Below are 230686 nucleotides of genomic sequence, written 5' to 3'. Positions count from 1 at the left end.
GACATGATCGGCAGCAGCAACTGCATGCGCCCGCGCAGTTCATGCGCTCGGGCGAGCACGTCGGGCCGCGTGTGATCGTAGGCGAGCTGGCTCAGCAGCAGTTCGAGACCGTTGATCGTGCTCGCGAGCCGTTGCCGCGCGCCGGAAATCGCCGAGCTCGCGATGCGGCCCGACAGCGTTTCGGTCGCGTAGAACGCGGCGTCGCGAAACCATGCGTCGGTGCGCTCGATGATCGTCGGCGCGAGCCGGCTCGGAAACACCGCGCTGCCGACGATGCTCGCGCAGACGATGCCGAGGATGATCTCTTCGGTCCGGCTCACGGCGAGATCGAAGACGGCTGTGGGATTCGTCACCGATGGCAATGCGATGATCGGCATCGTATAGGCAGCGAGCATGAACACGTAGCTGCGCGCGGTGCGGTCCGACACCGCGAGGTAGAGCATCGTGCCGGTCCATGTCGCGACGATCACGCTGAACAGGTATGGCGATTCGACGAACGGCGGCACCAGCAGCACTGCGCCCGACGCGCCGAGCGCGGTGCCCAGCGCACGATAGATTGCCTTCGAGCGGGTCGCGCCGACGAACGGGTTCGACACGATATAGACGGTGGCCATGGCCCAGTACGGCCTCGGCAGTTCGAACGCGAGGCCGATGTAGAGCGCGAGCATGGCCGCGGCGAACGTCTTGACGGAAAACAGCCAGTCGCGGAGAGTGGGATAGACCATAAACCGTTACGCGGAATCGGCGTTGTGCGGCGCGGTGGCTCGCGCGCGGCGCTTGGTGGATTTGCGCGCCTTGACGGTGCCGCGAGATTGGCCGGACGTTTTGGCGGCGCTTTTGCCGCTCGTCCGTTTGACCTGGTTGGCAGGTGCCTCGGGTTTGGCGCTCCCGCGCTTCGCCGACGATGTCCGCTTCGTCGGCGCGTGCCCGGCCGGTTGCGGGCGCGCAGGCTGTGCGCGTTCGCCGTGCGTGTCGCGTTCGCCGCTGGCTGCCTCGGCGCGTTCCGCGGCATCGGTCGTGAATGCGTCGAGCACGCGCAGCGCGGCTTCGAGATCGTCGCGCGACACGCCTTTGAGCGCCTGCGCGCGCAGCGTGACCAGCTCCTCTTCCATCTTCGCGGTGACGGCGCGGCCTTCGTCGGTCAGTACGACGGTCTTCGCGCGGCGGTCTTCGGGGTCTTCGTCGCGACGCATCAGTCCGGCCGCGCACAACTGGTCGAGCAGCCGCACGAGCGATGGCCCCTCGATGCCGATGTGATCGGCGAGCGTGACCTGGCGCACCGCCGAGCCGAGCCGGCTCGCGGTCAGAAGCGGCGTCGCGCACGCTTCGGAGACGTTGAAGGCCGCGAGCACACCATGGCTCGTGCGCCGCCACTTTCTGGCGGCGACGACCAGCGTGCTGCTGACGGTGCGGCGCAGGGCATCGAGATTCGACATGGCCGGTATTGTATTTCCAAAATATTCGTTAGCAAACTATTGAATTGGAAATTGTGGCCGAACCGGAAGAGTCTGCGGCGCGAATGCGACAGCGGCGTTAAATAGGTGGCGAGGAGGCGGTCTGACAGATCCGTTGGGTGCGCGGTGTCCGACGTTTTAATACGTCTTTTGATGCGCTCGATATACCTGATTCACGCGATTCACCTGATTCACGCGACTAGCCCGATCCGCACCGTGCGCGCCAGATCGTCGAGCTGAAACGGCTTGCGCAGGATCGTGCAATGCTTGACTGCGAGATCGGAAATGTTGACGTCCGCATAACCGGTCGCAAGGATCACCGGTAGATCGGCACGAAGCTTGCGGGCCGCGGCGATCACGTCGATGCCGTTCATGCCCGGCATCGCGAAGTCGACCATCAGTAGATCGGGATGATCGTCGATCAGGCGGTCGAGGCCGGCCTGGCCGTCGGGGGCCTCCGTTACCGTGTAGCCGAGCATGCGCAACGATTCAACGAGCATCGCGCGCACTTCGCTGTCGTCCTCGACTACGAGCACGCGCTTGTCGCCGACCGCGTTCGCTTCCGCGTCGGACTCCGCTTTGCTGTGTGCGGCCACCCGCTCGCGCATCGGCAGCCAGATCTGCACGGTGGTGCCCGCGCCTGCTTCGCTGAAGATGCGCGCGGCGCCACCCGCCTGCCTCGCGATGCCATACACCTGGCTCAGGCCGAGCCCCGTGCCCTTGCCGACCGGCTTGGTCGTGAAGAACGGATCGAATACCCGCGATACGACGTCGGGCGGAATGCCCTCACCGTTGTCGGCCACTTCGATCACGACATAGCGGCCGTGCTTCAGCGTCTGGTCGGGCGCGTCGCGCAGGGTCACGTGAATGTCGAGGCGGCCGCCGGCCGGCATCGCGTCGCGCGCGTTGATCGCGAGGTTGAGCACCGCGAGCTCGAGCTGATTCGCGTCGGCCTGGGTCCACATTTCGTTGCGCTCGAAGTCGTTGTCATAGCGGATGCCCGAGCCGAGCGACACCGCGATGATGTCGCGCATGCCTTGCAGCAGCGCGACCACATCGATCGCTTTCAGATCCGGATTACTGTTGCGCGAGAAGGTCAGCAGCTGGCCGGTCAGTTTCGCGCCGCGCTCGGTCGCGCGCTTGACGGTGGCTGCCATGCCGCGCAGGCGCTCGTCACCGCTCATGCGCGCGATCAGCTCCGCGTTGACCATGATCACGTTCAGCAGATTGTTGAAGTCGTGCGCGATGCCGCCAGTCAACTGACCGAGCGCCTCCATCTTCTGCGATTGCACGAGCACGGCCTGCACCTTCGCGCGTTCGTGGATCTCGGCCATCAGCCGGTCATTGGCTGACGCGAGTTCGTGTGTGCGCGCGGCGATGCGGCTTTCCAGCGAATCGTTCAGCTGCTCCAGCGCGTCCTGTGCCTCGATGCGCTCGGCAAGCAGCCGTCGCGATTCATACTGCCGCCTGCGGGCCCGCAACGACGACGCGACCGCCCGCCGCAACGTTTCCGAATTGAGCGGGCGTTCGAGCACCACTACGTTGCCGAGCCGTTCGAGCACTTCGAGCCCGCGCGCGGAGCGATGGCCGATGCTGCGCGCGGCGAGCAGGATGATCGGGAAGTCGGACCATGCGGGCTGCCGTTCGAGCCACGCAAAGAGGCCTGCGCTATGGCCGTTCGCGAGCGCTTCCTCGGTGAGCAGCGCGGTGCCGGCGCCGACGTCGAGCTCGGTGGTGAGCGCGTCGGCGTCGTCGCAGGTCACGCAGGCGCGTGCATCGTTGTGCAGCACAGCGGCGATTACATCGGCGTCGCGGCCGAACGGTGCGAGGATGAGGACACGCTGCTCCATCGCTTACTGTCCCGAGGTATCGATCAGACTGTTCGTCGAGCCGAGCATCGCAGTGCCGCCGCGATACGAGGGCAGGCCCGATAGCACGCCCTCGAAGTCGCGCAGCGCTTCGCCGACCTCGACGCCTGTGGTGCCGAGGCGGAACTGGCGAATCGTGCGCTCATGATCGTTCGCGCGGCTCTTGACGGCGGTCACCGCGGTCAGCACTTCGCCATGGTGCTCGAAATAGCGGAACAGCACGACTACGTCGCTCAGATAACTGATGTCGACCTCGGTCTGCACTTCGCCGATGATGCCGTGCTGTCCGAGCACGAGCATCGTGATCACGCCCTGCTGATTCAGATAGCCGAGCAGTTCGTGCATGTGCAGCAGCAAGTAGCGCTCGCCGGGCATCGCCTGCAGATAGGCGTTCAGGCTGTCGATCGCGACATAGCGCACGTGCTCGGTTTCGACCGCGTTGCGCACGTCGCTCGACAACTCGCCAGGCGAGATTTCCGCGGGATCGATCTGGCGCAGTGTCAGCAGACCGCTGTCGACATGACGCGCGAGATCCATGCCGAGCGTCGCGCAGCGCGTGATCAGCGTGCTGAGCGTTTCGTCGAACACGTAGTACGCGCAACGCTCGCCGCGTTCGAGCGCGGCAAGCAGGCACGATACGACGGTGGTCGTTTTGCCGACCCCCGATGGGCCGATGATCAGCGAATTGGTGCCGGGAACGAGGCCACCGCCGAGCAGCGCGTCGAGGCCGGGTGTGCCGGTGCTCAACGGGCTCGTGCCGAATTCGGTGTGATGCTCGGCGGCGACGAGGCGCGGATAGACTCGCAGACCGCCGGTGTTCAGCGTGAAGTCGTGATAGCCCTCGCGGAACCTGATGCCGCGCATCTTCGCGATGCGCAGACGGCGACGGTTGCCGCCGTAGTCGTGGGCAATGTTGTCGAGGCTGATCACGCCGTGCACGATGCTGTGAAGCTGAATGCCGGAGGCGCTGGCCGATGTGTCATCGAGCAGCAGCACCGTGCATTCGCGCGTCGAGAAGTGATGCTTGAGCGCGAGAATCTGCCGACGGTAGCGCAATGGATTCTCCGCCAGCAGACGCAGTTCGGACAGGCTGTCGAGCACGACGCGCGCAGGCTTCAGTTCGTCGACGTGCTCGATCACGTTGCGCACGCTTTCGCCGAGTTCGACTTCGGCCGGGTGCAGCACGGTCTGCTCGTATTGCGGTTCGAGCCCTTCTTCTGGCAGCTGTTCGAGTATCGTGAAACGGCTCAGATCCCAGCCGTGGCTCGCGCCGATCGCGAGCAATTCGGCACGGGTTTCGGACAGCGTGACGTAAAGGCCGGTCTGCCCTTCGTCGAGGCCCTTGAGTAAGAATTGCAACGCCAGCGTGGTTTTACCCGTGCCTGGCTCACCCTCCACGAGGTACATGCGGTTCGGCGTGAGACCGCCGCCGAGGATGTGGTCGATTCCATCGACGCCCCGACGATAGGCGAGCGGGGGCAGGGGCGGCGGTAGTGGTCGACATGATGTTTGAAATGACGTCGGCAGTGGCTTCGAGGGGAAGGGGCGCGATGTCGCGGCCGATATGGCGCCACGCAATTTATATGCCGACTTGTCGCTTGAGAGCGCGGTGCTTGCGCGCATGGGCATGAAGCGTGCTGTTGAAGGTGGCTCGCTGCGAGCTTTTTCAGCAGAACTCCGGAAGCTTCAGGCACAAGATGAAAACCATTCGACTCTCCGCTATCGCGCTCACCGCGGCGGCGCTCGTCGCCCTGCTGCCGGTCAGCGCATCCGCCGACGACAGCCCCCGACCTTGCGGTGCGCTCAAACGGATCGTGGCCGCGGCGCCGGACGGCTTCGCCTCGCTAACGCCCGACGACGGCAAAGGCGTCGCGCAACCCTATGGCGACGACGCGCAATGTTCAGCCGCGCATCGCAGTTTCCAGTGCACGTGGACGCCGCATCAGACGGCGGGCTCCAACGCGGATGCATTGGAAGCGGTCGCGGCCGACGTCGCGTCGTGCCTGCCCGATGCGACGCACGATCAGAATTCGCCTGGACGTCAGCACTTTTATCTCGGCGCGAAGGATCGACGCACGGAAATCACCCTGACGCCCGAGGGGGCCAACCGGTTGCGGCTCGTGGTGTCGGGCAGGTAAGCGGCGGTTCCGTTCAGGCGGTGGCGGACGGCCACCATGACCAGCCGCGTCGCGAGTGGCGTAATTCGACGACCGACAGCGGCGCGATCTCGATGTGACAGAACACGCTGGGCGATGCGCCGAGGCCATGCACGATGGCCGCTCGCAGGACTGCCGCGTGGGTGATTGCGACGATGCTTCGACCGTGCGCAACGGCTGCGGAGCTTGCTTCGTTGACTGCGTTGCATGAACGCACGTCCGCCTGTTGCGCGTCGAGCCACTCTCCAACCCGCCTCACGAGTTGCGCGAACGATTCCCCGCCGGGCGGTACAGCGTCGGGCTCGCGCGTCCAGACGGCGAGCTCGCGGGGCGTTGCGTCGGCAATGTCCGCGAGACGCTGGCCGCGCCATTTGCCATAGTCGATATCCGCCAATGGGTCGGCAGGCGTTGCGTTCAGGCCGAGCGCGGCGGCCGTTTCGCGCGCGCTGGCGGCAGGGCTGGTGAACACGGCGGCGTCGGCGGGAAGCGCGAGACTTGCGCGCGCAGCCTCGGCTTCGGCGCGGCCGCGCGGGTCGAGCGGATCGTCGGCTGGGAAGCGGCCCGCGCGCTGCGCGGCCGTTGCCGCATGGCTCACCAGTAATAGTCGCGTATCCATGCTTTGCCTTGGCGGTCCATTTGCATTTGCCTGCGTGGCTTCATCGGCTCGGCTCGCTGCAAGCGTTGCGCGTTCCATGTTGCGAGGCAGCCATCGCCGTCACGGAAGCCGCAGTTTAGCGCGTAGAATAGCGGCACTGCGAAGCACGGAAGCCGGTGAGAGCCCGGCGCGGTCGCGCCACTGTAATCGGCCTTGCAATCCACAAGAGCCGAAAGCCAGACCTGAGCTTCGCATCATTCCTCTGCAATCGACTTTCGGGGCGCGTTACCCCAGGAGATGTCCATCATGACCGAAGCTGTTTTCGATCGCGCCGCGCAACCGGCGGCCCAGCCCACTCCCATTCCTTTGCGTGAACTGCTGCCGTGGGTAGTGTTCGGCGGCTTGCTGCTGTTGCTCGCGCTTTACTTCGTTGGTGCGGAACAGGGCGCGACGTCGCTCGTGCCCGGCATGTACGTGCATGAGTTCGTGCACGACGGCCGCCATCTGCTCGGCTTTCCCTGCCACTAACGAGGTTCGACATGGTAGGTAAATTGTTGGTGCGCGGGATGCTCGCGGGCATCGTCGCGGGCTTGCTCACGTTCGCGTTCGCGCGAATCGTCGGCGAACCGCAGGTCGATCAGGCCATTTCATTCGAAGAGAAGGCGGCTGCCGCACGCGGCGAGGCGCCCGAGCCCGAAATCGTCAGCCGTCAGACGCAGGCTGGCCTCGGTCTGCTGACCGGCGTGGTCGCATACGGCGTGGCCTTCGGCGGCCTGTTCTCGCTGGTGTTTGCCTATGCATATGGACGGGCGGGTGCGTTGAGCGTACGTGCACTGTCCGCGTGGCTTGCGCTTGGTGCGTTCATCGCGCTCGTGATCGTGCCGAATATCAAGTATCCGGCCAATCCGCCGTCGGTCGGTGATCCGGAGACGATCGGCACGCGCACGGGCCTGTTCTTTCTGATGATCGCGATCTCGCTCGCGACGATGGTGTTTTCGCTGAAGGTGCGACGCCGTGCGGCGGCGAAGCTGGGGGCATGGAACGGCTCGATTGTCGCGGGGCTCGTGTTCGTCGTGATCATCGCGGCCGTGCAACTGTCGATGCCGGTCATCAATGAAGTGCCGGCCGCCTTCCCGGCTGTGCTGCTGTGGAAGTTCCGCGTCGCGGCGATCGGCATGCAGGTGGTCATGTGGACGACGATCGGGCTGCTGTTCGGCGCGATGGTCGAGCGCAGCGCCTTTATGCATACGAATGCGCGGGTGACGATGAAGTCCGCCTGAATAGGACGGTGGCGCGCGGCCGGCAAGCGGCCGCGCTTCGCGCGCAATGCGTGAGATTGGTTTTGCATCAAGCACTTGGCGCGGTTGTGGAGCAGTTATCCACAGCCTTGCAAACATTTTCTGTGGAAAAGCCGCTGGGCGGCTTTTCGCAACTCCGTTCTTCTCTCCCCCCGTTCGGCGCGGCGACCAGTCGGATTCTATTGGATGCCTAACTAATTTGTGCTGCGTGCGGCGCTGCTTATTTTTTAAGCTCCTAAACTTTTTAAAATAATTTGTGAGAAGGGTATTGACGGAGCGCGGACCGCTCTCCATAATCTCGTTTCTCTGCTGCAGACGCAGCGACGCAAACGAAGCGGTGCCGGGTGGTTGTAGTTCAGGCGCTGCGGGTTGGGCGGATCGATCTTTAAAAACTAACAGCCGATAAGTGTGGGCGCTTGATGCGGAATGCGGCGGCGGATTCTCCGGAATCTGCTGCAAGGCAAAAGTATCAGAAGCCTCACACAGTATTAGAGGAAGGTTTATCTGTCGAAAGACGGATCAATCATCGTCAGTACGTTGAGTGAGCGACCGGTCTCGAGAGAGACCGAAAACAGTAACAGGTTTGAACTGAAGAGTTTGATCCTGGCTCAGATTGAACGCTGGCGGCATGCCTTACACATGCAAGTCGAACGGCAGCACGGGAGCAATCCTGGTGGCGAGTGGCGAACGGGTGAGTAATACATCGGAACGTGTCCTGGAGTGGGGGATAGCCCGGCGAAAGCCGGATTAATACCGCATACGCTCTATGGAGGAAAGCGGGGGATCTTCGGACCTCGCGCTCAAGGGGCGGCCGATGGCAGATTAGGTAGTTGGTGGGGTAAAGGCCTACCAAGCCGACGATCTGTAGCTGGTCTGAGAGGACGACCAGCCACACTGGGACTGAGACACGGCCCAGACTCCTACGGGAGGCAGCAGTGGGGAATTTTGGACAATGGGCGCAAGCCTGATCCAGCAATGCCGCGTGTGTGAAGAAGGCCTTCGGGTTGTAAAGCACTTTTGTCCGGAAAGAAAACCTCGTGGCTAATATCCGTGAGGGATGACGGTACCGGAAGAATAAGCACCGGCTAACTACGTGCCAGCAGCCGCGGTAATACGTAGGGTGCGAGCGTTAATCGGAATTACTGGGCGTAAAGCGTGCGCAGGCGGTGATGTAAGACCGATGTGAAATCCCCGGGCTTAACCTGGGAACTGCATTGGTGACTGCATCGCTCGAGTATGGCAGAGGGGGGTAGAATTCCACGTGTAGCAGTGAAATGCGTAGAGATGTGGAGGAATACCGATGGCGAAGGCAGCCCCCTGGGTCAATACTGACGCTCATGCACGAAAGCGTGGGGAGCAAACAGGATTAGATACCCTGGTAGTCCACGCCCTAAACGATGTCAACTGGTTGTCGGGCCTTCATTGGCTTGGTAACGTAGCTAACGCGTGAAGTTGACCGCCTGGGGAGTACGGTCGCAAGATTAAAACTCAAAGGAATTGACGGGGACCCGCACAAGCGGTGGATGATGTGGATTAATTCGATGCAACGCGAAAAACCTTACCTACCCTTGACATGTATGGAATCCTGCTGAGAGGTGGGAGTGCCCGAAAGGGAGCCATAACACAGGTGCTGCATGGCTGTCGTCAGCTCGTGTCGTGAGATGTTGGGTTAAGTCCCGCAACGAGCGCAACCCTTGTCCCTAGTTGCTACGCAAGAGCACTCCAGGGAGACTGCCGGTGACAAACCGGAGGAAGGTGGGGATGACGTCAAGTCCTCATGGCCCTTATGGGTAGGGCTTCACACGTCATACAATGGTCGGAACAGAGGGTTGCCAAGCCGCGAGGTGGAGCCAATCCCAGAAAACCGATCGTAGTCCGGATCGCACTCTGCAACTCGAGTGCGTGAAGCTGGAATCGCTAGTAATCGCGGATCAGCATGCCGCGGTGAATACGTTCCCGGGTCTTGTACACACCGCCCGTCACACCATGGGAGTGGGTTTTACCAGAAGTGGCTAGTCTAACCGCAAGGAGGACGGTCACCACGGTAGGATTCATGACTGGGGTGAAGTCGTAACAAGGTAGCCGTATCGGAAGGTGCGGCTGGATCACCTCCTTTCCAGAGCTTGCATTGCTGCGCAAGCGCTCACGCTTATCGGCTGTGGTTAGTAGAAGCAACGCAGACAGGCTCAGGGGTCTGTAGCTCAGTCGGTTAGAGCACCGTCTTGATAAGGCGGGGGTCGATGGTTCGAATCCATCCAGACCCACCATCCTTGTCTGTGGTGCAGGCTGGGGCACCCGTGAGTGCTGTATGACCGGGGGATTAGCTCAGCTGGGAGAGCACCTGCTTTGCAAGCAGGGGGTCGTCGGTTCGATCCCGTCATCCTCCACCAATCCTCAATGCCAAGGGTTCAGCACGAAGTGGGATGCTGAGTACTTTGCATTGGCGATTGAGCCAGTCAGAGCGGTACACAGTTTGACTGTGATATCGGCTGTCGTTCTTTAACAATCAGGAAGAAGTAGTAAAGAGATTCACGAAAGCGTACTTAGAGATGGGTGCGTGAGTAGGTGAATCAGGGTTGTGATTGTATCGATGTATTTTTAAGTGATCGAAAGATTGCTTTGGAATACGGCGCAACACGAATACTCAACCTGTAGCGGAAGTGATCTGCGGTGAGCAATCATTGAGAGACACACCCGTTATAGGGTCAAGCGAACAAGTGCATGTGGTGGATGCCTTGGCGATCACAGGCGATGAAGGACGCGGTAGCCTGCGAAAAGCTCCGGGGAGCTGGCAAACAAGCTTTGATCCGGAGATGTCCGAATGGGGAAACCCACTCCTAATGGAGTATCCATGACTGAATACATAGGTCATGTGAAGCGAACGCGGTGAACTGAAACATCTAAGTAACCGCAGGAAAAGAAATCAACCGAGATTCCCAAAGTAGTGGCGAGCGAAATGGGATCAGCCTGTACTCTTTATTCTCATTGTTAGTCGAACGCTCTGGAAAGTGCGGCCATAGCAGGTGATAGCCCTGTAGACGAAAACAGCGAGGAAGAACTAGGTGTACGACAAGTAGGGCGGGACACGTGAAATCCTGTCTGAAGATGGGGGGACCATCCTCCAAGGCTAAATACTCGTGATCGACCGATAGTGAACCAGTACCGTGAGGGAAAGGCGAAAAGAACCCCGGGAGGGGAGTGAAATAGATCCTGAAACCGCATGCATACAAACAGTCGGAGCCTCGCAAGGGGTGACGGCGTACCTTTTGTATAATGGGTCAGCGACTTACATTCAGTGGCAAGCTTAACCGATTAGGGCAGGCGTAGCGAAAGCGAGTCCGAACAGGGCGTTCAGTCGCTGGGTGTAGACCCGAAACCAGGTGATCTATCCATGGCCAGGTTGAAGGCACGGTAACACGTGCTGGAGGACCGAACCCACTAACGTTGAAAAGTTAGGGGATGAGCTGTGGATAGGGGTGAAAGGCTAAACAAACCTGGAAATAGCTGGTTCTCTCCGAAAACTATTTAGGTAGTGCCTCGTGTATCACCTTCGGGGGTAGAGCACTGTCATGGTTGTGGGGTCCATTGCGGATTACTACGCCATAGCAAACTCCGAATACCGAAGAGTGCAATCACGGGAGACAGACATCGGGTGCTAACGTCCGGTGTCAAGAGGGAAACAACCCAGACCGCCAGCTAAGGTCCCCAAATATGACTAAGTGGGAAACGAAGTGGGAAGGCTAAAACAGTCAGGAGGTTGGCTTAGAAGCAGCCACCCTTTAAAGAAAGCGTAATAGCTCACTGATCGAGTCGTCCTGCGCGGAAGATGTAACGGGGCTAAGTCATATACCGAAGCTGCGGATGCGTGCTTTGCACGCATGGTAGGAGAGCGTTCCGTAAGCCTGCGAAGGTGCACTGGAAAGTGTGCTGGAGGTATCGGAAGTGCGAATGCTGACATGAGTAGCGATAAAGGGGGTGAAAGGCCCCCTCGCCGTAAGCCCAAGGTTTCCTACGCAACGTTCATCGGCGTAGGGTGAGTCGGCCCCTAAGGCGAGGCAGAAATGCGTAGCTGATGGGAAGCAGATTAATATTTCTGCACCATTGTGAAATGCGATGGGGGGACGGATCGCGGAAGGTTGTCCGGGTGTTGGAAGTCCCGGTCGCTGCATTGAAGAGGGTGCTTTGGCAAATCCGGGCACAGGACTCAAGGGTGTGGCGCGAGCTTCTTCGGAAGCGAAGCAACTGGAAGGGGTTCCAGGAAAAGCCTCTAAGCTTCAGTTTCACAGTGACCGTACCGCAAACCGACACAGGTGGGCGAGATGAGTATTCTAAGGCGCTTGAGAGAACTCGGGAGAAGGAACTCGGCAAATTGGTACCGTAACTTCGGGATAAGGTACGCCCTTGTAGCTTGACTGGCCTGCGCCAGGAGGGTGAAAGGGTTGCAATAAACTGGTGGCTGCGACTGTTTAATAAAAACACAGCACTCTGCAAACACGAAAGTGGACGTATAGGGTGTGACGCCTGCCCGGTGCCGGAAGATTAAATGATGGGGTGCAAGCTCTTGATTGAAGTCCCGGTAAACGGCGGCCGTAACTATAACGGTCCTAAGGTAGCGAAATTCCTTGTCGGGTAAGTTCCGACCTGCACGAATGGCGTAACGATGGCCACACTGTCTCCTCCCGAGACTCAGCGAAGTTGAAGTGTTTGTGATGATGCAATCTCCCCGCGGCTAGACGGAAAGACCCCATGAACCTTTACTGTAGCTTTGCATTGGACTTTGAACCGGTCTGTGTAGGATAGGTGGGAGGCTATGAAGCGTGGACGCCAGTCTGCGTGGAGCCGTCCTTGAAATACCACCCTGATCTGTTTGAGGTTCTAACCTTGGCCCGTAATCCGGGTCGGGGACAGTGCATGGTAGGCAGTTTGACTGGGGCGGTCTCCTCCCAAAGTGTAACGGAGGAGTACGAAGGTACGCTAGGTACGGTCGGAAATCGTGCTGATAGTGCAATGGCATAAGCGTGCTTGACTGTGAGACTGACAAGTCGAACAGGTGCGAAAGCAGGTCATAGTGATCCGGTGGTTCTGTATGGAAGGGCCATCGCTCAACGGATAAAAGGTACTCTGGGGATAACAGGCTGATACCGCCCAAGAGTTCATATCGACGGCGGTGTTTGGCACCTCGATGTCGGCTCATCTCATCCTGGGGCTGTAGCCGGTCCCAAGGGTATGGCTGTTCGCCATTTAAAGAGGTACGTGAGCTGGGTTTAAAACGTCGTGAGACAGTTTGGTCCCTATCTGCCGTGGGCGCTGGATATTTGAAGGGGGCTGCTCCTAGTACGAGAGGACCGGAGTGGACGAACCTCTGGTGTACCGGTTGTCACGCCAGTGGCATCGCCGGGTAGCTATGTTCGGAAGAGATAACCGCTGAAAGCATCTAAGCGGGAAACTCGCCTTAAGATGAGATATCCCCGGGGCTTCGAGCCCCTTGAAGGGTCGTTCAAGACCAGGACGTTGATAGGTCAGGTGTGCACGTACAGTAATGTACTGAGCTAACTGATACTAATTGCCCGTAAGGCTTGATCCTATAACCGGTGTGTTTTACCCCCAGCAGGGGGAGCGACACGCACACGGTTGAGATCGGTGTTGTGCCAGAAACAACGCAACCCCCCACACACGAATCCTTTACGCTTCTTCCCGATTGGCTGTGGCGCATACCATTGCGACGCAGCAACCCGTCATGCCTGATGACCATAGCGAGTCGGTCCCACCCCTTCCCATCCCGAACAGGACCGTGAAACGACTCTACGCCGATGATAGTGCGGATTGCCCGTGTGAAAGTAGGTAATCGTCAGGCTCCTCCCAAGCCAGAAACCCCACCCACCGCGGTGGGGTTTCTGCGTTTACGCGGCCGAAATCGGAAGAGATGACTCTTTCGTGACAATTGGGCCGCAGCAATTCGACAATACGACGCCGGAAAGTGCGCGCGTCAACTTTCTTTCCTCGACGCGATGCGTCGCACGCTGACGCGCCTGCAGCGCATGCTGGCACCCGAGCCGGGCGCGATTTTCCGCTTGCTGCCGAGGCCGCCTCGCTGGCTTCATGCCGAAGACGTGCAGGATCTGCGTGAATCGACGGAGGAGTTCTCGGTCGTGCTTTCGGATGTGTCGGGATTGATCGAGCGGGTCAGATTGCAGCAGGAAGAAATCACCTCACGCGTCGAGGAGCAGAACAACCGCACGCTTTTCACGCTGACGCTCGTCACGGTGCTGATGATGCCAATCAATATCGTCGCAGGTTTCTTCGGCATGAACGTCGGCGGCATTGCGCTCGCCGAGAACAAGCATGGCTTCTGGCTGATGGTGCTGCTGGTCGCCGGCTTTACCGGGTTGACAGGCTGGTGGGCGTTTCGCCGCAGAAGGGAGCGCTAGAACGCGCGGCAGACCCGGCCCGCATTCTACGAGGCCAAACCCGCCGGCGTGATTGAAACCTGAAGATGCCCGTCTCCGAATACGCGTCGCAACGATTCGAAGAGGGCAAGAACTCGTCGATCAGTCGAGTGCGTTATTCGAGTGCGGCGGCCGGCCCAAAGAACTCATAACGGCTCTGCGATTCCGGCACGCCGATAGCCTTCAGGCCTTTCTTGATCGCCTTCATGAACGCAACGGGCCCGAGGAAATACACGTCGACGTCGCGCGTTTCCGGCAGCCACTTCTTCAGATTCGCTTCGTCGACGTAGCCGACTGCGTGCGCGTCGGCATCGCCATCACGGCGTTGCTCGTAGCAATAGAAGCGCTTCAGTTGCGGATGGCGTGCGGCCAATGCATCGATTGCGCCGCGGAATGCATGCACGCCACCATGACGGGCCGCGTGAATGAAGTGCACCGGACGATTGGTCTTCAGCGCGGCTTGCAGCATCGCCATCGTCGGCGTGATACCGACACCGCCGCTGATCAGCACCAACGGCTTTTCGCCGGGTTGCAGCGTAAATTCGCCGGCCGGCGCGAACAGATCGAGGGTGTCGTTTTCCTTGATCTGCTCGTGCAGATACTTCGACACGGTGCCAGTCGGTTCACGCTTCACGCTGATGCGATATTCGCGGCCATCGCTCATTGCGGACAGCGAATAGTTGCGGCGCACTTCTTCGCCATTGATCATCAGACGCACGCCGATATATTGCCCCGGCTGAAACGCGAGCAACTCGCCGCCGTCATCGGGACGCAGATAAAACGACGTGATTTCGTCGCTTTCCTGCACTTTGCGCGCGACGCGAAACAGCCGCGTGCCGCGCCAGCCGCCGGGCGCTGCTTCGCTTTCGGCGTAGATTTTTTCTTCGAGGCCGATCAGCAGATCGGCGAGTTGTTGATACGCGGCGGCCCACGCTTCGATCACGGCATCGGTTGCGACCTCCGCACCGAGTACTTCGCGAATCGCGCGCAGCAGGCAGCTGCCGACGATCGGATAGTGCTCGGGCTGCACGTTCAGCGACACGTGCTTGTTGATGATCTGCGCGACGAGCCCGCCCAGTTGCTCCAGCTGATCGATATGGCGCGCGTACATCAGCACGCCGTTGGCCAACGCGCGCGGTTGCGCGCCGCTCGCCTGATTGGCTTGATTGAACATCGGGCGCACTTCCGGGTGCTCGCTGAGCATCAGATTGTAGAAGTGCGTGGTGAGCGCCTCACCGCCGCTTTCCAGGAGCGGCACGGTTGCTTTGATGATGGCGCGGTGTTCGGCGGATAGCATGTTTTAATTTCCTGATGAGAGTCTGTGTGAGCGTCTGTCTATCAGCGATTGTCGCAGCCGGTTTCGGCAGACTGCCTCTACTATCCACGAATCGTGCCAGGTATAAAATGCATTTAGATCAACGATCTGGCAATTAACATGGTTCATTCGACACTAGTCGAAAAGACTCGACCCGCAGTCGATCTGACTACCGAGGCTGTCCTCGACGTTCTGACCCCGCTGATTCTCGACCTGTCGCGCGAGCTGTCCGAGCGCGAGCGTTATCGGCGGCTTCTCAGTGCGCTGCGCTCTCTGTTTCCGGGCGACGCCGCCGCGCTGCTACGCCTCGAAGGCGATACGCTGGTGCCGCTCGCGATCGACGGCTTGAGCAGCGATACGCTCGGGCGGCGTTTTCGCGTCGCCGAGCATCCGCGCTTTCAGGAGCTGCTGGCCCAGCCGGGGCCGACGCGCTTCGCCGCCGACTCCGATCTACCCGACCCCTACGACGGCCTCGTGCAAGGCATGGCGGCCGGACACCTTGAAGTGCACGACTGCCTGGGGTGCCCGCTGTTCATCCGCGGCGAGCCCTGGGGTCTGCTCACGCTCGACGCACTCGACCCGGCGCGCTTCGACACACTCGACATGGCCTCGCTGCAGGCGTTTCTCGGCCTCGCGGCCGCGACCGTGAGTGTCGTCGAACGCATCGACGCGTTGGCACGCAATGGCGAGGAGGCGCAGCGCCGCGCGGAAGCGTATCGGCTGGCGAGCAGCGAGAGCCGGCGCGAACTGATCGGCAGCAGCGACGCGCATCGCCGCATGGTGAAGGAAATCGAGGTGGTGGCCGCCAGCGATCTGACCGTGCTCGTGACCGGCGAAACCGGCGTTGGCAAGGAACTGGTCGCGAATGCGATCCATGCGCTGTCGCCGCGCGCGAACAAGCCGCTGATCAGCCTGAACTGCGCAGCGTTGCCCGATACGCTCGTCGAGAGCGAACTGTTCGGGCACGTGCGTGGCGCGTTTTCGGGGGCGTCGGCGGATCGGCGTGGCAAGTTCGAACTCGCGGACGGCGGCACCATTTTCCTCGACGAGGTCGGCGAGTTGCCGCTCGCGGTGCAGGCGAAGCTGTTGCGCGTGCTGCAGAATGGCCAGTTGCAGCGCATCGGCTCGGACCGCGAACACAGAGTCGACGTGCGGCTGATCGCCGCCACCAATCGCGATCTTGCCGAAGAAGTGCGCGCGGGCCGCTTTCGCGCCGACCTCTATCATCGTCTCAGCGTCTATCCGCTACGCGTGCCGCCGTTGCGCGAGCGTGGCCGCGACGTGCTGCTGCTGGCGGGCTTTTTCCTCGAAGACAATCGCTCGCGGCTCGGCTTGCTGAGTCTGCGTCTCGCGACTGACGCGCAGGCCGCGCTGCTGCACTACTCGTGGCCCGGCAATGTGCGCGAACTCGAGCATCTGATCGGACGCAGTGCGCTGAAGGCGTTGGCGGCCAGTCGTGAGCGCCGCCGTATTCTGACGTTGACGGCCGCGGATCTGGCGTTGTCCGACGCACAGGATGCTGAAGCAAATCAAACCGCCACGCAAAGTGAGGAAAGCGAGACCAAAGACTTTCGCAGCGCGGTCACCGAGTTCGAACGCAATCTCGTTCTCGAAGCGCTGGTCCGCAATAGGCAGAACTGGGCAGCGGTCGCGCGCGAGTTGGGGCTGGACCGGGCGAATCTGAATCGGTTGGCCAAACGACTGGGGCTCAAATAAGCGAGCAGGTGAAGGGGCATCGTCGCGGCGCGGCAAAAACGAGCAGGTCAAGCCCTATCGAATCGCTGATCGCGCTGAAAACAGATTGTCAGCGCTGCGCGCCGGGCCTAACGTCTTAATCAAAACCAAAGGCCCGCTTCGGAAATTCGAACTTCGCGGAACACAGCGCGTCGGTCATAGTGGGACCCATCACGGACCAACACCTGAATCTGGAGACTCCGCCATGTCCGCTGCCCCAGAGAAACTCGACGACTGGCTCGACAAGCAGGCGGTGACCGAAGACGACATCACCGCGTTTCCATTAACGGCGCTCGCCGCTACGCTCGATCGCGAGGAAAGCGGTAACACCGTGCCGCCGTTGTGGCACTGGCTGTACTTTCTGCCGGTCGCGCCGCTATCCGAAGTCGGTCCCGACGGTCATCCGAAGCGCGGCGGTTTTCTGCCGCCCGTGCCGCTGCCGCGACGCATGTGGGCTGGCGGCCGGCTTACGTTTCATGCTCCGCTGAAAGTCGGCGAGCATGCGCGACGCACGTCGACTATCGCCAATATCGAGGACAAGACCGGCCGCTCGGGCCGCCTCGTGTTCGTCACCGTGCAACATACGATCGAAGTCGATGACGAGTTGAAGCTCGAAGAGGAGCACGACATCGTCTATCGCGACGCGCCGCAGCAGGGTGCGCGGCCGCAGCAGCCGGCGCCCGCGCCCGAAGGCGAAACGTGGCGCCGCACGATCGACGCCGATGCCGTAATGCTGTTCCGCTACTCGGCGCTCACTTTCAACGGCCATCGCATTCACTACGACCATCCGTATGTCACGCAGGTCGAAGGTTATCCGGGGCTCGTCGTGCATGGCCCGCTGATCGCGACGCTGCTCGTCGATCTCGTGCGCCGCGAACTGCCGCAAGCGACGCTGCAAAGCTTCGCGTTCCGCGCGCTTCGCCCCACGTTCGCGGATCAGCCGTTTACGGTGTGTGGCAAACCGTCCGTCGACGGCAAGACCATCGACCTGTGGGCGAAGGATCACGAAGGTTATCTGACCATGCGCGCGACCGCCGCGCTCGCCTGAAATCCACGAGACTCGACAATGCAAATCACGCAACACGATTCGTTCCAGGACATTCGCGAGGCCGTGCGCGATCTGTGTCAGCAGTTTTCCGGCGAGTACTTTCGCAAGATCGACGAAGCACGCGGCTATCCGGAAGAGTTCGTCGACGCGCTGACGAAGGCCGGCTGGCTCGCCGCGCTGATTCCGCAAGACTTCGGCGGCTCGGGGCTCGGGCTCACGGAAGCGTCGGTGATCATGGAAGAGATCAATCGCGCGGGCGGCAACTCGGGCGCGTGTCACGGGCAGATGTACAACATGGGCACGCTGTTGCGGCACGGTTCGGAAGAACAGAAGCGCAAGTATCTGCCGAAGATCGCGAACGGCGACTTGCGTTTGCAATCGATGGGCGTGACCGAGCCGACCACCGGCACCGATACGACGAAGATCAAGACTACCGCCGAGCGGCGCGGTGACCGTTACGTGATCAACGGTCAGAAGGTGTGGATCTCGCGCGTGCAGCACTCGGACCTGATGATCCTGCTTGCCCGCACCACGCCGCTCGCGGACGTGAAGAGGAAATCAGAGGGCATGTCGATCTTCATCGTCGATCTGCGCGAAGCGATCGGTCATGGCCTGACCGTGCAGCCGATTCTGAACATGGTCAATCACGAGACCAACGAGCTCTTTTTCGACAACCTCGAAATTCCGGCCGAGAATCTGATCGGCGAGGAAGGGCAAGGCTTCAAATACATTCTCGATGGACTCAACGCAGAGCGCACGCTGATCGCCGCGGAATGCATCGGCGACGGCTACTGGTTCGTCGATAAAGTCACCGAATACGCGAAGGAGCGCGTCGTGTTCGGCCGGCCGATCGGACAGAACCAGGGCGTGCAGTTTCCGATCGCGCGCTCGTTCATCAACGTCGAGGCCGCGAGCCTGATGCGCTTCGAAGCAGCCCGTCGTTTCGACGCGCATCAACCGTGCGGCGCGCAGGCGAATATGGCGAAGCTGCTCGCGGCGGATGCGTCGTGGGAAGCGGCCAATGCGTGCCTGCAATTTCACGGCGGCTTCGGCTTCGCGTGCGAATACGACGTCGAGCGCAAGTTTCGCGAAACGCGTCTGTATCAGGTCGCGCCGATTTCGACCAATCTGATCCTCTCGTACGTGGCCGAGCATATCCTCGGGCTGCCGCGTTCGTTCTGACCCGCTGGCGGACATCATGAGACCTCTCGACGGTATCAAGGTCATCACACTCGAGCACGCGATTGCCGCGCCGTTCTGCACACGTCAACTGGCCGATCTCGGCGCGCGCGTGATCAAGATCGAACGGCCCGGCGTCGGCGATTTCGCGCGCGGGTATGACGAACGCGTGCATGGACTGTCATCGCATTTCGTGTGGACCAATCGGTCGAAGGAAAGTCTTTCGCTCGATCTGAAGCAGCCCGCGGCGGCGGAGATTCTCGATGCGCTGGTGGCCGATGCCGACGTGCTGGTGCAGAACCTCGCGCCAGGCGCCGCCGAACGGCTCGGCCTGGGCTACGGCACGTTGAGCGACAAGCATCCAAAGTTGATCGTCTGCGATATCTCCGGCTACGGCGCGGACGGTCCGTATCGCGACAAGAAAGCGTACGACCTGCTGATTCAAAGCGAGTCCGGCTTTCTGTCGATCACCGGTTCACCCAACGCGCCAGCGAAGGCGGGCTGCTCGATCGCGGATATCGCGGCGGGCATGTACGCGTATTCGAACATCCTGAGCGCGCTGTTGCAGCGTGGACGCACAGGGCGCGGATGCCGTATCGACGTGTCGATGCTCGAAAGCATGGTCGAGTGGATGGGCTATCCGCTCTACTACGCGATCGACGGTCAGCCACAGCCCGCGCTCGCGGGTGCCGCGCATGCGACGATCTATCCTTACGGCCCGTTTCCCGCTGGCGACGGCAAGACGGTCATGCTTGGCTTGCAGAACGAACGCGAATGGAAGCTGTTCTGCGAGCGCGTGCTCGCACAGCCTGAGTTGGCAACCGACGAACGCTTCGCATCGAATTCGAAGCGTACTGCGGCGCGCGACGCGCTGCGCGAGGTGATCGTCGTGGCGTTCGCGAAGCAGAGCGCCGCGCAGGTGATCGAGCGACTCGATGAGGCCGGCATCGCGAACGCGCAGATGAATACGCTCGCCGACGTGTGGGCGCATCCGCAACTGAAGGCGCGCGAGTGCTGGCAGGAAGTCGGCACGGCAGCGGGCACCATACCGGCATTGCGGCCGCCCGGCTTGCCTTCCGACATCGCGCCCCGGATGGACCCGGTACCCACTCTTGGTCAACATACCGAATCAATTCTGCGTGAGCTTGGTTACGACAATGCTCGTATCGACGCGCTGCGCGCGGCCGGCACGATCTGATCAGTAGACCTGCTTTGCTTCGCACCGGCACGCATGTGATGCAGCATGACGAGCCGGCATTCCGAACGAATCCGATGCAACCTGGCACAACACCGCGCACGACACTCATGAGCGACCATCCCAGTCTCACACTTGCCACTTTCGCCGCACAACTCGACTTCGACAGCATTCCGCACGAGGTCGTCGAGCGTACCGTCAACCTGTACGTCGATTGGCTGGGCTCGGCGCTGGCCGGCAAAGGCGCGCGCCCGGTCGAGACGATCGCGCGGTTCGCACGCGCGGCAGCCGGTGCGACGAACGAGGGCCGCTGCGAGGTGCTGATCGACCGCAGCGGCACCACGCCGTATTTCGCCGCGATGATCAACGGCGCGGCATCGCACTTCGCTGAACAGGACGACGTGCACAATGGCTCGGTGTTTCATCCGGCGACCGTGGTGTTTCCGGTTGCGCTCGCGTTGGCACAAGCAAAGCGAGCGTCGGGGCGCGACTTCATCGCGGCGGCGGTGGCGGGCTATGAGGTCGGCATTCGCATCGGCGAATTTCTCGGGCGCTCGCACTACAAGGTGTTTCACACCACGGGCACGGTCGGCACGGTCGCGGCCGCGGCAACTGCGGGACGGTTGTTGGGTTTATCGCCGTCGCAGATGCTCGATGCGTTCGGCTCGGCGGGCACGCAGGCGAGCGGCCTGTGGGAATTTCTGCGCGACGCCGCCGACTCGAAGCAACTGCATACCGCGATGGCCGCCGCGAATGGCCTGATGGCCGCGCAACTTGCCGCCGACGGCTTCAAGGGCGCGACGCACATTCTCGAAGGCGCGCAGGGCATGGCCGCGGGTATGTCGAGCGACGCCGATCCGGCGCGCCTCGTCGATCGGCTCGGCAGCCGCTGGGCGACCGCGGAGACGTCGTTCAAGTATCACGCGGCGTGCCGCCATACGCATCCGGCCGCCGATGCGCTGCTCGCCGTCGTGCAGGCGCATGGTCTCGCGCCGGGAGACATCGCGAAGGTGGTCGCGCACGTGCATCAAGGCGCGATCGATGTACTCGGTGCCGTGGTCACGCCGCGTACCGTGCATCAGGCGAAGTTCAACATGGGCACGGTACTCGGGCTCGTCGCGCATCACGGCTATGCGGGCGTGACCGAATTCGAGCAGGGCTTCGACGCGAGCGAGATCGCCGTGTTTCGCGACAAGGTCACGATGGTGCTCGACGCTGAAGTCGACTCCGCGTATCCCGCACGCTGGATAGGCAAGGTCACGGTGGCGACGACCGACGGCCGCGTGTTCGATGGGCGTGTCGATGAACCGAAAGGCGATCCGGGGAATACGTTGTCGCGCGATGAGATCGCGACGAAGCTGCATCGGCTGGCGGCGTTTTCGGGTGCGGCTACTGAAGGTGAGGCGGTGCAATTGCTTCGCCGCGCGTGGCGGGTTGCCGAAGAGACGCGGATTGGTTCGGTATTCGATGCAACTTCGCGCACGACGGTGGCGGCATGAGCGCGTTGCCCCGCTCGTATCTGTTCGTGCCTGGGAACCGGCCCGAGCGGTTCGACAAGGCCTATGCGGCCGGCGCGGACGCGGTGATTCTCGATCTGGAAGACGCGGTGCCGCCGGATCAGAAGGTGCCGGCGCGTGCGGCGGTGGTAGCCGCAGTGTCGGCTAACGCATCGCGGGCCGCGTGGGTACGCATCAATGGCTCGGATACCCGCTGGTTTCCAGATGACGTTGCTGCGCTCGTTGGGCAGGCCGGAGTCGCGGGAATCGTGCTGCCAAAAGCTGAGACACGCGAACAGATCTGCGCGGTGCTCGCTAACGCGCATCCGGCGTTGAGCGTGTTGCCGATCGTCGAGACTGCGCGTGGGTTCGCGAATCTTGCGGAACTATGTGGCTCACCGCGCGTGCTGCGTATCGTGTTCGGCACGCTGGATTTTCAGGTCGATCTCGGTATCGATGGGGATGGCGAGGAGTTGCATCTGTTTCGCTCGCAGATCGTGCTTGCGTCGAGACTCGCTGAAATTGGTGCGCCGGTGGATGGCGTGTCGACGACCATTATCGATGCTGATGCGGTGCAAGCCGATGCGCGGCGCGGGCGGCGGTTTGGATTCGGCGGCAAGCTTTGCATTCATCCGAAGCAGATCGAGGCGGTGCATCGCGCGTATGCGTGGAGCGACGCCGAGGTGGAGTGGGCACGGCGGGTGCTTGCGGCTGTCGAGGCGAGCGATGGCGCCGCCGTTGCAGTGGATGGGAAAATGGTCGATATGCCGGTGATCCTGCGGGCGCGGAGGGTTTTGGGCTGAAAGACGGCACGACAGCCGAAAATCCCGAGGACGACTGGAACACCGCTGGATTTCTACATATCGAGGGAGCGCGTGTGATCAGGGTATCAACGTATCCCTCCGACTGAAGCCACTCACTTGCCGGTCATTCGAACGACGTACCAGCGAGCACCTCACTCAAGGGAATACCCCCCCATCACCGCACTTGAATAGTTGACTGGTCACATGCTAGATTAAATTGTTATCGGTAACAGTCCGTTCCCCTCAGCACGTCACAAAATACCCCTTCCGATGAGCACTATTCAAAATCCAGTACTGCGCGGCTTCAATCCGGATCCTTGCGTATGTCGTGGCAAGGATGCCTGGTACATCGCGGTTTCAACGTTTGAATGGTATCCGGGCGTTCTCATTTACGAATCGAAAGACTTCGTCAACTGGGAACTCAAGGCCACGCCTCTGGATAGGCTATCGCAATTGAACCTGATCGGGGAGCAGCCGTCCGCAGGGATATGGGCGCCCGCTCTGTCCTATCACGACGGCCTTTACTGGCTCGTCTATACCGACACCAAGGCATGGAAAGGCGAGCAGAAGATCTCCCCGCTGCGTGACATGCACAACTACCTCGTGACCGCCCCGGACATCACCGGCCCCTGGTCGGAGCCCGTGCATCTCGTGTCCGGCGGATACGATCCGTCGCTGTTCCACGACGAATCGGGCAAAAAGTGGCTGGCCTATATCCGGCGCGATTTCAGAGGGATCCACGAAGACCTTTTCGTCGGAATCGTTCTGCGGGAATACTCGGTGCAGGAGGAAAAGCTGATCGGCGAAGAGCGCGTCATCTATAAGGGCGCCAACCTGAAGACCGATTACTTCATGAAATGTCAGATCTACGAGGCTCCGCATTTGCTGAAGAAGGGAGGCTGGTACTACCTGATCACAGCGGAGGGCGGCACAGGCTATACGCATGCAACGTGTGTATCCAGGTCTCGCGATATTTTCGGTCCATACGAGCTTCATCCCGACACGCCGATGCTCACGTCGCGCGACGCAAATGGACGGATCCAGCGGACCGGCCACGGCAATCTTGTCGAAGGTCCGCACGGGCAGTGGTACATGACGTATCTCGGATCGAGACCGATCGATGCGCACACGAAGCGCTCGCCGCTAGGCCGCGAGACCTGCATCGCAGCGATCGAATGGCAGGCCGACTGGCCCCGCCTCGCTAGTGGTGGCGTGATCCCGGCCGAATCTTTCGTGATCGACTCGCACATCGAGCAAAGCCTCGACAGCAGTTGGGCGGTCGATTTCGAACAATGTGCCGCGTTGCCGCTGGAACTGCAGAGTCTGCGAATCCCTATCAGCGACGAGTGGTGCAATCTTCACGAACATCCGGGCCATCTGCGGATAAGGGGGCAAGAGTCGCCGACTTCGCGGTTCCATCAAAGCTTGCTGGCCTGTCGCATCCGCGACTGGCAGTTCGAAGTCGAAACGGCGCTGGAATTTTCGCCCAAGTCGTATCTGCACATGGCAGGGCTCATGGCACGTTACGACGAGAACACCTTCTACTATCTGTTCGTCACGCGCGACGACGACGGCACAAAAATCCTGTCCTACATGGAAATGGATGCCGGCAGCTTCGCCTACAGCAATCGACTCGCGACGCTGCCCGAGGCCACCGGGATCGACCTGCGGATGCGCGTCGTGGACGCGAAACTGCGCTTCTTCTATCGCATGACGGATGGTGACTGGAAGGACCTCGGACTGGAAAAGGATTTCACGAAACTCAGCGACGAATATGCAACCCCAATCGGCTTCACGGGGGCTTTCACGGGTATCACCGTCAACGACATGCTCGGTTTTCGCGAGCCTGCCGATTTCAAGTCGTTCTCGTACCGCCAACTGGCCGGCTAGGACGCGGATTTCGTTTCATCGCTGTCGATCGATAATAAGGAAGACCTCATGCGCTTTCGTTGGAGACATCGCTATCTCGTGCTGCTGATTCTGTTCGCGATCTATCTGCTCTGTTATATGGACAGAATGATCATGGCAGCGGCTATTCCATTTATTGCGTCGGAGTTTCATCTGTCGGCGATGGAAATGGGAGGAATCCTCAGTGCGTTCTTCTTCAGCTACGCGCTATGTCAGATCCCGGCAGGCCTGCTTGCGGACAGATTCGGCCCGCGGCTAATGACCACGATCGGGATTGCGTGGTGGACGGTTTTCACCGCGCTTACTGGACTGTGCAATTCGCTCGGTTTGATGCTGGTGGTGCGGGTCGCGTTCGGCGTCGGCGAAGCGCTCTTTCCTCCGGCCGCATTCAAGGCACTGTCGGCATGGTTCCCAAAGCGCGAAGTGGGACGGGCGACCGGGCTGATGATGACCACCAATGCTCTGGGACCTGCACTGGCGCCGCTGTTCGTGGCCGCCGTGATGGCCGCGTGGGGATGGCGCGCGATCTTCACGAGCCTGTTCATACCCGGTATCGCGATGGCGATATTCGGCTGGATCTATATCCGAAACAGCCCAAAGGACAGCAAGCACGTTTCGGATATCGAACTGGAGGAAATCGGTACCAGCGAAAAAACATCGTCTGCTTCCGCCGGCAAGGCGGATTTCGCTGGATTGGTGAAAACTCCGCTGGTCTGGTGGTGCTTCGTCACCTTGTTCGTTTTTAGCATTGCCTCGTGGGGCATCATGAGCTGGTTCCCGACATATCTGCTGAAAGCGCGCGGCCTTTCGACGGCCCGAATGGGCATTATGGCGTCGGTGCCATTTCTCGTCGGCACGATTGCCTACTGCATCACCGGCTTTCTTTCCGACAAGTTCTTCCGCAATCGTCGCGAATTGCTGGTCGTCCTCGGCTGCATCGTGGCCGCCATCTTTGCTTATATGACGGCCCATGCCGAGACCGTGGAAACGGCGGTTTTCTATCAGACGATCGGCTATTTCTTCTCGACCATGGCCGGCTGTTCGTTGTACACCATCCCGAACGTCGCGCTGCCGAACAAGGTCGTCGGGTCGGCAATCGGCTTTGTCAATGCAGCGGGTCAGCTGGCAGGATTTCTTTCCCCGCTGATCGTCGGTTACATCCTGACCAGGACGAACAACGACTTCAATGTCGTCTTCCACCTCTTCGTCGGCTGCTTCTTGCTGGCGTCGGTTTCCGCATGGTTCATCAATACGAGGACGGACCGCAGCGACACTGCCGCGTTGACCGGCGGCGCAGAAGTAACCGCGCAGAACCAGGCAGCTGGATAAATGGAGCGATGGGGCCTGAGCCGGTGATAATTCCGGCTCAGTCACCTGCTTTGATTCGCCCGACCATGAAATCGAGGATCGAAAATTATTCCAGTGGGATTAGCGTATTTGCCGCGGTAGTCGACGCCGGCACGTTTGCGGCTGCGTCGGAAGTGATCGGAATGTCACCGCCTGGCGTGAGCCGAGCCATTGCAAGGCTCGAAAAGAGGCTGAAGATCCGGCTCTTCAACCGGACCACACGTTCCGTATCGCTGACGGAGGAGGGCCGCCGCTTTTACGAGCAGGTGATGCCGCACCTCGCGGGGCTGGAGGAGGCCGCCGTGGCCGCGGCCGGCGGCGCATCGGCGGTGCGGGGGAAGTTGCGGGTCAACCTCGATCCGGTTTGTTACCGGGCGATCCTCGGGCAGCAACTCGACCAGTTCATGGATGCGCATCCTGAGCTCGAAATCGAGTTCATCGCGCGCGATCATCTCGGCGATCTGGTTCTCGAGGGATTTGATCTCGCGCTGCGGTTCGGCGAGCCGAGGATATCGACGCTGGTCGCACGCAAGCTGCTCGACACGGCCGTGGTGACGGTCGCCGCCCCTTCGTACATCGCACGACGCGGCCGCCCGGCAAAGCCGGAAGATCTCGAAGGCCCGACTCACCGATGCCTGGAATTCCGTAATCCGGAGACAGGCAAGCCGTTCCCCTGGGAATTCCATCGCAAACGCAAGCACATCGTGATTGCCCCGCGGGGACGATTGACGGTGAACGATCCTGGTGCGCTGCTCAACGCGTGCCTCGCTGGATCCGGCGTCGCGCAGATGCTTCTTCTCGGTGCCGAGCATCTGATTGATGAAGGGCGGCTGATCAATCTCTTTCCCGACTGGCCTGACGAACGCTATCCCCTCTACGCCTGCTACCCGTCACGGCATCACATGCCGGCCAAGACGCGAGCCTTTCTGGACTTCGTCGTCGAGTTGGCGAACGCTCACTAGCGAGCACTTCGTCGCCAATATCGTGTCCGTAACTGTTGTTGATCTTCTTGAAGTAATCGAGATCGAGGTTTCAACGGGCAGCGCCGAGTGAAGAGCTTCTTTTCCATTCCCTTAATCAAACCAGAACACGCACCTCCAAAAAACCCAATTCCCACTCCACGTCACCTGTCGCAATCTCGAAGCCAACGGCCCAGCACGATTCAACAGCGGCCGTTCAGCGCTCTGCTCCGAGTCGCCGCATCCAACGGATGCAGCCTCGCAGAACTGTTCCGCGCACGCGGCTCTCGCCCGCGCGCAGCTTAAAAAGACAGGAGACACAATTTGTCAGCCCCCATCAACTCCGGCGCACGCCTCGACCGCCTGCCGATCACCCGTTTCCACTGGAACATCCTCGGCCTGATCGGCGCGGGCGCTTTCCTCGACGCCTTCGACATCTATCTCGCCAACGGCGCCCTCGCGGCGATGGTCAAAACCGGTTTCACCGATCTGCGCCTCGGCTCTTTCTTCATCTCCGCAACCTTCATGGGCATGATGATCGGCGCTGGCCTGTCGGGCTATCTCGGCGACCGCTTCGGCCGACGCTACTCATATCAAGCCAATCTCGCGATCTTCGGCATCGCATCGCTCGCCGCCTGCTTCGCGCCGGACATCTACTGGCTGATCCTGCTGCGCTTCATCATGGGCATCGGCCTCGGCGCTGAACTCGTGGTCGCGGCCGGCACGCTGTGCGAATTCGTGCCACCCGCGACACGCGGCCGCTGGACCGCGTTGCTAGCGCTGATCATCAACTCCGGTCTGCTCGGTGCGACCGCAATCGGCTATTGGGTGATTCCGCATCTCGGCTGGCGCTACATGTTCGCGATCGCGGGTGTCGGTGCGCTGATCGTGTGGTTTCTGCGGCATCGGATGCCGGAGTCGCCGCGCTGGCTTGAAACGGTCGGCCGGCTCGAAGAGGCTGAGGCGACCGTCGCGGCGATCGAGCGACAGGTCGAGGCGCGCGTCGGCAAGCTGCCGCCGGTCGCGCGCGTGGTCAGTCACGAGGTGCCGGCCGCACCGTTCTCGGCGTTGTTCGCGCGCGGCATGATCGGCCGCACGCTGGTCGCCGCGCTGACCTGCATGGCGATCAACATGTCGCTGTACGGTTTCGTCGCGTGGCTGCCGACGTTCTTCGTCAAGGAGGGCCTGACCATCGTGCAGTCGCTCGGTTTCGTGTTGCTGATGTCGTTCGGCGCGCCGGCCGGCGCTGTCGTCGGTTATCTCGTCACGGACCGCCTCGGGCGGCGCAACGGCATCGTGCTGTTCTCGCTCGCAACGATCGTGCTCGGCTTCATTTACGTCCAGATGCGCGCGCCGGTGCCGATCGCGGTCGTCGGCTTCGCGCTCGTCACGGCGATCTACACGGTCTGCACACTCGGTCTGTTCGGCTACATCCCCGAGCTGTTTCCGACCGCGCATCGCTTGCGCGGCACCGGCGTGGCCGGTACGTGCGGCCGCGCGGCGTCGATGTCGACACCCTATGTCGCGCTGTTGCTGTACACGCAATTCGGGGTGACGGGTGTGCTGACGATGGTCGGTGGCGTACTGTTGTTGCTGAGCATCGCGATTCTCGCGCTGCGCATCGAAACGAGTCAGCAGACGCTCGAAGAGATTTCGCCCGATGCCGAGCTGATGCCGCAAGCTGAGATGATGCAAGAGTCGGCTTAGGCAATACGCGCATGAAGGCGGTCCGTCGATTCGGATCTTTCCCCGGCTAAATTTCACCGCGTCCGGTTAAGATGAAAGTTTGCTTTGCGCGTGCTTCGCCAGCAGCTTTCATCATGCACTTCGATTTCGTCGATTTACGCCTGCTCCTGCACATCGCCGACACGCGCAATCTCGCGCGTGCCGCGGAGCGTTCGCACCTGTCTGCGCCGGCCGCCAGCAACCGGGTCAAGAATCTCGAGGAGCAGCTTGGCGTCAAGCTGCTCTATCGAACCAGCCAGGGTGTGACGCCGACTCCCGCTGGTGAGGCCTTCGTACACCACGCGCGGCTCGTGCTCGAACGCGTCGAGCATCTGGCAGGCGACATGCAGGAGTACGGCGAAGGCATCAAGGGCCACGTGCGCATCTGGGCCAACACGACCGCGATCAGCGAGTTCATGCCGGCGGTGCTGAGCCGGTTCCTGCGCGATCACCCGGACGTGAACATCGATCTGCGCGAAGTGTTGAGCGGCGAGATCGTCAAGGGCGTCGCCGACAGCGCGACCGATATCGGCATCGTCGCGGGCAATGTGCATGCCGAGCATCTGCAGATGCTGCCGTATCGCGACGATCGGCTCGTGCTGGTTACGTCGTACGAGCATCCGCTCGCAAGGCAGGCGTCGGTCGATTTTTCGCAGGTGTTGAACGCGAACTTCGTGAGCCTGCCGACGTCGAGCGCGATTCACGCGTTCATCATGAGCGCCGCCGATGCGCTCGGCGCGCGTCTCAAACTTCGCATCCAGGTCGGCAACTTCGAGGCCGCGTGCAGGATGATCGAGGCGGGTGTCGGAATCGGCATCGTGCCGGAGTCGGTCGCGCTGCGGCACATCAAGACGATGCAGATCGCGATCGTCGGCCTGAACGATCCGTGGGCCGAGCGCAAGCTGAAGATCTGCGTGCGCAGTCTGAAGGACTTGCCGCCGTTCGCGCGCGTGCTGGTCGACCGGTTGATGGCGGTGGCGGAGGGGGACGGCGCGCCAGATGCTTGACGCGCGGCCGTGGGACACCCGCCCCATGTCCGACGAAGTTTCCTTCTGGAAACACCGCAGCCTTTTGTCAACCGGTATTTCACTCCCCAGCATCTCCTTGCCGGCATAGAAACCCGCGTGTATAGTTTCCGAACTTACTCTTGTTTCGTATCGGAAATTAAAGGGGTTCACATGGACGCGTCCACCATCCTTGCCGATCTCGGCATTGCCCAAGCCGCGCAAGCCGGCGATATCGTGGTTCATTCGCCGATCACCGGCGAGCTCATCGGCCGTGTGGCCAGCCAGACGGCGGCTGAGGTCGACACGGCGCTCGCTCGGGCCAAAGACGCGTTCGCCGTGTGGCGCAACGTGCCGGCGCCGCGCCGCGGCGAGCTGGTGCGGCTGCTCGGCAATCGGCTGCGCGAACAGAAGCAGGCGCTCGGCAGCCTCGTCTCGCTGGAGACCGGCAAGATCCTTCAGGAAGGCATGGGCGAAGTGCAGGAAATGATCGACATCTGCGATTTCGCGGTCGGTTTGTCCCGTCAACTGTACGGTTTGACGATCGCGTCCGAGCGCCCGGGTCATCGGATGGCGGAGTCGTGGCATCCGCTCGGCACCTGCGTCGTGATCTCGGCGTTCAATTTCCCGGTGGCGGTGTGGTCGTGGAATGCGGCGCTCGCGCTGGTGTGCGGTAACGCGGTGATCTGGAAGCCGTCGGAAAAGACGCCGCTGTCGGCGCTGGCCGTGAACAGGATTCTCGAAGACGCGCTGAAGGAATTCGGCGACGCGCCGGCTGGCCTGAGCGCATTGATCATCGGCGGCCGCGACGTTGGCGAAAAGCTCGTGGCCGATCCGCGCGCGTCGATCGTCAGCGCGACGGGCAGCACGGAAATGGGTCGCAAGGTCGGTGTCGAAGTGGCGAAGCGCTTCGGCCGCTCGCTGCTCGAACTCGGCGGCAATAACGCCGGCATCGTCACGCAGACGGCCGACCATGAACTCGCGATGCGCGGCATCCTGTTCTCGGCGGTCGGCACGGCCGGTCAGCGTTGCACGTCGCTGCGGCGTCTGTTCGTGCACGACAGCGTGTACGAGAAGACCGTCGAACGTCTGAAGCAGCTGTATAGCCGCGTGCCGATCGGCAATCCGCTCGAAAAGGGCACGCTGATGGGGCCATTGATCGACCGTCAATCGTTCGACCGCATGCAGGAAGCGCTGCAGCAGGCGAAGGCCGAGGGCGGCAAGGTGTTCGGCGGCGAGCGAGTCGAGGTGAAGGGTTATGAGGGCGGCTACTACGTGCGTCCGGCCATCGTCGAGATGCCGTCGCAAACGTCGGTCGTGCTGAAGGAAACCTTCGCGCCGATTCTGTACGTGCTGCGCTATGCCGACTTCGCCGATGCGCTCGAGGCGAACAATGCGGCGCATCACGGTTTGTCGTCGTGCGTGTTCACGAGCGACCTGCGCGAAGCGGAACGCTTCGTGTCCGCGTCGGGCAGCGACTGCGGCATCGCGAACGTCAACATCGGACCGAGCGGTGCCGAGATCGGCGGCGCGTTTGGCGGCGAGAAGGAAACGGGCGGCGGTCGTGAGTCGGGTTCGGATGCGTGGAAGGCTTATATGCGTCGCGCGACCAATACCGTGAACTACTCGTCGGCGCTGCCGCTTGCGCAAGGCATCGACTTCAATCTCGACTGAGCGCGCGCAAGTGTGACGTTGTGAGCGATGGCGGCGCATTGCGCTCGATGCGGATGCGCCGCGCTCGCCGTGACGCGCGCAGGCAACCGCGCGTTCCTGATAGCAATCCGTTTGCGCCGCCCGGCGTTCCGGAGCGGCCACGTTACTCGTGGAGTAAGACGTGAGTTCGAAAGTCGTGATCGTCGGCGGTGGGGTGATCGGCAGTTCGATTGCGTATTTCTTGCGGCTGTCCGATCCGACAGTCGGCGTCACGGTAATCGAGCGCGATCCGACCTATGCGCGTTCGTCGTCGGCGTTGTCGGCGGCGTCGATCCGGCAGCAGTTTTCGACGCCGCTTTCCATTCAGATGTCGCTGTTCGGCATCGAGTTTCTGCGCTCGATCGGCGAGCGGCTCGAAGTCGACGGCACGCGGCCCTCGATCGATCTGCACGAAGGCGGCTACCTGTTTCTCGCGACATCAGCCGGTGAAGCGACGCTGCGCGAGAATCACGCGCTGCAAAAAAGCCTCGGCGCGGATATTAGTCTGCTCGACGCGCGAGGCTTGCAAACGCGCTGCCCCTGGCTCAATACCGACGACCTCGTTGCCGGCGCTTTTGGCGAAAGCGGCGAAGGCTGGTTCGACGGCTACGGTCTCGTGCAGGCGCTGCGCAAGAAAGCGCAGGCGCTCGGCGCGCGCTACGTCGCGGCCGACGTCACCGCGCTACATCGCGACGGCAACCGCGTCACGCAGGTACAGACCGCCGACGGCGAGACCTATGCTTGCGACGTCGTCGTCAACGCGGCCGGCGCGTGGTCGCGCAAGGTCGCGCAGATGATCGGCATCGACCTGCCGGTTTATGCGCGGCGGCGCAGTATCTTCAACGTCACGTCGCCGGCCAGACTCGAACGCTGTCCGCTGCTGATCGATCCGAGCGGCGTGTACTTCCGGCCCGAAGGGAATTCGTATATTTGCGGCACGTCGCCATCGGCCGATAACGACCCCGACGATCTACCGCTCGACGAAGTCGATCACGCGCTATTCGACGATGTGATCTGGCCGACGCTTGCCAATCGCGTGCCGCAATTCGAGGCGCTGCGAGTGCAAAACTGCTGGTCCGGCTATTACGAATACAACGTGCTCGATCAGAACGCGATCATTGGCCATCATCCGGATGTCGACAACTGCATCTTCGCGAACGGCTTCAGCGGCCACGGTTTGCAGCAGGGGCCGGCAACCGGGCGCGGCATCAGCGAATTGATTCTGCATGGCCGCTATGCGACGCTCGATCTCAGTTCACTGAGCTTTGCGCGCGTGCTCGAAAACCGGCCGATCATCGAAAAGAACGTGGTGTAGCGCCTTTTATGGGCCTGAAGCGGGGTCATGCGTAAAACGCAATAAGTAGTGCATAGATATCGTTTGCCGCAGTTCCCGCCGTTGGCCACAATCGACGCCGATCGTCTTCGACATCTGAATCGATATCACACGAAAGGCAGGCGGCCGACATCATGTTCTCATTCAATCCCGCATTCGAAGCCCCGAGCGGTTCGCCGATCCGCGAACTGTTCAAATACCTCGCGCAGCCCGGCATGATCTCTTTCGCCGGCGGTTATCCGGCGAGCGATCTGTTCGACCGCGAAGGACTCGATGCCGCGGCCGCGCGCGCGTCGCAGCAGCCGACGCTGTGTCTGCAATACGGCCCGACCGATGGCATCGCGATCCTCAAGGAACAACTCGCGCTGCTGATGACACGGCGCGGCGCGCCATGCGCGCCCCCAGACCTGCTGGTGACGACCGGTTCGCAACAAGGCTTCGATCTGCTGCTGCGGGTGATGGTCGCGCCCGGCGACATCGTGCTCGTCGAGCAGCCCGCGTATCCGGCCACCTTGCAGGCGCTGAAGCTCCAACAGGCCGACGTCGTCACGGTGCCCGTCGATCAGCACGGCCTCGACGTTGCGAAACTCGCCGCAGTGCTCGAATCGGACACGTTGCGCAGCGCTCCCAAGCTGCTGTACACGGTGCCGACGTTCGCGAATCCGACCGGCGCGACGTTGTCGCTCGAGCGTCGAATCGCATTGTTGAAACTGGCGGCGCGTTATCGGTTCGTGATCGTCGAAGACGATCCATATGGCGATCTGCGGTTCGATGGCACGGCAGTGCCTTCGCTTTTCGCATTGAGCGAGCAAGTGCCCGGTTCGCGCGACTGGGTCGTGCATTTTTCGAGTCTGTCGAAGATCGTCGCGCCAGGATTGCGTGTCGGCTGGATGGTCGCGCACGCGGAGATCGTGCGGCGTTGCGTGGTCGCCAAGCAGACCGTCGATCTATGCAGCGCACCGTGGACCCAGGCGATCGCCGCCGAGTACCTCGCAAGCGGCGCGTTGGAGCGGCATCTGCCGCGCATTGTCGATGCGTATGCCATGAAATGCCGCGCGCTATGCGATGCGCTCGACACGCATCTCGCGCAGCACATCGCTTTCCATCGTCCGGCGGGTGGCATGTTCGTGTGGGCGCGCCTGAACGCGGCGTGCGATGCATCCGACTATCTGCGCATGTGCATCGAACAGAACGTGATGTTCGTGCCGGGCGTCGCGTTTTACAAGGACGCGGTCGATAGGGCGGCGCTGCGACTGTCGTTTGCCGCGCCGGGTGTGGAGCAGATTGAAACCGGCGTGCATCGTATGAAGCGGGCGCTCGAGCAGTATCTCGAGGGGAAATAAAAACTTTGATCGCGTCGATGCAATCAGTTGAATGCATCGGATTACCCGGCGAGTATCTAATGCTTAGCCGGGTTTTTTAATCCAAATGCCAAAAATTGCGGCGATTTTACAGAATTCACCGCATTCCTCATTAATTGCGAATTGCGTTGCGGGTGAATTGCGTTGCGTGCGAATGCGCAATCGTTTTCCTTCACACATGCCGTTCTACTTGGCCGGTCGTGACGAGCCGCAGGCGAGGCTGCGCGGGGTTGTCGCGTCGGACGGTGCGCGCGCGAGCGGGCCGTCAAATGATCGCCTCCAATGAAATCGCAATTGCCCGACTTAATTTCTGGATTATGCAATTTGTATAAATTCGCGCGTTGCTAAATCTCGTAATGAAAATGGCCGATTTATATGCGGAAATGCCGTTTATAAAGATTGGAACCCGTGTAATTATCGTGATTGCCGGCCGGCTTCCGTTTTGCGTGATTCTCTGAGCGTTTGAAAGACAGGTTTTGCATGGGCTCGCGCCACGCGAGCCGGCCTTCGCACGGGAAAGCACCGTCGCCCGTCGCGATCGCACACGCATGCCGCATACAAGTGCCGCACGAGGATGCGTGAGCGGGCCACAAAAACGTTAATGAGGAAAAGAGGGCAACGCAATGAATTCACTCGACGAGAAGCGGCCGCTGCTGATCTACGACGGCACGCTCGGCGACCTCTATGGCATCTTTTTCAGAAACATTCTGCTGCAAATCGTGACGCTCGGCATTTACCGCTTCTGGGCGCGCACAAACAATCGCCGCTATGTCTGGTCGCACATGCGGTTTCAGGACGAGCGCTTCGAGTACACGGGCACCGGCGGCGAGCTATTCAAGGGTTTTCTATTCGCGATCGTGGTCGTGTTCAGCGCGGCGTTCGCGGCTGGAGCGCTGAGCGTGGTCTTGCGCATGCTGACGAAAAGCGCGGCGCTCGGTTCGCTGCCTGTTATCGCGTTGTATCTGCTGATCGTCGTGCTCGCGGCGGCCGCGTTTTTCGGCGCGCAACGCTATCGGCTGAGTCGCACTCAGTGGTGCGGTATTCGCGGCGGCATGACCGGCTCGACGCTCGGCTACGGCGTGCGCGCGTTGCTGTATGCGCTGTTGTGCGTTCTCACGCTCGGCCAGATGATGCCATGGGCATCGATGCGTCTGACGGAACGCCGCATCAACGCGAGCCGCTTCGGTAGTCTGGCGTTTCGCTTCGAGGGGCGCGCATGGTTCGTCTACGGCCTGTTCCTCGTCACGTTCGTCGGCGTGGTTGTGTTGTTCGCGGTGCTGTTCATGGTGTTTCTGAAGGGCACCCTCGCATCGATGCATGCCGGCCTCATGTCGGGGGCGGGTATGGCGCCGTCGCGGGCCGCGCTTGGATCGCTGTTCTTGTTCTATGCGCTGTTCTCCATCGGCACGATGTTGATCCGCAGCTTCTATATCGCGGCGCTGACGCGCCATGTGATGGGCAATACATCGCTCGGCTCGCAATTGCATTTCGGCAGCAACGTGAGCGTCGTGCGTCTGCTTGGTTTGCAGTGCGGCAATCTCGCGATCATCGTGTTCACGCTAGGCTTCGGCGCGCCGATCGTGCTGCATCGGCTGATGCGCTTTGCCGCCGACACGCTGCAGGTTTCCGGCTACCTCGATCCGCACATGCTGGGGCAGAGCACGGTGGCCATGCCTTTGACCGGCGAGGGCATGCTGAATCTGCTCGACCATGGTGGCGCCTTCTGAGACTGGCGTCGCTTCGCCTGCACCGCGTGGCGCGCGTTACTTCGACGGCCGTAGCGCGGTCGCTCCGGCGACGCTGCGTGGACATCTTTTCGCTGCCGGACGGCTCGTGAAGTTGTCGTATAGCCTCGGATGGGGCACGTTGCCGACGCGACTGGCATCGCCCATCTGCAGACTAGCGGCCTGCGCAGCGACGGGCTCGTCGCCCGGCGAAAGCGCGTTGAGCGCGCAACAGCGAACGGGGCGGTTCGCACCTTGTGCAGAAAGCGATCGGGCACACGACTCATTCAAGGCGCGAGCGCGAAACGCAATCAGCTCAATGAGTTAGCGCAGTCATGCGCAGGTTGTCCACAAGCTTGTTCCCAAAATCTGTGGACAATCGCGCAGAAGCGAAACTGAGAACTCGCGCGTGCGAAGAGTGACGGGAAGGTACAGCACAAAGCAAACAGCGGGACTCACCGTTGACCGGTTCATCCCGCTGCTTGTGTACGACGGTGTGACCGGCTTGCCGCGCAGTGCGCACGGCAAGCGTGGCCAACGCTTATCGGTCGAGGAACGACTTCAGACGGTCCGCGCGGCTCGGATGCATGAGCTTGCGCATCGCCTTGCTCTCGATCTGACGGATCCGCTCGCGCGTCACGTCGAACTGCTTGCCCACTTCTTCAAGCGTGTGATCCGACTTCGTGTTGATGCCGTAGCGCATGCGCAGAACCTTCGCTTCGCGCGGCGACAGCGAGTCGAGCGCGTCGTCGATCGCGGCACGCAGGTCGGCCTGCATCGCGGCATCCGCCGGCGACGACACGCCAGCGTCTTCGATCATGTCGCCCAGCGTCGCATCGCCGTCGTCGCCGACCGGCGTTTCCAGCGACACCGGCTGCTTCGCGATCTTCAGAATGCCGCGGACCTTCTCTTCGGACAGTTCCATCCGCTCCGCGAGCACCGCCGGATGCGCTTCCTGGCCGGTCTGCTGCAGGATTTCGCGCGAAATACGGTTCAGCTTGTTGATCGTTTCGATCATGTGCACCGGCACGCGGATCGTGCGCGCCTGATCCGCGAGCGAACGCGTGACGGCTTGACGGACCCACCACGTCGCGTACGTCGAAAACTTCCAGCCACGACGGTATTCGAACTTGTCCACGGCCTTCATCAGACCGATGTTGCCTTCCTGGATCAGGTCGAGGAACAGCATGCCGCGGTTCACGTACTTCTTCGCGATCGAGATCACGAGACGCAGGTTCGCCTCGATCATCTCGCTCTTGGCCTTGCGCATCTTCGATTCAGCCGCGACCATCTTGCGGTTGATCTCTTTCAGATGCTTGAGCGGCAACGACACCGTCGCTTCGATGTCGATCAGCTTCTGCTGTTCGGACTGGATGGCCGGCAGATGACGCTCGAGTGCCGCGCCGTACGTCGAAGCGCCAGTGCGCGCGGCACGCTCGGTCCAACCGAGGTCGGCCTCGCTACCCGCGAACGTCTCGATGAACTTCTCGCGCGGCATGCCGGCCTTCGAGACGACGATCTGCAAAATGTTGCGTTCGATCGCGCGCACTTGCGCGACCTGGTGCTGCACGTCGCCGCACAGGCGGTCGATCGTACGTGCGGTGAAGCGGATCTTCGCGAGGTGCTGCTGGATGTCTTCGCGTGCGCGCAGATAGGCCTTGGAGGTGACGTCGCCGCGCGTGTGCGCCGCGTTCATCTCGTCGGACAGAATGCCGACCTGGGCGAAAATTTCGAGGCAGTCGCTCGTGAGCTGCTTCAGGCGAGCTTCGTCCGCCGCCGACGAATCGGCCGGGCCGTCGTCTTCTTCTTCGTCTTCGTCGCTTTCCTCGTCGGCATCGCTCTCTTCGTCGGCATCCGCATCGGCGCTCGCGACTTCTTCGGCGGCGCCCGTCTCTTCATTCAGACCGTCGACGAGTTCGTCGATGCGCAGCTCGCCATCGGCGACCTGCTGCGCGCTCGCGAGGATCGCGGAGATGGCGAGCGGGCACGCGGCGATCGCCTGCACCATTTCGTGCAGGCCGTCTTCGATGCGCTTCGCGATCGCGATTTCGCCTGCGCGGGTCAGCAGCTCGGTCGCGCCCATTTCGCGCATGTACATACGCACGGGGTCGGTGGTGCGGCCGAACTCGGAGTCGACGGTCGACAGCGCAACCTCGGTTTCTTCGTCCGCCTGGTCGTCCGACACCACGGCCGGGGAGTTCGAGTTGAGCAGCAGCGTTTCCGCGTCCGGCGCCTGCTCGTAGACCTGCACGCCCATGTCGCTGAACGCGCTGACGATGCTGTCGATCGCCGCGGTTGCGGTGAAGTTGTCGGGCAGGTGGTCGTTGATCTGCGCGTGGGTCAGGTAGCCTTGCTCTTTACCCAGCTGGATCAATGCGCGCATCAGGCGCTGGCGCTCTTCGGCTTGTTGCGGGGGCAGATCGGCTGCCACGGGGATCGCTTTGCCGGCGCCCTTGCCTTTGGCCGAGCGGCCGGACGGAACTTTGGCAGTGAAGGCGGCGGTTTCGTGTTGCGAATCTTCGCGATCAAAAGGGTTCACGTAATTTCCTCTAGAGGCTTCGCTATGAGACGCAAGACGCTACCGTCAGGCGTATCGAGCAGGGCTCAGCATCACCTGATGTGACTCAACGCGGTTGTTGGGCTGTGCTCTGGGGAGCAAAAAAGATGAGCCCGCTAGGAAGCGGGCCGATGGACATGCGAAATTTTGCGCGGCTCGCATTATATACGAGCTTGGGGGTTCGCGCTCATGGGTGCACATCAAATCATCGTCGCTGTTGTCGCATGCATGCGTGAGGCTACGCTGGTGCGTAGCCCGTGCGCATGCGCGCGGCCCCACATATATAGGGGCGTGTTGGTTCTTGCGCAAGGGGCTCCGCGTCGTTTTGCTATATGTGGGTCGCATCCTCGCAGGCTGTCCCCGAAAACAAATTCGCAGAAGGGGCTTGACGTGTTGTCGATCGCTCTCCATAATCTCGTTTCTCTGCTGCAGACGCAGCGACGCAAACGAAGCGGTGCCGGGTGGTGGTGGTTAAGGCGCTGCGGGTTGGGCGGATCGATCTTTAAAAACTAACAGCCGATAAGTGTGGGCGCTTGATGCGGAATGCGGCGGCGGATTCTCCGGAATCTGCTGCAAGGCAAAAGTATCAGAAGCCTCACACAGTATTAGAGGAAGGTTTATCTGTCGAAAGACGGATCAATCATCGTCAGTACGTTGAGTGAGCGACCGGTCTCGAGAGAGACCGAAAACAGTAACAGGTTTGAACTGAAGAGTTTGATCCTGGCTCAGATTGAACGCTGGCGGCATGCCTTACACATGCAAGTCGAACGGCAGCACGGGAGCAATCCTGGTGGCGAGTGGCGAACGGGTGAGTAATACATCGGAACGTGTCCTGGAGTGGGGGATAGCCCGGCGAAAGCCGGATTAATACCGCATACGCTCTATGGAGGAAAGCGGGGGATCTTCGGACCTCGCGCTCAAGGGGCGGCCGATGGCAGATTAGGTAGTTGGTGGGGTAAAGGCCTACCAAGCCGACGATCTGTAGCTGGTCTGAGAGGACGACCAGCCACACTGGGACTGAGACACGGCCCAGACTCCTACGGGAGGCAGCAGTGGGGAATTTTGGACAATGGGCGCAAGCCTGATCCAGCAATGCCGCGTGTGTGAAGAAGGCCTTCGGGTTGTAAAGCACTTTTGTCCGGAAAGAAAACCTCGTGGCTAATATCCGTGAGGGATGACGGTACCGGAAGAATAAGCACCGGCTAACTACGTGCCAGCAGCCGCGGTAATACGTAGGGTGCGAGCGTTAATCGGAATTACTGGGCGTAAAGCGTGCGCAGGCGGTGATGTAAGACCGATGTGAAATCCCCGGGCTTAACCTGGGAACTGCATTGGTGACTGCATCGCTCGAGTATGGCAGAGGGGGGTAGAATTCCACGTGTAGCAGTGAAATGCGTAGAGATGTGGAGGAATACCGATGGCGAAGGCAGCCCCCTGGGTCAATACTGACGCTCATGCACGAAAGCGTGGGGAGCAAACAGGATTAGATACCCTGGTAGTCCACGCCCTAAACGATGTCAACTGGTTGTCGGGCCTTCATTGGCTTGGTAACGTAGCTAACGCGTGAAGTTGACCGCCTGGGGAGTACGGTCGCAAGATTAAAACTCAAAGGAATTGACGGGGACCCGCACAAGCGGTGGATGATGTGGATTAATTCGATGCAACGCGAAAAACCTTACCTACCCTTGACATGTATGGAATCCTGCTGAGAGGTGGGAGTGCCCGAAAGGGAGCCATAACACAGGTGCTGCATGGCTGTCGTCAGCTCGTGTCGTGAGATGTTGGGTTAAGTCCCGCAACGAGCGCAACCCTTGTCCCTAGTTGCTACGCAAGAGCACTCCAGGGAGACTGCCGGTGACAAACCGGAGGAAGGTGGGGATGACGTCAAGTCCTCATGGCCCTTATGGGTAGGGCTTCACACGTCATACAATGGTCGGAACAGAGGGTTGCCAAGCCGCGAGGTGGAGCCAATCCCAGAAAACCGATCGTAGTCCGGATCGCACTCTGCAACTCGAGTGCGTGAAGCTGGAATCGCTAGTAATCGCGGATCAGCATGCCGCGGTGAATACGTTCCCGGGTCTTGTACACACCGCCCGTCACACCATGGGAGTGGGTTTTACCAGAAGTGGCTAGTCTAACCGCAAGGAGGACGGTCACCACGGTAGGATTCATGACTGGGGTGAAGTCGTAACAAGGTAGCCGTATCGGAAGGTGCGGCTGGATCACCTCCTTTCCAGAGCTTGCATTGCTGCGCAAGCGCTCACGCTTATCGGCTGTGGTTAGTAGAAGCAACGCAGACAGGCTCAGGGGTCTGTAGCTCAGTCGGTTAGAGCACCGTCTTGATAAGGCGGGGGTCGATGGTTCGAATCCATCCAGACCCACCATCCTTTGCGATGATCGTTAGTGCTTTAGCACTTACGAGCATCTCACCCCCGAAGGGGGTTAAGCGAATGAGCTAAGTTTGCGTGGCTATGAGAGGGGGATTAGCTCAGCTGGGAGAGCACCTGCTTTGCAAGCAGGGGGTCGTCGGTTCGATCCCGTCATCCTCCACCAATCCTCAATGCCAAGGGTTCAGCATGAAGTGGGATGCTGAGTACTTTGCATTGGCGATTGAGCCAGTCAGAGCGATATGAGGCAACTCATAATCGGCTGTCGTTCTTTAACAATCAGGAAGAAGTAGTAAAGAGATTCACGAAAGCGTACTTAGAGATGGGTGCGTGAGTAGGTGAATCAGGGTTGTGATTGTATCGATGTATTTTTAAGTGATCGAAAGATTGCTTTGGAATACGGCGCAACACGAATACTCAACCTGTAGCGGGTGCGTCTTGAGACACACCTGTTATAGGGTCAAGCGAACAAGTGCATGTGGTGGATGCCTTGGCGATCACAGGCGATGAAGGACGCGGTAGCCTGCGAAAAGCTCCGGGGAGCTGGCAAACAAGCTTTGATCCGGAGATGTCCGAATGGGGAAACCCACTCCTAATGGAGTATCCATGACTGAATACATAGGTCATGTGAAGCGAACGCGGTGAACTGAAACATCTAAGTAACCGCAGGAAAAGAAATCAACCGAGATTCCCAAAGTAGTGGCGAGCGAAATGGGATCAGCCTGTACTCTTTATTCTCATTGTTAGTCGAACGCTCTGGAAAGTGCGGCCATAGCAGGTGATAGCCCTGTAGACGAAAACAGCGAGGAAGAACTAGGTGTACGACAAGTAGGGCGGGACACGTGAAATCCTGTCTGAAGATGGGGGGACCATCCTCCAAGGCTAAATACTCGTGATCGACCGATAGTGAACCAGTACCGTGAGGGAAAGGCGAAAAGAACCCCGGGAGGGGAGTGAAATAGATCCTGAAACCGCATGCATACAAACAGTCGGAGCCTCGCAAGGGGTGACGGCGTACCTTTTGTATAATGGGTCAGCGACTTACATTCAGTGGCAAGCTTAACCGATTAGGGCAGGCGTAGCGAAAGCGAGTCCGAACAGGGCGTTCAGTCGCTGGGTGTAGACCCGAAACCAGGTGATCTATCCATGGCCAGGTTGAAGGCACGGTAACACGTGCTGGAGGACCGAACCCACTAACGTTGAAAAGTTAGGGGATGAGCTGTGGATAGGGGTGAAAGGCTAAACAAACCTGGAAATAGCTGGTTCTCTCCGAAAACTATTTAGGTAGTGCCTCGTGTATCACCTTCGGGGGTAGAGCACTGTCATGGTTGTGGGGTCCATTGCGGATTACTACGCCATAGCAAACTCCGAATACCGAAGAGTGCAATCACGGGAGACAGACATCGGGTGCTAACGTCCGGTGTCAAGAGGGAAACAACCCAGACCGCCAGCTAAGGTCCCCAAATATGACTAAGTGGGAAACGAAGTGGGAAGGCTAAAACAGTCAGGAGGTTGGCTTAGAAGCAGCCACCCTTTAAAGAAAGCGTAATAGCTCACTGATCGAGTCGTCCTGCGCGGAAGATGTAACGGGGCTAAGTCATATACCGAAGCTGCGGATGCGTGCTTTGCACGCATGGTAGGAGAGCGTTCCGTAAGCCTGCGAAGGTGCACTGGAAAGTGTGCTGGAGGTATCGGAAGTGCGAATGCTGACATGAGTAGCGATAAAGGGGGTGAAAGGCCCCCTCGCCGTAAGCCCAAGGTTTCCTACGCAACGTTCATCGGCGTAGGGTGAGTCGGCCCCTAAGGCGAGGCAGAAATGCGTAGCTGATGGGAAGCAGATTAATATTTCTGCACCATTGTGAAATGCGATGGGGGGACGGATCGCGGAAGGTTGTCCGGGTGTTGGAAGTCCCGGTCGCTGCATTGAAGAGGGTGCTTTGGCAAATCCGGGCACAGGACTCAAGGGTGTGGCGCGAGCTTCTTCGGAAGCGAAGCAACTGGAAGGGGTTCCAGGAAAAGCCTCTAAGCTTCAGTTTCACAGTGACCGTACCGCAAACCGACACAGGTGGGCGAGATGAGTATTCTAAGGCGCTTGAGAGAACTCGGGAGAAGGAACTCGGCAAATTGGTACCGTAACTTCGGGATAAGGTACGCCCTTGTAGCTTGACTGGCCTGCGCCAGGAGGGTGAAAGGGTTGCAATAAACTGGTGGCTGCGACTGTTTAATAAAAACACAGCACTCTGCAAACACGAAAGTGGACGTATAGGGTGTGACGCCTGCCCGGTGCCGGAAGATTAAATGATGGGGTGCAAGCTCTTGATTGAAGTCCCGGTAAACGGCGGCCGTAACTATAACGGTCCTAAGGTAGCGAAATTCCTTGTCGGGTAAGTTCCGACCTGCACGAATGGCGTAACGATGGCCACACTGTCTCCTCCCGAGACTCAGCGAAGTTGAAGTGTTTGTGATGATGCAATCTCCCCGCGGCTAGACGGAAAGACCCCATGAACCTTTACTGTAGCTTTGCATTGGACTTTGAACCGGTCTGTGTAGGATAGGTGGGAGGCTATGAAGCGTGGACGCCAGTCTGCGTGGAGCCGTCCTTGAAATACCACCCTGATCTGTTTGAGGTTCTAACCTTGGCCCGTAATCCGGGTCGGGGACAGTGCATGGTAGGCAGTTTGACTGGGGCGGTCTCCTCCCAAAGTGTAACGGAGGAGTACGAAGGTACGCTAGGTACGGTCGGAAATCGTGCTGATAGTGCAATGGCATAAGCGTGCTTGACTGTGAGACTGACAAGTCGAACAGGTGCGAAAGCAGGTCATAGTGATCCGGTGGTTCTGTATGGAAGGGCCATCGCTCAACGGATAAAAGGTACTCTGGGGATAACAGGCTGATACCGCCCAAGAGTTCATATCGACGGCGGTGTTTGGCACCTCGATGTCGGCTCATCTCATCCTGGGGCTGTAGCCGGTCCCAAGGGTATGGCTGTTCGCCATTTAAAGAGGTACGTGAGCTGGGTTTAAAACGTCGTGAGACAGTTTGGTCCCTATCTGCCGTGGGCGCTGGATATTTGAAGGGGGCTGCTCCTAGTACGAGAGGACCGGAGTGGACGAACCTCTGGTGTACCGGTTGTCACGCCAGTGGCATCGCCGGGTAGCTATGTTCGGAAGAGATAACCGCTGAAAGCATCTAAGCGGGAAACTCGCCTTAAGATGAGATATCCCCGGGGCTTCGAGCCCCTTGAAGGGTCGTTCAAGACCAGGACGTTGATAGGTCAGGTGTGCACGTACAGTAATGTACTGAGCTAACTGATACTAATTGCCCGTAAGGCTTGATCCTATAACCGGTGTGTTTTACCCCCAGCAGGGGGAGCGACACGCGCACGGTTGAGATCGGTGTTGTGCCAGAAACAACGCAACCCCCCACACACGAATCCTTTACGCTTCTTCCCGATTGGCTGTGGCGCATACCATTGCGACGCAGCAACCCGTCATGCCTGATGACCATAGCGAGTCGGTCCCACCCCTTCCCATCCCGAACAGGACCGTGAAACGACTCCACGCCGATGATAGTGCGGATTGCCCGTGTGAAAGTAGGTAATCGTCAGGCTCCTCACCCAGTCAGAAACCCCACCCACCGCGGTGGGGTTTCTGCGTTTACGCGGCCGAAAGCACGCGCTTCACTACTTTCCGATCCGCAACGCATCCGCGTAACCCGTCGGTTTCCCCGTCGGGTTCTGACACATTCGTCCAAAATCCGTGTCCTTTGGGCTCAGGCGAATAGCACTTCCTCCAAAAGAAACGCTAAGCCCGCTTACGCGCCGGCGCCCGGTCGGATCCACCTGCGATAAAGCGGTCGAGCCGTTCACTGGCCTCCGTAATCGCCCAAAGCGGAGCGCGATGCAACTGCCGATCGTAACTCGTTGCGATCGATGCAAAGAGGTCGAATCCCGCTTCGTCCAGCTTCCATTCATCGCGTTCCCGACCTGCGTCGAACACCAACGCCGACGCGCGGTCCGCAGCGTGGAGTTCTTCCTGGCTCATCGAGCCGAAGCCGGCATCGGCGAGGTAGCTGGTCAGCAGCATGATCTGCGTGAGCGTCTGTGCATCGCTCTTCGTGCCGGCGCCGCGGCGCAGCGCGTCGAGCGACAGATGAACTCGCAACGCGAGATCGTCGGCGATCTGGCGCGCGATGGGCAACAGCATGGCCTTGGCATGTCGCGCGCGGGCAGCGCCAGTATTGCGGAAGGGAATCGGTTGTGCCATGGAGATCCGAGGGGTTTGCCTGAGCACATGCAATAACGGCGCGCTTCGCAAAAGGTTGAGCCTTCATTGCGTTTTACCCGCTTCCTTCGACGAAAACGTTTGCTGGCAACCACTTGTGCGCAGATTGCCGGTACGTCGCGGCGTGCGTAGTTGGGCGAATTTGCACTGTGCATCACCCGCGATGCGCCCTTCGCTCCCCGCGAATCCAACGGCTTCACCTCCTATGCATGCCCACGGAAATGCGTCGCCGCGTTGCCGCCTCGCGCACGTCCGGCCGTCTGCCTTGGCCAAACCTCTCGATCATGACCATTGGAACAACGCCTACCGGCAAGCCGGAACCGATCAAGTTCGGCCGGCAAAGGCCATCCAGATGACTTCGACGCGAGGAAGCATCGTTGCAAGCTCATTCACCCAACATTGTCTCGACCTCAGGCCGATTTGCGGAACGACGGCGCATGGCTGTGGGACAGTTTCCTGCAGCTCGCGCGAATCGGTGCGACCGACGCAGACGGTGCCTGCCGTCCAGCGCTGATCGAACCCGACCGCCAGGCGCGCGAGCAGTTCATCGCATGGGCGAGAGAGGATCGGCTGCACGGCACGGGTCGACGCGATGGGCAATATCTTCGCGTGGCGGACGAAGCGGCGATCATCTTCGTGCCGTGCAAGGACGGCATCATCCACAACGAAATCGAGGACGCGGGCCGATCATCTGGAAGCCGGCTGCAATGTGCTGCCGCAGGTGATACTGAACGCGCCGTCGAGCACGGGGAGCACATGCACGAAGATCCTGATCGCACGAATGAATCACGAGACCGACACGTTCTCGCCGGTAAAGACTCCGTTGGCCGCATTCGGCCGCAACGGCCCCAGCTACGGCCGCGCCGTGTTCGACGAGAACAAGAGCATGCAAACGGCGATGGCCGCGTTCATCGACGCCGCCGAGCGCATGCACGCGGAAATCGTGACGCCGATTTCCGCAATGGCGAATCCGTGCGGGCCGGTCGACGCCGCCGCCTACGATGCGATCTGCGACACGATCCTGACAGCCGCAAAAGGGCTGCGACGCGATGATGCTCGATCTGCACGGCGCGATGGTCGCCGGGAACTCGACCGAAGGCGAAGCCGATCTGCTCGCCCGAGTGCGCGAGTCGTTGCCGCACGCGCCGATCGCGATTGCGCTCGATCTGCATGGCAACGTGACACAGCAGATGATCGACAACGCCGACATCATCGTCAGTTTCAAAACCTATCCGCAAGTCGACATGTACGAGACTGGCGCGCACGCCGCGCGCTTGCTGTTCGACATGATCGAGGGCCGCGCGAAGCCGGTAATCGCGTGGCGTCAGCTGCCGCTGCTCACGCACACGCTGCGCAGCGCGTGCGCCGATGGCGCGATGAAACGCGCGATCGATGCCGCGCGCGCCGCTTGCCGAATCGGTCGCGCAGGCGGCGTCGCTGGCGCTCGGGGCCGACAAGCCGGTGCCGCTGCTCGATCACGGCGACAATTGCCTGTCGGGCGGCACGTGCGACACGATGGATCTGCTCGAGCAAGCGCTTAAGCAGGGCCTCGAAGGCATCGTCAGCGGACCCTTGTGCGACCCGCAGGCGATCGCCGCATTGACGGCCTCGGGTGTCGGTAGCTCGGTCACGCTACCGATCGGCAACAAGCTCACCAACGATGCTTTGCCCTCGCGTTCGCCGCTTGCCGTGAACGGCATCGTGCGCGCGCTGACCGACGGCGAATACGTGATCAGCGGCCCGACCTACACCGGCCAGCGCGGCTACATGGGACGCGCGGCGGTGCTCGACACCGGCACGGTGAAACTCGTCGTGACCGAACGCACGCACGAGCCGTGGGATCTCGGCGTGTTCGAGAGCGTCGGTATCGATCCGCGCCGCGCGCGTTTTCTGCTGCTCAAATCACGCATGTATTGCCGGCCGGTCTTCGGGCCGATCGCGGCGGCACTCGTCGAATGCGATAGCCGCGGCGTCACGAGTTTGGACTATGGTCTGTTCAGTTTCGAGCACGTGAATCGGCCGGTTTATCTATCCATTGGACTCCCATACCGAATGGCCCGCGACGAACTGATCGACGCGCATGCGTTTCGATAAATCGCGGCAAGGGCTTGTGCAGTCCGCAATGAGTCTCTATAATTCGCGCCTCTAAAGGCTCGTAGCTCAGTTGGTTAGAGCACCACCTTGACATGGTGGGGGTCGTTGGTTCGAATCCAATCGAGCCTACCAACGCATCTGTGACGTAGACGAAAGCGGTTCCGCTTTCGTCTACGGTCCGGTCAAATCCATCCAGTCGTTCCCGCAGTTTCGCCGTCCGGCACCACATCCCGTTCGTTTTCGTCGTCTGCTTGCAGTTCGAGGCTTTCGCACATTCGTACACGCTTTCACGCTATCGCGTCGTCGTTCGACGATGCGCGGTACAGTTAAACCTTCCGCTTTCGCCGCCGACCCGACTGCCTTTCGCATCGCATCGTTCGATCATGCGCTGCCGGCAGCATCCAACGGAGCTGACGCAATGAAGAAGCTCATCAACGATGTGTCCACCGTGGTCCCCGATATGCTCGACGGGCTCGTCGTGCTCAATCCCCAACTCTCGCTGTTGCAGGGCGGCACGATCGTGTTGCGCGCCGATGCCGAGGCCGTGGCCGCGCGTGGCGAGGTCGCGCTGATCTCGGGCGGCGGCTCGGGCCACGAGCCCGCGCACGGCGGCTACGTGGGTCATGGCATGCTGAGCGCGGCGGTGGCCGGGGAGGTCTTCACCTCGCCCTCCACCGATGCCGTGCTCGATGCAATACGCGCGGTGGCCGGCCCCGCGGGCGTGTTGCTGATCGTCAAGAACTATACGGGCGACCGCTTCAACTTCGGCCTCGCGGCCGAGATCGCGCGCGCCGAGGGCATCCCGGTCGAGATGATGATCGTCGCCGACGACGTCGCGCTGAGCGCGAGCGGCGATCACGCGGGCCGGCGCGGACTCGCGGGCACGGTGCTGGTTCACAAGATCGCAGGCGCGGCTGCCGCGCGCGGCTTGCCGTTGGCCGAGGTCGCCCGGATCGCCCGCGAGGCGGCCGCGTCGCTCGGCACGATGGGCGTCGCGCTGACGCCGTGCACCGTGCCGGCCGCGGGCAAGCCGGGCTTCGAGCTGGGCGACGGCGAAATCGAATGGGGCCTCGGCATTCATGGCGAACCCGGAGTGGCGCGCGGAGCGCTGGAGCCGGCCGACACGATCGTCGGCAAGCTGCTTGTGAAGATCGTCGACGATCTCGCGTTGCAGGCCGGCGCGCGCGTCGCGCTGCTCGTCAACAATCTGGGCGGCACGCCGTCGAGCGAACTCAACGTGGTGGCTGGCGCAGCGCTGCGCCAGCTCGACGCCCGCGGCATCGAAGTCGCGCGCGCGTGGGCCGGTACGTTCCTGAGCGCGCTCGAAATGGCCGGCGTGTCGCTGACGCTGCTGCGTGTCGATGACGAACGGCTGAGCCTGCTCGACGCCGCCTCGCATACGAGCGCATGGCCTGCGCTGAGCGGGCGCGTCGCGCAGGTCGCAGTGCGTGCGGCGCCAGCCGCGCCGCAAAGCGCGAGTGGCGCGACGCTCGCGCGTGACGCGACGCTGCGTCGCGCGATCGAAGCGGTCTGCGAGTGTTTGCTGGCAGCCGAGCCGACCTTGACCGAGATGGACCAGCGCGTCGGCGACGGCGACCTCGGCATCAGCCTCGCGCGTGGCGCACGCGCGGTGCAGCTCGAACTCGATTCATACGCTTCCGCCACCACGCCAGGCGCGGTGTTGCGCGGCATGTCGGCGACATTGCGGCGCGTGGTGGGCGGCACATCGGGTCCGCTATACGCGGTGATGCTGCTGCGCGCGGCGGCCGCGCTCGAAAAGTCGGACGCGAACACGGCACGACAATGGGCGACGGCGTTCTGTGCCGGTATCGATGGATTGATGGAACTGGGGGGCGCGAAGCCGGGCGATCGCACGATGGTCGATGCGCTGAAGCCCGCCGCCGACGCGCTCCATGACGCGCTGGCTCAGGGAGCGTCGACGCATGCCGCGTTGCAAGCCGCCGCCGATGCGGCAAGCGAGGGCACATCGCGCACCGCATCGATGCCTCCGCGCCGCGGGCGCTCGAGCTATGTCGGCGAGCGCGCGCTCGGTCACGCGGACCCCGGCGCGCATGCGGTGGCGTTATGGCTCGCGGCGATTCGCGACGCGCTGGCCGATTAGGCGCAAGCGGACGCTACCGCGATGGCATGGGCCCAAGCGCGCTTTCACTGACGTGAAAAACAACGCCGCCTTCAGGGCCGCAGCAGATCGAACCCGGCGAAGGCCACGACGCCGCTCAGCGCGATCAGCGCCACCGAGTGCTGTCCAACGTATAGCAGTCCAGCGGCGGACCAACACGTTAAGGCGAATGCGGCAATACGTTTCATGCTTCCTTCTTCTACGACTCGAACTCAGCAAGCGATTCAAAAGCCCAGCGCAACGGCCAGTAAACCGCTGACGACACCACACACCGCCACCGCACAGGTCACCACCGTCAGCACGCGCCTCGGAAACGACCGCGCGAGCATCGCGAGCGACGGCACGCTGACGAGCGGCAGCGTCATCAGCAGCGCGCCGGCGGGGCCTGCGGCCATGCCGAACGACAGCATCGCCTGAATGATCGGCACTTCGCCCGCGGTCGGAATCACGAACAGCGTGCCGGCGATCGACAGCGCGATGATCCACAGCAGGCTATTGTCGATGTGCGGGCCGATGTGCGGAAACAGCCACGCGCGCGCCGCGCCGAGGATCAGCACGAGCACGATGTATTCCGGCACGAGCCGCAGCGTCATGCGCCCGAGAATCGTGACCCAGCGCGAGAACGCGGTGCCCGGATCGTCGGTGCGGACCAGTTGCGCGACCGCCTCCTGCGACGCTTGCGCTTCCTGCGGCGTGACCATGCGGTTCACGACGTAGCCGAGGCCGAACACCATCAAGATGCCGAGCGCGAGGCGCAGGCCCATCCACTGCCAGCCGAGCACGAAGCCCATGAAGATCAGCGTCGCGGGATTCAGTGCGGTGTTACCGAGCCAGAACGCAATCGCCGCGCCCGGCGCCGCTTCGCGCGCGCGCAGGCCCGCGACGACCGGTGCCGCGCAGCAGGTGCACATCATGCCCGGCAACGACATCAGGCCGCCTTTGACGACGCTGTTGAAGTCGGCGCGGCCGAGCGCGCGCGCGACCCACTGCGGCGGAATCAGCGCCTGCACCGCGGAGCCGAGCAGCAGGCCGAGCACCATCGCCTGCCAGATCGCCTTGCCATACGCGAGCGCGTAGTCGATCGCGGCCTGCCAGGAGGCGGCCGGTGCGCTCGCGGACGTACCCATCAGGATCGACTTGCCGATCGAATGCTGGCTCGCGGCGACGAACGCGCGGTTGTAGTACGGAAACCACTTCACATAGAAGAGGCCGACGACGGCGATCAGCAGGAACACGATCCAGCCAAGCGTGACGCGGGGTTGCCGAAGGGTTGATTGCATGATCGTTATTGAGTGTCGTTATGGGTCAACCGATGACGAGCGTGCGGCTAGTGCGGCGGCTATCGAGCTGCGCAACCAGCGTTTTCGCCTGCTCGACGACGTCGGTGTCGTTCGGGCGGAAATCGAGTTGCATCGCGTTCGGCAACTGGTCGAAATGCTGGCCGCTGCTGCGCGCATACGCGGGGTCGTAATGCCGTTCGATCAACTCCCGCGCGAGTTCGGCGCGCCGGTTGTCGTCGATTAGTTGCAACCAGCCCGCGACCCGCTCGCGGCTGTGCAGGCCGATCAGCCGTTCCAGCTGTCCCTTCAGGTAGTCGGGATGATCGAACAGGTGCGCGTAATCCTGCAGCAGAAATGCCGCGCGATCCTCGGGGCTCGAGTGCACCTCGACGCACGCGCCGCGATGAAACGTTTCGAGCAGCGCGAGCGGCAGCGTGACGGAGCCGATGCGCCGGCTTTCGGCCTCGACGAACACCGGCCGGTTCACGTCGAGCTCGCGCAGCGCCGAGACGAGCAACGTGTCGAAACGCTTTTGCGACGGCTGCGACACCCCGGCATACGCGCCGAGCAGCGAGCCGCGATGCGAGGCGAGCGCCTCGAGGTCGAGCGTTTGCGCGCCGGCCTCATGCAGCGCGGACAGCAGCCGGGTCTTGCCGCTGCCGGTCGGGCCGACGAGCGCGATATAGGCGAAACGGCGCGGCAGGGATTCGAGCCTTTCCAGCGTGGCGCGCCGGTAGCTCTTGTAGCCGCCGTCGAGTTGCCGCGCCGACCAGCCGATCATGTTGAACAGCGTCGTGACCGAGCCCGAGCGCTTGCCGCCGCGCCAGCAGTAGATCAGCGGACGCCAGTTGCGCGGCCGGTCGGCGAAGGTGGTTTCCAGATGACGCGCGATATTGCGCGCGACGAGCGCCGCGCCGATCCGTGTGCCCTCGAACGGCGACACCTGCTTGTAGGTGGTGCCGACCAGCACGCGTTCTTCGTTGCTCAGCACCGGCGCGTTGGTCGCGCCCGGAATATGATCTTCCTCGAACTCGAGCGGCGTGCGAACGTCGACGATTTCATCGAAATCACCGGCTTTATCGAGGCTGACTAGAAGGCTTTTCAAGGGAGTAGGGACAAAACGAACCGCGGGAAGACTGAAATTATCGCATGGGCGGCTCGTTCAGGCCGGTTGTGCGTCCTTTCCGCCGTTCTCCAGCGGAGTCCTTCAGCCGCCCTTCTCAGACCACCTCGACCCGCGCTTCCCCGCTCACCATCTCGCCGATCACCCGCGCGTCGGCGAAGCCATCGGCGCGGAATAGCGCGAGCACCTCGTCGACCGCTGCGGGCGCGCACGACACAAGCAGGCCGCCCGACGTCTGCGGATCGGTCAACAACGCGCGGCCGGCGGCCGGCAGCGTGGCGGGCAGCACCACGTCGTGGCCGTACGCATCCCAGTTGCGGCCCGATGCGCCGGTGAAAATGCCGGCTTCCGCAAGGCTCTCGACGTTCGGCAGCCAAGGCAGGTCCGCATAGCGCACGCGCGCGGTCAGCTTCGAGCCGCGCGCAAGTTCCAGCGTGTGGCCGAGCAGGCCGAAGCCGGTGATGTCGGTCAGCGCATGCACGCCGTCGAGCCGTGCCAGCTCGGCGCCCGGCCGGTTCAGCTTGGTGGTCGCGCCGATCATGGCCGCGTAGCCGGCCTCGTCGAGCCGGTCCTTCTTCAGCGCCGCGGACAGAATGCCGACGCCGAGCGGCTTGCCGAGGATCAGCACGTCGCCGGCCTGACCACCCGCATTGCGCTTGACGCGCTTCGGATCGACGATGCCCAGCGCGACGAGGCCGTATATCGGCTCGACCGAATCGATCGAATGGCCGCCCGCGAGCGGGATGCCCGCTTCCGCGCAGACCGATTCGCCGCCCTTCAGCACGGCCGCGATCACGTCGTGCGGCAGCACGTTGATCGGCATGCCGACGATCGCGAGCGCCATGATCGGCTTGCCGCCCATCGCGTAGACGTCGGAGATCGCATTGGTCGCGGCGATGCGGCCGAAGTCGAACGGATCGTCGACGATTGGCATGAAGAAATCGGTGGTCGCGACGATCGCCTGGTCTTCGTTGAGCTTGTAGACGGCGGCGTCGTCGGCGGTGTCGTTGCCGACCAGCAGGTCGGGGAAGAACGGCAGCGGCGCGCTGCGCTTGAGCAGATCGGCGAGCAGGCCGGGCGCGATCTTGCAGCCGCAGCCGCCGCCGTGCGACAGGCTCGTAAGGCGGGGCGACTGGCTTGCTTGGACTTGGGTCATGAGGGCGGGGAGTTCGGGTTCGTCGAATGAACGCATTATGAGGGTACTTTTCACACTGCGCAGCGTCGGCGCGGGTGCAAACCGGCCTTATGCCGAACCCCTATATCCCAACAACAAATGGCCGCGTAAATAATACTAATACCAAAGGCAATGCGAACGGCGAGTGCGTGCGGTCGAAACGCATTCTTCACGCGATAACGCGATTCCGCAGTGCCGCGCGAATTGATCCGCGATGACAATTAGCAAACCAGTTATCGCGCGAGCCCAGAACCTTATTTATTGCTGCCCGCACCGGTCCCATACAAGCCATTGTTAAATCCGCCGGCGCCGTCGGGGTTTCGTCCCTGGCCGGAGCTATTGCCGCGCGCATTGCCTTGCCCGCTGTCTTTCGACTGAGGTTTTTGCGATTCGTGAACCGCCGATGCGGCCGGTTCGGGCGTCGATCCCATCGCGGACGAGCGGTTTTCCATTTGAGAAGAGCCGTTCGGCTGGGGAATCTGCGCGAGGCTGGGCGGGCTCGCGAGCAGCAGCGCGGCGCCGGCGAGCGCGAGCGCGAGCGCGAGCGAGGCCGCGCGACAGCGGAAAGTCGGGTAGTTCATAGGAGCGCAAAAATCCGTCGATAAGGTCAATTCGATTCACCATTCGCGGATGCAGCATGAACGGTGCCCGGCAGCGGGAATAAATCGTGCAGGCAGCGTGCGGGCGTTTCATTCAACTGACTATCGCATGTCTTATTTTGCCGGGTGGCGAATGCACCACGATCCCGCTGCATGTCGCGAAACCGGCACCTATAATCAATTTGTCTCCAAAAGAGCCGAGGGCATTCAATGACGCAAATGACCCGGCGACAATTCCTGAAGATCTCTGGCACGACGCTTGCCGGATCGAGCCTGGCCCTGTTGGGCTACTCGCCGACACCCGCACTGGCCGAAGTCCGTCAGTACAAATTGTCGCGTACAACCGAAACCCGCAATACCTGCCCGTACTGCTCGGTGGGCTGCGGCATCCTGATGTACGGCCTTGGCGACAATGCCAAGAATGCGAAGACGAGCATCATCCACATCGAGGGCGACCCCGACCATCCGGTCAATCGCGGCACGCTGTGTCCGAAGGGCGCGAGCCTGATCGACTTCATCCATAGCCCGAGCCGGCTGCGCTATCCCGAGTACCGGGCGGCCGGGGCGAACGAGTGGAAGCGCATCTCGTGGGAAGACGCGCTAGACCGCATCGCGAAGCTGATGAAGGAAGACCGCGACGCGAACTTCGTCGAGACGACCGCGGACGGCAAGAAGGTCAACCGCTGGCTGACTACCGGGATGCTCGCGGCGTCGGCCAGCAGTAACGAGGTGGGTTACCTGACGCACAAGACTGCTCGCAGTCTTGGCATGCTCGGATTCGACAATCAGGCGCGTGTCTGACATGGCCCGACGGTGGCAGGTCTTGCCCCGACGTTTGGCCGTGGAGCGATGACGAACCATTGGGTCGACATCAGAAACGCGGACTTGATTCTCGTCATGGGCGGCAATTCGGCCGAGGCCCACCCATGCGGTTTCAAATGGGTCACCGAAGCCAAGGCGCACCGCAAGGCGCGCCTGATCGTGGTCGACCCGCGCTTTAATCGCACGGCGTCGGTCGCGGACTACTACGTGCCGATCCGCACCGCCTCGGACATCGTATTCCTCGGCGGGGTGATCAATTATCTGCTGACGAACGACAAGATCCAGCACGAGTACGTGAAGAACTACACGGACGTGTCGTTTATCGTCCGCGAGGATTTCGCGTTCAACGACGGCCTGTTTTCCGGTTACAACGCCGACAAGCGCAGCTACGACAAGACCTCGTGGAATTACGAGCGCGGCGACGACGGCTTCGCCAAGGTCGACCCGACGCTGCAGGACCCGCGCTGCGTCTATCAGCTGATGAAGAAGCATTACTCGCGCTACACGCCCGAGCAGGTCGAAAAAATCTGCGGCACGCCGAAGGACAAGTTTCTGCACGTGTGCGAGATGCTCGCGGCGACGTCGGTGCCGGGCCGCGCGACCACGATCATGTACGCGCTTGGCTGGACGCAGCACTCGACCGGCTCGCAGATCATCCGCACCGCCGCGATGGTACAGCTGCTGCTCGGCAACATCGGCATCGCGGGTGGCGGCATGAACGCGCTGCGCGGTCACTCGAACATCCAGGGCCTGACGGACCTCGGCCTGATGTCGAACCTGTTGCCTGGTTACATGACGCTGCCGACGGAAGCGGAGCAGGACTTCGACGCCTACATCACGAAACGCACACAGCAGCCGCTGCGGCCGAACCAGCTGAGCTACTGGCGCAACTATCGAGCGTTCCACGTGAGCTTCATGAAGTCGTGGTGGGGCGACAAGGCCACCGCCGAGAACAACTTCGCTTTCGATTATCTGCCGAAGCTCGACAAGTCCTACGACCTGCTGCAAGTCTTCGAGCTGATGAGTCAGGGCAAGATGACCGGCTACATCGCGCAGGGCTTCAACCCGCTTGCCGCCGCGCCGTACAAGTCGAAGAACGGCGCGGCTCTGGCCAAGCTGAAGTGGCTCGTGGTCATGGATCCGCTCGCGACCGAAACGTCGGAGTTCTGGAAGAACCACGGTCCGTTCAACGACGTCGACAGCGCATCGATCCAGACGGAGGTTTACCGTCTGCCGACCACCTGCTTCGCCGAGGAACGCGGCTCGCTCGTCAGTTCGAGCCGGGTGCTGCAATGGCACTGGCAAGGCGCGGACGGCCCGGGCGAAGCGAAGAGCGACCTCGAGATCATGGCTGGGCTGTGGCTGCGGATTCGCGAGGCTTATCGCAAGGACGGCGGCAAGTATCCCGATCCGATCCTGAACATGAGCTGGCCGTACGCGAAACCGGACAGCCCGACACCCGAAGAACTCGCGATGGAGTTCAACGGCCGCGCACTCGCGGACGTGACTGATCCGAAGGACCCGACCAAGGTGCTCGCGAAGAAAGGCGAGCAGCTCGCGAGTTTCGCACTGTTGCGCGACGACGGCTCGACCTCGAGCGGTTGCTGGATTTTCTGCGGCGCGTGGACCCAGGCGGGCAATCAGATGGGCCGCCGCGACAACTCGGACCCGACCGGCATCGGCAACACGCTGAACTGGGCGTGGGCATGGCCGGTGAACCGGCGGATTCTGTACAACCGCGCGTCGTGCGATCTCAACGGCAAACCGTTCGATCCGACACGTAAGCTGATCGCGTGGAACGGCAGCACGTGGTCGGGTGCCGACATTCCGGATTTCAAGGTCGACGAGCCGCCTGAGAACGGCATGAATCCATTCATCATGAATCCGGAAGGCGTCGCGCGTTTCTTTGCGCGCGACGCGATGGTCGAAGGGCCGTTCCCCGAGCACTATGAACCGTTCGAGACGCCGCTCGGCTACAACCCGCTGCATCCGGACAACAAGCTGGTCGTCAGCAACCCGGCGGCACGCGTGTTCCCGGGCGATAAGGCCACGTTCGGCACGCACGAGAACTTCCCGCATACGGCGACCAGCTATCGTCTGACCGAGCATTTCCACTACTGGACCAAGCACGTAAAGCTGAACTCGATCATCCAGCCCGAGCAGTTCGTCGAGATCGGCGAAGACCTCGCCAAGGAGATAGGTGTGGTGGCCGGCGACCGGGTCAAGGTGAGCTCGAACCGCGGGTACCTGATAGCCGTCGCGGTCGTGACGAAGCGCATCAAACCGCTGATGATCGAAGGCAAGAAGGTGCAGACCGTCGGGCTGCCGATTCATTGGGGCTTCATGGGGCTCGCAAAGCCAGGCTATCTCGTCAATACGCTGACGCCCCCGGTGGGCGACGGGAATTCGCAGACACCGGAAACCAAGTCGTTCCTCGTCAAGGTCGAAAAGGCATAAGGTAAAAGAGATGGCACTGCAATCACTTGACATCAGACGCGTCTCGGCCACGACCACGCAGCCGCCGGTGGCTCGCGAACCCGCAACCGGCCAGGTGGCGAAGCTCATCGACGTGTCGAAGTGCATCGGCTGCAAGGCGTGTCAGACGGCCTGCATGGAGTGGAACGATCTGCGCGACGAAATCGGCGTGAACGTGGGCGTCTACGACAATCCGCCCGACTTGACCCCGCAGTCGTGGACCGTCATGCGGTTTGCGGAGTACGAGAACTCAGCCGGCGATATCGAATGGCTGATCCGCAAGGACGGTTGCATGCACTGTGAGGACCCGGGCTGTCTGAAGGCCTGTCCGTCGCCGGGCGCGATCGTGCAGTACACGAACGGCATCGTGGATTTTCACCAGGAGAACTGCATCGGCTGTGGCTTCTGCATCGCCGGCTGCCCGTTCGACATACCACGTATGTCGAGGCAGGATCGCCGCGTGTACAAGTGCACGCTGTGTTCGGACCGCGTCGCGGTCGGCCAGGAGCCGGCCTGCGTGAAGACCTGCCCGACCGGCGCGATCATGTTCGGCACCAAGGAGGATATGAAGCAGCAGGCCGAGGATCGCATCGTCGATCTGAAGGAGCGCGGTTTTCAGAATGCTGGCTTGTATAACCCGGACAAGGTCGGCGGCACGCACGTGATGTACGTTCTGCATCACGCCGATCGCCCGTCGCTCTATCACGGCCTGCCGGACGATCCGCGCATTAGTCCGCTGGTGTCGTTGTGGAAGGGGATCGCAAAGCCGATCGGACTCGCCATCATGGGGATCGCCGCGCTCGCGGGCTTCTTCCACTACACGCGCGTCGGCCCGAACGAGGTGTCCGAGGCCGACGAAGCCGCAGCCGTCAGGGAAGCCGACGAAGCACGCCGTTCGCGGGAGGGTACGCAATGAACCACTCTGAGCACACCGACTTCACGGACGTGAAGGGCAATCGCCTGATCGTGCGCTATACGCCGAACGAGCGCACGAATCACTGGATCACCGCGATCTGTTTCATCCTGCTCGCGTTGTCCGGTCTCGCGTTGTTTCATCCGTCGATGGCGTTTCTGTACTTCGTGCTCGGCGGCGGCCAATGGACACGGATTTTGCACCCGTTCATCGGCTGCGTGATGTTTATCTCGTTCCTGATTCTTGCGTTGCGCTTCTGGCATCACAACTATCTGGACCAGGCGGACATCCAGTGGATGAAGCAGATGGGCGACGTGCTGAACAATCGCGAGGAACGCCTGCCCGCGATCGGCAGGTACAACGCCGGGCAGAAGCTGCTGTTCTTCCTGATGGTGATCTGTATGCTGCTGCTGTTGCTGAGCGGCATCGTGATCTGGCGGCGCTACTTCTCGTTCTATTTTCCGATGGACCTGATCCGGCTGTCGGCGCTCGTGCATGCCCTGGCGGCGTTCCTGCTGATCGTCGGCATCATCGTGCATATCTATGCGGCGCTGTGGGTCAAGGGCTCCGTGGGCGCGATGACGCGCGGCACCGTCACCTATGGCTGGGCGCGCAAGCATCATCCGAACTGGTTCAGGGAAATCATCGGCAAGTAAAGCAAGCTCGATCGGCGCTGCCCCAGCGTGTTTCGATGCGCCGCACGCAGCGCCCCGCGCACCGGGCCGCCGCGCGTCGTCGATGACGGGCGGCGGCTCTTCCGTTTTCAGAGGTCGATATCTTGGTTCAACGCATCCTCGAAGCCGCCGACATCGAGTCGCTCGATCCCACGGCAATCCCCCGCATCCGCATGCCGGAGCGGCTCGCGGTGTTCGCGCCGCGCGCCGCGCGCCTGCGCCAGCTCGCCTCGCGCAGCAATCCGATCGCCGGCTACCTGCGTTTGATGGCGGCGCTTGCCGATGCGCAGCAGGCGGTGCTCGCGCACTTCAAGGCGCAGCCGCCGAGCGCCGAGCTGATCGCGAGCGCGCAGCAGTATTCGATGCCGCTGATTCCAGCGCTGTCCGGCGCGCGCGATCCGGCGTGGCGCGACGTGCTGCTGCAACTGCTCGACAAGCTCGAAGCCGCGGGCCCGTTGACGCCGCCGCTCGTGGCGTTGTTCGCGCGCCTGCGCTCGCTCGACGTCGCCGCGCTCGAAGCGCAGGCCGACGCGATCTTCGCGCAGCGCTTCGCCGACGTCGATCCGGCGAGCGCGCCGTTCATCATGGCCGCGCTGCAGGTCGTGTGGACCGACCTCGCCGCCGACCTCGACAAGCGCGCGGTACCGTACCTCGACACGCCGGGCCTGTGCCCGGTGTGCGGCTCGCATCCGGTGGCGAGCACGGTGCGCATCGGCGGCGCGTACGACAACTATCGCTATCTGCAATGCGGGCTGTGCGCGACCGAATGGCATATGGTCCGCACCAAATGCTCGAACTGCGATTCGACCAAAGGGATCGCGTATCACGTGGTCGGCTCGCCCGACGCCGACGCGGCCACGCGTGAAGCCGAAGCGAAAAACGCCGCGCTGAAGGCGGAGTCGTGCGACGAATGCCATACTTACCGCAAGATCGGCATCCAGGCGAAGGACTACGAGTTCGATCCGTTCGCGGACGACCTCGCGAGCCTCACGCTCGATCTGCTGATGGGCGCGGAAGGTTACCGGCGCGCGTCGCCGCATCCATGGCTGTGGCCGGAGCAGACGGCCCGCGGGACGCAAGCGGAGGACGACGAGTCCGCCTGACGGCGAGCCGACCTCGACGCAAGTTCAAAACGACATAAGGATTGCTCGTGAGCGATGTGAGCAACTCGGAATTGCGCGCGCTGATGGCGCGGGTGCCGTCGGTGGACAAGGTGATGGCGTCGGCGGAATTCGCGCCGCTCATCGGTGAATACGGCCGCACCCAGGTGCTCAACGCGCTGCGCGACGCGCTCGACGCGTGGCGGATCAGCGCGCAATCGGGCGATGCGGCGGCCAACCCGGCGCTGAGCGCACTCGATACCGCGCAACTGCACGCGACGGTCGCCGCGGCGCTGCTCGCGCGCAACGCTTCGCGGCTGCGCAGCGTGTTCAATCTGACCGGCACCGTGCTGCACACGAACCTCGGTCGTGCGCTGCTGCCCGACGAATCGGTGCGAGCCGTGATCAGCGCGCTCACGCAACCGGCCAACCTCGAGTTCGATCTCGCCACCGGCTCGCGCGGCGACCGCGACGACCTGATCGACGATCTGATCTGCGAGCTGAGCGGCGCCGAAGCGGCGACCATCGTCAACAACAACGCGGCCGCGGTGCTGCTCACGCTGTCCGCGCTCGCGGCGAAGAAGGAAGTGGTGGTGTCGCGCGGCGAGCTCGTCGAAATCGGCGGCGCGTTTCGCATTCCCGACATCATGAGCCGCGCGGGCGCGAAACTGCGCGAAGTCGGCACGACCAACCGCACCCATCTGAGGGACTACGAACAGGCGATCAACGCGCGCACCGCGCTGCTGATGAAAGTTCACGCGAGCAACTATGCGATCAGCGGCTTCACCAAGGAAGTCGGCATCGAAGAGATCGCGCCGCTCGCGCATGCGCGCGGACTCGCGCTCGCCGTCGACCTCGGCAGCGGCACGCTCGTCGATCTCGCCGAATGGGGCTTGCCGCGCGAGCCGACCGTGCGCGAGACCGTCGCGGCCGGCGCCGATGTCGTCACCTTCAGCGGCGACAAGCTGCTCGGCGGTCCGCAGGCCGGCTTGATCGTCGGCCGGCGCGATCTGATCGCGAAGATCAAGAAGCATCCGCTCAAGCGCGCGCTGCGCGTCGGCAAGCTGACGCTTGCAGCGCTGGAGCCGGTGCTGCAGCTGTATCGCGCCCCGGAGAAGCTGGCCGAGCGGTTGACCACGCTGCGGCTGCTCACGCGACCCGCCGATGACATTCACGGCGCCGCGCAGCGCGTGTTGCCGGCGCTGCAGCAGGCGATCGACCCGCGCTATACCGTGGCGGCGGAGCCGATGTTCAGCCAGATCGGCAGCGGCGCATTGCCGGTCGACGTGCTGCCTAGCTATGGCCTCGTCGTGCGCATGACCGACGGCAAGCGCGGCGGCCGTCATCTGCTCGCGCTCGAAAAGCAGTTGCGCGAGATGGCGCGGCCGGTGCTCGGCCGGATCGCGGACGACGCGTTGCGGCTCGATCTGCGCTGCCTCGAAGCCGCCGACGAAACGCAATTGATCGCACAGCTAAGCGCGCAACCGGAAAGCAACTGAAGGGCAGGCACGCATGATCGTCGGTACAGCGGGGCATATCGACCACGGCAAAACGAGCCTCGTGAAGGCACTCACCGGCGTCGACACGGACCGTCTCGCGGAAGAAAAAGCGCGCGGCATTTCGATCGAGCTCGGCTACGCATACGTGCCGCTCGACAACGGCGACGTGCTCGGTCTGATCGACGTGCCGGGCCACGAAAAGCTCGTGCATACGATGACCGCGGGCGCGAGCGGCATCGACTTCGCGCTGCTCGTGATCGCCGCCGACGATGGCGTGATGCCGCAAACCCGCGAGCATCTGGCGATCGTCGAACTGCTCGGTATCCGTCGCGGCGCGATTGCGCTGACGAAGGTCGATCGCGTCGACGAGCAGCGCCTGCGCGAAGTGCATGACGAAGTGAGCGCGTTCGTCGGCGCTAGCGTGCTGCGTGACGCGCCCGTGTTCGATACCTGCGCGACGCGCGCGGGCGATGTCGGTGTTGCGGCGCTGAATACGCATCTGCGCGAACAGGCCGCGGCATGGCGCATGAAGCGTGACGACGGTCTGTTCCGCCTCGCCGTCGATCGCGTGTTCACGCTCGCGGGGCAGGGCACGATCGTGACCGGGACCGTGGTGGCAGGCAGCGTGAGCATCGGCGACACGATGCTGCTCGCGCCGAAGAATCAGCCGGTGCGCGTGCGCAGCATTCACGCGCAGAATCGCCCCGCCGAAACGGGTCGCGCGGGTCAGCGCTGCGCGCTGAATCTGGCGGGTATCGAGAAGAGCGCGATCGAGCGCGGCGACTGGATCGTCGATCCGCGACTGTCGCGAGCGAGCGAACGCATCGACGTGATGCTGACGCTGCTCGCGGACACGCCGCACGCGCTCGAACATTGGGTGCCGCTGCACGTGCATCTCGGCACGCAGCATCAGGTTGCGCATGCCGCGCTGCTCGAAGGCGATACGCTCGCGCCGGGTCAGCACGCGCGCGTGCAACTCGTGTTCGAGCGACCGCTGTGCGCGGCGCCGGGCGATCGCTTCGTCGTGCGTAACGCGCAGGCCAATCGCACGGTGGGCGGCGGGCACGTGCTCGATCCGTTCGCTTCGGCGCGCAAGCGGCGCTCCCTGGAACGGTTCGGCTGGCTCGACGCGATTCAGACGCTGCTCGACACCGGTTCACTCGACGCACTGTTCGCGTGCGCGCCGCACGGGTTGTCGCGGGCGTTGCTGGAGCGCTTGACGGGAATGCCGGCGGCCGCGCTCGCATTGCCGAGCGGGACACGCACGATCGAAGTGCCGGGCCATGACGCGCTGCTGGTCACGGACGCCACATGGCGCGCGCTCGCCGGGCGGCTGACGAGTGCGCTCGCGCAATACCACGAGCGCTCGCCCGATGAACTCGGCCCGGACGTGTCGCGCTTGCGGCGCATCGCGGCGCCACTGGTCGACGACACGCTGTGGCGTGCGCTGGTCGACGATGCGGCGGCGCGCGGCGAGCTCGTCAAACATGGACCGTGGCTGCATTTGCCCGGCCACACGGTGACGCTCGACGCCGCCGATCAGGCGCTTGCGGCAACGCTGCTGCCTGACATCGAGGCGGGGCGTTTCGATCCGCCGTGGGTGCGCGACCTGGCGAACGCGCACGGTGTGCCGGAGGAGCGTGTGCGTCAGTTGCTGCGCAAGCTCGCGCGTCAGGGCGAGCTGTTCCAGGTCGTGCATGATCTGTTCTATCACCAGCAGGTGATTCGCGAGCTTGCGTCGATCGCGGCGAGCGAGGCGCGGAAAAACGCCGGCACCGTGGCGGCCGCGCCGTTTCGCGACGCGACCGGACTCGGCCGAAAACGCGCGATCCAGCTTTTGGAGTTCTTCGACCGGGTTGGGTATACTCGCTTCCACCGTGGCCTGCACCTCGTGCGCACGGATAGTCGCTGGCTCGATCTGCCTTGATCTGGCTGGTGTTCCGTTTCTATTGGCCACGCGTCATTCGATCACCGTAGGAAGGCATCCGTATCCGGTGGTGCGGCTGGGCTTCAAACCCAGTAGGGGGTGTCAGACGCTCCCTGGTAGGTTCGACTCCTGCTGCCTTCCGCCCGATAAGCTTTCCCGGGTATTCCTGCAAGTTCCGAAAACGTACTGTAGAGCGCTGATTTCAAAGCGTTTTATGGGTAACGACGTGCTTGCTGCTTCCGTTGCGATCTCGCACAATTTCTCCATGAAGTATGGGTAGGAAGATGGAAAAGTGGGTAGGAGGACGTCATGGCGGGACGACAACTGCACCGGCTAAGCGCATTGCGGATTGCGAAGGAGGTGACCCCGGGTCACCACGCCGACGGCGGTGGCCTCTATTTGCAGATTGCAGTGAGCGGCGCGCGATCGTGGGTATTCCGGTTCAAACTCAATGGACGTGTTCGTGAGATGGGCCTCGGTCCGGTTTCGCGGGTTACGCTTGGCGAGGCGCGAAAACTGGCCGCTGGCTACCGGGAAATGGTTGGGGACCAGATTGATCCCATCTTCGCGCGGCGTGAGCAGCAGCGCCGGCAGTTGCTTGAAATCCAGGCGAATACCAATGTGACGTTCCGTGAGGCAGCCGAGGCGTACGTGGGCGCGCGGGAACCTACGTGGCGCAACTCCAAGCACGCCCAGCAATGGGGCAACACGCTCAGTGCCTACGCTTATCCAGTGATCGGCGAGGTCCCGGTGCGCGACATCGACACGGCGATGATCATGCGGATTCTCCAGCCGATCTGGACGAAAAAGGCGGAGACCGCGCGCCGCGTGCGTGGCCGCATCAAGGCCATTCTCGACGCTGAAGCAGTATTGGGTCACCGCACTGGGAGCAATCCTGCGAGGTACATAGACCATCTTCAAATCGTGTTGCCGCGGACGAAGAAGCGCTCGCAGGTAAAGCACCATCCCGCGCTGCCCTGGGAAGAACTACCCGCGTTTATCCGCGAGCTGGAACTGCACCCACGGCGTGCGGCGCGGGCGCTGCATCTGCTGATCCTTACGGCGACCCGCACGAACGAAGTCCGCTTTGCAAGACCTGAAGAATTCGATCTGGACAACCGCATCTGGTCAATTCCTGGCGAGCGGACGAAAAGTGGCCGGCCACTTCGGGTGCCACTTTGTGAGCGGGCCATCGACATTGTCCGCAGCGCACTTCCCAAGGCGAAATACGGCTATCTGTTCCCCGGTTTCAAGGAAGGACGCCCATTGTCGAACATGGCGATGCTGGCTCTTCTGAAGCGTATGTCGTGGGTGGGTATCACGGTCCATGGATTCCGGTCGACGTTCCGCGATTGGGCGGCCGAATGCACGGAATATCCGGATTCGCTCGCAGAAGAAGCGCTGGCTCACATCATCACTTCGCGGACGGTGGCGGCATACAGGCGTCGCGATCAGCTTGAACGACGCCGCCGGATGATGGATGACTGGGGAAAATATTGCAGCAAAGAGCAGGAGGACGTCGTGCCAGAGGCGCCGACTTCACCGCAGGCGTTCGCTGCATAGTTGCTTTTTCTGAGGGCGCGGAGCATCGCGCGAAATAGGACAGAATTGGTAACTTCATTGGTACCTGCCTGTCTTGGCTTTGATAGCAGACGCTGGGCGTTCAATTCGAAGGATCATTGGCGCCCAAAACCGGCGGTAGCCTATCCTGCGATACCTTGTTTTTCATGTTGTTTCTGGTGCCGAGTGTGACTGCCGTACACGCGATGCTCAAGCGATGGACAACACGAATGCGCTTCCGTGTAGTCAGGGGGCGTTGCGCGTTGAAGGTGGCGTTGCAAACGAGCAAGCGTCGTGCGCATTGTTGATTGATCACAAGCGTGTCAGATGAACTGACGAGTGGAGATCCTTACAGCGCGCGACAAGCACAGAGTGTGTCCGCCGCGTCATCTCGTGTAGAGCAGGTGACGCGTGTTCCTGAACCGTTGTTGCATCGCTGTTAACGCCTGCGCAGGCCGGATAGGCCTGCCGGAAAGTGAAGTTGCATTCCTGAGATACGACAGACGAGTATCGCGTTCGTGTGCGGGTGACATCGAACGCGCGCCGGTTGTCCTTCAATGCGAGTCGGCAGGTACATGATGTTCAGTGCCGTGGGTGCCGTGTTTGCGAATGGCGTGAGCATTTTTGACTCCATGTGCGTCGATGGGAAATCAGATAACAGCAGAAAATATATTTTCTGTTCCGCCATATTCCTCCGTATTCCGATTCATTCTATCCGTGCCGAAAAGCCCATCTTATGGGTGTTGACGAAGCGTAATCGCCTGCGCAAGATGCAATCAAGGTCGTGTGTTGGAGCGAGTCATGCCTGTTGTCAGGAGCTTCAGACGTTGTCAATGGGAGGCGCTCGGACGCAGGCTGGATGCGCTGCCGGAAAAGGTGAAAGACGATCAGCCGCTCAAGGTAGGAGAGGGTGTCAAATCCATACGGACACAAATCAGTGCGGCGCGGGAGAGGGGTTACACACTGAACGAACTGATTGAACAGGCTGTGCAGGAAGGCATCGACGTGACTCTCAATTCCCTGAGATATGCGATGCGGCAGGCGGAGGGAAAGGGGCGAGTTCGACCTGGCAGCCGGAATACGGTCCGAAACCAAACGACAACACCCGCGCGAGGCAGCAAATCGGCGCGGGCCGGTACGGCGCACGATAATCCGCTGCGCACTGGATCGGAGCAAAAGGGGAATGGCGATGTAAAAACGGTAGGGCAACCGGTACAGGGCTTCCTCGGATTTCCGATCAGACCGGATACCGAAGACTTGTAGAGGTCTCCGACAGCAATGGAAAATCCTCCCATCCATATGGTTGGTGGCAGCAAGGGAGGCGTCGGCAAGAGCTTCCTGACGCTAGCGCTGGTTGATGACCTTCGACGGGCGGAAGTCAATGTGGTCCTGATCGAAACGGACACGTCGAACCCCGATGTCATGAAGGCGGTCCACGACGAAATGGAATGCGCATCATGTGATCTGGACGATGTGGGCGGCTGGATTGACTTCGTCAATTTTTTTGCGATGTGCAATCGAGCGCGCAGGCGAGTATTCCGCCATACTGCGCGACGCCCGTCTGGCTCTGCGCTGCCGTGTTGACAACAACGGCCGTGTCTCGGTTTCGCGGATGAACTGCGCAGCCAGCGCCTGTCGATCCGACAGGCGGCGGATACTATGCATATTGGCGAAAGGGCGGAATTGTTGCGCTGGCGTGCGCTTTACAGCGCGATGTTTGCGAGGGTGACGTCCCATGCATAGCAGACGGGCGATGCTACCAAACGTGCTAGCTTGTCTGTTTCTCGATGTTGCGGGTAGGTCGCCCGACAACGCCAGATTCTTTCAGCACTAGAGCCGGATAGGCATCCTGAAGGAACTGAGTGGAATAGGGCAGCGAGGAACTTCTGCCCTCGGGCGCCTGGCGCATGGCATCGGCGAGCATCCACAGCGCGCGATTGAGCTTCACGTTCTGGTCGATGCCGGTGATGGGACGGGTGGACATGGAGCGACCGGTGCGCGAGCGTCCCTGCAGGCCGCCCTGCGTGAGGTTTTCCTGGACGCGGTTGAAGACCGTCCAGAGATCGTTGCGCCGATCCTCGAACCGGCGTGGGGCGAGCAATTGACTCTCCGTGATCGGAGCCGGCGCCTCTGCGTCGGTCGGGTCGTAGCGCAGGGCGAGCGCGGAGCGGGCGAACACATGCTGTTGGTCGCGGGTCAGTTCGATGGCGCGCATGCTGTCCTTCTGCTCGTGGATCAGGTCAAAGCCGTCCAGCACATCGAATGCGCCGTTGATGACGTTCTGAATCACGTTGCCTTTGTGCGGTACGCGGATTTCAGCGATGTTGTCGCCCGCAACCATGCCGTTCTGGCAAACAAACCGGAATGTGCCCGCGAGCATCTGGTAACTGCTTGTGCCGTCGTGCGAGTTCAGCAGCACGATTTCGTCGGCTTCATCGCCTATGATCTGATCGACGTGGCGAAGTCGGAGCATGTGTTTCGTGTACTCGCGCTTGCCCTGATCGCGCACGCGGGTCTGGCAGACCATGAACGGCTGGAAACCTTCGTTGCGCAGGCCGCGCAGCACGTCGATGGTCGGAATGTAGGTGTAGCGTTTCGAGCGGCTTTCATGCTTGCCGTCTGCGAGGATTGACGGGGCAACGCGGTGAATCTGGTCGTCTGAAAGAGGCGAGTCAGCGCGCAGCATGGGGGAGCCGTAATGGAAAGAGGAAGCGAGTTGCATGGCAGTCTCCACAGTCAAGGTTGAGGACCTGAACCGGGCGAAGGGATAGGCCGTACCGTTGTGGATGGACACTTCCCGGTGGAACTCGGGGTTGGCTTTGCTGCCGCCAGGCTTCCGGGTTCCCGCCCGTGTGACTCAAGGAGTCGATGGCGGGCGGGTGTCAAGGAAAAAGGCGAGGGAGGGGTGCGGGCAACACGGTCCCTCGCCCCTTGATGCCCGCCCGCTATCGGCTACGGTCGCGGGTCAAGGGCGAGAAGCTGGCAGCCGGGAGCATGCCTGCCTCGGGTTTGACCGGGCAGGGGGCGCTGCAAGCGCGGGGGGCGACATGTCCCAGCGAGTCTGCGCAACGCGATTGAGGAAGCTGTCGCGACGTGGAATGGTTCGCCCGAGGAAAGGGGGGCGCAGAGCCGTGATCACGCCTGGCTGCTGCCGCCCAGGGGCGGTCTGAAGGTCTGACGTCGGTTCAGTCCGTGCAAACGGTCATTGGATCGCAAAAGACGAGCGTTACTTGATCGGCCATAGCCGACGCTCGCCATTCGGCCGCCATGCGTCTGCCGCTCGCCGCTTTACTGTCATTCGCGATACGGTGCATTCGAATGTCGGCTGCCCGGAACTGCGAACAAGACTTGACGACCCCTCAACGGTCGGTCGTCACCAAGCGCTTGCGATGGCCGCTTGGGGAGTACGACTGCCGTTCAATCAGTCTGGTTGGCCGTCGGGTCCACACATGCCGCCAGCGGTCACACCGACACGACAATGCTTCCTGACTTCCTAGGATTTGTCGTCGGTATAGCTGTCTCGCGGAGGGTAAACGCCGGCGAGGCGGGCGATCAGGATCGCGACGAACAAGCTGCCGGTGATCTGTTCCACCATGCACATGCCGCGTGCCGGGCGCGTGAGTGGCGTGATGTCGCCGAAGCCTGTGCTCGTGAGGACGGTTATGCTGAAGTAAAGCGCGTCGGCATACACGAGCCGACCCGGCTGCCCGACGATCATGTACGACTGCGGATAGAAGAATCCGATGGTCGCGTAGATATACGCCCAGAGGTCACCGATCAACAGATACGCCGCCGCGGCGCCAAACAGCTTGTCCGCCGTCATGATCTTCGGCTGGAACACGTAGCGGAGAAGATACACAACAGTGATGAAGTAGAGTGAGGCGCTGAACATCCAGGATATGGCAAGGCTCGTCTCGTCGTCGCGCCACAGGCCAAGGTACTGGAACCACACGGCCGGAATGGCAAGTAACAGCACGATCACGAACGGCAGGGTCGTACGGCCGACTGCTGCCACGGTCGCTATTACGAGGAACATATTTACGACGTTCAGGATGAGGCGGCCGCTGTCGCTCGGGGGGACAAACGATACCGCGCCGATGAGCGTGACCAGCACGACAAACAGCCAGAAGCAGCGCTGGTAGAAAATGCGAGACAGCGCTTCGCGCGTGGTACGGATGGCCATGGTGATCTCTTCCCTGGTTCGCGTATGTCGCAGCCAGGCAGGCCGGGCCGCGTGTGACGGGGGCATAAAGCGGCCGCGCACCCCGCCGCTGCCGCCTACGTCTGGCAGATGTCGACCCCGAGGGGGCCCTCGGTGCGCTTAAAAGCGGCCGTTTAGAGGGCGGCGTCAGCTCGGCGAATGGACATCTGGCAGTCAACGTGCGATCGCAGTCCGGATATCTCTTTGGCAAATTTCCAAGAGGCTATTAGCGCGAGCCTCGCCGTTTCCGCTCACTGAGCCATGTAGCCCGTGCTGGTAGATACTGGACAAGGCTTGCGACGCTCTCTACCAGACGGTCGTATAACCGGACGGATTCCTCGACGTTCATTTTATGACTTCGCAATCTTTCAATCCGGGCCGCTTGAGCATGCATGAGTTCGATACCCCTGCAAATGCGGACAGCGCACTCGGTATCGCTGTACGGGCCGAGCGAAGCAATCGCCAAAGCAGGATTCCAACCCTCGTCCGGAGAGGAGTAGGCGGGCGGCGGCGGCGGGTGTTGTGATGCCCTCGGCGGGGAGGTGCTCGCCCAACTGAGATTCCCCACAAGCTTCAGAAGCTGCTCGACAACCACGGGCTTGCGCAATGTGAACTGCGCCAAGCCCGTGACCGGTGGTTCGGCGCCAGACATCAGGACCACGGGGAGCGTGTAAAACCTCGGCAATGTCTTCAGAATTCTCACCGCGTCGGGCCCTTCCAGCTGAGGCATGTTGACATCGGAGATAATGACATCTGGCCTTATTTCAACGGCCGCTCGCAGCGCCGCCGGGCCGTCCTGAATGCTTGCAACATCGTGCCCGCCCGATACAAGAACGGCTTCGAGAGCCTCTCTGATTGCTGCGTCATCGTCTACCAGCAGGACCTTGCACATTTCCGGTTCCATCACTTTACGTGAACGCTGCAATGCGCGTTCCTGTCGTCGGATGAAGGACATGTCGCCGCTCCTTTGCGTGTGGAAAGGCGATCGGTCCCTCGAAAACTGTTTGCAGGCAACGGGCTTTTCCTTGCTGCATCTACGCGGCGGAGCCGATGGTTTGCCATTCGCTTTCGCCAGCGGCGGGACTTTGCATCAGAATCGCAGCTTTGGCATCGCGCATGCTATCGCTTCAGTAGACGATTTCGAATGATTGGGACGCTGATGGATGGCAGCGAGTGTGAATATGAAGACTGCAGAGCGCTGGTGGTAACCCTGGGTAGCAGGATCGCCCGTCACGGGTGTACCAACTGGCCCAGTATCAAAGCGGAGATCAAGGCGCTGATTGACCTCGTGGAGGCGGTCGGTATGCGCGACCCACGATTTCTCAAGACCCTCCATACAGCGCGCCCGCTCCTCGCGCTGAGGCGCCAGGCGGAGGCGCTGGATCATGTGGATTTGTTGCTTTCGGCTGTCAAGCAAAATCGGAACCGGCGTCGCCCGTGGGGGTAAGATCTTGACATGTGTATGAATTCGGCGCTTTTCGACTGAGGGGAGGCGCTCATGGACCTACAGACGGAAGTTGAGCACCTCTGGCTGGCGGACGAGCATGTTGCATTGGCCCGGCGTTGTGCAGAACAACAGCGGCAGATCGTGTCGCGGCTGTGCATGCATAGCCTCGATGTCACCGAGGCTCGCCGGTTGCTGGAAACCATGCAGGACACGGTGGCGGTCGCCTGCGAACACCGTGCACTTATTTTGCGCATCGTCGCCCAGCTCCTGTCAAAAGACATTGGCGGCGACGAGCGGCTAATCGCTTTGGCGGATTCGAAAGATATTTCGCGTCAAGGCTCCGCTGTCGTAGTCATCTGAAGTGCCTACGAATATCCGGATCGGCGCATCGACGAGCTTCCCGAAATCGGCGCCCGACACGTGGTTGAAGCGCCAGCAGATCGGGTACAAAGCCGCGGCGGCCCGAAGATGAGTACTGTCGCCGAGAAGCGCATCACTTTGCTGGTACGTCATCATCAGCATCGTTTCGCCGCCGCCCATCGAGCTATCCATGATTCCGATCCGGGATGAGTCGATTTCGGGGCGCCTCGCCAGCAGACGATAGGCGCCAGCAAAGTCCGACAATTTGGCATCAACGCTCTGGGGACGGCTGGACGCCTCTCCGGGCAGATCGCGTCTGCCCCACTGATCAATTTCGAGCGTCGCGATCCCGACGCGATTGAGCGCCGCTGCATTTACGTTCCATGCAGGATGATCACTGCCGGAAGCGGGCCTTTCACGTTCAGGGGTAGTCATGTTCTGAGCGACGACTGTCCCTCCGACTCCAGCCGTTCACGCTCGGCGGTATCAGCCTCTACATTGTCATCTGCAGCCGGATTTTCACTCGCACCTTCGGTCGCCGGTCGCATCCATCCTGCAAGGATCAGATGTCATTGCTCAGTGTGCCAGTCGCTGGCCAATTGCAGGGCAGCAAGCAACTGGTCCAGGGTATAGGGTTTGCGCAAAGACGTCCACTTGAACTCGAACTGCTCCGAGGCTGGAACCGGATTTCCCGACGCGAAGATAACTCCAAGTTCGGTGTGAATCGAAAGCGCGCGACGCGCGAGTTCGATGCCTGACATGTCGGGCATGACGATGTCGGTGAATAGAACGTCAAAATCGTTGCTTTCCAGAATCATGAGCGCCTCGGCCGCGGTTTGGGCACGATGCGGGGTTATCCCTTCGAGCATCAGTAGCTCAGCTACCGCATCAAGCGACGCAGCGTCGTCATCGACCATCAGAACGCGCAAACCTGGCGGTGTCATGACCGATTCGGCGCCATTTCGGTGGCTAGCGGTAGGGACTGCCTGGATCGCTTCGCTATCACAATCGACAAGCACCTGCCGCACCTTCAGTGCAAGCTGCTCACGACTGTACGGCTTGCTGAGCAACTGGACGCCCGGATCGAGCCGGCCACCATGCACGATCGCATTTTGCGTGTAGCCTGATGTGTAGAGCACCTTGAGCGCAGGCAATATCTGAACGGCCCGGCGAGCCAGCTCCGGAGTGCGCACTGCTCCCGGCATGACCACGTCGGTAAAGAGCAGATCGATATGCGCGCCGCTCTCGATGACAGTGAGCGCCTGCTCGGCGTTGTTGGCCTTGAGCACTACATAGCCGAGACCGGTCAGAACTTCGACAACCGTCGAGCGGACTGTTGGATCGTCCTCCACAACAAGGATCGTCTCGTTGCCGTGCTTCAGTTGGGCCGCCGTGCCCTGTCGGGTTTCGAGCGGCGTGCCGGTGGAGCGGGGCAGATACACCTTGACAGTCGTCCCTTCGCCGACCTCGCTGTAGAGCTGAATATGGCCGCCGCTCTGTTTGACAAAGCCGTAGGCCATGCTCAAACCAAGCCCCGTGCCCTGACCCACTGCTTTCGTACTGAAAAACGGATCAAAGGCGCGCTCCATTACCTCCCGGCTCATTCCGGTTCCAGTGTCTGTGACCGCCAGCATCACATACTGTCCATGGGCGACGTCTGGAAGCGACGATACGTATTCGTCATCAAGCGTTGCATTGGCGAGTTCAAGAGTGAGCTTGCCGCCATCGGGCATTGCGTCCCGGGCATTGATCGCCAGATTCAGGATTACATTCTCGAACTGGTGCGGATCGACGATGGTATTCCACAGGCCGCCGGCGACCATGGACTCGACCTCGATCGTCTCGCCCAGTGCCCGCCGCAGGAGGTCGTCGAGACTGTGGAGCTGACGCGCGGGGTTGATAACTACGGGCGCGAGAGGTTGCTGACGACCGAAGGCGAGCAGCTGGGACGCGAGCTTCGCTCCGCGGTCGACGGCGTCGAGCGCGTTGCCCAGACGCTCGGCGCTCCAGGCGTCGCCGCCATACCTGCTTTGAAGCAGTTCCAGATTGCCGCGCATGACCTGCAGGACGTTATTGAAGTCGTGCGCCACGCCGCCTGTCAGTTTGCCCAGTGCTTCCATTCTCTGTGCCTGAACCAGTGCTGCAGTCGTTTGCTCAAGCAGTTCGCTTGCGCGCCGTCGTTCAGTGATGTCGCGCGTGATTTTTGCAAATCCCACCAGTTCATTATCTTCGTAGATGGCGTCGATGACGACGTGTGCGAAGAAGCGGCTCCCGCCCCGCCGCACGCGCCAGCCCTCGGCCTCGAACCGCCCCTCGCGTCTCGCCGTTTCGAGGCCACGAGAGGGAACGCCCGCTGCGACGTCCTCAGGCGTGTAAAACCGGGAAAAATGGGAGCCGATAATCTCGCTTTCGGTGTACCCCTTGATCCGCCGGGCCCCGGCGTTCCAACTGGTGATGTGTCCATCCGGCGACAGCATGAAGATGGCATAGTCGGTTACGCCCTGAACCAGGAGGCGAAAGCTCCGTTCGCTCTTCAGCACCGCGTCGTGGGCGGCCTTCTTGTCACTGACGTCGGAGATCAACTCGCTGAACCCGACAAGCTGCTGATTGCCATCGCGTAGCGCGGTCAGGACAACGTTCGCCCAGAATGGCGCTCCGTCCTTGCGCATGCGCCAGCCCTCAGCGACAGACCGCCCCGCATCGCAGGCTGCTTTAAGCGCCGCCTCCGGCGCCCCTGAGGCACGATCCGCCTCCGTGTAAAAGCGGGAGAATGGCTGCCCTATAATTTCCTGCGCTTCATACCCCTGGATGCGTTCACCACCGGGATTCCACGTCAGGACAATGCCTTGAGGCGAGAGCGCGCAGATCGCGTAATCGGAGGTGGATTCCGCCCATAGCCTGAGCCAGACGGAGCCGATCTCGGAAGCCGCAGTCTCTTTCATGTGATTACCGGTAAATGCCAAGCCGTTGCGGCGAATGAGAGAGGTCAGCAATTTTCGGGCCCATCCAGGACTGATAGTTCCGGCATGACCCGAGGCTCCGCCATATGGGGAAGCGCGCGGCGGTCGACACGGAGCACTTCCTTTGGTCAGTCATGCGAGGGTCGGCATGAAGCCATGCGCGCGGTTTCTTAGAACCCCTAAATCCATCGGCAGACTATTGCCGATGCGATTGAGCGCGACCTTCGGTCATCATCGAGCCGACGGTGAGCGAAATGTTGTTCCGTAGCGCCTTAATGTTCCACGCCCTCGTTTTCTCACCACTCAAGATTTGCCGAACGCCACCGCGATCGAACGCCGGACAGAATGCGTGCTGGATGGCCGAAGCATCTCGAAAAGCCACCATTAACCTTGCATCCGCACGCGTGGCCATAGTGGGTCGGGAGAACGCCTTCGCGGACAGCGAGCGCGACATTCTCGGTTGTAGAGATCCGAAGGGCGGAAGAGCGACCTGAAGCTGCCTCACGATCGAAGAGGATCGAATGGCGGCAATGGCCGAGTCGAACGCATAGGCTATCCGGCAGCTTTCTGCACCGAAGCGGTCTTGAGGATGGTTGTCCTGCAACAGCGACGCCGGCTCAGGTCCGCCGGTTCTGTCCCGTGACAACCGCGCTGGAGTGCGGCCGCACGAATCCCGATGTAGCATCGTTTCGCGCGGCCAGAACCAGCTGCGCTAAATTTCGGTCTGCTCCGAAATCTCAAGTGCGTCGTCGACTTCGATGCCCAGGTACCTGATTGTGCTCTCAATCTTGCTATGGCCGAGCAGCAACTGCACCGCCCTGAGGTTCTTGGTGCGTTTGTAAATCAAAGTAGCCTTTGGTTCGGCGCATCGAGTGCGTGCCGTACGCAGTCGGATCTAGCTCCGCTGCATCCGCCCGTCGACGTATGATCCGGGCATATTGCCGAGTCGAAAGATGCGGGGACTGCCAATAGTCGACTTGGGAACAGGTACTGCTCCGACTTCAGGCCAGTCTTCTCAAGCCACGCGCCGACCGCCTTCCGGGTCGACTCGGTCAATTCAAACTGGACAGGGCGCTGCGTCTTTCGCTGGATGACTTGCGCCCGCGGCCTCACAAGATCACAACCACGCAGTTTGTTGTCGATTGCAAGGTTGAACAGGGCGAGATCGCGGACAACATGCGCGTTCTGAAGGTAGATGCGGATGGCCCAGACGTCTTTGGGCCTCAGCGGCGGCTTCTGGCCGACCAACTTGCCCTTGTTCCATGCCTCACGGGATTGTTCGGGTTTCATCACAATCTCCCACAGGGTACCCGACCTTGGTACCCCCTCTGATCGGATCTGCCCACGGTTCACACACGGCCCGGCCAGGAATTGCCTTTCATCGATCTTACGAAGACTAAACCCGGGCGGCCGGTCCGCGACCGAATGCTGCTCGATGAACTACAGGTAAATTTCGGCCATTGCTGCCGCTCAGACCTCTCCGCTCGTGAGGCGGGTCCAGGTTGCTCTTCTGCCGTTCGGACCGCGCCAATCTCGAACGTCACGTTTATAGCCAGCGAATGCGAACTTTCGACCCACCTCGGCCGCCTCAGGTTGTCGGGATATCAATGGCTGCTTGCGGGAGTACAACAGCCGCGGCATCTCCCCACGATTGCGGACGCATGGTCAGCCTTTTCCGGAAGCGCCTCACTTTACTCGGCATAGTTGACCGACCGTCTGGACCGCGCGAATTAAACGAGCATTGGCGACGCCCTGACGCATACAAATTGCTTTCATCATTCTGTACAGTTGAATTATCAACCCATGCAAATGCTCATCACTTGGCAACGCCACCATCATTTAATAATACATATTACATAAGAACAATTCTTGGCAGCGCCGCGAACTTCTCGTAATAGGAAATATTGAATGAAGGCCCTCGTCGTTGACGACAATGAGTCTGTCGCGGACAGTCTCGCTTTCCTGCTGGACTGCTATGGCCACCATGCTGCTGTGGCCTACGATGGAAAAACTGCGCTCAGGCTCCTTCATACAAGCGCTTTTGAAATTACTTTCCTTGACGAGAACCTGCCCGACATAAAAGGCAGCGCTGTCGCACGGTCGCTGAGGGAAACGCCGATTCGCTCCGGGGCTTTTCTCGTCTCGATCACGGGAGACGCTGACAGTCAGGGAGACATCGCCTTGCTCTTCGATGCCTGTCTGCAGAAGCCGTTCTCTTGCGAGGCACTCATCCAGGTCATCGAAGACGCTCGCTGCAGCAGCGATTCGACTACTCGCCAGGGCACCTAGACTAACTGTTGTCGACGGAAGCGCACACAACTTATAGCCGGAGGATCAATAGCAAGCCTGTTCCGGTGACTGGACTAACGCAAAATAAGCGAGGAAGTTACGAGCGACCGGCGGCGTCGCGCCGCCTGCGCGGCGCCAATCGGACCCATGGAGATGCGCTATGGAAAAGCTTATGAAAAGCTGCTCGACGCTTGCTGCGTTGGCGCTCCTTCTGACTGGCTATGCCGCCGCCAGCGCACCACACAGGGGGCCACATCTGACCGCGACCGAGTGCCATGACCTGGCTGCGACTAAAAGCAGCGCACCTCGGACAAGGTCACAACATCGAAGCGAGCTTTCGGCTCTGAGCAAAGCGGGCTACAACCCATCGCCATGGCACGACGATCCAGACTACCCCGCGGATCTACACGCCGCGCAGCGCCTGGTCGACCATTGGTTCGAAACGGAGTGCAAGCAGTCTCAACCCAAGTGAGAAGCGCGCCGGAGCCACTACGGGCCTCCTCAGCTTAGCGCGCAGCAAGCCGCGTCGCATTGCAGCGCTGATACCTTGGAGCGTGGTCTGCAGACCGCCCCACGGGTCGCCATTTCGACGAATGCACTTTGTGCGCCGCGTTTTTTCCGTCCACGAGCCCGCTTTACGGATATTGCCCAGTTCGCGCGACCAGATCGCAACCAACAGCAGCTGGGCTTTGCAGGAATCGGGCAGTTTTGAGCAGAACATGTTTATTTGAATCAGGACATTCTGAGGACATGGTCGGCGCGATTTCCGCAAGCCATCCGTCGCACCATCAAACCCGCCTTCGAGCGGGTTTTTATTGCCCGATCGTTTCTCTGCGGCTCGGCTCACCACGTCTGGGTGCCCCAGGAGCCCTTTCTGCGTCCGCATGTTGCAGGTGGTTAATATGTCAGCCTCAACCTATGAACCGGAGAAAGGGATGTCGGGCAGTACAGTTGTCAGAGGCAGCCACACATACCGAGTCCCTACCATCGGCGTGGCGGAGGGACGATACACGTTCGAGATCGTTCATATTGACCGTTCTGGAGACGTTCCCTGTGAAAGGCGCTACCAGCCTGGAATCGCCTACGAGACGGAAAATACTGCGATGGAAGATGGCCTCTACGTGGCCGAAGAGTTGGCTCAGAAACACACAGAGTGACATGCTGGAATCCTGCCCTTCACTCGGTGACGGACAGACATCGACGTGGCGAGCTAGAACCGCTCGTGAGATGCGGGTAGCGTGTTGATACCACAAGGGATTCCAGCGACTTCAGCGCGAGCTTTTCCGCACGGACATGCGGGACGTCAGGAAGCTGGGCCCAAAAAATGGCGCCCAGTCGACGGTGCGCCGTTCAAGTGGACTACCCGACTTGCCGGGAACACACACGCACCCAGCAAACAAAGTGTAGGCAGCGCGTCCCTTCTGCGTCACGCACCGCGAGTAGTGAAATTCCGCCAGTCCACCGCACGCCGCTATGTGCGGCGCATCAATTGGGGGGGGTGCTTGCAATTTTCGGGTTCGCCGGCTCTAATAATCGCGGGACGCGGACAGCGTTTCCGAGTGTGGATAAGCGTGTTTGTCGGCCCTTAGCGGGCCGATTTTTTTTGAACGTTACCGGCTGTCGCGCTCGGTTCAGATACGGAGTCGGGGTCGCTTTCGCGTAGGAATGTCCGGCAAGGGTCTGCCTGGCAAGTCGGAAGCCGCTCGCGGACTGTTCTTCGGAATTCGAATGTCACGGACCCTCAACGGTCGGTCGTCACCTAGCGCTTGCGATGGCCGCTTGCAAGGTACAACCGCCCTTCAATTTGTTTCCTAACAACAGGGTATCCGCGCAGCCAGCGCGGAATCTCTTAAGTAGCCAATGAAACCGAGGCAAGCGGGGATAGTCCGTTCAGAATCAGAAAAAGTTGAGCATCCACAGTGGACGGCGCGAAGAGAAGACAAATAAGCCATCAAGCGCTCGCCGCAATTTTGTCTGATTTTTTCGCCACGTGACCTAAGCTGATAAAGGTGAGCGAGGGTCGAATCCATGCTTGTCAGACGAGTGGTGACCTGCGTGCTTCTGCTTGCCGCGATACTGGCGGCGGGTTGCCAAGATAGCGGTAACGGTCTCGGCAACGGCACGGCCTTGGTGGCGCCGGCCGGGTTAACCGAACGCGATGTAGCAGTTGTCTATGCGCAAGGCACTGAAATCATTCCCAATACGCTCAGCGGTATTAGCAGCGGCAGCAGCAGCGGCCCCATCATGCAGTGCAGCGTGTCGCCGCCTCTGCCCGCGGGGCTATCGCTCAACCCGCAGACCTGCGCAATCAGCGGCACGCCAAACGGCGTTTCTCCCGACACCATTTATACGATCGCCGCCAGCAATGCGGCGGGTAGCGAGTCCATCAGGGTCGAGATCGAGGTCAAGCCCGAAGCGGTCGCCCCGGAAAGCCTGAGCTACTTGAACGCCGCTGTGATCTATACGACCAACGCACCGATCATTCCCAACACACCGATCGCTACCGGCGGAGAAATCACCCTTTACAGCATCTCGCCGGCCCTGCCCGCGGGGCTTCAGTTCGATCCGCACACAGGTATCATTTCCGGCACACCCACGGCGGTAAGCCCACCGGCCGTCTACACGGTAACCGGCAGCAAAAGCGTCGATTCTCTCGAGACCCAGCTCACGATCGAGGTGCACGCTGTAACTCAGCCGCCGGCGAGCCTAAGCTATTGGGACGTGGCTCCCGTGTATGTCGTAGGTCACCCAATCTCCTACGACGAGCCACTGTCTACTGGCGACGAGATCACCTTGTTCTCCGTGTCGCCAGCGTTACCCGCCGGATTAAGCCTGAATCCGCAGACGGGCGCGATCAGCGGGACGCCGACCGCGGCGCAGCCGCCGACGACCTATACGATTACCGGCAGCAACAGCGCGGGCAGCGTCACGGTGCAGATCGTCATCGGCGTCGACGAGCCGGTGACGGGAGCGTGGACAGCTGCTAGCTCAATGAATCAGGCACGGTTCCGGCACACGGCCACACTCCTGCCCAATGGCCAGGTTCTCGTCGCTGGGGGAGTGAGAAAGCAGGCCACTGCCTCCGCCGAACTATACGATCCGGTTGCCAACACCTGGACATCGACCGGCGCCCTGAGGCAGGCGCGCCAATCCCACTCGGCGACGCTGCTCGCCGACGGCCGCGTGCTAGTGGCGGGTGGCTTCAAAACAGGCGTGGGCAGTGAACAGTCGTCGGCGGAGTTGTACGATCCGACCTCGGCGAGCTGGTCGTCCACCGGCAGCATGAGCGATGCACGTGATTTGCACACGGCCACGCTATTACCCAACGGCCTCGTGCTCGTAGCGGGCGGCGAGGGTAAGGGAGGCGCCCTGTCGTCGGCCGAGTTGTACAACCCGGCGACGGGAAACTGGTCGTCAACAGGCAGCATGGCACAAGCGCGCTTTTCCCATACTGCCACGCTGTTGGCCAACGGCCTCGTCCTCGTCGTGGGCGGGACGAGCGATTCAGGCATCCTTTCTTCGGCGGAACTCTACAATCCGGCAACCGGGACCTGGTCGCCCACGGGTAGCATGAGTCAGGTGCGCACCGACTTCGCCACCGCGTTGCTACTTGACAGAACGATGCTGGCGATAGCGGGAACCGACGGAAACACCGAGCTGTCGTCAGCCGAACGATACAACACCGCCACAGGCACATGGACACCGACCGGCAGCCTGATCCATGCGCGCGACTTCCTGACTGCCACGTTGCTGCCCAATGGCCAGGTGCTTGCCGCTGCCGGGCTGGCAGCCGGGAGCGATCTTTACTCTGATGAGCTCTACGATCCCACTACGGGCACCTGGACGCCGACAGCCAGCATGAGCCTGGCGCGCGAGCAGCATACGGCGACGCTGCTAGCTGACGGTAGCGTGCTCATAGCCGGGGGAGTCGGTCGCGGAATATTCGCTCACGCCGAACTTTTCCACTGATACGAGGACGCAGATCGCGACTTGTGGTGGCAATAGATACTCAGTGCGCGATGTCGACCCACACTACACTGCTCCCAGACGGGCGCGTGCTCGCGGCGGGAGGATATGGTCGTCGCTCCCTGACTTCATCTGAGCTGTTCCATTGAACGCGCACCATCGGCGCGGATGCCCCGGCAACGGTGGCGGCAGAGGTCTAGAAACCGAGAGGCGGTAGGTGTCCAAGTCGGCATAGTAGACTCCAGCCGCTCACACGGCATCGAGGGTGTCAATGAAAATCCGCAAGCTAACGATAGCGTTTCTTTTGGGGCTCGCGTCTTCTATGGCATGCCCGTAGTGATCAATGGCCACGGCCTTCATTACAGCAATCTCGACCGGCAGATCACGGATCGCGTTATCGCTGATGCATCGATGCATCGACCAATCCGATGTACTCCATCGTCCGTAGCGCACCGGTGGCCCCCGGACACCGCCCCTTTATCAGTGTCCTCCTGTCCCATACAGCCCTGTCACAGGGGATCATTGTGATGACTCTACAAGTTCTTTTCAATGATAAGAGCTTGCGGTTCGGCGGTTATCTCGGTAGCGGCATCGCGTTCTGCACAGTTGCCGACCAATCGCAATGCGTACTCGATGCAGGAACGGTCCTACAGACGGCCTTCAACTTCTACCTTGAGAAGACGGGTAAGCGCCCGGGCAAGACATCTTGAACAGGCGCGTTTGCCAGATGGTGCGCACCGAACGCGCGGGTGGTGTTTGCCGGCTGTCACCCCATGGATGGTCAGGAGACCTTCAAGCGGCTGGATTGTTGGACTGTTCGGTGACTGCTTGTGGGCCGGAAGTACGCGTTCAGCCACCTCGCCGGCAAGCTGCCCTTGAAGACTCCTGGATAGCGTCAAGCAGGAAGTCCGGTTTACCGACAAACATCTTGGCCGGTCGGCCGAGGTGATTGTCGCTGCGTCAGGGGGTCATGGTTGTCGCTCCGTTCGGGGTGTCAGTGGGTAATTGACGGCGGCGCTCTTTCTGTTTGTCGCTGGCTGTGCGGCGCCGATAGCTTTCGACATTCAGCTCAAAGATGGTCGAGTGATGGACGAGCCGGTCGATGGCGGCCACCGTCATGCCGGGGTCCGGGAAGACGTCGTTCCAGCCGGAGAACGGCTGGTTGGCCGTTATCAGAAGACTTTTCCGCTCATACCTCTCGGCGATCAACTCGAACAGCACGCTGGTTTCGGCCTGGTCTTTCCTCACGTACGACAGATCATCGAGGATGATCAGGTCGAACCGGTCAAGCTTCGCCAGCGCCGAAGGCAGCTGCAGACTCTGGCGCGCGACCTGGAGCTTCTGCACGATTTCGCCGGTGCGCGTGAACAATACGCGATAGCCGGCGTCGATTAACGCATGGCCGATGGCGGACCCCAAGTGACTTTTCCCGCTGCCGGGCGAACCCACTACACACTGCCCATCATCATTGCGATGATGTGATCATCCGCTATCCGTTTCACCCTCGCTGCGGTGAACGGATAACCGTCATCGGGATGAACAATTACCGGGGCGAGTCGTATCTGACTATCAGGCAGCCCGATGGCACTCTGACGCATCTTCCGCCGTGGATGGCAGGCGAGGATGCTGCCCGCATGTCTGTCGTCGTCCAGCCGGAGTTGCCTCATGCGGTGCTGATCGAACTTCTGCGCCTGGTCGACACGGCGTTATCGTGCTTTGCGGCGGTAACACCTGAGGGAGGCAAAGATGCGCAACCAGATGACGAGGCAGAAGGATCTGTTCGAGGAAACTGTGCCGGAGGCGTTAGTATCAGAGGAGATGCAAGCCGAGCTGGTGACGCAACTGGCGCTGCTGATGTTCGCGTTGATCGACGTCATCGAAGCGGAGGCGCGTGATGAGCAAGATCGGCGCTGAACACCTTTCCCGTCGTGCATACGTGTACGTCCGTCAGTCAACGCTGGATCAGGTCCACCACAATCGCGAGAGCCAGTTGCGCCAATACGGGCTTGCCGATCGCGCACGCGGACTTGGCTGGCCAGATGCGACGGTTATCGATGACGACCTGGGTCGCTCCGGCTCTGGCAATCATCGTCCCGGATTCGAGCGCCTATTGGTGGCACTGTGCAGCGGCGAAGTGGGTGCCGTATTCTGCATCGAAGCCTCGCGTCTTGCGCGCAATGGTCGTGACTGGCACACGCTTCTGGAATTCTGCCGTCTTGTAGGATGCCTGCTGATTGACGAAGATGGAATTTACGATCCGAGACAGCCTAACGATCGCCTCCTGTTAGGCATGAAGGGCACGCTTTCCGAGATGGAGCTTTCGACGTTTCGCCAACGCTCACAGGCGGCTCTTGATCAGAAAGCCAAACGCGGTGAACTGTTCACGTCGGTGCCAATCGGTTATGTGCGTGCACAAGGAAATCGTATCGAGAAGGATCCTGATACCCGCGTCCGGGAAGCGCTCGATCTGGCGTTCCGGAAGTTTCGCGAGTTTGGTAGCGTCAGGCAGGTCCTCCTATGGATTCGACAGGAATGCATTGAGCTACCCGCGGTGAACTACGGCCCGGACGGTCGCCACATTGTATGGAAGCTTCCCGTCTATAACACCCTTCTGCACATCCTGACGAATCCGACTTATGGCGGCGCATACGCGTTTGGCAAGACCCGGACTATTGCTCGCATTGTGAACGGACGCAAGCGAGTGTTTGCGGGCAACCCCCTTCAGCGCGAGGAATGGCAGGCCTTGATCATCGAGCACCACGCGGGCTACATTAGCTGGGACGAGTACGAGGCGAACCGCAAATTGATTACCAATAACGCGAACATGAAGGGCAGCATGGTCCGCGGCGCTGTCAAGCGCGGGAGCTCGCTTCTGGCGGGACTGCTTCGTTGCGGTCACTGCGGGCGCAAGCTGCACGTTGCGTATTCCGGCACCAAAGGCACCGTCGCGCGGTACAACTGTCAGGGCAGCATGATCAATCATGGTGGCCCTCGCTGCATTTCGTTTGGTGCGGTTCGTGTTGATCAACGCGTTACTGAAGAAGTTTTGCGCCAACTTCAACCGTTAGGTATTCGTGCATCACTCGAGGCCATTGAACGTACACGAACAGAGCAGGACGAACGCGTGCGGCACAAGGAGCTGGCACTTGAACAGGCGCGGTATGAAGCTGCGCGAGCACGTCGGCAATACGATGCGATTGATCCTGAGAACCGGCTGGTTGCGGCGGAACTTGAGCGACGGTGGAATGAAACGCTGAAGACGCAGGTGCAAATACAGACCGAACTCGACCTCCTGCGCGAACAGTCATCGAGGGCGCTGAGTGCGGGCGCGCGTGATGAACTTCTGCGACTCGGTGAAGACCTGCCCCGGCTATGGCACCACCCGGCCAGTTCGGTCGAGATCAAGAAACGCATTCTTAGGACGGTCGTCAAGGAGATCGTTGCCACAAAGCAGGACGACACGATTCGTGCACTCGTGCATTGGCAAGGAGGCGATCACACCGAGATCGTGTTCGAGAAGAACCACACAGGTGAGCATCGCTGGGCCACCGATGTCGCAACGATAGACATCGTTCGCGCGTTGGCGAGAACGTTGGCAGATCAAGGCGTAGCGGCGGTCATCAATCGACTAGGCAAACGGACGGCGAAGGGCCACACCTGGACCGCCGCGCGAATCTGCACGCTGCGGAAGGACCATCGAATCCCTGCATATCGCGAAGGCGAACGGCAGGAGCGCCGCGAACTGACGGTTACAGAAGTAGCCACCCTGCTGGGTATCAGTGCGCCAACCGTCATCCGCCTGATTCGAGTCGGGAGGTTGCCGGCGTCACAGGCTTGTCTGGGTGCGCCATGGATCATCCAGCAGGTGGACGTCGACAATTATCTGGAGCGACGAGCTGCGGACCGTCCGCAATCAGATAACTCAAATCAATTATCCATTGATCTTCAATGACATAGGGAGGTGAGCATTATGTCTCGTGCCCGGGTGGACCGAACATCAGGATCGTGGCGCCTTTCTCAAGCCACGAATCGCCGGTGGCCAGCGCCATCACATGCGCCTTCGAGACCATCGGCACAACGCCGAAGTCGAAGGTGGCGAGCGTCTTGGTCAGATCCAGATGTGACTCGGTACGGTGACGCTCGATTCTTCGTTTGGCCCGCTCGGCGAGTTCATGTTCGAGCAATGCGCCGAGTAACCGGGACGCCTGCCAGCTTTCCTTGTCCGAGCGTTCAGCGAAGTCCGGCCATAATCGACTGATCGTTGGCAGGCGCAATTCGTTGAGCATCAGCGCGATACGGCCAGCATCGTAGGCGGTGTTCATGCGAGCACCTCCTCATCGAGCAACGTGTCATAGAGCGCGGCGGACGGCATCTCGACGACAACCACCGGACACTCGGCCTGGCGCGGCGCGAACTCAGCGAACAGCGCCTTCAGATCGGGCAGTTCACCGAGTTCCAGCAATGCGTCGAGTCTCTGCGCCAGTTGCGCCTCGACGCCGTGGTTTCCTGCCAGCTCAAGCAAGCCCACGATGGTCTTGCATGCGCTGCGCGGCGTCAGCGCCTCCTCCAGGCGCTCCCAGGTCCGTCGGTAGGCCTCACGCGGAAACAGATCGTCACGGAACGCGAGACCCCTGAAGGCCTGCGGCTTGCGTTTGAGCGAGTCGATGAAGTGCCGGTAGTCGATGCCGCGACCGCGCCGTTTGCTCGTGTGCGTGGCTCTCGCCGTGCTGTGCACGAGCGCGCCGGACAGATAGCAATCGAGCCGGTCACTGTAGAGGCGTACCTTCAGGCGATGACCGATCAGCCGCGACGGGGCGCTGTACAGGACGCAACGCACGGTGAACGTGCCGCAGCGTGTCACGCGTGCTTCCTCCTCGGCGAAGTCGGTGGTACGGTGCTCAGGCAGATCCAGCAGGTGTTCGCGCTCGATCTGGAACGCTGCAGCATTGCGCCGGTTGCGGCGCATCACCACCCCGCGCACGAACTCGTCGTACGCGGCCCGGTCCGCGAAATCGCGGTGACCGCGCAACTCCAGAGCCTGATCGACCTGATCCTTCAGATAGCGATGCGAGGATTCGACGCTGCCATTCTCATGACCCATGCCACGGTTGTTGCGCGTGCCTTCCATCCCGTAATGTTCGAGCAGTGCCGCATAGCGAACCGTGAAGTCTTCCTCTTCCTGCAGGTTTCTGAAGGCTGCCGACAGACTGTCGGAGCGGTGTTCGCGCGGGCAGCCGCCGGCCTGCCACAGCGCATTCTGCAATCCCGTTGCGAGCGCCTGGAAGCTCTCCCCGCCATCGACCACACTGGCGTACTCCCAGCGCGAGAACGCCAGCACGAAGTGATAAAGCAGGTGGTTAAACGGGACGCCGCCGATCGTTACACACAGCTTGTCCATGTGTGTGAAGTCCGATAGGCCTCGCGCGCCCGGCTGATACGTTTGAGGGAAGAATACTTCCTGGTTCGGCCCTTCGAGCGCGCGCCACTGGCTGACATGCCGCTCAAACGTGCGACGCATGCTGTCGGGAAAGCGCTCGGGATGGTCCTCCTGCAATTTGCGCAGCAGGGTGATCGCCTTCAGCCTTGGCGACGAGCGCAACAATGGGACGACTTCGATCTCCCACACGTCGGCGAACGGATCAGGGCGCGAGCGCCAGTAGCGCCGGGGCTGCTGTGACGGTAGTCCGGCTTCACGTTCGACGCGTCGCGCCGTGCGCTCGCTTATGCCCGACTTCGCTGCAGCGAGCTTCTGTGGATGAAGTTTGCGGTGGTTCATGTAGAGGCGGACCTGTTGGTCGGTAATGCGGGTTCCAGACATGGGCTGACCGCCTCTTTTTAGATTCAGTCAGCCATCCTAGACCTCGCCGACCCGGCGCCGCCGGCAGTTCGTCGTCTGCGGCGGCTACGCCGCCTCCGACTCCTCACTACCGGCCAAGATGAATGTCGGTACACCGGACGAAATCATTGTCGCCCCCCAAAGACTCCAACGCACCGCGACAGCGAATGTGTGGCTTACTGCATAATGGCATGTATTTCCGGGAGCCTTCAGCCCGTTTCTCAATGTTTCCATCGCGCGGGTTTCGTGTGTCACGAGAGCCTGGTCAGTTGCTTGGCGACCAGCGTGCTGCCGTGGACGGCGCGCCGCACGACTGGTTCGAGACGGCCACTATCAGTCGTCTATTGGACCGGCAGATAACGTTCCACCAGTCTTGCCCAAAAGGCGGAGCCGACGACCAGGTTCTCGTCATTGAAGTCGTAGGTTGCACTATGCAGGGTGTTCCCGCCATCTGTCGGGCCATTCCCGATCCGTAGGAATGCTCCTGGACACGCCTGCAGCATGTACGCAAAGTCCTCGCTGCCCATTAATGGGTCCATCTGTTCCGTCACCCGATCCTCGCCGACCAGCTCTTTCGCGACCTCTATCGCCAGTTCTGTTTCCGCGTCGGTATTCGTCACCACCGGGTAGCCTTCAACATAGTCGACAACTGCGCTGAGGCCATAACTGTCAGCCTGCGCATGCACGAGCCTGGTGATCCTTTCTTTCAGCTTCCTACGGACATCCGCGTCGAACGATCGAACGCTGATGCTCAACTCGACCTCGCCCGGAATCACATTGGGGGCTGTTCCTCCTGCTATCTTTCCAATGGTTACGACCGCGGATTGGGTCGGATCGATGTTGCGGGACACGATGGTCTGCAAGGCCATCACGATGCTGCCTGCCGCGACGATCGGGTCGTTGGCCAGATGGGGACGCGCAGCGTGCCCACCGTTGCCCACAATTTTCACGAAGACGCGGTCGCCCGCCGCCATGAAGTTTCCCTTGCGGAACATGAACGTGCCCGTTGGAGCGCCCGGATGGTTGTGCATGGCGAACACGGCGTCACAGGGGAACCGCGTGAAGAGCCCTTGCTCCACCATTCTCTTGGCCCCGCTGTCGTAGCCGCGCTCCTCTGCCGGTTGGAAGATCAGATGCACGGTGCCGTCGAATCGCCCGCGTTGTGCGAGGTGTCGGGCTGCGCCGAGCAGCATTGCGGTATGCCCGTCGTGACCGCACGCATGCATCCGCCCCGGGTGGAGGCTCTTGTGGCTGAACGTATTGAGCTCTTCGATCGGCAGTCCGTCCATATCGGCGCGGATTCCGATACGACGTTTGCCCGAGCCCAGTCGCAATGTTCCGACCAATCCGGTGCCGGCAATGCCAGTCTCGACCGAGTAACCGTACTCCCTCAGGCGACTTGCCACGATCTGCGCAGTCTGTGCTTCCTCGAATGCCAGTTCAGGGCAGCAATGCAGCGTATAACGGAGCTTGCGCATCTCGTCGGCATGCGGTTGCAGGTCGGAGATGGAAGTGAGGTCAGGTAATAGCATGTTCGATCCAGAAGGTAGCGGCTGACTAGAATGGGCCCCAATGCATCGCGACGCCCACCGCAATGGCAGCGATCGAGATGACCAACCAGGCAATCAGCAAAGGCAAGATGAAACGCATCCACTTGAAATAGGGAATGCCAGATGTCGCAAGGACAGCCATCAGGACACCGGAAGTCGGGTTGAAGCAGTTGATGAAACCTTCGCCGAGCAGCACCGCCTGTACCGTTACCTGTCGGGTCAGGTGCAGCGTGTCACCAAGCGGTGCGAAGATCGGCACGAGCGCGGCCGATTCGCCCGATCCGGACGAGATTCCGACGTGAATCAATGCCGCGCTCAGGAACATGCTGATCGCGGCTGACGTGGAATCGAGCGGGGCGAGCCAGCCGGTCAGCATGTTGACGATCGGGTCCAGAATCTTCCCTTCACTCAGGACGATCGAGATCGCCCGCGCCATACCCACGACGAGCGCGCCCTTGACGAGCCCGCTACAACCGTAAAGCAACGTGTCCGCAAGCTTGCCAGGGCGAATGCCACTCACGATCCCGGTGGCAATCGCCATCACGAGAAACATCGCGATCATTTCGGTCTCGGCCCAATGCCATGTCGCTGAACCATAGACAAAGACCGACAGGCAGACGAGCACGATACCGACTACAGTCAATTGGCGTGCGTCGGGGCGTCGTTGAGACGAGGAACGCAGAGTCACGCCTTGGCCCGGTGCCGGAGCGCATACCGCCAAACCACTCTTCCGATATGCTCCGATCCGAACAACGAGAAAAGCAATCGTAGCGAGCAGGAAGGCGACGTAGATGCACACCCTGAACGTCATGCCGGAAAACATCGGCAGGCCAGCGAGGCGTTGTGACAGTCCGGTCGTCACCGGGTTGAGGAGGCCCGTGTTGAAGCCGGCATACGTGCCCAGATAGATCAGGCCGGCCCCGATCTCTTTCGACAGTCCCATCGACTCCGCAAGCATCAGTCCGAGCGGGACGAAAGCCACGACCGAGTTCGTCACCACGCCAAATGTGCCGAGCAGCGAAAAGATCACGCAGAGGACGATAACGGTGACGTGTGCCCGCATCCCTTCGCGATGCGCGACCATGGCGAGCATGCTGCGGACGGCGCCGGTCGCTTCCAGCACCGCGAGCGAACCGCCGGTGAACAGGATAAGAAAGATGATCGGTGCAGACGTGATCATCCCTTGGGCCAGTGCAACAAATATTTCACCAGGCATCACACCGCGCTGCGTGACCGGTTTCAGGCTGTTCGGAACAACAAAGCTGATACCGTTGCTAACGGTCCGGGAAAACTCGCCCGGTGGCACGGCCCAAGTGGCGGCCACGGCCACCGCCAGCATCACGAAGAGCAGCACATAAGGGTTGATCGGCTCCTTGCCTCCCGCCAGATGGGACGGCGGCCCCTTTTGCTCCGCGCCTCCGACTAGTTGACTGGCTTCGTTCATGATGCTCCTCCATCAATGCGCTTGAGTTGTAAGTCACTCTTGTCTCCACCCGGCCTGGTGATGGCTGCATCCCTGACCGGCTCTGCGCGCAGTATCAGCGAAAACCGGCATGGAAAGTTGCTCGGTGAGCTGCGAAAATGTTGCACCGAATGCAACAGCGGAGCTGCTTTGGAAACCTACGAACGGAGCTTCTCGGAGCGCACACTGCAGTACCTCGTCGCGATAGCGAACTACGGCGGCATGCGTCAGGCCGCGCTTGGCCTGGATGTGAACGTTTCGACGATTAGCCGGCAGGTCGCGCTGGCCGAGCGCGAGCTTCGGCTTTCGCTCGTGACACGTCGCGGCCGAAGAATGGAGTTGACCGAAGCGGGTCAGATGGCGGTCGACTATTTTCGCGACTGCGAACGCAATGCACGCCGATTCCGTGCACAGCTCGACGAATACCGCAGCCTGCGGCGCGGGCAGGTCACAATTGCCGCAGGTGAGGGAATCGTGACGAGTCTGGTTGAGGTCGCGCTGAAGCCGTTCCTCGACAAATACCCCAGCATCGTCGTGGAGTTGCGCACCGGTCCGCTTCCCCAATTGATCTCGATGATCCGCGAGGATGTGGTCGATATTTGCGTGTCCATCGGCGCCTCGACCGACCCGACATTGAACGCGCGCAGGTTTCAAAGCGAGCCTTTGTGCGCGATCTTTTCGGTCGACCATCCGATGTCGTCGCGCAAATCGGCAAAGATGGAGGAACTCGCCAACGAACGTCTGGTTTTCATGCCCGCAGAGTTCGGCCTGCAGGCCCATGTCAACGCGATCCTCGCCGATATTGGGCGCACATACGTGCCGGCATTCCGTTGCGATCGGTTTTCGACGGCAGCGGCGCTTGCAGCACAGAACCTGGCGGTTGCTTTCATGACACGCGGGGCAGCGCGGGAGAGGATTGCATCCGGACAGGTCAAGGCCGTGCCGATCGATCACCCGATCGCCCGTACGTTTGATCGCTATGTGATCACGCGGGCCGGACGACGACTTGGGCCGGCCGCGAACTATCTCCTGCGGGAAATTATCAGTCTGATGTCGACTGTGTAGTGACAGACGTTGCACAGGTCGCGTTCAGGACGTTCGCGCTTTCGCATATTGTGCGATCGACATAGCGTGGCGGATGGCTGTTGTTTCCAGTAAGCGATCATCTTGTTCGCGCTGGCTCGAACGTCCCTTGAGGGTCGGGAAGGTGAGTTCGCTGATCGAGAAAGCGGCCTTTCGGTTACCCAGTCAAATCTCGGCGGCAATCCGCCACATTGCTGACGTAACGATAGCCCCGCCCAAACGGCGGCAATGGCCGAAATTTGCCTGTAGGTCCTCGGGCAGCATTCAGTTGATCACCAGCCGTCCGAGCGGAAGGCCTCGTTGGATCGCTAAAAGGCAACGCCTGGCCGGGCCGGTGTGAACCCCGGTCAATTCCACCCAATGCGGGCCTCGAGGTCGCGTACCACAATCGAACTCCCATCATCCCTGTGGGAGACTATGATGAAGACCGAACAACCCCGTGAGGCATGGAACAAAGGCAAGCTGGTCGGCCAGAAGCCACCGTTGAGGCCGAAAGACGTCTGGGCCATCCGGATCTACCTTCAGAATGCTCATGCCGTCCGCGATCTCGCCCTGTTCAACCTTGCAATCGACAGCAAACTGCGTGGTTGTGATCTTGTCAGTCTGCGAGTCCGCGATGTGATGCACGGCAATCAGGTCCTGGCGAGGACGCAAGTCATTCAACGAAAGACACAACGCCCTGTCCAGTTTGAATTGACCGAGTCGACCCGGAAGGCGGTCGACGCGTGGCTTGAGAAGGCTGCCCTGAAGTCGGAGCAGTACCTCTTCCCAAGTCGGCTATTGGCGTTCCCGCATCTTTCAACCCGGCAATATGCCCGGATGATTCGTCGATGGGCCGATGCCGCGGGGCTTGATCCGACAGCGTACGGTACCGATTCGATGCGACGCACGAAGGCGACCCTGATTTACAAACGCACAAAGAATCTCAGGGCAGTGCAGTTGCTGCTCGGCCATAGCAAGATTGAGAGCACAATCAGATACTTGGGCATAGAAGTCGACGACGCGCTTGAGATTTCGGAGCAGACTGAAATCTAGCGTAGCCGGTTCCGGCTGAGCGAAACGATGCAACATCTAGGTTTGTGCGGATGCCTTCCAGCCCGGCACTCATGGGGCAAACGCGGCGACTCGTGCTGGCGGTCGCCGCGCTGGACAACCATCCTCGAGGCCGCTTCGGGCGGGTGACCTGCCGGACAGCCTATGCGTTCGACTCGGCCATAGTTGACGTTCAGGTGCCGCTGCCCGTGGGGCAGCCTCAAGACACTGTCCTGCCGTTCCCATTTCGGTAGCCACGAATGCCAGACGCCGTTCTCAGCGAACGCGTGCTCCCGACCCTCAAGAGACACTCACGCCAACTCGCACGATTGTCCGCTCACTGACGAACTAGAGCCATTCTAAGGGGCTAACCAGCTTGATTACCGACCCTGTCACAGTGATGATGTTCATCAAATCGAGAGCGATGGATACCACTTTGATATCCGTAGTCGTCGGGCGGGATTCAACTGGTGGACGCAATAGTTTGGTTAAACCGCTCGGCTCGCTTCAGTGTCTTCCTTGGACGTTCAGGCGTCTCGCCATGGCGTTGAGTTTGGCCTGTGAATACACCGACAGGTCGGTACCTTTCGGGAAGTACTGCCTCAGCAGTCCGTTCGTGTTCTCATTCGATCCACGCTGCCAGGGATGTTGCGGGTCGCAGAAGTAGACGGCGATGTCAGTGAGTTCACGCACTTTGGTCACGTCACCGGATAATGCCGTCGATTGTAACGTTGACGACCGCGCGCCCTCTTGTAACCGGACCGCTTGTGCCGATGAGATCGCCATGCGTGAGTTGCGCGCTACCAGACGCGGACACATGTGCTTCTACGATCACTTTGTCGAAGTCAGATAGCTTTCTCTCGGGCATCATGGCCATCGAATCGTCAAGGCGCAGCGTCGACGGTAACTGATCCACTCGCACCCGCTGTACGGCCAACGGCACGCGCGAGCCATCTTCGGCGAGTGCGTAGACAAAGACCTGTTCATCCCGCCGCGTGCGTGCCGAAAGGGACGGGCTCAATCTTATGTGCACTTCGAGCACGGTCGGTCGCCCCTTTCCCGACAATTCCGCTGCCGAGGCCTGCACCGGATTTGCCGCCATTGCCTCGGCGTCGATATTCCTCTGCGCCTCAAGCGCCATCGCCGAGCCTGGATCCGCTATATCTTTCAGGCGCTGCCAATAGTGGATCGCGAGCGAGTAGTTCTGGCTGTCGTGCGCCGCAGACGCGGCCAGTGCCAAGGCCTTCGGATGATCGGGATCCACTGCAAGCGCGGCGTCGATGCTTTGCAATGCTTCACCGTTCAGATCACCACCGCGGGCCGTTGCCAATGCATCAGCGTAGTCGGCAAGCAGATCCGCGTCGCGTGGTTTCAACACCAGCGCACGGCGATAGGCGACCACGGCATCGTCCGCACGATCCAGGACGACATACGAACGGGCAAGCATGGCCCAACCTTCAGCGTCGTCGGGTTGTTGACGCAGCCGTGTCACCAGTTGGCTGACGACAACCTCAAGCGAGCCTTGCGTCGCAACGTGATCATCCAGTTGCGATGTGCCGCCCGATTCGACGGCCACAGCGGCCGGATCGCCCAGCCGCATGTACAGCACCGTCGCGGCGGAAGGCAGCAGCGCAAGTATCAACGCGGCCATCCCGGCCCGCCCGAGCACGTCTGCGATCCCGCCACCCGGCCCAACTGAAGTGCTGTCGCCTGTTTCGTCCACAAGGCGGCGCTCCAGTTCGACGCGGGCGTCGTCGAGACAATCAGCGGACAACTGCCGGGCCGCGACTTCCCGCTCCAGTTCATCGAAATTCGCGCGATAGATGGCCACTGGCACGCCGTGACCGTTGCGCAACGGCTCGCAGCGACGTAACAGCGGTGCCATCACGCACACGGCGGAAACCGTGATCATCGTTGCGGCAATCAGCCAGAAGGTAATCATCGCGGCGCGCCTTCCTTGCGGTCCGCAAGCAATGTTTCCGCATGCCGCCGTTCATCCGGACTGAGCATTCGAGGACGCACATTGCGAGAGTGCCGGATGCTGAGAACCAGAACGACGGCTCCTGCAGCAAGCGTCATGAACGGTCCAAACCAGAGTGCCCAGGTAACGGGCTTGACGGGTGGCTGGTAGAGCACGAAGTCGCCATAGCGGCGGACCATGTACGCCCGAATCTGTTCGTCACTGGCGCCATTGCGGACCTGCTCGCGAATCTGGTCGCGCAGATCGGCGGCCAGTTCGGCATTCGAATCAGCGAGGCTCTGGTTCTGGCAAACGAGGCACCGGAAGCTCTCGGCCAGATGCCGCACACGCGCGTCGTACTGCCGGTCGTCGGCGGATTGTGCCAATGCACATGCCACCGACACAACTAGCAGCAGCGCGGCCACAGCCTGAGTCACCACGCCGTACGCGCGACTAGCCATGGCCTGCCTCGCGTTGAAGTCTGCCGATGAGCGGAACAATCACCGTGTCGACCGAAGAACGCGTTAGCGGGCCAGGTAGGCGGTATCGCACGATCTCCGAGCGGTCGATGACGAACGTTTCCGGCACCCCATAGACCCCGTAGTCGATGGCCGTCTCTCCCGTTCGATCGACAATCGACGCGGTGTATGGATCGCCCGCTTCCTTGAGCCATCGAGTCGCGTTCTGGGGATCGTCCTTGTAGTTCAAGCCCAGAACAGGCGCGATGCGACGCGCCGCGAAATCGGCCAGCACGGGCAGCTCGTCACGGCACGGCTCGCACCATGACGCCCATACGTTGAGAATCCAGACCTGACCAAGCATGGCGCGGGATGACATCGATTCACCCGACGCATCAAGTCGCGGGAGATTGAAATCGGGCTATCTCCGATCAACCTGAGACGCACGAACCGCTCGACTATCAGCATGCCATTGAAACGCTTCCGGATGAATGTCTGATGTTCCTGCTCGGCAGCCGTTATTGCGAAACCGATCTGCTCTCCGACATTGCGTGGAATCTGTTTTCCGGTACGCTTCCGGGGAGCCGCCGAGTGCAGGCGATTTGCGACTACGTGCATCATCACATCACGTTTGGATACGAATTTGCACGGCCGACCAAGACCGCTTTTCAGGCGTGGCAGGAACGCAAGGGCGTGTGTCGCGACTTCGCGCATCTGGCCGTGGCGTTGTGCCGCGCGATGAATATTCCGGCGCGCTATTGCACGGGATACATCAGCGATGTCGGCGTGCCGCCGCCGTCGAGTCCGATGGATTTTGCAGCCTGGTTCGAAGCCTACGTTGGCGGCTCATGGCAGACCTTCGATCCGCGCAACAACGCGCCGCGTACTGGACGTGTGCTGATGGCGCGCGGCCGCGATGCTGCCGATGTTGCGATCAGCAACACATTTGGTCCCACGAAGCTCGTCAAATTCGATGTCCACTGCGCGCCCGAGTGAGTTCGCGCGGCTTTCGGACTACGTCGCTCCGCTTCCAGCACTGCAATCATGGACGCAGGTGGCGCCAGGCCGGATCGCGTTCAACGGCGTCCGATAGAATAAGAAAGCCCCCCTCGTACTGAACCACGTTATCGCCAACAGTTAGTCTCAACAAACGCAGCGACATCTGCGGTGATTGGCATATCCATCCCAACAGCCGGGTGGCCATAGCGTTCGAGGCGGCCGCCGGGATCTAGTGTCTGGGCCCCTTCATTCCTTCCGCTTCCATGGCAGCATTGCGCTCCTCGCTTGCCTCGATGGGTTCCATCGTTTCGTCTACAGACGCTGTCGCGCGTTCCGCGGCTGACCTCGTTTCGTTGACATCTGCACCAACCCCTGCGTCGTCCTCACCCGGGGGCTCGAGCATGTCTTTAAGTACGGCTTCCAGCTCTGGCGTATTCCACGGTGCGCCACGCTGCTTTTTCCCTTTTATATAGTGCCTGACTTCCGCATCCTGCTCGGGAGTCAATGGAAGGCCGTGAAAGGTGCTTTGGGGGGTAGAGTCAAGCATGGTACTGCTCCCGGAATTTGACCTATTTCAAGTGTAGTCCTGTTTTGTACGGATATCGCCGACTATCGGTCGGTTCATCGAGCAATCTTCCGCGTGCCCCCGTGTCCGGCAAGTGGACGGCCTGCGTTGCCGAGCGCTGCACGGGTAGCAAAGAAGCGCGCAGCAGCACTGAACACGAAAACGAATCCTCCTTGATTCGGCCAATTCGCGGGGCGCTGGGCCTGGCATTTTGAAGGCGCATTGCCGAAAGCAGCCACAAGGAGGATCCCACGATGCAGGGCATCAGGCGCACAGGCCAAAACAATCACCCGCTGTAGGTAGGCCCCCTATGACCGCTGAATGGTACGGGCGAGGAAGCAAAGATGGGGATCAGTCGACTGGGCCAAGTAATACGTCGATTGCCGCTTGACCGGCGATTTCAGCTATCAGGTAAGCCCATCGTTCGGTAAAGGGGCCGTTGCGCAGTGGGATGCGGCCTCCTCGCGCGCCAAGCACTTCGAGGTTTGTGCTGCCTTTGATCTGAAAAATCACGTCAAACGTGTCCTGAGTAGCCGGAGTCAGTTCGACATGAATCTCGAAGCTACGATACGCGATCATTCGGTGCATGAAAGCCTCCGTCTGGTCATCTGAGCCTAACATAAACAACCTTGAACGGCTCACGCAGCTATTGGCCTTGATAGTTAGGACTCTTTGGGAGAGTTCGACGCCATTGTAGGCCCGGTGGGTCCTGAGGTATCAGACTGACGCAGTGGAAGTCGTTTGAGCACTCGCGCGGACGCTTTAACCGGGTGGCATCGTCGCGTTTCAGGAACACGATACGACGATGGCCCCCGCAGCTCTGGACCCATTTCCCTTGCACCGGCAGGCGACGCGCTGGATTCAACAAATGATCGAGCGGGAAGGTGCCGACCTGCATATCGGATTCAACCTTCACCGCAGCTTTACGCAAGCGGGGCTGGACGTTGAAGTAGTTCGCGCCGAGTGTGTGTTGCACACCTGACCGTCCTGACGGCCTGGGCCATATTGTCCACGCATGTCTACCGCGCATTGTCACCCACAATGTTGCGACTGGGGACGAGATCGACATCGCGACGCTTCAGGCACGGCTTGACGCTGAACGCGCCGGTTCCACAGGAATCGACGTTGGTGACATGGCGTTCGGGGCGTGGGCGCGCAAAACTCTGGAAACCTGAGGCTGGCGAGTTCGCCAACATGTGTCTGCTTCGGCCGGCTCTTATGGTGCCGGATGCGGCCGTTCAACCACTAGCCTCATTCCAGAAAATCTGCCTGGTCATTTTATCCGTTCGAGCAGCCACAGAAGCGGGCCTGGTGCTGCGCCCTTCTGGCAGTAGGCGTCGAAGCCGCCGGCTACGGCCTTGGAGGGAACCGTGGATTCGTCCTGAGCGCTAAAAGCCACAATAACAAGGTCTTGGGTTGTAACGTCGTGGCGAAGAAGTTGCGCGACCGCGTAGCCATCCATGCCCGGCATGTTGATGTCCAGTACAACAATGTCCGGAATCTGTGCGGCGACCGTCAGCAGCGCCGCTGGCCCGTCCAGAACGCACCGCGCGTCATAGCCCGCCAGTGACAGTGCTGCGGTGAGCGCTTCTGCGCCCGGGACGATAGTCGTCCACGACTAGCAGCCGGTACTTGGCGCGCGTCGCCACGTGCTGCACGGTGCGCGCCGTCCAGCGTATTGTGTCAGGAGAGGTTTTCATTGCGAAGATATGCCTTGCGGTTAGCTCGCAGCTGGAATGCTCGCTGCCATGACAGCTGTCGTTGCGCATGCCGCCCGCAATGGCAGAGGATTAGAACCTGAGCGCAATCTTCATGCCCAACGAACCAACGAACCAACGAACCAACGAACCAACGAACCAACGAACCAACGAACCAACGAACCAACGAACCAACGAACCAACGAACCAACGAACCAACGAACCAACGAACCAACGAACCAACGAACCAACGAATGAGACCCAGCGTTCCACAGCCGGCTCGAAACTGCGTGGTCACTGGTGGTCCTCGAACGCCTGCCGGACGCGCTGCATCGTCTCGACGCGCGGGTGTCGACCGTGCAACGCACCGGACGTGCCTCGCGCTGGCGATAATAGTTCGCGACGCAGATCGGCTCTGCGCGTAGTATGAGTCTGTTGCCTGACATTCGCGCTTGCCACGAACTCGGTGATACGGTCGACGTACATGTCGTCGTGAAGGCACGTTGGGTTTCTGCGCGAATATGGTCGTGGGATAGGCCGGTTGCCAAAAACCTCCCGGCATTGTGGTGCATCTGCGCGGCGACATAGAGGTATCTATGGCAGACGATGTTCATCTGTATAGGGGACTGGAAGTTCGTCCGCTTGTTTTTCCGCACGTGGCAACACGGCCCGGTTTCGCCCACGACTACGATGAAGGCTTCGACGCGGCAGTCCGGATAAAGGAGCCCGACGGCGACACGGTCGAGGCAAGAAGTCGCGTCTTTCAACTGCACGTCGAAAAGCCGTTTCTGTGTAGTGGCGACGCAAGGCGCGCTCAACTATTTACGGCGAACTACTTATCGACGAATGCCCCAAGGGCAAGACCATTTGGGATGGCGAGTAGCGTAGCGGTTCTTTCCGCTCGCGTAGGAAGATGCTATGTCGTGCTCATCCGGCCGCGTACACGTTATCCCTTGACTTACAGCTCCAGTCCGTGCGATTGCCCGAACTCGCGTCAGCGGGTCTGATCGGCAGCGCTTGGGGCGTGGGTCGAATCCGGTCTCGTGCGCGTTGTTCAACGGGTGCGGCCAACTCCGCAGCATGCGGTGAGGAGAAACAGATGGACGTTTACCTGCCCGTTTTTCGTGTTGATCCCACGCCACGTCGGGCCGACGGTGAATATATCGCCCATGCGCGAATCAGTAGTAGCGGCGACGACGGGCGTGAGTACGACGTCCATCTGAGCGGAGATCTGGCCGGCTTTGACGCGCGCGAAGATGCCGTTCGATTTGCCACCCATTGGGCCGCAGAATGGCTCGAGGCCCATCGCAGTTTGTGGCAGCGGCCGCCTGGTGACAGCCCTGTAAAACGAACATGACTTCTCGTGACCATGGGGAACTTACATGGCGAACGCTGATGCGCTCTCGACACTGGCCGAATATCTCGAACTTTCGCTCGATACGAGCGGCAGCGTCATCATGATGCAAGGCTGCGACGAACGTTGTGCGATGTATGTTGGCAATGCCGCAGAAGATCAGGAGCACTGGCAGTATTCCGGCGTGATACCCGCGCTCCTTGCATGTGACATACTCAAAATGACCCATTCTGGTTCTAACCGAATGGAAATCGACGGTCAGAGATACCGGTTCGTCCGAAGTTTCACGCACTTCGAGGACCGCGGGGCGATTGTTTTTTCTCCCGCGTAAGGCTGATTTTCCCCGCATTTCCGGGACAGCATATCGCCGTCGCACGGTTGGGCGCCGCTCCTGAAGCCAAACGTGCGACCAAGGGGATGCCTGACGCGCTCTAATCGCCGGACTACCCATAATATGGGTATGCTTTAACGCCCCTGTGACACTGATTTTGGCTTGGAACTGGACATGCGACTTGCTCACCGATATGTGGTCTGACGCTTGATAAAAAACGGCGGTTCACTACAGGGACGGGTGGTACGTTGATTCGATTCCAACGCTTCTTGTCCTCTCTCACCCCTGTCGTCCGTCGTGGGTTCGCGGACGGCGCTCGATTTTCATCTACTGTCTGGTTAGCTCTTTCCCCTTTCCAGGCGAAGCGATATTCCGTCTCTGGACGCCGAGTCCGCTAGCTGCGCTGCCACGATGGTTGTTCAATCCCGACCTCTGCGGTGCGCTGTTCATCGCCATTTCGTTTGCGGCAATCGCCCACTTGCCACACACCGGGCGGTTCCCGGCTCCTTTCCGTCATGGCCTACACCTTTGGGCTTCATCATGAGCCAGCACGTCAGAACCTACAGAGGGTTGGAGATTTGTCCCCTCGTCTATCCCCACATTCCTCGGGGTGCCGTTGGATCATAATACGACTACGACGCCGGCTTCGACGCTGCTGTCAGGATATGCCGCCGAGACACCAACGACACACTGACGGCCAGCCGCGTATTTCGGGTTCCACATCGTGCGCCGTTTGGCGAGGCGGGCGGGGCGCGCAAGGCATCGAGCAACTATGCGGAGCAGCTGATTTATGGACAGGTCGACGGGCAGACGGTCCGCGATCCTGAGCGGGCCGCAACAGGAGACGCAAATGGAGCAACGTAAGCTTGGGGCGGAGAACTATGAGGTCGCCGCTTCGTTTCGCCGGACGATGGGTGGCACTGTTCCAAGCCTGAAGGTGATCCGCCTTTCCGACAAGCGGGTCATTTATCCATTTCTCGGGTGCCCAGACATGCCCCTATGCGAGGATCCAGAGAGCGCGAAGAACTTCGCCGAGGTCTACGGCTTGCAACTCGTCAACGGCGATATTGCGGTTCCGGAATAATCTATTACGATCGCTGCGGCCTACGCTCAGCGGGCTGCATTCACGTGTGGCCACACAGGTTTGAGATATGGACTCACGATCTGCCGGTGGTCCGGCACGCTGTTGTCGCGTCTTCGTTCGGCTTGAAATTCCATGGAAAGGGGCAGTTTCTGGCTGACGCACGAACGCGTCGGGGAACGAGCGAAGTCCCTGTTGTCATGACAGACAACGGCACATTGAATACACACGACGACGGACTGCACTGAACGCTGCTCGGCATCAATTCGTCGCGCTTCGACATCGGTGCGTGCGACACTGACCATGACGAGGCGCCTGGCCTGAACTGCGCGTGGTACGCAGACATCCTGATGAAGCTCGCCGAACGCTAACGCCCGACGGGGTGGCGACATGCACGAAATTCCTTACTGTCTGGTTCTTCGCGCCGGACACGAATCGTATTTTTTGGACCGGGAGTTCGTGCTGATCCGCCGCCAGGCGAGTCGCATGATGAACTTTTTCGTGCGAGCACGGGAAACCAATGTCGATCGAAGACGCGCGCTGGGATCGCTTTTCCCGGGTGTGCGGGTTCTCGTCCGACGAACTGAAGTTTTTGTGCTCTTACTCATTGATGGAAGCCGGGGAGACCGGACATCAACTTGCGTTGCTCGCCCACCTTTAGCGTTCTGACACGATCGGGGGATGAGGGCACTCGTCTATGCGCTGCTTACCACCCAGACGTGGCCCTGTGCCTTGGCGCGCGCGGCCTCGACGGCCGCTCCACTGCCCGCCACCTCTGTCTAACCTGCGTGTCATGCCAGGCAACGGGGCAGTCAGGCAGGGCCGGATCGCTTCGTCTGCAGAACGGGGCACCTACTGAAAGAGTTACAAGATAAATATTGACGCAGGTCCACCCGGCGGATACCGTGTTGCTTGAAGTTCAAGAAGTTCGATTGCTGTTCATCAATTGCTCGCTCCTCAGCGGTATTCGTTGTCCTCTCCCTCCTTGAAGCTTCACACGCTCTTTGATAGAGCAATTCTTCGTTTTTTTCTCAAGGATTCTTCATGGATACCGGCACCGTTAAGTGGTTCAACGACAGCAAAGGCTTTGGCTTCATCACCCCGGACAAGGGCGGCGACGACCTGTTCGCTCACTTCTCCGAAATCAGGGGCGACGGCTTCAAGACGCTGGCTGAAAATCAGAAGGTGAGCTTCGAAACGAAGCAAGGTCCGAAGGGGCTGCAAGCGGCTAACATCAAGCCGATGTAAAGTTGAAGGGCCCGGCCTCCCACGACGGATGCCGGGTTGCAGCGACACCCTCGCGGAGCTTTGTCTCCCTCAGTTGGCGCGATCGCTCCCGATTGGCATCTGTTTATTGATGCAGCTTGCCAAGCGCCACACGCCTCGTTGCGCCTCATTCTCCCCCTCGGGCTTCAACGCCATTCTTTGCTTTTGGACTGCTTCATCATTCGGCCCGAATGGCTTTGAATTCACGCACCCGCGCACTTTTCGCACGGCACGTGCGCACTCAAATATCATCAAAATTAAAATGCAAAACAAACAAATTCAACAATACAACGGCTATGCCGTCCAATCGTCGACGCATCGTTTGCCCGACGGTAGCTTTTCATCTAACCTGCTGCTCGAACGCATCGAAAGCGCACGCGCCGAAGGCCGCTATTGGTTCTATTCGCTCGATTACTTCAAGAGTGAAGAGCAGGCGTTGCAGCACTCGACCCAGTGGGCACGTAACTGGGTCGACACGCGCGGTTAAAGACGACGCCGCCCGGTTCGTCGGCACGCATGGCTGACAACACCCCGTCCTTCTGGCCCCGCCGACAGTGGGGGCACATGGCGCCCTTCGGTTACGATGCAGGACTGGTTCGCTTCGCATAGCACCGAAAAGACGCGTGTTGGTGAGTCGCGAATCTTCCTTTGACTGATAGTCAAGTGAGGCCGGCTGTCAACGCCGATTAGAAACTGACGGGGCTGCGGCTAAAATCTTGGACTGGTTTATGGTGCAATTCCGAGACTTTCCCGGTATTCGAGCGGGCTGAGAGAGCCGAGTGAGACCTTGATCTGCTTTGCGATATACCAGCGAATGTAAGAGTCAACTACCTCAATGAATTGCTCAACGGTCAGAGAACGATACAACACGTCGGTCGAGTGGGCGCTTAAGGGGATCGCGCCGCGCCGGATCCACGCGTCAGGTGCGTTCGGTGGTGGGCTTCTCGTTCGAGGTGCGCGCGCAGTGCTCGGATCAGTCCAGTGTGTTGGAGCGAACGACGGAAACGCCGCATCGCATCTTCGACGGGCTCATCAGGTTTGGGGATAACAATGGCCAGATCGTTCGTGGATGTGAACTGAAGGCAAAAGGGATGGCCCATTCGCGAGCGCATCATCCACTACGATTGAGCGGCGAATCGTTCACATGTCAGCGACCGAGGCACCTTCCACCTTTCCGTCGACAATGTCCTCGCCTTGCTTGCATGCAGCTCGTCGGGCGATACCGAAGTCCGAAAACGCGTGCTGCCTTTCCAGCTTGAAAACACGGGAAGCACCGGTGGCGCCCGTCATGTCTGGACGGGAAATGCGCACTGCGACGTCATAACCTTCCGCATAGCGTGAATGTCCGTCGAAGTGTCCGAATGTGCGCGCGAAAACGAGGGGATGAAGTTCAAAACCCTTGTAGAGGAGACGCGGTTGTATGGACATCGTCGTTCCTTAACCTCGACAAGGGATAGCTCACTATACTCGCGTATTTCTGAGGGCCCGAGTTTTTATTGCGCATTGATTTGACGAATGTTCGAGACGGCACATGGCCAGCCGCTGCTACCGTCAGACGCGGCCTCAAATCGACAGATGCAGCCCTTTGCAGGACCGGTCGATTTCGATTTCGAACCCGCGCAGACTGTTACCAGAAATGCCTTGACCGTGTTCGGCGTTGTGCGTATGTTACATATTGAAGCTCAAGAAGCTCGATTGCTGCTCATCAATCAACCGCCATTCGCGCGGCACTAGTTGTCCTCTCCCTCCTTGAACCTTCTTTTCCGTTCCTTCGCAGGAACAGTCGCGGATATTTTCAGGGAATTTGTATGGACACCGGTACCGTCAAGTGGTTCGACGACGACAAGGGCTTCGGCTTCATTACGCCTGACGCAGGCGGTGACGATCTGTTTGCCCACTTCTCGGAAGTGCACGGCGAAGGCTTCAAGACTCTCGTCGAAACACAGAAGGTCAGCTACGAGACAAAGCGCAGCGACAAGGGTATGCAGGCGGTCAACATCACGCCTCTCTGATTTCTCTGCCCTGGCGTCCTGCGAGATTGCGCGAACCTGCCGTCGCGGCATTCCGTACGTGTCATCTCCACGCTACATGCACCCGGTTGCGGTCGTCGTCTACGACGTCGATGGCATCGGACATCGGATGCATGTTGTGGGGCACGGCGACTACGCGTCTCAATTTCAAAGGGGGTGGCGACCCATCATGACAGACCACCGACAAGATCTGCTGTGTCTGCTGCGAAGCGCTTATGCGTTGGCCCAGAATGTTGAACAATTGCTAAGGCGGTGCATCGATCGGCACGCAAGGCATGTCGGACTCGTCGCCCAGATCGATGCGTTTCTAACACAAACACTCGACGAGCAACGCATGCTGCGTGAGTGCCTGCATCGGATTGAGGATGGTGAGCACACGCCGCGATTATTGGCGAATGGAGGAGTCACAGAGATCCAGCGGCCGTCAGGTCAATCGGAAGACGATGCGCTTCGCGATCTGTCCCACGTTCGCGCGCTAGTACTTGCAGAAATCGATCTCTACCATTCGGGGATTGCAACCGCGGAGGCGAGCGGTTTCTTCGAAACCAGGTTCGTCTGCGAGGGTATCTTGACGCAGAAAGCTCTGATGACCGAGTGGTTGTCGCTAGACATGCCTTCGTACACCCGCATCGTGGATGGACTAGCCTACGCTCCGACCGTACGTTAGTCCTGCGGAAATCGGCCCGGAGGCGCGTAGCGTGGAAAGCCAGTTAGGAATCCGGTGTTTTGCATGCCGGAGGCATTTTCCGCCGCGCGCCTCTCCGTTCTCGGGCCCACCGTCTCTGAGGGGAGGTGCCTTCCTCCCTGAGATTGGCTGCTGCCTCAGGTGAGTCTGAACATCAAGTGACCATGCAATCTTCAATACTGGCTGCGTCAAGCAGCGACAGGAGTACACAATGACAATAACCTCTCGCCTATATCGAGGCCTCGAGATCTATCTGCTCATTTATCCGCATCACGCGACCCAGACCGGATTCGGCCATAACTATGAAGAAGGCTTCGAGGCGTCGGTTCGAATCTGCGAACCAGACACTGTGACAGATGACTGCCGGAGTCGCGTTTTCCGTGTACCGCGAACGCGCCCATTCGAGAACACCGGCGATGCACGACGGGCGTCTGCTGTCTATGCTGAGCAGGTGATCGACAATGCGGCATCAGACGGGACATTCTGGGACCACCAGTAAGAGAGGTTCGGCAATGGACAATATCGGACCGGGCAAAAGCGGCGTGGACCTACGGGATGGGAACAGTGCCGCGTGAATACTGAAATGCACCGAGCGCTGGAGCGCTTGACCAGGAGTTTCCATGCACTTTAATTCGACGACCTTTAAGATTGACCCCACGCCCCGACGGGCCGACGGCGAATATATGGCCCATGCGAAGATAAGCTGCCGCGTCGCCAACGGCGAGGAATCCAACATACTCATGAGTGGCGATCTCGCCGCTTTTGATGTACGAGCTGACGCCATCCTGTTTGCGAAGGAATGGGCAATCGCGTGGCTAGATGCACGATACGGTTGACCGAACGCGGGTTGGTGTCCAGGTTTTGAGCCTTACCCTGCGAGGGACTGAAGCGACATGGAGAACCATGGTCGGTCGCATTCCCTTCAGGCCTGCTCGCTGAAAATGCCTGCCAGATTAATTTTCCTCGCGTGGCGAATAGATTCCGGCATATCAACAACGAGAAGCATGCGTGTCGCGGCTATGAAATCGCGGATCCAGGCAGTCACGCGATCGAGTTCATGAAAGCGAACGGGGACTACCCGCAGGCTTTGGAACGCGCTTCACTGGACACAACGTCATGCGACATTCACGCTAAGGCTCACGCGAGTTCACCAGCAAGTCCAACGTTGCACATCCGGGCGAACAGTGCCTCGAACCCGAATAATCACGCCAGTTCGTCGAGGGATTGCATTTGTGGCGGACCGGTGTTAGTGTGAACAGGAAGCTCAAGAAGTCCGATTGCTGTCCATCAATAATTCCGTTGCCGCAGCGGTATTCGTTGTCCTCTCCCTCCTTGATCCTTCCTGCTCCGTCCGGAGCGTTACTTTCTATGCGTTCATTTTTCAAGGATTCTCATGGATACCGGTACCGTCAAATGGTTCAACGACTCAAAGGGCTTTGGCTTCATTACCCCTGACAGCGGCGGCGATGACCTTTTCGCCCATTTCTCGGAAATTCGCGGCGATGGTTTCAAGACCCTCGCCGAGGGCCAGAAAGTCAGCTTCGAAACGAAGCGCGGTCCCAAAGGCCTGCAGGCTGCCAACATTACACCTGCTTAAGGCACATCGCGGGGTCGTGACCCGACCCCGATGTGATTTCTCCGCGGAGCCCGCTCCCACGCGCTGGCATTTGCCAATCGCATGATTTCGTTCCTGCGCAAACGAGCGCCATCCTGATGGCCGCCATGTCATCGTCGTACGCTTTCCATGCGTGACGGACGTCCTTTTCGCTCGACCATTTCGTCAGCGAAGCTGACGCAGTCCAATACCCGTCACTGGGCGCACCACTGGATCGACACGCGCGGGTGATGTTCGTCGATGTTCACCTCCAGATTCAACATGGGCTGCGCACATTTGCAGTCCTACTGAATGGCCGCAACATGGCACTCATGCCCGCGCTGGAATCGGTACGATGACCGCCTTACACGAGCGGTACCATGACTAAATGAGCTAAGTAAAAGTCAAATCCAGGAGTAAGGTGGACGTGGGCGCGTACCGGCGCCCTTGTTGGTTTTTCTCCCCCGGGTGACCCGGGGGGCTTTTTCGTGTCGCCACTTCCGGGTTCGGAGCGGTTTCACTTGGCCTGACATCGATTTCAAAGCCTGGCAAGCAACTCGAGCTGATGCAGCGTTTCTCGTCCCGCGATTAGTGAGTACATGCACAAGTAGTTGCGCTCATCGTTCGAAAATTCACGTGTTCTCGAGAAAGCATCCCATGCTACGCCGACGAGCGATCGGGCGACGCCACACCTCCGGGCAAATGCCATGAGCAATTGGCTCGCGCCCCGGCGAATCAGCTCGCGATCGCTATCGAGGACGTAGCAATCATGCCCGGCCCTCAAGACCAGGTAGTACGGAGTCGCGCGCATTTTTTCGGTCCCGAGCGGTGATGGGGTTGCAGATCGCACTGCCACGAGTCTTCGCGACGCCGCGCTTCCCGCAATTGGCAAGACGGACTGCGGACGGCTCCATACCAGTCGTAGCGTTTTTCGGATCATCTCATTGCCCACTCTGGTGAACTGTCTTTGCCGGTCGCGTCGCAGAGAATTTGTGGGCCGTTTACGTCGAAGATGCCGAGCGGGTCCCAAAACGAGGACGGCCATTGGGTACCGAACTCATACTACGCGCGATCGAGTTCTTGCGGAGCGGATATTTCAGTATCGGCTCGATAGTCATAGCGATCCGGCTTCACAGGAAAACGATAGGTGAGGTTGACCCGCTCACCGGAGCTCGTCGCGGCAGTTTCCTCAATCGCGTTCTGCGCAGACACGTGGGGACACGTCGCGTCGCCCGAGCTGCCGCGCGTCCCTGCCCGGTGAAACCCAAGGCAGGCATGCATCCTCACGATATCGATAGCGGTATCCGTGCAGAAGTCGTATTCGAATGCTAAGTGTTCGAGATGGTTACAACGGGAGCGCACGTCGATGCTCCGATGCGGTCTGGCCAAAGCTGATAACTGCTGACAGGATTTCTCGGTATCGCCGACGGTATCATTGCTATCCGGCCAGGCGTAATGCCCGTCTCAAGGATCCCGGTCACCAATTGACGATCTGAGTCGGGTTTTGGAAATCCGCCACAGCGACTCGATCGGACGCGCCAAGTGTGCCCTTTAATGATCTGTTGTGGCTATTGATCTTGCAGTGTGGGTAGGATCATGGGTGCGCCGTGTTCAGGCAGGGTGGGAGTCAAACCTGGCGACGGATTGGGGCAAACTGGCGGAGTCTGCTGCCTTCCGCCACAAGGGTTTTCGGGATTTCGGTGCGCCGAAAATTTTCCGATGCGATCTTGCGTAGATACTTCGTAGAGACGTCTAGCGCGTTCGCAGCCTCTTGCAAACAATGCACGTAGCCTCCCGCAACGAGCTCCTCTAGACGCTCTAGAAGTTCTTGGGGCTCGTTTGTCTTCGCGCCTTCGCGGCTGTGTTCAATTGAGCGGCAGACGGCCCTCTTCGGAAGAGGTCGCCAAACCAGCCTCGAGGTTCGAACGGCTCTTGCGCTTCGACACCAGTCTGTCGACCGAATCACCATGGCGCGCGAGGCGACCATAAAACATGCAATTGCTCGTTCTGTAAAATGCCGTTCGACCGTCTCTGAAAGAATATGGTCGAGACGATTTATAGAACTGCTGAAACGAGGAGACGTCATTGAGCAACGAGGGCGTTGCAGCGGTCGAAAAAGCTTTGTCCCTGCTCGATTGCTTCCAGCCAGGCAAGGAATCATTGTCTTTGGCAGTGCTCGCGAAGGCGACGGGAATACCCGTTACCACTGTCTATCGGCTAATGAACTCGCTTGAGCGTATGAGTTACGTCGTTCGGTCAGGTGAAGGTGTCTATTCTCTCGGACATCGACTGCACTATCTTGGCAAGCTCTACGAGCAGTCGTCTCGCTTGTCGGCTGTAGTAGAGCCAGTCTTGCACGACCTTGCGACGGCAACAGGCGCAAGCGCGTCCTACTCGGTCGTCGAGCGCGGCAAATGGCTTTGTCTGTTCAGGGTCGACCCGACGGAGGGTTTGCGTATCACGCGAGTTCCCGGAGATTTGCGAGACTTCGACAACACGCCCACCAGCGACGTACTCCGCTACTGGGGACTCGGAGAGCCGGTCTTTGATCGCTTTCCGGCTCTCCCGATATTCAAGTCCGGTGCGCGCGATTTGCACACCGCCGCATCCGCGATGCCGATCTTTGGCGCCGGCGATCAGTTCCTGGCCGCCTTGACGTTGTCGGGCGCGGCATCGAGTCTGAAAGCGGCCCGTACCGACGGCTCGTGCGTTGCACGTCACATAGGTGCCGCGATGGATCTTTCGCGCCGGCTCGGCGCCAGCGCGGCGTTATGCAAGCGCATCTACATCCAGCCAACGAGCGACTCGTCGACCTGAATGCCGTTTTCGCCAAAGCGGCCGTCAGGTGCCGTAGACGTTCTCGCAGAACGCAGCGCTAGCCCCCAGCTTTCGGGATAAATCAGCGGCCGCATCCAGTTGCGGTCGATCCAACTCGCCTGAAGTGTGTGCTGCGCTGAGACGTGAGGCTGGACCGGAAAGCGTGAGCGCCGCCATGAACTTGTCGCCGGCACCGAAAACCGGCACCGCGAACGCAGCTGTATGCACGTCGCGCGCGCCCGCGGTGAAGATCGGCAGTACCGGCGGCTTGTCATAGATGGGTTCGCCAAGTCCCCAGAAACGGATCACCTGGCTGATGGCCGTGTCGTCGAGCGGCAGCGTTGTTCCCGCAAGCCGCGTTTCACGCAGACCCTCGGACGGCTCGGCCCGGAACAGGCAAAGCCGCTGCCCATTGTCGTGAACGTAGTACGATGCGCTTTCTCTCGTGAGCGCGGCCAGCGCGTGCAGCGCCGGTTCCACCACCGTGGACAGATGGAACGACTGCTCGTACAGCTTGCCCAGGTACAGCACGCGATGTCCGAGCGAATAGTTGCCCGACTGCACACGCACGACATAACCCATGCGCTCCAGCGAGTTCATCAGTCTGTAGACCGTCGTCTTGTGCATGCCGGACGCTTGCGCGAGCATCGCGAGCGACTGCGACTCGGCTCCCGGCTTGAAACAGTCCAGCAGCGAAAGCGCCTTCTCGACTGCAACTACTCCTTCGTTTCCCATTTCTCTTCCCCCTCATTCGCTTCCCTGAATTGTACACAGTAAAACGACGGTTTATACCGTAAAAGGGTAAACGCCAGTGGTTTCGCGCGCCCTTGCTGACTATAGTGATTTCACACAGTACACCACTGTTGTACAGAGTAAAACTCACGAACTGAGGTGAAATCCATGAGCACTACGTCCGCAGGCACGTCCTCCATCAATCGCAATATCGAACGCGTGTCGCCGGAACTGGTCGACGCAGCAGCCCGATTTCAGGCAGCCATCCTTGCCGACGTCGCAGGTCGTCGCGGTACGCTGCATGGCCGGGTCAAGCCGCTGTCGCCGACGATGAAAGTCGCGGGTCCGGCCGTCACGGTCGAAGTGCGTCCGGGCGACAACCTCGCCATCCACGCCGCGCTGGCCATCGCGAAGCCGGGCGACGTGATCGTCGTTGACGGCAAGGGTGACATCTCCTGCGCGCTGCTTGGCGAAATCATGGCGACGCAGGCCAAGGCGAGCGGTATCGCGGGCATCGTCATCGACGGCGCCGTGCGCGACGCGCACGAGCTTGCCAATGGCGACTACCCGATTTTCGCGGCCGGCCTCAATCCCGCCGGTCCGACCAAAAGTGTCGCGGGACGGGTCAATGCGCCGATCTCGGCCGGCGGTACCGCCGTCAATCCGGGCGATCTCGTTGTTGCCGATGTAGACGGTGTGGTCATCGTTGCGCGCAACGATGTCGCTCGCATCGTCGATCTTGCACAGAAAAAGCTCGACATGGAAACCGCACGTATCGCGGCGATTCACAAAGGCGATGTGCGCCCGGGCTGGGTCGAGAAAGAGCTGCGTGCAGCAGGCATGCTGGCCGAAGGCGAGGCGCTGTGATGCAGACGGCAACGCGCAAACCCGTCGTCCTCGTGACGGCCGCTGATCTCGCTCCGCAAGCGCTCGACATGCTCACCCAGTTCGACGTCGTGTTCGCGGGCAAGCAGCCCACGGAAGACGACATCGTCGCGCTGTGTGCCCAGCACAAGCCTGTTGCGATCATCGTTCGATACGGCAAGGTCAACGCCCGGATCATGGACGCCGCCGAAAACCTGCAAGTGATTTCGAAGCACGGCAGCGGCATCGACGTGATCGATCAGGCGGCCGCGGCCGCGCTTGGCATCGCAGTGCGTGCAGCCGTTGGTGCCAACGCCGCCGCGGTGGCGGAGCACGCCTGGGCGCTGATTCTCGCGTGCGCCAAATCCGTGCCGCAGCTCGATGCACGGATGCGCGAAGGTCACTGGGACAAATCCACGCATAAGTCCGTCGAATTGGACGGACGCACCCTCGGGCTCGTTGGACTGGGTGCGATCGGCCGACGCGTGGCAGCGATCGGCGCCGCCTTCGGCATGAACGTGCTCGCGTTCGATCCGTATGCGAAACAAGCGCCGGCTGGCGTGAAGCTGGTGTCGCTCGACGAGTTGTACACAGCGTCCGACATCGTGTCGCTGCATTGCCCGCTGACCGCGGAGAACCGCCAGATGCTGAACCGCGACACGCTCGCGCGCTTCAAGCGCGGCGCAATCCTCGTCAACACGGCGCGTGGCGGTCTGATCGACGAAGCCGCGCTCGCCGAGGCACTCGCAAGTGGCCAGTTGCGTTGCGCGGGTCTCGACAGTTTTGACGTCGAACCGATGACGAACCCGCATCCGTTCCAGCAAATCCCGAACGCCATCCTGTCGCCGCATATCGGCGGCGTGAGCGATGCAGCGTACGTGAACATGGGCCAGGGCGCCGCCGCCAATGTTCTCGCGGTCGTCGAGGAACGCACCCGCAACGCAGCCTGAATTCCGTAAGAGAAGGTCCATCATGTTCTATCTCAGCTCGCCCGAAGTACGCACAGCCGAAGTCTTCACGCGTATGCCGGAGAAATTCCGCAAGCCCGAAGTCCGGACCGATTGGGCACGCGCCAATCGCGGCGGACTCGCCACGGACTCGTTTCTCGAGGGCCCTGTATGGGATCCGGAGGGTTATCTGTTCGTGACAGACATCCCGCACGGCCGCGTATTCCGGATTTCGCCTTCGGGCGAGTGGGAGCTCGTCGTGCAATACGACGGCGAGCCGAACGGGATGAAGCGCTTCGACGGTTCGCACCTGCTCATCACCGACTATCGCAACGGCCTGATGCTGCTCGACATCGTGCGTGGCGAAGTGCGTCCGTTTCTCGAGCGGCGAAATTCCGAGCGCTTCAGAGGCGTGAACGATCTCACGTTTGATTCGAACGGCAACCTGTACTTTACCGATCAGGGACAGACGGGGTTGCACGATCCGACGGGCCGCGTCTACCGGCTGTCGGCTGACGGCAGGCTCGACATGCTGCTCGGCAATTGCCCAAGCCCCAACGGACTCGTGCTGTCGCCCGACGAGAAGGTCCTGTTCGTTGCCATGACGCGCGGCAACTGCGTATGGCGCGTGCCGCTTCAGGCCGACGGTTCGGTCAGCAAGGTCGGGCAGTTCTTCACGTCTTACGGCCCAAGCGGTCCGGACGGACTGACCATCGATACGCAGGGGCGCCTGTTCGTCGCGAACCCGGGGCTCGGTCGCGCATGGGTGCTGAACCATCGCGCCGAGCCCGTCGAAGTCCTGACGAGCCCGGAAGGCGCTTCGCTCACGAATCTCTGTTTCGGCGGCGCGGACATGAAGACGCTGTTCATGACCGAGTCCGTTTCGGGAACGGTTCTCAGATCCGAAATGACGATTGCCGGGCCGCTTCCCAGGCTGGCGAAGCAGGGCGTCTGAGGCGAGGCGGGCGGCACCGCTGCCCGCATGACATCAATGCATTGCGCCGGCAGAAGCGCGATGGAGGAGCAAACATGACCATGTCGCAGACCTTGCGCGCCGACAGCGCCACGCGGTACACGAACGCGCAGCCCGTTGCCGGTATTTCGAGCGCGGAATACGCAGCCAGCGAGCGCACGCTCGCCAAGGCATTCCGGCGCATCCTGCCGTTCATCTTCATCTGCTACGTCGTCAGCTACCTGGACCGAACCAATGTCGGGTTCGCCGCGCTGACGATGAACAAGGAACTGGGCCTGACAGCCGAGCAGTTCGGCTTCGGTGCAGGGCTTTTCTTCGTCGGGTATTTCCTCTTCGAGATTCCCAGCAACCTGATCATGCAGAAGGTCGGGGCTCGCGTGTGGATCGCACGCATCATGATCACGTGGGGTCTTCTCTCGATGGCGACAGCGTTCGTTGTCGGTCCGAAGAGCTTTGCCGCCGCCCGGTTTCTACTCGGTCTCGCCGAGGCTGGTTTCACGCCCGGCATCTACCTCTATTTCACTCACTGGTTTCCTGGCAAGTGGCGCGCGAAGGTAACGGCCGCGTTTCTCGTCGGCATTCCCGTCGCGAACATGATCGGTTCGCCGGTTTCAGGCGCGCTGCTCGAATTCGGCGGTTTGCACGGGCTGCGCAGCTGGCAGTGGTTGCTGCTGATCGAGGGCGTACCGGCTGTGCTACTCGGCATCGCCTGTCTGTTCGTGCTGGCCGACCGTCCCGAAAAAGCAAAGTGGCTGAGCGACGACGAGAAGTCGTCGCTGGCAAAGCGGCTCGCGCTCGAACAGGGCAACATCGGCGCGCGTCACGGCAGCAACCTGCGCGATGCGATGACCAACTGGCGCGTATTCGTGCTCGCGTTCGTCAACTTCTGCGGCATCGTGGGATCGCTCGGCGTCGGTCTGTGGATGCCGCAAATCATCAAGCAGTTCGGCGTCGGGCACGCGGTCGTCGGGTGGCTCACGGCAATTCCGTATGCAATCGGCGCGGTCGTGATGCTCTGGTGGGCGCGCGTCGCCAATCGCTCGCCGAACCGCATTCCGTATGTGGCGGGCGCGCTGGTCGTGGCGGCCGTAGCACTGGGCGCGAGCACGCTCTTTGACCTGCCGGCTTTCAAGCTGATCGCACTGTGCTTCACGGTGAGCGGCATTCTCGCTTTCCAGGCGACGTACTGGGCCATTCCGTCCGGATTCCTCACAGGGCGAGCCGCTGCCGGCGGTCTCGCGCTGATCGTCTCGGTTGGCAATCTCGGCGGCTTCGTTGGTCCGTCGATGATCGGCGCGCTCAAGCAGTTCTCGGGCGGCTTCACCGTGCCGCTGCTCGCGGTCTCGGGTGTGCTTCTGCTCGGAGCGCTGACCATCGCGTGGCTCGGCGATCCAGGCGCTGACGCAGGCGAAGCGCCTTCGGCCCACAAGGTGTGATCCACGCTCTTAAAAACCAATTCATAAACACCGTTTGGAGACTCCATGCTGTTAAAAAAAGCCAGCCAGAACCTCAACACCAACTCCTGCTCGATGCTCGGAGCACTCGCAGCCGCAGGCGTAAGTCTTTCCTGCGGCGCCGCGTATGCGCAAAGCAGCGTCACGCTGTACGGCATAGCGGACGTTGGTGTTGAGCACATCAACAATACGAGTGCTGGCGGCGCACAAACGCGCGTCGTGTCGGGGAACCTGTCCGGTTCGCGCTGGGGACTGAAGGGCGTCGAAGACCTCGGCGGCGGAATGAAGGCCATTTTCCAGTTGGAAAACGGCTTCAACATCAATGACGGCACGACCGCCCAATCGACCAAAGGTCTCGGTGCGAACGCGGCTACGACTACTCGACTGTTCGGTCGGCAGGCGTGGGTCGGTCTTTCCTATCAAGGCCAGCAGCTAACGTTCGGGCGGCAGAACTCGCTGCTCTACGAACAGGCGGTTGCGTTCGACCCGATGGGCGCTTCGTCGCGATACTCGGTGCTGTCGCTCGACTACGCGATGGCCGCGCGCATCGACAACTCGGCGAAGTACACCGGCGTGTTTGGACCGGTGACGGCACAGGCGATGTACAGCACGCGCTACGACACGGGCTACGGCACCGAAGTGCCGGGCGCGCAACTCACCGGGCGTTTCTTCAGCGGCGCGCTGACCTTCGCGCGAGGCCCGCTCGCGGCGAGCCTTTCGTACGAGCAGCGCAACAGCAACACCGTTGCGACGAACACCAGCACCGAGCGCCGCGCGACGGCCGCTGCGTCGTATGTGATCGGACCTGTTAAAGGCTTCGCGGGTTATCGCTATCTGCGTGCGTCGAATGCGTTCCTGCCTGCGAATCCGATCCGCGTCGCGAATGGCGCCGATGCGAGCGCAGCCAATCTCTACTGGGCGGGCGCGCAATACTCGGTTACGCCGGCGTTCTTACTCACTGCAACGGCCTATTACCAGGACGTCCATTCGACCGGCGCCGACCCGTGGCTCGCGGTGCTCTGCGCGGACTATCTTCTGTCGAAGCGCACCGACGTCTACGCGACGGCGGGCTTCGCGCGCAACAAAGACGGCTCGGCGCTCGGCGTGAATGGCTACGGCACGGTCGCGCCCGGTTACAACCAGACGGGCGTGGTCATCGGCATGCGTCAGAAGTTTTAAGAGGCGAACGTCATGCAGATCGTCCATGCGCCTCATTTGCCCGTCCGGCCCGAGTGGCTCGCACTTCGCGATGAGCCAGTGCTCGAACCGGCGCTCGCCATCGTCGATGCGCATCATCACCTGTGGGACCGCCAGACCGGGCGGTATCTCGCCGATGAGTTCGGCAAGGATGTGGCAAGCGGGCATCGGGTCGTGTCGACGGTCTATGTGCAATGCCGCTCGATGTTGCGACAGGGCGGCGCGGACGCGATGAAGCCCGTCGGCGAAGTGGAGTTTGCCAACGGCGTCGCCGCGATGTTCGCGAGCGGGGCGTATGGACCGGCGCGCTGCTGCGAGGCAATCGTCGGCGGCGCGGATCTGACTCTGGGTACCGAACTCGATGCCGTGCTCGAGGCCATGCTGCAGATATCCGGCGGGCGCTTGCGGGGCATTCGCAATCCGCTCGCGTGGCATGCGAGTCCCGAGGTGAGTTCGAGCCCAGTAACGCCGCCGCGTGAGCTAATGGCGAATCCGGCTTTCCAGCAGGGGGTCAGGGCGCTTGGCCGTTTCGGTCTGTCGCTCGACGCGTGGGTCTATCACACACAGCTCGACGATCTGTATGAACTCGCACGTGCCGCGGATCACGTGAGCGTCGTCATCGACCATTTTGGCGGTCCGCTGGGCGTCGGACCGCATGCAGGTCAACGTGCAGAAGTACACGCGCAGTGGAGGCAGGGACTCACGCGCCTCGCCAGCCTGCCCAACACGCGCATCAAGCTCGGCGGCGCTGGCATGAACGTGTTCGGATTCGACTTCGCCTCGCGCGAGCTACCGCCTTCGTCCGAGGAACTGGCCGAGGCCTGGCGGCCATATTTCGACGACTGCGTCGAACTGTTTGGCGTGGATCGCTGCATGTTCGAAAGCAACTTCCCCGTCGACAAAGGGATGTTCAGCTACGGCGTGCTTTGGAACGCCTTCAAAAGACTCGCGTCTGCAATGTCCACCGACGAAAAGGCCGCGCTGTTCAGCCGGACCGCGGTGGCCACTTATCGCCTCGCGATTGCCGGAGGCAACACATGAAGACGAGCGCAACAGTTGCGGCTCCCGATTTCCAGACCGACGGCGAGGGAAAGGGACTCAGAAACATCACGGGCACCGAGTGGCGCTCGCTATCGCTAGCGGGTCTCGGCTGGACGTTCGAGAGCTACGATTCGTTCCTGCTTTCGCTTCTCCTGCCGACGCTCGCCCTGCAGTTCGGGTTGAGCAAGGCGCAACTCGGGCTGTTCACGAGCATCACGGCAGCCGGGCAGATCATCGGCGGCATTCTGTTCGGCTATGTGTCGGACCGGTTGGGACGCGTGCGCACCGCATTGCTCTGCGTCGGCATTTATTCGCTGTTCTCTGGCCTGATTGCGTTTGCACCGAACGAGCAGTGGTTCGCAACGTTGCGATTCTTTGGTGCGTTGGGCATGGGCGGCACCTGGACGGCGGGCGCCGCGCTGGTTGCCGAGACGTGGCACGCGAGCCGACGCGGCAAGGGCGGGGCGCTGATGCAGATGGGGCTGCCCATCGGCGCGATTCTGGCCATCACCCTCTCAGGCATCGTCAGTGGCGTGAACGATGGGCTTGGCGGAAACAGCTGGCGTCTGCTTTTTCTCATCGGTGCGTCGCCATTCTTCATCCTCTTCTGGGTCGCAAGAAAAACGCCCGAATCCCCTATCTGGCTGGAGCGCAAGCAGGCAAAGCCGTCGCTTCGCAGCATGGACGCGGCAAGCAGCGACAAGCTCAATGTGCGTGGACTGCTAACGGCGTTCGGCTTCATCTTCTTCCTGCAGTACCTGTACTGGGGCGTCTTTACGTGGACACCGACGTTTCTCGTCACGGTAAAGCATCTCGACTTCGTGCATAGCCTGAAGTTTGTGCTTTCCCTGCAGTTCGGCGCGATCACCGGCTTTCTGCTGTTTTCGGCGTTCGTCGACCGGCTCGGCAGACGACCGATGTTCCTTGCCTATCTGCTGGTCGGGGCTGCCGCCGTGGGTGTGTACATCGTGTCATCGGAACCGCTGCTGCTGATGGTCGCGATCTTTCTGACCGGCTTTAGCGTGAACGGCATTTTCGCCGGAGCAGGACCGTTCCTCGCGGAGATCATCGGCAACACGGCGTCGCGAGGGTTTCTGATGGGTCTCGCGTATAACGGTGGCCGTCTTGGCGGCTTTATCGCGCCGTTGATCATCGGTGCGCTGGCGTCGACGTCGGGTGGATTCGTGCTGGGACTCGCGACGACCATCGTCGCATTCATCGCCGCTGCCGTGGTGGTGCTTTTCGCGCCCGAAACTCGCGGCAAGGCACTCTCATGACGGTGGCTGCACAACCCGGCTTCGTTGGCAGACTGTTTCCAGCGCTTGCCGAGGCATCGCTGCGACGGTATCTGAGCGGGCAGGTCGCGTCCGTGCTCGGGAGTTGGACGCAAAACGTCACGCTGAACCTGCTCGTGTATCACCTGTCGGGCTCGGCGGCAATTCTCGCGCTGCTCAATTTTTTGCTGTACGGACCGCAGCTGATCGTCGCGCCGGTGGCCGGCTCGCGCATCAGTTCGGCCAACGCGAAGCGCGCGACGCTGTGCGTGCTTACGACCTCTCTGGCACTGACGGGCAGTCTCTTCACGTTGTCGCTGTTCGGCGTGCTCGGGGTGAAGCTGATACTCGCGCATGCGCTTGCCATCGGCGTGTCGAGCGCGGTTGAGACACCCGCGCGCCAGGTCTTGCTGCTTACGAGTCTCGAGGATCCGACGCATACGTCGAATGCCGTCGCGATGAATACGATGGTCTACAACGTTGGCCGCATGGTCGGCCCGACGATCGCGGGCTTCGTCTATCCGACGCTCGGGCCCAGAACATCGTTTGTGATTTACGCATTGGCGCTGTGCTTCATGGCGACATGCGTGCGTTCGATCAGAACCGCCACGGCAACACGGTCTGCGCGCGCCGAGAGCAGCCTGCGCGACGCGGTCGGCTACGTCATGTCCGATGCGTTCTCCGCGCGCTATCTGCCGATTCTCGCGTGTATCGGCCTGTTCGCCGGCAGCTATCAGACTCTCGTGCCGCTGCTCGCGGACAAGGGGTTTCACGACGCGGCACGCTTCACCGGTGTGTTCTTCGCGTGCGCCGGTGCGGGCTCGTTGAGCGCGGCGGTGTTGCTCTCTTCGGCGATCGGCCCGTCGGCGTCGCAACGATGTATCGCGTGGGCGCCATGGACGGCGGTCCTGGCGCTCGCGATGCTCGCCGCGACGACGGCCGCAGCGGCGTCGGTACCGGCGTTCTACGTACTCGGCTTGAGCCTCACCTTCGCGGCCACGTCGACCAACGCGACGATCCAGCGCCAGTGCCCTGAACACGTGCGCGGCGGTCTCGTCGGCATGTATGGAATGGCCTACAACGGCACGATGCCGTTCGGCTACCTGCTCGTGGGCACCGCTTCGGAAGCGCTGGGCGTGCGTCACACGTTCGCGGCAATGGCGGCGGTGCTCGCGAGCGGCGTGATGGCGGTCATTGCCTGGCAGCGATTCAATAATCAGCGCTCAGGCGCACAATAGATGGAGACGACAATGCAATCTGGAATGATGGACACAGCCGCGATCGAGCGCCGGACACTACGAAAGGTCGTGTGGCGGCTCATTCCCTTTCTGATGATCTGCTATCTGCTTGCCTTTATCGATCGGGGCAACGTGGGAATGGCTGCATTGCAGATGAACCACGACCTCGAAATGTCGGCGAGGGTGTTCGGTTTCGGCAGCAGCTTGTTCTTCGTCTCGTACTTCTTTTGCGAAGTGCCGAGCAACCTCGCGCTGCAGAAGTATGGCGCGCGAATCTGGATCGCCCGGATCATGGTCACGTGGGGCATCGTCTCCGCGGCGACGGCGCTCGTGCACAATGCGACGAGCTTCTACGTGCTTCGATTCCTGCTTGGCGCCGCTGAGGCCGGTTTCTTTCCGGGTGTGCTGCTGTATCTGTCGTACTGGATTCCTCCCTCGCATCGGGCGCGCATCGTAGCGACCTTCATGGTCGCCATTCCAGCCGCAAGCTTCATCGGTTCGCCGATCTCGGCGCTGTTACTGCAGATGGACGGCATCTGGGGACTGCGCGGCTGGCAGTGGCTGTTCATCATGGAAGGCGTTCCTACGGTGCTGCTCGGCATCGCATGTTTCTTTCTGCTGACCAACAAACCGGAGGAAGCGAAGTGGCTCGCGGACGATGAGCGGACGTGGCTCGTGAGCGAACTCGCCGCAGGAAAGAAAGCACCCAGGAAAGTGCCCTCATTGCCGCTCGCTCAGCTGTTCCGCAACCGCTATGTGCTGTGCCTTGCGCTCGTCGATACCTGCGCCTCGGCGGCGGGCAGCACGCTGTCCGTCTGGCAGCCGCAGCTGCTCAAATCGTTTGGGCTGACCGTGATGCAGACGGGCCTGCTCAATTCCGTTCCGTACGCGGTTGCTTCGATTCTGATGGTCTACTGGGGGCGACGCTCGGATCGTCTCGGCGAACGTCGCTGGCACACGGTCGTGCCGATGCTGCTGATCGGTGTAGGCCTGTTCGCAACGTCGTTGAGCGGGTCTCTGTTGCCGACCGTCGGCATGCTCTGTGCGGTGCTTGTCGGCGCATATTCGTTCAAGGGGCCGTTCTGGGCACTGGCCACCGACATGCTGTCGAGTAGCGCGGTGGCAGCGGGGCTTGCGACAGTCAATGCGGTTGCCAACCTGCTCGGCGGTGGACTGATGGTCAACGTCTATGGATGGGTGAAGGAAGCAACGGGCAGCTATGCGCTGGCGTTGATGCCGCTCGCCATCCTCACGCTTGTGAGCGTCGCGACTCTGTTGCTGCTGACGCGCAGCGGTTCGGCAAAGCGTCTCGCTGGCAAGACGGAGACCATCTGAGCATGAGGACCACGACAAGACGCGAGTTCCTCCAGTTCGCCGGTGCCGCGCTGATGTCCGCGGCGCTGCCGAAGCTGGCAGATGCCGAAGAAACATGGTCGAGCGGCACGGAACGGCCGGCGTTCATATTGCCGGAAGGCGCCATCGACTGTCACATGCATATCTACGACGATCGGTTCCCGGTAGCACCGGGCACGACGCTGCGCCCGCCGAATGCGACGGTTGCACAGTACCGGCTCCTGCAGAAGCGCCTTGGCGTGAAGCGCAACGTCGTCGTCACGCCGTCTACGTATGGAACGGATAACCGCTGCACGCTGGAAGCCATCAGGCAGTTCGGCGACAACGCGCGCGGCGTTGCCGTCATCGACAGTTCGGTGAGCGATGCGGAACTGAAGCAGCTGGATGGGGGCGGCATCCGGGCGATTCGCTTCAACCTGAGTTATCCTGGAGCGACGACTCTCGACATGCTTGCGCCGCTCGCCGCGCGCATTGCGACTCTCGGCTGGCATATCGAACTGGTGGTGCAGGGTGCGCGGCTGCCAGAGCTCGAGCGTCATCTGTCGGCTCTGCCTTGCCAGCTTGTCATCGACCATATTGCACATGTTCCGCAGCCCGGCGGGCTGTCGTCGGACGCATTGCGCACCGCGCGACGCCTGATTGAACAAGGCAATACGTGGGTCACGTTGTCAGGCCCGTATGTCGACAGCAAGACGGGCGCGACCGCGTATGAAGACGTTGCACCCGTCGCGAAAGCGCTGATCGACACTGCGCCGGAGCGGATGCTCTGGGGAACCGACTGGCCTCACCCGACGCAGAAGGCCGACAAGCCGGATGATGCAAGCCTGATGGACACCATCGTGGGTTGGATCGGGCGGCCGGACTGGCAGCATCTGATATTCGTCACCAACCCGACGAAGTTGTACGGGTTTGCCTAGCGCAGAGCATTGCCCCGACGCAAGGCGATCAATATCGACACGCTCTCCTGGTCGCGGATACGCGGTGTTTGAGCGACCGTCAGACTGTCGTTGCCTCCAGCATGACGGCGCGTCGCTTCGGAGCATCCGCTCGAGTGATATCCGACCTCGACGTTCGGTATCTGTCGTCCCTCATCATGTTCGGCCAGCATCGGCCGGCAAATGCTGTGGCAAAACTATATGGTGGGCAGACTGCGCTAACCGGTCCCGAAGGAAGTCGATGAAACGCTGCGTCTTCGCAGGTAGCAAACGGGTTTCTGTGATCGCTTGGACAGGCGTCGGTGCACCACGCCAGGCAGGCATGATCCGACACAACGTTCCTTTCGCCACTTCATCGGCGACGATTTCCTCGGGCAACAGAACGATACCCATATCGTACGTCGCGAGACGCCGGATCATGCCGACGCTGTTCAGCGTGAACCGTCCGCCAACCGACACCGTGGCGGTTCGCTTTCCGTCGTGCAAGGTCCATGATCCCGCCTTGAGGATGCCAATGCATTCGTGTCGCTCCAGATCGGCAGGCTCAAGCGGTGCGCCCGACTGCTCCAGGTAGCCGGGTGAGGCATAGAGGTAAGGCGTAAGCAACGTCAGCGTACGCGCGATCAATTGCGAATCCGCCGACTCTCCCATACGAATGGCCACATCGAAAGGCTCGCTGACCAGATCGACGCGCCGCGGGGTGAAGTCGAAGTCGAAGGTGATCCCCGGATAGAGGCGCGCGAACTCGACGATCAAAGGCGTCAGCCAGGTTACTGCAAAATCCACCGGCAGCGAAGCACGCAATACGCCGCTCGGCTGGGCAACCATCTCCCCAAGCTGCTCATGTGCAAGGCGCGCTTCGTCGACGATGCGCTTGCATCGCTCGAAATAGATCTGGCCGGCTTCCGTCAGTTCGACCTTACGCGTCGTACGGTGAAGCAGGCGCAGCCCGATCGCCTTTTCCAGTGCGCTGATGCGGCGCGAGAGCGTCGAGCTTGGCATATCCATCGCTGCTGCCGCGCCGCGAAAGCCTTTGGCTTTTACGACCTCAACGAACAACGCCATGTCGTTCAGCAATTCCACCTGATTGCTCCATCAGTGGACCAGTGTTATCCAGATTACCGGATTTATCCCGATCATGAAACAGTCCAGAATGTCCTCATCGATCAATGAGGAACCCAGCATGAACCGGAACAAGAGCGTGGAATGGCAGCGTCTTGATGGATCAGCACTCGACGTCGTCGGGAAGCAGGTGGCCGTGGTTGGAGGTACCGGAGGGATAGGACGCGCCCTCAGTCGCCGTCTCGCGTCACTCGGCGCAGATGTCATCGTCGTGGGACAGACCTTCCGCGATGCGGGCGTGCCCCGGCTCAGTTTCATCCAGGCCGATCTGAGCCTGATGAGCGAAGCGCAACGTGTTGCAGACGAACTGCCAGCCGAAACGCTCGACCTCGTGATTTTCACGACAGGCATCTTCGCGGCGCGGCAACGTCAGGAAACAACGGAAGGTATCGAACGCGATCTGGCTGTCAGCTACCTGAACCGGCTGGTCATCCTGCGTGCTATTGCGCCACGACTTGGCGCGCAACGACACGATGCTTCTGCCAGGCCGCGCGTGTTCCTGATGGGCTACCCCGGTACCGGCCAGATCGGCAACGCTGACGATCTCAACGCAGAGCAGTCGTACAAGGCCATGGCGGCTCACATGAACACCGTCGCAGGTAACGAAATGCTGGTGCTCGATGCGGCCAGGCGGTATCCGCACGCGACGTTCTTTGGCCTGAACCCGGGACTGATCAAGACGAACATTCGCGACAACTTTTTGGGCAAGGATTCTTTGAAATCGCGGGTCATGGAATCGCTTATCGGGCTACTGATGCCGACCGCCGATGTATACGCCGAGCGGATTACACCGCTGCTCCTGACGCCCGACATCGCGAGCCATAGCGGAGCCATGTTCAACAGCAAGGGGCAGGCCATTGTGCCGTCGGCCGGGCTGACTCGACAGCACATCGCCCGATTCATGTCCGCATCCGAGGCGCTACTGGATCGCGCCGGTATTTATGCCACCGCTGCGTAGGCTAACGGACTGATTGCTTTCTACCCATTACATTCAAGGAATTCATCATGAGCAAAATATTCGATTCGGTTCGTGTTGGTCGTTACACCCTGCAAAATCGCCTTGTCATGGCACCGATGACACGCTCGCGCGCCCAGTTCGACGGGTCGCCCGGCGTGCTCGCTGCCGAGTATTACGCCCAGCGCGCCAGCATTGGCCTGATCGTTACCGAAGGGACGCAGCCCTCGGCCGATGGCCAGGGTTACCTGACCACGCCGGGCATCTATACCGACGCGCATGTCGCGGAGTGGAAGGAGACGACTGATGCTGTGCATGTGAAGGGTGGACACCTGTTCATCCAACTGATGCACGCTGGCCGCATGTCCCATCCAGACAACACTCCGCACCACCGTCAGGGCGTCGCACCTTCGGCCATCGCGCCGGGTGCGCAGATGTTCACGGCAAAGGGGATGCTGGATATTCCTGTGCCTCGCGCCCTGAGTACGGAAGAAGTGCGTCAGACTGTCCAGGATTTCCGTCATGCAGCTCGTCAGGCGATCGAAGCCGGCGCTGATGGTGTCGAAATCCACGGTGCGAACGCCTATCTGATTCAGCAGTTCTTCGCGCCGAGCGCCAACACACGGACGGACGAGTACGGCGGCAGCATCGAGGATCGCGCCCGCTTGGCCATCGAAATCGCCGCTGCGATTGCCGAGGAGATCGGCGCGGACAGGACAGCAATCCGCCTGTCGCCCGGCACGACGCTGTGGGGCATTGAAGAAGGCAACGAAGGGCCGGACCTGTACCGATATCTGGCTGCGGAGCTCGACAAGCTGGGATTGGCGTATCTGCACATCATGCATCAGGGCAATGAACCCCTGCTGGCTGACATGCGCAGGCTCTGGACGGGCACGTTGATCGTGAACCGCCCTGGCCGTTCGCGCGATCAGGTCGGCGCTGATGTTGACTCGGGTCTGGCCGATCTCGAAGCCTATGGCCAGATGGTTCTGGCAAACCCGGATTTCGTCGCACGCCTGAAGATCAACGCACCGATGAACGAGGCCAGCCGAAACGGCTTCTTCGGTGGCGCGGCGGTAGGTTACACCGACTACCCCACGCTGAGTGACACTGAGGCCGCATGAGGGCATCACCATGTCCGTCACTGTTTCGCTCCAGCGCGCCAACCACGGCGGTCACTTTCGGGCCCATGCCCTGCGGGGCGCGGCCAAGCTGATCGACCCCTTCCTGGGGGTTGATCACGCGTGGATGAGCGCACCGACCTTTCCGCCGCATTCGCATGCGGGCTTCTCGGCCGTGTCTTACGTGTTCCTCGACTCGGAAACCGGCATCGACAACCGGGATTCACGTGGGACCCGCAACCTGATCCGTCCTGGCGGCCTGCACTGGGCGACGGCCGGAAGTGGCATCGTGCACGAGGAAAACCCGGCCGAGCCTGGCAAGACCGTGCATTCGCTGCAGATCTTCGTGAACCTCGCTAGCGAACAGCATGGTATCGCGCCCTTTGCGTTGAGCCTGGAGCCTCAGGAGATACCTGTCGTGCAGTTGCCGGGTGTCAAGGTGCGTGTGCCCGTTGGGGCCTTCGCCGGTGCACGTTCCCCGCTGAGCCCACCCACCGAAGTGACGATGCTCGACATTTCGCTCGAGCAAGGCGCCGAGCTAGCCGTTCCGGTCGAGGCAGGTTGCGGGGTGTTCGTCATGCCGGTCTTCGGTACGGCGCTGGTTGACGGCCGTAGTTTTGGCCATGACGACCTGAAGCTCCCCGTCTTCCCTGCGCAGACCTCGCCTCACGTCATTACGCTTCAGCCGCATCACGGCAGCGCCAAGGTCGTGCTGTTCGCCGGCCGGCCGCTCCATCCCAACGCAACGTGACTGTGAAGGAGTTTCACCATGCCTTTCCTGCGCATCGACATGGCCGCCACAGTCATCGCACGCCAGCTTGCCGTGTCGGCCATCGAGGAATGCGGGGGCGTCGCCATCGTGTCTTGAATATCATCCCTGACTCCCCCCATCCTAATTGCTCACGGCGTCTCAAGTGCCGACTTTGAATGTCTGACCCAAAGGCCCGATTGCGGCCGACCCGATAGTGATCTCAACGTCACTGAGCATGCGCCAGTTTTCCGGAACGACTCTCAGGTTCTCCCCGCGAACGGTTACTGCCGTGCTCAAATGGATATCGCGACTAGAACTGCCGACCATCACATCAAACACACCCGGCTCAACAACGCGATCGCCTTGATCGTTGGTGAAATTAAACATATCGACGGGAATACGGACCTCTACCTTTCCCGCTTCACCCGAACGCAGCTCGACGCGTGCGAACCCCTTCAATTCCCGCACCGGACGAACCAGAGACGCAACCCTGTCGCGCACGTACACCTGGGCGACCTCCGTGCCTGCCTGATCCCCGACATTCCGTACGCAGAATTGCAGTTCAACTGTTCCGTCCTCAATCGACACCTCATGCTGCTTCAGCGCCAACTCACCATACTCGAACTTCGTGTAGCTCAAGCCAAAACCGAACGGAAACCGTGAGCCAAAGTGATAGGCAATCGGCGTGCCGGCACTCTTCAGCTTGTGGTTGTAGAAATAAGGCACTGCCCCCGCACTCCTAGGCACCGAGAGTGGCAGACGACCGGAGAAGTTCTTCCGGCCTGTCAACAGGTCGGTCAGTGCTTGCGCGCCACCTTCACCCGGTGCGAACGCCATGACCTCAGCCGCAATTCTGTCTTCCAGACCGCCCAGGTTGTATGGCCGGCCACCCGTTAGCACCACCACCGTCGGGGTGCCGGTGGCGACGACCGCTTCAAGCAGTGCCTGCTGCACGCCCGGCAAATCGAGGCTATCAGTATCCGATCCTTCCCCGACTGTACCCGACTGGAACAGGCCGGCAAGGTCTCCCACAAATACGACGGCAACGTCCGCGCTCGCCGCGGCCTCAACGGCGTCGCGAATCTGGTCGGTATCCTGGCTAATGAGGGACGTGCGATTTTCGTTGATGGCATCGCCCATTTCAACGTCGCCCGGATAGACAGGTGCACCTTGGCTCCGCTCCGTGATCACATCACAGCCCTTTGCGTAGACCACGCTGTGGTCACCGAAATGGGCACGCAGTGCCTGCAACGGCGTCGGCATTGGCGCACCAGCATTTTCGCCGGCATTGATCAGGTGAACGGGGAAGCTATAACCTGCGAGCAACGCCAGAGGATCATCTGCCGTCGGCCCAATCACTGCGAGCTTTTCCATCTTGCCGGAACCGAGCGGCAGCGTGCCGTCATTGCCAAGAAGAACAGCGGACTCCACCGCCACCTCGTATGCGACCCGTGATGCAGCCTCACCGCGCAGCTCCACTTTTTCCGGGTCGGTGTACGGGTGCTCGAACAGTCCAAGGCGGAACTTTGTCGCAAGGACGCGGGCGACAATCGAGTCGATAGTCGCTTGCGTAACCTCGCCACGCTCCAGTGCCTCCTTGAGATGCAACGCGCACTCGTGACCCGGCAACTCGACATCGAGTCCGGCATTAAACGACTGTGCGGCAGCAGTTGCGGCATCCTCCGCAACTCCGTGATGCGTGTAAAGCAGGTTCACTCCGGCATAGTCGGCCACCACCAGCCCGTCGAATCCCCACTTCTCGCGCAAGATGGTCGTCAGGAGAGTCCGGTCCACGTGGCACGGAACCCCGTCGATATCGTGATAGGCCGGCATCACGGAACCCGCGTTTGCCAGCTTCACGGCCATCTCGAATGGCAACAGGAAAATATCGTTGAACTCGCGCGGTCCGATATGGACCGGCGCATGGTTCCGTCCGCCTTCACTCGCTGAATGCCCGGCAAAATGCTTGAGCGTCGCGAGAACATCCCGTTGCGGTCCCTGAAGCCCCTGCACATATCGGTACCCCATCACGCCGACAAGATACGGATCTTCACCGAGGGTCTCTTCGGTGCGCCCCCAGCGCGGATCCCGCGAGACGTCGAGAACAGGCGCCAGGCCCTGGTGACAGCCAATCGAGCGCGCCTGCTGACCGATAACTTTCCCAACTTCTTCGACAAGATCAGGATTCCACGTTGCAGCGTAATTGAGCGGTGCCGGAAAAAGCGTCGCATCCTTGATCATCAGGCCGACCAGACACTCTTCGTGCGACATAACCGGAATACCCAACCGGGTTTCCTCGATCATCTGCCGCTGCAGTTCATTGAGAGCACGTACGCCCTCCCTGGGGTCGACCGTGTGAGTGCCCAACGGACGCGTTATTTGGCCCAGGCCGTGCCGCAACAACGTGTCAATTGAAATGCCTGTCGTACGCTGCGCAAAATCCGCTATCCGCCATTGATGGTTCCCGTCCGAGGAAAGTTTCAGCCACGCCGCATGCAACTGGGCAATTTTCTCGTCGAGTGTCATTCGCGCGAGAAGATCTGCCACCCGATCCTCGGTCGTGGCCGCCGCGTTCCGGTAAAGCGGAACGTTGGTTACGTCATTGTTCAACATAAAGATTCCTTTTCTGTGTATCAGTTCAAAGCCGGACCATGGCGTGCACGGGCTCCTGAAGCGGAGTGCTCATGCCGCGACCGAATCGACAGTTGAATTGGTTGCAGCACGCGCCAGGAAGTCCATCAAAAAACGAGCGGGAGTAATGCGAAAATGATCCATATTCCGCAGAGAGATGGAAGCCTCCTGAGCGACGTCAAGAAAATACACTCGGGCGCTTTGATGAGAAAAAGCCTGAACCATCGCGGCCCCGATTCCCGTCCCTCCACCGGTGACGACCACGGTTCTGTCTTTTAGGCTTGGATAGATTGCGTACGCCATATTTATTCCGATTGATACGGGTGTGTGTCGGCCCCGACTCTGTTTCACCACGGACCGGGGTCGGCAAGTCAAGACGCGTAAGGTTAGGCGGACAGAGGAAGCAAACGCTCCAACGCAAGATCCTGCTCATCAAACACGTGACAGCGCTCGGGCGCCGCCGAAAGCGCGACTGGCTGATCGAAAGAGACACCGCCCTCGCCAGGCAGCTTGGCGATCAGCGTCGATGTGTGTTGGTCACCGGCCGAAACGTGAACATAGCTGTGCTCGCCCATTCTCTCGACGAGCCGGACTCTGCAGCGAATAGCATTCCCATCGTCGGGTCGTGCCGCGAGGGCGAGATGTTCGGGCCGAATGCCTACGCTCACGTTCGCCCCCACGCTCACCCTGTCGCCGCGCACTGCTGCAACCACCACGTCGCCAGTGCACAACTGAACTGCTACGCCGCTATTTGAAATTGACAGAACCGTACCCGGAACGAAGTTCATTTTTGGCGAGCCGATGAACCCCGCGACAAAGCGGCTCTTCGGTCGGTGGTACAGATCCAGAGGCGCACCGACCTGCGCAATGCTGCCGTGCCGCTCCATGTCCGCGCCGGCATGCAGCAGCACGATCTTGTCGGCAAGCGCCATGGCCTCGGTCTGGTCGTGCGTCACATAGATTGCACTTGCGCTATTGAACTCCCTGTGCAACCGCGCGATCTCCGTTCGTGTCTGAACCCGAAGCGCAGCATCAAGGTTCGACAGGGGTTCGTCGAACAGGAAAACGCCTGGCTCGCGGACAATCGCGCGCCCGATGGCAACGCGTTGACGCTGTCCGCCCGAAAGTGCTGCAGGCTTTCGATCCAGGTATTTATCGAGTTGCAGGGACTGAGCGGCGTTTCGCACCTTGCGGTCGATAACTGCCTTGTCGAGCTTTGCCTGACGCAGACCAAATGCCATGTTTTCATATACGCTCATGTGCGGATACAGCGCATAATTCTGGAAGACCATCGCCACACGACGCTGCGACGGATGAACTTCGTTCATGATCTGTCCGCCAATGCTGAGCTCGCCGGCTGAGATTTCCTCCAGACCCGCGACCATGCGCAGTAACGTGGACTTTCCACACCCGGACGGTCCGAGGAATACACAGAATTCGTTCGCGCCGATTTGAAGATTCACGTTGCGAATAACCGGTGAATTTCCCGCGTAAGCCTTCTCAACTCCGGACAGGGATATGCTTGCCATGATTCACTCACTCCAGAATATCAACACCTTGTCTGCCATCGGATCAACGCAATCTGATTAGCAGTACGGACTTAACAAAACAGATTTACCGACAAATTTGGGAGGCCAAGCCGATCAACCTTTCAGTGCGCCCGCCATCATGCCCTTGATGATCCGTTCCTGGCCGAACGCGTATGTCAGGATGAGCGGCAGCGAGGTCAGCGTCACCACTGCGAGCATCGCGGGGATGTCAGACGCGTACTGGCCCTGGAAGTCCCACAGTGCGAGCGGCAATGTCCGATGGGCGGGAGTCGACGTCAGCACGTTGGCAAAGATGAATTCATTCCAGAGCGCAATCCCGTTGTAAATCGCAACGGTCGCAAGACCAGGACCGGACAGAGGAAAGTAGATCTTCCAGAGAATCCTGAATGTCCCGCAACCGTCAAGCTGTGCCGCTTCCTCCAGTTCACGCGGAATCTGACGCATGAACTCTGTCAGAATGAAAATCGAAACAGGAAGACTCATCGCCACATACGGCCCGATGAGAGCGAAGTTCGTATCGTAAAGACCAATATTGCGGGTCAACAGATAAACAGGAACGAGCGTGGCGTGCAGCGGTACGATCATCCCGGCCATCACCAGTCCGAACAGCACCTTGTTGAAACGGAATTGCATTCGTGCGAAGGCATACGCAGCCATCGCGCTGAACAGGATGATCAGTGCAACCGCGAGGCCGACGACGAAGCAGCTATTTCCAAGGTACGTGAGGAATGAGCCTCGCAGGACCTCAACATAGTTCCCGACGTCGAGGCGAGACGGTAGTGCCCAGACCGAGTTCGCATAGGTCTCTTCCTGCGTTTTGAGGCTCGTGGAAATGACGAACAGGAACGGGACGGTCGTCACCGCGAGCCAGACGATCCCCAGCAGGGCGACCACCGGATTGATCCCTTTTCCCCTTTGCAGGCTTTTTGGCTGCTTCACATTACACCTCCGTTGCGAACCGGCTGCTTAGGCGCATCGCCAGCGCCGCGACCACCGAGACAATGAGGAACATGGCCGAGGCAATCGCACTGCCATAACCCAGCTGGAACGAACTAAATACGGTGCGATACATATACGTGGCCATCAACTCCGAAGAACTCTCCGGCCCACCTCCCGTCATGACGAAAATCAGGTCGAAATAGCGCAGCGAGCCGATCATCGACAGCAATACGCCGGTTCGAATGGTTCCCTGGAGATGGGGCAGCTTGATACGCCAGAAAATGGTCCACTCCGACGCGCCGTCAAGGCAGGCCGCCTCCGCAAGTTCCTGGGGAAGCGATGACAGGCCGGCGAGGAAAAGGATCATGTAGAACGGAATGTTCTGCCAGCAGATAACCGCGATTGTCGCAGCGAGCGCATAGCGCGTATCACCGAGCCAGTCCTGCGCCCAGCCGTCCAACCCGATTGCGTGCAACGCCGCATTCAGGGGACCGAAGTTCGGATCATAGACATTCTTGAAAAGCACGCCAATTGCCACACTGGACATCAGCAAGGGCAGGAAGTACAGGATTTTCAACGTGCGGGAGCCGCGACCGGCTTTTTCGAGCAGCACGGCAAGCGCCAGCGCAATCGGCAACTGGAAGACAATCGAGAAGACTGCCAGCAACAGATTATTTCTGAGGGCCTTCCAGAAAATGTCGTCGTGTGCGAGATGCGTCCAATTAGCCAAGCCGGCGAAATGCGCGGTATTCCCCAGACCGTCCCAGTCGAGCATCGACAGGTGGAAGCTCGATATGAGCGGATAGGCGAGAAAGACCGAGAGGAAAACGACCGATGGCGCCAGGAGAACCGGAAGTACCGTCCAGCCCGGTTTCATGCGCTTGGTCATTCCTGATACACGCGGGATTGCAATATTCACAAATGTCTCCTGGCCAGTTGCGTCGTCATCAGGCCGTCATGCTCTGGTTATCGTCCAAGGTCCGCTTTGGCACCTGCTTCCATCTGCTGCGCAGCGGCTTCCGGGGTCAATGACAACCCGAACAATGCCTGGGTCGTGTCCTTGTGAAGTTCTCCCAGCTTCGGGGGAAGCTCCTGGTCATACCAAAGCTGTACGTTCGGTGCCTGCGCAACGAGCTGCTGCAGTCGCTTCAGGAACGGATCCGTCAGGGCCACATCCTTGATGGGCGGGACGCGGTAATCGGCAACGCGCTCCTGCATCGATGCATCGTCGGTCATGAACTTGATCAGCCGGAAGGCGGCATCGTGGTCGGCACACTGCGCAGAAATGCTCGTGAAGCTGTCGCCCACAGTACCAATGACAGCGCGCGGATCGCCTTTACCGCCAGGTACGCTCGGGAACGGGAAGAAGTCGAGCTTCTTGTAGAAGGCCGGGTTTTCTTTCTGGATGGTCGAGGCCTCCCACCCGCCCATCAGCTCCATCGCCGCTCGCCCCGAGTACAGCAGGCGTCGCGATGCACCGATGTCGTAGTCGAGCCCGTTGTACCCCTGGGCAAATGCGCCTGCCTTGACCAGTTGCTGAATGTATTTGCCCGCCTCAACGAAGACGGGATCATTGAAGCTTCCGCCCGGGGAGCGGTCGACCGCCTTGCGGAATACGTCGGGACCGCCAAGACGGTCGACGAGGTACATGTAGTACATCGATCCCGTCCACTTGTTCTTGTTCGCCAGAGCAAAAGGCGCGATGCCATGCGCCTGCATCACCTTGACCACGTTCATCAAATCACCCCAGGTTGTGGGCGGGCTGAGGTTGTATTGCCTGAAGAGGTCCTTGTTGTAAAAGATAACGGCGGCAGAAACGTTTTCCGTCGGAATCCCATAGATCTTGTTGTCGTAGGTCACGGCTTTCCATGCCGTTGGTAGAAAGCGGTCACGGAAAGCAGGATCCTTTTCCAGATATGGTGTCAGATCGACGACTTGCCCGGCCTTGACGTACTCACGCAGTGGTCCGCCCCCCCAGGTATCAAACACACAGGGTGGCTGCCCTGCGCCGAACGCGACCTTAAGCTTCGTCTTATAGGCATCGTTCAGAATGTGCGAGTCCTGCACCTCGTAGCCAGGATTCTGCTTCTCAAACCGGACAGCGGCGTCCCGCACAACCTTGGGGCCGCTACCGTCCGTCTGATGATCCCACTCCGCGATCATCTTCGAAGACTGCGCATACCCCGTCGCAGCCCATGTCGCTGCCGCAGCCCACAAAACCGCCGCGATGCCTCGAACCCCCATATGCCTGCCGCGTGAAGCCTGCTTCATCTTTGTCTCCTAAGGTGCGAAGAATGAGTTTCGTGATATTTACCGGTAGCGTTACCGGTACGGAATACTAGTTCGGGGATAGCAGACCTACCATGAGGGTTAACCCCTCAGTCGCGCAATACGCCCATATCGAGGGCGCTGATGGTTCATTGGTGGGTTCGAGGACGGCCGGAGTTGAATGTGATGGATGAAACACGGGTAGCGGCGCTGAGGGTACGACCGCTAATGTGCTGATAAAATACCGGTAGAAATGATGATTGCGTGCCGAGACTAACGGTTCTATACCGGTGGCAGCCGCTTCGTCTGAAGTACTTGTCTCCGCCTAGAAGTTTTCGGGATTTCATACAGCTATGGCCAAGCAGAACCCCACCCTTGCAGACGTTGCAAAGATCGCTGGCGTGTCGCCGATGACCGCATCACGGGCACTCAACGACCGCCCCGATGTGTCACCGGAAAAGCGGGATCTGGTGTTAAGGGTTGCAGCGGATATTGGCTATGTTGCCAATCGCAGTGCGCAAAAGCTTTCCGGCGGTAGCAATGGAATTATTGGAATCATCACCCCCATGCTGGACAATCAGTTTGCAAGCGAACTGATTCTGGGTGTTGGTCGGGCTGCCCGAGCTGTTGGCTATGAGACGCTGGTCTATACGATCTTTGATGAAGACCGGCACGCCCACCGTAGTCTGATCAGCCTGCTTCAGCAGTTTGCCGACGGGGTCGTCGCCATCCTGCCGCGAGACTCGGCATACTTTGAGACGCTCGCCGCAGCCCACGTGCCCGTCGTGTTCATTGATCAACGTGGATCGCTGTCGAATTTTCCTTCAATCTCCGTCGACAGCTATGGCGGAGCGGTCCTCGCTGTCGAACATCTCGCGGGACTCGGCCACAAGCGCATCGCTTTCATCTCAGGTGACGAATCAATTGAGGGGGTAAAGGATCGCCGCAGGGCTTATCTGGACACGCTTGAGCGCCTCGGTCTAGCCTGCGAAACCGAGCTGCTGGAAAGAGGCGACCTATCCCAGCTAAAGGCTTTCGAAGCGGCGTCCCGTCTGCTGAACCTAGCCAATCCTCCGACCGCAATCTTTGCAGCCAACGACCTCAGTGCGTTTGGCGTCATTGCTGCGGTACGTGAAGCGGGCTTGCGGGTACCCGATGACGTGTCGGTTATCGGGTTCGACGACATCCCTATGGCGGTCCAGGTCCACCCCCCGTTGACGACAATTCGCCAACCGTTCCAGCAGATGGCCCGTGCTGCGGTCAACACGCTACTCGCGAACATCAAGGGCAGCGAAAACTCGACGGTGCGGATGACAGCGCCGGCAGAACTGGTTGTCCGAGACTCCACTGGCCCAGCACCAGAAACGCGTAAAAAACACGGGGCGCGAGGGGTAGCCCACGCGCGCGGCAATCGCGCCCAAATGTAGTGCTTGATTCGCCCGGAAGGACATGCTTGTTGAACTCGGTGCTGTCGTGCGCGACCTCGTTCGCGAATAGAAGCAAGTTCAAAACGTGAAGGACCATGGCGCTTCGCGGGCAACATGGGCGATCTGTCAGATCCCGTTGGCCTCCGCGCCGCACTGAAGGGTATAGACGGCGTACTCCACAACGGCCCTGTCTTCGGTCCGGTCGGGCGACGCTGCGCGACGTTACCAATGAGCCGGACGCTGCGGAGCGGAGCGCTGCAAGAGCACACAACTCTGCCCGGTCGAGCGCGCAACAGCAGCGGACTGATAACCCCGATTTCCAGTTCCCGCGATAAACAGACAGGAATGCGAGCGCCGTGAAAACGCGCCGACCTCGGAGTGCCCCCGAAATTGCAGCATTCTGCAGCACTTCAAGGATTTCTACCCGATAGCTCCTGGCCCGCGGCAGCGAACGGAAGTTCCTGTTGCAGGGAGCGGCCGGTTCCAGATACTGGTTCGCATCAGCATAAGGACATTCAAACGTCCAATGGCCCTCGCGTGCAGTCGTCGGAGTTGCGGCGGTTTGCAGGACTGCTCATGGTCGAAGACTCGTTCGCATTCTGTGAACGCCGACATTCACCAACGCGTGGTTGCCAACGACAGCAAAGCGACCTTCAGCAGCCGCATAGCGCCTGACCGGCGACCGGCCGCTTCGGCGGAGCAACGCTTCAACGTTTCAAAGTGAATGGCGTGTGCCTGAGTGGAAGTGACGGCTGAAAGTCTGAGCGATCGCTCGAACGACTGACGCTTCCCGGTCGACCACTGCCGATGGTCGCGCCTGACTTCTGTTGACGGGTGTGCCGTCGAAGCGGGCAGGCGAACTTCAAAACGACCCATCCTTGACCTCTGCATCGGCGTGATTCTCTCGCGGTCGATGGCAGCTATGCCAGAGCCGCGATACCGAGTCCACGCGGACAAGAAGGACTTGACAATAGGAGTATATGCTTCTATCTTGTCTATAAGAGAGCATATGCTCTCACTTCCGACAGGAGCGAAGCGATGAACCAGGCTGAGATACTTGTGAGCGGTGCGACCGGACGGACCGGAGGTATCGCTATCGATGAACTGCTCAAGATGGGCAGACGCGTGCGCGCATATGTGCGCACAGATGACGATCGGGCGGCAGCCCTGAGGCAGCGCGGAGTCGATATCGCCGTCGGCGACTTCACCGACATCAATGACATCCGTGCGGCGTTGGAAGGAATCCGGTCGGCCTATTTTCTTCATCCGATCGCGCCTGGAATCATCGGAGCTGCCGCCTATTTCGCGCAGGCCGCGAAGGAGGCCGGCGTCAAGGCGATCGTCAACATGTCGCAGATTTCCGCGCACCGGGACTCCAGGAGTCACGCGGCGCAGGATCACTGGGTTTCCGAGCGCGTCTTTGATTGGTCAGGCGTTCCGACTACGCATCTGCGCCCCACGTTCTTTGCCGATTGGCTCGTCTATCCGCATTTCGCGAAGGAGATCTGGGCCAGGAAGAAGATTGAATTTCCCTTTGACAACGGTCGTCACGCACCCATCGCGTCCGATGACCAGGGGCGGGTGATCGCGCATGTGCTGGCCAATCCTAAAGACCACGAGGGCAAGATCTACACGCTCCATGGCCCCGTCGAAATGAACCATACCGAGATCGCGGCGGCGATGAGCGAGGCACTCGGAGCCCGGATCGAATACGCGCCAAACTCGATCGAGGAGTTTCGGCTCAAGATGGAAAATCTCTACAAGTTTCCGCCATTCCTCACGCAGCATCTGGTCGAGGTAGCCCAGAACTACCGTGATGGCGTCTTCTCGGGCACCAACGATGTCATCGAGAAAATAACCGGAAAGCCCCCACTCTCAGTCCAGCAGTTCGTCGCTCAAAATCGGGTCGCATTCGCGTAAGCACGGCCTCAAACGAGTCGAGGTTTAAAAATGTCCCCCACTCAAACTGAGCGTCACCCGTTTCTGGACGATTTGACAGCTGACGCAGAGTTGGTCAGTTCGGTATTGCGCGGCCCCGTTACAGGACGCCACGAAATCCGGCTGGCAGTCAACGCCGTCGGAACGTTCTATGCCTCGCAGACGCCCACGTTTGTACAGACTGTCGGTTCGCGGCTCGTTCTCGAGTACGACGCCGTTCTGACAAGCGGCGAGAAGCTTAGCGCCGCTGTTGTAATCGACCACAACCAGGAGGGGTCGGTGCCGCGCGTTAGCGTGCGGATGAGCCCGCTTGGCGCTGTGCTGACGCTCGCCGCCCATCTGCGCGAAGCACTTTCAGAGCAGTTTCCGGAAAGCCTTTTTCTTTGAACCACGCGGCCGCCAGCCAGCGGCGGAAGTTGCATCGTCCGGGGCACGCGGCTTTAAAAAGGGAACTTGTCATGGATATCAGGAACGCCACGGTCTTTATCACGGGCGCCAATCGCGGCTTGGGCCTGGCTTTTGCGCGAGAGGCACTTCGCCGCGGGGCAACGAAGGTTTACGCGGGCATGCGCAACACGAACAGCTTTGAAGAGCCGGGCATCGTGCCGGTCAGGATCGATGTTACCGATGCGGCGTCGATCGCCGCAGCCGCGAAACTCGCGGCGGATACAACTCTTCTGATTAACAATGCGGGCATCGCCGCTCTGATCGACGGGCCTCTGGCGGATGACGTCGAAGCCCAATCCGCTCGCATGTTCGATACCAACTACTACGGCGTGGTGCGCGTCACGAAGGCCTTCGAGCCGATATTGGTGGTCGGGCCAGATGCCGCAATCATTAACGTGCTTTCTGACATCGTTTGGCTTCCGCGTCCCTATCTGGCACCGTATGCTGCGTCAAAAGCGGCAGCATGGAGTTACACGAATCAGCTTCGGTTTCATCTGCATGAACGTGGCGTGCAGGTTCTCGGGCTGCACGTCGGGTTCGTGGATACCGACCTGACCAACGGCATTGATGTGCCCAAGGCCAGCCCGGAGGACGTGGTGCGGCAGACCTATGACGCCCTCGCCGCCGGCAAGAGCGAGATTATGGCCGACAAAGGAACAGCGATACTGAAGAGCACGCTTGCCGCTGAGGTCCCCGGCTACATCACTCCGCCGGCGGGGTTTTGAACGACGCCTGTCACCAGAGCGGGTTCGCTGCCAGCTTTTTCTCTGAAGCGGCGACCGTACCTTCGCGCGTGCGGGTAGCATTCTGACAATCAACAGAACTCATGAGTGGAAACCGATGTTGCCGTTCAACCAGCCGCTTGGGATCGATCAATGCAACTGTTTTGCTGTTCGGAAAGCAAGCAGGCAGATCTCCCGCCTCTATGATAGTCACCTCGAGCCGACGGGCTTGCGCATCACGCAATTCCTCACCCTGGCAGCACTGGACGAGGTGGGAAGTGCCGCGGTCAACGCCCTTGCCGAACGGCTCGATATCGAACGAACGGCAATGGGAAAGATGGTTGGCTTCCTTGAACGCGATGGCTTCGTCACGATCAGGCAGTCGCCCACTGACGGTCGAAGTCGTCTTGTCGAGCTAACCGAAGAAGGTCGGCGCCTGCACAAAAGAGCGGCGCCGCTTTGGCAGGCAGCGCAGCGGGAGTTCGAGCAACTGAACGGCGTAGAGAATGTCACGGCGCTACGCGAGGGGCTGAGAGGAGTGATTGTCGGGGACGTGACGGTACGCTCCCCCGAGGACTGAGACTCCACAAGGATTGCCGGGAACGCCCGAGACCACCGCTGGCCGGGACGACAGGACAGCGCGCGAACGTCTAGCCGCATCCGCCATCGTTTAACGTCCATTGAGCGTCGTTCGTTCAACGCCAGCTGTGACCGAGTCAAACGCATGGGCTTGTCGGCAGGTTTTTTGGACGAAGCGGCCTTTACATGCTTGTCCTGCTACGGAGACGCTGACACAAGTCCGACGGTTTTGCACCAAAAGAGCCGCGCTGGAGAGTGGCCGCACGAATCCCGATGTAGCATCGGTTCGCGCGGCCAGAACTAGCCGCTAGATTTCAGTCTGCTCCGAAATCTCAAGCGCGTCGTCGATTTCGATGCCCAGGTACCTGATCGTGCTTTCAATCTTGCTATGGCCAAGCAGCAACCGCACCGCCCGGAGGTTCTTGGTGCGTTTGTAAATCAGAGTTGCCTTGGTCCCCCGCATCGAATGCGTGCCGTACGCTGTCGGATCAAGCCCCGCGGCATCTGCCCATCGACGTATCATCCGGGCGTATTGGCGACTTGAAAGATGCGGGGACGCCAATCGGCGACTTGGGAAGAGGTACTGCTCCGACCTCAGGGCAGCCTTCTCGAGCCACGCGCCGACCGCCTTCCGGGTCGAGCAAAGTGAACCGGCCGCGTCAGAAAGCCGACGTGGCCATGGCAATCACGAATGAATGCGTCACGGCGCAACTGCTGGTGCGTTCGCAGGCTTTTGACCGGCTGCCTTCCGCTGGGCATTCTGCAGGTTCTGCGGATAGTTGGTTTGATTTCCGGCCGGGTTATACCCGTTCTTTTCCAGCTTGCTGAGTTCGGCATTTTTCTTCTCGCGCCGCGCCTTCCGCTCGGCCTTCTTTTGCGCCTTCATCTCTTCCTTCGACGTGACGCTATCTGACGCGGCGGCATCTGTCGCCGCTGCATAAGCTTGGAACGTCGGACTCAATGTGAGGCTCAAAGCCATACCCGCTGATGCAGCAAGACTGGAAAATTGCTTGAGGTTCATACGTATCTCCGTGTTGAAGCGTTATACGAAGCGAGACCGTCAGCGCTTACTTTGTCACCAGGTTCGTGAAGACAAATCATCTCTTCGCAAGGGAACGCTCGAACCGTAATCGATGCGGCGTCGACAGCGATACGGGGGTTAACCGCGAGGAGTGTCGCAGCATAACTCCGAAAGTCACTTGGGCATTGGGGCCACGCCTCATTTTCCCTATTTTCATGAAAGAGATTCCCCGTTCCGCTCTTTGTTCGAGCGAATTGGGAATTTACACTCGGCCCGAAATACCCAACGCGGTTTAGCAGGCGTGTCTCGGAGAATAACTCCCCGTACGCCGAACCCTTGTGCTTGGGCTGCTCTTCGAGTTTCACATACCCAACGTGCCTGCGTCGGCCACGCGGTGTCAGCCCGGGTGAGGTAGGTGACGAGGCCTGCGTAAGAGCAGCCGTCAGCGACAAACGACCCACAACGTCGTCAATAGAAAAGAATCTGTGTAGTACAACTAAAGTGATGGAGACTCCGATGAAAAAGATTGTATTCAGCGTGTTCGCACTGTCGGCAACGGCAACAGCGATGGCTCAGAGCAGCGTTACGTTGTACGGTATCGTGGACAACGGCATCGTGTACGAAACGAACCAGCCGAAAGGGCACGTCTTCGCAGGACAAAGTGGAGGGTGGGCGCAATCCAGATTCGGCCTGAAAGGGGCCGAGGACCTCGGTGGCGGAACGCACGCAATCTTTCAGCTGGAATCCAGACTCAATACGATGAATGGAAGTGTTGCGAACGGAAGCTTCTTCGAGGGGCAAGCGACCGTGGGTCTGCAGAACGACACCTGGGGGCAAATCAAACTCGGCAACATGGGTTCTGCTGAAATCAGCCAGTATTCGGGCGATGTCGACCCCCAGCAAACGAAGAGGTACTCGATTGGCACGCTGGTACGAGGCCGAATCTTTTCGCAGGCAGCGAACGGCGTTGAATATCTCTCGCCGACGATTGCCGGTTTCACCCTGCAAGGTCAATATGACCTGACGAACTCCACGAAGTGGAACTCGGGCAATCCCGGAAGTGCCCCTGGTCAACTTGGCACTACCACTGGACTCGGAAGCTCGCAGGGCCGCGCGGATGGCATCAAACTCTCATACACGAACAAAGGCCTTTTCTGGCAAGCGACTTATGACGAGGTCCGCGACGGCAACGGCAATTTCAGTAACGTGTATCTCGCTTCCCGCTCGATTCTCACGGGCCTAACGTATGCATTTGGCCCTGTGACCGCTTATCTTGGATACCAGCATTTGAGCGCGCCCGACGCGTCGAATTTGGGTTATTTTGACACGGCGACTGCCCCAGCCCTGCCGGGAGGAGTGAGCTTGCCGACATCAGTCAATCATGAATGGATTGGCGCAATCTGGCAGACAACGCCGGCGCTCGCTATCACGGGTGCCGTCTATCACGCAAACGCGAACAACGGCAACGGCAACGCGACGATGTACACGCTCGGGGCAAACTACTCGCTGTCCAAGCGAACGCTCCTTTACACTGAATTGGCTTACCTTCACAACAGTTCGACATCCAACCTCGGTCTCGATAGCGGCGTGTACGGCCCGAACCTTAACGACGACCCGGTCAACGGAAACCCGTCCAGCACCAATCCCAACTTTGGGAAGAGCCAGTTTGGCGTGATGGCAGGCCTGGCAACAAGGTTCTGAGGTCTTCCAGGGAGCCCGGGATTGGTGCCATCCCGGGCCTTTCAACGAAATTAAGGAAAGCCCGCCTTAGTAACGCAAGCGGGCGAGCAGTCAAGTCAATCGCGGAAGCGACTGGCAATGTAATCCGGAATGTTTTCCGGCGTCACAACCATGACCGAAGAAGACGGCGAAACCGACGAGGCCGGCAAAAGTTTGTGATAGTGCATGATGTGATGGCAGGCGGAGCGCATGTCCTGCCGCAGGTCATGATGCAGGATGACCTGTATCTTGCCCTTCCTTAGAAGGCGCACGTTATCCCGGTCCAGGTCATGTCCTATGAAGAGGGTGGGCGTTTGCTGCTGCGCCTCAAGCGCGCGGAGTATCGCGACGTTACCGCCGCCCATAGAGTACACAGCAGCGATGCCCGTATCGCCGTCCAGAGCGTTTCGCACTCGTTCTTCGGTGGGCAAATCGAGACCGTGCCCACCACTTGCATCAACCAGTTTGAGCTGAGGGTGATGTTTGCGCAGTGCTCGACGAAAGCTTATCTCGCGCTCTTCCTCGCCCCGGAATTGCTCGTCGCTCATGGTTATCAACACATTCGCCGGTTTCGGTCCCAGCCATAACCCAAGGAGGTAGGCGGCTGTTGCCCCAGCTACGCGATTGTCGAGTCCCGCGTAGGCGATGCGACCAGACAGCGGAATGTCGGTGACCAAGGTGACGACCGGGATGCCGGCGCGCTGCAGTTCTGCGACCGCATCTGCAATCTCGGGTACATCCCGAGCCTTCAAGAAGACACCGTGACTTCCCCTTCGGGCAATCGACCGAAGTGCTTCCACTACCTCGGTGGTCGTCATCGTCTCCTGCAACAGGAAGCGCGGTCTGACAACCGCCGGATGCAACAAGGCGAGTTCTCCATCGAGCGCGTACTTGATTTCATCACCGAACCGCGATGGTGCCTCGACAATCACGTCGACGATGAGCTTTCGTCCAGTGTTTGCCAGATTCAACTCCTGCGTCTCAAGCTCCTTGATGGCTTGCTCGACCTTCCGGCGCGTGTGCTCCCGAACGTTGGCACGCTCGTTTAGAACCCTATCGACTGTGGCGACGCCGAGTCCCGCCTGGAGGGCAATCTCCTTAATCAAAAACCGGTGAGCCACTCTGACCCTCCATCGTCGATAGATTTTTGATGTAATTTTGAGACTTCGAAAAGCTCGTTGCGATATATCCTACATCGAAACGGGAGGCGCGGATGGACTATCCACAAGCAGACTATCTCACTGAGCGTGATACCTGGTTTGAAGAAGGCGACTGCAAGTTGAGCGATTTCGTGACCGAACTCGGCGCGGGACCAGACACGGCGCTCCGCTACGCAGCGACCTCTGTCTTGGGTATTCCTTCATACGAATGTGGTGCTATCGAACATGTGCTCTGGTCTCGTAGCGAAAGGAGACACCTGCTGTCCGAGTGGGCCAGTGTCTTGCGCGATGGTGCTGGAGTCTTTGTACTCAAGAATGCGTTTGCAGACGTGAGGGTCGTGGATGAGGCGACGGCTGTCTTCGAATCCATCATCGCGGCCGAAAAGAAATCCGGTCAGAGGGCGGACCACTTCGCCAAAGCCGGTGCGAACGACCGTATCTGGAACGCGCAGGAAAAACTCTGCTTGAGGGCTCCAGAGGTATTTGTTCGCTACTTCTCGAACCCGTGGCTACCGGCAGCAGCCGAGGCATGGCTTGGGCCCGGTTTCCAGGTGACGTCTCAGGTAAACGTCGTGCGGCCCGGAGGGCAGGCGCAGCAAGCTCATCGCGACTACCACCTGGGTTTCCAAGCGGCAGAAGTGGCGGCGTCCTATCCAGCACACGTACACCGGATGTCCGCCTTCCTCACGCTGCAAGGAGCCGTCGCACACTGCGACATGCCTGTTGAAAGTGGCCCGACCAAACTTCTGCCAGGTTCACAACGCTATGCCCCAGGCTATGTGGCCTGGCGCAGACCCGACTTTCGCGAGTATTTCGAGAACCACTTTGTCCAGGTTCCGCTTGCTAAGGGCGATGCCATCTTCTTCAATCCGGCGCTATTTCACGCGGCCGGTACCAACCGGACTAGCGACGTTCAACGCATGGCGAATTTGCTCCAAATCTCGTCGGCTTATGGTCGGGCGATGGAGGTCGTCGACCGCGCTCAGATGTGCGAAGTCCTCTATCCAGTCTTGTTGGCCAAGTTTAGAGCCTCCGACATCACGCGCGTCCATGCCCTGTCAGTGATTGCCTCGTGCGCCGAAGGCTACTCGTTCCCGACGAACCTGGACCGAGACCCGCCAACTAACGGCCTTGCGCCAGAGAGCCAAAGTCACATGATGGTTCGCGCGCTCGACGAGAACTTGGAGCCGGTTGAACTCGGCCGAACGCTCGCACAACATGCGTGGCGCAGGCAAACTGGGTTTTCAAACTAATTGATAGATTATTGATAGATTAAAAGCTGCAAAAGATAGATTCCCAGAACTATCATGATGCCAAGCGCGATGTGAAACTTTTCAAGAAGGTCGTGCGTGTACCCGCGCTCGGTTGCGTGCGGGCGAAGACAACGCGTCACGGTGCAAGGGCATGGACCAGTTCAAGGAACTCCAGCTGTTCGTCGAAGTGGCCGAGACGGGCAGCATTAGCCGAGCTGCGGAATCGGTCGAGCTTTCTATCTCGGCGGCGAGCCGATATTTGATTTCGTTGGAGGCGAGGCTCGGTGTCCAACTGGTACGGAGGACCACGCGTAATCTTTATTTGACTGAAGCGGGTGCTGAGTTTCACCGGCGCTGCAAGTCTATCCTCAGTGAACTGGGCGAAGCGGAAGCTGTTATCAGGGAGGCAGTTGTCCGCCCGAGCGGGGTGCTACGCGTCACAGCGTCATTGTCGTTCTGCATGTTGCACATTGCGCCGATGCTGCCTGAATTTACGGCGCGCTATCCCGACATCGCCGTCGATGTGGTTGCAGCCAATCGTTACTATGACATTATCGAGAATGGTATCGACGTCGCGATTCGAACGAAGGTCCTTGAGCCAGACAGCAACATCACAATCAGAAGACTGGCATCGACGCGTCGCATACTTGCTGCTTCGCCTCGTTATATTGAGGCGAACGGCAGCCCTCGCTTCCCAGCCGAGCTTGCGAAGCATAGGGTTCTGAACTATCAACTTGCTGACAACCCACGCGAACTCTCTTTCACCCGTGGCAGAGAGAGCGTAGTTGTCAAAGTGAAGCCATTGGTTGAGTCGAATGACGGGCAAATCTTGCGCGTCGCTGCGCTCAACCATATGGGCATTCTCGTCCAGCCTAAATACATCGTCTACGACGACATCAAGGCCGGCCGCCTTGTCCCAGTTCTCGATGATTGGGACCTTCCCCGGCTGACCATGAACATCGCATTTCAGACCCGCGCGCACCTGCCCGTTAAGGTGCGCCTATTCATCGACGCCCTTGTCGAGCGGTTCCAACAGAACGACTACGAACGCCATTGGACAGCCTGAGCCTACGGGCGACAGGCGCGCGTCAACGCGTCTTCCCGCTCAGCGCGAAAGACTTTCCCTTTTCAGCTCTGTTTTACCAGCAAAGGCGAATATAGACTGCTCTCAAAGGTAGAGACAAGATTGACGGAGACACACAATGCAAAGCGCTTCCCCCGCAGTTCGGTCCACATCGCCGTATTTTGATGAGGCACGCTCGGCCGAGGTCGTCAACGCTCGTATGAGCGATGATGCTGATAGTCGCCTTCGGCAGGTCATGGCGGTACTGGTCACGCATCTACATGCTGCCATCAAGGAAATCGAGCCAACGCACGACGAGTGGTTTGCCGCCATTCGCTTTCTTACCGAGACCGGTCAGATGTGCAGCGACTGGCGCCAAGAGTACATCCTTCTCTCGGACATTCTCGGAGTCTCGATGCTGGTCGATGCAATCAACCATCGTCGTCCGAGCGGTGCTACACCGAACACGATTCTGGGTCCTTTCTACGTTGCCAACGCGCCGGAGTATCCGAACGGCGAGAACATCTGCCTGGATGGAAAGGGAGAACCCATGGTTGTAGAAGGTCGCGTCGTGGATATCAAGGGAAACCCGATTCCAGATGCAAAGCTTGAAGTCTGGCAGACCAACGACGACGGCTTCTATGACGTGCAGCAAAAGGGCATTCAGCCTGACTCGAATCTGCGCGGGGTCTTTACCTCGGATGCTGACGGCCGTTACTGGTTCAAGTCAGTCAAGCCGCGCCACTATCCGATTCCCTCGGATGGTCCGGTCGGAAAGCTCCTGGGCGCAATGGGGCGGCACCCCAATCGTGCTGCTCACTTGCACTTCATCGTCACTGCCCCGGGCCATGACGCGGTCGTCACTCATATTTTCACACCCGACTGCCCGTATCTATCAGAAGACGCAGTATTTGGCGTGAAGCGCGAACTCATTGCTGAATTCAACAAGATTGACGACCCGAACGCGGCGAAGCGGGTTGGGTTCTCGTCGCCATTCTGGTCGGTGTCGTGGGACTTCACTCTCGCGACCTCGACTAAGCCCATCAGGGCCATCCCATAGTCGGTCGGCACGCAGGAGCGTGTGTTTTGAGTACCAGATGACATTGAGACAAACAGGAGTACTACACATGAGCACGAAGAAAGAATTGCTGGCTGCTTACTGGACCCTGGCCGGCGACGTTTATCCGTGTGCGGCGAACGAAATCAGCCCGTTCCCGCTGCGCGACCGCTGCGAAGCAGCGATGCGCGCCGGCTGGAGTGGTATCGGGCTCATTCTCGATGACCTCGAGTACAGCATCGAGAAGTACGGGCTGTCCGGCATCAAGAGCATTCTGGACGATACCGGTATGAAGTACTTCGAGCTCGAAATACTCATGGACTGGTACGTTGATGGCGAAGCACGCGCTAAGTCAGACCACTGCCGGACCCGGTTCATCGAACTGGGTGGGGAACTGGGCATGCGCAATCTAAAAATCGGCGCGAGCCCTTTCGATAAAAACCCGGCCGACTTTGCCCGCATGACCGACGAATTCGGAAGGCTTTGCCAAGACGTCGCGACGGTTGGCGCGACGGTCGCAATCGAATTCATGCCTTTTTCCCCCATCCGAAACGTCGCGGAGGCGCTGAAAGTCGCGGAAGGCGCAAATCAGCCTAACGGTGGACTGATGGTCGACCACTGGCACGTCGCACGCGCAAACACGCCGTACAGCGAGGTCGCCCAAATCCCCGCGCGCTTCATCAAGGGTGTAGAGATGGACGATGTTGGCGCACAGGTTAAGGGCTCGCTATTCGACGATTCGACCTTCAACCGTCAGCTGTGCGGCGACGGTGCAGGCGACTGCGTTGCTTTCGTCAATGCGCTAGAGAAAGCCGGCTGTACGCTCCCGTACTACGGAGTCGAACTCATCTCTGAGGTCCATCGGAAATTTCCGCTCGACGAAATGGCAAAGCGCGCGTACGACACGACCGTCGCGCAATTTTCGGCCTCGCCGACGACGGCCGCATGAGGCCATTCACTTTTCAACGAAAAAGTATTTCTGGAGACTCAAAATGATTCGAATCGCCGTACTCGGTGCTGGCCGAATTGGCCGCATTCACGCTGCCAATGTGGCCGCGAGCCCGAACGCAAAGCTGGTCGTGGTGGCGGACCCGGTTGAAAGCGCAGCGCAGTCGCTGGCTACTCGTCTCGGCTGTGAAGCCTCGACGGACCCTGCAGGTGTTCTCGAGCGGAATGACATTGATGCGGTTGTCATCGGCACGCCGACAGACACCCACATCACGTTCATGCTTGAGGCCGTCAAGCGCGGCAAGGCAGTCTTGTGCGAAAAGCCGATTGACCTTGACATGGAAAAATCGCTCGCCGCAGCGAACGAGGTCGAACGCCAGGGTGGTCGCGTCATGCTCGCGTTCAATCGCCGCTTCGACCCCACGTCGCAAGCCTTCCGCAAGGCGATTGACGCGGGCGACGTCGGCGAGGTGCGCCAGGTCATCATCTCGAGCCGGGACCCGGGCATGCCTCCCCGCGACTATGTCGAGCACTCGGGCGGCATCTTCCGCGACATGGTCATCCACGACCTGGATATGGCTCGCTGGCTGCTCGGTGAGGAGCCCGTCGAAGTCATGGCCATGGCTAGCCGCCTCATCGACGAGTCGCTGGAGAAGCTGACGGACTTCGATACGGTGATGGTTCAGCTGCGCACCGCGTCAGGCAAGCAATGCCATATCAACTGCTGCCGCGAGGCCGTCTATGGCTACGACCAGCGCATGGAAGTGTCCGGTTCCAAGGGCATGCTCCTGCAAGAGAATCTCCGCCCGTCGACGATTCGTCGCTGGTCGAAGGAAGTCACGGACGCGCGCGAGCCACTGCTGAATTTCTTCCTTGAGCGCTATGTAGAGGCTTATAAGGCGGAGCTCGAAGCATTCGTCGACGCTCTGAACACAAATTCGCCGCTGCCCACCTCCGTTCAGGACGGGCTGAAAGCACTGCGCCTGGCGGATGCTGCACTCGAGTCCGCTCTGTCGGGCAAGGTAGTCAAGGTGTAACCAGGAATCCGGAGGAGATAAGTCATGACGCGAAAGATTGGTCCGAACGAAACGCTTGGCGTGGCATGTCTTGGCATCACTCACCCGCACACTTCCGGGCGAGTCAAGGCCATCCAGCGTCGTACCGATGCGAAGATGCTCGGTGCGTGGGATACGAGTCCGCTGCTCACGCCGTTCGTCGACGCGCTTGGTCTCCAAGCGCGTTCGAAGGAGGACATTCTGGCGGACGAGAATGTTCATGTGGTGCTCGTCCATTCCAAGAGCGAGAAGATGGCCGACCTGACTATCGAGGCACTCGAAGCTGGGAAGGCGGTGCTATGCGAAAAGCCCGCTGGCCGCAGCTCAGCAGACGCAAAACGCATCGCCGATGCGGTCGAACGTACTGGTGGTCTCTTTCAGGTCGGATACTGCTGGCGCTTCGCTCCCTCAGTCGACGCTATGCAAGCCGCGCTCAAAAGTGGTCGGCTCGGAAAGGTCGTTCAGGTACGGGCGCACGCCGGCTGTTCGCACGACGAGGCGGGCACTCCACACATGACGCAACCTGGCGACATTGGCGGTGCCGTCTTTGTTATCGGTTGCCATCTCATCGACCGCATCCTTCTGCACTTCGGGCTGCCGCGCTCTGTGAACGCACGTATCACGAAGTTCCCGAATTTCCATGGCGACGAATCGCGTGAAGACGCGGCGGGTGCGGTTCTCAACTACGAAGACAAGATTGTCACCGTCGATTTCATGTCCTGGGACGTTCTGCCTTGGACCGAAAGCTGGGACATTACCGCGTACGGGACGGAAGGCATCATGTCGTCGCGCTCGCTGCCGGCGAGCTACAAGATTTATGACGCCGGTAAAGGTGAGCATCCGGAAGGCTGGACGGAGTGGCAAGAGACCAGCTTTCCGGAAATCTGGGCGACGAAAAAGACGGAATATTCGCCCGACATCGCTGAAATTGGCAATCCAGTGTACTTTGACCGCGAGTCGAACGCGTTCTTCGGCGCATTGCGCAACGGTACGCCGTCGGTTGTCCCCGCCACCCAGGCATACAACATCAGCCGTGTCATCGAGGCCATGTTCGCCTCTTCCAAAGAAGCAGGGGTAGAGGTCTTTATCGGTTAAGGATTCGGAGGGCCGACGCGCTTGCGCGTCAGCCGAAGAATTCACACTTCATAAACTGAGCACGTAAATACGCATTCCTAAATAGGAGACGATGTCATGAAGATTCTGAAGAGTGTCGCGGTTATTCTGGCTGCGTCGGCAGCCTTCGCTGCAATGTCCGGTGCAGCTACCGCTCAAGATAAAGGTGTGGTCGGAATATCGTTGCCTGACAAGACCGAATCTCGCTGGATTACCGACGGGAAGAGCATGGTCGACGCGCTGAAGGCAAAAGGGTACTCGTCAGACCTCCAGTACGCAAACTACGACGTTCCGACACAGGTGAACCAGGTCGAGAACATGCTTGCGAAGGGTGTCAAGGCATTGGTTATTGCGCCTATCGACGGCAAGACATTCTCTGACGCGCTGGCGCTCGCCCAGAAAAAGGGCATCAAGGTCATCTCCTACGACCGTCTGATTAGCCAGACGAAGGACGTCGACTATTACGCGACCTTCGACAATTACGGCGTGGGCGTCCTGCAAGCACAAAGCATCGTCAACGCCTGGCAGAAAGCCGGCAGCAAGACGCCATTCAACATCGAAATCTTTGGCGGCTCTTCCGACGACAACAATGCTCACATGGTCTATGCAGGCGGTATGTCGGTCCTGAAGCCTTACATCGACAGCGGTAAGTTCGTGATTCGCAGCAAACAGGTCGCGTTTGAGAAGGTTGCAACGCGCAACTGGGATGGTGCGACGGCTCAGGCACGGATGGACAATCTGCTGAGCGCCTTTTACGGAAAGGACCACCTCGACGCGGTGTGGGCCCCGAATGATGCGTTGGCAGTTGGCATCATCTCATCTCTGAAGGGCGTGGGATACGGTTCGGGGCAGCAAGCGATGCCTATCATCACGGGACAGGATGCAGACATTCAGAACGTGAAGAACATCGTTCGCGGTGACCAGGCGTCAACCGTGTTCAAGGACACCCGCAAGCTCGCCAGCGTCGCCGCCGACATGGTCGACGATGCGTTGACCGGCAAGCAGGTGCCTGTCAATGACACGAAGAGCTACAACAACGGCGCGAAGATTGTTCCCACGTACCTCGTGAAACCTATTCTCGTTGACAAGGGCAACTACCAGGCGGAACTCGTGACGAGCGGGTATTACACGCAGGCACAAATCAAGTAAGGCATCTGGACGTAGGCGATGCGGGGCTTCCCGGTGGAGCTTCGCGTCGCGCAGGCACGCTTGCGGCGTGACCAATCGGAGGAATGTGAGCATGGATACCATTCTGGAGATGCGCGGGATTCAGAAAAGCTTTGGCCCGGTCAAAGCTCTGAACAACGTGAATCTGAAGGTACGTAAAGGCGAGATTCACGCCATATGTGGGGAGAACGGCGCAGGTAAGTCGACGCTGATGAAAATCCTCAGCGGCGTCTATCCGCATGGCACTTACGTAGGCGATGTGCTCTACGACGGTCAGGAGCGTGCGTTCGCCGACATTTCCGACAGCGAAGAGGTCGGGATCATCATCATTCATCAAGAGCTCGCCCTCGTGCCGATGCTCTCGATTACCGAGAACATCTTTCTTGGAAACGAGCAATCCAAGCGCGGAGTCATCGATTGGCAGGTCTCCCGCGCTAAAGCAAAGCAACTTCTGGAGAAGGTGGGCCTTACCGATTCTCCGGATACGCCTGTCGGGACGCTTGGCATTGGGAAGCAGCAACTTGTCGAGATTGCCAAGGCGTTGTCCAAAGAGGTTCGTCTCCTGATTCTTGATGAGCCCACCGCAAGCCTGAATGAGAAAGATAGCGACACGCTGCTCAACCTTCTTCTCGAGTTGAAGTCGCGAGGCGTGACATCAATCATTATTTCGCACAAGCTCAATGAAATATCGCGTGTTGCAGACGGCATTACCGTCATTCGTGACGGGTCGACCGCCGACGTGCTCGATTGCGGCACGGAAAGTGTGAGCGAGGACCGCATCATCAAGGCGATGGTAGGCCGGGAGATGTCCGACCGCTATCCGCCGCGCACGCCGAACATCGGCGAAATCATTTTCGAGGTCAAAGACTGGCGCGTCCAGCATCCCACCCAACGTGAGCGTGCCGTCATCAAAGGCGTCAACCTTAAGGCTCGCAAGGGTGAAATCGTCGGTATCGCAGGCTTGATGGGTTCCGGGCGCACTGAGCTCGCGATGAGTGTCTTCGGTCGCACATATGGCCAGGACATCACCGGTCAGGTACTGATGCACGGAAAAAAGGTGGACACCTCATCGGTCCAGAAAGCTATTAAAGCGGGCATCGCCTACGTGACCGAAGACCGGAAAGGCAACGGCCTGCTGCTCGATGACAGCATCAAGCGAAACATCACGCTGGCGAATCTTTCTGGGGTGTCAAAACTCGGTGTCGTCAACGAGCACGAGGAAATTTCGGTCGCGACGGATTTCCTCCAGAAACTGCGGATTCGTGCCCAAGGCGTAACCCACATCGTCGGAAACCTGTCAGGCGGCAATCAGCAAAAAGTCTTTATATCCAAATGGCTGTTTTCTGAGCCGGAAGTGCTCATTCTCGACGAGCCCACCCGAGGCATCGATGTGGGTGCGAAGTACGAGATTTACAGCATCATCAATCAAGCAGTCGCGGCGGGTAAGTGTGTGGTCATGATTTCGTCTGAAATGCCCGAGTTGCTTGGCATGTGCGACCGCATCTACGTCATGAACGAAGGTCGGTTCGTCGGGCAATTAACCGCACAAGAAGCTTCGCAGGAAAACATCATGCGAGCGATTATGCGAAATGGAGACATTGAAAATGCGTAAGGCACTCATTCCGGTAGCCGCCGAAGGCACCGAGGTCAAAAAAACTGAAGTATTCGGAATGGTCAAGCATATCGGCAGCGAATATGGTCTGCTCCTGTCGCTTGTGATCATTATGGTGTTCTTCCAGGTCGCGACGAGTGGCGTGCTGATGCAGCCACTCAATTTGACCAACCTGGTGCTTCAAAACAGCTACATCGTCATCATGGCACTAGGGATGCTCATGGTGATTGTGTCGGGTCACATCGACCTGTCCGTCGGCTCGACGGCAGGTTTGGTGGGAGCGCTGGCAGCAGTATTGATGGTGCAGTATGACGTCAACTACGTGTGGGCCACTATCATCTGTATTGCAACGGGCGCACTGATTGGCGCAGTGCAAGGTTATTGGATTGCATTCTGGCGCATGCTGTCGTTCATCGTTACTTTGGCCGGCATGCTTGTCTTCCGTGGCATGACAAACCTCGTGCTTCAGGGGCAGTCCATTGGTCCGTTCCCTGAGGGCTTCGGCGCGGTGAGTTCCGGCTTCATTCCGGATTTCTTTCACGGACAGGCACTTCACATCACCTCCATCGTTCTCGGCGTGTTCGTTGGTGCGCTGTTCTTTGTGATTGAACTTCGCCAACGCGCTGGCGCTGCGAAGCATGGCGTTGAAAGAGGCTCGTTTGCGATGTTCGTCACCAAGAACGTCGTGCTCACGGTGCTCATCGTGGGGTTCTGCTATTTGCTCGCGTCCTATCGCGGTCTGCCGACGGTGCTGGTCATCATGGGTGTGCTGATTGGCGTCTATACCTTCATCATGAACCGCACGACAATTGGTCGTCGAATCTACGCGGTTGGTGGTAATGCAAAGGCCGCGCGGTTGTCGGGCGTTAGTGTTCCTGCGGTGAGTTTCCTGACTTTCGTGAACATGGGTGTTCTTGCGGCTTTGGCGGGGCTGATTTTTGCCGCACGTCTGAACAGTGGAACACCAAAAGCGGGAACGGGCTTCGAGCTCGACGTCATCGCGGCATGCTTTATTGGCGGTGCATCGGCCTCTGGCGGTGTAGGAAAGGTCGTCGGCGCGGTCGTGGGCGCTTTCATCATGGGCGTGATGAACAATGGGATGTCCATCATGGGCATCGGCGTCGACTATCAGCAGGTCATCAAGGGCATTGTGTTGCTCGCAGCCGTGTTCGTCGATGTGTACAACAAGAACAAGGCGTAATTACTCCTTCTTCGGCAGACCAGATTTAGAAGTTAGCGGGGGCGGGCGTGTAGCAAAGCCCCTGCTGACATGCATACTTGAGTCATGAGATTGCACCTCGAACATTTTGCCTGTTATTAAGCGGTACTACTGGAAATAACTATGGTCAAGCATATCGTAATGTGGAATGTTCGCGGCGAGACGCCTGAGCAGAAGAAGGAATCTGCGAGACTCGTGAAGTCCGCGTTCGAGAGTCTCAATGGGAAGATTCCAGGGCTAACGAAGCTCGAGGTCGGGCTGGATGTCAGTGCCGTGGACTATGCGTGCGACGTCGTCTTGTACACGGAATTCGAGAGTCAGGAATCGCTCGACGCGTATGCCTCGCACCCTGAACATCTGCGTGTGAAGCAGGTTGTGGGCGATATTCGTATCGCCCGGCATCAGGTCGACTACATCTGAGCCAGTTTTGTCTTTGACGGCACAGGGAGCCATCTCATGTACGAGTTCACATATACAACGCAAGCGTCAAGAGTCGTGTTTGGCGCTGGAAGCATGAATCTGATTCAGCAGGAGGTCGCGACGTTGGGGGCCCGGCGGGCGTTGATTCTTTGTACGCCCGAGCAGAAGGCCCAGGCCGAGGTGGTCTCGTCCCTTCTGGGACCTTCCAGCGCAGGAGTCTTTGATGGTGCCCAGATGCATGTCCCCATCGAGAACGCACGCCGCGCACGCGAGCATGCAAAGAGTATCGGCGCTGACTGCGCGGTGGCCATAGGCGGTGGTTCCACCATTGGGCTTGGAAAGGCGATTGCGCTCGAGTCGTCGCTGCCAATCATAGCGATACCGACGACGTATGCCGGGTCCGAAATGACCCCAATCTACGGAATAACGGAAGGCGGCCTGAAGAAGACGGGCCGCGACGCCAAAGTTATCCCAAAGACAGTCCTGTACGACCCGGAACTCACGGTCGGGCTGCCAGTCAAGCTATCGATTGTGAGCGGCTTGAATGCCATCGCCCATGCTGCGGAAGGACTGTATGCGAAGGATGGTAATCCTGTAATGTCACTGATGGCAGAGGAGGGCATCCGGTCTCTCGCCAATGGTCTCCGTGGCGTGAAGGAGAATGGTAAGGACAAGGAGGCACGCAGTGAGTGTCTCTATGGGGCATGGTTGTGTGGAATGGTGCTCGGCAACGTTGGCATGGCCCTGCATCACAAGCTTTGCCACACGCTGGGCGGGACGTTTAATCTGCCTCATGCTGAGACGCATGCAATCGTTTTGCCACATGCCCTCGCGTACAACAGCACTGTTGCAGACGAAGCGATGGAGCGAATCGCCAGGGCACTCAATGTGAAATCAGCACCTGACGGACTCTATGAGCTGAATGGAGAACTGGGTGTGCCTCGAGGCCTCCGGGAGATTGGCCTGAGCGAAAGCGACCTGGACTACGCCTGCGAGGTGGCTCTATCGAATCCCTACTGGAACCCGCGACCAATAGAGCAAAGGCCGCTTAGGGCGCTTCTGCAGCGCGCTTGGGAAGGCGCACGTCCATCCGCATAACTGCCGAACGAATTAAATCTCCGAGGCGCTATTTTTTCTCTTGGATGGCATGGCGCTCATGAGAAGGGCCGTTACGGGGAACTCGACTGACAAAACTGCCGTGCCCGGACCGACCAACCATCGTCAGCTGAGGGGCGCTAACGAAATCATCCTGGCCGAAATCTGACTACAGTCGGGGATTTATCGAGCCGCGCTGCACCCGGTACGCTATGCTCCGCAGCGTGTTGCGCCTCGAAATCGGCGAAGAGCCTGCATACCGCGTCCGGGTCTCCGCAAGCATGGAGCTGCTCGCGAAAACGGTGGTCGCAAAAGCGCTCCGCCACTTCGGCCAGCAAATGCAGATGTGTCATGTTCGCCCACTCCGGAACGAACAGCACGACCATGTCGGACACGGGCTTGCCATCCGGAGCATCGAAGGAAATGGGCGCGACCGGGCGCGCGTACAGCACCAGCGCTTCTTGCAGTCCTTTGATTTGACCATGAGGGACGGCCACCCCCTGGCCAAGCGCGGTCGAGCCTAACGCTTCGCGCGCGGCAAGACCTGAGATCACGGACGCCGCCTCCAGGCCATAACGATGCGCGAGAAATTCGCCAAGTTGCGAGAAGAGCGATGGGCGATCAGCCGCGTCGACGCCGAGCAGAACATGATCCGCAATCAGTCGATGAGCGATCGTATCCTTGTCACGGGATCCGTCATCGCGTGGTCCACGTGGACCGAGGGGCGCAAAGGCATGCGACCTCCCCGGATGTATCAGCTTGCGCCAGGCATCAGTCGGCGCCTCCGGCACCACCACCAATTGCGCAATTTCTGCCTTTGGTGCGAGATCGGTCACGCATTGCATCGCACCCTTCAGCGCCGTCCGGGGCAAGAAAAGCACGAGGCGCACGCGGTCTGTTCCATGCAGCGGCGTCACGCGGATCGTCCACGGTTGACCCGCACAGTCTCGGATCAGCGCCCGACGCAGCGGCGTCGCATGTTGCGCATCGAGTGTGACACGCATGACGACTTCACGGTCCGTCGCTGGCTTTGCGCCGTGCTGAGGTGCAGGCGCGCCTTTGCGCGCGCCGAAAATCGTTCCCAGGCCTGTCAGAGTGTGCTTCATTCGATGCCCCGTATTCGTGTTGATCGCAATCGGCTTCGAGAACGCAGTCAAGCGGGTGGGCCATAGCGCCGGCGAAGGTCGAGATTGACTTCGAGCACGTTGACGAGCGGTTCGCCGACGAGCCCTCCAAACGGCGCGTGCGCGGTATCGCGCAACATCGCGCCGATTTCCGCGCGCACCGTGGCGGGATCGCGCTTCGTGTCCTTGCTCCACGCTGCCGCCACGCGATCGAGCTGATACATCGCATTGGCCAGCGTGATGTCCGGATCGAGTCCTGATCCGGAGGTGGTGACGAAATCACCCGGCACGTTCTGCAGAGCGACATCCGGATGATCCTGCCGCCACATATCGAAGAACATCGACTGAATGTCCGTGCCATCCTTCATCGGTTCGATGGTAGTCACACTCTTGCCATCGCTGCCCGTGCGGGTCACGGCCAAAGGGAACATGCCGGGATGCTCACTCGAGAACGACTCGAAGAACGGCACCGCGAGATCCGGCGCCTTCGGTTGCGGCGTGGCCGGGTTCGCTGAGATCCACTGCTTCACCACCTGCGCATGTTGCTTCGCCCAGTCGTCTACGTACTTCGCGTGCGACGGGTCAGCGTTGACCCACGCCTGCGCGAGACTGTTATGCGCATCGGCCCACTGCGCGACGATATGCGGCTTGCCGCCGGCCTGATCCGCCTGGAACCAGGCTTCGACGTCGGGCGCGACGAGCTGCCCCGCCTTCGGCCCTTGCGCATAGCGCGCAATCGGACCGAGCACGCGCGCAACCCGGTCGCGCAGCGCGTAGTTCGCAGCACCCAACGTCGATGAGCCCGAGGCCGAGCCATCGTACGAGACCGCCGATGGCCGCGGCTGGAAATACTCATCCTTCGTGAATGGCTGGGCGATCAGCAGCGAGCCGACCGGCTTCCCGTCCGGTCCATCCACGATGCTGCCGTTCGCCTGAAACCGGAACGCCGTTTGGCCGATGACCCACAGGATGCCGGGATAGATGCCGCACACCAGCACCACCGCGAATCCCAGCAGCCAGATACTCTTCGAAACATAGCGCAGCATGGTCTTCCCCTTCGAGTCCGATCGCGCACGTCACGCAACGAGCCGCAACGCGACCATCACGACATCGATCAGCTTGATCCCGACGAACGGCACGATCACGCCACCGAGACCCCAGATCAGCAGATTGCGGCGCAGCAGCGCGTCCGCACCGAGCGCCCGGTACTTCACGCCCTTCAGTGCGACAGGAATCAGCAACGGAATGATCAGTGCATTGAAAATCACCGCCGACAGGATGGCCGAGGTCGGCGAATGCAGATGCATCACATCCATCACGCCGAGCCACGGCAGCGTACCGGCAAAGAGCGCTGGGACGATCGCGAAGTATTTCGCCACGTCGTTGGCAATCGAAAACGTGGTCAGCGCGCCGCGCGTCATCAGCAACTGTTTGCCGATCTCGATCACCTCGATCAGCTTGGTCGGATCGCTGTCGAGATCGACCATGTTGCCGGCTTCTTTGGCCGCCTGCGTGCCCGAGTTCATCGCGAGACCGACGTCGGCCTGAGCGAGCGCCGGCGCATCGTTGGTGCCGTCACCCATCATCGCGACGAGCTTGCCCTCACCCTGTTCCTTGCGCAAATAGGTGAGCTTCGCTTCCGGCGTAGCCTGAGCGATGAACTCGTCGACGCCCGCGAGCCGCGCAATGGTCGCGGCCGTCAATTCGTTATCGCCAGTCACCATCACCGTATGCAGCCCCATCTTGCGCAAGTGCTGGATGCGTTCACGAATGCCGGGCTTGAGGACATCTTCGAGGAGCACGACGCCCGCAATCTCGTTGCCGTTGGCGACGACGATCGGCGTCGCCCCCTGCTCGCCGGCCTGCCGCAGGATCGCATCGAGGCCGTAGGGCACCTCGCCCCCACGCTCGCGCACCCAGGCGACGATCGCGTCGGGCGCGCCCTTGCGCAACATGCGCCCGTCAGGCATGTCGATACCGCTCATGCGGCTCTGTGCGCTGAAGGGAATCAGCGTCGGCTCGTCGCCCGTGTGGTCAGTAGCGTGGACCTTCATGTACGGCGCAAGCGGCGACGAGATGGAGACGATGCTCTTGCCTTCCGGCGTTTGATCTCCGTACGATGCCAGCGCGGCAAGCCGCTTCAGCTCGCCTTCGTCGGCGGCTCCTACAGGCATGAAGGCCGTCGCGCGGCGGTTGCCGATCGTGATCGTGCCCGTCTTGTCGAGCACGACGGTGTCGATATCACCTGCGACTTCCACGGCCTTGCCGCTCTTCGCGATGATGTTCGCGCGCAATGCGCGGTCCATGCCCGCAATGCCGATCGCCGCGAGCAGTGCGCCGATCGTCGTCGGAATCAGACAGACGAGCAGCGCGACGAGCGTGGGAACATCCGTGCCGAGGCTGTGCAGCGGCTCCGACAGGCCCAGGTAGCTGGTCATGTACTGCTCGGCATTGAGCGCCATCGGCCACAGCGGCACGACGACAATCAGAAAGATCAGCGTGAAGGCTGACAACACGAGCGCCAACGCGATTTCGTTCGGCGTGCGTTGCCGCACCGCGCCTTCGACCAGCGCGATCATCCGGTCGAGGAAGGTCTCGCCGGGATCGGCCGACACTCGCACCGTGATCTCATCGGACAGCACGGTCGTGCCGCCCGTCACGCCCGAGCGGTCGCCGCCCGCGTCGCGGATCACCGGTGCCGATTCGCCCGTAATGGCGGATTCGTCGACAGAGGCCGTGCCTTCGATGACCTCGCCGTCGCCCGGTATCACCTCGCCGGCCCGTACGACGACGACATCGCCGCGCTGCAGCTTGATCGAAGACACGGTTTCGACCGTGCCGTCGGAGCGCAGACGGTTGGCCACCGTATCGTGCCGGGCGCGCCGCAATGCGTCGGCTTGTGCCTTGCCGCGCTCCTCGGCAATCGCGGTCGCGAAGTTCGCAAAGATGACAGTGAGCAGCAGCCATGCGAACAGCGCGATGAAATAGGTCAGCGGTGCCACGCTGTGCGCGATACCGAACGCGATCTCGAGGATGAAAACAAAAGTCAGCACCGCGCCGATCTCGACGACGAACATCACCGGGTTCTTCCACTGGATGTCCGGCCTCAATGCGATCAGCGACTGTTTGAACGCCATGGCCAGCAGTTCGCGGTTGAACAGCTGATCGGTCGGCTTGCGAGGCGGCCGTGGGCCACTCGCAATGGGCGGCACCGCCTGCGGCGCAACATGGGTCGAGTTCATGATGAACGTTCCTTTTATGCTGTCGTGATCTGCGTGCGCTATCCGCCGAACGGGATCGGTCCGAGATGATTGGCGAGCGGTCCGAGCGCCGCGGCCGGCAGGAACAGCAACGCGCCGACGATGACGATCGTGCCGAGCAGCAGGAAGCCGAATGTCACGGTGTTGTCGCGCATCGTGCCAAGCGTGGCCGGCGCGACCTTCTTGCGCCCAAGGAAGGCGGCCATCGCGATCGGCGCGACGATCGGCAGGTAGCGCGAAAACAGCATGACGAGGCCCGTCGCTGTATCCCACTGCACCGCAGTAGGCGCGGCGGGGTTCGGACTGGCGTTGAACCCGTAGGTGGTCGCCAGGCCGTCCATCGCAGAGCCGTTGTTCGCGGACGAGGACGAGAACTGATAGACGATTTCGGTGAAGCCATGCGCGCCCGGATTCGCTTCGGCCTTCGTGCCCAGATCGGTCGCCGAGAAAAGCCCCGTCGGACCGAGAATCAGGATCGGGTGCACCAGCAGCGCGATCATCGCGAGCTTCATTTCGCGCGCGCCGACCTTGCGCCCGAGATACTCCGGCGTGCGTCCCACCATCTGCCCGGCGAGGAACACGCCGACGATCAGGAACAGCAGCAGATTGATCATGCCGACACCTTTGCCGCCGAACACGCAGTTCAGCCACATGCCGATCAGCGGCGAGAGCCCGGCGAGCGGATTCAGACTGTCATGCTCGGCGTTGACCGCGCCGCACGTCACATCTGTCGTGATCGCCGCGAACGTCGCCCCGGCCGATGTGCCGAAGCGCAGCTCCTTGCCTTCGAGGTTGCCGAGATGCTGCTCGACGGGCAGCCCCGCCACGGGCGGTATCGTCAGCGTCCGGTTCGTGCCGGCCAGCGTGTAGGTTCGCGCAACCGCATGCGCCGTGAACGCAGGGTTGGGCTGCAGCGTGTCCCAGTAGATTGCCCAGCCGATCAGGCCGATCATCATCGCCAGCATCACGCAGTAGATCACGACCGCATGACGCAGCCGCGCGAGCATCCGTCCGTACATCAGCACCAGCGAGAACGGAAAGATCATCATCGCGAGCGTCGTCACGAAGTTCGACAACGCCGTCGGGTTTTCATAGGGCTGGGCGCTGTTCATGCCGTAAAAGCCGCCGCCGTTGGTCCCGAGCATCTTGATCGGAATCACGGCCGCCACCGGACCGACGATAAGTGTCTGCTGCTTTGGCTGGCCGTTGTCCGCCGTGCCCATCGCCGCAGGCTCGAGCGTCGTCACCTGTTCGGCACTGGCGAACGTCATCGGCATGCCTTCGTGGATGAAGATCGTCCCCACGATGAGCGCAATCGGCACGAACATGTAGACCACCACGCGCCACATGTCGACGAAGAAATTGCCAATTAGATGTTCTCCGCGCAGTGCGCGGATGATCGCGGCCAGCGCGCACAGCCCCACGGCCGCCGACAGGAACATGTTCGGCAGGATGAAGAAGATCTGGCTGAAGTTCGAGAAATGCTGATCGCCTGAGTAGTGCTGCAGGTTGGTGTTGGTCATGAACGAGATGACCGTGTTGAAGATCGTCGATGGCGCAAGCATGCCGCGGCCCAGCGGATTGAGCGGCATCAGCGGTTGCAGCGACAGCACCACGAAGCCGAATACGAACAGCGCGACATTGAAGATAAGCAGTGCCACGGTGTACTGCTTCCAGTCCTGCGCGCCGCTGTCGAGCTTCGCTTCGAACCAGCGCAAAAAGCGCGGCGCCCGGTAGTGGCCGTCCATGATCCACGTCATGTAACGGCTCAGCGGTATCGACACGGCAATCGCCGTGACGAGAATTATGAGCGGCAGGGTCCACATGGGCCACCCCCACGGAAGCGGAATAAAAGGTCGTGCGTGACGTGTGCGCCGGTCAGAACCACTCAGGTCGGATCAGTGCAACGAACAGGTACACGAACGTCAATGCGGATATCGCAGCAGCAAGCCAGGCCATGACGGTTCCCTCAGATACGATCGCACGCGTCGACAAACAGCAGACACAGCACGAGGCCCACGAGCCCGAGCCCGAACATGAGCGGCAGCCAGACCAGCAGGTTCATGGCAAGACTCCTTGTCAAGGTCAGAGTTTTCATTGCAGTACACATCCCCACCGTGCCACGCACGGTGTGCCTGCCTGTCCCGGCGGGTTCGCTACAGGTATAGATCGGCGGGAATAAAAAAGCTGTAAATCCGGCGGGCAGCGAGCATATAGAAGACATAGACGTGGCGCCTCGCCACTCTTTACGAGATTTTTTCTTGTGGCACGCGGAGGCCGTCTCTAGACTGCGAATAAATCACAACGTCTGGAGCGATGTCATGTCGGGGTCACGCACAACGAGCGCAAAACACATGTCCCTCACCCACCTCAAACGGGGCATTCGCAATGTGGTGCTCAGACGCTTCGATCCGTCGCGCGACTCGTACGAGCAACTCACGACGATGCTGCATCGCTCGTTCGCGCGCCTCGGCACGATGGGGCTGAATTGCACCTGCGTGGATCAGGATGTGACCGTGACGCAGCGCAGAGCGCAGGCGGGCGACTGCTTCGTCGTGGTCAGCGACGGCAATATTGTCGGCACCGTGACGCTCTACACGCGAGATGGCGAATCGGCCTGCGAACACTATCATCACGGCAATGTCGCGACGATCCGTCAGCTCGCTATCGATCCGTCATGGCAGAACCGTGGCATCGGCAAATCCCTGCTGGCGTTCGCCGAACACTGGGCGGCGACGCGCGGCTACACGGAGCTCGCCCTCGACACCCCGTATCCGGCAGCGCACCTGGTCGCCTTCTATCGCGCTCAGGGATTTCGCATCGTCGACGTCATGCGCTTCGCCGGAAAGGTCTACGACAGTGCGATATTGAGCAAGGCGCCCGTCGTCGCAAGGACACTGGCGGCATGGACGCATCAGATCGCGCTGCCCAGCGCACGCTTTGTCCGCTTTGCTGCGTGATTCACAACGACATGCACGAACCACCCCGCCAGAACGACGGTTCCGGACACAAAGACCCGCAGAATGACGCCCGCCTGAAGGCGGCGATGCGCGCGCGCGGCTGGCTGAAGCTTGTGCTCGTGACCATCGCGGCGAACCAGGTGCTGAGCACCGCCTTCGTGTATCTCGCGCAGCAGATCGATCCCAGGCTGACGATGGTCCACACGCTGGTATTCAGTTGTGTGACATGCGGGCTCGTCGGCCACTGGCTGCAGGCCGATGCATATCGCGCGTGGCGCAACGCACTGGAAAAGGGCTACCTCCGCAAACGGTGCGCCGCAGACGAGGACATCCTGAGCATTGCGGACAACTGTCCAGGACGCTGGCTCGTCGTGCTTCACATCGAACTGAATCCGCAACTTGCAAATCGCTTCTGAGCACGTCGTACACGGCTCATTCGTTGGCGCGACGGCGCGTTGACGAGATTTTTATGCGCCACGCCACAGTCTTTCCATCGCATTGACGTTTCATGACCTGAAATACAAATGAAACGCCGCTTCTGATGCACGGCGGCTGCGGGAGGGGGCATGATTGCCAGCGTCGGCTTTCAGATTGGTCTGTTCATGGCCGTCCTGATCGCACTCGTGAAGCCACTGGGGCTGTACATGGCGCGCGCGGCCGACGGCAAGGCACCCCTGCTTTCCCGGTTTGGGCGGCCGGTCGAGAGGCTGATCTATCGCGCCGCCGGTATCGATCCAGACGCCGAGATGGGCTGGAAGACCTACGCGATTGCGCTGCTTCTCGTGAACGCCGTGGGCCTGTTGTTCCTCTATGCGCTGCAGCGCGTGCAGCAGTGGCTGCCGCTGAATCCCCAGGCGCTACCGGCCGTGAGCCCGGATTCGGCATTCAACACGGCTGTCAGCTTCGTGACGAATACGAGCTGGCAGGGCTACTCGGGTGAAACGACCCTGAGCTACCTGAGCCAGATGCTCGGAATTACCGTACAAAGCTTCCTCTCCGCCGCGAGCGGCATGGCCGTGATGTTTGCGCTGATGCGAGGGCTCGCGAGGCGTGGCGCGCAGACAGTCGGCAATCTGTGGGTAGATCTGACCCGCTCCACACTCTATGTCCTGTTGCCGCTTTCCGCCGCGTTCGCGGTGGCGTTCATGGGGCAAGGCGTGATCCAGAATTTCGACACGTACCGCGAAGTTCACACACTGCAGGCCGTCACATGGCAACAGCCGAAACTGGATGCACAGGGGCAACCCATGCACGACGCCGCGGGCAACGTGGTACAGCAGTCCATGAGCTCGCAACAGCAACTGCTGCCCATGGGTCCCGTTGCCTCACAGGAGTCGATCAAGCTGTTGAGCGGTGATGGCGGCGGATTCTTCAACGCAAATTCCGCGCATCCGTATGAAAACCCCACGCCGCTCACCAACTTTCTGCAGATGCTTGCAATACTGCTCATTCCGGCCGCGCTGTGCTACACATTTGGTGTGGTAGTCGGTGACCGACGGCAAGGCTGGGCACTGCTGGCCGCGATGACGGCAATGTTTGTGGTCGCCGCTACGATCACGATTCATGCGGAGCAGCATGGCGTGACGCACCTCCCCACTGGGGGAGCCGGAGCGGCACAGAGTGCCATCGCGCCGGGCGGCAACATGGAAGGCAAGGAGACACGCTTCGGCGTAGTGACGTCGGCGCTTTACGCGACTGTGACGACGAGCGGAGGCGACGGCGCGGTCAATGCAATGCACGACTCGTTCACACCAGTTGGCGGACTCGTGCCGATGGTGCTGATGCAGACGGGTGAAGTCGTGTTCGGCGGACCGGGCTCGGGTCTTTTCAGCATGATCATCTATGCGATCCTGGCCGTCTTCATCGCTGGACTGATGATCGGCCGCGCACCGGAATATCTCGGCAAGAAAATCGACGCATTCGAGATGAAGATGGCCGCCGTGGCGCTTCTCGCGACGCCGCTGCTGGTGCTCGTCGGCACCGCGATTTCCGTGCTGGTACCGGCGGGAGTCGCGGGCATTGCCAATCCCGGAGCGCATGGATTCAGTGAAATTCTTTATGCGTTTTCTTCAGCGGCGAACAACAATGGCAGTGCATTCGCGGGCCTGTCCGCCAATACGCCGTACTACAACTGGATGCTCGCCATCGCGATGTGGTTCGGCCGGTTCGCCGTGATCGTCCCGGTGCTGGCCATTGCCGGCTCGCTCGCGGGCAAACTACGGCGCGCGGCAGGCGCGGGCACGCTGCCGACGCACACCGGCCTCTTCGTCGGGCTGCTGGTTGGCACGGTCGTCATGGTTGCCTCGCTGACTTACCTGCCGGCGCTCGCGCTGGGACCCATCGTGGAGCAGTTGAGCCTGGCGCTTGGCCGATAGCCTATGGACTCGCGTCTAGCGCGTGCCATATCCAATGACATGCGCCGTCCAATTATGACGTTCATATGTATTCACTAGAGAACGTTACGCGACGGCGTGGCCGGAGATAACTCAAAGTCGATTGCCCGGCGCATGGAGTCACAGATCAGTCGCAATAGTGCGCGATTGACCAGGATCAATGTCGGCCACCACGTGCTTCGTAGCATTGAGCAGGACGTATCGAACCGATAGACAGCAGTTTCGATTTCCAGGCTTTTCGATGAGGTGACGTGCAGTTACGTTTTCCAGTTGTTCGTTAAGCGGCTCACTTACTCGTGCCCCGGCAGTTTGCAACCAGGAAAATCGCCGACGCAAGAACTCCGGATTGGCGGTTTTTCGAATTTACACATTTTTTACTTCGCCTCGCCTAGTTTTGACAGTGGCAGTTCTCGCTGCCTTCCGGCTGTGCCGGGTCAGTTACGGAGAACGAAGATGGACGTGATCTACATCGCCGGCATTGTTGCCTTCTACGGACTTTGCGTCGCGCTTGCCCACGGGTGCGAAAAACTGCACCGCCGCGCGTCAGGAGGCCGGCCATGAACGCATGGATGATCTGGCTCGCGTCTGCTGCGACGCTACTGCTGCTGGTCTACCTCGTGTATGCGCTGCTGCGTGCGGAGGATCTCGAATGAACGCTCATAACAGCCTGTACCTGGCACTCTTCATCGTGGTGCTGATCGCGGTCGCAATCCCGCTTGGCCGCTACATGACCGCCGTGCTCGACGGCTCGTCGGTCGTTGTACGCAAAGTTGGGCGACCGGTTGAACAACTTCTTTACCGGCTTGCGGGGGTTGATCCTGACGCTGAAATGTCGTGGAAAGAGTACGCATTCGCGGTACTGCTTTTCAATGCGCTGGGCGCCGTCGCGGTGTACGGCTTCCTGAGGCTGCAACAATGGCTGCCGGCCAACCCTCAGGGTTTTGGCCCGATGACGCCGGACGCCGCCTTCAACACGGCAGTGAGCTTCACGACCAATACGAACTGGCAAAACTACACGCCGGAATCCACGGTCAGCTACCTGACCCAGATGGCGGCGCTCACCGTGCAGAACTTCCTGTCCGCGGCGACGGGTATTGCGGTGGCCATCGCTCTGATACGAGGTTTTGCCCGTCACACCGTGAAGACGATTGGTAACTTCTGGGTCGATGTGACGCGCACCACGCTGTTTATCCTCATACCCATTTCCTTCGTGATCGCGCTGGTTTTCATCAGCCAGGGGGCGATCCAGAATTTCAGGTCGTACGTCGATGTGCCAACGCTTCAGGTCACGACGTATCAGGTGCCGAAGACCGACGCTCAGGGCAATCCCGTCAAGGACGCGAAGGGCAATCCCGTCATGCAGGACGTCAAGGCCGACAAACAGACTATTGCCATGGGGCCGCTGGCGTCGCAGGAAGCGATCAAGATGCTCGGCACCAACGGCGGCGGGTTCTTCAATGCAAATTCCGCTCATCCGTATGAGAACCCCACGCCGCTGGCCAATTTTGTTCAGATGGTGGGGATGCTGTGCATCGGCGCAACCTTATGCATCGTTTTTGGCAGAACGGTCGGCGACCCGCGGCAGGGTTATGCGGTACTTGCCGCGATGACGATCGCGTTCGCGATCGCGTGCTGGGGCGAGATCGCCTTTGAACAGGCCGGTAATCCGCTGCTCACGTCGTTGCATGTCGATCAGGGCTCTTCTGCGATGCAGCCAGGCGGGAACATGGAGGGCAAGGAAACGCGCTTTGGCATTGCTGATTCCGGCATCTTCACCGTTGCGACTACCTCCGCGTCGTGCGGCGCGGTCAACAACGCGCACGATTCGCTGACGCCAATGGGCGGCTTCGTGCCGCTGCTGATGATGCAACTGGGCGAAGTGGTCTATGGCGGCGTGGGGTCGGGCCTCTACGGGATGCTCGTCTTTGCCCTGCTGGGCGTATTCATCGCCGGGCTGATGATCGGGAGAACGCCCGAATACATCGGAAAGAAGATCGAGTCCTATGAGATGAAGATGGTGTCGATTGCGGTACTCGTCATGCCGATGATCGTGCTGGTCGGTACGTCGATCGGTGTGCTGTCTCCGCTCGGGACTGCCGGCATCGCCAATCCGGGTGCACATGGATTCTCGGAGATCCTCTACGCATTCACGTCGGCCACCAACAACAACGGTAGCGCGTTCGCGGGACTCTCTGTCAATACACCGTTCTATAACGTGCTGCTGGCTATCGCGATGTGGCTGGGCCGGTTCGTTCCGGTTGTCGCGGTGCTCGCGATTGCCGGATCCCTGGCAGAAAAGAAGCGCATCGCGACCACGGAGGGTACGCTGCCCACGCATGGACCGCTGTTCGTCGTGCTGCTGCTCGGCGCCGTGTTGCTCATCGGCGCGCTCACCTTCGTTCCCGCCCTGGCACTGGGCCCGGTTGTCGAACATCTGTCGATGATTTCAGGTCACTGAATTCGAGGAAAGCATGACCACTTCCATTGAACCGCCTGTCCATCGTCCCGACAATCTTGGCCAGGCACGTACCGCGGCACGATCGATGTTCGATCCGGTGCTTGTGAAACCCGCGATTGTCGATTCGTTCAGAAAGCTAACGCCGCGCACGCAGTTGCGCAATCCCGTGATGTTCTGCGTGTACGTGGGCAGCATTCTCACGACCATCCTCTGGTTTGCCGCGCTCAGCGGGCAGGCCGAAGCGCCTGCCGGATTTATCCTCGCCATTACGTTGTGGCTGTGGTTCACGGTGCTGTTTGCAAACTTCGCTGAGGCGCTTGCGGAAGGACGCTCGAAAGCGCAAGCGGCGTCGCTGCGAAGCGCGAAGCACAACGTGATGGCCAAGAAACTCAACGAGCCGCATCCGAAAGCCGCCGTGCGCGTCATGGCATCGACCGATCTGCGCAAGGGCGATGTTGTGCTGGTCGAGACCGGAGATACGATTCCGGCCGACGGCGACGTCATCGAGGGTGTCGCGTCAGTCGACGAGTCGGCCATCACGGGCGAATCCGCGCCCGTCATCCGTGAGTCGGGCGGCGACTTTTCATCGGTCACGGGCGGCACGCGCGTGCTGTCGGACTGGATCGTCGTGCGTGTCTCGGTCAACCCCGGTGAAGCCTTCCTCGACCGGATGATCGCCATGGTCGAAGGCGCCAAGCGGCAGAAGACCCCGAACGAGATCGCGCTGACGATCCTGCTGGTTGCGCTCACGCTCGTGCTGCTGTTCGCCACCGCGACGCTGCTGCCGTTCTCGATGTTCTCGGTCGAAGCCGCGAAAGCGGGTCACGTGGTGACGATTACCGCACTTGTCGCGCTGCTTGTCTGCCTGATCCCAACCACCATTGGCGGTTTGTTGTCGGCAATCGGTGTGGCGGGGATGAGCCGGATGATGCAGGCAAATGTGATCGCGACGTCGGGGCGTGCGGTCGAGGCTGCGGGCGACGTCGATGTCCTGCTGCTCGACAAGACCGGCACGATCACGCTCGGCAACCGCCAGGCGTCCGCCTTCGTACCGGCACCCGGTGTGTCGGAGCACGATCTCGCTGATGCCGCGCAACTCGCCTCGCTTGCGGACGAAACACCGGAAGGCCGTAGCATCGCCGTGCTGGCGAAACAGCGTTTCAATATCCGCGAGCGCGACATGGCGTCGCTGCACGCGACGTTCCTCGCCTTTACCGCGCAAACGCGCATGAGCGGAGTCGACCTGCCGAACCGGGAAATCCGCAAGGGCGCATCCGAGGCCGTGAAACAGTATGTCGAGGCGCACGGTGGCCGCTATCCCGCGGAAGTGAACACCGCGGTGACCGATATTGCACGGCGCGGCAGCACGCCGCTGGTTGTCGCCGACAAGCCGGGGGCTCACGACAGCCCGGATAGCGGTCCGGCACGCGTACTTGGTGTGATCGAACTGAAGGATATCGTCAAGGGCGGTATCAAGGAACGCTTTGCGGAACTCCGCAAGATGGGCATCAAGACCGTGATGATCACCGGTGACAACCGGCTGACGGCTGCGGCGATCGCAGCTGAAGCCGGCGTGGACGACTTCCTTGCCGAAGCAACGCCCGAGGCCAAGCTGAAGATGATTCGGAACCACCAGGGCGAAGGACGGCTCGTTGCGATGACGGGTGACGGCACCAACGACGCCCCCGCGCTCGCGCAGGCCGATGTCGCGGTGGCGATGAATTCCGGCACCCAGGCAGCCAAGGAGGCCGGCAACATGGTCGATCTCGACTCGAATCCGACCAAGCTGATCGAGATCGTCGAGATCGGCAAACAGATGCTGATGACGCGCGGATCACTGACGACGTTCTCCATCGCCAATGACGTCGCGAAGTACTTCGCGATCATTCCGGCCGCATTCGCTTCGACCTACCCGCAACTGCGCGTACTCGATGTCATGCATCTTGCGTCCCCGTCGTCGGCGATCCTGTCAGCGGTGATTTTCAACGCGCTGATCATCGTGTTCCTGATCCCGCTTGCGCTCAAGGGCGTCAGATATCGTGCGCTGGGTGCCGCGGCGCTGCTACGGCGCAACCTGCTGATCTATGGACTGGGCGGTATCTTGCTGCCTTTTCCGTTCATCAAGCTGATCGACATGGTACTGGCCGCGTTTGGATGGGTCTGACGCGTCCGGAGAAACGGTGACTGCCTGACACCCCGCATTCTGATCCGGCTGAATGGAAAGAACGGTTGAGTACACGATCATGAAGAATTCATTGCGCCCCGTGCTGGTTCTCTTTGTGTTACTGACGGTGATCACGGGCATCGTCTATCCGCTTGTTGTAACGGCGGTCGGCCACGTGCTGTTTCCGCATCAGACCAGCGGCAGCTTCATCGAGAAAGACGGCAAGACCGTCGGCTCGGAAATCATCGGCCAGCAGTTCGATGCGCCCTATTACTTCTGGGGGCGGTTGTCGGCCACGACGCCGAACCCGTACAACGCGCAAAACTCAGGCGGCTCGAACCTCAGCGCCACCAACCCGGCGCTCGCCGATGAAGTGAAGGGGCGGCTCGCGGCGCTCCACGACGTCGATCCGTCGAACACAGCGCCTGTGCCTGTCGATCTGGTCACGTCATCGGGCAGCGGCCTGGATCCGGATATTTCACCGGCTGCCGCCGCCTATCAGGCGGCTCGCGTTGCGAAGGCGCGCGGGCTGCCGCAGCAGCAGGTCGATGCACTGATCGCACAGAACACGTCGGGACGGCAACTTGGCGTATTCGGCGAGCGTCGCGTGAACGTGCTGAAACTCAACCTCGCGCTCGATGAGCTCAAGCCGATGCATTGAATGACGGGATGACCCGCAGGGGGTGCGATGAACCGGCCCGATCCCGACGAACTGCTGGACCGCATCCAGCGCGATGAGGAAAAAAGCCAGCGCGGCCGGCTCAAGGTGTTCTTTGGCGCATCGGCCGGAGTCGGCAAGACGTTTGCGATGTTGCAGGCCGCCAGATACCGCAAGGAGGAAGGCGTCGATGTCGTCGTCGGAATCGTCGAGACACATGGGCGCAAGGAGACGCTCGCGCTGATCGAGGGGCTGGAGCTCATTGCACCCGCGCGGATCGAATATCGCGGACGAGTGCTTGCCGAGTTCGATCTCGATGCCGCGCTTGCACGCAAGCCGCAGCTGATTCTCGTCGACGAGCTGGCGCATTCGAATGTCCAGGGCAGCCGGCATCTGAAGCGCTGGCAGGATGTGCAGGAACTGCTCGACGCCGGCATCGACGTCTACACGACTGTCAACGTCCAGCATCTGGAGAGCCTGAACGACGTGATTGGGCAGATCACCGGTATCCGGGTGTGGGAAACGGTACCAGACCGCGTATTCGATCTCGCCGACGAGGTGACCCTGGTCGACCTGCCTCCGGAGGAACTGCTCGATCGCCTGCGGGACGGCAAGGTCTATATGCCGCAACAGGCGGAGCGTGCCGTCCGCAATTTCTTTCGCAAGGGCAATCTGATCGCGTTGCGCGAACTGGCGTTGCGCCGCACGGCCGACCGTGTCGATGCGCAGATGCGCGAGTATCGCGCCGACCAGTCGATCGAGCGTATCTGGCAGGCGCGCGAGCGCATTATCGTATGCGTCGGTGCAGGTCTGGAAAGCAGCAATCTCGTACGCGCGGCAGCTCGCCTCGCATCGAACCTGAAGGCCGACTGGCTGGCCGTCTATGTCGAGACGCCCAAACTTCAGCGGCTGCCCGACGCAATACGCGGACGTACGCTCGACGCGCTCAAGCTTGCCGCCGAACTGGGCGCAGAAACCGTTACGTTGCAGGGCGAGCAGGTCGCCCAAACGCTGATTGCCTATGCGCGCATGCGCAATGTGTCGAAGCTTGTCGTGGGAACGGTCGAGTTGCGTGCATGGCGCGGATGGCTAGGATGGTCGACGGCCGACCGTCTGATCCGCGCAGCCCGGGACATCGATGTCACGCTCATCAATTCAGGTACGGTGCGCGAAGCCGCGGCGTCTCGCGGCGTGGCAGGCAGCTTTGCCGCACCGGGTGAGGATCGGCACGCCTTCCCGGTCGCTTCATACGTGTACGCAGTTGCGATCTGTGCGGTGATTACGGCTCTCGCCAGTATGTTCGCGGACCGCATCTCGCTGGCCAATCTCGTCATGCTGTATCTGCTCGGGACGGTCTTCGCGGCTGCGCGCCTCGGCCGAGGACCCGGCGTGCTGCTTTCGTTTCTTGGCGTGGCAGCATTTGATTTTTTCTTCGTGCCGCCGCGGCTTTCGTTTTCCGTATCGGACACACAATATCTGCTGACGTTCGCGGTGATGCTCGCGACATCGCTGACGATCAGTGATCTAACGTCCAGTCTGCGCAGACAGGCTCGTATTGCGACGATGCGCGAGCGCCGGACCGATGCCATGTTCGCGATGACGCGCGAGCTTGGCGCAGCCCTGACGACCGACCAGATTCTGGAGATCGGTACGCGACATCTCGTCGAAGTATTCCAGGTGCGCGTTGCCATCCTGTTGCCCGATAGTGCCGAAAAGGTGCGGCAGAAGGTGGAAAACCCAGACCCGGCGGTGACGCTGGCCAAAGAGGAACTCGATTGCGATATCGGGCAATGGGTTTATGACCAGCAAAAGCCAGCCGGCCACGGAACGGAGACGCTGCCCGCGGCCGCGGCGCTGTACCTCCCGCTGCGCGCGCCGATGCGCACACGTGGCGTCCTCGCACTGCTATCTCCGCGGATGGCGGAGCTTGCAATACCGGAACAGCGCCGCATGCTCGACACGTTTGCGGCCCAGATCGCGCTCGCTCTCGAGCGGGTTCACTATGTCGAGATTGCACAGGACGCGCTGATCAGCATGGAATCAGAACGTCTGCGCAATTCCCTGCTGTCGGCAATCTCGCATGATTTGCGTACCCCGTTGACCGCGATCGTCGGCTTCGCCTCCTTGCTGGCCGAACCGGGCCACGCTGAGCGGGCCGAACCGCGGGCCAGCAGTGAACTCGCCGAGGGGATCTATGACGAGGCGATGCGCATGACGGGCATCGTGACCAATCTGCTCGACATGGTCCGTCTGCAGGAGGGCAGCATGCGACTGAATCGCCAATGGTCTTCGGTTGAAGAGTTGATCGGCGCCGCACTGGCAGCTTCACGTCGTCTGCTCTCCGGGCGCAAGATATCGACACATGTACCGCACGATGCGCCGCTGGTCCGGCTCGACGCAGTGCTGGTGGAACGACTGCTCGCCAACCTGCTCGACAATGCCGCAAAGTACACGCCCGCTGGTTCACCCCTCGCCATCAATGCAGCCGTCGTCGAGGAGCACGACCACCGCTACGTGAAAGTCACGGTCGAAGACAGCGGACCGGGCCTGTCTCCAGGCATGGAATCCCGCGTATTCGACAAGTTCACACGCGGCGAGAAAGAGTCGGCTTTGCCCGGCATAGGACTGGGTCTTGCCATTTGCCGCGCGATCGTCGATGCGCATGGAGGAACGATCGGCGCAACAAACCGCACCGATCCGAACGGAATCGTACTCGGCGCCTGCTTCTGGTTCATGTTGCCGGCCGATGAGACGCCGCCGGCAGAAACTGGCGCCGCCGCCGAAGTCCTTAGTGAAGGCCCGTCACAGGAGCAACCGCAGAACATATCCGGCCATGCCGTGAATCGCATTCCTGCGCCATGAGAGATCCGACCGTTACCGTTCTCCTGATTGTGGGCGACAGGCATTTGCGCCGCTATGTGCGAACCTCGCTGGAACGCGAGGCGATGCGCGTTCTGGACGCCGGCACAGGGCAGCAGGGCATAGCCATGACGGCGAGCGTCCGACCAGATCTGGTTATCGTCGATCCCAGACTGGAGGATCTCGACGGGATCGACGTCATCCGTCAACTGCGTGAATGGTCCGACGTGCCGATCATCGTCCTTTCGGATCATGCTGGCGATGGAGAAAAGGTCGCAGCGCTCGACGTCGGGGCGGACGATTATCTGACGAAACCGTTCAGCATGGCCGAGCTGGAAGCACGTATTCGTGCCCTGCTGCGCAGATATAACCGGTGCGTGGTCGCGGAATCAGCCAAGGTATCGTTTGGATCAGTTACGGTCGACCTGGAAGCAAGGCTGGTACAGTGCGGCCATGAGGGCGTCCATTTGACGCCGGTCGAGTACCGGCTGCTCGTTGCACTCGTTCGTCACGCCGGTCTCGTGATGACGCATGACGAACTCCTGCAGGAAGTCTGGGGGCCGGCTCATGCTCAAAGTCTGCATTATCTGCGGATCTACATGGCTCACCTTCGGCAAAAGCTCGAGCGTAACCCCGCCAGACCCGAGCACCTCGTGACTGAGACGGGGATCGGATATCGCCTGATCGTGTGAGCGGCGGCGCGTGCCATGAGAGGAACATATGCTGACCATATTCATCTTATTGATGACATTTTTACGCATAGGCCGCGTGCTTTTATGGCGCTCGGGTGATGCGCGTGCTTCAATCAGGTTAGTAACGCTGGATGCGTGGATTGGAGGCCTGCTTTGCTGAAACTGCTGATTCCCGTGCTAGGTGCCAAAGAGGCAACCGAAGCGGCTCGACACGGAGCGTTCCTGTTTGCCGAGAAATGCGTGTCAGAGGTGGAAGTCGTCGAAGTACTCGATGACCTGGCACAAGGCCGCGCAGGCGCATTTCATTCGCGCTCCATGTTGCATAGATCCGAGAAGGAGCGGGCGCGGGATGCGCTGATTCAAACCTGTGCGGTCCTCGACGATGCTGGTGTGCCATACACCTGGAAGCGTGTTTTCGGCCCCCCCGAGCGCACCATCGCGCAGTACGCGGTCAAAGATCATGCCGATATCGTGGTGGTCGACGCGAGCCATCTTGGCTTTTTTCACAGATGGAGCGTGCTCGCGAAGCTGTGGCGCTGGTCTTCTGTGCCAGTGACGATGCTGCACTGACCCGATACTGGATTCATGGGTCCCTACATGACTCGCAATCGTCGCAGAAGTGCTGTCATCGTCGTGCCCTGAACGAAGACTGAGAAAGCCACCACAGCAAAGCACACGGTCACGATTTCTTCGCGACGAGGCACGTCGGGTGGTAGTCCCATCGCGAGAGCCAGTGCCAGAGCGCCACGAAGTCCTCCCCAGAACAGTATGTGTTGATGTCGCATCTCTATTCGCAGCGACGAGCGAGAGAAAAGCACGCAACACGGGTACACCGCTACGGCGCGCGACAGCATCACGACCACCACGGCGATGCCGATCGATACCCATACCGTGTCGTACGTCCGACGCGCCTGCTGAATTCCAATGAACAGAAAAATGAACGAATTCGCGGCGAACACCGTGTACTCGAGTACCGTCTCGACGGCTTTTCGCCCTCTCACCGTCATCGGATCGACCGCGTTGCGTTGGCCCATCACGAGGCCCGCTATCAGTGTCGCCAATACGCCGGACAAGTGAAGGTTTTCAGCCAGTAGAAACGAGCCATAGGCCGCGATCATGGCGAACGTAATCTCGACGAGGTGATCGTCGGCGCGGTGAACCAGCGACAGCACGACGTTGCCGATCAGCAAACCGCAAAACACCGACCCAAGAATGACCACGGCCGAAATCTTCAGCACGCCGAGCAGGTCAACGTGCGCGCCGGCAACGAACGCCAGCGCAATCCGGAAAGCCGCTGCTGCGCTCCCGTCGTTGAAGAGGCTTTCCGCCTCCATCAGATGCCTAAAACGGCCCACCACACCGGCGTCCTTGAACGTTGCAAGCACGGACACCGGGTCCGTGGCGGCAATCAACGCACCGAACAGCAAGCCGCTGATCCATTCCCAATGCAACAGGTAGTGCATGCCTACCGCGGTCACGCCGGCCGACAGGAGGACCCCGAGGATGGCCAGGGTCTGGACCACGGCGAAATCCCTGCGTACTTCGCCCCACCGCATGTGAAATGCCGCCTCGAAAATGAGCGGTGGCAACAGTACGTTGTAGATGAAATCCTTGTTCAGCGGAATGTCGGGAAATCTGGATGAAGCCAGAAAGGAGAGGGTGATTCCGGCCATTACCAGACCGACGCTATACGGCATGTGCAAGCGCCGCACGAGCATTGCCACCAACGCCGAAACGAGCAATAGCAGTTCGAAGAGCCCAACGTTAAAGTCCATTCGAACGGCTCCGATAAAGGAAGTATGAGAGCTGTGTCACTGCGTCGTTGGGGCGATGGCATCCGCTCGGTCGCAGGGAAGCAGCCGGTTCCCTGCGGGCATTCATCATAGTGTGGATATCTTCGGCAAGGTAATAAGCGTCGACATCCGCCAGAGTAGCATTGCAAGTCATTGGCACCGTTGTCGACCCGTTACCTTTCAATTTGCTCCGAACGTCATCTACATCGGCAACAACATTTAATTAACGGCACCTGGAATTGGTGGGTAATCTCCCGTTGCTCGCGAGGGCAGCGTTCAGGTCCTGCACTCTCCAGGATCAGGTGTCCTGGCAGGTATTTTGTGCTTGTGCTAGTCGTAATCGGCGCGCGCAGGCAACATGGACACTCGCTTGAACGCCGGATGAGATTTCAGCCGGCTTCTCTCGGAGTGAGAGTTCCATGAGCAACATGCACACCCTGCAGGCTTCACCGTCTTCGCATCGCGCGACTGGAACGGCAGCACTCGCACTCTCCGCGCTCGGCATCGTGTTCGGCGACCTCGGCACGAGCCCGCTGTACGCATTGCAGGCAGCTTTCGGTGGCTCGCTCGGCGTTGCGCCGACCCACGCCAACGTGATCGGCGTCGTCTCGCTATTGCTGTGGTCGCTGCTCCTGATGGTCAGCGGCAAGTACGTGCTGGTGCTGATGCAAGCCGACAACCGCGGCGAGGGTGGACTCCTTGCGCTTCTCGCGCTGCTGGTCGGTGAGCGCACCGGCCGCGTGACGCGGGCCGGCGCGTTGCGCTGGGTGTTCATGGCGATGTTCGGCACCGCGATGCTGTATGGCGACGGCGTCATCACACCCGCGATCTCGGTGCTGAGCGCGATTGAAGGGATCGAAGTGGCGACGCCCGCCTTCGCGCATTACACGGTTTCGGTAGTCTCGCACCTTAACCGATTTCACATCGCCATTTGCACTGGAACCCTTTGACTCGCCGCAGAACTCCTGCAGGTGGGCGCCTTCGTCGCCTTCAAAAGAAGATCTCATAGAAACCAACGCAAATAAGCAGAACGCCGCCGAGTACGCCGGTAAATCTTCCCATCCAGCGCACCCCCAATTTACCGAAGTAAATGCCGAGCCAGATGGTGATGATGCTGACGACAAATACCGCCGCGGTCATTGCGTAGACATTCAGGCCCAACATTCCGGCGCCGACGCCGTTGGGAATATTGTTGATGGTTAGGGCGAAGGCTAACGCCAGGGCCTCTTTCCGGTCGATATGGCCGGAGAAGTCCCAGTCGGCAACAATCGGATTGTCGAGTATCTGGACGATATGCCGAGAACCGTATTTGGAACCCCCGGTTTTGACGATCGGTTCTGCTTGCGAAGGCTCTCGCACGCGGTGCATAAGGCTTTCCTGGAGGACTACCCAGAGCCCCGCCACGACGATGATGCCCCCTCCCAGTAAACCAGCGACTCCCTTGCTTACGAAAAGGTAAACGCTTTTCCCGAGAATGATGGACAGAAAGGTACCGGTGGCAGTGACAACCGCGATCAGGAGGTTGGAGGCGATGGGGATGTTGATCTTCCTGACGCCGTAAGAGGTGCCCACACCGATATTGTCGAGGTTGCTCGAGACCGCAATCAACAGAATGGGAAAAACTGAAGTGAATAGGACAGCCTGGTTCATGTTGTGGCGCTTTGTAAAACCCGGGACGCGCTGTCGCATAGACAGTTTTACCGTTCACTGGAGTGTGCCATGAATTCACGCGAGTTTTTGGGAGATTCTGAAAATACCCAATACTCCCTGTCGGAAAGATCAGCCGCCGCGTCACGAAGCCGATCGAAACGAATGGAAATAAGCGACGCTGAACATGGGGGTGCTGACTGGACAGGGTCACCGTCGCAATGATCGACGGTGGTATGCCTCCTGCCCGCAGAACATGGTGTCGAGGGACCCGATCGCTGCATCGATCGGGTCCTCGCCAATTCAGGATCCCAAACGATCAGAACGTGATGACCGTGCGCAGTCCGGCCACGGCTTCGTTGCCAATGCGTGCACCTCTGTTGTTCGGATCAGGGATGCCGCCACCGGGATGGAAGATGTACTGGAGTTCGCCCTGCAGCATCCACCACGGCGCAACCTGATACTGGTACGTCGCCTCGATTACCGTCTCCGCTGAACGCACCGGGTAACCCGGCGTCTGGAAAGCGCCCTTGGAGATCCCACCGGAGAAGTTGCCGTATAGCTCGCTTGTTTCCTGTGCGTCGTTTTGTGTGGGCGTGCCAGGGGAGATCATTTTGCTTTCTTCTGGGAAACGAACTGATGAATGAGCGACGCCGACGCAGGAAGGTGTTCGGCGTCAACTCACCGCAGGGCGGCAGTTTTGTGGAGTCGTAGTCGCGATAGCCCGCTCAGGCGGGCCATGAGGTACTGCCAGGGTTTCGTTTTGAAGTCGTCCAGAGGGCCGCGACCGAGGAGTCGCGTTGCACTGCCTGGTCTGGGCGGGCGCTCGTGTGCCGCCAGAGCTGGGCTGGTCCGTCAAGTTCGTGGCGCGGTACGACGGCCAGCGTCGGACGCAGGTAAGCGCGTGAGACGCGGAGAAAGCGTTCGATTTGCATGATTCAACTCCCGTCGAGCCCGGCCATGCCGGGCAACGTTCGATAAGCGACACGCCGTCGGCGCAATCAAGCGCTGTCGGTGTTCTTAAGCAAAAAAGGGAGCGAGCTACAGATAGACCGCACAGGCAGTCCAGAAGAAGCGCGCTGACCCGTCAATCGGAGTCAGCGGCAGGAAGGAAAGTCCGGCGTCGCTAACGCGCGATTGCAGCCTGGGTGCCGGCACAGGCCGGCGGACAAGATCGACTACTAGAGCTTGCGTCCACGAAGGACTCTCCTGTTGGTAAGACAGGGCGGATTCTATGCGCGCCGTCTGTGAACGTGCAAGCAGAAATTGCCTTGCAGTGCTTCGTAGCTTGAAAAGGGATACCGAATGCGCACTCGCGGGCAGCAGTCTCTGCTGAAACGAAGAGGTATGCGGATGATTTGTATCCACTGGCGGTAACGGATTCGAAAGAAAAATCTTCAAAATATTCGTTGACTCGGCTTGCGCGCCATCACTAGAATTCGCCTGTTTCCACGAAAGGGGCATATGCCTTGGACAGTTGCAGTAGTCGACCTTCGAACAGTTTTTCTGCCTGACCGGCACGACGCCCGCCTGGATTCTTCCCTAGCCGCCGTCCTGCCAGCAGGCAGACGGTGCGCGCCGCAGTAGCTCCCGCAGTTTCTCACCCGCGCATCACTTCGATTGGCCGCCGTCGCTTGACGCGTGCGTTGTAACGCACATTCGTCGATGCGACCCGGCGCGTCGAGCCTTTGGCTCGCGGCGCCGCTTGTTCACGCCGTTTTCGCGCACCGAATGTCGCGCGGAGCCGGTGTGCGGTTACCCACGTCCGTTCAACGCGAATCGGACCCAAACGACAGAGGAGTTCACGATGCCCGACCCTGAGCCCAGTTCCTGCACAACTCGCCTTGCGTTCTCGCAGAACGCAGGCCGCTTTGCCTGACATCTGGCCGCGCACGTTCCTCCCACACGCCCGAGCATTTCGACCCGCGTGAAGTGAAACGAAGGCACGCCTGATCGATGGCGCCACGTTTCAAGCATCTGGAGGAATCACCATGCGCTTCGCTCTGCTCGTTTCGCAACTCCCGCACGTCGAAGAAGCTCGCACGCACTACAACGGCATGCTCGCGCTCGACGCCCGTTCGCACGCATCCGCCGGCGTAGCCGCCGCCATCTGGACGGCGCTAAAAAAGCTCGCTCGCTGACACGGCCCGGCGTGGCCGACTGCCTGCCCACTGCGCCAACACCGACAGGAGGCAGGGCGGCGCCACGCCTCAATCATCGATTTCAAGCCGCACTGCTAAGGAATAACTAAAAATGTCAACCACTCCCGCAAACATCACGCAACGTCGGAGTGCTGTGCTCGACGACGCGCACGTCGGCGATATCAAAGGCGCCTTCGGCACGATCGCCCACCACGACATCGCCCCGCGCAGCAACTGGATGGCGCGTCTGCGCACGCTACTGGCCATCCTGGGCCCCGGCCTCATCGTCATGGTCGGCGACAACGACGCCGGCGCGTTCGGCACGTACACGCAAGCTGGCCAGAATTACGGCACGTCACTGCTCTGGACGCTCGCCCTCCTGATCCCGGTTCTCTACGTAAACCAGGAAATGGTCCTGCGCCTCGGTGCCGTGACCGGCGTCGGTCACGCACGCCTTATCTTCGAACGCTTCGGCAAGTTCTGGGGTGCCTTCAGCGTCATCGATCTTTTCCTGCTCAATGCGCTCACGATCGTCACCGAGTTCATCGGCATTACGTTTGCGCTCGACTTTCTCGGCGTCTCGAAAGTGCTCGGCGTTTGCATCGCGGCAGTCCTGACGATGGCCGCGGTCAGTACTGGCGATTTCCGGCGCTTCGAACGCTTCGCGATCGTGCTGTGCCTGTTGAGCCTCCTGCTGATCCCGGTGCTTGTCTCGATACACCCGCCTGTCGGCGTCATCGCGCGGGACTTCCTCGTGCCCACCTGGCCGAAGAATTCGAAGCTCTCCGACGTGATGCTGCTCGTCATCGGCATCGTCGGCACGACCGTCGCACCGTGGCAGCTGTTCTTCCAGCAGAGCTATGTGATCGACAAGCGCATCACGCCGCGCTTCATGAAGTACGAAAAGGCTGACCTCTGGATCGGCATCGCATTCGTGATCGTCGGCGCCGTGGCGATGATGGCCTTCACGGCTGCGCTCTTTGACGGCAAACCCGAGTTCGGCAACTTCACCGACGCGGGTGGCGTGATTGCGGGTCTCCACAAATACGTCGGCCAGACGTCGGCTACGATCTTCGCCGTCGCGCTCCTCGACGCGTCGATCATCGGTGCTGCCGCTGTTTCGCTCTCGACAGCCTACGCGATCGGCGATGTGTTCAAGGTCAAACACTCACTGCATCGTAGCGTGCTCGACGCGAAGGGCTTCTATCTCGTCTACTTCGGCATCATTGCGCTCGCTGCCGCCCTCGTGCTGATGCCGGGCAGCCCGCTTGGCCTGTTGACCGAAGCTGTGCAGACGCTTGCCGGCGTGCTGCTGCCGAGCGCAACCGTGTTCCTGCTGCTGTTGTGCAATGACAAGGCAGTGCTGGGCCCGTGGGTGAACTCGAAGAAGTTGAACGTGTTCACAGGCGCTGTCATCGCCGTGCTCGTCGTCCTGTCGATCATCCTGACGGCGGCCACCGTGTATCCCGACATCAGCGGTGCGGCGATCGTCAAGATTCTCGCGGGCGGATGCGGGCTTGCCGTTGCCGTGTACGCCGCAGTAGAAGTCTCGCGCAAGGCCCGCGGCACAGGTGCCGCCGACGCCGCGCCGGCAATAAACAAGCCGGCTCAGAAGGCATTACGCAACACGTGGCGCATGCCGGCGCTCGAAGACCTGCCGGCGCCGCAGCACCTGACGCCGTCGGCTCGTGTGTGGATGGGCGTGCTTCGCACCTATCTCGTCGTCGCGGTGGGTCTCGTTATCGTGAAGGTCGTGCAGATGGCCATTCACTAAAGCTCAAAGGGCAGGCGCAGGTCTGCCCCTCCGTGCAAACGCACGATGGGCGACTTATGCGCAAGCGCATGCAGCTCGTAAATAACGGACCCTGCATGGCGTTTCAGGCCACTCGGTGGGTGCGTACTGCGCCGGCGCGTCTTCGCTCTCGTAGGTCAGGCAATCGGGTTCGCGATTGTTATCAGCGGCGTCGCCAGCCATAATCGCTGTCGACCTATTGGGCGGCAGGTATAAATAGCCAGAACCATGTGCGTGTGGCCCGAAGCGATGCGAGCGTGCGCGGGCGCCTCGAGTAAGTCGTTCCATGAAGCTCACGCGTGCTCGTTAGTCGGACTAACGCCGCCAGCGGCTTTCAGGCACCCTCTAGGCGCATAAGGAGGAATTGTGTCGATGTCTCTGGAGGCGACGCTCATAGCGCCCAGCACAAGTGCCGGCAGTACGCGGGTTTTGCGAGAAGGCAGTGAAGGGCAGCCGCGGACATGATTTATTGAATGTTGATTGGTGGAGCGGACGCCACCCGGTGTACCGGGGAGGCCAGCGGACGGCTCGCTGAACCCGCGCGTTCAGCGAAATGCACATTCCGGCAGAAAGAGTCTGGGATAACTTGAAGGTACGAGTCACCTGAGATTCCAGATTCCCCAGATCGCAATGGCTGTGCCGATTGCTATAACGCCGCCGAAAAGTACGTAAGTCTCCACGGATACCCCCAGGGAATGTTAAACGCAGCCACGCTATCGAGCGCATGGGCTAGCGATCCTACGCGATGGTCCTTTCAGTTTCGCTACAGTTCATGGAGCATCTGCCTCGTTTCTGCGCGCGACCACGATGCGAGCTGAAGTGAAACGATGGTTCGTTGCCACGGTTCGTCGTTAGATGAGGGATGCAGTGAGCGTTCCATTTCGGATGGACGCTCTTATTGTGAATTGCTTGAGCCAACAACGCCCTTAATAAGGGGATAAAAACTCCTGAAGCGTTGATCTCGCCAACTCCGGGCCTTTCTCAAGCAGCGATGTCACTTGAGCGGGGCGTCGTTCGGACCACAGTCGGAGCGACGTCCAGGCATGGCAGCGTCTCGGTTAGAAGGCTCGTCGAATGCGCTCTAATCGACGATGGTCGGGGAGGCCTTTCGACGCGACCCGTGTGGCTGCGATCGATCCCCGTCGCATAGGCAAGCGCCTCCTGCGAGACGCCATACTCCTGCCGGCGAGCGAGTGACCTGTCGATATAGCGACGCCCACACGAATCAAGGGAAACGCCACCTCCCGTGCACGCCGCCGCACTGATCGCGTGGATGAACAGGTGGAAACCAGACTCGCTCTATCAACTGTCCACAACGTCTAACGCGCGGCTTGCAGACAAATTCCATGGCCCTCGAAAACCCGCAATCGGTTGACGACAAAAAAATACCTCCTGCGCCGAGAGTTGCTGACACAACCTAAACATCAAGCCATGGACGCCATATCCTGGCGACGTGGCAAGACGAAAATCATTAACTAATTATGGGCGGCGTTTTTCTTTCGCGCGTGAGGGGAATTTTTCAGCTTCACATGCAGACCACCCCAGACCATGGTTTCCGGAATGGTGCGTGACAGCAAATCGGCAAGGAAGTCCGGGCGTCCCATTGGGGGGGGGCGGCTCCAGACGCAGTGACCATCGATCAAGCTGGAACATTCAATTCTATTCGTTTCAATATGTACAGCAACCCTTCCGTTGTTTAGAACCCAACACCTACCGTCATCGCCTGGCTGGTTTGCTCTGGATGTGCAACGATGGCCGTGCAACTCACACCTGTCTGACGACTCTAGACAACCCAACGGGGAGAGGGTAGATGAGAGAAAACGCCGAGACGCTATTCGTCGCTTCTGAGGATATTGCAACAGCGTTGAACCTTCTGGAGAGCATTGAGGTCGAGGTCGGATTCGATAGCGATGATCCGGAGAGCATCGAGCAGGCAATTATCGCCGTCGAGGAGGCGATCAATACTCGCCTCAGGGATCATCGCGGCGATGCACGTGTTGAATCGGCGATCCTTCGCGTTAAGTTCGACTTCCGGTGCGCGATCCTTGATCAAGCCTCGTCCGATGAGGCCGACGATGAGGGCATCCGCAGCGTCCAGACCTTGCATTGATGATGTCGGGCCGGTGTAACGCAGGACAGGATGCTGGTTGCCTTGGTGACGCCGTCAGGCAGACTCATCGTGGCAACGCAGACGAAGAATGCCCAGGCGTAGTTGGCCATGTTGATGCTGTGTCCGGAGCACAGTTGCCACACGACATAAAAGCCGATGCCCACAAAGAACGTGCCGGGAATAACTGTGCCAATCAGGGCGATACGGCGCGAACCGCTGGCAACCATGCGCGGGAGCTGTCCTGCCGCGGGCGCGGGGGTGCCCGCTGGCAAGGTGGCTTCCTCGGAAAGCGCGAGCGCCAGACTCCGCTTTGGCGCTCGCAATACCTTGATTTCGGCAACTAGGCTAGTGGACAACAACTCCAGTATGGGTAGCACCATGGGTAGGCAGCGGCCCGTAATGGAGGGAGTCGCACCAGGCGGTGCAATCCGGGGGGGCAATTGGCGTCTGCTGCCTTCCGCCCGGCAAGCTCTCCGGGGCGTTCCTATATCTTCTTCCGAAGGTGCTCAAGGGGAAGAGATCCACCTACGCCTTCATCGATCGCTTCGTTCGACAGCGCTGGCGTCATGCAAATCATCGAGATCGCGTCCCCGTGTTTCCGGCAGGTAGAAGGTGGTGATCACGCCAATCAGACTCAGAATCGCCACGTAGGCGGCCAAAGGAATCCACGAAAGGATCGTTCCGTCTCTCCCACCCCAATGGCTCGTCGCCCACGCTATGATCGACGCGCCGACGAGCGGCGCCACCCCGCCCGCAATCACAGCCGACAACTCGCGTCCGACAGCCACGCCGGCATATCGATGCTGCGCGCCGAAGAGTTCGGGAAGAAGCGCACCCTGCGTTGCGAACATACCCCAGACGCCGGCGAGCGCGACACACAGCATCGTGATGCTCGCGGTTGGACTGCCCAGGCTCAGCACCCACCAGGTCGGAAACGCGAGCAGCAATTGATAGAGCGCGAAGGCGCGATAGACGGGTACTCGTCCGAAGCGGTCGCTGAGCATCCCCGCCACCGGAATGATGATCGCGCCCGATGCACCCGCCAACAGCAGCGCAATGGGACCGATCTGCCCTTTCAGGCCCGTCGCCGTGGCGATGTAGCTGATGGCGAGAGATTGATAGATCGACGAGCCGCCGTTTTCCGCCATGCGCAGGCCGATCACCTTCAGCACCATCGGCTTCGAGTGCCGCATCAGGTGCGTCAATGGGCTGTCCTTCACCTGCTGACGCGCTTCGAGCTTCGCGAACGATGGCGACTCCTTGAGCCGCAGGCGAATCCAGATCGCGATCCCGACGATCAGCACGCTCAATAGAAACGGCACGCGCCACAGCCACGATTGCGAAAGATCCTCTACGCGCACGAGCACGAAGTAGATCGTCGCCGCCATCACGGTGCCCAGCAGCACGCCCATGAACGGCAGCGCCGCAAAGTAGCCGCGGCGTTTCGCGGGTGCGTACTCCGCCATCAGCACGGCAGCGCCCGCTTGCTCCGCGCCGGCGCCGAGCCCCTGCAAAAGACGGCAGGCGACCAATAGAATCGGCGCCCAGATGCCGGCGCGCGCGTAAGTGGGCAGCACACCGATCATCGTGCTGGCAATGCCCATCAGGAGAATCGTCGCCGTCAGCACGAACTTGCGGCCGTAACGATCTCCCAGCGCGCCGAATACGATCCCGCCGACAGGCCGGATCGCAAAGCCGAGGAAGTAGGCACCGAAGCTCGCGATCAGACCCATCGCGGGATCGCTCGACGGAAAGAACAACGGCCCGAATATCAACGCGGACGCCAGGTTGTACAGCGCGAAGTCGTAGTACTCGAGCGCGCTGCCGAGCGAGGCGGCCCACGCAGCCCGATACAGGTCGGCCGTCGTCACGTCCTGGCGGCTCGCGTTTTCGTTGGCCGTCGCCGGAGATGCGCTGGCGACGGGATCGACGGCCGGGTTGACCGCAATGCTGTGCTGGTGCTTCATTTCGTCTCCTTCAGATCTCGATGCCGCGGCCATACGGTGCAGCCGGTGCGGATCATCATCTTTCCAATCGACCGGGCCTCCTCTGACGTGAGGCTCCAGACGCGCTCACGCGCTACGCTTCGCTTGTCGCGCACTCGCGTGCTTCGGTTGCTTCGACCCTTGCGATCTCGTCGAGCAGTGCGGCACTCATCACGTCGAGCGGCGCCGGCTTGCCCGTATAGAGTTCAATCTGTCCGCAGAACTGATGCAGCAGCATGCGTGTTCCGTTGACGACACGGCACCCGGCCGCAGCCGCATCGCGAATCAATTTGGTGTGCACGGGCAGGAACGCTGCGTCCATCACGAACAGATGCGGCTGAAGCTGCCGCGCCGCCAACGGATTGACGTGCGGCGCGCGAAAGCCCGCCGCTGTCGCGTTGACCACGCCGTCGAAATCGCCAGCGTCGAAGTCGGCAAGACTGCCGCCGAATTCGATGCCGAAGTCGCGAGCGAGTGCGTCGCCGCGCGACGCCGTTCGGTTGAACACCGTCACCTCCGCACCCGCGCGTTTCGCGCCCCACCCGATCGCGCGCGCGGCACCGCCCGCGCCGAGCAGCGCGACGCGCTGGCCCGCAAGCCGCGTTACCTCTTCCAGTGCGCGCACGGCTCCGGTGCAGTCCGTGTTGTAGCCTGTCAGATAGCCGTCGCGGTTGTCGATCGTATTGACCGCGCCGATCTCGCGCGCGGTCTCATCGAGCGCGTCGAGGTGTGCGATGACCGTCTGCTTGTGAGGCATCGTCACGTTCATGCCGCGTATGCCGAGCGTGCGTATCGACTGTACGGCGAGCGCCGCGTCGTCCACGCCGAAGCTCACGAACGTGTAGTCGATGCCGAGCGCGCGATAGGCTGCGTTATGCACCTTTACGTTGAACGTGAACGGCTGGCCCGCCAATGAGCCGCACAGGGTGGGAATCGAATGAGGCATGCTGGGTCTTCCGTCAGATATTGGACAGGTCGAATGCCGAAACAGGCGCGGCGCCGTCGAGCACGCGCAGCAGGTTTTCGGTCGCGAGTTCCGCCATGGCACGACGCGTTTCATGCGTGGCCGAGCCGATGTGAGGCAGCGCAGTCACCTTCGGATGGTTGCGAAGCGGCGAATCGTGCGCCAGCGGTTCGACGGCAAATACGTCGAGCCCGGCTGCGCGCAAGTGGTCACTGTCGAGCGCCGCGAGGAGCGCGTCTTCGCGCACGATCGCGCCGCGTGAGCCGTTGACGAATATCGCGCCCGGCTTCATAGCCGAGAACGCCGTTGCGTCCATCAGTCCACGTGTTTCGTCGCAGAGCGGCAACGTCAACGCGACGATGTCGGCGCGCGCCAGCACTTCGTCGAACGACGCACGCTGTGCGTGGCCGGCAAGAGCGGCGGGCACGGACACGTCGAACGGATCATGAAAGATCACGGGCATGTCGAAGCCGAGCGCGGCACGCCGTGCCACGGCCTGGCCGATGCGTCCGAAGCCCAGCACACCGAGCGTCTTGCCGTGCACATCCCAGCCGAACAGGTCCTCGCCGATGTTGCGCGTCCAGCGGCCTTCGCGTACGTGATTCGACAGTTCGACCAGCCGCCGCGACGTCGCCATGACGAGCGCGAACACCGTGTCGGCCGTCGTTTCCGTCAGCACACCCGGCGTGTGGCACAGCGTGATGCCGCGTTGTTTCAGGAAGGGCAACTCGTAGTTGTCCACGCCAACCGAGATGCTCGATATGACGCGCAGGCTATTCGCTTCGCGAAGCTCGGAGGCGCCCAGCTTATAGCTCGAACCGATCAGGCCGCATGCGTCGTGCAGCGCATCGCGAAAGCGGGGCAACTCGTCGGCGCGCCGCGGATCGGCGACGATCACGTCGTAACGTTCAGCGATGCGTCCGAGCAGATCGTCGGGGATCTTGCGAAATACGACTACGTGCTTGCGTGCGGCGCTCATTGCGCGTCCTCCACTGAAAAATGCATGATCGATGTCTCCGATTCCGGTCGTCTATCGTTGTCGTCAGTCAATGTCATCCAGGCGCGCATGTCAGACCACGCTGGTGAGGCCACCGTCGACGAAGAGCGTCTGGCCGTTCACGAAGCTCGATGCGTCCGATGCGAGAAACACGGCGGCTCCGCACAATTCGTCGACGTTGCCCCAGCGTCCGGCCGGCGTCCGCTTGCACAGCCATGCCGAGAAATCCGGGTCGTCGACGAGGGCGCGATTCAGATCCGTCGCAAAGTAGCCCGGAGCGATCGCATTGACCTGTATGCCGTGGCGTGCCCAGTCGGCGCACATCCCTTTGGTCAACATGCGCACCGCACCCTTCGAAGCGGCATACGGCGCGATGGTTGGCCTGGCCAGTTCGCTCTGCACCGAGCAGATGTTGATGATCTTGCCGCGCCCTCGACGCAGCATGTGACGCACGACGGCCTGCGAGACGTGAAACACGCCGTCGAGGTTCACCCTCATCAGTTCGTTCCAGTCCTGCGCTGCGAACGACTCGAGCGACGCCCGGCGCTGAATGCCCGCATTGTTCACGAGAATGTCGATGGGGCCCGTTTGTGACTCCAGCGCGTCGATCGCGGCCGAGACGTCGTCCGCACGCGTGACATCGAAAAGCGCCGCCGCTGCATCCAGCCGTTCTTCACGCAGCAGGCTCTGTGCGGTTCGAGCGCTGGCCTCGTCACGCGCGTTGATCACGACAGCCGCACCTGCGCGAGCAAGACCGCGTGCAAGCGCGAGCCCAATGCCGCGGCTGGATCCGGTGATCAGTGCGCGCCGGCCGGACAGATCGAACAGGTTGAGTGATTGATTCGTCATTGCGTGTGCGGCGCCTGGCATCATCGGATTCGCGCCGTTCCTCCATAAGACGTAGTTCACAGCAAAGGCAGACGGCGCGCCAATAGTCTTTCATGACGCTGTTATCATGAATCGTGATTACGGCGACAAAGCTGACACCGCGCGCGACCTCGCAATCCGAATGGACGTTGGAGATCACCATGGAGCTGAAACATCTGCGCGCCTTCGTTGCGCTGGCGGAAGAGTTGCATTTCGGGCGTGCGGCTGAACGGCTGTGCATCGTGCAGCCGGCGCTCAGCATGCAGATCAAGTCGCTCGAAGAGGAGTTGCAGGTTCGTCTGTTCGGGCGGGACCGCCACAAAGTCGCGCTGTCGGAGACGGGCGCGCTATTCCTGCCCGAAGCCCGCGCGACGCTTCATCAGGCACAGCGCGCTGAGCAAACCGCGCGTCTTTCGTCCCAAGGTGAAATCGGCACGCTGCGCGTTGCGTTCGTATCGTCCGTGCTACCGGAGTTGCTGCCCAATCTCATACGCGCGATGCACGCGCGCTATCCGCGCATCACGCTGGAACTGAAGGACATGCCGACGCCCGACCAGATTGCAGCGCTGCACGACAACAAGCTCGACTTCGGTCTGATACGCCTACCCGTGCAAGCCGCAGGAGTTGAAACCCGCGTGGTGCTGGAAGAGTCTTTCGTCGTGGCCGTACCTGCACGTCATCCGCTTTCCCGATTGAAGCGGATACACCCGACGGATCTTCGCGAGCGCCCCGTCTTCATGCTTGCGCGCCGCTATGCGCCGGGCTTTTACGACGATATTCTCGTCGCCTTCAAACAGCAGGGCGTGACCCTTCAGATCGAGAGGGAACTCGGTGAGTTCACGACTATGCTCGCACTGATTGCGGCGGGGCTGGGAATCGGGGTGATTCCCGCGCAAGCGGCGATAGCGCTGCCGCCGAGAGTCACCGCAAGGCCGCTCGACCTTCGCGATCACCATACGGGTATTGGCATTGCGTACACGCAACTCGACAGCGCGACGAAGCGTGCATTCGTCGACGTGGTCGATCGAAGCATCGTCAGCGCAACGGCATGAGCGGGCCGAGCGCGTGAGAAAGGTCACACGCGACGTCGTTGGATAAAAAAACACCAACCCGGATGGGTTGGTGTTTTGCTTGGGGTACTACTGGTATCAGAACTGATTCATCGTGTTGTCTTTACCCGCCGCTTTCAGGGCCGATTCGCCGCTGAAATACTCCTTGTGGTCGTCGCCGATGTCCGAGCCGGACATGTTCTGGTGCTTGACGCAGGCAATGCCCTGACGGATTTCCTTGCGCTGTACGCCAGCCACATAACCCAGCATGCCCTGGTCGCCGAAGTACTCCTTGGCCAGGTTGTCGGTCGACAGCGCCGCGGTGTGGTAAGTCGGCAGCGTAATCAGGTGGTGGAAGATACCTGCTTCGCGCGAAGCGTCAGCCTGGAAGGTGCGAATTTTTTCGTCGGCGGCGATCGCCAGTTCGGTCTGGTCGTATTCCGCGCTCATCAGCTGGTTGCGCTCGTATGCCGACACATCCTTGCCTGCGGCCTTCATCGCGTCATATGCCTGCTGCCGGAAGTTCAAGGTCCAGTTGAACGACGGGCTGTTGTTGTACACCAGCTTGGCGTTCGGGATGACTTTGCGAATCTCGTTGACCATGCCGGCGATCTGGGCGATATGCGGCTTTTCGGTTTCGATCCACAGCAGGTCGGCGCCGTTTTGCAGCGAGGTGATGCAATCCAGTACGCAGCGTGCTTCGCCTGAGCCAGCGCGGAACTGGAACAGGTTGCTAGGCAGGCGCTTGGGACGCAGCAGCTTGCCATCGCGCTTGATGACGACGTCGCCATTGCCCAGTGCGTCGGCCGAAATTTCGTCGCAATCGAGGAACGAGTTGTATTGGTCGCCCAGGTCGCCCGGAGCGTTGGTCACGGCGATCTGCTTGGTCAGGCCGGCGCCCAGCGAGTCGGTGCGGCACACGATGATGCCGTCGTCCACGCCAAGTTCCAGGAACGCGTATCGGATCGCGCGGACTTTGGCCAGGAAGTCCTCGTGCGGTACGGTGACCTTGCCGTCCTGGTGGCCGCACTGCTTCTCGTCGGACACCTGGTTTTCGATCTGAATGCAGCACGCGCCCGCTTCGATGAATTGCTTGGCCAGCAGGTAGGTTGCTTCGGCGTTGCCAAAGCCCGCGTCGATGTCGGCAATGATGGGCACGACGTGGGTGACGTGGTTGTCGATCTTTTCCTGGATGGCGGCCTTCGCAGAGCCTTCGGCCGCGTCGAGCTGACGGAACAGGCCGCCCAGTTCGCGGGCGTCGGCCTGGCGCAAGAAGGTGTACAGCTCACGGATCAACGCGCTGACGGAGGTTTTTTCGTGCATCGACTGGTCTGGCAGCGGGCCGAACTCGGAGCGCAGCGCGGCCACCATCCAGCCGGACAGGTAAAGATAGCGGCGCTCGGTGCTGTTGAAGTGCTTCTTGATGGAGATCATCTTCTGCTGGCCGATGAAGCCGTGCCAGCAGCCGAGCGACTGGGTGTACTTCGACGGGTCGGCATCGTACGCGGCCATGTCGGCGCGCATGATCTTCGCGGTGTACTTCGCGATGTCCAGGCCCGTTTTGAACTTGTTCTGGGCGCGCATGCGTGCGGCAGATTCCGGATTGATGGCATTCCACGCGCTGCCTTGTTTCTCCTTCAAACCAGCAACTGCCTTGATGTCGTCTTGATATTGGGCCATGAGTATCTCCTTGAGAGCAAAGCGCGATTGAGTAGATCGTTCAGCGTGCCCCTGCGTATTTCGAGCGCACTGCATGACTAAATGGTAGCGCCGCTCGGATGCGTTTCGGCAAAGTCTTATATAAGACATAAGACATAATTTTTGCTTATTTTTCAATGAGATAGGTGACAGTTTTTGCGATGTAAAACAGGGTTTCAAGCGACAAAAAGATGGTGCTGAAGAAATTCGAAGTGAATCCCGCAATGTGAAACGCGCTTTCGGGTGTTGGAGGCAGGGCAAGCACGCATGTTCGAGCAAGGGATTGCTGGCCTCACAGGCGCGCCAGCAGATTCTGTGGCCGCGTATTGCCGTGATCGGCGACGTCCTGGCGGGGGCCAGGAGCCGTCATGAGGCCAACACGTTCAAGGTAGAGTCGATCGCATCGCCGAGCGTGTCGAACGCAGGACCGATGTCTTCATCGGGTACGCACGCGTAACCGAGCAGCAAGCCCGACGAGTCGAGTGACGGCTGCGCGTAATAACCCGACAGCGGCCGCACGATGATATTGCGCTCCAGCGCGGCGGCCGCCACCAGACGATCGTCGCTGCCTGCGGGCAATTGCATGACCAGGTGCAAGCCGGCGTCGCCTCCCACCGCCGGCAGTGCATCACCGTAACGTCGTGACGCTGCGTCGAGCACAATCTGCCGACGCTGCCCGTAGAGCGTGCGCATCTTGCGGATGTGCGACGCGAAGTGCCCCTCGGCGATGAACTCCGCGAGCATCGCCTGCTGCAGCAACTGTCCCTCGCGATACAACTCGGCGCTCGCGGTGGCGAAGCTCTCTGCCAGCGCTTCCGGCACGACCAGATAGCCGATCCGCAAACCAGGAAACAGCGTCTTGCTGAAGCTGCCTACGTAAATCACCTGGCCCGACATATCGAGCCCTTGCAGCGACGCCAGTGGGCGGCTGCCATAGCGGAATTCGCTGTCGTAGTCGTCCTCGATGATCCAGCATTTGTGCTGCCGGGCGTACTCGAGCAACATGCGGCGGCGCGCGAGGCTCATCACCATGCCGAGCGGATACTGATGCGACGGCGTGACGAGCATCAGTTTCGGAGGCTGCGCGAGATCGTCGGGCGAAGGATTGATACCTTCGGCGTCGACCGCGATCGGCCGCGTTTGCAGGCCGGACACGTGCAGCACACTGCGCACGCCCCAATAACAGGGGTCTTCGGTCCAGATCACATCGCCTGGATCGGACAGTAGCCGCACGGCCAGATCAACCGATTGGTGAATCCCGGTCGTGATGATGATCTGCTCGGGCGTGCAGCGCACTGAGCGCGAGGTGCGCAGATAGTCGGCCAGCGCGTGCCGCAGCGAGGCCAGGCCTCCGCCCGGCGCATACGTGAGCAGGTCTGGACGAAGCCGGCGCCAGTACTTGTTGTGCAGCCGGCTCCATTCACGCGCGGGAAACTTCGTGACGTCCGGCACGCCCGGCATGAACGCGCCCCACTGACGCTTCGACACGCCTGCGCCGGCGATCAGCCGCGCGCCGCGCGCGGAGAGCACACGGGTTGCCGGAAGCGGCAATGGCGTGCGATGTGCGCCGGATGACTCCACATCGAGCGCACCGACGATCTCGTCCGGCGCGCTGTCGGCAACGAAAGTGCCGCGCCCGGTCGCTGAACTCACGTAGCCTTCGAGCACCAGCTGCTCATACACCTGCGTGACGGTGTTGCGCCCGATACCCAACTCCTGTGCGAGCAACCGCGACGATGGCACCTTGCTGCCCGCCGGCAATTCCCGCGACAGGATCGCCTGCTGCAGCAGCCGATGCAACTGGCGATAGATCGGCTGGCCGTTGCCCCGGTCGAGGCGCTGCGCCAGCCAGTCCGACAAAACGCTCCTGCGCACGATTGGCTCCTACATTCTTATCAAAATGGCTCTGAAAGTGCGAGCCAAATCTCATTATAGTCGCTGCATGTGCCACGCCGTGGGCGCGGCATCCGTCAAAAACCGGGAGCGAAGGAGACGTCGATGAACAATGCTGAACTGAAGAGCCGCAAGGACGCCGCCACGCCGCGCGGCGTCGGGGTCATGTGCGATTTCTATGCCGCGCGCGCCGAGAACGCGGAGCTGTGGGACGTCGAAGGCCGCCGCTTTATCGACTTTGCCGCTGGCATCGCGGTGTGCAATACGGGGCACCGCCATCCCAGGATCGTCGCCGCGATCCGTGACCAGCTCGATCATTTCACCCACACGGCGTACCAGATCGTTCCGTATGCGTCGTATGTCGAACTGGCCGAGAAGATCAATCAGCGTGCGCCGGGCGACTATCCGAAGAAGACCGCCTTCTTCACGACCGGCGCCGAAGCCGTCGAAAACGCGATCAAGATTGCGCGCGCCGCGACCGGTCGTCCGGGCGTGATCGCCTTCACCGGCGGCTTCCACGGCCGCACGCTGATGGGCATGGCGCTGACCGGGAAGGTTGCGCCGTACAAGATTGGCTTCGGCCCGTTCCCATCGGACGTGTTCCATGCGCCGTTCCCGAATCCGTTGCACGGCGTGACCACGGAAGATTCGCTGAAGCACATCGAGTACCTGTTCAAGGCCGACATCGATCCTAAGCGTGTGGCCGCGATCATCTTTGAACCGGTTCAGGGCGAAGGCGGCTTCTATCAGGCGCCCATCGAGTTCGTGCGCGCATTGCGCAAACTGTGCAACGAGCACGGCATCCTGCTGATCGCCGACGAAGTGCAAACGGGCTTCGCCCGCACCGGCAAGCTCTTTGCGATGCATCACTACGATGTGGTACCCGATCTGATGACGATGGCCAAGAGCCTCGCTGGCGGCATGCCGCTGTCGGGCGTGGTCGGCCGGGCCGACGTCATGGATGCGGCGGCGCCCGGCGGCCTCGGGGGTACCTACGCCGGCAACCCGCTGGCGCTGGCCGCAGCGCATGCCGTACTCGACATCATCGACGAGGAAAACCTGTGCGACCGGGCCACCGTTCTTGGCAACCGAATCAAGGCCAAGCTCGCGGCACTGCAAAGCGAAGTCACTCAAATCGCCGATGTGCGTGGTCCCGGCGGTATGGTGGCCGTCGAGTTCTGCAAGGCGGGCGGCTCGGAGCCGGACGTCGATTTCACGAAGCGCGTGCAGGCACGCGCGCTCGAACGCGGTTTGCTGCTGCTCGTGTGTGGGGTCTATTCCAATGTGGTGCGCTTCCTGTTCCCGCTCACGATCCAGGACGCCGTGTTCGACGAAGCCATGGCGATTCTGGAAGTGGCAATCAAGGACAGCGTCGCGGTCGCGGCATGAAATCCGCTGACCCGCGCCGGATGCCTTGACGCGTGCGGCGCGACCCGACACGCACGATCGAACTCGAAGAGCTCAAACACATGACTACGTTGACGCTGAAAGATCCGACTCTCCTCAAGGCCCGTGCGTTTATCGCGGGCGAATGGCAACACGCCGACGACGGCGCGACCTTCGACGTGCGCAATCCCGCGACCGGCGAAACCATCGCCACGGTGCCGCGCATGGGAGCGGCCGAAACGCGCCGCGCCATCGACTCGGCAAATGTCGCGTGGCCGGCATGGCGCGCGACCACTGCGAAGCAACGTGCGGCGATTCTGCGCAAATGGCACGATCTGATGCAGGAAAACGCCGACGATCTGGCGAAGATCCTGACCACCGAACAAGGCAAGCCGCTCGCCGAGGCCAAAGGCGAGATCCAGTACGCGGCGTCTTTTCTCGAATGGTTCGCTGAAGAAGGCAAGCGCATTTACGGTGACACCATTCCTACGCCGGCGGGCGACAAGCGCATTGTCGTCACGAAAGAGCCGGTCGGCGTATGCGCGGCGATCACGCCGTGGAATTTCCCGGCCGCGATGATCACGCGCAAAGTCGGTCCCGCGCTGGCCGCGGGCTGCACGATTATCGTCAAACCGGCGGGAGCGACACCGTTGTCCGCCCTCGCGATGGCCGTGCTGGCCGAACGCGCAGGCGTGCCACGCGGCGTTTTCAGCGTCGTGACGGGCGAGTCGAACGCGATCGGCTCCGAACTGACCGGCAATCCGGTCGTGCGCAAGCTGTCGTTCACCGGATCGACGCCGCTTGGCCGCCAGTTGATGGCGCAGTGCGCGCCGACGGTGAAGAAGGTGTCGCTCGAACTCGGTGGCAATGCGCCGTTTATCGTGTTCGACGATGCGGATCTCGACGCGGCTGTCGCCGGCGCCATTGCCTCGAAATATCGCAATAGCGGGCAGACCTGCGTCTGCACCAACCGCTTCTACGTGCACGACAAGGTATACGACCTGTTTGCCGACAAGCTGCGGGTCGCTGTGGGCCAACTGAAGGTGGGCAACGGCACGGAAGAGGGGGTCACGCAAGGTCCGTTGATCAACGAAGCCGCGGTGCTGAAGGTCGAATCGCATATCGAAGACGCGCTCGCCAAGGGCGCGCGCATCGTCACCGGTGGCAAGCGTCACATGCTCGGTCAAAGTTTTTTCGAGCCGACCGTGCTCGCGGATGTCACGCAGTCCATGAAGGTCGCGAGCGACGAAACATTCGGACCGCTCGCACCGCTGTTCCGCTTCTCCTCGGACGAGGAAGTGATCAGGATGGCGAACGACACGGAGTTCGGCCTCGCATCGTATTTCTATAGCCGCGATATCGGCCGTGTCTGGCGCATCGCCGAGGCGTTGGAGTACGGCATGGTCGGCATCAACACCGGCCTGATCTCGAACGAAGTGGCGCCTTTCGGCGGCGTCAAGCAATCGGGCCTGGGACGTGAAGGCTCGCACTACGGTATCGACGACTACGTGGTCATCAAGTACATGTGCGTCGGGGGGATCTGAGCGCTGCGCACTGGGTATTCAATGCGCGATTGTTGCACCGGCCGTCGCGCAGCAGTGATGCCGGACGCCAGGCGGCGCGCCGGCATTGATGATCGCGTTACGATTCGTCGTTTGCGGGAAGGTGCGCCGTCGTCAAATCTTCGAGGAAAGCCGTGACGATTGGGTTTTGGCGGCCACGCGCCTGGGTGACCACGTGAAACGTCACTTCGTAACGGAGCACTTCGGGGTTAAGAGCGGCAAGCAGGCCCTGTTTTACGTAGGGATCCGCAAAATGCCGCGGCAGGTATCCGAGGTGATGACCCGAGAGAATCAGCAGCGATACGGCTTCCATGTTGTCAGCTTGCGCAGTGACCTTGCCCGGCGTGGTGGAGAGTTGCACCTCGGGCAGGGGATAGGTGCGCCAGGCCCACTCGAAATCCGCGACCGTCGAGGCATCTAGCCGACCGGACCGCTCGAACAGCGGATGGCCCCGGCCGCAATAGGCGATCTGCTGCTCGCTGAAGAGCGGCGCATAGTCGAGCGTGGGCACCCGGTGCCAGAAATAGCCGACCGCGATCTGGATCTGCCCGCTTAGCAGGTGCTCTTCCAACTCCCCAGGCGACCTGACCGAAATAGAGAAGCGCACCGCTTCGTCGCGTTCCCTGAAAGAGGCGATTGCCTGACTGATACGCGCATTCTGGCTAACGGGCGTGTGCCCGATAAGACCGATGTTCAAGGTGCCGACCAGCTTCCTGTCCATGTTCCGCGCGTTGCTGCTGAACTCATCCACCGCTTCGAACAGTTTTTTGCCAAGTTCGTAAAAGCGCTCCCCGCGCGAAGTGAGCCGGAATCCGCTTCGGCCGCGCTCACACAGCCGATAGCCAAGCCGGGTCTCGAGCGTCGATAACTGCGTGCTGATGGTCGGCTGACCGACGTTCAAGGTCGTTTGCGCAACGCTAATTCCGCCGGCGTCTACCACGGCAAGGAAGACGCGGATCAAGCGCAGGTCCAGATCGGTCAAGCTTCCTAACACGCTCCCTCCACCGCACGCAGGGATACATTGCAAGTTATCAATGTGAACATTCCGAATTCGAGATTCATTTCTGACTTTTGAACGCTTACAAATGTACGTGTGCCGAGATTCAATGATACGGCAGTCTAAATGAAAGCGGAGACTTAACATGTCAGATAGCTATTTTCATCCCTTGGGCGGGAACGAGATGCCGCGCTGCGGCGGCATTGCGACGATGATGCGTCTACCGAACCTTGCGTCGGCCGAAGGTCTCGATGCGTGCTTTGTTGGCGTGCCGTTCGACCTCGGTACCTCGAACCGCACCGGTGCGCGCTTCGGGCCGCGCCAGATTCGCAGCGAGTCGGTGCTACTGCGTCCGTACAACATGGCGACGCGCGCCGCGCCATTCGATTCGCTGCGCGTGGCCGACATCGGCGACGTGGCGATCAATCCGTACAACCTGCTCGATTCGATCACGCGCATCGAAACCGCGTATGACGAAATCCTCAAGCACGGTGCCAAGCCGATTTCGCTGGGCGGGGACCACACCATCGCGCTGCCGATCCTGCGCGCGATGCATCGCAAGTACGGCAAGGTCGGACTGATTCACGTCGACGCCCACGCGGACGTCAACGACACGATGATGGGAGAGAAGATCGCGCATGGCACGCCGTTTCGCCGCGCGGTGGAAGAAGGACTGGTGGATTGCGAGCGCGTCGTGCAGATTGGTCTGCGCGGCACGGGCTACGCGGCCGAAGACTTCGACTGGTGCCGCAACCAGGGTTTTCGCGTCGTACAGGCAGAGGAATGCTGGAACCGCTCGCTCGCACCGCTGATGGAAGAGGTGCGACAGCGCGTCGATGGCGGCCCTGTCTATTTGACCTTCGATATCGACGGGATCGATCCCGCGTATGCGCCGGGGACCGGCACGCCGGAGATTGCGGGGCTGACGGTGCCACAGGCACTGGAGATCATTCGCGGCTGCTGGGGTTTGAACCTGGTCGGAGCGGATCTCGTCGAAGTGGCGCCGCCTTACGATCCATTCGGCACGACCGCATTGCTCGGTGCGAATCTCGCCTACGAGATGCTGTGTGTTCTGCCTGGTGTGAAGCGTCGTGACTAACCGTGGTGTTAGTCGGCCTGCGATGTATCGATGAGTATCACAACAACCAACGTGGGCCTTTTCAAACTGGAAACCCAATAAAAATAACTGTTTTCGCATTCGCTACGACGGTCTTCGAAGTTGCGCCGATCTCCTTGCGTCGTCATGAGAATTTGTAATTAACGATGCACTGAAATTCGCCAAAAGTCCTTGAATTTAGGCGGATATGAGATCGGGTTTTCCCTCTGATATGAGAATGGTTCATGCCGATCATGAAAAATTATCGGTTGTTCGGCGCGCATCCAGCAACGAGAATTCATTCAACGGAAGAGCGCGACGACTACGTTCAGCTCGCAGGTCGAATCGCGTAGGTGATTACGGGCAAATGCAGTAAATGCCGGACGAGATCTCGATTTTTATACGGACACCTGAATGCAGGGTTCAAACCAACCGGGAGCGTGAAGACTAATGAATTTTCCCGAAACCACACACCTCCTCGGTGAGGTCTGCGCCAGCACAATAGCGTCCCCAGCGACGCCAGATCGAACCTGTGGCGAGGCGCTCGTTATGTTGCTTGAGGGGTATGGCGTTCAGTGCGTATTTGGCATCCCGGGTGTGCATACGGTCGAGCTATATCGCGGTCTTGCTGCTTCTTCGATCCGGCATGTGACGCCGCGCCACGAACAGGGTGCGGGTTTTATGGCGGACGGTTATGCACGGGTCACGGGCAAGCCTGGCGTGTGCTTCATCATCACGGGTCCCGGTATGACCAATATCGCAACGGCGATGGCGCAGGCCTATGCCGATTCGATTCCGATGTTGGTGATTTCCAGTGTGAACGAACGACGGCAACTGGCTAGCGGAGACGGGCGTCTTCACGAATTGCCTTCGCAGCGCGAAGTATTCGCGGGATTTACCGCGTTCTCGCATACGCTGCTCGATGCCGCTGAACTCCCCCAGGTTCTCTCGCGCGCTTTCGCCGTGTTCGAGAGTGCCCGGCCGCGGCCGGTGCATATCGAGATTCCGCTCGACGTAATCGTCGCGTCCGCGAGCGGAATGGCGCTGACGCCGGCGGCATTGCCGGACAGGCCGACCGGCAGCGCCGGCGCGCTCGACGCTGCCGCGGACCTGCTTGCCGAAGCCCGGCGGCCGTTGATTCTGGCTGGCGGTGGAGCGGTGGAAGCCTCGGCCGAGCTGTGCGAGTTGGCCGAGCGGTTGCAGGCGCCGGTCGCTCTCACGATCAACGCGAAAGGCCTTTTGCCTTGCGGTCATCCGCTGTCGCTCGGTTCAACCCAATCGCTGCCGCAGACGCGGGCCATGGTCCGGGAAGCCGATGTGGTACTTGCTGTCGGGACCGAGCTGGGTGAAACCGACTACGACGTCGTTTTCGATGGTGGCTTCTCTATCGGTGGCCGACTCATTCGCATCGATATCGACGCGCAACAGGTGATGCGAAATTTTCGTCCTGAAGCAGCGATAGTTGCCGATGCGAAGCACGCACTCGGCAGCCTGTCGGCGCGCCTGCGCGAGCGGCCGTTGCCGTCGCGGCAAGCTGACTGGGGTGCGGTGCGGGTCTCGGCCGTGCGTGCCGCCATCGCGGCCAGCTACGATGCGCCGATGCGATCGCAAAAGCAATTCGTTGAGACGATCGTCAGCGCGTTGCCCGACGTGATCATCGCAGGAGACTCGACGAGCCCGGTCTATGCCGGCAACTTCGTGCATGACGCCCCCGCGCCGCGTTCCTGGTTCAATTCCTCGACAGGTTACGGCACGCTGGGCTATGGCCTGCCAGCTGCCATCGGTGCGAAGCTTGCTGCGCCACGACGACCGGTAGTCTGCCTGATCGGCGATGGCGGTTTGCAGTTCACCATGCCGGAGCTGGCTAGTGCAGTCGAGGCTCGTGTGCCGGTGATCGTGCTGCTGTGGAACAACTTCGGTTATGGCGAAATCCGCAAATACATGGTTCGGCGCGACATCACACCGGTCGGCGTGGATATCTACACACCGGACTTCATTGCGCTGGCGCGTGGTTTCGGATGCGCGGCGAGCCGGGTGGGTGAGCCGGGGAGCCTCCTGACGGAATTGCAGCAGGCCGCGTCGCGTAGCGTCCCAACCGTCATCGAGATCGACGAGGCAACCTGGTTCGAGCAGGTGTCGGCATGAATACGCAAATGCCCTTGCGATGCGGCGAGCTGCTGAGTACTCAGCTCTATATCGATGGCTGCTGGTGCAATAGCGAAGGCGGCGGTTCCTTGCCGGTGGTCAATCCGTCCACGGAAGAGTTCATTGCCGAAGTTCAAGCGGGTGACGCACGGGACGTTGAACGCGCGGTCCAGGCTGCGGCCCGCGCATTCAGCGGCTGGAAGAATACGACCGGTGCAGCCCGCGCTGCCTATCTGCGTGCGATCGCCCGTGGTGTGGAGGCACGTCGTGAATCTCTCGCTGCGCTCCAATCGCTCAACAATGGTAAGCCGCTTGCGGAAGCGGAGATCGACATCGGTGATGTCGTCGCGACCTTTGACTACTACGCTGAACTGGCCGGGCAACTCGACGAGACTGGCGAAGCCGAAGTTGTCATTCCCAGCGCGGATCATCGCGCGGTGATTCGCCGCGAGCCGGCAGGAGTCGCGGCACTGATCGTGCCGTGGAATTTCCCGATGGTCACGACCGCATGGAAGCTCGCGCCTGCTCTCGCGTCGGGTTGCACGGTCGTGCTTAAGCCATCTGAAGTTACACCGCTGCCTGAGCTGCAATTGGCCGCGATCGTTGCCGAGGTTGGCCTGCCGCCGGGCGTGTTCAACGTCGTCACCGGAACGGGTGCCGATGTCGGCGCACCGCTGACTGCGCATCCGCGCGTCGCGAAGGTGTCCTTCACCGGGAGCACGGCCGTCGGAGAGCAGGTCATGAAGACCGCCGCTGAAACGATCAAGGGCGTGAGTCTTGAGCTTGGCGGCAAGTCGTCAATCGTGGTGTTCGCCGATGCGGATCTCGATCTTGCTGTTGACCTGGTGGCGGGCGGCGCCTTCTTCAATGCAGGCCAGATGTGTTCGGCAACCTCGCGGGTGCTCGTCGAGCGGACGATCGCCGAAGCGCTCATTGCGCGCCTTGCCGAGCGCGCGACTCAAATGGTAGTTGGCGACCCGTTTTCGCCGGGTGTGCAGATGGGGCCCCTCACTAGCCGCGCGCAATTCGAGCGGGTGCAACGCTTTATTGAGCGGGGTAAGGCCGATGGCGCACGTCTGTTGGTTGGGGGCGAAGTACCGGCCGGTCCGGGCTACTTCGTGAAGCCGACGATATTCGTCGATGTTCCAACCGATAGCGCCGTTTGGCGCGAGGAAATTTTCGGTCCGGTGCTGTGCGTGCGCAGCTTCGACGCTGAAGAAGATGCGATTGAAGCCGCCAACGATACTGATTTCGGGCTGGTCGCGACAGTTGTCACACGCGATGCAGTGCGCGGTAAGCGAGTCGCCGATGCGTTGGCTGCTGGAGTCGTCTGGATCAATACGCCGCAATTGATTTTTCCGCAGACCTCGTGGGGCGGCTACAAGCAGAGCAGCATAGGGCGCGAACTTGGTCCGTTCGGACTCGCAGCGTTTCAGGAAATCAAACAGGTTCTGACAGTGAGTTAGTACTGCGGATGAATATGCATGAGCTTGCATCATGGCGCACATGCGGAGATATCGATTGTTGGCGGGTTTTGACGTACCTAGAGTGTAGTTGCGCAACACACCATCGATCGCCGGATAGCAATTGATCGACGATCGTGTTGTTCAGACAGGAGACGACCATGCAAGAGATCAAACGGGGTAGAAGGCAGGCCATCAAGACGATCGGTACGGCGCTCGCGGCATCCGCGCTGCCGATGCCGTTTCTGAATCTGCGTGCGCAGGAGCACAACTTCAGCGGCAAGACGCTGCGCATCCTGACGTGGTCGGACGATACCGGCACGGCCGCGCTGCGCAACATCGCCGCGACCTTCACCGCCAAGACCGGCGCGAAAGTGATTGCCGATCGCGCCGACGGCACCTCCGGCATGGTCGCCAAGGTCAAGGCGTCGGGCGATCGTCCGACCTACGACGTGATCACGCTCGCGGGTGTGGGCGCATCCGGTCTCGCGGACGCGGGCCTGCTGATGAAGCCCGACCTGGACCGCCTGCCGAACCTCAAGGAAGTCGCGCCGCAATACCGTACCGGCGCGAACGGTTTCGGCGTCGGCTATCTGCTGTGGTCCGACGGTCTCATCTACAACACCACGACCATCAAGACGCCGCCTTCGTCGTACGAGGCGCTGTGGGACCCGAAATACGCCGGCCGCGTGTTCCTGCCGCCGCCCGAGTGGGCCGAAGCGGTCGATCTCGCGATCATCGCCGCGAAGATGAACGGCGGCTCGCAGCAGAACATCGAACCCGGTTTCAAAAAGCTCGCGCTACTGAAAGACCACGTGATGACGCTCGGCGAGAACCCGAACCAGGTGGCCGACCTGTTCCGCACGGGCTCGCTCGATATCGGCGGCATCTACTCGCCGGCGTTTTTCCCGGACCAGATCCGCAAGCCCGAGTACAGGATGGGCGTGACCTACGGCATGAAGGAAGGCTTCGCGACGCAGCTGATGTTCACGGTGATTCCGAAAGCGCATCCGGGCGACACCGACCTGATCCACGCGTTCATCAATCATTCGCTCGATGCCGGCGTGCAGGGGCGCATGGCCGCCGACGTGCTGAACGGCCCGGTCAATTCGAAGGCGATGATTCCGGCCGAAAGCCGCGCGTTCGTGCCGAGCCCGCAGCAGATCGCCGAGAAGGCCGTGCTGCATGACGACAAGGCGCTCGCCGCCGTGCAGCCGGCGTGGATCAAGCGCTACACCGAAATCTTCTCGGCATGAACACGATGCTCGCCCTGCCGGTGCAGTACGACGGTGCGGGCGGCGTGAGCCTGCCGGGCGGACGGCGAATCGCGGTGACGCATCCGGCGCGCGGTTCCGACGCTGCAGGCGATATCCGCCTGCTGACCCGTCCCGAAGACGTTCATGTGAAGGCACATTAAAACGACCGCGGGCCTAACAGCCTGGCTGGCACCCATCCATCAAGGAGACAACCATGACTGCAGTACCCCATTCACGACTGATGCAACGGCTTTTCGCGAGCGCGACTTTTGCGCTGTCGCTAATTGGCGCTACCGCTTTGGCCACGTTCGCGCCGATCGCTCACGCTGATGCTCTCGACACGATTGCCAAAACTGGTGTCGTGCGAGTCGGCGTTTTCGAGGACTATCCGCCGTTCGGTTCGATCGGCCCGGACATGAAGCCGGTAGGCTATGACATCGAAATGGCGGACGTGCTGGGCAAAGCACTCAACGCAAAGGTGGAACTCGTGCAGGTCACGGGCGACAATCGGATGGCCTATCTCGCCGACCACAAGGCAGACATGCTGCTGTCGGTCGGCCAGACTCCGGAGCGCGCGAAAGTCATCGATTTCTCGGCACCTTACGCGCCGTACTATCTCGCAGTTTTTGGCCCGAAGAACCTGACGGTGAAGGGGGCGGCCGATCTCGCGGGCAAGACGATCGCGGTCGCTCGCGGCACGCTGGAGGATCTCAGCGTCAGCAAGGTTGCTCCCCCCACGGCCACGATCAAACGTTTCGACGACCCGAACGGCGCGATATCGGCTTTCCTGTCCGGGCAGGCGCAATTGCTGGTCGTTGGCAACGATGTTGGGGCAACGATCATGGCTCGTCATCCGGCGATCGATCCGGAGCAGAAGTTTTCGCTGTTCAGCTCACCGGATCATGTTGGTCTGAACAAGAATGAGCCACGTTTGCTGAAGAAGGTCGACGAGGCAATTGCGCAGGCCAGGAAAGATGGCACGCTGAACTCGATGTCGCAGAAGTGGCTGAAAGCACCGCTGCCGGCCAACCTGTGAGAGCACGATGAGTTACGCGTTCGACTTCAGAGATCTGCACGAATACGCAGGCATTCTCGCGCACGGCGTCGAAGTGACGCTGGGCCTCACCGCGGCGTCAACGTTGCTCGGCGGCGCCCTCGGCGTCGCCGGTGCGGCTGCCAGCGCGGCGGGCCCGCGCTGGTTGCGATCGCTCGTCTGGCTATATGTCGAGTTCATCCGCAATACCCCGTTTCTGGTGCAGCTGTTCTTTGTCTTCTTCGGGCTGCCCAGTCTCGGCGTGCATATCGACGAAATGCAGGCCGCGGTCCTCGCCATGACAGTCAACCTGGGGGCGTACGCCACCGAGATCGTTCGCGCCGGTGTCGATTCGGTTCCGCGCGGACAAGTACACGCGGCATATGCGCTTGGTCTGCCTGGGAAGCAGGTGTTCCGGCACATTGTCATGCCACAGGCGCTAGCCAACGTGTTTCCTGCTTTGCTAGGCCAGGTGCTGATCGTGATGCTCGGCTCGGCCGTGGTGTCGCAGATTTCAGTGCAGGATTTGACCTACGCGGCCAACTTTATCCAGTCGCGCAATTTCCGGTCCTTTGAGATCTACCTCGTCATCACGGCGATATATCTTGGCTTGGCAATCGCGTTGCGACGTGTGCTGAACCGATTCGGATCAGGGCTTTTTTCAGGGCGTACTCGATGATTGAATTCTCACTTTGGGATGTCGCCCGCAACCTGATCATCGCATCGCGTTGGACCGTCTTGCTGTCGCTGATCGCATTCGTCGGTGGCAGCGCGATAGGGATGATCCTGCTCGCGATGCGGATCTCGCAGAACCGCATACTGCAGCGCAGCGTAGTTTTGTACGTCGAATTGTTTCAGGGCACGCCGTTACTGATGCAGTTGTTCATCGGCTTTTTCGGGTTGCCATTGCTGGGCATTGATGTGTCGCCGTGGGCCGCAGCATCCGTAACATTGACGCTATACACCAGTGCCTATCTGATCGATATCTGGCGTGGCTGCGTTGAAGCGGTGCCGCGTGGTCAATGGTCGGCGGGTGCAAGTCTTGGTTTGACCTATGTGCAACAACTACGTTACGTCATCTGGCCTCAGGCGCTGCGCATTGCGGTCGCGCCGACAGTCGGATTTCTCGTTCAGGTTGTGAAGAGCACCGCGCTGACTTCGATCATCGGTTTCACGGAGTTGACGAAGACCGGCTCGATGATCACCAATGCGGTGTTTCAGCCGTTCCCGATCTACGGAATGGTCGCACTGATTTACTTTGCGATGTGCTTCCCGTTGACGTGGTACGCGCGTTTGCTGGAAGCCAGGCATCAGCTCGGACGCCAACGCTGATGTGAGCGGCGCGTGATGTTTTCCACACACCGGCAGAACCAGTCGATTTGTTTGCGGTCGCTTGCGGCCCGTTCTGCCTGTCTAATGTTTCCAGAAGCAGGTGTTTTTATGATTTCTATCAGCAATGTTTCGAAGTGGTACGGTCAATTCAGGGTATTGACCGACTGCACCACTGATATCAGGAAAGGTGAGGTGGTGGTGGTCTGCGGTCCATCGGGTTCCGGGAAATCCACGCTGATCAAGACCGTTAATGGCCTCGAGCCATTCCAGCAAGGTGGGATCACGATCAATGGTGATTCGGTTGGCGATCCAAAGACTAACCTGTCTAAATTGCGCTCAAAGGTTGGGATGGTGTTCCAGCACTTCGAATTGTTTCCGCATATGTCGATCGTTGACAACTTGAGCCTTGCGCAGATCAAAGTGTTGGGCCGTTCGAAGGACGAGGCAACCTCGAAAGGTCTGAAGCTCCTGGATCGGGTCGGCCTGCGAACCCATTCCGACAAATATCCTTCCCAGCTGTCGGGCGGACAGCAACAACGGGTTGCGATTGCACGTGCTTTGTCGATGGATCCGATCGCCATGCTGTTTGACGAACCAACTTCCGCACTCGACCCGGAAATGATCAACGAAGTGCTCGACGTGATGGTCGAACTCGCGCAGGACGGAATGACGATGATGTGCGTCACGCACGAAATGGGATTTGCGAAGAAAGTCGCAAATCGTGTGATCTTCATGGACCATGGGCGCATCGTAGAGGACGACGCAAAGGATGCGTTCTTCGAGAATCCGAAATCGGATCGTGCGAAGGATTTTCTGGCCAAGATTCTGCATTAGTTGACCGCGTCGTGTCTGTCTGCTGTGCCTGTGATCTCCTCTCCTTTCAGTAAGGCTTCAGCACGCTGATCTTAGGATCGGCGGCGCGGAACAGGCATGGCAACAATGCCGATGGCCGGCCGTCGACGGTCATGCTAGGATTTCTCGCAAACAACTTCGGAGACCGCTATGCCGTTCATCTGCGAAAACGTTGAATGTCGCGCCGTGCTGGCCCGCGGCCAGGTCAGATCCCGTCGCGAGGACGAGGGGTGGTGCTTTTACTGTCCAGACTGCAACGCGAGGAACGAGTTGAAAGATATTGGCGTTGCGGGCGGTCCTGTTGAGTTGGTTCAGCCGGAGAGATCTGACCTCCCGCACAAAGTGATTGCAACCGCTCGACCACTGGAAGACGGCACGTACACGGCAAATTTGCGCGTACAAAGGGCACTCGGTACGAAGGGGACTTACGCGGCCGAAGAACGTTGGGAGCAGCTCGGTGTATTCCTTAACGCACACGAGGCCGTCGCACATGCGAAGTCCATTGCGGCAGACTGGCTGGACCGGAAGGCATAGTCCCGCGTAGAACGCCGGATTTCAGTTGTGCCCGCGGTGCGGATCTTTGCGGCATCCCATGACCGTAGATCCGCACGGCAACCATATGGTGCACGGTGATGTGAAAGTGCCGGTTCAGCTTTCGGTACGCTCAATAATCGACCTCAACGGAGCTGGTCCACTCTCAAGTGCTCTGCCAGACGCGATGTCCCTGTTTTGAATCCATGCAACATGACTCACGAAGGCTCGACGTGCACGAGCTTGACAAACAATCTGGCTGCTTCGTTGCCATGGGCCAGAGCGCGCAGTGCAAGCGAGAGCGCTAGCTGCGCGTCGTGGGCGACTACACTACGGTCCTGATCGAAGAGCTTGACGGCGTGGCGCATATGTTGCGCCGCTTGCTCGTGAAGCTCCGCTGCCGTTGCGTGAAGCTTTGCCGCGTTTGCGCTGATTGAAGCAGAGCCGGTCGATGCAGGCGTTATCGGCGGGGTATTGGTGCTGTGTGCACCAGCGTCGTGTGCCTCATCGATCGCGTGCAACGTGTGGCCATGGGCCATCATCGCCTCGTGTGCAGCGTGGGCATAGTCTCGACCAGCCTCGAAATGCCGCGACGCCTGATGGTGATATCGCGCCGCGTGCTCATGATGTGACGCCGCGGCTTCAAGATGTACTTTTTTGCTGTGCTTCGTGTTCATTCCGGCTCCTGTACGCCTGTAGTACTTAATTCGATGGCGACCGATTCGAAGACGCTGTGGCGGGTCGGAAAACCACTGGATCCGAATTTACACGCACTTGCGCTCTTGGTGTCGAAGTCTTGCCAGGTTTGACTGTCCACCCGTCGCGCATCGTGCGGATCTCGCGTCTCCCGGCGTTGAGCATGGGTTCGAAGGGGATCCAAGACCCATGTTTTTGCTGCTCTCGATGGTGGCCTCAAAGTTGGCGAAGGCGTTCCGTCCGCAGCCTTTGCAAAACTATTGCGATCCGTTCCGCCGGGTCCCTAAATGTTGCCTGCGGGAGCGCGACCCCAGCGAGTCGTAGATTGGCGCACAGCCCAGCATCATCGGCACGATCATCGCCGCGAAGCACGTCGTGAGCATCGGCAATAGAAGGGTAAAGCTCCCTGTCATTTCGGTCACCATGACTATGGCGGTAACCGGCGCGCGCACGACCGCCGCAAAAAAGCCGGCCATGGCAACGACCGCGAATGCAACCGGATCGATCGGGAGTGCAGGAAGCAAGTGGGCAACAACGATGCCGAAGACAAGTCCCAACTGTGCACCCAGTACCAGCATCGGCGCGAACAGTCCGCCGGGCGTCCCTGCGGCGTATGAGATGGGACCCAGAGCAAAGCGGACCAGAAAGACGGGCGCGATGGCGGAAATTGTGCCGACTCCCGTGAGGGCTCGCTGTGTGATCGGGTCGCCGCCGCCGACCAGATCCGGTTGGTACCACGCCAGAAGACCGATCGCGCCGCCGACAATTGCGGCACCCGCCTCGACCGGCCAGCGCGCGAGCCTATCTGATGCGGCGAGCGCCCAGAGTATTGCCTGGCAATAGGCAACGCCAACGAGCCCGACAACCAGGCCAAGAATCAGATGGGCCGGCACCGTACCAAAGTCTGGGTACGACAGGCTGGCTAACTGGAAGTCTGGGGCGTTGCCATGTATGACACGCGCAATGGAGATTGCGCCGGCCGATGCGCCCAGCGCGGCGGCGGCCACGCGCGTTTCGAATCGACGCATCAGTTCCTCGAGCACGAAGACGGAGCCGGCGATCGGCGCGTTGAACGCGGTGGCAAGTCCGGCGCCGGCCCCTGCCGCAAACAGGACCGCGCAGTCGGATTCGTTGCGGCGAAAACGCACTCCGAGCCAATGCGCGATCGAGGCGCCCATCTGGACGGTTGGACCTTCACGGCCCAATGCCAGGCCCGCGCCAATGGCGAGCACGCCTCCGATGAATTTCACCGGAACAAGTATCAGGGCCCCTGCGGGAAGTTCGCGATTCAGGACGGCTTCAACGTGGGGGATACCGCTGCCGCCCGCATGGGGCGCAAAGCGCCTGACGAGCCAGGCCGCAAGCGCGGTGGCGGCTGAGGCGCCCACGACTACGAAAGCAATGCCCACAGCGTGTTGTGTGTGCGCCCACGCGAGAAAAAGATTGCGCAATCTGTCGGCCTGTTCCAGGCAGAGGCGAAAAAGCGCGCCCAACGCGCCGCAAGCCATACCTGTGATCAGGGAAACGACGGCCAACGCGCACAGTCCGATAAGCTTTTCTTCAGATTCTTCGCCGCTCATGTTGGCCTGCGTGAAGTGAAGGATTCCGTTTCGAAAGGAGCATGCGGCGTGGTCGCGCGGCAGCGCAAGCTGGGCACCGATCGCGTCCAGCGAAGTAGACCATCGGCCGGCAACCACGACTCGCCGCATGTCCCGAACGGTCGATGCTCCCGCGTGGAGGCGGGTCATTCAATGATGATCAAAGAGTTTGATCTCGCCACTCTTATACATCTTCCGTACCTTTTCGTGTGGCCGTCACGGCGAGAGCGGAACCAGGAAGAAGGACACAGATAGCGCTGCGATGCATGTTGCTCCCCTCGATGAAATTACGCTACAGCAAGCAGCAAGGAACGGCGTGTCGTCGGCACGCACGGTTCGGACTCGTGGTCGGCGTCCAACGCGGCAATCGTGGGCTCCCAGCCTCGCGCCAGGGCGCCTACCGGGCGAGATAGTCATGGACCACCGTGCCCAGACCCAGTGTCAGATCGGACACGATGTGCACGCCGGAGATCACTTCGCGCACCGGAAGCGCGGCAACCGGTGCGAGCGCGTGATGGAACAGTTCAATCGCGGCGGGTCCCTCCCAGGCACCTTTTATCGTGATGTCTTCGCAGAAATAGCGGACCAGTTCACAGATTCGAACCCGTCCATCCACATGAGGAATGATCTTGAGCAGGTAATTCGGCGCGGATAGCGAGGCGAGAATATTGTCATGCGGCAGCGCACGATGCTTATATCCCATCGTGGCAACCGCGATTGGGATTTGACCGTAACGCAAAACCCCGCGAATCGTATCCTTTTCGACGCAAAGTACCGGCGACGCGAGTTTCTTGGGGAAACCCCAGATTTCCCGGCCGCCGGCAATGGGCGACATGTCGTCCAGGTACATCGCATGGACGTAGCCGCCGACCTGCCCCTGGAACCGCACCGGGATGACCTGCCCGCTTTCCGTGTAATCGCCGAACCCGGTCGAATTGGGCATCCTGATGAACTCGAACTTCACGATTGGATCGGTCATCTCCAGCGGGGCGGGAATCATTTCGGCGAGCACCTCCGGATCGGTGCGATACGTGACAATGAGGAACTCCCGATCGACGAAGCGATAGGGGCCCGGCGGAAACGCCGGGCTGGTGAGCGGCATCGCGAAAGCCCGCTCCAGCACTTCCGATTCGGTCATGGTGTGTTCTCCTGGCACTGTGGAGTGAGATCGATTACCTTGATGTCGTGAGCGAGTTCCACCGCGTGACGCCACGCCTGACGCTCAATCGCGCTGCGCACGTCACCGAGCCCGCCCTCCCAGAGTTCGGTTACGGTTGCCCGCGAAAACTCGTAGTCCTTGAAGTCCGAAGATCGCGTGTTGTGATGGTTGGTAAAGCGCACGAGGGCGACCTCGCCCCGCGTACTTATCGCCGTTAGCCGCTGCACATCGGGATCCGACTGGAGTTCCGGCGGAATCTTGTCGAGCATGCGGCGCAGTGATGCACGCAATTCCTCCTGTTCGTTCAGGCGTGCTCCGCTAAAGCGCATCTTGCTTGCATACTGAAGGTCCTTTAAGCGTTCCTGGACCTGGCGCAGGTTTTCAGGCAGCCTGCCGGTACCGCTGAAGACGTCGACCTGGACGACGACGCCGCTTTCCCGGTAAGCCTCGTCGACCACGTACCACAGGGGCGTGTTGGATGAGATTCCGCCGTCCCAATACCATTGGCCGTCAACGTTCACGGGCGGGAAGCCCGGTGGCAACGCTCCGCTGGCCATAATGTGTTCCGGAGCAATTCGGGTCTTCATACTGTCGAAATACACGGAATCGCCTGTGCATACATTGACGGCGCCTAATGAAAGGCGCACACGCTTGCTATTGATCAGATCGAAGTCGACCAACTCCTCGAGTGTGGCTTTGAGCGGTTGCGTGTCGTAAAAGCTGATGGCGCCGAGGCTGCCTTCAGGCGCCATGAACGGCGGCGGAATGCGTGGGGAGAAGAAGCCCGGAACGCCCATCATCACCGCGGACGCGGCGCCCATGGCATTGAAGAATGGCCGCATCGGATCCAGTGATGCAGGTGGGATGAACGACGCGATTGACGAGGAACGCTCCCAGAACTCGCGGAGCTTGCGCACTCTCTGTTCCGCAGGATTACCTGCGATCAGTGACGCGTTGATTGCCCCGATAGACACCCCCGAGATCCAGTTGGGTTCCAGTCCCGCCTCGGCCAGCCCTTCGTAGACGCCCGCCTGATACGCTCCCAACGCGCCGCCTCCCTGCAAGACGAGAATTCTGTTGGCGAATCTGCCCCAATCTACGGGAGCCTTCGAAGTGGGTGCCTTGGTCCGTGGGTTCATTGCGTTTCGCCCGTTGTCAGATGAATGGTTCGCAAACACGCCTGTATCCGTCGATCGCACGGGCGCAGGCGCCGGCATGAAGCGTAGGTCGGCGGCTCTTTGCAGGACCGACATTGGGAACGGCCATCAGCGATGGCTTTCCACTGAATCAGATTTGCGCAGGTGATGGGAAGCAATGCGAGTGACAAGGCCGCACAGGACGAGATAGGGCACGATCGCGAGAACGAACGCCACGAAAGCCACGCCTGCCGGATACACCTTGTGAATGACGATGATCCGAAAAACGATGTCGAGAATCATCGCGAGGATGAACACTCTTCCAACACTTCTCCACCCGTAGCGGGCCATGTCCATCCGATGGCCCGGGTCTGTCATCAGTGCCCAGAAATACGGTGGCTTGCCGAGTTTCGCATCTCTCAACCCGGACAAAACCGCCAGCACGGTCGCCATGGTCGGCTGAAGCACGAGACGAAACCTGAACGGCCCAGTCACCCGATCCGTCATCACATAGAGCACGCGCATAAAGTAGTCGTGGATAAAGACAAGCATGTCGCCCTCCAGTCGTCATAGCGCGGCAGCAGAACCAGCTTCGGCCATACGCCGAACTGGATAGCACTGCCTGAGCGAGCATCTCGTACCGACTTAATAACCTTTAGGCTGGCTTGTTCAATGCTTCAAAGCAGCCGGAAAACGATGCCGAGAAAGGCAAACGACCCCATGACAGCCATGATGAGCGCTATGACGAATGTAGGTCGCCAGATGCTGAAATGGTGATACTGATTGATATCAACCAGCGTCCTCCAGTACTCGATGGTGCCCAGCACCATCGAAGCGGTTCCCATGCCGGTGAGAAACAGTCCCACACGTACTGGGCTATGCGGATGGGACGTGTGAACACCTGCGTCCTGGACGCTTTCCAGAATCTTGTAGATGGTGAAACCGAAGCTGATCATCGAGAGAGAGGTTCGAATCCACGCCATCAGCGAGCGATCGGCGGCCATCAGCGTGCGCCGGGCCGCGAGATCCGTGCGGTCCAGCGCGAGTTCGTTCGCTGAACGTACCTGTGCGGTTTCCAAGTCAGTCTCCCAATCGCTGCGCCGTCCGGAACCAGAAGGGGAAATCACCGGAGCGGCCGACGGGTCGTCCACGGTGAAGCCGAAATACGCGACCAGGTTTATTCGGCCACACTTGAGAAGTACTCGAACGATTGCTAACCGACCACGACAGAAGGAGAGGAGAACGACGCATTCGGTCCGCCGAAGGGAACCGTCGTATCGGCGTCGCTTTTAGTCTAGTGCAACCCCGCGCCTACAGCGAGCGCTTTTCTGGTGATGGAGACGTTCGGAAAGCCAGAGTTGGCGGCAGGACATAGATTCTCATTTCGCTGCAACCGGACCAACCGGACCGGTGCCGCTACATGCCGGGCCCGGCATCCTCCAACATAACGAGGGTCCTAAAGAAATTGGGCTTGCCCCGATGCCATATGCTATAACAACCAGCAGGGTCGAAGTCGTGAATACCTCTTCGAGGAGCGATTCATGTTTGGCCGCGCCTCGATCCGAAACCTGTTGGTAGGTGGTGTTGGAAAGCCGACCTTGCCCAAGGCAACCTCCAGAATTTTTCAGCAGCCGCCTGGAGAGCGACGTGACAGATTCGAAGCTGCTGGCAGAGGCGGAAACAATCAGGCCTACTGATCGGACTACCGGTGCTGATATCCCGCAGGATGCGCCACTGTGTTTTCATCTTCTTGTGAAGCCGAGTGGCTCTACCTGCAACATCGACTGCCAATACGGTTTTTGCCTTTCCAGGGACGCACTCTATCCGGGTGGCCATCACCGGATGTCCGAAGCGACGCTCGAGACTGGCGTTCGCCAGTTGCTGGAGTCACATCGCACACCTCATGTGACAGTTGCGTGGCAGGGCGGAGACCCGACTCTGATGCGGCTCGATTTTTTTCGCAAAGCCGTTTCGCTGGTCGAAGAGTACCGCAAGCCCGGACGAGAACTCGAACACGTACTGGGACTGGGTGATTTCACACGCCTATCTGCTATACGCGATGCAGGCGGTCGTCGCGGGGCAAATTGAAGAGTTCAAGATATTTCCGCCACGCCAGAAACCGGCCGCGTTCAATCTGGATGCGGTGTTACGGCAACTGGAGGAGGCAGGCGGGAGCAAGGGGCACTGATTCACGAGTCGAGAACAAAGAAGACACTCGCCCATGAGAGTGTCTTCGTTGAACTTCGATTCGCCAGTTGCGGCAGGAGGGGAGCACGGTCTCCCGTCTGAATGTATCGAGGAAGGCGCACATAGCGGCGGCGTGACGGCTTGAAGGCTTATACGAAGCACGCCCCGACTGGAGCGAGAGCGATGGCCTGTCACGGACCGGGAAGCAGGGGACGACCGATGCCAGAGAAAGGTACTGAACGATTTGCGATCGTGAGGCTCGTCGTGATTGCGGTCGCGGGATTGTTCGGCATGAACGATGCCTTGCGGGCCGCAAATCTGGCCTTCCTGCACGACACGCCAGTGGCGTACATGACACAGGGCGATCTGGCTTCGATCGAGCATGCGATCGACGAAGTGCTCGACACGAAGCCTGACGGTCAGGCCAGCAAGTGGAATTCGGGAACACGAAACGGTGTGCCGGTCGCTGCAGTCCTGACACCCGAGTCCACCCATCCGCAAGGCCAGCTGACATGCAGAACGGTTTTCGTGAAGCTTGAAGCCAAGGGGCAGGCGATGCTCCTGCGTCCACTCTATTGCCGGCAGGGCAAGGGCGAGTGGCAATTGCAGAAGCGCAACTGAGTATCGACAGCGTTATGTTTCCCGCTTTCGTCGCAGGGAATCGCCGCACGCCGCCTTGCAAAGGGAAGCAATCTTCATCCAATCATTTCGCAGTCTGCGCAGATCGGCCGTTCAGAATTGAGTCCGGTACCCGACGATGCATTTAATGAAGTGGATAAGAGGCGAAGGGCGTTCCTTGCTTCGATGCTCAAAACAGGCACGCCGCACAGGGATGCAATATGACGCGTCGACCGAATGGAGGGCGGTCCTCGGTGAGGGGATCAAATGCGACGAAATTGGCGGAAAATGAACCGGGAGTGTGCGACGGGCGTCGTCCTGCTCGCGTGCGCTTCGTCTGGCGAAGCACGCAAGGGTCGCTGGGGAATCATCGTCGCGTACGGTTCTGATGTGAGCACGGCGCGGAATCCCGGTATCGAACAATTTGGTGAAAGCTGGAGGGCCCGATCGTGAACCGGTTATGGCGATACATACGACACGGCTTGTTGGTTTGCGCCGTATTTGCTACGAGTGTGGCAATGCTGACTATCGCGCCCGCATACCCAGTCTGGGCTCAGGGGGCAGTGAAACTGACAGCCCAGCAACTCGATTCGCTGACCGCGCCGATTGCACTTTATCCCGACGCACTGCTCGCGCAGGTGCTGATGGCGGCGACCTTTCCACAGCAGGTGCAGGAAGCGGCAGCCTGGTCGAAGTCGAACTCCAAAATGCAGGGCGATGTCGCCGTGAAGGCAGTCGCCTCGCAACCGTGGGACCCGAGCGTGCAGTCGCTCGTCGCGTTTCCACAGGTGCTGGCGACCATGGCATCGAAGCCGGACTGGGTAAGCCAGCTCGGCGATGCATTTCTCGCACAGTCCGGCGATGTGATGGACTCCGTGCAACGATTGCGCAAGCAGGCGCAGCAGGCTGGGAACCTGAAGTCGAATGACCAGCAGCACGTGATCGTCGCCCAGAACACCATCCAGATCCAGCCGGCGAACCCGCAGGTGGTCTATGTGCCGGCCTATAACCCCGCCTATGTCTACGGACCTTGGCTCTATCCCGCGTTTCCACCCGTGTACCTGCCGCCGCCGCCCGGATATGCGATCGCGAACGGCTTTGCCGCCGGCCTCGCGTTCGGTGCCGGCGTTGCGGTCACCAGCGCGCTATGGGGCGGGTTTGACTGGGGGAATCACAGCGTCAACGTGAACGTCAACAACTTCAACAATCTCAACGTCAATCACCGGATCAATGCGACGGGCAACACGACGACCTGGAACCGGAACGCTTCGTTCGACCAACACACGTCCAGTTTTAACAGTGCGGATCACAATGCCTTCCGCGGGTACGACGGCTCACGGGAGCAGGCCATGCAGACGCTGGACCAGCGGACCGGCCAAAATCTCGGTGGCTCAGCCAGTCAGCGCTTTCAGGACATGCACCAGCCCGGCGGCGGTGGAGATTTGCGTAACAGCGCTGACTATGCCAATCGCGATAGTGCATTGCGTGGCGCGGGCGATGGCGACGCGGAACGTCAGGACATGCAGCGAGGCCAGATGAGCCACGATGAATTTGCGAGCCACAACTTCAGCGATGATCGATCTGGTGGGGGCGGCTTTGGCGGCGACGACCGGTTTGGCGGTGGCGACCGCTTTGGTGGCGGAGGATTCGGGGGCGGGGACCGGTTTGGCGGAGGCGGGTTCGGAGGCGGTCGTTTTCGCCGGTAGAAGTGGAAATCGAGGAGAGTGCCTGATGAACTGCAACCCCATACCTCGCAACAAGATCGTGCGCCCCGTTACGGGGCACAGTCGGAAGCTCCTCATAGGTCAACTGGGTGCTGCTCTCGTCCTGCTTGCCAGCGCGTCGGGCGCTCAGGCACAGGCTGTCTACCCAACGCCGGAGGCGACGGCCAGTGCGTTTGTCGATGCGCTTTCGAGTAACGATCCGCAAGCGTTGCGGCACGTGTTAGGCAGTGACTACCTGCGCTTCATTCCGGCGAAAAGCGTCGACAAGGACGACCTTTACGACTTCCTCGGCGCGTGGTCGCAGAAGCACGAGATCGTCAGCGATTCTGGACAGGAAGGAGGGCATCAGGTGGCGCACCTGGCGGTTGGTGACAGCGGCTGGCTGTTGCCGATCCCGATCATCAAGACTGACAAAGGCTGGCGTTTCGATCCGCGGGCCGGCCGGGAGGAAATTCTGACACGCCGGGTCGGACGCAACGAGCGTGCGGCCATGCTGACCTCGCTGGCCTATCTCGATGCGCAGCAGGAGTATCATCAGCAGATGAGTCACTACGCGCAGCGCTTCGTGAGTACCCCGGGGCAACGGGACGGCTTATACTGGTCCCCGAAGCCTGGCGAGCAGCAAAGTCCGCTGGGGCCGCTCGCGGCGGTCATGTCGCAATCAAGCGAGATCGCCAAGGATGGTTATCACGGGTATCACTACAAGATCCTGACAGCACAGGGCCCTCATGCCAAAGGCGGCGCCCGGAACTATCTGCAGGACGGTGTGCTACTGAACGGCTATGCGCTGGTCGCGTGGCCCGTCGACTACGCTTCCACGGGTGTGATGAGCTTCATGGTCAATCAGGAGGGCCAAATTTACGAGAAGGATCTGGGACCGCAGGGCGCCCATATTGCTCGTACGCTCGCAAAGTTTGATCCGGACAGCTCGTGGTCGATGGTTCGGCCTTGAGCGAACCCGACGTTCTTGTGAAGACGCTAATACGCCTGGTTACGGCTGCTCCCCGGTCGTTCGCCGAGGAACGTAGACGAACGGCCGCTACCGAGTTCAACGAACGCGATCAATCTCCAGTTTTCGGAAGACGGCCGACCTTCACGGTTTTGTGACTTTCAGACAGGGCTACAGAGCAGACCATGGACACGATCTACTCGATTTCTGACGGTTCCCGATTTTCTCTCGTCCTCATCAAGCCGACCCATTACGACGACGACGGCTACCCGATCCAGTGGCTCCGTTCGGTCATGCCTTCCAATACCCTCGCCTGTATGTATGCGCTCGCCGATGACGCGCGAAAGCGAAACCTGCTGGGCCCGGGTGTCCATTTCGAAATCGAAACATGCGACGAAACCAACCAGCGGGTGTGGCCGGAGCGCGTCATTCGTGACCTGAAGGCAAAGGGCGGCAGATCGATGATTGGTCTGGTCGGTGTCCAGTCGAACCAGTACCCGCGCGCACTCGACCTCGCCCGCCAGTTCCGTGCCGCGGGCTTGCCGGTTGCGATCGGCGGCTTTCATGTTTCCGGCTGCATCTCCATGCTGCCCGAGATGCCCGCCGAGCTTAAGGAAGCGCAAGCAATGGGGGTGGCGCTCTTCGCTGGGGAGGCCGAGGAGCGGCGTTTTGATGAGGTCCTACTCGACGCGTGGAATGGTGCAATGAAGCCCTTGTATAACTTCATGGACTCATTACCCTCGCTCGAAGGTGCTCCCCAGCCCTTCTTGCCGCGCAAGCATATCGAACGCACAGCAGGTACCTATACCTCGGTTGACCTCGGTCGCGGTTGCCCGTATCAGTGCTCGTTTTGTACCATCATCAACGTGCAGGGACACAAGAGCCGCTTTCGCACCCCTGACGATCTCGAAAGGATCATCCGCCAGAACGCAACGCAGGGCATCGACCGGTTCTTCATCACCGATGATAATTTTGCCCGCAACCACGACTGGGAAATCCTTCTCGACCGCGTCATCGAACTTCGGGAAAAGCAAGGCATTCACTGCGGCTTCACGATCCAGGTCGACACGCTCTGTCACAAGATTCCAAACTTCATCGAGAAGGCAACGCGCGCGGGTGTGCGTCGCGTGTTCATTGGGCTTGAGAATATCAATCCCGAGAATCTGATCGCGGCCAAGAAGCGGCAGAACAAGATCACCGAATACCGCGCCATGCTGCAGAAGTGGCGCGCCCACGGCGCGATTACCTACGCCGGCTATATCATCGGATTCCCGGCGGACACGAAAGAATCGATCCTGCGCGACATCGAGATCATCAAGCGTGAATTGCCGATCGACATTCTCGAATTCTTCATGCTCACCCCGCTTCCGGGCTCCGAGGACCATCAAACGATGGTAAGGAACGGTGAATGGATGGACCCGGACATCAACAAATACGACACCAACCACCGGGTCACGCACCACCCGAAAATGTCGGACGCTGAATGGGAAGAAGCGTATCGGTGCGCCTGGAGCGCGTTTTACTCGTACGAGCACATCCGCACGATCGTCAAGCGGGCAGCGCAGATCCCGAACGGCCGACCGAAGACGATCATGCGCACCATCGCCTGGTTCAGACTGATGATCGAACACGAGGGTGTGCATCCGCTCGAAGGGGGAGCCCTGAGAATGAAACACCGCCGTGACCGCCGTTGGGGGCTACCGGTCGAATCGCCGCTTCGCTTCTATCCGCGCTACTGGAGTGAGACCGCTGTCAAGTTGACAAAATATCTGCGCTTCTACCTCAGGACAGAGGCTACCCTCAGGGAAGTCATGAAGGCAACGGAACGCTACGCCTACACGGATATCGCCATCACGCCGCTGCAGGAAGAGGAGTTCGAGCAGCTTGGACTCTTTCACGCCACGAGCGGCGGCGAGGCAGCGCTGGCTGTTCACCACCGGCGTATTGCCATCCGGTCATCGGGCCCGTCTGCTGCGTGATAGCGTTGACAGCATAAAAATCCATGACGGATCACAGCTTGACGTTTCTGTCCGTGCACACCCGCTGGTGCTCACTCAATGGGCAGCGACAAACGTCGTCCCGTCTGTGAATCCAATCTCACCTGGCTTGACCTTCAACGAAATCATCCTGCCGTCCCGGAGGACCTGAAGATCGCGTGAGTCACCCAATGCCTCTCGGGTCAGACGCGACAGCGTGTCGGGGGTATCGATCCGGATGCCTGCATAGATCATTACAACATCCCCCTGCCGCAGCAGTTTCTCGCTTTCCGTACCGGGCCTGACCTTCATCACGGTCTCCCGATACTCGACCACTTCGCCATTCCTGCCTATGTAATGCACACCTGTGGTGTTGCCCTTGTCATCGAAGCTGAAGACGCCCGTGATCTGGGCGTGTCCGTCGAGGTCCATGTACTGGGTCGAATCCATTCGCCCCATCTTATCGTATGCAAATACCATTTCGCAGTACCGGGCATAGGTGGCATCGAGACACACTGGCTTGCCGGCTGGGTCGAAAAACGTCACGGCCGTCAGTTGGTCATGCTTATCATATTGCATGCGCTTAGCCGCGTAGCCCCGGGTAGTCAGGGCAGGTTTCCCGTCGGGGCCGTCATAGACCGATTCGATCTTGTTGTTGCGACTGTCGAATTTATTACGCACGATGGCAAAGCCATCGGACTGCACAAGTAAATTGCCATTCGCATCATAAAACGCGACTTCAATCAGATTGTTGCTGCGATCGTATTTGCTGTGTTGGGAGGCAAAGCCGGTAGGCTGGAGCAACGGCTTGGCGTCTATCCCGAAGTATGCCCGCTCTACTTCGTTGTCGCGCTCGTCGTACGCGTAGCGGATCATTGCATAGCCGTCTGACTGGAGCGTCAGCTTCCCGTCAGCACCGTAATACGCTTCTTCCGTCAGATTCGCGCCATCATACTTCTTACGCATCATGGCATAGCCGAAGGGCTGCTGAATCAGCTTTCCATTGGTGTCGAAGAAGTCCTGGCCGGTGAGGTTGTCGAACGGGTCGAAAGTCTGGCGCGCGACGGCATAGGCGTTGGGCATAACCACCAGGTGCCCTTGTGGGTCTCTGGCTGCGTCTTCCACTACATTCCCGTGCGCGTCGTATTTTCTGGTTTTGATGCCGAAACCCAGAGCCGAAAGAGTCGGCTTCATGTCTTGTCCTAAACAGATTTCTTCAAGAATATTTCTGTGGGCGTCGAGCGTTTGCCGATGGCCCCAGCATCCATTACCGTCCGCCGTGCGTTGCCCGTTTGCATCAAGGTAGTCTCGCGTAACGTTGAATCCGCTCGCATCGAAGCTGGCGCGTGCGAGCACAATCCCGTTATCGGCAAATGGCTTGCCGTTCGCGTCGAAGTAGGCTTCCTCGATGATCCTGTCGCGGTCGTCGTATTTGCGCCGGAAACTCGCCTGCCCCGATGCGACCGGTTGATGATTCGGGCCGAAGAGGTCTTGCTCGACAAGGTTGTCCCGGGCATCGTAATGCCTTTGTTGGATTGCATACCGTCCCTCGATCAATATTGGCTTGCTGTCCGGGCCAAAGAAGCGCAATTCGGTGATGCGGTTGCGATCGTCATACGTCTGCTCGACCGTGGCATATCCTCCATTACCGATGGTCCGCTCACCATGTTCGTCGAACAATTCTTTTTTGATCGGATTGCGGCGATCGTCATAGGTCGTCACGATCTTCGCATAGCCGGTCTGATTCAGTAAGACCGGTCGATCGAGCGTGTCGAAATAGGCAACTTCAGTCAAATTATCGCGATCATCGTAAGTCTCGCGGATTTTGGCGTAGCGGTGCTCACCCACCAGCGGTGCACCTTTCCGGTCAAGGAACACCACGGATGTAATTTCTCCGCGGTTGTCGTAATCGTAGGCCAGTCCATATGCAGCAGAATTCAGTGGGATTTCACCAAATGTCGAACCTTTCGTGCGCGCTGGCTTGTCCTGATTATCAAATGTCATTTCGCGGACCGGCTTGCCGCTCTCGTTGTATTGCCACGTTCGCCGATGTACGCCAACCATGTCGTAAGCCGCGGATCCATCGGCATTGATGTACCAGAGTGACGCTACGTTGCCATTCTTGTCGTAGCTGATTCTCGCGCCCTGCTGCCCTCCAGTGCCAGAAACTGGTTTGCCGTGAACATCGAAAAACCGCATCTCCATGGGCCGGTTCCGGTCGAACGACATGGTCATCGCATGTACCAGAAAAGCGGCATTGTAGGCCGGGCTCCCGTCCACGTCGAAGTAGGAGAATTCCACCGGCTCACCCTGTGCGTATCGTTTCCTTTCTTCGTGATAGTTTTCACCTTTGCACCTTACCGGCCTTCCGTCAATGCCGAAGTAACGTCTTGAAATCTCATTGCCGTTCGCGTCATACGCCATCCGGATCAGATGGTAGCCATCCTTCGAGAGAACGGGCCGGCCAGACTGATCGAAGAATGCGATCTGCACAGGGTTACCGAGCGCGTCGTGCTTATACATTTTAACGGCGACGCCGTTGGCGTCATTCACGATTGCCGCTCCGTTTCCGAGCATGGTCATTCTGAGCTTAAGGCCGTTCGCGTCGTATTCCTTGACGACCCCATAAACATTGTCTGGTCCGGGTTCGGGACGTCTTAGACCTCCCGCGTAGGTAAAATACCGCTCGCTCCTTTCGATCCCGTCGCGTTCCTTGTTGCTCTTGTCGGCGATGTAGTCAAACTCGACACTATGCAGCCTGGTGTTCTTCTGCACTTTCAGCGAGCCATCCGGTCCGACGTAATAGGCCTGTTGACGTGTCCTGTCGATCTGCGGTGGAATTGCCATCCCCCAGACCAGTTTGCCGTCACGGTTCAGAGCCTTTTCATATATCAGGTTCTTGCCATCGGCATCGACCACATAGACCCACTCGCACTCCTGCAGGCTCTTCTGACTGGTCAAGAAATTACCTTGGGATTCTTGATCAAGAGGTTGCACGATTCCATTGTCCGGCTCGCAGTCGCCGAAGCTGTTGACCGCCTCAATGCGCAGGACCCTGCCGGAACGTCCACGTGTGACAACTTTGAGTGACCACGGGCGTTGTCGCACCTGCGCATCAGTCAAGCGCCCGTAGCCCACGGGTATGCCCCAATGCGAGACGATCGTGTTGTAGTAGGCCGTGTACTCCCATGCCGTGTCATACAAATGGTGCAGGTAGACCGCCATGCCCCCCGATGCTGCGACAAACAACGTTACGAGCCCGTACACCATCCACCGATAGCGCCGATAGCGGCGCATTTGCGCACGCTGGGCCGATTCTTTCGCCGCCACGTCGGCCCGCTGCTTCGCCTCACTTGCCCGCAGGAATGCCATTGCCTCATCGAAGTCGCCCCCGTAGCGGCGCGCCCACGTCGCCGTGGGCCTTTCCCGTGCTTCCCACGCGAGCGCGACTTCGAGATCCGGCGTGCTCCAGAGCGCGGCCTCTCCCTTGCGCCACCGTCGAGCCGTCTGCTCAAGCAGCCGATACCTCTCGGCAGATTGCGCTTCCTTTTCCGACCAGTCGCGCAGGCTTACCCATTGGCGGATCAGACTTTCATGACAGATATCGAGCATGCTGTCCGCAGTGATCGCCCCTTCGGGTGCGATCAGCAAACACCGGTCGGTACGGGCAAACGCTTGCGCAACCGCGATAACCTCATCCGTGCTGGTGTTGGCGATCTGCGCGATCTCGTGCACGCGCGCAGGCGCGCGCACGTCGCGGGGTCCGCTTGCAGAGCCGGAAAGCCTCCGGAACATGACCTGCATGATGCGCTGCTGCTCAGGCGTCAACTCCGCAACGATTTCGTCCGCGTGATTGGAGAGTGCCATGCGCACACCACCAATCGCATCACAATCATCGACCGTTAGACGGGGAGCCTCGATACCGGAGCGCGCCTTCCGGTCCCACATGCAGGCTAGCGCATGCTGAAGAAGCGGCAACTGGTCAGCATCCGTGCCAAAGTCGTTGAGCAGCCGGTTCAGGAGCTTCGGATCGATCTGTCCGCCGAATACGCGAGCGGGTCCGTCGATGGCGAGTTCCAGTTCGTCGCGGGTGAGCCGCGGCGTGAGATATTGGCTGTCGCTGACGGCTTCGGCTAGCCCCCGAAACGCGGCACACTCGCCCAGATAGTCCGAGCGCATGGTGACCACGACATAGATCGGACACTCGCGCTGTGTAGCGCTCGCGAGCAGGAGCGCGACAAACGCTTCGGCTTCATCGGAAGGTCGCGACTCACTATAGCGGAACGTCTCCTCAAACTGATCGACTAGCACGAGGAGCGCCTGATCACGCAGCGCATCGGCGCTCTGAACGACCTCGACGAGGCCGAGCGGACCGCGCCGCAAGCTGGCCTCAACAAATGCCGCGGATTCCTCCGCGGGGCGCGCGGATCCAAACAGGTTGGCGTCCGATACCGCGCGTGTCAGTTGCCTGAGCGGCCGCTCGCCGGGACGCAGTGCGATAATCCGCCATCTCGATCCGACTTGCGCCATGAATCCGGCGTTGAGCGCAGGAAGCAATCCCGCTCTCACGAGGGACGACTTGCCACATCCCGACGAACCGATGACCGCAAGAAAGCGATTGACGGCAAGGCGTGTGATCAGAAGATCGATCTGCTTTTCGCGCCCGAAGAAGACATCAGACTCGTCGTAGCGGAATGGACGCAAGCCCGGATACGGACTGCTGCTGAACTCGATGACCGTGGCCATGATCAGACTCCGCCTGTCACGCGTTGCAGGAAAGCCGCGAATGCGGTCGCGTTCAAGCCGGTCCGACCATCGAGGGTAATCAGGTTGGGCAGTGCAACCGCGATCTCTTTCTTCTGTTCCGGGGGGCCCAGATAGATGGCCATCGCGGCCAGCGCGCGCTCACGCTGGCTCAGTATCTTGCGTCCCTGCCGAAGCTGATCTCGCACCCACGATGGTTCGGTCGCGCCGTACACGAGGATCAGGCCATCACAATCCTTGAGGTTTTCTTCCAGGTCCTTCCGCACCTCTTCGGGACTGCCTTCCCTGAGCGGCCAGAAGCACTCCACGCCATTCTGCGCCAGGACTTCGGCAACCCGTTGAGCGACCTCGAGATCGTCGCGGTCCGCATTAACGAATACCGTAACGCCGGGTGGCTTCGTCTTCGGCTCTACGGGTTTGCGCCGAGTCAGTTCGACCACCGCGCTTTTGAAGTCTTCGAAGCTGCAGGAGCGTGCGTCCTCCAGCAAGGCACGATGCACGGCATCGCTCACGTCCGCGGGATCGTCGCGAGGGTCACGCCATTGCAAGACTGGTTTGCCGCTTGCGTGCGCCAGATCGCTCTGTAGTACCGGATACCGGCGCTCTCCGCCGAATTCCGGCTTGCGCCCATGCGCCTTCCCGAGCAGCTGAACATAAACGGATGCGCGCTGGAGATCGGCATTCATCGCGGCGCAGAAGGCGGCTTCGCTCATGTCCGGGTACCACTTCTGTGGCAAGCGCTCGATACCGGCCTGACTCAGGTACCCGTTCAGTTCATCTTCACGATCTTCAAGATCGTCGGTTGAACGCGCGATGAAGACCGTATCGAAAAGATTGGCAGCGCCCGTTTCGATGGTTGTATTGGCCACCTCGAGGGCCTGCAGCTTCTTGACCAGTTGACCGCTCAAATCGATGAGCCGCTCGTGATACCGGCGCTCCTGTACGTCGATGAGGCCTAGCGGGCGGGCGAAACCGCCGGCCCCCGAATCTTGCACCCAGAACGGAAAACCTTTGAGGTCACGAAACTCATCCGGCATCTCACTGCGGGCGGTCTCCCAGGCGTCAACGACAAAGACGCGTTGCTCTGCGATACGGTCGGCCGCGACACTGAGAAACGCATTGCGCTCCTTGCTGCACCATTGGGATTGCAGATAGCCTCGCGACATGATAACGAGCAGCGTAGCCGATCGTTGAATCGCGCCGATGATGGCGGGGGTGACCGGGTCATTGCCCGCGAGTTCGTGATCCTTCCAGACACGAAGAGGACGGCCCAGCCGCGACGATGCGTACAGCGCCAGGTTTTCAGCAAGCGCGCTGATCCACGGCCGGTCGCCCCTGTCGTCCAGGTGGGCGTAACTGATGAACACGTCATGGTCATATTTGGCTAGAACCGTCATTGTCGTGTCCCCATCGTGACCGATCGCCCTCTTTACGGTAGATCGACGCCAGGTTCCGGGGGCCAGGCGAGACGGCAGCCGGAACGCTTCATCGGCACCACGCGACATCCGACATCCGCCGTTCTCGCCCAGAACCCCGGATCGAGCGCGATCAGTTAAGATCCCATGCCATTCTGAAAGACGATCGTGCCGGAAGTTTTTTTACGTGCGACAGCATTCTGTACATCATAGGATGAAGAAGCGCGGTTTAGGGCCACCAGCTTGCTGGACTGCCAACCGCAACTTGAGCTACGTAACCGCACCATTCAGTCAGTTTTTTACTCGAAGCAGACAGGGTTGAGTCAAAGACCCACTGGGATCGCCGCGAAGCTCGACGTCGCGCAGATCAGCGTCATCACGGCAAGACAACGCGGTTTCTGACTCGCGGCAGGTTCTGGCCGAGCGGTCCTCCAGACTCGGGCGGATTTCGATACCATACGTAGCAACGCAGCAGGCGGACGGGGTGCGATGAATCGAAGTCGCTGATCCGTCGGAACGTTCCGACAAGTCGCCCGCCGAATTGCCGGGCCACCATCAAGGTGCAACAAGCAGCGTGGGGATCACACATGAAACTCCAGTGCTCAAGTCTCTTCCAGCAATCGGCCTATGTCGCCGGCTCATGGGTTGATGACACGGATCTTCCCAGGATTGCGGTCACGAATCCGGCAACGGGGGAAACGCTAGGTTCCGTACCGCAAGTCACGATGGACCACGTGGACGATGCCATCACATCGAGTGCGGCCGCATTTCAGGAGTGGCGAGACTGGAGCAGCCGTGAACGCGCTTCCGTCCTGAAGGAGTGGGCGGCACTGGTCCTCTCTCATCGTGAGGACCTGGCAATGATCCTGTGCCTGGAACAAGGCAAGCCTCTGCACGAAGCCCGCTCAGAGATTTCGCAAGCCGCGAACTACCTCGAGTGGTTTGGTGAAGAAGCGCGCCGGATCTACGGCGACAACATTCCTGCGCCCCGTCGTAATCAGCGTATCAGGGTGCTGCATCAGCCCATCGGAGTGTGCGGCGCCCTCACGTCCTGGACGTTCCCGTCGTCGATGGTCGCGAGGCGACTGGGAGCGGCACTCGCTGCAGGCTGCAGCGTAATACATCATCCCGACCCAAAGACTCCATTCTCGGCGCTTGCGCTATGCCTGCTTGGCGAAAGCGCAGGGGTGCCCAGAGGCGTGCTATCGGTACTCACAGGCGCAGGCGATTCAATCGGCCTCGCGCTCGCGTCGAGCCCGAAAGTCAGAAAAATCTCTTTTACGGGAGCCGTTGAAGATGGCAAGCGTTTGATGGCCATGTGCTCTTCAACGGTCAAGAAAGTGTCGCTTGAACTGGGAGCGAACTGTGCGTTCATTGTGTTCAATGACGCGGACGTCGATCTGGCTGTCAAAGGAGCGCTCGATGCGCGTTTCAGGCACTCCGGGCAGGCAGCCATGTGCGCGAATCGATTCTTCGTGCACGAAGATGTTTACGAAAGCTTCGTTTCCAAACTCGTGTCCAGAGTAGCCGCATTGAAAGTGAGCGACGGCCTCTCCGAAGGTGCTCAGATCGGTCCACTCATCAATGATGACGCAGTGACACGCATCGAAAATCTCGTTAGCGACGCGGTGCGCTCGGGCGCGTCGATTGCGACTGGCGGGGCGCGTTTGTCTCCCGGATCAAACTTTTTCCGACCCACTGTGCTGACCGATGTCGAGCCCGAGATGAGCGTTTGCGGGGACGAAGTTCTAGCGCCGATTGCGAATGTGCTTCGTTTTACCGACGAGGCGCAAGTGATCGATCAAGCGAACAATACGCGGACCGGCCTTGCCGCCTATTTCTATACCTCGGAAATTAGCCGCGCCTTCCGTGTGATGGAGGCTCTCGAGACCGGCGTGGTCGGCGTCAATGACAGTCTTGTGTTCAACGAGGTAGCACCGTTTGGTGGCATCAAGGAATCGGGCATGGGGCGTGAGGGAGCGCATTCCGGAATCGAGGCATATCTCGAAGCAAAATACGTTTGCTTCGGAAATCTTTGACCCACTCGCCGACGCGGACGCTGGAGCGAGTGACTGGAGCCGCAACCGCCGCGAACGTCAGGGAGCGGGTGCGCCAAGTTTGAGCGTGCCCGTCACGAATTCGCGGACGACCTGCCTGGCATTGTTCGCTGCCTTTTAGTCGTACGCGAGGGTCGGTCCATACTGGACGCAGGGATCGCTGTATGTGAAAAGCTGACCAGTTGCTGCGTCCACGATTTGCCCGTTCTGTGCTTCGCTCAGTTGACAGCTTCTTATGGTCTGCCCCTTGGCTAGGACGATTGGCTTCGCCGCGCCTTTCCAGTCAAACATGTCCTAGGCGCCCGAATACTCGATCATCTTGATGTCTTTCCCCTTGGCTCGTAGTCTTTCGACGTATGCGCGGCAAGACGCGACAGGAGCATAGTCGTCCGCGCTGCCATGAAAGACACGCACGGGTTTGTCGTCGAAATCGTCTTCGGCTCTATAGGTCGTGTTGCAGTTCGGATAGAACGCGATGTACCCGGCGAAGCTCTTGCCGGAAGTCGAGCCATGCAATTGCTGAAACCGTTTGAGGCCAGCATATAGCGCTGGCTGTCCGCCGCGTGATACGCCCATCAGTTCTGGCCCGGGTATCGGCCGTTCCGTTGCTGATTCGGCCACGACCACAGGCTCGCTGATCTCGTGGAACAGTTGCGGGGCGTACATGGCAGCGACACCTTGTGTGCCTGCACTCAGCTTCGCGCCCTATGTTCTATTATGCGAAGTAAGTCCGCTAATGACGGTGGCGATCGCCTACGCGGCTATTCGCATGCCGCGCGTGCCTCAACGGCAGCCGGACCGCCAACTTCAGCCAGGAAAACTCCAAACAGAATCGAGGCGTCGTTCCCGCGAGTCGTGAGGCGTCCTCGCACGTGGCCAGGCACCCGGCTCGCGATGCGTTTCCAAACCATATTGCAAGCGTTCTTCCGTCCGACGGGCCGGGCACGCACTCTAACCGGCAGTCGGCAATACTGTAAGGAGCAGTCACGATGAAAATGCAACGAAACGCTCCCCGGATCGCGTCGACCCTGCTCGTCTCGGCGTTCACACTCGTTCAGGCAGGCGTCGCAGTGGCGCAGACGGCAACTCCGCAGGCCGCCAGCGAGATCCATCCGACCGGCATGCCGGCCACGCAGCAGCAGGGCGACATATCGTTCGTGTCCGGCGGAGTCGGTCGCGACGAGTCGACCGCGCTGCGACAGGCGCGCAGGCAGTGGCCGCTGTCTCTGCAGTTCACCGGTCCCGGTGCAAGCTATGTGGCCGACGTCCAGGTGCGGATTGCCAAAGCTGGCGGTACGACCGTGCTCGATACCACGTCGAAGGGGCCGTACATGCTCGTGCGGTTGCCTCAAGGGCGCTACACGGTCAGCGCCACTTACAGCGGCGTGACCAGAAAGCAGACCCTGAACGTCCACGGCAATGGCAGTGCACGCGCGACGTTCGCGTTTCCGTCCACCCACAACTGAGCGCGGTCGCGACGCCCGCGCCGAAGATTGCGTGCGTCGCGTTCGTTTGTGAACGTGCGTGGACTGAACCGATGGCTTTGTCTTCGACGCTTGCGTGAATAGCGGACATGACGGGACTCGGTCTCAACGGCGTCTACCAGGGCGCTCATTCCCTGTGAAGAACTGATCGAATGCCTGCACGTAACGTAAGGTGTCGTTCCGGTGCCTGCGTCGGTTAAAAAAATGCGAAAAAAATAGACCTCCCTTCAAATCACGGCACTTGCATGCGTTTTCATTTTATCCATCGGTACCGTGTCGATCGTGATTCACCCAGCACCTGGCAAGCAGTGTGTTCTAGAGTTGTTGGAAGTCGACCACGACTTCCAATCCTCAAGGCTGTAAGCATTACCTGAAGACCGTTGCTATGTTAGAGGTGACACATATCGATTCGCACTTCCAATTGACGCGCACAAGATCTTCGTCTACACAATGGAAAGGGATATCTGATATTTCATCAATCATCTCTTCTCTAATTTAAGTATCTGATGAGTTTGCGATGCAGAGTCTCACTATGCAATGAAAGACTTATGCCAGATGCGAAATACTCAGCGCTGTGTTGTCTGACAGCCGGCCTGCGCGTCGCCGAGTTCACACGAGTCCGACGCCTCAGTCGTCTCTGACTAAACGTTCGATCGTCAACGTGCGACTCTGAAACTCACGAGGACACAAGCGCGCTCAGCGGAAAGCCGAGTTTGGCTTACCGGTTCGATCAACTGAAAGAGGCTCGCCCTGGGCCGGGAAAAGAGCGAACTATGGCGTCTCCATTAAGCTATGACGTCTTCGTGAGCTACGCGCACAACGACGACACTCCTCTTCCGGGAATGTCGCGCGGATGGGTCACGACCTTTTTCGGGAACCTCGAGCGTGAATTACAGATCAAGTCTGGCGACAAACAGTTGCCCGTCTTCCACGACTCGATACTGCTCGCCAATCAGCAAGTCACACCGACGCTGCTGGAAGCTGTCGGTGCCAGCCGCACTCTCGTCCTGTTTCTCTCGCCCAGTTACCTGAAATCCAGCTGGTGTCAGCAAGAACTGATCAGTTTCCTCAGTGCCCGCCCTTCGAGTCGAAACAAGGAAAGCGTGTTCATTGTCGAGATCGAACCGGTCGCTCGTGAACTATGGCATCCACGGTTACGCGAGCTAACGCAGCTAAAGCTGTACTCCATGGAAGGAGACAGGTCCGTACGCATGGGCTACCCGTCGCCGAAGGTCGAGGAAGGCACGCCCTACTGGAGTCGGATCAACGAGCTTGCGCACCTGATCGTCAAGCAACTCGCGGCAAGCGGCGGCACGTCGGGATCCCTCTATCCCGCCGCTCCCGCGCTGGCCGGCGTGCGCCCCCTCGTCTGGGTGGCGGAGCCGACTGAAGATCTCTTTGAAGAATGGAATCAGTTGGTATCGGCTTTGCGTCAGGCCGGCTACGACGTCGCTCCTGCCAGCCCGGAATCCTACGACAGGAGTTCGCGGCAGGCGTTCGAAAGCGCAGTGAGTCGAGATCTCGCCGCTGCGAAGCTGTTCGTTCAGGTGCTAGGACGCAGCGGCGGTAGGCGCCCAACCGCCAGCGACCCGTCCTGGACATCCATCCAGGCAGCCCTCGCGGCTCAAGCCTCGATAGCCGGAGCGCCGCCGTTCCTGCAATGGCGAAGCGCGGAGATCGACCCCATACAGGTCGCGGACGAAAAGCAGCAGGCGCTCCTGATGGACGCCATCGCCAGCGGTCTCGAAGAGTTTCGCAAGCTCGTCGTCACGACCGCTGACAAGGTCGCGGAACAAATGGCGCAGCCGGTATCAGTCGCACCCGTCGCTGACCGGGGAGGCGGGGACCGCCTGGGCGAGTCTCTCGCGATCTGCGTGAGTTCGATCGAGGAAGACGAGAGCCTCAGCTCCAGTGTGGCGACCATGATCGAATCGCTCGGACATAGCGCGCTCGTGTCGTCGACCAGCCACAGGAATGGCACCGCAGGGATCCCGTCGCTTCAGGCCCTGAACAACGTAATCGGAGAAAGCGAGGGGGTGGTGATCATCTACGGGAAGGCCACGCTCGACTGGGTCAACTCGCAGTACATGTACGCGAGAAAGGTTCTGAATCGTCGCCAGGTCGTGTGGGGCGCCGTGCTCGACTTTCCGCCCGCCGACAAACCCCCGCCCAAGGTATACGACCGAAACCTGCTGCTGCTCGATTGCCGCGAAGGTGTAACGCGCGATCAGATCGCCAGCTTTGTCGACGCACTCGGGAGACCGAAGCATGTTTGACATTGGCCTCGGTCTCGTTACGCATCCGTATCCCGGGCTACGGCCGTTCCAGTTGTGGGAGGCGGAAATATTCTTCGGCCGGGAGGCGCATACCAATCGTCTCCTTGAGATTCTCGGCCAGCGGCATTTTCTAGCGGTCATCGGTCCATCAGGCTCGGGCAAGTCCAGTCTCGTTCGCGCAGGTTTGCTGCCGGCGCTTCCGGTGAGCGGGATCGGCCATAGCACCGAATGGCGCATGGCCATCATGCGCCCCGGCGATCGCCCCATACAGAGCCTCGCGAGAACTTTGCTCGGCGATGAGGTGATCGGCCACGAACTGAGCGGCATTCCACGATCGTATGCCGCCAGCAACCGGAAGACCCCCCCGCGTGACATCGGCGCGGTACAGGCCGAATTGCGGCGTGGTCCGCGCGGTCTGCTCGAACTGGTCAGCGAGGCACGCAAGCATTCGGATCCGGACCTTCCCCCTTTCAACCTTCTCGTGTTGGTGGATCAATTCGAGGAACTGTTCACCTATGCCGAAGCCGGTTGCGCGCAAAACGACGAGTCGGAAGCGTTCGTGAATCTGCTCTTGACCGCGCGCTCGGAAAAGGCCGCCGGCATTTACGTCGCCCTGACGATGCGCACCGATTTTCTCGGCAATTGCGTGCGCTTTCTTGACTTGCCGGAAGCGATTAATCGCGCCCAATATCTCACTCCGCGCTTGGACCGGGATCAGATGCGCGAGGCCATTGTCGGCCCCGCACAGATGTTCGGTGGTGACGTCAAAGAAGGCATTGTCACCGAGATAATCAATACCGTCGGCAGCGATATGGATCAGCTTCCGATCATGCAGCACGCGCTGGCGCAGATGTGGGAACACGCGTCGAAGCGCGAGACCGGCAGCACGCAGATCGGCCGAGCCGATTTCGACGCGGAGGAAGTCGGTGGCGTGCGCGGAGCCCTTTCGCTTCATGCCGATCGGGTTCTCAAGTCACTTTCCCCGGAAGACCGACAGGCGGCGGAGTGGCTCTTTCGCGCCATCACCGAACAGCGCGAGGGCGAGGGCGGAGGTCAGGCTGTGCGGCGCCCGCAGGCGCTCGAACTGATCGGCCAATGGTCGGGGCATGACTGGAAAGACTTCAAACCGGTTATCGCGGCGTTCGCACACGAGAACGTCAACTTCCTGACTTACGATCGGGATCCTGACCGATCGGAAACGGAAGACGATCTGCGCCCGGACACGGTGATCGACATTTCGCACGAGGCGCTCATTCGCCAGTGGACGACATTGAAGGAATGGGTCCAGAAAGAGGCGCGGCTCGGATTGGAGTATCGGCGGCTACGAGAACGAGCGAAGGGGGCACACCTGCGCGGCGCCGATCTCGCACGCGCAGAGGAATGGAAAGGTACGGCGACTGCACCAGCGACATCGGCGAACGCACAGGCGGCTGCGTGGCATCCCAACGCGCAATGGGCCAGCCGCTACACCTTGCCGGGTTCCGACCCGGTAGCCGAGTTCAACGATGTCTCAGACTACATCGACAGAAGCTCCGCTGTGGTTCAACGGGAAAAGGACAAGGAAAAGCGAACCCGTCACCGGCTCTACTTTCTCATGATCGGTTGTCTGTTGTTCGCGGTGCTAGCGGGCCTTTCTTCGCGGGATAGCAGGCGCAGCCGTCTTGAGTCGACAGCCCAGCTTCTATGGCGACCGATCAACATGAGCAGCAGCCAGGTCACGGCCGAAGTGGCGAACGGCTTGATCACGCTGGCTCGCGAAAAAGACGAGCAAAAGCGGGAGTTTCTCTCCCGCGCATTCAACGACGATGAACTGGCGCGCAGCTATACCCGCGGCATCACCCCGATCCTCGCTTCCGCGCTAGGAATATCGGTCGCGCGGCGCGACTGGCTGATCGGGTATCTAAACGAATTCGACGCACAAAAGTACCCTCCGCGGGCGCAGGCAAAATCGATGACGCAAGTCGAGTTGGGCTCTGCAGCCTCGCCCGCCGAAATCACGGACACGCTCGTGCAGACACAGGACACCACTGGAATGAGCGAGCCCGGTAGCTGGCTGGACACTGCGATACACAACCTCGATGACACGCAGGCCGAGGTCTTGTCCAACAGGATCGTCGATGCACTCCCTGACAAGTTGTTCAACCCTCCGTTGCTTCTGGGGCTGCAGGCCGTACTACCCCGAGTCGACGCGGCACAAACCCAAAACCTCGCTTTTCGCACTCTCGCGAAGCTACGCCACGACGAGTTCACACCCTATGTCGCATTCCTGTCTGTCGCCAAGCAACTGAATCACGATCAGGCAGCCATCCTGACCGGGAATATTCTCGGCGTCATGCGAGAATCTGACAGCGAGTTTCTCCCCCGCGCACTGGCGGCCGTTGCCGAAAAGCTGGATGAGGTTCAATCGGAGGCGTTGATTCAGGAGATCACTGGCGGCATCTCTGACGCGCGCTCGACACTTCCCAATCCCCGCATGAGTGATGCTTTCGCCCGTTTGCTGGATAACGTCAGCACCGTTCGCGGACGAGAGTTTGCCGCCAAGTTCGTGGCGCTCTCAGGAGCAGCGCAGCACTCGCCTGCGGAATTCAGCGCGCTCGCGCCCTGGCTGACGGCGGTGGCGCCGTATCTTGATCCGGACCAGGCCAACGCAGTGGTCGCTCGCTATCTTAGGCTAGTTCAAGATCCTAAGACGCCTCACGAACAGTTCGACCAGCTTGCAAAAGGTTTGCACGACCTTGCTTCAGAGCTTCCGGAGCAGTTCATTGAGGCGCAAGACCAGATCGTCAAGTCGGCCGTTCAAACTCATGACCTGAAAATAGTCGCTGCGTTGCTACCCGATCTCGACCCAGCGAAACGGCCTTTGACCGACAAGCAGCAACTGATGCTCCGCGATCAGATCATGCGCGCTTTCGGACGGCAGATCGATGCTGACATGCTGACAGCGATGTTCGTGGATCTCACGCCAGTGGCATCGAAACTGACCGTGACGCAGGCCGGCATGGTGGCCGATCGGATCATAGCGTCACGGACGAGCGCCCAGGTCAATGCTGATCTGAGCTCCGCCAGATTCGTGAAGGAGCTCGGACCGGATCAGACCCGACTGGTTGCCGAAAAACTCATCACTGCTGGCGCGAAGGAGAACGGGCCCGCCGCGGTTGCTCACTATCTGGTGTTTCTCGTTCCCGGACTGAACAACGCACGCGCCACATCCTCTGCGGACAGTTGCATCGACATCCTTGTGACATATCTGAAAAAGAATGAACCGTTCTACAGTTTAGAACTCCGCGAACTGACTGGCAACATTACTGCGGCTCAGGTGACCCGGATCATCAACAACTACTTCCAGAGAACCAGTGGTGAATCGGCGCGGATCGGCCTGAGCGGTTATAGCCTCGTGCGGGCAGGTGAGGACTTGTCCGGCCTTGTTCGCGGACTGGATCAACAGCAACGGATGTTGGTCGTTCCCACAATTTTGAACGCGATCTCATCGGACACTGGCGCGACGAGCTTGCGTGCACTGGCACCGAGCATCGCCCGCGTGGCGAATCAGTTGAACGACGACCAGACGGTCACGGTCGTTAAAAGTTTCATCTCTGCTTTCAAGATTCTGAACGCGCCGGACCATACACTCATGCAGCAACTCACCACAACAGTTATGGAGTTACGCGACCCTCAGGCGGAAAAAGCATGGGATGAGATCTTCAGTGCCGTGCGTGATAACAAAGAAGGGCTCATCGCGCTGTCGTTGCACGGATCGATGCGCGAACTGGCGCAAAGAATCCGGATGAATGACACGCGAGCTAAGGAGATGATCGAGCTGAGCCGATATCCGTTCGTGCCGCGCGAGACCTTCGCCGAAG

General features: G+C 60.3%; 176 protein-coding genes, 6 tRNA genes, 6 rRNA genes and 17 pseudogenes (2 of these 205 running past the window's edge). 132 read left to right on the top strand and 73 right to left on the bottom strand.

Annotated features, from left to right (window positions below):
- From L0U84_RS33605 to L0U84_RS33590, 4 genes and pseudogenes are all read right to left on the bottom strand, one after another.
- Positions 1–725 carry the 5' portion of an FUSC family protein gene (locus L0U84_RS33605; protein WP_233856315.1) on the bottom strand. The gene continues 1378 nt to the left of window position 1, outside the view, so only the first 725 of its 2103 coding nucleotides appear in the window; it begins with the start codon at positions 723–725; the stop codon falls past the left edge of the window.
- 6 nt (positions 726–731) lie between these two features.
- The gene (locus L0U84_RS33600; RefSeq protein WP_233856314.1) at positions 732–1436 is read right to left on the bottom strand and encodes a MarR family winged helix-turn-helix transcriptional regulator; all 705 of its coding nucleotides are present in this window, start codon (positions 1434–1436) and stop codon (positions 732–734) included.
- A gap of 209 nt (positions 1437–1645) precedes the next feature.
- Positions 1646–3304 carry an ATP-binding protein gene (locus L0U84_RS33595; RefSeq protein WP_233856313.1) on the bottom strand — a complete coding sequence of 553 codons (1659 nt, stop codon included), beginning with the start codon at positions 3302–3304 and terminating at the stop codon, positions 1646–1648.
- A 3-nt stretch (positions 3305–3307) separates the two neighbouring features.
- Positions 3308–4826: pseudogene (locus tag L0U84_RS33590) on the bottom strand (ATPase domain-containing protein).
- 193 nt (positions 4827–5019) lie between these two features.
- On the opposite strand from L0U84_RS33590, the gene L0U84_RS33585 reads away from it, so the two are divergent.
- Positions 5020–5460 carry a hypothetical protein gene (locus L0U84_RS33585; RefSeq protein ID WP_233856312.1) on the top strand — a complete coding sequence of 147 codons (441 nt, stop codon included), beginning with the start codon at positions 5020–5022 and terminating at the stop codon, positions 5458–5460.
- A gap of 13 nt (positions 5461–5473) precedes the next feature.
- Here the strand turns inward: L0U84_RS33585 and L0U84_RS33580 are convergent, their stop codons facing one another.
- Positions 5474–6094, bottom strand: a complete 621-nt coding sequence (locus L0U84_RS33580) for a histidine phosphatase family protein (protein WP_233856311.1) — start codon at positions 6092–6094, stop codon at positions 5474–5476.
- Positions 6095–6379: 285 nt separating this feature from the next.
- On the opposite strand from L0U84_RS33580, the gene L0U84_RS33575 reads away from it, so the two are divergent.
- The 8 genes and pseudogenes from L0U84_RS33575 to L0U84_RS33540 form a co-directional block, all read left to right on the top strand.
- Positions 6380–6601, top strand: a complete 222-nt coding sequence (locus L0U84_RS33575; RefSeq protein WP_013093044.1) for a CbtB domain-containing protein — start codon at positions 6380–6382, stop codon at positions 6599–6601.
- A gap of 11 nt (positions 6602–6612) precedes the next feature.
- The gene (locus tag L0U84_RS33570; protein ID WP_233856310.1) at positions 6613–7353 is read left to right on the top strand and encodes a CbtA family protein; all 741 of its coding nucleotides are present in this window, start codon (positions 6613–6615) and stop codon (positions 7351–7353) included.
- Between the two features lie 603 nt (positions 7354–7956).
- Positions 7957–9487: ribosomal RNA gene (locus tag L0U84_RS33565) — 16S ribosomal RNA — on the top strand.
- A 74-nt stretch (positions 9488–9561) separates the two neighbouring features.
- Positions 9562–9638: transfer RNA gene (locus tag L0U84_RS33560), tRNA-Ile, on the top strand.
- A 47-nt stretch (positions 9639–9685) separates the two neighbouring features.
- Positions 9686–9761 (top strand) — tRNA-Ala (locus L0U84_RS33555).
- Positions 9762–10074: 313 nt separating this feature from the next.
- A 23S ribosomal RNA gene (locus L0U84_RS33550) occupies positions 10075–12955 on the top strand.
- A gap of 156 nt (positions 12956–13111) precedes the next feature.
- Positions 13112–13225: ribosomal RNA gene (gene rrf / locus L0U84_RS33545) — 5S ribosomal RNA — on the top strand.
- Together the 16S, 23S and 5S rRNA genes with 2 tRNA genes alongside form the textbook arrangement of a ribosomal RNA operon.
- A gap of 145 nt (positions 13226–13370) precedes the next feature.
- A pseudogene (locus L0U84_RS33540) lies at positions 13371–13799 on the top strand (CorA family divalent cation transporter); the annotation flags it as partial.
- 133 nt (positions 13800–13932) lie between these two features.
- On the opposite strand, the gene hmpA reads toward L0U84_RS33540, so the two are convergent.
- Positions 13933–15114 (bottom strand): NO-inducible flavohemoprotein, encoded by a 1182-nt coding sequence (hmpA, locus tag L0U84_RS33535; RefSeq protein ID WP_233856309.1) that lies wholly within the window; start codon positions 15112–15114, stop codon positions 13933–13935.
- Between the two features lie 138 nt (positions 15115–15252).
- Here hmpA and norR point away from each other — a divergent pair, with 138 nt between their 5' ends.
- The 9 genes from norR (at position 15253) to L0U84_RS33490 (ending at position 26804) form a co-directional block, all read left to right on the top strand.
- Positions 15253–16848 (top strand): nitric oxide reductase transcriptional regulator NorR, encoded by a 1596-nt coding sequence (gene norR / locus L0U84_RS33530; RefSeq protein WP_233856308.1) that lies wholly within the window; start codon positions 15253–15255, stop codon positions 16846–16848.
- 223 nt (positions 16849–17071) lie between these two features.
- On the top strand, positions 17072–17914 hold the full coding sequence (locus L0U84_RS33525) for an FAS1-like dehydratase domain-containing protein (protein ID WP_233856307.1): 843 nt from the start codon (positions 17072–17074) through the stop codon (positions 17912–17914).
- 18 nt (positions 17915–17932) lie between these two features.
- Complete coding sequence (locus tag L0U84_RS33520; protein ID WP_233856306.1) at positions 17933–19096, top strand: acyl-CoA dehydrogenase family protein; 1164 nt, start codon at positions 17933–17935, stop codon at positions 19094–19096.
- Between the two features lie 16 nt (positions 19097–19112).
- Complete coding sequence (locus L0U84_RS33515; RefSeq protein WP_233856305.1) at positions 19113–20291, top strand: CaiB/BaiF CoA transferase family protein; 1179 nt, start codon at positions 19113–19115, stop codon at positions 20289–20291.
- 107 nt (positions 20292–20398) lie between these two features.
- A complete protein-coding gene (locus tag L0U84_RS33510; RefSeq protein WP_233856304.1) occupies positions 20399–21787 on the top strand; it encodes an MmgE/PrpD family protein in 1389 nt (462 codons plus the stop codon).
- Positions 21784–22587, top strand: coding sequence for an HpcH/HpaI aldolase/citrate lyase family protein (locus L0U84_RS33505; RefSeq protein ID WP_233856303.1), 804 nt, complete (start codon positions 21784–21786; stop codon positions 22585–22587). The genes L0U84_RS33510 and L0U84_RS33505 overlap by 4 nt, the downstream gene beginning before the upstream one ends.
- A 270-nt stretch (positions 22588–22857) precedes the next feature.
- On the top strand, positions 22858–24477 hold the full coding sequence (locus tag L0U84_RS33500) for a glycoside hydrolase family 43 protein (protein ID WP_233856302.1): 1620 nt from the start codon (positions 22858–22860) through the stop codon (positions 24475–24477).
- Positions 24478–24555: 78 nt separating this feature from the next.
- Positions 24556–25824, top strand: coding sequence for an MFS transporter (locus L0U84_RS33495; protein ID WP_233856301.1), 1269 nt, complete (start codon positions 24556–24558; stop codon positions 25822–25824).
- A gap of 65 nt (positions 25825–25889) precedes the next feature.
- Positions 25890–26804 carry a LysR family transcriptional regulator gene (locus L0U84_RS33490; RefSeq protein ID WP_233856300.1) on the top strand — a complete coding sequence of 305 codons (915 nt, stop codon included), beginning with the start codon at positions 25890–25892 and terminating at the stop codon, positions 26802–26804.
- A 4-nt stretch (positions 26805–26808) separates the two neighbouring features.
- Here the strand turns inward: L0U84_RS33490 and L0U84_RS43895 are convergent.
- Positions 26809–26865, bottom strand: a pseudogene (locus tag L0U84_RS43895) (diguanylate cyclase domain-containing protein); the annotation flags it as partial.
- 260 nt (positions 26866–27125) lie between these two features.
- On the opposite strand from L0U84_RS43895, the gene L0U84_RS33480 reads away from it, so the two are divergent.
- The 6 genes from L0U84_RS33480 to L0U84_RS33455 all read left to right on the top strand — a co-directional run bounded on the left by L0U84_RS33480 (position 27126) and on the right by L0U84_RS33455 (position 35643).
- Entirely contained in the window at positions 27126–28508 is a 1383-nt protein-coding gene (locus L0U84_RS33480; RefSeq protein WP_233856299.1) for an MFS transporter, read from the top strand.
- Positions 28509–28621: 113 nt separating this feature from the next.
- On the top strand, positions 28622–29533 hold the full coding sequence (locus tag L0U84_RS33475) for a LysR family transcriptional regulator (RefSeq protein WP_233856298.1): 912 nt from the start codon (positions 28622–28624) through the stop codon (positions 29531–29533).
- Between the two features lie 171 nt (positions 29534–29704).
- The gene (gene amaB / locus L0U84_RS33470) at positions 29705–31204 is read left to right on the top strand and encodes an L-piperidine-6-carboxylate dehydrogenase (protein ID WP_233856297.1); all 1500 of its coding nucleotides are present in this window, start codon (positions 29705–29707) and stop codon (positions 31202–31204) included.
- Positions 31205–31364: 160 nt separating this feature from the next.
- Positions 31365–32537 (top strand): NAD(P)/FAD-dependent oxidoreductase, encoded by a 1173-nt coding sequence (locus L0U84_RS33465; protein ID WP_233856296.1) that lies wholly within the window; start codon positions 31365–31367, stop codon positions 32535–32537.
- Between the two features lie 152 nt (positions 32538–32689).
- Positions 32690–33898, top strand: coding sequence for an aminotransferase-like domain-containing protein (locus L0U84_RS33460; protein WP_233856295.1), 1209 nt, complete (start codon positions 32690–32692; stop codon positions 33896–33898).
- 641 nt (positions 33899–34539) lie between these two features.
- A complete protein-coding gene (locus L0U84_RS33455) occupies positions 34540–35643 on the top strand; it encodes a YjgN family protein (protein WP_233856294.1) in 1104 nt (367 codons plus the stop codon).
- 538 nt (positions 35644–36181) lie between these two features.
- Here the strand turns inward: L0U84_RS33455 and rpoD are convergent.
- Entirely contained in the window at positions 36182–38179 is a 1998-nt protein-coding gene (gene rpoD / locus L0U84_RS33450) for an RNA polymerase sigma factor RpoD (protein WP_233856293.1), read from the bottom strand.
- A 720-nt stretch (positions 38180–38899) separates the two neighbouring features.
- Here rpoD and L0U84_RS33445 point away from each other — a divergent pair.
- The 5 genes from L0U84_RS33445 to rrf (L0U84_RS33425) all read left to right on the top strand — a co-directional run bounded on the left by L0U84_RS33445 (position 38900) and on the right by rrf (L0U84_RS33425) (position 44193).
- Positions 38900–40430 (top strand): 16S ribosomal RNA (locus tag L0U84_RS33445).
- 74 nt (positions 40431–40504) lie between these two features.
- Positions 40505–40581 (top strand) — tRNA-Ile (locus tag L0U84_RS33440).
- A gap of 93 nt (positions 40582–40674) precedes the next feature.
- Positions 40675–40750 (top strand) — tRNA-Ala (locus L0U84_RS33435).
- A gap of 292 nt (positions 40751–41042) precedes the next feature.
- Positions 41043–43923, top strand: a 23S ribosomal RNA gene (locus tag L0U84_RS33430).
- Positions 43924–44079: 156 nt separating this feature from the next.
- Positions 44080–44193 (top strand): 5S ribosomal RNA (gene rrf, locus L0U84_RS33425).
- A 194-nt stretch (positions 44194–44387) separates the two neighbouring features.
- Here rrf (L0U84_RS33425) and L0U84_RS33420 read toward each other — a convergent pair.
- Both L0U84_RS33420 and L0U84_RS44290 read right to left on the bottom strand, forming a co-directional pair.
- Positions 44388–44849 carry a hypothetical protein gene (locus L0U84_RS33420; RefSeq protein ID WP_233856292.1) on the bottom strand — a complete coding sequence of 154 codons (462 nt, stop codon included), beginning with the start codon at positions 44847–44849 and terminating at the stop codon, positions 44388–44390.
- 342 nt (positions 44850–45191) lie between these two features.
- Positions 45192–45530, bottom strand: a complete 339-nt coding sequence (locus L0U84_RS44290; protein WP_442794075.1) for a hypothetical protein — start codon at positions 45528–45530, stop codon at positions 45192–45194.
- A gap of 118 nt (positions 45531–45648) precedes the next feature.
- Between L0U84_RS44290 and L0U84_RS33410 the strand changes: the two are divergent.
- The 3 genes and pseudogenes from L0U84_RS33410 (at position 45649) to dhaK (ending at position 49083) form a co-directional block, all read left to right on the top strand.
- A pseudogene (locus L0U84_RS33410) lies at positions 45649–46938 on the top strand (M81 family metallopeptidase).
- A 78-nt stretch (positions 46939–47016) separates the two neighbouring features.
- A tRNA-Val gene (locus L0U84_RS33405) sits at positions 47017–47093 on the top strand.
- Between the two features lie 286 nt (positions 47094–47379).
- Positions 47380–49083 (top strand): dihydroxyacetone kinase subunit DhaK, encoded by a 1704-nt coding sequence (dhaK, locus tag L0U84_RS33400; RefSeq protein WP_233856291.1) that lies wholly within the window; start codon positions 47380–47382, stop codon positions 49081–49083.
- Between the two features lie 71 nt (positions 49084–49154).
- Here the strand turns inward: dhaK and L0U84_RS43890 are convergent, their stop codons facing one another.
- From L0U84_RS43890 to L0U84_RS33380, 5 genes are all read right to left on the bottom strand, one after another.
- Positions 49155–49289, bottom strand: a complete 135-nt coding sequence (locus tag L0U84_RS43890) for a hypothetical protein (protein WP_267939986.1) — start codon at positions 49287–49289, stop codon at positions 49155–49157.
- A 36-nt stretch (positions 49290–49325) separates the two neighbouring features.
- Complete coding sequence (locus L0U84_RS33395; RefSeq protein WP_233856290.1) at positions 49326–50381, bottom strand: permease; 1056 nt, start codon at positions 50379–50381, stop codon at positions 49326–49328.
- Positions 50382–50406: 25 nt separating this feature from the next.
- A complete protein-coding gene (gene mnmH, locus L0U84_RS33390; RefSeq protein ID WP_233856289.1) occupies positions 50407–51486 on the bottom strand; it encodes a tRNA 2-selenouridine(34) synthase MnmH in 1080 nt (359 codons plus the stop codon).
- Positions 51487–51601: 115 nt separating this feature from the next.
- On the bottom strand, positions 51602–52660 hold the full coding sequence (gene selD, locus L0U84_RS33385) for a selenide, water dikinase SelD (RefSeq protein WP_233856288.1): 1059 nt from the start codon (positions 52658–52660) through the stop codon (positions 51602–51604).
- Positions 52661–52932: 272 nt separating this feature from the next.
- Entirely contained in the window at positions 52933–53259 is a 327-nt protein-coding gene (locus tag L0U84_RS33380; protein WP_233856287.1) for a beta-xylosidase, read from the bottom strand.
- A gap of 228 nt (positions 53260–53487) precedes the next feature.
- Between L0U84_RS33380 and fdnG the strand changes: the two genes are divergently transcribed.
- The 10 genes from fdnG to L0U84_RS33330 all read left to right on the top strand — a co-directional run bounded on the left by fdnG (position 53488) and on the right by L0U84_RS33330 (position 65831).
- Positions 53488–56556 carry a formate dehydrogenase-N subunit alpha gene (gene fdnG, locus L0U84_RS33375; protein WP_233856286.1) on the top strand — a complete coding sequence of 1023 codons (3069 nt, stop codon included), beginning with the start codon at positions 53488–53490 and terminating at the stop codon, positions 56554–56556.
- A gap of 10 nt (positions 56557–56566) precedes the next feature.
- Positions 56567–57490, top strand: a complete 924-nt coding sequence (gene fdxH, locus L0U84_RS33370; RefSeq protein WP_233856285.1) for a formate dehydrogenase subunit beta — start codon at positions 56567–56569, stop codon at positions 57488–57490.
- Positions 57487–58143: a formate dehydrogenase subunit gamma gene (locus L0U84_RS33365; RefSeq protein WP_233856284.1), complete on the top strand. Its 657-nt coding sequence runs from the start codon at positions 57487–57489 to the stop codon at positions 58141–58143. The genes fdxH and L0U84_RS33365 overlap by 4 nt, the downstream gene beginning before the upstream one ends.
- A 122-nt stretch (positions 58144–58265) precedes the next feature.
- On the top strand, positions 58266–59264 hold the full coding sequence (gene fdhE / locus L0U84_RS33360; RefSeq protein ID WP_233856283.1) for a formate dehydrogenase accessory protein FdhE: 999 nt from the start codon (positions 58266–58268) through the stop codon (positions 59262–59264).
- Positions 59265–59311: 47 nt separating this feature from the next.
- Positions 59312–60760, top strand: a complete 1449-nt coding sequence (gene selA / locus L0U84_RS33355; protein ID WP_233856282.1) for an L-seryl-tRNA(Sec) selenium transferase — start codon at positions 59312–59314, stop codon at positions 60758–60760.
- A gap of 13 nt (positions 60761–60773) precedes the next feature.
- Positions 60774–62687, top strand: coding sequence for a selenocysteine-specific translation elongation factor (gene selB, locus L0U84_RS33350; protein ID WP_233856281.1), 1914 nt, complete (start codon positions 60774–60776; stop codon positions 62685–62687).
- 49 nt (positions 62688–62736) lie between these two features.
- Positions 62737–62829, top strand: a tRNA-Sec gene (locus L0U84_RS33345).
- Positions 62830–62996: 167 nt separating this feature from the next.
- Positions 62997–64250: a tyrosine-type recombinase/integrase gene (locus tag L0U84_RS33340; RefSeq protein WP_233856280.1), complete on the top strand. Its 1254-nt coding sequence runs from the start codon at positions 62997–62999 to the stop codon at positions 64248–64250.
- 798 nt (positions 64251–65048) lie between these two features.
- Complete coding sequence (locus tag L0U84_RS33335) at positions 65049–65510, top strand: hypothetical protein (protein WP_233856279.1); 462 nt, start codon at positions 65049–65051, stop codon at positions 65508–65510.
- Between the two features lie 15 nt (positions 65511–65525).
- On the top strand, positions 65526–65831 hold the full coding sequence (locus L0U84_RS33330) for a nucleotide-binding protein (protein WP_442794074.1): 306 nt from the start codon (positions 65526–65528) through the stop codon (positions 65829–65831).
- A gap of 316 nt (positions 65832–66147) precedes the next feature.
- On the opposite strand, the pseudogene L0U84_RS33320 reads toward L0U84_RS33330, so the two are convergent.
- From L0U84_RS33320 to L0U84_RS33310, 3 genes and pseudogenes are all read right to left on the bottom strand, one after another.
- A pseudogene (locus L0U84_RS33320) lies at positions 66148–66969 on the bottom strand (DUF932 domain-containing protein); the annotation flags it as partial.
- Positions 66970–67740: 771 nt separating this feature from the next.
- Positions 67741–68430, bottom strand: a complete 690-nt coding sequence (locus tag L0U84_RS33315; protein WP_233856278.1) for a potassium channel family protein — start codon at positions 68428–68430, stop codon at positions 67741–67743.
- A gap of 244 nt (positions 68431–68674) precedes the next feature.
- Positions 68675–69403, bottom strand: coding sequence for a response regulator (locus L0U84_RS33310; protein WP_233856277.1), 729 nt, complete (start codon positions 69401–69403; stop codon positions 68675–68677).
- A gap of 189 nt (positions 69404–69592) precedes the next feature.
- On the opposite strand from L0U84_RS33310, the gene L0U84_RS33305 reads away from it, so the two are divergent.
- Entirely contained in the window at positions 69593–69895 is a 303-nt protein-coding gene (locus L0U84_RS33305) for a hypothetical protein (RefSeq protein ID WP_233856276.1), read from the top strand.
- 51 nt (positions 69896–69946) lie between these two features.
- Complete coding sequence (locus tag L0U84_RS33300) at positions 69947–70255, top strand: hypothetical protein (protein ID WP_233856275.1); 309 nt, start codon at positions 69947–69949, stop codon at positions 70253–70255.
- On the opposite strand, the gene L0U84_RS33295 is transcribed toward L0U84_RS33300, so the two are convergent.
- From L0U84_RS33295 to L0U84_RS33285, 3 genes and pseudogenes are all read right to left on the bottom strand, one after another.
- Complete coding sequence (locus L0U84_RS33295) at positions 70193–70690, bottom strand: dienelactone hydrolase family protein (RefSeq protein WP_233856274.1); 498 nt, start codon at positions 70688–70690, stop codon at positions 70193–70195. The genes L0U84_RS33300 and L0U84_RS33295 overlap by 63 nt on opposite strands.
- A gap of 134 nt (positions 70691–70824) precedes the next feature.
- Entirely contained in the window at positions 70825–73197 is a 2373-nt protein-coding gene (locus tag L0U84_RS33290) for a hybrid sensor histidine kinase/response regulator (RefSeq protein WP_233856935.1), read from the bottom strand.
- 730 nt (positions 73198–73927) lie between these two features.
- Positions 73928–74505: pseudogene (locus tag L0U84_RS33285) on the bottom strand (tyrosine-type recombinase/integrase).
- A gap of 618 nt (positions 74506–75123) precedes the next feature.
- Here L0U84_RS33285 and L0U84_RS33280 point away from each other — a divergent pair.
- Both L0U84_RS33280 and L0U84_RS33275 read left to right on the top strand, forming a co-directional pair.
- On the top strand, positions 75124–75504 hold the full coding sequence (locus tag L0U84_RS33280) for a response regulator (protein ID WP_233856273.1): 381 nt from the start codon (positions 75124–75126) through the stop codon (positions 75502–75504).
- Positions 75505–75664: 160 nt separating this feature from the next.
- The gene (locus L0U84_RS33275) at positions 75665–75976 is read left to right on the top strand and encodes a DUF4148 domain-containing protein (protein WP_233856272.1); all 312 of its coding nucleotides are present in this window, start codon (positions 75665–75667) and stop codon (positions 75974–75976) included.
- Here L0U84_RS33275 and L0U84_RS33270 read toward each other — a convergent pair.
- Positions 75908–76390, bottom strand: a complete 483-nt coding sequence (locus L0U84_RS33270) for a hypothetical protein (RefSeq protein WP_233856951.1) — start codon at positions 76388–76390, stop codon at positions 75908–75910. The genes L0U84_RS33275 and L0U84_RS33270 overlap by 69 nt on opposite strands.
- Before the next feature lie 1169 nt (positions 76391–77559).
- Between L0U84_RS33270 and L0U84_RS33265 the strand changes: the two genes are divergently transcribed.
- Entirely contained in the window at positions 77560–79473 is a 1914-nt protein-coding gene (locus L0U84_RS33265; protein ID WP_233856271.1) for a kelch repeat-containing protein, read from the top strand.
- Positions 79474–79898: 425 nt separating this feature from the next.
- Positions 79899–80180 (top strand): hypothetical protein, encoded by a 282-nt coding sequence (locus tag L0U84_RS33260; RefSeq protein ID WP_233856270.1) that lies wholly within the window; start codon positions 79899–79901, stop codon positions 80178–80180.
- 250 nt (positions 80181–80430) lie between these two features.
- On the opposite strand, the pseudogene L0U84_RS33255 reads toward L0U84_RS33260, so the two are convergent.
- A pseudogene (locus L0U84_RS33255) lies at positions 80431–80916 on the bottom strand (ATP-binding protein); the annotation flags it as partial.
- A gap of 300 nt (positions 80917–81216) precedes the next feature.
- Here L0U84_RS33255 and L0U84_RS33250 point away from each other — a divergent pair.
- Both L0U84_RS33250 and L0U84_RS33245 read left to right on the top strand, forming a co-directional pair.
- Positions 81217–81384, top strand: coding sequence for a hypothetical protein (locus L0U84_RS33250; protein ID WP_011493047.1), 168 nt, complete (start codon positions 81217–81219; stop codon positions 81382–81384).
- On the top strand, positions 81365–83422 hold the full coding sequence (locus L0U84_RS33245) for a recombinase family protein (protein ID WP_233845960.1): 2058 nt from the start codon (positions 81365–81367) through the stop codon (positions 83420–83422). The genes L0U84_RS33250 and L0U84_RS33245 overlap by 20 nt, the downstream gene beginning before the upstream one ends.
- Before the next feature lie 28 nt (positions 83423–83450).
- On the opposite strand, the pseudogene L0U84_RS33240 reads toward L0U84_RS33245, so the two are convergent.
- The 4 genes and pseudogenes from L0U84_RS33240 to L0U84_RS33225 form a co-directional block, all read right to left on the bottom strand.
- Positions 83451–83792: pseudogene (locus L0U84_RS33240) on the bottom strand (ATP-binding protein); the annotation flags it as partial.
- The gene (istA, locus tag L0U84_RS33235) at positions 83789–85288 is read right to left on the bottom strand and encodes an IS21 family transposase (protein ID WP_233856269.1); all 1500 of its coding nucleotides are present in this window, start codon (positions 85286–85288) and stop codon (positions 83789–83791) included. The gene istA and the pseudogene L0U84_RS33240, both read right to left, overlap by 4 nt.
- A gap of 359 nt (positions 85289–85647) precedes the next feature.
- On the bottom strand, positions 85648–86838 hold the full coding sequence (locus tag L0U84_RS33230; RefSeq protein ID WP_233856268.1) for a M20 aminoacylase family protein: 1191 nt from the start codon (positions 86836–86838) through the stop codon (positions 85648–85650).
- 25 nt (positions 86839–86863) lie between these two features.
- Entirely contained in the window at positions 86864–88300 is a 1437-nt protein-coding gene (locus L0U84_RS33225; protein ID WP_233856267.1) for a YfcC family protein, read from the bottom strand.
- A 60-nt stretch (positions 88301–88360) separates the two neighbouring features.
- Here L0U84_RS33225 and L0U84_RS33220 point away from each other — a divergent pair, with 60 nt between their 5' ends.
- Both L0U84_RS33220 and L0U84_RS33215 read left to right on the top strand, forming a co-directional pair.
- Positions 88361–89383 carry a LysR family transcriptional regulator gene (locus L0U84_RS33220; protein ID WP_233856266.1) on the top strand — a complete coding sequence of 341 codons (1023 nt, stop codon included), beginning with the start codon at positions 88361–88363 and terminating at the stop codon, positions 89381–89383.
- A 438-nt stretch (positions 89384–89821) separates the two neighbouring features.
- Positions 89822–90436, top strand: a complete 615-nt coding sequence (locus L0U84_RS33215) for a tyrosine-type recombinase/integrase (RefSeq protein ID WP_233856265.1) — start codon at positions 89822–89824, stop codon at positions 90434–90436.
- Positions 90437–90940: 504 nt separating this feature from the next.
- Here the strand turns inward: L0U84_RS33215 and L0U84_RS33210 are convergent.
- The 4 genes and pseudogenes from L0U84_RS33210 to L0U84_RS33195 all read right to left on the bottom strand — a co-directional run.
- Positions 90941–91129, bottom strand: a pseudogene (locus tag L0U84_RS33210) (IS30 family transposase); the annotation flags it as partial.
- Between the two features lie 7 nt (positions 91130–91136).
- Positions 91137–92375, bottom strand: a complete 1239-nt coding sequence (gene ccmI, locus L0U84_RS33205) for a c-type cytochrome biogenesis protein CcmI (RefSeq protein WP_233856264.1) — start codon at positions 92373–92375, stop codon at positions 91137–91139.
- Entirely contained in the window at positions 92372–92818 is a 447-nt protein-coding gene (locus L0U84_RS33200; protein WP_442794073.1) for a cytochrome c-type biogenesis protein, read from the bottom strand. The genes ccmI and L0U84_RS33200 overlap by 4 nt, the downstream gene beginning before the upstream one ends.
- 28 nt (positions 92819–92846) lie before the next feature.
- Positions 92847–93260: pseudogene (locus L0U84_RS33195) on the bottom strand (DsbE family thiol:disulfide interchange protein); the annotation flags it as partial.
- Between the two features lie 14 nt (positions 93261–93274).
- Between L0U84_RS33195 and L0U84_RS33190 the strand changes: the two are divergent.
- A pseudogene (locus tag L0U84_RS33190) lies at positions 93275–93847 on the top strand (transglutaminase-like domain-containing protein); the annotation flags it as partial.
- Positions 93848–94079: 232 nt separating this feature from the next.
- On the opposite strand, the gene L0U84_RS33185 reads toward L0U84_RS33190, so the two are convergent.
- Together L0U84_RS33185 and L0U84_RS33180 are read right to left on the bottom strand one after the other, a co-directional pair.
- Positions 94080–94397 carry a hypothetical protein gene (locus L0U84_RS33185; RefSeq protein ID WP_233856261.1) on the bottom strand — a complete coding sequence of 106 codons (318 nt, stop codon included), beginning with the start codon at positions 94395–94397 and terminating at the stop codon, positions 94080–94082.
- Between the two features lie 369 nt (positions 94398–94766).
- A complete protein-coding gene (locus tag L0U84_RS33180; RefSeq protein ID WP_233856260.1) occupies positions 94767–95003 on the bottom strand; it encodes a hypothetical protein in 237 nt (78 codons plus the stop codon).
- A 217-nt stretch (positions 95004–95220) separates the two neighbouring features.
- Here L0U84_RS33180 and L0U84_RS33175 point away from each other — a divergent pair, with 217 nt between their 5' ends.
- Positions 95221–95397 (top strand): hypothetical protein, encoded by a 177-nt coding sequence (locus L0U84_RS33175; protein WP_233856259.1) that lies wholly within the window; start codon positions 95221–95223, stop codon positions 95395–95397.
- 291 nt (positions 95398–95688) lie between these two features.
- On the opposite strand, the gene L0U84_RS33170 is transcribed toward L0U84_RS33175, so the two are convergent.
- Positions 95689–95955, bottom strand: a complete 267-nt coding sequence (locus L0U84_RS33170; RefSeq protein ID WP_233856933.1) for a response regulator — start codon at positions 95953–95955, stop codon at positions 95689–95691.
- Between the two features lie 1256 nt (positions 95956–97211).
- On the opposite strand from L0U84_RS33170, the gene L0U84_RS33155 reads away from it, so the two are divergent.
- From L0U84_RS33155 to L0U84_RS33130, 6 genes and pseudogenes are all read left to right on the top strand, one after another.
- A complete protein-coding gene (locus L0U84_RS33155; RefSeq protein ID WP_233856258.1) occupies positions 97212–97469 on the top strand; it encodes a hypothetical protein in 258 nt (85 codons plus the stop codon).
- Positions 97470–97494: 25 nt separating this feature from the next.
- Entirely contained in the window at positions 97495–97797 is a 303-nt protein-coding gene (locus L0U84_RS33150; RefSeq protein WP_233856257.1) for a hypothetical protein, read from the top strand.
- A 540-nt stretch (positions 97798–98337) separates the two neighbouring features.
- Positions 98338–98661, top strand: a pseudogene (locus L0U84_RS33145) (hypothetical protein).
- Complete coding sequence (locus L0U84_RS33140) at positions 98648–98881, top strand: DUF6723 family protein (RefSeq protein ID WP_233856256.1); 234 nt, start codon at positions 98648–98650, stop codon at positions 98879–98881. The pseudogene L0U84_RS33145 and the gene L0U84_RS33140 overlap by 14 nt, the downstream one beginning before the upstream one ends.
- A gap of 1041 nt (positions 98882–99922) precedes the next feature.
- Complete coding sequence (locus L0U84_RS33135; RefSeq protein ID WP_017773014.1) at positions 99923–100126, top strand: cold-shock protein; 204 nt, start codon at positions 99923–99925, stop codon at positions 100124–100126.
- Between the two features lie 280 nt (positions 100127–100406).
- Complete coding sequence (locus L0U84_RS33130; RefSeq protein ID WP_233856931.1) at positions 100407–100631, top strand: hypothetical protein; 225 nt, start codon at positions 100407–100409, stop codon at positions 100629–100631.
- 239 nt (positions 100632–100870) lie between these two features.
- Here the strand turns inward: L0U84_RS33130 and L0U84_RS33125 are convergent.
- From L0U84_RS33125 to L0U84_RS33115, 3 genes and pseudogenes are all read right to left on the bottom strand, one after another.
- Positions 100871–100996, bottom strand: a pseudogene (locus tag L0U84_RS33125) (IS3 family transposase); the annotation flags it as partial.
- Positions 100997–101069: 73 nt separating this feature from the next.
- Positions 101070–101202 (bottom strand): annotated as a pseudogene (gene rpsU, locus L0U84_RS33120) (30S ribosomal protein S21); the annotation flags it as partial.
- An 82-nt stretch (positions 101203–101284) separates the two neighbouring features.
- Positions 101285–101572: a hypothetical protein gene (locus L0U84_RS33115; protein ID WP_233856255.1), complete on the bottom strand. Its 288-nt coding sequence runs from the start codon at positions 101570–101572 to the stop codon at positions 101285–101287.
- A gap of 87 nt (positions 101573–101659) precedes the next feature.
- On the opposite strand from L0U84_RS33115, the gene L0U84_RS33110 reads away from it, so the two are divergent.
- From L0U84_RS33110 to L0U84_RS33085, 5 genes are all read left to right on the top strand, one after another.
- Positions 101660–101878: a hypothetical protein gene (locus tag L0U84_RS33110; RefSeq protein WP_233856254.1), complete on the top strand. Its 219-nt coding sequence runs from the start codon at positions 101660–101662 to the stop codon at positions 101876–101878.
- A gap of 74 nt (positions 101879–101952) precedes the next feature.
- Positions 101953–102156, top strand: a complete 204-nt coding sequence (locus tag L0U84_RS33105; protein WP_233856253.1) for a cold-shock protein — start codon at positions 101953–101955, stop codon at positions 102154–102156.
- A gap of 187 nt (positions 102157–102343) precedes the next feature.
- A complete protein-coding gene (locus tag L0U84_RS33100; protein WP_233856252.1) occupies positions 102344–102841 on the top strand; it encodes a DUF892 family protein in 498 nt (165 codons plus the stop codon).
- A gap of 638 nt (positions 102842–103479) precedes the next feature.
- Positions 103480–103695: a hypothetical protein gene (locus L0U84_RS33090; protein ID WP_233856250.1), complete on the top strand. Its 216-nt coding sequence runs from the start codon at positions 103480–103482 to the stop codon at positions 103693–103695.
- 557 nt (positions 103696–104252) lie between these two features.
- Positions 104253–104456, top strand: a complete 204-nt coding sequence (locus tag L0U84_RS33085) for a cold-shock protein (protein WP_233856249.1) — start codon at positions 104253–104255, stop codon at positions 104454–104456.
- A gap of 1862 nt (positions 104457–106318) precedes the next feature.
- Here L0U84_RS33085 and L0U84_RS43885 read toward each other — a convergent pair.
- Positions 106319–106447, bottom strand: a complete 129-nt coding sequence (locus tag L0U84_RS43885) for a hypothetical protein (protein ID WP_267939984.1) — start codon at positions 106445–106447, stop codon at positions 106319–106321.
- Positions 106448–106538: 91 nt separating this feature from the next.
- Between L0U84_RS43885 and L0U84_RS33080 the strand changes: the two genes are divergently transcribed.
- Positions 106539–107270, top strand: a complete 732-nt coding sequence (locus tag L0U84_RS33080; RefSeq protein WP_233856248.1) for an IclR family transcriptional regulator — start codon at positions 106539–106541, stop codon at positions 107268–107270.
- A gap of 24 nt (positions 107271–107294) precedes the next feature.
- On the opposite strand, the gene L0U84_RS33075 is transcribed toward L0U84_RS33080, so the two are convergent.
- On the bottom strand, positions 107295–108005 hold the full coding sequence (locus tag L0U84_RS33075; RefSeq protein WP_233856247.1) for an IclR family transcriptional regulator: 711 nt from the start codon (positions 108003–108005) through the stop codon (positions 107295–107297).
- Positions 108006–108170: 165 nt separating this feature from the next.
- On the opposite strand from L0U84_RS33075, the gene L0U84_RS33070 reads away from it, so the two are divergent.
- From L0U84_RS33070 to L0U84_RS33025, 10 genes are all read left to right on the top strand, one after another.
- The gene (locus L0U84_RS33070; protein ID WP_233856246.1) at positions 108171–108869 is read left to right on the top strand and encodes an RraA family protein; all 699 of its coding nucleotides are present in this window, start codon (positions 108171–108173) and stop codon (positions 108867–108869) included.
- Positions 108869–109816, top strand: a complete 948-nt coding sequence (locus tag L0U84_RS33065; protein WP_233856245.1) for an NAD(P)-dependent oxidoreductase — start codon at positions 108869–108871, stop codon at positions 109814–109816. Before L0U84_RS33070 ends, L0U84_RS33065 begins: the two co-directional genes overlap by 1 nt.
- Positions 109817–109838: 22 nt before the next feature.
- A complete protein-coding gene (locus L0U84_RS33060) occupies positions 109839–110768 on the top strand; it encodes an SMP-30/gluconolactonase/LRE family protein (protein WP_233856244.1) in 930 nt (309 codons plus the stop codon).
- Between the two features lie 74 nt (positions 110769–110842).
- Positions 110843–112222: an MFS transporter gene (locus tag L0U84_RS33055; protein WP_442794072.1), complete on the top strand. Its 1380-nt coding sequence runs from the start codon at positions 110843–110845 to the stop codon at positions 112220–112222.
- A 45-nt stretch (positions 112223–112267) separates the two neighbouring features.
- The gene (locus tag L0U84_RS33050) at positions 112268–113419 is read left to right on the top strand and encodes a porin (RefSeq protein WP_233856243.1); all 1152 of its coding nucleotides are present in this window, start codon (positions 112268–112270) and stop codon (positions 113417–113419) included.
- Positions 113420–113431: 12 nt separating this feature from the next.
- Positions 113432–114478 carry an amidohydrolase family protein gene (locus L0U84_RS33045; protein WP_233856242.1) on the top strand — a complete coding sequence of 349 codons (1047 nt, stop codon included), beginning with the start codon at positions 113432–113434 and terminating at the stop codon, positions 114476–114478.
- Positions 114475–115755: an MFS transporter gene (locus L0U84_RS33040; RefSeq protein WP_233856241.1), complete on the top strand. Its 1281-nt coding sequence runs from the start codon at positions 114475–114477 to the stop codon at positions 115753–115755. The genes L0U84_RS33045 and L0U84_RS33040 overlap by 4 nt, the downstream gene beginning before the upstream one ends.
- Complete coding sequence (locus L0U84_RS33035; RefSeq protein WP_233856240.1) at positions 115752–116990, top strand: MFS transporter; 1239 nt, start codon at positions 115752–115754, stop codon at positions 116988–116990. Before L0U84_RS33040 ends, L0U84_RS33035 begins: the two co-directional genes overlap by 4 nt.
- Before the next feature lie 12 nt (positions 116991–117002).
- Complete coding sequence (locus L0U84_RS33030; protein ID WP_233856239.1) at positions 117003–118325, top strand: MFS transporter; 1323 nt, start codon at positions 117003–117005, stop codon at positions 118323–118325.
- 2 nt (positions 118326–118327) lie between these two features.
- Positions 118328–119260, top strand: a complete 933-nt coding sequence (locus tag L0U84_RS33025) for an amidohydrolase family protein (RefSeq protein WP_233856238.1) — start codon at positions 118328–118330, stop codon at positions 119258–119260.
- A gap of 174 nt (positions 119261–119434) precedes the next feature.
- Here the strand turns inward: L0U84_RS33025 and L0U84_RS33020 are convergent, their stop codons facing one another.
- Positions 119435–120361: a LysR family transcriptional regulator gene (locus tag L0U84_RS33020; RefSeq protein WP_233856237.1), complete on the bottom strand. Its 927-nt coding sequence runs from the start codon at positions 120359–120361 to the stop codon at positions 119435–119437.
- Positions 120362–120461: 100 nt separating this feature from the next.
- Between L0U84_RS33020 and L0U84_RS33015 the strand changes: the two genes are divergently transcribed.
- The 3 genes from L0U84_RS33015 to L0U84_RS33005 are packed head-to-tail and all read left to right on the top strand — an operon-like array spanning position 120462 to position 123227.
- Complete coding sequence (locus L0U84_RS33015; RefSeq protein ID WP_233856236.1) at positions 120462–121358, top strand: SDR family NAD(P)-dependent oxidoreductase; 897 nt, start codon at positions 120462–120464, stop codon at positions 121356–121358.
- Positions 121359–121405: 47 nt separating this feature from the next.
- Entirely contained in the window at positions 121406–122479 is a 1074-nt protein-coding gene (locus tag L0U84_RS33010; protein WP_233856235.1) for an alkene reductase, read from the top strand.
- A gap of 10 nt (positions 122480–122489) precedes the next feature.
- A complete protein-coding gene (locus L0U84_RS33005) occupies positions 122490–123227 on the top strand; it encodes a pirin family protein (RefSeq protein WP_233856234.1) in 738 nt (245 codons plus the stop codon).
- A gap of 159 nt (positions 123228–123386) precedes the next feature.
- Here L0U84_RS33005 and L0U84_RS33000 read toward each other — a convergent pair whose 3' ends face one another.
- From L0U84_RS33000 to L0U84_RS32975, 6 genes are all read right to left on the bottom strand, one after another.
- A complete protein-coding gene (locus L0U84_RS33000) occupies positions 123387–125840 on the bottom strand; it encodes a glycoside hydrolase family 3 N-terminal domain-containing protein (RefSeq protein ID WP_233856233.1) in 2454 nt (817 codons plus the stop codon).
- 69 nt (positions 125841–125909) lie between these two features.
- A complete protein-coding gene (locus tag L0U84_RS44285) occupies positions 125910–126161 on the bottom strand; it encodes a hypothetical protein (RefSeq protein WP_442794071.1) in 252 nt (83 codons plus the stop codon).
- Between the two features lie 83 nt (positions 126162–126244).
- Positions 126245–127387: an ABC transporter ATP-binding protein gene (locus L0U84_RS32990; protein ID WP_233856232.1), complete on the bottom strand. Its 1143-nt coding sequence runs from the start codon at positions 127385–127387 to the stop codon at positions 126245–126247.
- A gap of 114 nt (positions 127388–127501) precedes the next feature.
- Positions 127502–128347, bottom strand: a complete 846-nt coding sequence (locus tag L0U84_RS32985) for a carbohydrate ABC transporter permease (protein ID WP_233856231.1) — start codon at positions 128345–128347, stop codon at positions 127502–127504.
- Position 128348: 1 nt separating this feature from the next.
- Positions 128349–129266 (bottom strand): carbohydrate ABC transporter permease, encoded by a 918-nt coding sequence (locus tag L0U84_RS32980; RefSeq protein WP_233856230.1) that lies wholly within the window; start codon positions 129264–129266, stop codon positions 128349–128351.
- A 47-nt stretch (positions 129267–129313) separates the two neighbouring features.
- Complete coding sequence (locus tag L0U84_RS32975) at positions 129314–130618, bottom strand: extracellular solute-binding protein (RefSeq protein ID WP_233856229.1); 1305 nt, start codon at positions 130616–130618, stop codon at positions 129314–129316.
- A gap of 350 nt (positions 130619–130968) precedes the next feature.
- Here L0U84_RS32975 and L0U84_RS32970 point away from each other — a divergent pair, with 350 nt between their 5' ends.
- The 5 genes from L0U84_RS32970 to L0U84_RS32950 all read left to right on the top strand — a co-directional run bounded on the left by L0U84_RS32970 (position 130969) and on the right by L0U84_RS32950 (position 135729).
- Positions 130969–132042: a LacI family DNA-binding transcriptional regulator gene (locus L0U84_RS32970; RefSeq protein WP_233856228.1), complete on the top strand. Its 1074-nt coding sequence runs from the start codon at positions 130969–130971 to the stop codon at positions 132040–132042.
- 1038 nt (positions 132043–133080) lie between these two features.
- Positions 133081–133962, top strand: a complete 882-nt coding sequence (locus tag L0U84_RS32965) for an NmrA family NAD(P)-binding protein (protein ID WP_233856227.1) — start codon at positions 133081–133083, stop codon at positions 133960–133962.
- Between the two features lie 30 nt (positions 133963–133992).
- On the top strand, positions 133993–134367 hold the full coding sequence (locus tag L0U84_RS32960) for a hypothetical protein (protein ID WP_233856226.1): 375 nt from the start codon (positions 133993–133995) through the stop codon (positions 134365–134367).
- Between the two features lie 71 nt (positions 134368–134438).
- On the top strand, positions 134439–135152 hold the full coding sequence (locus tag L0U84_RS32955; protein ID WP_233856225.1) for an SDR family oxidoreductase: 714 nt from the start codon (positions 134439–134441) through the stop codon (positions 135150–135152).
- Positions 135153–135267: 115 nt separating this feature from the next.
- Positions 135268–135729, top strand: a complete 462-nt coding sequence (locus L0U84_RS32950) for a MarR family winged helix-turn-helix transcriptional regulator (RefSeq protein ID WP_233856224.1) — start codon at positions 135268–135270, stop codon at positions 135727–135729.
- A 306-nt stretch (positions 135730–136035) separates the two neighbouring features.
- Here the strand turns inward: L0U84_RS32950 and L0U84_RS32945 are convergent.
- Together L0U84_RS32945 and L0U84_RS32940 are read right to left on the bottom strand one after the other, a co-directional pair.
- Positions 136036–136368 (bottom strand): annotated as a pseudogene (locus tag L0U84_RS32945) (tyrosine-type recombinase/integrase); the annotation flags it as partial.
- A gap of 60 nt (positions 136369–136428) precedes the next feature.
- Complete coding sequence (locus L0U84_RS32940) at positions 136429–136749, bottom strand: hypothetical protein (protein WP_267939983.1); 321 nt, start codon at positions 136747–136749, stop codon at positions 136429–136431.
- Between the two features lie 516 nt (positions 136750–137265).
- Here L0U84_RS32940 and L0U84_RS32935 point away from each other — a divergent pair.
- A complete protein-coding gene (locus L0U84_RS32935) occupies positions 137266–138450 on the top strand; it encodes a porin (RefSeq protein WP_233856223.1) in 1185 nt (394 codons plus the stop codon).
- A gap of 95 nt (positions 138451–138545) precedes the next feature.
- Here L0U84_RS32935 and L0U84_RS32930 read toward each other — a convergent pair whose 3' ends face one another.
- Positions 138546–139589, bottom strand: a complete 1044-nt coding sequence (locus L0U84_RS32930) for a LacI family DNA-binding transcriptional regulator (protein WP_233856222.1) — start codon at positions 139587–139589, stop codon at positions 138546–138548.
- A 92-nt stretch (positions 139590–139681) separates the two neighbouring features.
- Between L0U84_RS32930 and L0U84_RS32925 the strand changes: the two genes are divergently transcribed.
- From L0U84_RS32925 to L0U84_RS32875, 11 genes are all read left to right on the top strand, one after another.
- A complete protein-coding gene (locus tag L0U84_RS32925; protein WP_233856221.1) occupies positions 139682–140881 on the top strand; it encodes a phytanoyl-CoA dioxygenase family protein in 1200 nt (399 codons plus the stop codon).
- 151 nt (positions 140882–141032) lie between these two features.
- Complete coding sequence (locus tag L0U84_RS32920; protein ID WP_233856220.1) at positions 141033–141947, top strand: LysR family transcriptional regulator; 915 nt, start codon at positions 141033–141035, stop codon at positions 141945–141947.
- Positions 141948–142083: 136 nt separating this feature from the next.
- Positions 142084–143004: an intradiol ring-cleavage dioxygenase gene (locus L0U84_RS32915; RefSeq protein WP_233856219.1), complete on the top strand. Its 921-nt coding sequence runs from the start codon at positions 142084–142086 to the stop codon at positions 143002–143004.
- Positions 143005–143071: 67 nt separating this feature from the next.
- Positions 143072–143950 carry a sugar phosphate isomerase/epimerase family protein gene (locus L0U84_RS32910; protein ID WP_233856218.1) on the top strand — a complete coding sequence of 293 codons (879 nt, stop codon included), beginning with the start codon at positions 143072–143074 and terminating at the stop codon, positions 143948–143950.
- 43 nt (positions 143951–143993) lie between these two features.
- A complete protein-coding gene (gene iolG, locus L0U84_RS32905; protein ID WP_233856217.1) occupies positions 143994–144986 on the top strand; it encodes an inositol 2-dehydrogenase in 993 nt (330 codons plus the stop codon).
- A 24-nt stretch (positions 144987–145010) separates the two neighbouring features.
- The gene (locus L0U84_RS32900; RefSeq protein WP_233856216.1) at positions 145011–146099 is read left to right on the top strand and encodes a Gfo/Idh/MocA family protein; all 1089 of its coding nucleotides are present in this window, start codon (positions 145011–145013) and stop codon (positions 146097–146099) included.
- A gap of 96 nt (positions 146100–146195) precedes the next feature.
- Entirely contained in the window at positions 146196–147266 is a 1071-nt protein-coding gene (gene chvE, locus L0U84_RS32895; RefSeq protein WP_326491215.1) for a multiple monosaccharide ABC transporter substrate-binding protein, read from the top strand.
- 91 nt (positions 147267–147357) lie between these two features.
- The gene (gene mmsA, locus L0U84_RS32890; protein WP_233856215.1) at positions 147358–148896 is read left to right on the top strand and encodes a multiple monosaccharide ABC transporter ATP-binding protein; all 1539 of its coding nucleotides are present in this window, start codon (positions 147358–147360) and stop codon (positions 148894–148896) included.
- Positions 148874–150097 (top strand): multiple monosaccharide ABC transporter permease, encoded by a 1224-nt coding sequence (gene mmsB / locus L0U84_RS32885; RefSeq protein WP_442794070.1) that lies wholly within the window; start codon positions 148874–148876, stop codon positions 150095–150097. The genes mmsA and mmsB overlap by 23 nt, the downstream gene beginning before the upstream one ends.
- 141 nt (positions 150098–150238) lie before the next feature.
- The gene (locus L0U84_RS32880; RefSeq protein ID WP_233856214.1) at positions 150239–150535 is read left to right on the top strand and encodes a Dabb family protein; all 297 of its coding nucleotides are present in this window, start codon (positions 150239–150241) and stop codon (positions 150533–150535) included.
- A 36-nt stretch (positions 150536–150571) separates the two neighbouring features.
- The gene (locus tag L0U84_RS32875; protein WP_233856213.1) at positions 150572–151633 is read left to right on the top strand and encodes a maleylacetate reductase; all 1062 of its coding nucleotides are present in this window, start codon (positions 150572–150574) and stop codon (positions 151631–151633) included.
- A gap of 146 nt (positions 151634–151779) precedes the next feature.
- On the opposite strand, the gene L0U84_RS32870 is transcribed toward L0U84_RS32875, so the two are convergent.
- Genes L0U84_RS32870 through kdpF form a run of 5 tightly spaced genes read right to left on the bottom strand, consistent with a single transcriptional unit; the run spans position 151780 to position 157973 of the window.
- Positions 151780–152736, bottom strand: a complete 957-nt coding sequence (locus L0U84_RS32870) for a PTS sugar transporter subunit IIA (RefSeq protein ID WP_233856212.1) — start codon at positions 152734–152736, stop codon at positions 151780–151782.
- 47 nt (positions 152737–152783) lie between these two features.
- Positions 152784–153800: a potassium-transporting ATPase subunit C gene (locus L0U84_RS32865; RefSeq protein ID WP_233856211.1), complete on the bottom strand. Its 1017-nt coding sequence runs from the start codon at positions 153798–153800 to the stop codon at positions 152784–152786.
- Between the two features lie 30 nt (positions 153801–153830).
- On the bottom strand, positions 153831–155996 hold the full coding sequence (kdpB, locus tag L0U84_RS32860; protein ID WP_267939982.1) for a potassium-transporting ATPase subunit KdpB: 2166 nt from the start codon (positions 155994–155996) through the stop codon (positions 153831–153833).
- Between the two features lie 38 nt (positions 155997–156034).
- Positions 156035–157840: a potassium-transporting ATPase subunit KdpA gene (gene kdpA / locus L0U84_RS32855; RefSeq protein WP_233856210.1), complete on the bottom strand. Its 1806-nt coding sequence runs from the start codon at positions 157838–157840 to the stop codon at positions 156035–156037.
- A gap of 52 nt (positions 157841–157892) precedes the next feature.
- On the bottom strand, positions 157893–157973 hold the full coding sequence (kdpF, locus tag L0U84_RS44280) for a K(+)-transporting ATPase subunit F (RefSeq protein WP_063744721.1): 81 nt from the start codon (positions 157971–157973) through the stop codon (positions 157893–157895).
- Positions 157974–158335: 362 nt separating this feature from the next.
- Between kdpF and L0U84_RS32850 the strand changes: the two genes are divergently transcribed.
- From L0U84_RS32850 to L0U84_RS32805, 10 genes are all read left to right on the top strand, one after another.
- Positions 158336–158974: a GNAT family N-acetyltransferase gene (locus L0U84_RS32850; protein ID WP_233856918.1), complete on the top strand. Its 639-nt coding sequence runs from the start codon at positions 158336–158338 to the stop codon at positions 158972–158974.
- Complete coding sequence (locus L0U84_RS32845; protein WP_233856209.1) at positions 158920–159390, top strand: hypothetical protein; 471 nt, start codon at positions 158920–158922, stop codon at positions 159388–159390. Before L0U84_RS32850 ends, L0U84_RS32845 begins: the two co-directional genes overlap by 55 nt.
- 150 nt (positions 159391–159540) lie before the next feature.
- Complete coding sequence (gene kdpA / locus L0U84_RS32840) at positions 159541–161349, top strand: potassium-transporting ATPase subunit KdpA (protein WP_233856208.1); 1809 nt, start codon at positions 159541–159543, stop codon at positions 161347–161349.
- Between the two features lie 575 nt (positions 161350–161924).
- Positions 161925–162020 (top strand): potassium-transporting ATPase subunit F, encoded by a 96-nt coding sequence (locus L0U84_RS32835; RefSeq protein WP_008918365.1) that lies wholly within the window; start codon positions 161925–161927, stop codon positions 162018–162020.
- On the top strand, positions 162017–163825 hold the full coding sequence (gene kdpA / locus L0U84_RS32830; RefSeq protein WP_233856916.1) for a potassium-transporting ATPase subunit KdpA: 1809 nt from the start codon (positions 162017–162019) through the stop codon (positions 163823–163825). Before L0U84_RS32835 ends, kdpA (L0U84_RS32830) begins: the two co-directional genes overlap by 4 nt.
- A 13-nt stretch (positions 163826–163838) precedes the next feature.
- Positions 163839–165989, top strand: coding sequence for a potassium-transporting ATPase subunit KdpB (gene kdpB / locus L0U84_RS32825; protein WP_326491214.1), 2151 nt, complete (start codon positions 163839–163841; stop codon positions 165987–165989).
- Positions 165990–166068: 79 nt separating this feature from the next.
- A complete protein-coding gene (gene kdpC / locus L0U84_RS32820; RefSeq protein ID WP_233856207.1) occupies positions 166069–166650 on the top strand; it encodes a potassium-transporting ATPase subunit KdpC in 582 nt (193 codons plus the stop codon).
- A 27-nt stretch (positions 166651–166677) separates the two neighbouring features.
- Positions 166678–169509, top strand: coding sequence for a sensor histidine kinase (locus tag L0U84_RS32815; RefSeq protein ID WP_233856206.1), 2832 nt, complete (start codon positions 166678–166680; stop codon positions 169507–169509).
- On the top strand, positions 169506–170198 hold the full coding sequence (locus L0U84_RS32810) for a response regulator (RefSeq protein WP_233856205.1): 693 nt from the start codon (positions 169506–169508) through the stop codon (positions 170196–170198). The genes L0U84_RS32815 and L0U84_RS32810 overlap by 4 nt, the downstream gene beginning before the upstream one ends.
- A 153-nt stretch (positions 170199–170351) precedes the next feature.
- Positions 170352–170768, top strand: a complete 417-nt coding sequence (locus L0U84_RS32805; protein ID WP_233856204.1) for a universal stress protein — start codon at positions 170352–170354, stop codon at positions 170766–170768.
- Positions 170769–170791: 23 nt separating this feature from the next.
- Here L0U84_RS32805 and L0U84_RS32800 read toward each other — a convergent pair whose 3' ends face one another.
- Positions 170792–171973 carry a cation:proton antiporter gene (locus L0U84_RS32800; RefSeq protein WP_233856203.1) on the bottom strand — a complete coding sequence of 394 codons (1182 nt, stop codon included), beginning with the start codon at positions 171971–171973 and terminating at the stop codon, positions 170792–170794.
- Between the two features lie 437 nt (positions 171974–172410).
- Here L0U84_RS32800 and L0U84_RS32795 point away from each other — a divergent pair, with 437 nt between their 5' ends.
- The gene (locus L0U84_RS32795; RefSeq protein ID WP_233856202.1) at positions 172411–172941 is read left to right on the top strand and encodes a KUP/HAK/KT family potassium transporter; all 531 of its coding nucleotides are present in this window, start codon (positions 172411–172413) and stop codon (positions 172939–172941) included.
- 40 nt (positions 172942–172981) lie between these two features.
- Here the strand turns inward: L0U84_RS32795 and ytaF are convergent, their stop codons facing one another.
- Both ytaF and L0U84_RS32785 read right to left on the bottom strand, forming a co-directional pair.
- Positions 172982–173641 (bottom strand): sporulation membrane protein YtaF, encoded by a 660-nt coding sequence (gene ytaF, locus L0U84_RS32790; protein WP_233856201.1) that lies wholly within the window; start codon positions 173639–173641, stop codon positions 172982–172984.
- 316 nt (positions 173642–173957) lie between these two features.
- Positions 173958–174167 (bottom strand): annotated as a pseudogene (locus L0U84_RS32785) (carbohydrate porin); the annotation flags it as partial.
- A 1462-nt stretch (positions 174168–175629) separates the two neighbouring features.
- Between L0U84_RS32785 and L0U84_RS32780 the strand changes: the two are divergent.
- From L0U84_RS32780 to L0U84_RS32770, 3 genes are all read left to right on the top strand, one after another.
- Positions 175630–175779, top strand: coding sequence for a hypothetical protein (locus L0U84_RS32780; RefSeq protein ID WP_233856200.1), 150 nt, complete (start codon positions 175630–175632; stop codon positions 175777–175779).
- A 112-nt stretch (positions 175780–175891) separates the two neighbouring features.
- The gene (locus L0U84_RS32775; protein WP_233856199.1) at positions 175892–177553 is read left to right on the top strand and encodes an NRAMP family divalent metal transporter; all 1662 of its coding nucleotides are present in this window, start codon (positions 175892–175894) and stop codon (positions 177551–177553) included.
- Positions 177554–179381: 1828 nt separating this feature from the next.
- Entirely contained in the window at positions 179382–179681 is a 300-nt protein-coding gene (locus L0U84_RS32770) for a hypothetical protein (protein ID WP_233856198.1), read from the top strand.
- A gap of 533 nt (positions 179682–180214) precedes the next feature.
- On the opposite strand, the gene L0U84_RS32765 is transcribed toward L0U84_RS32770, so the two are convergent.
- From L0U84_RS32765 to L0U84_RS32750, 4 genes are all read right to left on the bottom strand, one after another.
- The gene (locus L0U84_RS32765; protein WP_233856197.1) at positions 180215–181648 is read right to left on the bottom strand and encodes an MFS transporter; all 1434 of its coding nucleotides are present in this window, start codon (positions 181646–181648) and stop codon (positions 180215–180217) included.
- 112 nt (positions 181649–181760) lie between these two features.
- Entirely contained in the window at positions 181761–182612 is an 852-nt protein-coding gene (locus tag L0U84_RS32760) for a shikimate dehydrogenase family protein (RefSeq protein ID WP_233856196.1), read from the bottom strand.
- A gap of 13 nt (positions 182613–182625) precedes the next feature.
- Positions 182626–183609: a 2-hydroxyacid dehydrogenase gene (locus L0U84_RS32755; RefSeq protein ID WP_233856195.1), complete on the bottom strand. Its 984-nt coding sequence runs from the start codon at positions 183607–183609 to the stop codon at positions 182626–182628.
- Positions 183610–183699: 90 nt separating this feature from the next.
- On the bottom strand, positions 183700–184476 hold the full coding sequence (locus L0U84_RS32750) for an SDR family oxidoreductase (protein ID WP_233856194.1): 777 nt from the start codon (positions 184474–184476) through the stop codon (positions 183700–183702).
- A 179-nt stretch (positions 184477–184655) separates the two neighbouring features.
- On the opposite strand from L0U84_RS32750, the gene L0U84_RS32745 reads away from it, so the two are divergent.
- A complete protein-coding gene (locus tag L0U84_RS32745) occupies positions 184656–185546 on the top strand; it encodes a LysR family transcriptional regulator (RefSeq protein WP_233856193.1) in 891 nt (296 codons plus the stop codon).
- A gap of 96 nt (positions 185547–185642) precedes the next feature.
- On the opposite strand, the gene L0U84_RS32740 is transcribed toward L0U84_RS32745, so the two are convergent.
- Complete coding sequence (locus L0U84_RS32740; RefSeq protein WP_233856912.1) at positions 185643–187223, bottom strand: isocitrate lyase; 1581 nt, start codon at positions 187221–187223, stop codon at positions 185643–185645.
- A gap of 384 nt (positions 187224–187607) precedes the next feature.
- Complete coding sequence (gene pdxR / locus L0U84_RS32735; RefSeq protein WP_233856192.1) at positions 187608–189116, bottom strand: MocR-like pyridoxine biosynthesis transcription factor PdxR; 1509 nt, start codon at positions 189114–189116, stop codon at positions 187608–187610.
- Positions 189117–189239: 123 nt separating this feature from the next.
- On the opposite strand from pdxR, the gene L0U84_RS32730 reads away from it, so the two are divergent.
- Positions 189240–190523: a 4-aminobutyrate--2-oxoglutarate transaminase gene (locus L0U84_RS32730; RefSeq protein WP_233856191.1), complete on the top strand. Its 1284-nt coding sequence runs from the start codon at positions 189240–189242 to the stop codon at positions 190521–190523.
- Positions 190524–190603: 80 nt separating this feature from the next.
- Complete coding sequence (gabD, locus tag L0U84_RS32725; protein WP_233856190.1) at positions 190604–192064, top strand: NADP-dependent succinate-semialdehyde dehydrogenase; 1461 nt, start codon at positions 190604–190606, stop codon at positions 192062–192064.
- 97 nt (positions 192065–192161) lie between these two features.
- On the opposite strand, the gene L0U84_RS32720 is transcribed toward gabD, so the two are convergent.
- Positions 192162–193076: a LysR family transcriptional regulator gene (locus tag L0U84_RS32720; protein WP_233856189.1), complete on the bottom strand. Its 915-nt coding sequence runs from the start codon at positions 193074–193076 to the stop codon at positions 192162–192164.
- A 148-nt stretch (positions 193077–193224) separates the two neighbouring features.
- Between L0U84_RS32720 and speB the strand changes: the two genes are divergently transcribed.
- From speB to L0U84_RS32670, 10 genes and pseudogenes are all read left to right on the top strand, one after another.
- Positions 193225–194178, top strand: coding sequence for an agmatinase (speB, locus tag L0U84_RS32715; protein ID WP_233856188.1), 954 nt, complete (start codon positions 193225–193227; stop codon positions 194176–194178).
- 447 nt (positions 194179–194625) lie between these two features.
- Positions 194626–196320: a 5-guanidino-2-oxopentanoate decarboxylase gene (locus tag L0U84_RS32710; protein WP_267939979.1), complete on the top strand. Its 1695-nt coding sequence runs from the start codon at positions 194626–194628 to the stop codon at positions 196318–196320.
- Positions 196317–197786, top strand: a complete 1470-nt coding sequence (locus tag L0U84_RS32705) for an aldehyde dehydrogenase family protein (protein ID WP_233856186.1) — start codon at positions 196317–196319, stop codon at positions 197784–197786. The genes L0U84_RS32710 and L0U84_RS32705 overlap by 4 nt, the downstream gene beginning before the upstream one ends.
- A gap of 158 nt (positions 197787–197944) precedes the next feature.
- Complete coding sequence (locus tag L0U84_RS32700; RefSeq protein ID WP_233855099.1) at positions 197945–199039, top strand: ABC transporter substrate-binding protein; 1095 nt, start codon at positions 197945–197947, stop codon at positions 199037–199039.
- Between the two features lie 14 nt (positions 199040–199053).
- A pseudogene (locus L0U84_RS32695) lies at positions 199054–199194 on the top strand (polyamine ABC transporter ATP-binding protein); the annotation flags it as partial.
- A gap of 86 nt (positions 199195–199280) precedes the next feature.
- Positions 199281–200075: a transporter substrate-binding domain-containing protein gene (locus tag L0U84_RS32690; RefSeq protein ID WP_442794092.1), complete on the top strand. Its 795-nt coding sequence runs from the start codon at positions 199281–199283 to the stop codon at positions 200073–200075.
- A gap of 7 nt (positions 200076–200082) precedes the next feature.
- Positions 200083–200751, top strand: a complete 669-nt coding sequence (locus tag L0U84_RS32685; protein WP_233856183.1) for an amino acid ABC transporter permease — start codon at positions 200083–200085, stop codon at positions 200749–200751.
- Positions 200748–201404 (top strand): amino acid ABC transporter permease, encoded by a 657-nt coding sequence (locus L0U84_RS32680; RefSeq protein ID WP_233856182.1) that lies wholly within the window; start codon positions 200748–200750, stop codon positions 201402–201404. Before L0U84_RS32685 ends, L0U84_RS32680 begins: the two co-directional genes overlap by 4 nt.
- A 108-nt stretch (positions 201405–201512) precedes the next feature.
- Positions 201513–202238, top strand: coding sequence for an amino acid ABC transporter ATP-binding protein (locus L0U84_RS32675; protein WP_233856181.1), 726 nt, complete (start codon positions 201513–201515; stop codon positions 202236–202238).
- A gap of 168 nt (positions 202239–202406) precedes the next feature.
- On the top strand, positions 202407–202790 hold the full coding sequence (locus tag L0U84_RS32670) for a hypothetical protein (protein ID WP_233856180.1): 384 nt from the start codon (positions 202407–202409) through the stop codon (positions 202788–202790).
- Positions 202791–203005: 215 nt separating this feature from the next.
- On the opposite strand, the gene L0U84_RS32665 is transcribed toward L0U84_RS32670, so the two are convergent.
- The 6 genes from L0U84_RS32665 to L0U84_RS32640 all read right to left on the bottom strand — a co-directional run bounded on the left by L0U84_RS32665 (position 203006) and on the right by L0U84_RS32640 (position 208455).
- A complete protein-coding gene (locus L0U84_RS32665) occupies positions 203006–203464 on the bottom strand; it encodes a hypothetical protein (protein WP_233856179.1) in 459 nt (152 codons plus the stop codon).
- A gap of 276 nt (positions 203465–203740) precedes the next feature.
- Positions 203741–205063, bottom strand: coding sequence for a H(+)/Cl(-) exchange transporter ClcA (clcA, locus tag L0U84_RS32660; protein WP_233856178.1), 1323 nt, complete (start codon positions 205061–205063; stop codon positions 203741–203743).
- Positions 205064–205478: 415 nt separating this feature from the next.
- Positions 205479–206219 carry an acetoacetate decarboxylase gene (locus L0U84_RS32655; protein WP_233856177.1) on the bottom strand — a complete coding sequence of 247 codons (741 nt, stop codon included), beginning with the start codon at positions 206217–206219 and terminating at the stop codon, positions 205479–205481.
- Positions 206216–207379, bottom strand: coding sequence for a patatin-like phospholipase family protein (locus L0U84_RS32650; RefSeq protein ID WP_233856176.1), 1164 nt, complete (start codon positions 207377–207379; stop codon positions 206216–206218). Before L0U84_RS32650 ends, L0U84_RS32655 begins: the two co-directional genes overlap by 4 nt.
- A gap of 126 nt (positions 207380–207505) precedes the next feature.
- Positions 207506–207928, bottom strand: coding sequence for a hypothetical protein (locus L0U84_RS32645; protein WP_233856175.1), 423 nt, complete (start codon positions 207926–207928; stop codon positions 207506–207508).
- Between the two features lie 125 nt (positions 207929–208053).
- Entirely contained in the window at positions 208054–208455 is a 402-nt protein-coding gene (locus tag L0U84_RS32640) for a YidH family protein (RefSeq protein ID WP_233856174.1), read from the bottom strand.
- 568 nt (positions 208456–209023) lie between these two features.
- On the opposite strand from L0U84_RS32640, the gene L0U84_RS32635 reads away from it, so the two are divergent.
- From L0U84_RS32635 to L0U84_RS32615, 5 genes are all read left to right on the top strand, one after another.
- The gene (locus tag L0U84_RS32635) at positions 209024–209464 is read left to right on the top strand and encodes a hypothetical protein (protein WP_233856173.1); all 441 of its coding nucleotides are present in this window, start codon (positions 209024–209026) and stop codon (positions 209462–209464) included.
- A 351-nt stretch (positions 209465–209815) separates the two neighbouring features.
- Positions 209816–210184 carry a hypothetical protein gene (locus tag L0U84_RS32630; protein ID WP_233856172.1) on the top strand — a complete coding sequence of 123 codons (369 nt, stop codon included), beginning with the start codon at positions 209816–209818 and terminating at the stop codon, positions 210182–210184.
- A 515-nt stretch (positions 210185–210699) separates the two neighbouring features.
- Positions 210700–211887 (top strand): DUF3300 domain-containing protein, encoded by a 1188-nt coding sequence (locus L0U84_RS32625; RefSeq protein ID WP_233856171.1) that lies wholly within the window; start codon positions 210700–210702, stop codon positions 211885–211887.
- Positions 211888–211912: 25 nt separating this feature from the next.
- The gene (locus L0U84_RS32620; protein ID WP_233856170.1) at positions 211913–212857 is read left to right on the top strand and encodes a DUF2950 domain-containing protein; all 945 of its coding nucleotides are present in this window, start codon (positions 211913–211915) and stop codon (positions 212855–212857) included.
- Positions 212858–213039: 182 nt separating this feature from the next.
- Positions 213040–214833 (top strand): B12-binding domain-containing radical SAM protein, encoded by a 1794-nt coding sequence (locus L0U84_RS32615; protein WP_233856169.1) that lies wholly within the window; start codon positions 213040–213042, stop codon positions 214831–214833.
- A gap of 75 nt (positions 214834–214908) precedes the next feature.
- On the opposite strand, the gene L0U84_RS32610 is transcribed toward L0U84_RS32615, so the two are convergent.
- Together L0U84_RS32610 and L0U84_RS32605 are read right to left on the bottom strand one after the other, a co-directional pair.
- On the bottom strand, positions 214909–219576 hold the full coding sequence (locus L0U84_RS32610) for an nSTAND1 domain-containing NTPase (protein ID WP_233856168.1): 4668 nt from the start codon (positions 219574–219576) through the stop codon (positions 214909–214911).
- A gap of 2 nt (positions 219577–219578) precedes the next feature.
- A complete protein-coding gene (locus tag L0U84_RS32605) occupies positions 219579–220991 on the bottom strand; it encodes a toll/interleukin-1 receptor domain-containing protein (protein ID WP_233856167.1) in 1413 nt (470 codons plus the stop codon).
- Between the two features lie 605 nt (positions 220992–221596).
- On the opposite strand from L0U84_RS32605, the gene L0U84_RS32600 reads away from it, so the two are divergent.
- The gene (locus tag L0U84_RS32600; protein WP_233856166.1) at positions 221597–223048 is read left to right on the top strand and encodes an NAD-dependent succinate-semialdehyde dehydrogenase; all 1452 of its coding nucleotides are present in this window, start codon (positions 221597–221599) and stop codon (positions 223046–223048) included.
- A 312-nt stretch (positions 223049–223360) separates the two neighbouring features.
- Here the strand turns inward: L0U84_RS32600 and L0U84_RS32595 are convergent, their stop codons facing one another.
- Positions 223361–223732 carry a hypothetical protein gene (locus tag L0U84_RS32595; protein ID WP_233856165.1) on the bottom strand — a complete coding sequence of 124 codons (372 nt, stop codon included), beginning with the start codon at positions 223730–223732 and terminating at the stop codon, positions 223361–223363.
- Positions 223733–224055: 323 nt separating this feature from the next.
- Between L0U84_RS32595 and L0U84_RS32590 the strand changes: the two genes are divergently transcribed.
- The 3 genes from L0U84_RS32590 to L0U84_RS32580 all read left to right on the top strand — a co-directional run.
- Positions 224056–224532, top strand: a complete 477-nt coding sequence (locus L0U84_RS32590; protein ID WP_233856164.1) for a carboxypeptidase regulatory-like domain-containing protein — start codon at positions 224056–224058, stop codon at positions 224530–224532.
- 821 nt (positions 224533–225353) lie between these two features.
- The gene (locus L0U84_RS32585) at positions 225354–226826 is read left to right on the top strand and encodes a TIR domain-containing protein (protein WP_233856163.1); all 1473 of its coding nucleotides are present in this window, start codon (positions 225354–225356) and stop codon (positions 226824–226826) included.
- Positions 226819–230686 carry the 5' portion of an ATP-binding protein gene (locus L0U84_RS32580; protein ID WP_233856162.1) on the top strand. Its footprint extends 161 nt past the window's final position, so 3868 of the gene's 4029 nt are visible here — the first part of the coding sequence; the start codon lies at positions 226819–226821; the stop codon falls past the right edge of the window. Before L0U84_RS32585 ends, L0U84_RS32580 begins: the two co-directional genes overlap by 8 nt.

It is taken from the genome of Paraburkholderia sp. HD33-4, from assembly GCF_021390635.1.
Classification (GTDB): domain Bacteria; phylum Pseudomonadota; class Gammaproteobacteria; order Burkholderiales; family Burkholderiaceae; genus Paraburkholderia.
This window is presented reverse-complemented; position numbering and strand designations above follow the sequence as displayed.

Bases quoted from the DNA above. Each gene is read 5' to 3' on its own strand.
- L0U84_RS33600 (WP_233856314.1), bottom strand. From the start codon at position 1,436: ATGTCGAATCTCGATGCCCTGCGCCGCACCGTCAGCAGCACGCTGGTC.
- L0U84_RS33595 (WP_233856313.1), bottom strand. From the start codon at position 3,304: ATGGAGCAGCGTGTCCTCATCCTCGCACCGTTCGGCCGCGACGCCGAT.
- L0U84_RS33585 (WP_233856312.1), top strand. From the start codon at position 5,020: ATGAAAACCATTCGACTCTCCGCTATCGCGCTCACCGCGGCGGCGCTC.
- L0U84_RS33580 (WP_233856311.1), bottom strand. From the start codon at position 6,094: ATGGATACGCGACTATTACTGGTGAGCCATGCGGCAACGGCCGCGCAG.
- L0U84_RS33575 (WP_013093044.1), top strand. From the start codon at position 6,380: ATGACCGAAGCTGTTTTCGATCGCGCCGCGCAACCGGCGGCCCAGCCC.
- L0U84_RS33570 (WP_233856310.1), top strand. From the start codon at position 6,613: ATGGTAGGTAAATTGTTGGTGCGCGGGATGCTCGCGGGCATCGTCGCG.
- hmpA (WP_233856309.1), bottom strand. From the start codon at position 15,114: ATGCTATCCGCCGAACACCGCGCCATCATCAAAGCAACCGTGCCGCTC.
- norR (WP_233856308.1), top strand. From the start codon at position 15,253: ATGGTTCATTCGACACTAGTCGAAAAGACTCGACCCGCAGTCGATCTG.
- L0U84_RS33525 (WP_233856307.1), top strand. From the start codon at position 17,072: ATGTCCGCTGCCCCAGAGAAACTCGACGACTGGCTCGACAAGCAGGCG.
- L0U84_RS33520 (WP_233856306.1), top strand. From the start codon at position 17,933: ATGCAAATCACGCAACACGATTCGTTCCAGGACATTCGCGAGGCCGTG.
- L0U84_RS33515 (WP_233856305.1), top strand. From the start codon at position 19,113: ATGAGACCTCTCGACGGTATCAAGGTCATCACACTCGAGCACGCGATT.
- L0U84_RS33510 (WP_233856304.1), top strand. From the start codon at position 20,399: ATGAGCGACCATCCCAGTCTCACACTTGCCACTTTCGCCGCACAACTC.
- L0U84_RS33505 (WP_233856303.1), top strand. From the start codon at position 21,784: ATGAGCGCGTTGCCCCGCTCGTATCTGTTCGTGCCTGGGAACCGGCCC.
- L0U84_RS33500 (WP_233856302.1), top strand. From the start codon at position 22,858: ATGAGCACTATTCAAAATCCAGTACTGCGCGGCTTCAATCCGGATCCT.
- L0U84_RS33490 (WP_233856300.1), top strand. From the start codon at position 25,890: ATGAAATCGAGGATCGAAAATTATTCCAGTGGGATTAGCGTATTTGCC.
- L0U84_RS33475 (WP_233856298.1), top strand. From the start codon at position 28,622: ATGCACTTCGATTTCGTCGATTTACGCCTGCTCCTGCACATCGCCGAC.
- amaB (WP_233856297.1), top strand. From the start codon at position 29,705: ATGGACGCGTCCACCATCCTTGCCGATCTCGGCATTGCCCAAGCCGCG.
- L0U84_RS33460 (WP_233856295.1), top strand. From the start codon at position 32,690: ATGTTCTCATTCAATCCCGCATTCGAAGCCCCGAGCGGTTCGCCGATC.
- L0U84_RS33455 (WP_233856294.1), top strand. From the start codon at position 34,540: ATGAATTCACTCGACGAGAAGCGGCCGCTGCTGATCTACGACGGCACG.
- L0U84_RS33420 (WP_233856292.1), bottom strand. From the start codon at position 44,849: ATGGCACAACCGATTCCCTTCCGCAATACTGGCGCTGCCCGCGCGCGA.
- dhaK (WP_233856291.1), top strand. From the start codon at position 47,380: ATGAAGAAGCTCATCAACGATGTGTCCACCGTGGTCCCCGATATGCTC.
- L0U84_RS43890 (WP_267939986.1), bottom strand. From the start codon at position 49,289: ATGAAACGTATTGCCGCATTCGCCTTAACGTGTTGGTCCGCCGCTGGA.
- L0U84_RS33395 (WP_233856290.1), bottom strand. From the start codon at position 50,381: ATGCAATCAACCCTTCGGCAACCCCGCGTCACGCTTGGCTGGATCGTG.
- selD (WP_233856288.1), bottom strand. From the start codon at position 52,660: ATGACCCAAGTCCAAGCAAGCCAGTCGCCCCGCCTTACGAGCCTGTCG.
- L0U84_RS33380 (WP_233856287.1), bottom strand. From the start codon at position 53,259: ATGAACTACCCGACTTTCCGCTGTCGCGCGGCCTCGCTCGCGCTCGCG.
- fdxH (WP_233856285.1), top strand. From the start codon at position 56,567: ATGGCACTGCAATCACTTGACATCAGACGCGTCTCGGCCACGACCACG.
- L0U84_RS33365 (WP_233856284.1), top strand. From the start codon at position 57,487: ATGAACCACTCTGAGCACACCGACTTCACGGACGTGAAGGGCAATCGC.
- selB (WP_233856281.1), top strand. From the start codon at position 60,774: ATGATCGTCGGTACAGCGGGGCATATCGACCACGGCAAAACGAGCCTC.
- L0U84_RS33340 (WP_233856280.1), top strand. From the start codon at position 62,997: ATGGCGGGACGACAACTGCACCGGCTAAGCGCATTGCGGATTGCGAAG.
- L0U84_RS33335 (WP_233856279.1), top strand. From the start codon at position 65,049: ATGCCTGTTGTCAGGAGCTTCAGACGTTGTCAATGGGAGGCGCTCGGA.
- L0U84_RS33330 (WP_442794074.1), top strand. From the start codon at position 65,526: ATGGAAAATCCTCCCATCCATATGGTTGGTGGCAGCAAGGGAGGCGTC.
- L0U84_RS33315 (WP_233856278.1), bottom strand. From the start codon at position 68,430: ATGGCCATCCGTACCACGCGCGAAGCGCTGTCTCGCATTTTCTACCAG.
- L0U84_RS33310 (WP_233856277.1), bottom strand. From the start codon at position 69,403: ATGTCCTTCATCCGACGACAGGAACGCGCATTGCAGCGTTCACGTAAA.
- L0U84_RS33305 (WP_233856276.1), top strand. From the start codon at position 69,593: ATGATTGGGACGCTGATGGATGGCAGCGAGTGTGAATATGAAGACTGC.
- L0U84_RS33300 (WP_233856275.1), top strand. From the start codon at position 69,947: ATGGACCTACAGACGGAAGTTGAGCACCTCTGGCTGGCGGACGAGCAT.
- L0U84_RS33295 (WP_233856274.1), bottom strand. From the start codon at position 70,690: ATGACTACCCCTGAACGTGAAAGGCCCGCTTCCGGCAGTGATCATCCT.
- L0U84_RS33290 (WP_233856935.1), bottom strand. From the start codon at position 73,197: ATGAAAGAGACTGCGGCTTCCGAGATCGGCTCCGTCTGGCTCAGGCTA.
- L0U84_RS33280 (WP_233856273.1), top strand. From the start codon at position 75,124: ATGAAGGCCCTCGTCGTTGACGACAATGAGTCTGTCGCGGACAGTCTC.
- L0U84_RS33275 (WP_233856272.1), top strand. From the start codon at position 75,665: ATGGAAAAGCTTATGAAAAGCTGCTCGACGCTTGCTGCGTTGGCGCTC.
- L0U84_RS33270 (WP_233856951.1), bottom strand. From the start codon at position 76,390: ATGCGGACGCAGAAAGGGCTCCTGGGGCACCCAGACGTGGTGAGCCGA.
- L0U84_RS33260 (WP_233856270.1), top strand. From the start codon at position 79,899: ATGTACTCCATCGTCCGTAGCGCACCGGTGGCCCCCGGACACCGCCCC.
- L0U84_RS33250 (WP_011493047.1), top strand. From the start codon at position 81,217: ATGCGCAACCAGATGACGAGGCAGAAGGATCTGTTCGAGGAAACTGTG.
- L0U84_RS33245 (WP_233845960.1), top strand. From the start codon at position 81,365: ATGAGCAAGATCGGCGCTGAACACCTTTCCCGTCGTGCATACGTGTAC.
- istA (WP_233856269.1), bottom strand. From the start codon at position 85,288: ATGTCTGGAACCCGCATTACCGACCAACAGGTCCGCCTCTACATGAAC.
- L0U84_RS33230 (WP_233856268.1), bottom strand. From the start codon at position 86,838: ATGCTATTACCTGACCTCACTTCCATCTCCGACCTGCAACCGCATGCC.
- L0U84_RS33225 (WP_233856267.1), bottom strand. From the start codon at position 88,300: ATGAACGAAGCCAGTCAACTAGTCGGAGGCGCGGAGCAAAAGGGGCCG.
- L0U84_RS33220 (WP_233856266.1), top strand. From the start codon at position 88,361: ATGGCTGCATCCCTGACCGGCTCTGCGCGCAGTATCAGCGAAAACCGG.
- L0U84_RS33215 (WP_233856265.1), top strand. From the start codon at position 89,822: ATGAAGACCGAACAACCCCGTGAGGCATGGAACAAAGGCAAGCTGGTC.
- ccmI (WP_233856264.1), bottom strand. From the start codon at position 92,375: ATGATTACCTTCTGGCTGATTGCCGCAACGATGATCACGGTTTCCGCC.
- L0U84_RS33185 (WP_233856261.1), bottom strand. From the start codon at position 94,397: ATGCTTGACTCTACCCCCCAAAGCACCTTTCACGGCCTTCCATTGACT.
- L0U84_RS33180 (WP_233856260.1), bottom strand. From the start codon at position 95,003: ATGCACCGAATGATCGCGTATCGTAGCTTCGAGATTCATGTCGAACTG.
- L0U84_RS33175 (WP_233856259.1), top strand. From the start codon at position 95,221: ATGGCCCCCGCAGCTCTGGACCCATTTCCCTTGCACCGGCAGGCGACG.
- L0U84_RS33155 (WP_233856258.1), top strand. From the start codon at position 97,212: ATGGACGTTTACCTGCCCGTTTTTCGTGTTGATCCCACGCCACGTCGG.
- L0U84_RS33150 (WP_233856257.1), top strand. From the start codon at position 97,495: ATGGCGAACGCTGATGCGCTCTCGACACTGGCCGAATATCTCGAACTT.
- L0U84_RS33140 (WP_233856256.1), top strand. From the start codon at position 98,648: ATGGAGCAACGTAAGCTTGGGGCGGAGAACTATGAGGTCGCCGCTTCG.
- L0U84_RS33135 (WP_017773014.1), top strand. From the start codon at position 99,923: ATGGATACCGGCACCGTTAAGTGGTTCAACGACAGCAAAGGCTTTGGC.
- L0U84_RS33130 (WP_233856931.1), top strand. From the start codon at position 100,407: ATGCAAAACAAACAAATTCAACAATACAACGGCTATGCCGTCCAATCG.
- L0U84_RS33115 (WP_233856255.1), bottom strand. From the start codon at position 101,572: ATGTCCATACAACCGCGTCTCCTCTACAAGGGTTTTGAACTTCATCCC.
- L0U84_RS33110 (WP_233856254.1), top strand. From the start codon at position 101,660: ATGTTCGAGACGGCACATGGCCAGCCGCTGCTACCGTCAGACGCGGCC.
- L0U84_RS33105 (WP_233856253.1), top strand. From the start codon at position 101,953: ATGGACACCGGTACCGTCAAGTGGTTCGACGACGACAAGGGCTTCGGC.
- L0U84_RS33100 (WP_233856252.1), top strand. From the start codon at position 102,344: ATGACAGACCACCGACAAGATCTGCTGTGTCTGCTGCGAAGCGCTTAT.
- L0U84_RS33090 (WP_233856250.1), top strand. From the start codon at position 103,480: ATGCACTTTAATTCGACGACCTTTAAGATTGACCCCACGCCCCGACGG.
- L0U84_RS33085 (WP_233856249.1), top strand. From the start codon at position 104,253: ATGGATACCGGTACCGTCAAATGGTTCAACGACTCAAAGGGCTTTGGC.
- L0U84_RS43885 (WP_267939984.1), bottom strand. From the start codon at position 106,447: ATGTTTTATGGTCGCCTCGCGCGCCATGGTGATTCGGTCGACAGACTG.
- L0U84_RS33075 (WP_233856247.1), bottom strand. From the start codon at position 108,005: ATGGGAAACGAAGGAGTAGTTGCAGTCGAGAAGGCGCTTTCGCTGCTG.
- L0U84_RS33070 (WP_233856246.1), top strand. From the start codon at position 108,171: ATGAGCACTACGTCCGCAGGCACGTCCTCCATCAATCGCAATATCGAA.
- L0U84_RS33065 (WP_233856245.1), top strand. From the start codon at position 108,869: ATGCAGACGGCAACGCGCAAACCCGTCGTCCTCGTGACGGCCGCTGAT.
- L0U84_RS33060 (WP_233856244.1), top strand. From the start codon at position 109,839: ATGTTCTATCTCAGCTCGCCCGAAGTACGCACAGCCGAAGTCTTCACG.
- L0U84_RS33055 (WP_442794072.1), top strand. From the start codon at position 110,843: ATGACCATGTCGCAGACCTTGCGCGCCGACAGCGCCACGCGGTACACG.
- L0U84_RS33050 (WP_233856243.1), top strand. From the start codon at position 112,268: ATGCTGTTAAAAAAAGCCAGCCAGAACCTCAACACCAACTCCTGCTCG.
- L0U84_RS33045 (WP_233856242.1), top strand. From the start codon at position 113,432: ATGCAGATCGTCCATGCGCCTCATTTGCCCGTCCGGCCCGAGTGGCTC.
- L0U84_RS33040 (WP_233856241.1), top strand. From the start codon at position 114,475: ATGAAGACGAGCGCAACAGTTGCGGCTCCCGATTTCCAGACCGACGGC.
- L0U84_RS33035 (WP_233856240.1), top strand. From the start codon at position 115,752: ATGACGGTGGCTGCACAACCCGGCTTCGTTGGCAGACTGTTTCCAGCG.
- L0U84_RS33030 (WP_233856239.1), top strand. From the start codon at position 117,003: ATGCAATCTGGAATGATGGACACAGCCGCGATCGAGCGCCGGACACTA.
- L0U84_RS33025 (WP_233856238.1), top strand. From the start codon at position 118,328: ATGAGGACCACGACAAGACGCGAGTTCCTCCAGTTCGCCGGTGCCGCG.
- L0U84_RS33015 (WP_233856236.1), top strand. From the start codon at position 120,462: ATGAACCGGAACAAGAGCGTGGAATGGCAGCGTCTTGATGGATCAGCA.
- L0U84_RS33010 (WP_233856235.1), top strand. From the start codon at position 121,406: ATGAGCAAAATATTCGATTCGGTTCGTGTTGGTCGTTACACCCTGCAA.
- L0U84_RS33005 (WP_233856234.1), top strand. From the start codon at position 122,490: ATGTCCGTCACTGTTTCGCTCCAGCGCGCCAACCACGGCGGTCACTTT.
- L0U84_RS33000 (WP_233856233.1), bottom strand. From the start codon at position 125,840: ATGTTGAACAATGACGTAACCAACGTTCCGCTTTACCGGAACGCGGCG.
- L0U84_RS44285 (WP_442794071.1), bottom strand. From the start codon at position 126,161: ATGGCGTACGCAATCTATCCAAGCCTAAAAGACAGAACCGTGGTCGTC.
- L0U84_RS32990 (WP_233856232.1), bottom strand. From the start codon at position 127,387: ATGGCAAGCATATCCCTGTCCGGAGTTGAGAAGGCTTACGCGGGAAAT.
- L0U84_RS32975 (WP_233856229.1), bottom strand. From the start codon at position 130,618: ATGAAGCAGGCTTCACGCGGCAGGCATATGGGGGTTCGAGGCATCGCG.
- L0U84_RS32970 (WP_233856228.1), top strand. From the start codon at position 130,969: ATGGCCAAGCAGAACCCCACCCTTGCAGACGTTGCAAAGATCGCTGGC.
- L0U84_RS32965 (WP_233856227.1), top strand. From the start codon at position 133,081: ATGAACCAGGCTGAGATACTTGTGAGCGGTGCGACCGGACGGACCGGA.
- L0U84_RS32960 (WP_233856226.1), top strand. From the start codon at position 133,993: ATGTCCCCCACTCAAACTGAGCGTCACCCGTTTCTGGACGATTTGACA.
- L0U84_RS32955 (WP_233856225.1), top strand. From the start codon at position 134,439: ATGGATATCAGGAACGCCACGGTCTTTATCACGGGCGCCAATCGCGGC.
- L0U84_RS32950 (WP_233856224.1), top strand. From the start codon at position 135,268: ATGTTGCCGTTCAACCAGCCGCTTGGGATCGATCAATGCAACTGTTTT.
- L0U84_RS32940 (WP_267939983.1), bottom strand. From the start codon at position 136,749: ATGAACCTCAAGCAATTTTCCAGTCTTGCTGCATCAGCGGGTATGGCT.
- L0U84_RS32935 (WP_233856223.1), top strand. From the start codon at position 137,266: ATGAAAAAGATTGTATTCAGCGTGTTCGCACTGTCGGCAACGGCAACA.
- L0U84_RS32925 (WP_233856221.1), top strand. From the start codon at position 139,682: ATGGACTATCCACAAGCAGACTATCTCACTGAGCGTGATACCTGGTTT.
- L0U84_RS32920 (WP_233856220.1), top strand. From the start codon at position 141,033: ATGGACCAGTTCAAGGAACTCCAGCTGTTCGTCGAAGTGGCCGAGACG.
- L0U84_RS32915 (WP_233856219.1), top strand. From the start codon at position 142,084: ATGCAAAGCGCTTCCCCCGCAGTTCGGTCCACATCGCCGTATTTTGAT.
- L0U84_RS32910 (WP_233856218.1), top strand. From the start codon at position 143,072: ATGAGCACGAAGAAAGAATTGCTGGCTGCTTACTGGACCCTGGCCGGC.
- iolG (WP_233856217.1), top strand. From the start codon at position 143,994: ATGATTCGAATCGCCGTACTCGGTGCTGGCCGAATTGGCCGCATTCAC.
- L0U84_RS32900 (WP_233856216.1), top strand. From the start codon at position 145,011: ATGACGCGAAAGATTGGTCCGAACGAAACGCTTGGCGTGGCATGTCTT.
- chvE (WP_326491215.1), top strand. From the start codon at position 146,196: ATGAAGATTCTGAAGAGTGTCGCGGTTATTCTGGCTGCGTCGGCAGCC.
- mmsA (WP_233856215.1), top strand. From the start codon at position 147,358: ATGGATACCATTCTGGAGATGCGCGGGATTCAGAAAAGCTTTGGCCCG.
- mmsB (WP_442794070.1), top strand. From the start codon at position 148,874: ATGGAGACATTGAAAATGCGTAAGGCACTCATTCCGGTAGCCGCCGAA.
- L0U84_RS32880 (WP_233856214.1), top strand. From the start codon at position 150,239: ATGGTCAAGCATATCGTAATGTGGAATGTTCGCGGCGAGACGCCTGAG.
- L0U84_RS32875 (WP_233856213.1), top strand. From the start codon at position 150,572: ATGTACGAGTTCACATATACAACGCAAGCGTCAAGAGTCGTGTTTGGC.
- L0U84_RS32870 (WP_233856212.1), bottom strand. From the start codon at position 152,736: ATGAAGCACACTCTGACAGGCCTGGGAACGATTTTCGGCGCGCGCAAA.
- L0U84_RS32865 (WP_233856211.1), bottom strand. From the start codon at position 153,800: ATGCTGCGCTATGTTTCGAAGAGTATCTGGCTGCTGGGATTCGCGGTG.
- kdpB (WP_267939982.1), bottom strand. From the start codon at position 155,996: ATGAACTCGACCCATGTTGCGCCGCAGGCGGTGCCGCCCATTGCGAGT.
- kdpA (WP_233856210.1), bottom strand. From the start codon at position 157,840: ATGTGGACCCTGCCGCTCATAATTCTCGTCACGGCGATTGCCGTGTCG.
- kdpF (WP_063744721.1), bottom strand. From the start codon at position 157,973: ATGGCCTGGCTTGCTGCTGCGATATCCGCATTGACGTTCGTGTACCTG.
- L0U84_RS32850 (WP_233856918.1), top strand. From the start codon at position 158,336: ATGTCGGGGTCACGCACAACGAGCGCAAAACACATGTCCCTCACCCAC.
- L0U84_RS32845 (WP_233856209.1), top strand. From the start codon at position 158,920: ATGGACGCATCAGATCGCGCTGCCCAGCGCACGCTTTGTCCGCTTTGC.
- kdpA (WP_233856208.1), top strand. From the start codon at position 159,541: ATGATTGCCAGCGTCGGCTTTCAGATTGGTCTGTTCATGGCCGTCCTG.
- L0U84_RS32835 (WP_008918365.1), top strand. From the start codon at position 161,925: ATGAACGCATGGATGATCTGGCTCGCGTCTGCTGCGACGCTACTGCTG.
- kdpA (WP_233856916.1), top strand. From the start codon at position 162,017: ATGAACGCTCATAACAGCCTGTACCTGGCACTCTTCATCGTGGTGCTG.
- kdpB (WP_326491214.1), top strand. From the start codon at position 163,839: ATGACCACTTCCATTGAACCGCCTGTCCATCGTCCCGACAATCTTGGC.
- kdpC (WP_233856207.1), top strand. From the start codon at position 166,069: ATGAAGAATTCATTGCGCCCCGTGCTGGTTCTCTTTGTGTTACTGACG.
- L0U84_RS32815 (WP_233856206.1), top strand. From the start codon at position 166,678: ATGAACCGGCCCGATCCCGACGAACTGCTGGACCGCATCCAGCGCGAT.
- L0U84_RS32810 (WP_233856205.1), top strand. From the start codon at position 169,506: ATGAGAGATCCGACCGTTACCGTTCTCCTGATTGTGGGCGACAGGCAT.
- L0U84_RS32800 (WP_233856203.1), bottom strand. From the start codon at position 171,973: ATGGACTTTAACGTTGGGCTCTTCGAACTGCTATTGCTCGTTTCGGCG.
- L0U84_RS32795 (WP_233856202.1), top strand. From the start codon at position 172,411: ATGAGCAACATGCACACCCTGCAGGCTTCACCGTCTTCGCATCGCGCG.
- ytaF (WP_233856201.1), bottom strand. From the start codon at position 173,641: ATGAACCAGGCTGTCCTATTCACTTCAGTTTTTCCCATTCTGTTGATT.
- L0U84_RS32780 (WP_233856200.1), top strand. From the start codon at position 175,630: ATGCGCTTCGCTCTGCTCGTTTCGCAACTCCCGCACGTCGAAGAAGCT.
- L0U84_RS32775 (WP_233856199.1), top strand. From the start codon at position 175,892: ATGTCAACCACTCCCGCAAACATCACGCAACGTCGGAGTGCTGTGCTC.
- L0U84_RS32770 (WP_233856198.1), top strand. From the start codon at position 179,382: ATGAGAGAAAACGCCGAGACGCTATTCGTCGCTTCTGAGGATATTGCA.
- L0U84_RS32765 (WP_233856197.1), bottom strand. From the start codon at position 181,648: ATGAAGCACCAGCACAGCATTGCGGTCAACCCGGCCGTCGATCCCGTC.
- L0U84_RS32760 (WP_233856196.1), bottom strand. From the start codon at position 182,612: ATGCCTCATTCGATTCCCACCCTGTGCGGCTCATTGGCGGGCCAGCCG.
- L0U84_RS32755 (WP_233856195.1), bottom strand. From the start codon at position 183,609: ATGAGCGCCGCACGCAAGCACGTAGTCGTATTTCGCAAGATCCCCGAC.
- L0U84_RS32750 (WP_233856194.1), bottom strand. From the start codon at position 184,476: ATGACGAATCAATCACTCAACCTGTTCGATCTGTCCGGCCGGCGCGCA.
- L0U84_RS32745 (WP_233856193.1), top strand. From the start codon at position 184,656: ATGGAGCTGAAACATCTGCGCGCCTTCGTTGCGCTGGCGGAAGAGTTG.
- L0U84_RS32740 (WP_233856912.1), bottom strand. From the start codon at position 187,223: ATGGCCCAATATCAAGACGACATCAAGGCAGTTGCTGGTTTGAAGGAG.
- L0U84_RS32730 (WP_233856191.1), top strand. From the start codon at position 189,240: ATGAACAATGCTGAACTGAAGAGCCGCAAGGACGCCGCCACGCCGCGC.
- gabD (WP_233856190.1), top strand. From the start codon at position 190,604: ATGACTACGTTGACGCTGAAAGATCCGACTCTCCTCAAGGCCCGTGCG.
- speB (WP_233856188.1), top strand. From the start codon at position 193,225: ATGTCAGATAGCTATTTTCATCCCTTGGGCGGGAACGAGATGCCGCGC.
- L0U84_RS32710 (WP_267939979.1), top strand. From the start codon at position 194,626: ATGAATTTTCCCGAAACCACACACCTCCTCGGTGAGGTCTGCGCCAGC.
- L0U84_RS32705 (WP_233856186.1), top strand. From the start codon at position 196,317: ATGAATACGCAAATGCCCTTGCGATGCGGCGAGCTGCTGAGTACTCAG.
- L0U84_RS32700 (WP_233855099.1), top strand. From the start codon at position 197,945: ATGCAAGAGATCAAACGGGGTAGAAGGCAGGCCATCAAGACGATCGGT.
- L0U84_RS32690 (WP_442794092.1), top strand. From the start codon at position 199,281: ATGCAACGGCTTTTCGCGAGCGCGACTTTTGCGCTGTCGCTAATTGGC.
- L0U84_RS32685 (WP_233856183.1), top strand. From the start codon at position 200,083: ATGAGTTACGCGTTCGACTTCAGAGATCTGCACGAATACGCAGGCATT.
- L0U84_RS32680 (WP_233856182.1), top strand. From the start codon at position 200,748: ATGATTGAATTCTCACTTTGGGATGTCGCCCGCAACCTGATCATCGCA.
- L0U84_RS32675 (WP_233856181.1), top strand. From the start codon at position 201,513: ATGATTTCTATCAGCAATGTTTCGAAGTGGTACGGTCAATTCAGGGTA.
- L0U84_RS32670 (WP_233856180.1), top strand. From the start codon at position 202,407: ATGCCGTTCATCTGCGAAAACGTTGAATGTCGCGCCGTGCTGGCCCGC.
- L0U84_RS32665 (WP_233856179.1), bottom strand. From the start codon at position 203,464: ATGAACACGAAGCACAGCAAAAAAGTACATCTTGAAGCCGCGGCGTCA.
- clcA (WP_233856178.1), bottom strand. From the start codon at position 205,063: ATGAGCGGCGAAGAATCTGAAGAAAAGCTTATCGGACTGTGCGCGTTG.
- L0U84_RS32655 (WP_233856177.1), bottom strand. From the start codon at position 206,219: ATGACCGAATCGGAAGTGCTGGAGCGGGCTTTCGCGATGCCGCTCACC.
- L0U84_RS32650 (WP_233856176.1), bottom strand. From the start codon at position 207,379: ATGAACCCACGGACCAAGGCACCCACTTCGAAGGCTCCCGTAGATTGG.
- L0U84_RS32645 (WP_233856175.1), bottom strand. From the start codon at position 207,928: ATGCTTGTCTTTATCCACGACTACTTTATGCGCGTGCTCTATGTGATG.
- L0U84_RS32625 (WP_233856171.1), top strand. From the start codon at position 210,700: ATGCTGACTATCGCGCCCGCATACCCAGTCTGGGCTCAGGGGGCAGTG.
- L0U84_RS32620 (WP_233856170.1), top strand. From the start codon at position 211,913: ATGAACTGCAACCCCATACCTCGCAACAAGATCGTGCGCCCCGTTACG.
- L0U84_RS32615 (WP_233856169.1), top strand. From the start codon at position 213,040: ATGGACACGATCTACTCGATTTCTGACGGTTCCCGATTTTCTCTCGTC.
- L0U84_RS32610 (WP_233856168.1), bottom strand. From the start codon at position 219,576: ATGGCCACGGTCATCGAGTTCAGCAGCAGTCCGTATCCGGGCTTGCGT.
- L0U84_RS32605 (WP_233856167.1), bottom strand. From the start codon at position 220,991: ATGACGGTTCTAGCCAAATATGACCATGACGTGTTCATCAGTTACGCC.
- L0U84_RS32600 (WP_233856166.1), top strand. From the start codon at position 221,597: ATGAAACTCCAGTGCTCAAGTCTCTTCCAGCAATCGGCCTATGTCGCC.
- L0U84_RS32595 (WP_233856165.1), bottom strand. From the start codon at position 223,732: ATGTACGCCCCGCAACTGTTCCACGAGATCAGCGAGCCTGTGGTCGTG.
- L0U84_RS32590 (WP_233856164.1), top strand. From the start codon at position 224,056: ATGAAAATGCAACGAAACGCTCCCCGGATCGCGTCGACCCTGCTCGTC.